General features: G+C 28.7%; 210 protein-coding genes, 11 tRNA genes, 6 rRNA genes and 1 pseudogene (1 of these 228 cut by a window edge). 172 read left to right on the top strand and 56 right to left on the bottom strand.

Annotation, left to right across the window (positions count from 1 at the left end; genetic code table 11):
* The 10 genes from dnaA (at position 1) to AVBRAN_RS00050 (ending at position 14,784) form a co-directional block, all read left to right on the top strand.
* On the top strand, positions 1–1,317 hold the full coding sequence (gene dnaA / locus AVBRAN_RS00005; protein ID WP_214116173.1) for a chromosomal replication initiator protein DnaA: 1,317 nt from the start codon (positions 1–3) through the stop codon (positions 1,315–1,317).
* Between the two features lie 26 nt (positions 1,318–1,343).
* Positions 1,344–2,426 carry a DNA polymerase III subunit beta gene (gene dnaN, locus AVBRAN_RS00010; protein WP_214116171.1) on the top strand — a complete coding sequence of 361 codons (1,083 nt, stop codon included), beginning with the start codon at positions 1,344–1,346 and terminating at the stop codon, positions 2,424–2,426.
* A 9-nt stretch (positions 2,427–2,435) separates the two neighbouring features.
* Entirely contained in the window at positions 2,436–4,748 is a 2,313-nt protein-coding gene (gene gyrB / locus AVBRAN_RS00015; protein WP_239803230.1) for a DNA topoisomerase (ATP-hydrolyzing) subunit B, read from the top strand.
* On the top strand, positions 4,745–6,073 hold the full coding sequence (locus tag AVBRAN_RS00020; RefSeq protein WP_239803231.1) for an EAL domain-containing protein: 1,329 nt from the start codon (positions 4,745–4,747) through the stop codon (positions 6,071–6,073). The genes gyrB and AVBRAN_RS00020 overlap by 4 nt, the downstream gene beginning before the upstream one ends.
* On the top strand, positions 6,070–6,492 hold the full coding sequence (gene queF / locus AVBRAN_RS00025) for a preQ(1) synthase (RefSeq protein WP_214119961.1): 423 nt from the start codon (positions 6,070–6,072) through the stop codon (positions 6,490–6,492). The genes AVBRAN_RS00020 and queF overlap by 4 nt, the downstream gene beginning before the upstream one ends.
* Entirely contained in the window at positions 6,492–7,715 is a 1,224-nt protein-coding gene (locus AVBRAN_RS00030; RefSeq protein WP_214150396.1) for an HD domain-containing protein, read from the top strand. Before queF ends, AVBRAN_RS00030 begins: the two co-directional genes overlap by 1 nt.
* 108 nt (positions 7,716–7,823) lie before the next feature.
* Entirely contained in the window at positions 7,824–8,255 is a 432-nt protein-coding gene (locus AVBRAN_RS00035) for a hypothetical protein (RefSeq protein WP_214116160.1), read from the top strand.
* Between the two features lie 47 nt (positions 8,256–8,302).
* Positions 8,303–9,904 (top strand): CTP synthase, encoded by a 1,602-nt coding sequence (locus AVBRAN_RS00040; RefSeq protein WP_214116158.1) that lies wholly within the window; start codon positions 8,303–8,305, stop codon positions 9,902–9,904.
* Positions 9,892–11,469, top strand: coding sequence for a single-stranded-DNA-specific exonuclease RecJ (gene recJ / locus AVBRAN_RS00045; RefSeq protein WP_239803232.1), 1,578 nt, complete (start codon positions 9,892–9,894; stop codon positions 11,467–11,469). The genes AVBRAN_RS00040 and recJ overlap by 13 nt, the downstream gene beginning before the upstream one ends.
* 75 nt (positions 11,470–11,544) lie before the next feature.
* Complete coding sequence (locus AVBRAN_RS00050; RefSeq protein ID WP_239803233.1) at positions 11,545–14,784, top strand: autotransporter outer membrane beta-barrel domain-containing protein; 3,240 nt, start codon at positions 11,545–11,547, stop codon at positions 14,782–14,784.
* A gap of 151 nt (positions 14,785–14,935) precedes the next feature.
* Here the strand turns inward: AVBRAN_RS00050 and AVBRAN_RS00055 are convergent, their stop codons facing one another.
* The 3 genes from AVBRAN_RS00055 to AVBRAN_RS00065 form a co-directional block, all read right to left on the bottom strand.
* Positions 14,936–15,961, bottom strand: a complete 1,026-nt coding sequence (locus AVBRAN_RS00055) for a GGDEF domain-containing protein (RefSeq protein ID WP_239803234.1) — start codon at positions 15,959–15,961, stop codon at positions 14,936–14,938.
* 109 nt (positions 15,962–16,070) lie between these two features.
* On the bottom strand, positions 16,071–16,658 hold the full coding sequence (locus AVBRAN_RS00060; protein ID WP_214116145.1) for a hypothetical protein: 588 nt from the start codon (positions 16,656–16,658) through the stop codon (positions 16,071–16,073).
* 278 nt (positions 16,659–16,936) lie between these two features.
* The gene (locus AVBRAN_RS00065) at positions 16,937–17,818 is read right to left on the bottom strand and encodes an RNA pseudouridine synthase (protein WP_214150569.1); all 882 of its coding nucleotides are present in this window, start codon (positions 17,816–17,818) and stop codon (positions 16,937–16,939) included.
* Positions 17,819–17,955: 137 nt separating this feature from the next.
* Here AVBRAN_RS00065 and AVBRAN_RS00070 point away from each other — a divergent pair, with 137 nt between their 5' ends.
* From AVBRAN_RS00070 to AVBRAN_RS00215, 30 genes are all read left to right on the top strand, one after another.
* A complete protein-coding gene (locus tag AVBRAN_RS00070; protein ID WP_214120568.1) occupies positions 17,956–20,331 on the top strand; it encodes a ribonucleoside-diphosphate reductase subunit alpha in 2,376 nt (791 codons plus the stop codon).
* Complete coding sequence (locus AVBRAN_RS00075; RefSeq protein WP_345774108.1) at positions 20,328–21,881, top strand: glycosyltransferase; 1,554 nt, start codon at positions 20,328–20,330, stop codon at positions 21,879–21,881. The genes AVBRAN_RS00070 and AVBRAN_RS00075 overlap by 4 nt, the downstream gene beginning before the upstream one ends.
* Before the next feature lie 98 nt (positions 21,882–21,979).
* A complete protein-coding gene (locus tag AVBRAN_RS00080) occupies positions 21,980–22,756 on the top strand; it encodes an RsiV family protein (RefSeq protein ID WP_239803235.1) in 777 nt (258 codons plus the stop codon).
* Between the two features lie 502 nt (positions 22,757–23,258).
* Positions 23,259–23,570 carry a 30S ribosomal protein S10 gene (gene rpsJ / locus AVBRAN_RS00085; RefSeq protein ID WP_214116107.1) on the top strand — a complete coding sequence of 104 codons (312 nt, stop codon included), beginning with the start codon at positions 23,259–23,261 and terminating at the stop codon, positions 23,568–23,570.
* Positions 23,571–23,579: 9 nt separating this feature from the next.
* Complete coding sequence (gene rplC / locus AVBRAN_RS00090) at positions 23,580–24,155, top strand: 50S ribosomal protein L3 (protein ID WP_214116105.1); 576 nt, start codon at positions 23,580–23,582, stop codon at positions 24,153–24,155.
* Positions 24,152–24,763 (top strand): 50S ribosomal protein L4, encoded by a 612-nt coding sequence (rplD, locus tag AVBRAN_RS00095; RefSeq protein WP_214116103.1) that lies wholly within the window; start codon positions 24,152–24,154, stop codon positions 24,761–24,763. Before rplC ends, rplD begins: the two co-directional genes overlap by 4 nt.
* 1 nt (position 24,764) lies before the next feature.
* Entirely contained in the window at positions 24,765–25,046 is a 282-nt protein-coding gene (locus AVBRAN_RS00100; protein ID WP_214116101.1) for a 50S ribosomal protein L23, read from the top strand.
* A gap of 1 nt (position 25,047) precedes the next feature.
* Positions 25,048–25,878, top strand: coding sequence for a 50S ribosomal protein L2 (rplB, locus tag AVBRAN_RS00105; RefSeq protein ID WP_214116098.1), 831 nt, complete (start codon positions 25,048–25,050; stop codon positions 25,876–25,878).
* Position 25,879: 1 nt separating this feature from the next.
* Entirely contained in the window at positions 25,880–26,161 is a 282-nt protein-coding gene (rpsS, locus tag AVBRAN_RS00110) for a 30S ribosomal protein S19 (protein WP_214116097.1), read from the top strand.
* Positions 26,162–26,171: 10 nt separating this feature from the next.
* Positions 26,172–26,510: a 50S ribosomal protein L22 gene (gene rplV / locus AVBRAN_RS00115; RefSeq protein WP_214116095.1), complete on the top strand. Its 339-nt coding sequence runs from the start codon at positions 26,172–26,174 to the stop codon at positions 26,508–26,510.
* Between the two features lies 1 nt (position 26,511).
* Positions 26,512–27,210, top strand: a complete 699-nt coding sequence (gene rpsC, locus AVBRAN_RS00120) for a 30S ribosomal protein S3 (RefSeq protein WP_214116093.1) — start codon at positions 26,512–26,514, stop codon at positions 27,208–27,210.
* Positions 27,211–27,212: 2 nt separating this feature from the next.
* The gene (gene rplP, locus AVBRAN_RS00125; protein WP_214116091.1) at positions 27,213–27,638 is read left to right on the top strand and encodes a 50S ribosomal protein L16; all 426 of its coding nucleotides are present in this window, start codon (positions 27,213–27,215) and stop codon (positions 27,636–27,638) included.
* On the top strand, positions 27,625–27,810 hold the full coding sequence (gene rpmC, locus AVBRAN_RS00130; protein WP_214116089.1) for a 50S ribosomal protein L29: 186 nt from the start codon (positions 27,625–27,627) through the stop codon (positions 27,808–27,810). The genes rplP and rpmC overlap by 14 nt, the downstream gene beginning before the upstream one ends.
* Positions 27,811–27,820: 10 nt before the next feature.
* Positions 27,821–28,072: a 30S ribosomal protein S17 gene (rpsQ, locus tag AVBRAN_RS00135; protein WP_214116088.1), complete on the top strand. Its 252-nt coding sequence runs from the start codon at positions 27,821–27,823 to the stop codon at positions 28,070–28,072.
* A complete protein-coding gene (gene rplN, locus AVBRAN_RS00140) occupies positions 28,072–28,440 on the top strand; it encodes a 50S ribosomal protein L14 (protein ID WP_214116086.1) in 369 nt (122 codons plus the stop codon). The genes rpsQ and rplN overlap by 1 nt, the downstream gene beginning before the upstream one ends.
* Positions 28,440–28,673: a 50S ribosomal protein L24 gene (gene rplX, locus AVBRAN_RS00145; RefSeq protein WP_214116077.1), complete on the top strand. Its 234-nt coding sequence runs from the start codon at positions 28,440–28,442 to the stop codon at positions 28,671–28,673. The genes rplN and rplX overlap by 1 nt, the downstream gene beginning before the upstream one ends.
* A gap of 1 nt (position 28,674) precedes the next feature.
* Complete coding sequence (gene rplE / locus AVBRAN_RS00150; protein WP_214116075.1) at positions 28,675–29,220, top strand: 50S ribosomal protein L5; 546 nt, start codon at positions 28,675–28,677, stop codon at positions 29,218–29,220.
* 1 nt (position 29,221) lies between these two features.
* Positions 29,222–29,407, top strand: a complete 186-nt coding sequence (locus AVBRAN_RS00155; RefSeq protein ID WP_172234194.1) for a type Z 30S ribosomal protein S14 — start codon at positions 29,222–29,224, stop codon at positions 29,405–29,407.
* A 9-nt stretch (positions 29,408–29,416) separates the two neighbouring features.
* The gene (rpsH, locus tag AVBRAN_RS00160; RefSeq protein ID WP_214116073.1) at positions 29,417–29,812 is read left to right on the top strand and encodes a 30S ribosomal protein S8; all 396 of its coding nucleotides are present in this window, start codon (positions 29,417–29,419) and stop codon (positions 29,810–29,812) included.
* A gap of 62 nt (positions 29,813–29,874) precedes the next feature.
* Positions 29,875–30,411: a 50S ribosomal protein L6 gene (rplF, locus tag AVBRAN_RS00165; protein WP_239803236.1), complete on the top strand. Its 537-nt coding sequence runs from the start codon at positions 29,875–29,877 to the stop codon at positions 30,409–30,411.
* Positions 30,412–30,421: 10 nt separating this feature from the next.
* Positions 30,422–30,778: a 50S ribosomal protein L18 gene (gene rplR, locus AVBRAN_RS00170; RefSeq protein ID WP_214116069.1), complete on the top strand. Its 357-nt coding sequence runs from the start codon at positions 30,422–30,424 to the stop codon at positions 30,776–30,778.
* 9 nt (positions 30,779–30,787) lie between these two features.
* Positions 30,788–31,231, top strand: coding sequence for a 30S ribosomal protein S5 (rpsE, locus tag AVBRAN_RS00175; RefSeq protein WP_214116067.1), 444 nt, complete (start codon positions 30,788–30,790; stop codon positions 31,229–31,231).
* A gap of 3 nt (positions 31,232–31,234) precedes the next feature.
* Entirely contained in the window at positions 31,235–31,636 is a 402-nt protein-coding gene (gene rplO / locus AVBRAN_RS00180; RefSeq protein ID WP_214116065.1) for a 50S ribosomal protein L15, read from the top strand.
* Positions 31,636–32,898 carry a preprotein translocase subunit SecY gene (gene secY, locus AVBRAN_RS00185; protein ID WP_214116056.1) on the top strand — a complete coding sequence of 421 codons (1,263 nt, stop codon included), beginning with the start codon at positions 31,636–31,638 and terminating at the stop codon, positions 32,896–32,898. The genes rplO and secY overlap by 1 nt, the downstream gene beginning before the upstream one ends.
* Complete coding sequence (locus AVBRAN_RS00190) at positions 32,895–33,494, top strand: NlpC/P60 family protein (RefSeq protein WP_214150166.1); 600 nt, start codon at positions 32,895–32,897, stop codon at positions 33,492–33,494. Before secY ends, AVBRAN_RS00190 begins: the two co-directional genes overlap by 4 nt.
* Entirely contained in the window at positions 33,484–34,203 is a 720-nt protein-coding gene (locus AVBRAN_RS00195; protein ID WP_239803237.1) for an aspartate/glutamate racemase family protein, read from the top strand. Before AVBRAN_RS00190 ends, AVBRAN_RS00195 begins: the two co-directional genes overlap by 11 nt.
* The gene (locus AVBRAN_RS00200) at positions 34,196–34,798 is read left to right on the top strand and encodes an MBL fold metallo-hydrolase (RefSeq protein ID WP_214116043.1); all 603 of its coding nucleotides are present in this window, start codon (positions 34,196–34,198) and stop codon (positions 34,796–34,798) included. Before AVBRAN_RS00195 ends, AVBRAN_RS00200 begins: the two co-directional genes overlap by 8 nt.
* Positions 34,792–35,091, top strand: coding sequence for a hypothetical protein (locus tag AVBRAN_RS00205; RefSeq protein ID WP_214120231.1), 300 nt, complete (start codon positions 34,792–34,794; stop codon positions 35,089–35,091). The genes AVBRAN_RS00200 and AVBRAN_RS00205 overlap by 7 nt, the downstream gene beginning before the upstream one ends.
* The gene (map, locus tag AVBRAN_RS00210; RefSeq protein WP_214116039.1) at positions 35,078–35,839 is read left to right on the top strand and encodes a type I methionyl aminopeptidase; all 762 of its coding nucleotides are present in this window, start codon (positions 35,078–35,080) and stop codon (positions 35,837–35,839) included. Before AVBRAN_RS00205 ends, map begins: the two co-directional genes overlap by 14 nt.
* A 3-nt stretch (positions 35,840–35,842) precedes the next feature.
* Positions 35,843–36,223, top strand: a complete 381-nt coding sequence (locus AVBRAN_RS00215; protein ID WP_239803238.1) for a hypothetical protein — start codon at positions 35,843–35,845, stop codon at positions 36,221–36,223.
* Positions 36,224–36,267: 44 nt separating this feature from the next.
* Here AVBRAN_RS00215 and glmS read toward each other — a convergent pair whose 3' ends face one another.
* Positions 36,268–38,046 carry a glutamine--fructose-6-phosphate transaminase (isomerizing) gene (gene glmS / locus AVBRAN_RS00220; RefSeq protein ID WP_239803239.1) on the bottom strand — a complete coding sequence of 593 codons (1,779 nt, stop codon included), beginning with the start codon at positions 38,044–38,046 and terminating at the stop codon, positions 36,268–36,270.
* A 92-nt stretch (positions 38,047–38,138) separates the two neighbouring features.
* On the opposite strand from glmS, the gene mqnE reads away from it, so the two are divergent.
* The 4 genes from mqnE (at position 38,139) to AVBRAN_RS00240 (ending at position 41,581) form a co-directional block, all read left to right on the top strand.
* Positions 38,139–39,203: an aminofutalosine synthase MqnE gene (gene mqnE, locus AVBRAN_RS00225; protein WP_214116032.1), complete on the top strand. Its 1,065-nt coding sequence runs from the start codon at positions 38,139–38,141 to the stop codon at positions 39,201–39,203.
* 214 nt (positions 39,204–39,417) lie between these two features.
* Positions 39,418–40,767, top strand: coding sequence for an NCS2 family permease (locus AVBRAN_RS00230; RefSeq protein WP_214116030.1), 1,350 nt, complete (start codon positions 39,418–39,420; stop codon positions 40,765–40,767).
* An 11-nt stretch (positions 40,768–40,778) separates the two neighbouring features.
* Positions 40,779–41,219, top strand: coding sequence for a phosphoribosyltransferase family protein (locus tag AVBRAN_RS00235; protein WP_214116028.1), 441 nt, complete (start codon positions 40,779–40,781; stop codon positions 41,217–41,219).
* Positions 41,216–41,581, top strand: coding sequence for an HIT family protein (locus AVBRAN_RS00240; RefSeq protein ID WP_214120236.1), 366 nt, complete (start codon positions 41,216–41,218; stop codon positions 41,579–41,581). Before AVBRAN_RS00235 ends, AVBRAN_RS00240 begins: the two co-directional genes overlap by 4 nt.
* Positions 41,582–41,619: 38 nt before the next feature.
* On the opposite strand, the gene AVBRAN_RS00245 is transcribed toward AVBRAN_RS00240, so the two are convergent.
* Positions 41,620–42,279 (bottom strand): DNA alkylation repair protein, encoded by a 660-nt coding sequence (locus tag AVBRAN_RS00245; RefSeq protein ID WP_214120237.1) that lies wholly within the window; start codon positions 42,277–42,279, stop codon positions 41,620–41,622.
* A gap of 260 nt (positions 42,280–42,539) precedes the next feature.
* On the opposite strand from AVBRAN_RS00245, the gene AVBRAN_RS00250 reads away from it, so the two are divergent.
* The 6 genes from AVBRAN_RS00250 to rrf (AVBRAN_RS00275) all read left to right on the top strand — a co-directional run bounded on the left by AVBRAN_RS00250 (position 42,540) and on the right by rrf (AVBRAN_RS00275) (position 50,070).
* Entirely contained in the window at positions 42,540–43,775 is a 1,236-nt protein-coding gene (locus AVBRAN_RS00250; protein ID WP_239803240.1) for a major outer membrane protein, read from the top strand.
* 41 nt (positions 43,776–43,816) lie between these two features.
* Positions 43,817–44,236 (top strand): c-type cytochrome, encoded by a 420-nt coding sequence (locus AVBRAN_RS00255; protein ID WP_214116020.1) that lies wholly within the window; start codon positions 43,817–43,819, stop codon positions 44,234–44,236.
* A 609-nt stretch (positions 44,237–44,845) separates the two neighbouring features.
* A 16S ribosomal RNA gene (locus tag AVBRAN_RS00260) occupies positions 44,846–46,354 on the top strand.
* 103 nt (positions 46,355–46,457) lie between these two features.
* A tRNA-Ala gene (locus tag AVBRAN_RS00265) sits at positions 46,458–46,533 on the top strand.
* 391 nt (positions 46,534–46,924) lie between these two features.
* Positions 46,925–49,837 (top strand): 23S ribosomal RNA (locus AVBRAN_RS00270).
* A 116-nt stretch (positions 49,838–49,953) separates the two neighbouring features.
* Positions 49,954–50,070, top strand: a 5S ribosomal RNA gene (gene rrf, locus AVBRAN_RS00275).
* Together the 16S, 23S and 5S rRNA genes with 1 tRNA gene alongside form the textbook arrangement of a ribosomal RNA operon.
* Positions 50,071–51,907: 1,837 nt before the next feature.
* Here the strand turns inward: rrf (AVBRAN_RS00275) and AVBRAN_RS00280 are convergent.
* From AVBRAN_RS00280 to modA, 4 genes are all read right to left on the bottom strand, one after another.
* Positions 51,908–52,333, bottom strand: a complete 426-nt coding sequence (locus AVBRAN_RS00280) for a hypothetical protein (protein ID WP_239803241.1) — start codon at positions 52,331–52,333, stop codon at positions 51,908–51,910.
* Positions 52,334–52,501: 168 nt separating this feature from the next.
* Positions 52,502–53,164: a molybdate ABC transporter permease subunit gene (gene modB, locus AVBRAN_RS00285; protein ID WP_239803242.1), complete on the bottom strand. Its 663-nt coding sequence runs from the start codon at positions 53,162–53,164 to the stop codon at positions 52,502–52,504.
* Positions 53,152–53,856, bottom strand: coding sequence for an ATP-binding cassette domain-containing protein (locus tag AVBRAN_RS00290; RefSeq protein WP_239803243.1), 705 nt, complete (start codon positions 53,854–53,856; stop codon positions 53,152–53,154). The genes modB and AVBRAN_RS00290 overlap by 13 nt, the downstream gene beginning before the upstream one ends.
* Positions 53,819–54,511, bottom strand: a complete 693-nt coding sequence (modA, locus tag AVBRAN_RS00295) for a molybdate ABC transporter substrate-binding protein (protein ID WP_214118250.1) — start codon at positions 54,509–54,511, stop codon at positions 53,819–53,821. The genes AVBRAN_RS00290 and modA overlap by 38 nt, the downstream gene beginning before the upstream one ends.
* Before the next feature lie 168 nt (positions 54,512–54,679).
* On the opposite strand from modA, the gene AVBRAN_RS00300 reads away from it, so the two are divergent.
* Entirely contained in the window at positions 54,680–55,309 is a 630-nt protein-coding gene (locus AVBRAN_RS00300) for a c-type cytochrome (RefSeq protein ID WP_239803244.1), read from the top strand.
* 46 nt (positions 55,310–55,355) lie between these two features.
* Here the strand turns inward: AVBRAN_RS00300 and AVBRAN_RS00305 are convergent, their stop codons facing one another.
* From AVBRAN_RS00305 to AVBRAN_RS00315, 3 genes are read right to left on the bottom strand one after another with little or no spacing between them, the layout of a single operon-like run.
* Positions 55,356–56,561 (bottom strand): glucose-6-phosphate isomerase, encoded by a 1,206-nt coding sequence (locus tag AVBRAN_RS00305; RefSeq protein WP_239803245.1) that lies wholly within the window; start codon positions 56,559–56,561, stop codon positions 55,356–55,358.
* Positions 56,558–57,379: a UTP--glucose-1-phosphate uridylyltransferase GalU gene (galU, locus tag AVBRAN_RS00310; RefSeq protein WP_214118246.1), complete on the bottom strand. Its 822-nt coding sequence runs from the start codon at positions 57,377–57,379 to the stop codon at positions 56,558–56,560. Before galU ends, AVBRAN_RS00305 begins: the two co-directional genes overlap by 4 nt.
* 12 nt (positions 57,380–57,391) lie before the next feature.
* Complete coding sequence (locus AVBRAN_RS00315; protein ID WP_239803246.1) at positions 57,392–58,195, bottom strand: alpha-2,3-sialyltransferase; 804 nt, start codon at positions 58,193–58,195, stop codon at positions 57,392–57,394.
* Positions 58,196–58,259: 64 nt separating this feature from the next.
* Between AVBRAN_RS00315 and AVBRAN_RS00320 the strand changes: the two genes are divergently transcribed.
* Genes AVBRAN_RS00320 through AVBRAN_RS00330 form a run of 3 tightly spaced genes read left to right on the top strand, consistent with a single transcriptional unit; the run spans position 58,260 to position 61,067 of the window.
* Positions 58,260–59,291: an N-acetylneuraminate synthase family protein gene (locus tag AVBRAN_RS00320; protein ID WP_239803247.1), complete on the top strand. Its 1,032-nt coding sequence runs from the start codon at positions 58,260–58,262 to the stop codon at positions 59,289–59,291.
* Positions 59,284–60,408: a UDP-N-acetylglucosamine 2-epimerase gene (neuC, locus tag AVBRAN_RS00325; RefSeq protein WP_239803248.1), complete on the top strand. Its 1,125-nt coding sequence runs from the start codon at positions 59,284–59,286 to the stop codon at positions 60,406–60,408. Before AVBRAN_RS00320 ends, neuC begins: the two co-directional genes overlap by 8 nt.
* Complete coding sequence (locus AVBRAN_RS00330; RefSeq protein ID WP_239803249.1) at positions 60,405–61,067, top strand: acylneuraminate cytidylyltransferase family protein; 663 nt, start codon at positions 60,405–60,407, stop codon at positions 61,065–61,067. Before neuC ends, AVBRAN_RS00330 begins: the two co-directional genes overlap by 4 nt.
* On the opposite strand, the gene AVBRAN_RS00335 is transcribed toward AVBRAN_RS00330, so the two are convergent.
* From AVBRAN_RS00335 to AVBRAN_RS00345, 4 genes are all read right to left on the bottom strand, one after another.
* Positions 61,041–61,862 carry a glycosyltransferase gene (locus tag AVBRAN_RS00335; RefSeq protein ID WP_275591984.1) on the bottom strand — a complete coding sequence of 274 codons (822 nt, stop codon included), beginning with the start codon at positions 61,860–61,862 and terminating at the stop codon, positions 61,041–61,043. The two genes, AVBRAN_RS00330 and AVBRAN_RS00335, sit on opposite strands and share 27 nt — an antisense overlap.
* Entirely contained in the window at positions 61,849–61,974 is a 126-nt protein-coding gene (locus AVBRAN_RS10965) for a glycosyltransferase (RefSeq protein ID WP_275591985.1), read from the bottom strand. The genes AVBRAN_RS00335 and AVBRAN_RS10965 overlap by 14 nt, the downstream gene beginning before the upstream one ends.
* A gap of 7 nt (positions 61,975–61,981) precedes the next feature.
* Entirely contained in the window at positions 61,982–62,980 is a 999-nt protein-coding gene (locus AVBRAN_RS00340) for a glycosyltransferase family 8 protein (protein WP_239803250.1), read from the bottom strand.
* Positions 62,981–63,570: 590 nt separating this feature from the next.
* Complete coding sequence (locus tag AVBRAN_RS00345) at positions 63,571–63,840, bottom strand: hypothetical protein (RefSeq protein WP_275591997.1); 270 nt, start codon at positions 63,838–63,840, stop codon at positions 63,571–63,573.
* Between the two features lie 243 nt (positions 63,841–64,083).
* Here AVBRAN_RS00345 and AVBRAN_RS00350 point away from each other — a divergent pair, with 243 nt between their 5' ends.
* Entirely contained in the window at positions 64,084–65,604 is a 1,521-nt protein-coding gene (locus AVBRAN_RS00350; RefSeq protein ID WP_214149829.1) for a YifB family Mg chelatase-like AAA ATPase, read from the top strand.
* Positions 65,605–66,134: 530 nt separating this feature from the next.
* Positions 66,135–66,833 carry an autotransporter outer membrane beta-barrel domain-containing protein gene (locus AVBRAN_RS00355; protein ID WP_239803251.1) on the top strand — a complete coding sequence of 233 codons (699 nt, stop codon included), beginning with the start codon at positions 66,135–66,137 and terminating at the stop codon, positions 66,831–66,833.
* Between the two features lie 38 nt (positions 66,834–66,871).
* Here the strand turns inward: AVBRAN_RS00355 and AVBRAN_RS00360 are convergent, their stop codons facing one another.
* From AVBRAN_RS00360 to yaaA, 6 genes are all read right to left on the bottom strand, one after another.
* A complete protein-coding gene (locus AVBRAN_RS00360) occupies positions 66,872–67,438 on the bottom strand; it encodes a hypothetical protein (RefSeq protein ID WP_239803252.1) in 567 nt (188 codons plus the stop codon).
* Positions 67,419–67,730 (bottom strand): hypothetical protein, encoded by a 312-nt coding sequence (locus tag AVBRAN_RS00365; RefSeq protein ID WP_239803253.1) that lies wholly within the window; start codon positions 67,728–67,730, stop codon positions 67,419–67,421. Before AVBRAN_RS00365 ends, AVBRAN_RS00360 begins: the two co-directional genes overlap by 20 nt.
* On the bottom strand, positions 67,720–68,205 hold the full coding sequence (locus tag AVBRAN_RS00370) for a hypothetical protein (RefSeq protein WP_239803254.1): 486 nt from the start codon (positions 68,203–68,205) through the stop codon (positions 67,720–67,722). Before AVBRAN_RS00370 ends, AVBRAN_RS00365 begins: the two co-directional genes overlap by 11 nt.
* 137 nt (positions 68,206–68,342) lie before the next feature.
* Positions 68,343–68,939 carry an NAD(P)H-dependent oxidoreductase gene (locus AVBRAN_RS00375; RefSeq protein ID WP_239803255.1) on the bottom strand — a complete coding sequence of 199 codons (597 nt, stop codon included), beginning with the start codon at positions 68,937–68,939 and terminating at the stop codon, positions 68,343–68,345.
* On the bottom strand, positions 68,936–69,160 hold the full coding sequence (locus AVBRAN_RS00380) for a hypothetical protein (protein ID WP_214118209.1): 225 nt from the start codon (positions 69,158–69,160) through the stop codon (positions 68,936–68,938). The genes AVBRAN_RS00375 and AVBRAN_RS00380 overlap by 4 nt, the downstream gene beginning before the upstream one ends.
* Before the next feature lies 1 nt (position 69,161).
* Complete coding sequence (yaaA, locus tag AVBRAN_RS00385; protein WP_214118207.1) at positions 69,162–69,896, bottom strand: peroxide stress protein YaaA; 735 nt, start codon at positions 69,894–69,896, stop codon at positions 69,162–69,164.
* Between the two features lie 87 nt (positions 69,897–69,983).
* Between yaaA and AVBRAN_RS00390 the strand changes: the two genes are divergently transcribed.
* From AVBRAN_RS00390 to AVBRAN_RS00495, 22 genes are all read left to right on the top strand, one after another.
* A tRNA-Thr gene (locus AVBRAN_RS00390) sits at positions 69,984–70,059 on the top strand.
* A gap of 56 nt (positions 70,060–70,115) precedes the next feature.
* A tRNA-Tyr gene (locus AVBRAN_RS00395) sits at positions 70,116–70,200 on the top strand.
* A gap of 8 nt (positions 70,201–70,208) precedes the next feature.
* A tRNA-Gly gene (locus tag AVBRAN_RS00400) sits at positions 70,209–70,285 on the top strand.
* Positions 70,286–70,393: 108 nt separating this feature from the next.
* Positions 70,394–70,468: transfer RNA gene (locus tag AVBRAN_RS00405), tRNA-Thr, on the top strand.
* A 62-nt stretch (positions 70,469–70,530) separates the two neighbouring features.
* The gene (gene tuf, locus AVBRAN_RS00410; protein ID WP_214118205.1) at positions 70,531–71,730 is read left to right on the top strand and encodes an elongation factor Tu; all 1,200 of its coding nucleotides are present in this window, start codon (positions 70,531–70,533) and stop codon (positions 71,728–71,730) included.
* Positions 71,731–71,780: 50 nt separating this feature from the next.
* Entirely contained in the window at positions 71,781–71,939 is a 159-nt protein-coding gene (rpmG, locus tag AVBRAN_RS00415) for a 50S ribosomal protein L33 (RefSeq protein WP_214118203.1), read from the top strand.
* Positions 71,940–71,943: 4 nt separating this feature from the next.
* Positions 71,944–72,019 (top strand) — tRNA-Trp (locus AVBRAN_RS00420).
* A 15-nt stretch (positions 72,020–72,034) separates the two neighbouring features.
* Positions 72,035–72,214 (top strand): preprotein translocase subunit SecE, encoded by a 180-nt coding sequence (gene secE / locus AVBRAN_RS00425; RefSeq protein ID WP_214118201.1) that lies wholly within the window; start codon positions 72,035–72,037, stop codon positions 72,212–72,214.
* Between the two features lie 9 nt (positions 72,215–72,223).
* Positions 72,224–72,757, top strand: a complete 534-nt coding sequence (nusG, locus tag AVBRAN_RS00430) for a transcription termination/antitermination protein NusG (RefSeq protein WP_214118200.1) — start codon at positions 72,224–72,226, stop codon at positions 72,755–72,757.
* 17 nt (positions 72,758–72,774) lie between these two features.
* Entirely contained in the window at positions 72,775–73,200 is a 426-nt protein-coding gene (rplK, locus tag AVBRAN_RS00435; RefSeq protein ID WP_214118198.1) for a 50S ribosomal protein L11, read from the top strand.
* Positions 73,201–73,256: 56 nt separating this feature from the next.
* Positions 73,257–73,958, top strand: a complete 702-nt coding sequence (rplA, locus tag AVBRAN_RS00440) for a 50S ribosomal protein L1 (protein ID WP_214118196.1) — start codon at positions 73,257–73,259, stop codon at positions 73,956–73,958.
* A 185-nt stretch (positions 73,959–74,143) separates the two neighbouring features.
* Positions 74,144–74,623 (top strand): 50S ribosomal protein L10, encoded by a 480-nt coding sequence (gene rplJ, locus AVBRAN_RS00445; protein ID WP_214118194.1) that lies wholly within the window; start codon positions 74,144–74,146, stop codon positions 74,621–74,623.
* Between the two features lie 18 nt (positions 74,624–74,641).
* Positions 74,642–75,016, top strand: coding sequence for a 50S ribosomal protein L7/L12 (rplL, locus tag AVBRAN_RS00450; protein ID WP_214118192.1), 375 nt, complete (start codon positions 74,642–74,644; stop codon positions 75,014–75,016).
* Positions 75,017–75,105: 89 nt separating this feature from the next.
* Positions 75,106–79,236: a DNA-directed RNA polymerase subunit beta gene (gene rpoB / locus AVBRAN_RS00455; RefSeq protein ID WP_214119982.1), complete on the top strand. Its 4,131-nt coding sequence runs from the start codon at positions 75,106–75,108 to the stop codon at positions 79,234–79,236.
* Positions 79,223–83,764, top strand: coding sequence for a DNA-directed RNA polymerase subunit beta' (rpoC, locus tag AVBRAN_RS00460; protein ID WP_214118188.1), 4,542 nt, complete (start codon positions 79,223–79,225; stop codon positions 83,762–83,764). Before rpoB ends, rpoC begins: the two co-directional genes overlap by 14 nt.
* A 250-nt stretch (positions 83,765–84,014) precedes the next feature.
* Complete coding sequence (locus AVBRAN_RS00465) at positions 84,015–85,382, top strand: hypothetical protein (RefSeq protein WP_239803256.1); 1,368 nt, start codon at positions 84,015–84,017, stop codon at positions 85,380–85,382.
* 51 nt (positions 85,383–85,433) lie between these two features.
* The gene (locus tag AVBRAN_RS00470) at positions 85,434–86,291 is read left to right on the top strand and encodes a hypothetical protein (RefSeq protein ID WP_239803257.1); all 858 of its coding nucleotides are present in this window, start codon (positions 85,434–85,436) and stop codon (positions 86,289–86,291) included.
* A 251-nt stretch (positions 86,292–86,542) separates the two neighbouring features.
* Complete coding sequence (locus AVBRAN_RS00475; RefSeq protein ID WP_239803258.1) at positions 86,543–88,069, top strand: hypothetical protein; 1,527 nt, start codon at positions 86,543–86,545, stop codon at positions 88,067–88,069.
* Positions 88,070–88,071: 2 nt separating this feature from the next.
* Positions 88,072–88,995, top strand: a complete 924-nt coding sequence (locus tag AVBRAN_RS00480; protein ID WP_239803259.1) for a penicillin-binding protein activator LpoB — start codon at positions 88,072–88,074, stop codon at positions 88,993–88,995.
* A gap of 9 nt (positions 88,996–89,004) precedes the next feature.
* Positions 89,005–90,363 carry a hypothetical protein gene (locus AVBRAN_RS00485; RefSeq protein ID WP_239803260.1) on the top strand — a complete coding sequence of 453 codons (1,359 nt, stop codon included), beginning with the start codon at positions 89,005–89,007 and terminating at the stop codon, positions 90,361–90,363.
* Between the two features lie 8 nt (positions 90,364–90,371).
* Positions 90,372–91,541 carry a hypothetical protein gene (locus tag AVBRAN_RS00490; protein WP_239803261.1) on the top strand — a complete coding sequence of 390 codons (1,170 nt, stop codon included), beginning with the start codon at positions 90,372–90,374 and terminating at the stop codon, positions 91,539–91,541.
* Positions 91,542–91,703: 162 nt separating this feature from the next.
* The gene (locus tag AVBRAN_RS00495; RefSeq protein ID WP_239803262.1) at positions 91,704–92,126 is read left to right on the top strand and encodes a hypothetical protein; all 423 of its coding nucleotides are present in this window, start codon (positions 91,704–91,706) and stop codon (positions 92,124–92,126) included.
* A gap of 406 nt (positions 92,127–92,532) precedes the next feature.
* On the opposite strand, the gene AVBRAN_RS00500 is transcribed toward AVBRAN_RS00495, so the two are convergent.
* Positions 92,533–94,131 (bottom strand): cytochrome b/b6 domain-containing protein, encoded by a 1,599-nt coding sequence (locus AVBRAN_RS00500; protein WP_239803263.1) that lies wholly within the window; start codon positions 94,129–94,131, stop codon positions 92,533–92,535.
* A gap of 62 nt (positions 94,132–94,193) precedes the next feature.
* Here AVBRAN_RS00500 and AVBRAN_RS00505 point away from each other — a divergent pair, with 62 nt between their 5' ends.
* The 5 genes from AVBRAN_RS00505 to rrf (AVBRAN_RS00525) all read left to right on the top strand — a co-directional run bounded on the left by AVBRAN_RS00505 (position 94,194) and on the right by rrf (AVBRAN_RS00525) (position 100,602).
* A complete protein-coding gene (locus AVBRAN_RS00505) occupies positions 94,194–94,799 on the top strand; it encodes a Crp/Fnr family transcriptional regulator (RefSeq protein ID WP_239803264.1) in 606 nt (201 codons plus the stop codon).
* A 579-nt stretch (positions 94,800–95,378) separates the two neighbouring features.
* A 16S ribosomal RNA gene (locus AVBRAN_RS00510) occupies positions 95,379–96,887 on the top strand.
* A gap of 103 nt (positions 96,888–96,990) precedes the next feature.
* Positions 96,991–97,066, top strand: a tRNA-Ala gene (locus AVBRAN_RS00515).
* Between the two features lie 391 nt (positions 97,067–97,457).
* Positions 97,458–100,369 (top strand): 23S ribosomal RNA (locus AVBRAN_RS00520).
* A gap of 116 nt (positions 100,370–100,485) precedes the next feature.
* Positions 100,486–100,602 (top strand): 5S ribosomal RNA (gene rrf, locus AVBRAN_RS00525).
* Positions 100,603–101,925: 1,323 nt separating this feature from the next.
* Here rrf (AVBRAN_RS00525) and AVBRAN_RS00530 read toward each other — a convergent pair.
* Entirely contained in the window at positions 101,926–102,675 is a 750-nt protein-coding gene (locus AVBRAN_RS00530; protein ID WP_239803265.1) for a Fic family protein, read from the bottom strand.
* Between the two features lie 394 nt (positions 102,676–103,069).
* Between AVBRAN_RS00530 and AVBRAN_RS00535 the strand changes: the two genes are divergently transcribed.
* From AVBRAN_RS00535 to AVBRAN_RS00565, 7 genes are all read left to right on the top strand, one after another.
* Positions 103,070–103,369: a YkgJ family cysteine cluster protein gene (locus tag AVBRAN_RS00535; protein WP_239803266.1), complete on the top strand. Its 300-nt coding sequence runs from the start codon at positions 103,070–103,072 to the stop codon at positions 103,367–103,369.
* Between the two features lies 1 nt (position 103,370).
* A complete protein-coding gene (locus AVBRAN_RS00540; protein ID WP_239803267.1) occupies positions 103,371–104,369 on the top strand; it encodes a hypothetical protein in 999 nt (332 codons plus the stop codon).
* Between the two features lie 41 nt (positions 104,370–104,410).
* Positions 104,411–106,063 carry a hypothetical protein gene (locus AVBRAN_RS00545; RefSeq protein ID WP_239803268.1) on the top strand — a complete coding sequence of 551 codons (1,653 nt, stop codon included), beginning with the start codon at positions 104,411–104,413 and terminating at the stop codon, positions 106,061–106,063.
* A 15-nt stretch (positions 106,064–106,078) separates the two neighbouring features.
* A complete protein-coding gene (locus AVBRAN_RS00550; protein WP_239803269.1) occupies positions 106,079–107,284 on the top strand; it encodes a BspA family leucine-rich repeat surface protein in 1,206 nt (401 codons plus the stop codon).
* Positions 107,285–107,426: 142 nt separating this feature from the next.
* The gene (locus AVBRAN_RS00555) at positions 107,427–107,570 is read left to right on the top strand and encodes a hypothetical protein (protein ID WP_239803270.1); all 144 of its coding nucleotides are present in this window, start codon (positions 107,427–107,429) and stop codon (positions 107,568–107,570) included.
* 2 nt (positions 107,571–107,572) lie between these two features.
* Positions 107,573–108,997 carry a BspA family leucine-rich repeat surface protein gene (locus AVBRAN_RS00560; RefSeq protein ID WP_239803271.1) on the top strand — a complete coding sequence of 475 codons (1,425 nt, stop codon included), beginning with the start codon at positions 107,573–107,575 and terminating at the stop codon, positions 108,995–108,997.
* A gap of 190 nt (positions 108,998–109,187) precedes the next feature.
* Positions 109,188–109,331 carry a hypothetical protein gene (locus tag AVBRAN_RS00565; protein WP_214117680.1) on the top strand — a complete coding sequence of 48 codons (144 nt, stop codon included), beginning with the start codon at positions 109,188–109,190 and terminating at the stop codon, positions 109,329–109,331.
* A gap of 76 nt (positions 109,332–109,407) precedes the next feature.
* On the opposite strand, the gene AVBRAN_RS00570 is transcribed toward AVBRAN_RS00565, so the two are convergent.
* Positions 109,408–111,264 carry a DUF1561 family protein gene (locus AVBRAN_RS00570; RefSeq protein ID WP_239803272.1) on the bottom strand — a complete coding sequence of 619 codons (1,857 nt, stop codon included), beginning with the start codon at positions 111,262–111,264 and terminating at the stop codon, positions 109,408–109,410.
* Between the two features lie 97 nt (positions 111,265–111,361).
* Here AVBRAN_RS00570 and AVBRAN_RS00575 point away from each other — a divergent pair, with 97 nt between their 5' ends.
* On the top strand, positions 111,362–111,955 hold the full coding sequence (locus tag AVBRAN_RS00575; protein WP_239803273.1) for a restriction endonuclease: 594 nt from the start codon (positions 111,362–111,364) through the stop codon (positions 111,953–111,955).
* Positions 111,956–112,385: 430 nt separating this feature from the next.
* Positions 112,386–114,251, top strand: a complete 1,866-nt coding sequence (locus AVBRAN_RS00580; RefSeq protein ID WP_239803274.1) for a hypothetical protein — start codon at positions 112,386–112,388, stop codon at positions 114,249–114,251.
* 300 nt (positions 114,252–114,551) lie between these two features.
* Here AVBRAN_RS00580 and AVBRAN_RS00585 read toward each other — a convergent pair whose 3' ends face one another.
* Both AVBRAN_RS00585 and AVBRAN_RS00590 read right to left on the bottom strand, forming a co-directional pair.
* Entirely contained in the window at positions 114,552–114,761 is a 210-nt protein-coding gene (locus AVBRAN_RS00585; RefSeq protein ID WP_214117673.1) for a hypothetical protein, read from the bottom strand.
* Position 114,762: 1 nt separating this feature from the next.
* Positions 114,763–115,578, bottom strand: coding sequence for a hypothetical protein (locus tag AVBRAN_RS00590; RefSeq protein WP_239803275.1), 816 nt, complete (start codon positions 115,576–115,578; stop codon positions 114,763–114,765).
* 434 nt (positions 115,579–116,012) lie between these two features.
* On the opposite strand from AVBRAN_RS00590, the gene AVBRAN_RS00595 reads away from it, so the two are divergent.
* The 17 genes from AVBRAN_RS00595 to AVBRAN_RS00670 all read left to right on the top strand — a co-directional run bounded on the left by AVBRAN_RS00595 (position 116,013) and on the right by AVBRAN_RS00670 (position 139,003).
* Positions 116,013–116,573, top strand: coding sequence for a restriction endonuclease subunit S (locus tag AVBRAN_RS00595; protein WP_239803276.1), 561 nt, complete (start codon positions 116,013–116,015; stop codon positions 116,571–116,573).
* Complete coding sequence (locus tag AVBRAN_RS00600; RefSeq protein ID WP_239803277.1) at positions 116,566–118,440, top strand: hypothetical protein; 1,875 nt, start codon at positions 116,566–116,568, stop codon at positions 118,438–118,440. Before AVBRAN_RS00595 ends, AVBRAN_RS00600 begins: the two co-directional genes overlap by 8 nt.
* A 235-nt stretch (positions 118,441–118,675) precedes the next feature.
* The gene (locus AVBRAN_RS00605) at positions 118,676–120,121 is read left to right on the top strand and encodes a type I restriction-modification system subunit M (protein ID WP_275591998.1); all 1,446 of its coding nucleotides are present in this window, start codon (positions 118,676–118,678) and stop codon (positions 120,119–120,121) included.
* Positions 120,118–121,401 carry a hypothetical protein gene (locus AVBRAN_RS00610; protein WP_239803279.1) on the top strand — a complete coding sequence of 428 codons (1,284 nt, stop codon included), beginning with the start codon at positions 120,118–120,120 and terminating at the stop codon, positions 121,399–121,401. The genes AVBRAN_RS00605 and AVBRAN_RS00610 overlap by 4 nt, the downstream gene beginning before the upstream one ends.
* Position 121,402: 1 nt before the next feature.
* Entirely contained in the window at positions 121,403–122,413 is a 1,011-nt protein-coding gene (locus AVBRAN_RS00615; RefSeq protein WP_239803280.1) for a virulence RhuM family protein, read from the top strand.
* Complete coding sequence (locus tag AVBRAN_RS00620) at positions 122,410–123,612, top strand: restriction endonuclease subunit S (RefSeq protein WP_239803281.1); 1,203 nt, start codon at positions 122,410–122,412, stop codon at positions 123,610–123,612. Before AVBRAN_RS00615 ends, AVBRAN_RS00620 begins: the two co-directional genes overlap by 4 nt.
* Before the next feature lies 1 nt (position 123,613).
* Entirely contained in the window at positions 123,614–125,977 is a 2,364-nt protein-coding gene (locus AVBRAN_RS00625) for a hypothetical protein (RefSeq protein WP_239803282.1), read from the top strand.
* Positions 125,978–126,239: 262 nt separating this feature from the next.
* A complete protein-coding gene (locus AVBRAN_RS10970; RefSeq protein ID WP_275591986.1) occupies positions 126,240–127,079 on the top strand; it encodes a transglycosylase domain-containing protein in 840 nt (279 codons plus the stop codon).
* On the top strand, positions 127,076–127,591 hold the full coding sequence (locus tag AVBRAN_RS10975; protein ID WP_275591987.1) for a transglycosylase domain-containing protein: 516 nt from the start codon (positions 127,076–127,078) through the stop codon (positions 127,589–127,591). Before AVBRAN_RS10970 ends, AVBRAN_RS10975 begins: the two co-directional genes overlap by 4 nt.
* Before the next feature lie 170 nt (positions 127,592–127,761).
* Positions 127,762–130,635, top strand: coding sequence for an HsdR family type I site-specific deoxyribonuclease (locus AVBRAN_RS00635; protein WP_239803283.1), 2,874 nt, complete (start codon positions 127,762–127,764; stop codon positions 130,633–130,635).
* Between the two features lie 529 nt (positions 130,636–131,164).
* Positions 131,165–131,803, top strand: coding sequence for a hypothetical protein (locus AVBRAN_RS00640; RefSeq protein WP_239803284.1), 639 nt, complete (start codon positions 131,165–131,167; stop codon positions 131,801–131,803).
* Between the two features lie 37 nt (positions 131,804–131,840).
* A complete protein-coding gene (locus AVBRAN_RS00645; RefSeq protein WP_239803285.1) occupies positions 131,841–135,182 on the top strand; it encodes a DEAD/DEAH box helicase family protein in 3,342 nt (1,113 codons plus the stop codon).
* Positions 135,175–136,995: a hypothetical protein gene (locus AVBRAN_RS00650; RefSeq protein WP_239803286.1), complete on the top strand. Its 1,821-nt coding sequence runs from the start codon at positions 135,175–135,177 to the stop codon at positions 136,993–136,995. The genes AVBRAN_RS00645 and AVBRAN_RS00650 overlap by 8 nt, the downstream gene beginning before the upstream one ends.
* A 96-nt stretch (positions 136,996–137,091) precedes the next feature.
* Positions 137,092–137,331 carry a hypothetical protein gene (locus tag AVBRAN_RS00655; RefSeq protein ID WP_239803287.1) on the top strand — a complete coding sequence of 80 codons (240 nt, stop codon included), beginning with the start codon at positions 137,092–137,094 and terminating at the stop codon, positions 137,329–137,331.
* Positions 137,332–137,550: 219 nt separating this feature from the next.
* Complete coding sequence (locus tag AVBRAN_RS00660) at positions 137,551–137,889, top strand: DUF4357 domain-containing protein (protein WP_239803288.1); 339 nt, start codon at positions 137,551–137,553, stop codon at positions 137,887–137,889.
* Positions 137,890–137,966: 77 nt separating this feature from the next.
* Positions 137,967–138,629, top strand: a complete 663-nt coding sequence (locus AVBRAN_RS00665) for a SprT family zinc-dependent metalloprotease (protein ID WP_239803289.1) — start codon at positions 137,967–137,969, stop codon at positions 138,627–138,629.
* Between the two features lie 122 nt (positions 138,630–138,751).
* Positions 138,752–139,003, top strand: coding sequence for a hypothetical protein (locus tag AVBRAN_RS00670; protein WP_239803290.1), 252 nt, complete (start codon positions 138,752–138,754; stop codon positions 139,001–139,003).
* On the opposite strand, the gene AVBRAN_RS00675 is transcribed toward AVBRAN_RS00670, so the two are convergent.
* Positions 138,988–139,323 carry a hypothetical protein gene (locus tag AVBRAN_RS00675; RefSeq protein ID WP_239803291.1) on the bottom strand — a complete coding sequence of 112 codons (336 nt, stop codon included), beginning with the start codon at positions 139,321–139,323 and terminating at the stop codon, positions 138,988–138,990. The two genes, AVBRAN_RS00670 and AVBRAN_RS00675, sit on opposite strands and share 16 nt — an antisense overlap.
* Before the next feature lie 83 nt (positions 139,324–139,406).
* Here AVBRAN_RS00675 and AVBRAN_RS00680 point away from each other — a divergent pair, with 83 nt between their 5' ends.
* Positions 139,407–139,553 carry a hypothetical protein gene (locus AVBRAN_RS00680; protein ID WP_239803292.1) on the top strand — a complete coding sequence of 49 codons (147 nt, stop codon included), beginning with the start codon at positions 139,407–139,409 and terminating at the stop codon, positions 139,551–139,553.
* Position 139,554: 1 nt separating this feature from the next.
* Positions 139,555–139,680 carry a hypothetical protein gene (locus tag AVBRAN_RS10980; protein WP_275591988.1) on the top strand — a complete coding sequence of 42 codons (126 nt, stop codon included), beginning with the start codon at positions 139,555–139,557 and terminating at the stop codon, positions 139,678–139,680.
* A gap of 71 nt (positions 139,681–139,751) precedes the next feature.
* Here the strand turns inward: AVBRAN_RS10980 and AVBRAN_RS00685 are convergent, their stop codons facing one another.
* The 3 genes from AVBRAN_RS00685 to AVBRAN_RS00695 all read right to left on the bottom strand — a co-directional run bounded on the left by AVBRAN_RS00685 (position 139,752) and on the right by AVBRAN_RS00695 (position 142,291).
* Positions 139,752–140,834, bottom strand: a complete 1,083-nt coding sequence (locus AVBRAN_RS00685; RefSeq protein ID WP_239803293.1) for a hypothetical protein — start codon at positions 140,832–140,834, stop codon at positions 139,752–139,754.
* 743 nt (positions 140,835–141,577) lie between these two features.
* Entirely contained in the window at positions 141,578–141,943 is a 366-nt protein-coding gene (locus AVBRAN_RS00690; protein ID WP_214117652.1) for a hypothetical protein, read from the bottom strand.
* A gap of 6 nt (positions 141,944–141,949) precedes the next feature.
* On the bottom strand, positions 141,950–142,291 hold the full coding sequence (locus tag AVBRAN_RS00695; protein WP_239803294.1) for a hypothetical protein: 342 nt from the start codon (positions 142,289–142,291) through the stop codon (positions 141,950–141,952).
* 121 nt (positions 142,292–142,412) lie between these two features.
* On the opposite strand from AVBRAN_RS00695, the pseudogene AVBRAN_RS00700 reads away from it, so the two are divergent.
* Positions 142,413–142,640, top strand: a pseudogene (locus tag AVBRAN_RS00700) (helix-turn-helix transcriptional regulator); the annotation flags it as partial.
* A 934-nt stretch (positions 142,641–143,574) separates the two neighbouring features.
* Here the strand turns inward: AVBRAN_RS00700 and AVBRAN_RS00705 are convergent.
* The 3 genes from AVBRAN_RS00705 to hemB are packed head-to-tail and all read right to left on the bottom strand — an operon-like array spanning position 143,575 to position 146,946.
* Positions 143,575–144,615: a quinone-dependent dihydroorotate dehydrogenase gene (locus AVBRAN_RS00705; protein ID WP_239803295.1), complete on the bottom strand. Its 1,041-nt coding sequence runs from the start codon at positions 144,613–144,615 to the stop codon at positions 143,575–143,577.
* Between the two features lie 10 nt (positions 144,616–144,625).
* A complete protein-coding gene (gene hemN, locus AVBRAN_RS00710; RefSeq protein WP_214120077.1) occupies positions 144,626–145,969 on the bottom strand; it encodes an oxygen-independent coproporphyrinogen III oxidase in 1,344 nt (447 codons plus the stop codon).
* Positions 145,970–145,971: 2 nt separating this feature from the next.
* A complete protein-coding gene (hemB, locus tag AVBRAN_RS00715; protein ID WP_239803296.1) occupies positions 145,972–146,946 on the bottom strand; it encodes a porphobilinogen synthase in 975 nt (324 codons plus the stop codon).
* Between the two features lie 56 nt (positions 146,947–147,002).
* On the opposite strand from hemB, the gene ribA reads away from it, so the two are divergent.
* The 14 genes from ribA (at position 147,003) to AVBRAN_RS00785 (ending at position 160,032) form a co-directional block, all read left to right on the top strand.
* Positions 147,003–147,566 (top strand): GTP cyclohydrolase II, encoded by a 564-nt coding sequence (gene ribA, locus AVBRAN_RS00720; protein WP_239803297.1) that lies wholly within the window; start codon positions 147,003–147,005, stop codon positions 147,564–147,566.
* Positions 147,559–148,116, top strand: a complete 558-nt coding sequence (rsmG, locus tag AVBRAN_RS00725; RefSeq protein ID WP_239803298.1) for a 16S rRNA (guanine(527)-N(7))-methyltransferase RsmG — start codon at positions 147,559–147,561, stop codon at positions 148,114–148,116. The genes ribA and rsmG overlap by 8 nt, the downstream gene beginning before the upstream one ends.
* Before the next feature lie 65 nt (positions 148,117–148,181).
* Positions 148,182–149,651, top strand: coding sequence for a cytochrome-c oxidase, cbb3-type subunit I (gene ccoN / locus AVBRAN_RS00730; RefSeq protein ID WP_214150150.1), 1,470 nt, complete (start codon positions 148,182–148,184; stop codon positions 149,649–149,651).
* Positions 149,652–149,662: 11 nt separating this feature from the next.
* Positions 149,663–150,355 carry a cytochrome-c oxidase, cbb3-type subunit II gene (ccoO, locus tag AVBRAN_RS00735; RefSeq protein WP_214117642.1) on the top strand — a complete coding sequence of 231 codons (693 nt, stop codon included), beginning with the start codon at positions 149,663–149,665 and terminating at the stop codon, positions 150,353–150,355.
* 9 nt (positions 150,356–150,364) lie between these two features.
* Positions 150,365–150,562: a cytochrome c oxidase, cbb3-type, CcoQ subunit gene (locus AVBRAN_RS00740; RefSeq protein WP_214117641.1), complete on the top strand. Its 198-nt coding sequence runs from the start codon at positions 150,365–150,367 to the stop codon at positions 150,560–150,562.
* The gene (locus tag AVBRAN_RS00745) at positions 150,562–151,404 is read left to right on the top strand and encodes a c-type cytochrome (protein ID WP_214117640.1); all 843 of its coding nucleotides are present in this window, start codon (positions 150,562–150,564) and stop codon (positions 151,402–151,404) included. Before AVBRAN_RS00740 ends, AVBRAN_RS00745 begins: the two co-directional genes overlap by 1 nt.
* Before the next feature lie 3 nt (positions 151,405–151,407).
* A complete protein-coding gene (locus AVBRAN_RS00750) occupies positions 151,408–151,623 on the top strand; it encodes a DUF4006 family protein (protein WP_214117639.1) in 216 nt (71 codons plus the stop codon).
* The gene (locus tag AVBRAN_RS00755; RefSeq protein WP_239803299.1) at positions 151,620–151,721 is read left to right on the top strand and encodes a hypothetical protein; all 102 of its coding nucleotides are present in this window, start codon (positions 151,620–151,622) and stop codon (positions 151,719–151,721) included. The genes AVBRAN_RS00750 and AVBRAN_RS00755 overlap by 4 nt, the downstream gene beginning before the upstream one ends.
* Positions 151,718–152,269, top strand: a complete 552-nt coding sequence (locus tag AVBRAN_RS00760) for a hypothetical protein (RefSeq protein WP_214117638.1) — start codon at positions 151,718–151,720, stop codon at positions 152,267–152,269. The genes AVBRAN_RS00755 and AVBRAN_RS00760 overlap by 4 nt, the downstream gene beginning before the upstream one ends.
* On the top strand, positions 152,266–152,790 hold the full coding sequence (locus AVBRAN_RS00765) for a FixH family protein (protein ID WP_214117637.1): 525 nt from the start codon (positions 152,266–152,268) through the stop codon (positions 152,788–152,790). Before AVBRAN_RS00760 ends, AVBRAN_RS00765 begins: the two co-directional genes overlap by 4 nt.
* A 56-nt stretch (positions 152,791–152,846) precedes the next feature.
* Positions 152,847–155,036 (top strand): PD-(D/E)XK nuclease family protein, encoded by a 2,190-nt coding sequence (locus AVBRAN_RS00770; RefSeq protein ID WP_239803300.1) that lies wholly within the window; start codon positions 152,847–152,849, stop codon positions 155,034–155,036.
* Complete coding sequence (locus AVBRAN_RS00775; protein WP_239803301.1) at positions 155,033–157,681, top strand: UvrD-helicase domain-containing protein; 2,649 nt, start codon at positions 155,033–155,035, stop codon at positions 157,679–157,681. The genes AVBRAN_RS00770 and AVBRAN_RS00775 overlap by 4 nt, the downstream gene beginning before the upstream one ends.
* Positions 157,682–157,801: 120 nt before the next feature.
* Positions 157,802–158,689, top strand: a complete 888-nt coding sequence (locus AVBRAN_RS00780) for a YeeE/YedE family protein (protein ID WP_239803302.1) — start codon at positions 157,802–157,804, stop codon at positions 158,687–158,689.
* Positions 158,686–160,032, top strand: coding sequence for a rhodanese-like domain-containing protein (locus AVBRAN_RS00785; protein WP_214120084.1), 1,347 nt, complete (start codon positions 158,686–158,688; stop codon positions 160,030–160,032). Before AVBRAN_RS00780 ends, AVBRAN_RS00785 begins: the two co-directional genes overlap by 4 nt.
* 192 nt (positions 160,033–160,224) lie before the next feature.
* Here AVBRAN_RS00785 and AVBRAN_RS00790 read toward each other — a convergent pair whose 3' ends face one another.
* Both AVBRAN_RS00790 and AVBRAN_RS00795 read right to left on the bottom strand, forming a co-directional pair.
* Positions 160,225–160,524: a hypothetical protein gene (locus AVBRAN_RS00790; RefSeq protein WP_239803303.1), complete on the bottom strand. Its 300-nt coding sequence runs from the start codon at positions 160,522–160,524 to the stop codon at positions 160,225–160,227.
* 340 nt (positions 160,525–160,864) lie between these two features.
* The gene (locus AVBRAN_RS00795) at positions 160,865–162,142 is read right to left on the bottom strand and encodes a major outer membrane protein (RefSeq protein ID WP_239803304.1); all 1,278 of its coding nucleotides are present in this window, start codon (positions 162,140–162,142) and stop codon (positions 160,865–160,867) included.
* Between the two features lie 200 nt (positions 162,143–162,342).
* On the opposite strand from AVBRAN_RS00795, the gene rplM reads away from it, so the two are divergent.
* From rplM to AVBRAN_RS00815, 4 genes are all read left to right on the top strand, one after another.
* Complete coding sequence (gene rplM, locus AVBRAN_RS00800) at positions 162,343–162,762, top strand: 50S ribosomal protein L13 (RefSeq protein ID WP_214117630.1); 420 nt, start codon at positions 162,343–162,345, stop codon at positions 162,760–162,762.
* 1 nt (position 162,763) lies between these two features.
* Entirely contained in the window at positions 162,764–163,153 is a 390-nt protein-coding gene (rpsI, locus tag AVBRAN_RS00805; protein WP_214117629.1) for a 30S ribosomal protein S9, read from the top strand.
* Positions 163,154–163,178: 25 nt separating this feature from the next.
* On the top strand, positions 163,179–164,156 hold the full coding sequence (locus tag AVBRAN_RS00810) for an OmpA family protein (RefSeq protein ID WP_239803305.1): 978 nt from the start codon (positions 163,179–163,181) through the stop codon (positions 164,154–164,156).
* Positions 164,157–164,269: 113 nt separating this feature from the next.
* A complete protein-coding gene (locus tag AVBRAN_RS00815) occupies positions 164,270–165,619 on the top strand; it encodes an APC family permease (protein ID WP_214142755.1) in 1,350 nt (449 codons plus the stop codon).
* 3 nt (positions 165,620–165,622) lie between these two features.
* Here AVBRAN_RS00815 and AVBRAN_RS00820 read toward each other — a convergent pair whose 3' ends face one another.
* Positions 165,623–166,012, bottom strand: coding sequence for a hypothetical protein (locus tag AVBRAN_RS00820; RefSeq protein WP_214117626.1), 390 nt, complete (start codon positions 166,010–166,012; stop codon positions 165,623–165,625).
* 196 nt (positions 166,013–166,208) lie between these two features.
* Between AVBRAN_RS00820 and AVBRAN_RS00825 the strand changes: the two genes are divergently transcribed.
* The 6 genes from AVBRAN_RS00825 (at position 166,209) to AVBRAN_RS00850 (ending at position 174,022) form a co-directional block, all read left to right on the top strand.
* Positions 166,209–167,657, top strand: coding sequence for a DASS family sodium-coupled anion symporter (locus tag AVBRAN_RS00825; RefSeq protein ID WP_239803306.1), 1,449 nt, complete (start codon positions 166,209–166,211; stop codon positions 167,655–167,657).
* A 127-nt stretch (positions 167,658–167,784) separates the two neighbouring features.
* A tRNA-Leu gene (locus AVBRAN_RS00830) sits at positions 167,785–167,871 on the top strand.
* 22 nt (positions 167,872–167,893) lie between these two features.
* Positions 167,894–168,103, top strand: coding sequence for an alkylphosphonate utilization protein (locus AVBRAN_RS00835; RefSeq protein WP_214117624.1), 210 nt, complete (start codon positions 167,894–167,896; stop codon positions 168,101–168,103).
* Between the two features lie 5 nt (positions 168,104–168,108).
* Positions 168,109–169,410 carry an outer membrane beta-barrel protein gene (locus AVBRAN_RS00840; RefSeq protein WP_214117623.1) on the top strand — a complete coding sequence of 434 codons (1,302 nt, stop codon included), beginning with the start codon at positions 168,109–168,111 and terminating at the stop codon, positions 169,408–169,410.
* A 55-nt stretch (positions 169,411–169,465) separates the two neighbouring features.
* Entirely contained in the window at positions 169,466–171,766 is a 2,301-nt protein-coding gene (locus AVBRAN_RS00845) for a FecR family protein (RefSeq protein WP_239803307.1), read from the top strand.
* A 9-nt stretch (positions 171,767–171,775) separates the two neighbouring features.
* On the top strand, positions 171,776–174,022 hold the full coding sequence (locus tag AVBRAN_RS00850; RefSeq protein WP_214150196.1) for a FecR family protein: 2,247 nt from the start codon (positions 171,776–171,778) through the stop codon (positions 174,020–174,022).
* Between the two features lie 15 nt (positions 174,023–174,037).
* On the opposite strand, the gene AVBRAN_RS00855 is transcribed toward AVBRAN_RS00850, so the two are convergent.
* From AVBRAN_RS00855 to AVBRAN_RS00865, 3 genes are all read right to left on the bottom strand, one after another.
* A complete protein-coding gene (locus AVBRAN_RS00855; RefSeq protein WP_239803308.1) occupies positions 174,038–174,481 on the bottom strand; it encodes a hypothetical protein in 444 nt (147 codons plus the stop codon).
* A gap of 220 nt (positions 174,482–174,701) precedes the next feature.
* On the bottom strand, positions 174,702–176,477 hold the full coding sequence (locus tag AVBRAN_RS00860; RefSeq protein ID WP_214119731.1) for a dynamin family protein: 1,776 nt from the start codon (positions 176,475–176,477) through the stop codon (positions 174,702–174,704).
* On the bottom strand, positions 176,474–178,450 hold the full coding sequence (locus AVBRAN_RS00865; protein ID WP_214150250.1) for a dynamin family protein: 1,977 nt from the start codon (positions 178,448–178,450) through the stop codon (positions 176,474–176,476). The genes AVBRAN_RS00860 and AVBRAN_RS00865 overlap by 4 nt, the downstream gene beginning before the upstream one ends.
* A gap of 211 nt (positions 178,451–178,661) precedes the next feature.
* Here AVBRAN_RS00865 and AVBRAN_RS00870 point away from each other — a divergent pair, with 211 nt between their 5' ends.
* Positions 178,662–180,548: a methyl-accepting chemotaxis protein gene (locus AVBRAN_RS00870; protein ID WP_214150249.1), complete on the top strand. Its 1,887-nt coding sequence runs from the start codon at positions 178,662–178,664 to the stop codon at positions 180,546–180,548.
* A 78-nt stretch (positions 180,549–180,626) separates the two neighbouring features.
* On the opposite strand, the gene AVBRAN_RS00875 is transcribed toward AVBRAN_RS00870, so the two are convergent.
* The 3 genes from AVBRAN_RS00875 to AVBRAN_RS00885 all read right to left on the bottom strand — a co-directional run bounded on the left by AVBRAN_RS00875 (position 180,627) and on the right by AVBRAN_RS00885 (position 184,625).
* Complete coding sequence (locus AVBRAN_RS00875) at positions 180,627–180,848, bottom strand: helix-turn-helix transcriptional regulator (RefSeq protein ID WP_214117503.1); 222 nt, start codon at positions 180,846–180,848, stop codon at positions 180,627–180,629.
* A gap of 307 nt (positions 180,849–181,155) precedes the next feature.
* Positions 181,156–182,448: an adenylosuccinate lyase gene (purB, locus tag AVBRAN_RS00880; RefSeq protein WP_214117502.1), complete on the bottom strand. Its 1,293-nt coding sequence runs from the start codon at positions 182,446–182,448 to the stop codon at positions 181,156–181,158.
* Entirely contained in the window at positions 182,445–184,625 is a 2,181-nt protein-coding gene (locus AVBRAN_RS00885; protein WP_239803309.1) for a hypothetical protein, read from the bottom strand. The genes purB and AVBRAN_RS00885 overlap by 4 nt, the downstream gene beginning before the upstream one ends.
* A 156-nt stretch (positions 184,626–184,781) precedes the next feature.
* Between AVBRAN_RS00885 and groES the strand changes: the two genes are divergently transcribed.
* The 3 genes from groES to AVBRAN_RS00900 all read left to right on the top strand — a co-directional run bounded on the left by groES (position 184,782) and on the right by AVBRAN_RS00900 (position 187,051).
* Positions 184,782–185,039 carry a co-chaperone GroES gene (gene groES / locus AVBRAN_RS00890; protein WP_214117500.1) on the top strand — a complete coding sequence of 86 codons (258 nt, stop codon included), beginning with the start codon at positions 184,782–184,784 and terminating at the stop codon, positions 185,037–185,039.
* 10 nt (positions 185,040–185,049) lie between these two features.
* Positions 185,050–186,690, top strand: a complete 1,641-nt coding sequence (gene groL, locus AVBRAN_RS00895) for a chaperonin GroEL (protein WP_239803310.1) — start codon at positions 185,050–185,052, stop codon at positions 186,688–186,690.
* A gap of 187 nt (positions 186,691–186,877) precedes the next feature.
* Positions 186,878–187,051, top strand: coding sequence for a complement resistance protein TraT (locus tag AVBRAN_RS00900; protein ID WP_239803311.1), 174 nt, complete (start codon positions 186,878–186,880; stop codon positions 187,049–187,051).
* Between the two features lie 40 nt (positions 187,052–187,091).
* On the opposite strand, the gene AVBRAN_RS00905 is transcribed toward AVBRAN_RS00900, so the two are convergent.
* Entirely contained in the window at positions 187,092–187,337 is a 246-nt protein-coding gene (locus AVBRAN_RS00905) for a hypothetical protein (protein WP_239803312.1), read from the bottom strand.
* 637 nt (positions 187,338–187,974) lie between these two features.
* Positions 187,975–189,288 (bottom strand): cation:dicarboxylase symporter family transporter, encoded by a 1,314-nt coding sequence (locus AVBRAN_RS00910; RefSeq protein ID WP_239803313.1) that lies wholly within the window; start codon positions 189,286–189,288, stop codon positions 187,975–187,977.
* 114 nt (positions 189,289–189,402) lie between these two features.
* Between AVBRAN_RS00910 and AVBRAN_RS00915 the strand changes: the two genes are divergently transcribed.
* The 4 genes from AVBRAN_RS00915 (at position 189,403) to AVBRAN_RS00925 (ending at position 192,853) form a co-directional block, all read left to right on the top strand.
* The gene (locus AVBRAN_RS00915) at positions 189,403–189,729 is read left to right on the top strand and encodes a rhodanese-like domain-containing protein (protein ID WP_214117496.1); all 327 of its coding nucleotides are present in this window, start codon (positions 189,403–189,405) and stop codon (positions 189,727–189,729) included.
* Positions 189,730–189,990: 261 nt separating this feature from the next.
* A complete protein-coding gene (locus AVBRAN_RS00920; RefSeq protein WP_275591999.1) occupies positions 189,991–192,066 on the top strand; it encodes a ribonucleoside triphosphate reductase in 2,076 nt (691 codons plus the stop codon).
* Positions 192,063–192,194 carry an anaerobic ribonucleoside-triphosphate reductase gene (gene nrdD, locus AVBRAN_RS10985; RefSeq protein WP_214117495.1) on the top strand — a complete coding sequence of 44 codons (132 nt, stop codon included), beginning with the start codon at positions 192,063–192,065 and terminating at the stop codon, positions 192,192–192,194. The genes AVBRAN_RS00920 and nrdD overlap by 4 nt, the downstream gene beginning before the upstream one ends.
* Entirely contained in the window at positions 192,191–192,853 is a 663-nt protein-coding gene (locus AVBRAN_RS00925) for an anaerobic ribonucleoside-triphosphate reductase activating protein (RefSeq protein ID WP_239803314.1), read from the top strand. Before nrdD ends, AVBRAN_RS00925 begins: the two co-directional genes overlap by 4 nt.
* Positions 192,854–192,880: 27 nt before the next feature.
* Here the strand turns inward: AVBRAN_RS00925 and bamD are convergent, their stop codons facing one another.
* Positions 192,881–193,543, bottom strand: coding sequence for an outer membrane protein assembly factor BamD (gene bamD / locus AVBRAN_RS00930; RefSeq protein ID WP_214117493.1), 663 nt, complete (start codon positions 193,541–193,543; stop codon positions 192,881–192,883).
* Positions 193,544–193,627: 84 nt separating this feature from the next.
* On the opposite strand from bamD, the gene fliW reads away from it, so the two are divergent.
* The gene (gene fliW, locus AVBRAN_RS00935) at positions 193,628–194,038 is read left to right on the top strand and encodes a flagellar assembly protein FliW (RefSeq protein WP_214117492.1); all 411 of its coding nucleotides are present in this window, start codon (positions 193,628–193,630) and stop codon (positions 194,036–194,038) included.
* Positions 194,035–194,772, top strand: a complete 738-nt coding sequence (locus tag AVBRAN_RS00940) for a pyrroline-5-carboxylate reductase (protein ID WP_239803315.1) — start codon at positions 194,035–194,037, stop codon at positions 194,770–194,772. Before fliW ends, AVBRAN_RS00940 begins: the two co-directional genes overlap by 4 nt.
* Before the next feature lie 29 nt (positions 194,773–194,801).
* Here the strand turns inward: AVBRAN_RS00940 and AVBRAN_RS00945 are convergent, their stop codons facing one another.
* The 5 genes from AVBRAN_RS00945 to rpsL form a co-directional block, all read right to left on the bottom strand.
* Entirely contained in the window at positions 194,802–195,335 is a 534-nt protein-coding gene (locus AVBRAN_RS00945) for a YagU family protein (RefSeq protein WP_214117490.1), read from the bottom strand.
* A gap of 961 nt (positions 195,336–196,296) precedes the next feature.
* A tRNA-Arg gene (locus AVBRAN_RS00950) sits at positions 196,297–196,373 on the bottom strand.
* Between the two features lie 58 nt (positions 196,374–196,431).
* A complete protein-coding gene (gene fusA / locus AVBRAN_RS00955; protein WP_214117489.1) occupies positions 196,432–198,507 on the bottom strand; it encodes an elongation factor G in 2,076 nt (691 codons plus the stop codon).
* A 12-nt stretch (positions 198,508–198,519) separates the two neighbouring features.
* Positions 198,520–198,990, bottom strand: coding sequence for a 30S ribosomal protein S7 (gene rpsG, locus AVBRAN_RS00960; protein ID WP_214117488.1), 471 nt, complete (start codon positions 198,988–198,990; stop codon positions 198,520–198,522).
* 78 nt (positions 198,991–199,068) lie between these two features.
* Positions 199,069–199,476, bottom strand: coding sequence for a 30S ribosomal protein S12 (gene rpsL / locus AVBRAN_RS00965; RefSeq protein ID WP_214117487.1), 408 nt, complete (start codon positions 199,474–199,476; stop codon positions 199,069–199,071).
* A 170-nt stretch (positions 199,477–199,646) separates the two neighbouring features.
* Here rpsL and AVBRAN_RS00970 point away from each other — a divergent pair, with 170 nt between their 5' ends.
* The 22 genes from AVBRAN_RS00970 (at position 199,647) to AVBRAN_RS01075 (ending at position 220,101) form a co-directional block, all read left to right on the top strand.
* Entirely contained in the window at positions 199,647–200,036 is a 390-nt protein-coding gene (locus AVBRAN_RS00970) for an NAD(P)H-quinone oxidoreductase subunit 3 (RefSeq protein WP_214117486.1), read from the top strand.
* The gene (locus AVBRAN_RS00975) at positions 200,018–200,518 is read left to right on the top strand and encodes an NADH-quinone oxidoreductase subunit B (RefSeq protein ID WP_214117485.1); all 501 of its coding nucleotides are present in this window, start codon (positions 200,018–200,020) and stop codon (positions 200,516–200,518) included. Before AVBRAN_RS00970 ends, AVBRAN_RS00975 begins: the two co-directional genes overlap by 19 nt.
* The gene (locus AVBRAN_RS00980; protein WP_239803316.1) at positions 200,518–201,309 is read left to right on the top strand and encodes an NADH-quinone oxidoreductase subunit C; all 792 of its coding nucleotides are present in this window, start codon (positions 200,518–200,520) and stop codon (positions 201,307–201,309) included. The genes AVBRAN_RS00975 and AVBRAN_RS00980 overlap by 1 nt, the downstream gene beginning before the upstream one ends.
* Positions 201,309–202,535, top strand: a complete 1,227-nt coding sequence (gene nuoD, locus AVBRAN_RS00985; protein WP_214117483.1) for an NADH dehydrogenase (quinone) subunit D — start codon at positions 201,309–201,311, stop codon at positions 202,533–202,535. The genes AVBRAN_RS00980 and nuoD overlap by 1 nt, the downstream gene beginning before the upstream one ends.
* Positions 202,532–202,759 carry an NADH-ubiquinone oxidoreductase subunit E family protein gene (locus tag AVBRAN_RS00990; protein ID WP_214117482.1) on the top strand — a complete coding sequence of 76 codons (228 nt, stop codon included), beginning with the start codon at positions 202,532–202,534 and terminating at the stop codon, positions 202,757–202,759. The genes nuoD and AVBRAN_RS00990 overlap by 4 nt, the downstream gene beginning before the upstream one ends.
* A complete protein-coding gene (locus AVBRAN_RS00995; protein ID WP_239803317.1) occupies positions 202,756–203,403 on the top strand; it encodes a hypothetical protein in 648 nt (215 codons plus the stop codon). Before AVBRAN_RS00990 ends, AVBRAN_RS00995 begins: the two co-directional genes overlap by 4 nt.
* Positions 203,393–205,798, top strand: a complete 2,406-nt coding sequence (locus AVBRAN_RS01000; protein ID WP_239803318.1) for an NADH-quinone oxidoreductase subunit G — start codon at positions 203,393–203,395, stop codon at positions 205,796–205,798. Before AVBRAN_RS00995 ends, AVBRAN_RS01000 begins: the two co-directional genes overlap by 11 nt.
* Entirely contained in the window at positions 205,791–206,786 is a 996-nt protein-coding gene (gene nuoH / locus AVBRAN_RS01005) for an NADH-quinone oxidoreductase subunit NuoH (protein WP_214117479.1), read from the top strand. Before AVBRAN_RS01000 ends, nuoH begins: the two co-directional genes overlap by 8 nt.
* 9 nt (positions 206,787–206,795) lie before the next feature.
* Positions 206,796–207,467 (top strand): NADH-quinone oxidoreductase subunit NuoI, encoded by a 672-nt coding sequence (gene nuoI, locus AVBRAN_RS01010; protein ID WP_214117478.1) that lies wholly within the window; start codon positions 206,796–206,798, stop codon positions 207,465–207,467.
* The gene (locus AVBRAN_RS01015; RefSeq protein WP_214117477.1) at positions 207,460–207,969 is read left to right on the top strand and encodes an NADH-quinone oxidoreductase subunit J; all 510 of its coding nucleotides are present in this window, start codon (positions 207,460–207,462) and stop codon (positions 207,967–207,969) included. The genes nuoI and AVBRAN_RS01015 overlap by 8 nt, the downstream gene beginning before the upstream one ends.
* A complete protein-coding gene (gene nuoK / locus AVBRAN_RS01020) occupies positions 207,966–208,244 on the top strand; it encodes an NADH-quinone oxidoreductase subunit NuoK (RefSeq protein WP_214117476.1) in 279 nt (92 codons plus the stop codon). Before AVBRAN_RS01015 ends, nuoK begins: the two co-directional genes overlap by 4 nt.
* On the top strand, positions 208,241–210,040 hold the full coding sequence (gene nuoL, locus AVBRAN_RS01025; RefSeq protein WP_239803319.1) for an NADH-quinone oxidoreductase subunit L: 1,800 nt from the start codon (positions 208,241–208,243) through the stop codon (positions 210,038–210,040). The genes nuoK and nuoL overlap by 4 nt, the downstream gene beginning before the upstream one ends.
* Positions 210,033–211,409, top strand: coding sequence for an NADH-quinone oxidoreductase subunit M (locus AVBRAN_RS01030; RefSeq protein WP_214117474.1), 1,377 nt, complete (start codon positions 210,033–210,035; stop codon positions 211,407–211,409). The genes nuoL and AVBRAN_RS01030 overlap by 8 nt, the downstream gene beginning before the upstream one ends.
* A 9-nt stretch (positions 211,410–211,418) precedes the next feature.
* Positions 211,419–212,735, top strand: a complete 1,317-nt coding sequence (locus tag AVBRAN_RS01035; RefSeq protein WP_214117473.1) for a proton-conducting transporter membrane subunit — start codon at positions 211,419–211,421, stop codon at positions 212,733–212,735.
* A complete protein-coding gene (locus AVBRAN_RS01040; RefSeq protein ID WP_239803320.1) occupies positions 212,735–215,056 on the top strand; it encodes a tetratricopeptide repeat protein in 2,322 nt (773 codons plus the stop codon). Before AVBRAN_RS01035 ends, AVBRAN_RS01040 begins: the two co-directional genes overlap by 1 nt.
* Positions 215,057–215,105: 49 nt before the next feature.
* Positions 215,106–215,196: transfer RNA gene (locus tag AVBRAN_RS01045), tRNA-Ser, on the top strand.
* Between the two features lie 24 nt (positions 215,197–215,220).
* Positions 215,221–215,297 (top strand) — tRNA-Arg (locus tag AVBRAN_RS01050).
* A 64-nt stretch (positions 215,298–215,361) separates the two neighbouring features.
* Positions 215,362–215,802 (top strand): DUF3015 family protein, encoded by a 441-nt coding sequence (locus tag AVBRAN_RS01055; protein ID WP_214117471.1) that lies wholly within the window; start codon positions 215,362–215,364, stop codon positions 215,800–215,802.
* On the top strand, positions 215,803–217,650 hold the full coding sequence (locus AVBRAN_RS01060) for a DUF4105 domain-containing protein (RefSeq protein WP_239803321.1): 1,848 nt from the start codon (positions 215,803–215,805) through the stop codon (positions 217,648–217,650).
* A 181-nt stretch (positions 217,651–217,831) separates the two neighbouring features.
* The gene (locus AVBRAN_RS01065; protein ID WP_239803322.1) at positions 217,832–218,422 is read left to right on the top strand and encodes a zeta toxin family protein; all 591 of its coding nucleotides are present in this window, start codon (positions 217,832–217,834) and stop codon (positions 218,420–218,422) included.
* A 192-nt stretch (positions 218,423–218,614) separates the two neighbouring features.
* A complete protein-coding gene (locus AVBRAN_RS01070) occupies positions 218,615–219,562 on the top strand; it encodes a sialidase family protein (protein WP_239803323.1) in 948 nt (315 codons plus the stop codon).
* Between the two features lie 2 nt (positions 219,563–219,564).
* On the top strand, positions 219,565–220,101 hold the full coding sequence (locus AVBRAN_RS01075) for a hypothetical protein (RefSeq protein WP_239803324.1): 537 nt from the start codon (positions 219,565–219,567) through the stop codon (positions 220,099–220,101).
* A gap of 6 nt (positions 220,102–220,107) precedes the next feature.
* Here the strand turns inward: AVBRAN_RS01075 and AVBRAN_RS01080 are convergent, their stop codons facing one another.
* Genes AVBRAN_RS01080 through AVBRAN_RS01090 form a run of 3 tightly spaced genes read right to left on the bottom strand, consistent with a single transcriptional unit; the run spans position 220,108 to position 224,525 of the window.
* Positions 220,108–220,548: a DUF4878 domain-containing protein gene (locus AVBRAN_RS01080; RefSeq protein WP_214117466.1), complete on the bottom strand. Its 441-nt coding sequence runs from the start codon at positions 220,546–220,548 to the stop codon at positions 220,108–220,110.
* Positions 220,549–220,552: 4 nt separating this feature from the next.
* Positions 220,553–222,589: a rhodanese-like domain-containing protein gene (locus AVBRAN_RS01085; RefSeq protein WP_214119755.1), complete on the bottom strand. Its 2,037-nt coding sequence runs from the start codon at positions 222,587–222,589 to the stop codon at positions 220,553–220,555.
* 43 nt (positions 222,590–222,632) lie between these two features.
* Positions 222,633–224,525 (bottom strand): cytochrome c3 family protein, encoded by a 1,893-nt coding sequence (locus AVBRAN_RS01090; RefSeq protein WP_239803714.1) that lies wholly within the window; start codon positions 224,523–224,525, stop codon positions 222,633–222,635.
* Between the two features lie 279 nt (positions 224,526–224,804).
* On the opposite strand from AVBRAN_RS01090, the gene ccsA reads away from it, so the two are divergent.
* Genes ccsA through AVBRAN_RS01110 form a run of 4 tightly spaced genes read left to right on the top strand, consistent with a single transcriptional unit; the run spans position 224,805 to position 229,375 of the window.
* Positions 224,805–227,558: a cytochrome c biogenesis protein CcsA gene (ccsA, locus tag AVBRAN_RS01095; protein WP_239803325.1), complete on the top strand. Its 2,754-nt coding sequence runs from the start codon at positions 224,805–224,807 to the stop codon at positions 227,556–227,558.
* Entirely contained in the window at positions 227,555–227,971 is a 417-nt protein-coding gene (locus AVBRAN_RS01100) for a hypothetical protein (RefSeq protein WP_239803326.1), read from the top strand. Before ccsA ends, AVBRAN_RS01100 begins: the two co-directional genes overlap by 4 nt.
* Positions 227,972–227,973: 2 nt before the next feature.
* The gene (gene surE, locus AVBRAN_RS01105) at positions 227,974–228,735 is read left to right on the top strand and encodes a 5'/3'-nucleotidase SurE (RefSeq protein WP_214117461.1); all 762 of its coding nucleotides are present in this window, start codon (positions 227,974–227,976) and stop codon (positions 228,733–228,735) included.
* Entirely contained in the window at positions 228,728–229,375 is a 648-nt protein-coding gene (locus AVBRAN_RS01110) for a ThiF family adenylyltransferase (RefSeq protein ID WP_214149666.1), read from the top strand. The genes surE and AVBRAN_RS01110 overlap by 8 nt, the downstream gene beginning before the upstream one ends.
* A gap of 21 nt (positions 229,376–229,396) precedes the next feature.
* Here AVBRAN_RS01110 and AVBRAN_RS01115 read toward each other — a convergent pair whose 3' ends face one another.
* Positions 229,397–229,819, bottom strand: a complete 423-nt coding sequence (locus AVBRAN_RS01115; RefSeq protein WP_214117459.1) for a DUF1090 family protein — start codon at positions 229,817–229,819, stop codon at positions 229,397–229,399.
* Between the two features lie 9 nt (positions 229,820–229,828).
* Positions 229,829–230,686 carry the 3' portion of a cysteine synthase family protein gene (locus AVBRAN_RS01120; RefSeq protein WP_214119760.1) on the bottom strand. Its footprint extends 123 nt past the window's final position, so the window shows 858 of its 981 coding nt (coding positions 124–981); the start codon falls outside the window, past its right edge — the gene reads right to left on this strand; its stop codon occupies positions 229,829–229,831.

The following is a 230,686-nucleotide window of genomic DNA, read 5'->3' on the forward strand; positions in this document are numbered from 1 at the left end:
ATGTTAAATAAAATTCTAGAAGAATTAAAAGTATTAATTGGAGAAAATCAATATAAAAATTATTTTGAAATTTTACAAATTAATGAAAGCAAAAATAATGAAATAATTCTAAATGCACCTAATCAATTCATAGCTAAACATATTCAAACAAAATACCAAAGCATATTAGAAAAAATAGCAGAAAAAACAAATAGTAAAAAATATAAAATTACAATTCAAGTAAATAATGAAAAAATAAACAAACCACAAGAAACTCAACCAATAGTAGCTAAAAAACAAATTTCAATATTAAATCAAAGCCTTACTTTTGATAATTTCATAGTAGGACAAAGTAATGAGTTTGCTTATAGAATTTGTAAAGCAATAACAGATGAAAATAAATTTGGAAAAGACTTTAATCCAATTTTTATATATTCAAATACAGGTTTAGGAAAAACTCACTTATTACAAGCTAGTGGACATGAATGTTTAGAACTTGGAAAAAAAGTAATATATAAAACTTCAAAAGGTTTTATGAAAGACTATCAAAATGCAATATTAGCAAATAAATTTGATAGTTTTAATAGTGAATATAAAGATTGTGATTTATTATTAATTGATGATATTCAGTTCTTAGGAACTACTGATAAAATACAAGAAGAATTCTTTCATATCTTTAATGATATAGTAGAAAGAAATGGTCAAATAATAATGACTTCAGATGTAGCTCCTATAAATTTAAATGGAATTGAAGATAGATTAAAATCAAGATTTAATAAAGGAGTTCTTGCAAATATTAGTGTCCCTGATATAGAAACCAAAAAAGCAATTATTAAGAAAAAAAGCCTTGTATATGATATAGAATTAAATGATGAAATGATTAATACTATTGCTAATTATATAGGTGAAAATGTAAGGGATTTAGAAGGAATTATAAATTATATTTACGCTTTTCAAAGTATAAGAAAACAAAAAATAACCTTAGATGATTTAAAAAATCAAATAAAAGAATACATTAAAGAAAATCAATCAAATATTGAAATTGAAGATATTTTTGATATAGTAAGTTCAGAATTAAATGTAAAAATAAGCGAAATAAAATCAAGTTCCAAAAAACAAGAAATAGTAAAAGCTAAAAGAATAGTTATATTTTTAACTAAAGAATTAATTTCAAATTCAGTAAGTCAAATAGCAACTCATTTTCAAATGAAAGACCATAGTGCTATTTCAAAACATATTAAAAAAATAAATGAAATGATATGTCTTGATGATGATTTTAGAAGCCTAGTAGAACATTTAAAAAATAAAATAATAAACTCAAAAAATAAAGATTATTAAATATAATAAAGCGAAAAAGGAAGAATATGGAAATACAAATAGACAAAAAGAGATTAGAAAATATAGCTTTAATAGTTAGCAATTATGTTGAGAAAAAAGATAATACAAGTTTAAATTCTAATATTTTATTATTAGCTTATAACAATGAATTAATTTTAAGAGCAAGTGATAGTGAAATAGGAATTGAATATAAAATCCAAGAATGTAATATCATAAATGAAGGGCAAATTTTTATCAATGCTAAAAAATTAATTGATATTTTAAAAAGCCTTGATAATAGCGATATTAAAATCAAAAAATTAGAAAAATCTATCAAAATTACTCAAAATAAAACTAATTTTTCATTGCCAATAAATAGTGAAAATAATTTTTCTTTCTTAGAAGATGAAAATAGTAAAACACCTATTTTAATAAGTGCAAAAGAACTAAATATCGGCTTTAAAATGATTTTACCTGCTGTTGATAATAATGGTATTTCTTTTCAATTTAATTGCTGTTATATAGATATTTTAAAAGATAGCATTGTTTTTGTAGGAAGCGATTCTAAAAGAATTCATAAATATTCATTCATAGCTCAAAATGAATACGAACAAAGATTAATAATTACAAAAAAATCAGCTCAAGAACTACAAAAATTATTAAATGAAGAAGTAAGGGTTTATAAAACAAATAATTATTTAATCATTGAAAATGATAATTTTAAATTCTTTACAAAATTAGCAACTATTGATTTTTTAAGATATGTTGAAGTAATGCCACATAAATTACCTACAAATGAAATTATCATTAAAAACGAAGACTTTTTAAATGAAATAAAAAAACTAAGTGCAGTTTGCACAAAATGTCAAATAGAATTTGAAACCGGTAAAATCACATTTAAAAATAATGCTTTAAGTGATGATTTTAACGAAACAAATGCTACAAGTGAGCTAGAAACAAATATTACTATAGAAGATAAATTTGAAATAAATCTTACAAACAAACATATGATGGATTTTTTACATTTAAATGAAAATGAATATTTCACATTTAAATTCTATTCATCAGCAGCTCCTGTTGTGTTAGAAAGTAAAAATTTCTTATCACTAATATCAGCAAATAAAAACTAAGGATAAATAATGCAAGAAAATTATGCAGAAAGTAAAATTAAAGTATTAAAAGGACTAGAAGCAGTTAGAAAACGCCCTGGAATGTATATTGGCGATACTAACTTTAATGGTCTTCATCATATGGTTTATGAAGTAGTTGATAACTCTATTGATGAAGCTATGGCTGGCTTTTGTAATACTATTGATATTGAAATTACCAAAGAAGGTTCTTGTATAGTTACTGATAATGGTCGTGGAATTCCTGTTGGAATTCACCCAACTGAAAATATCTCAACTCTAACCGTTGTTTTAACCGTTCTTCACGCTGGTGGAAAATTTGATAAAGATACTTATAAGGTTAGTGGTGGTTTACACGGCGTTGGTGTATCGGTTGTAAATGCACTTTCATCTAAATTAATTGCAACCGTTAAAAGAGATGGAAATACTCATAGACAAGAATTTTCTAAAGGTATTCCAACAAGTGAGCTAGAAATAATCAAAACAACCAATCGCACAGGAACTAGCATAGAGTTTTTCCCTGACCCTGAGATATTTGAAGTAGTTGAATTTGATTATGATACTTTAGCTAAGAGATTTCGTGAATTAGCATATCTAAATCCACAAATTACTATTAATTTTAAAGACCAAAGAAATGGTAAAAGCGAAACTTATCATTATGATGGTGGTATTTCTCAATTTGTAACTGATTTAAATAAAAAAGAAGCTGTTACAAATGTAATTGCATTTAATGATGAAGCAGAAGATGTAGTTGTAGATATTGCATTAATGTATAATGATACTTATAGTGAGACTTTATTTTCATTCGTAAATAACATTAAAACCGCAGATGGTGGAACTCACGAAGCAGGCTTTAGAATGGGGCTTACAAAAGTAATTACAAGTTATATTGAAGCAAATGCAGCTGCTAGAGAAAAAGATATAAAAATAACAGGCGAAGATACTAAAGAAGGACTTATTGCAATAGTTAGTGTAAAAGTTCCTGAACCACAATTTGAAGGACAAACTAAAGGTAAATTAGGTAGTTCTTATGTTCGTGGTATAGTAAATAAAATTACAAACGATGCTTTAACTAAATTCTTTGAAGAAAATCCAAACGATGCTCGTGCTATTATGAATAAAGCTTTAATGGCTGCAAGAGGTCGTGAAGCAGCAAAAAAAGCAAGAGAATTAACTCGTAAAAAAGAAAGCATAAGTGTAGGGACTTTACCTGGAAAATTAGCTGATTGTTCTTCAAAAGACCCTGAAATTAGAGAAATATATTTAGTAGAGGGCGATAGTGCGGGTGGTTCTGCTAAACAAGGAAGAAATAGGGAATTTCAAGCGATTTTACCTTTAAAAGGAAAAATCTTAAATGTTGAAAAATCACACCTTGATAAAATCTTAAAATCTGATGAAATTAAAAATATGATTACGGCATTTGGTTGTGGAATAGGCGATGATTTTGATATAGAAAAATTAAGATACCATAAAATTATCATTATGACAGATGCTGATGTTGATGGTTCTCATATTCAAACTCTAATTCTTACATTTTTCTTTAGATTTATGCAAAAATTAATTAGAAATGGACATGTATATTTAGCTCAACCACCATTATATCGCTATAAAAAAGGTCAAAGAAAAGAAATATATTTAAAAGATGAAAAAGCTTTAAATGATTATTTGATTGAAACTGGAGTTGAGAATTTAGAATTTAGTGGAATTGGGACAAATGATTTAAAAGATTTCTTAAAAGTTGTAGCAGCTTATAGAAGTATTTTAAATGAGCTTAAAAAACGCTTTAATGTGATTGAATTAATTAGACATTATGTTGAAAATCCTGATATTTTAGCTCTTAATATGCAAGAGATTTTTAAAGTATCAAAAGAATTTTTAGAAGCAAAAGGATTTAATATATTAAATCATTATCTTAGTGAAGATGAGATTAAAATCTATGTTCAAACTCAAAATGGTTTAGAAGAAATAGTTGTAAATAATGATTTATTTTATAGTCCATATTTTGAAGAAGCTTCTTATATTTATAAAAAAATTGAAGAAAGAAATATTTTTAATGATAAAGATTTCTTAGAAGTTCTTGATGAAGTTGAAAAAAATGCTAAAAAAGGAACTTATATTCAGCGTTATAAAGGTCTTGGTGAGATGAACCCAGAACAATTATGGGAAACTACAATGGACCCTGAAAATCGCCGTTTAATTCAAATTAGTGTTGATGATTTTGATAGGGCTAGTGGAGTGTTTAATTTATTTATGGGAGATGAAGTTGAACCTCGCCGTGAATATATTCAAGCACACGCTAAAGATGTAAAACACTTAGATATATGACAATTAGTAAAAAAATTGAAAGAAAAAATAGGCAAGATGCAGCTATTAAGCTCATTATGCCTTTATTGTTATTAGTTTTTGCTTTTGTATATTTGCAAGAATTTAACGAAATAGTTTTTAAACCATTAGATATATTAGTAATTTTATGTTTTATATTTTTGTATTTTTATTATTTTGTTTTTGTAATTTATAAATCAGTAAAGCATAATGTAATTGATGAAAAAACTGGGACTTTATTACAAAGTGAATTTACAAAATATCTAAATAATGATGATTTTATAGTGTTTTTTACAATTTCTAATATAAACGAAATTAAATTAATGCTAGGGTTTAATAAAAGTGATAGATTATTAAAAAAATTAATTGATAAATTCTATGCGTGGGATGAAAATTTAATAATAGGTAGGATTACTACTGCTGATTTTATGATTTTAAGTAGTTCAAAGCATAAAACCTTGCAACACGAAATTAAAAAAATATTTTTAGAAATTAAAAGAGAAAGAATAGATGGAGTTGATTTTAAGTGTTATTATTCTATTATAAAATCAAGTATTAATTTTAATAAACTTTATTTAGAAGCACAAAATAGATTAAAAGATGATGTAGATGTAGCTACTGAAAATATCATTACTAATAGTGTTGTAAGCTCTATAAATAAGAGTGATTTTTTCTTAAAAATCCAAAGGCTAGAAGGCGAAGAAGAAATATATTATTTAAATTATAGGATTAATTCAGATTATCCAGAGAAAATATCTCAAGCAAAATTAGAAGAAATAATTATTAAAAATAATTTAGAATTTAATTATTATAAAAATCTTTTAGAACTTTTAGCGAAAGAATATCATTTTGATAATAGGATTATTATTAAAATATCTCCTGATTTTTTAAGGAATTTAAATTTCTTATTTTATTTAGGAGAATATTTTATTAAGCACCCTAATACAAATGGGAAAATTATTTTTGAATTTTTTGAAAATGATGTTTATTATGATATGCCAAGATTTGAAGAAATAATAAAAGAATATAGAGAAATTAATATCAATTTTGCCCTAAATCGTATAGGTTCGCCTAGTTCTTTAGAATATTTAAAACGATTAGAATTTGAATTTGGTATTTTTGATATTGAGTTTAATAAAAATGTAAAAAATGAAAAATATTTTATAATTTATGAAAATTTATTTAATTTATGTAAAAGCCTAAATATCAAAACTATTATGAGATTTATTGATAATAAAAATCTACTTGATTTAACAAAAGATATTAAATTTGATTATTATCAAGGCTTTTTATTTTATAAGGACAAAAATCTTAAGGAGATGAAATGAAAGAAAAATTAAAATACGGACAAAAAGAAATAAAAAAAATTAAAGGTAAAAAATTAGAGCGTTGGGAAAATAAGCAAAAAAATGATTATGTTATTAAAATAACTCTACCTGAATTTGCTTGTCTTTGCCCAAGAAGTGGTTATCCTGATTTTGCAACATTATATTTAGAATATATACCTAATAAATGGGTAGTTGAACTTAAAGCAATTAAACTTTATGTTAATTCATTTTATAACAAAAACATAAGCCACGAAGATAGTATAAATAAGATTTATAATACTCTTAAAAAGCGTTTAAAACCAAAATATATTAAATTAGTTGGAGATTTTAATCCTCGTGGTAATGTTCATACGGTGATTGAGTGCTGCTCTGATACGGAAATTAAAAAAGAAAAGAAAAAAGATAAAAAGGATAAATAATGATTAGTCCAGAGCTTGTTTTACATATTTTTAAGGCTGCTTCAATTTCAAGATGGAATGATTTTCCTAGAATTTGTAATTTAGTTGAACTTGATAAACAAGCTCATAAGGCTATTATTGCTTATTTTTTAGCAAAAAGTGAAAAAGACATTGATATGAGATTTTTACTTGATGCTATTGTTGTTGAGTTTATTTCTCGTGTAATAGTTACTGATATTCGCCCTGATGTATTAAATGAAATCAAAAAAACAAAACAAAAAGAATTAGATGAATGGATACAAAAACAATTTAGTTTAATCAATAAAAACGATGATTTTTTAAAAATTTTTAATGATTATTATAATGATAAAACTCACGAAAAAGAAAAATTTATTTTAAAAGCAGCAGGGTATTTATCAACTAGATATGAGTTTTCATTCATATATCCAAATGTTAGTAATTATGAAGAAATTAAAGCTAAGTTAGATGAAGAATTAGAAGATTATTTAGAAATTTTAGCAGTTCAAAAAATATCATTAAATCAAAAATTAGCTAAGGTAATTGATTTAAGTGGTCGTTTAAGATTTCAAAAGCGTTGGGCTCAAACTCCTAGAATTCCTGAAACAAGTGTTTTAGGACATATGTTAGTAGTAGCTGTTTTAAGCTATTTTTATTGTCTTAAAATAAAAGCTTGTGATACTAGATTTATTAGCAACTTCTTTTGTGCGATTTTTCACGATTTACCAGAAAGTCTTACAAGAGATATTATTACACCTGTTAAATACGGAATTGATGGGCTTAGTGAGATAATAAGTGATTATGAGCTTAAATTAATTGATGAAAAGATTTTACCTTTTGTGCCTAATAATATAAGAGCTGAATTTGCTTATCTTTTAGGAATTTATAATGAAGATGGTAAGATTAAAAAAGATGAATTTAAAAATAGAATAAATAAAGAAAATGTAAAAATTATTCAAAATCCTAACGATTATAATGAAGATTGTTTTAATACAATTGATGGAAAAATGCTTAAAGCTTGTGATAAAACTGGAGCTTTTTTAGAAGCAATCATTTCTAATTATTACGGCGTTAAATCTAAGGATTTAAAAAATGGTTATTCAAAGATTTTAAATGATTTTAAAGAAAATCCTAAAATTGGTGAAGTAAATTTTTATGAAATGTTAAAAGAATTTGAAGAGTTTTTTACAAACCCAAGCCAAGAGACTTGCGGCACACACTCATAAAAAGTGCTCTGCTATGTTCCCATCCTGAAGCTCTGCTTTTTACAAACATTGCACAAGGCTTGACTTGAGAAAACGCATTTTAAGATAAAATGACTTAATAGAGGGTAAATGAAATTAGATTTAATTTATATTTTTTTAGCGAATTTAAGAATTACTTTTATAGGAGTTAATAATTCTTTTGATTTAAGAGCTAAATTAATTTCTTGTATTGCAGGAGTTGTTAAAGATGAAAGACAAGATTTAAAGCGAAAAATAGAACAACTCTCAAAAGAAATCTATAAAAAAGAAATTAAAAGAAGAATATTTTTAGCGACCATTTATCAATATATAAAATATATTAAACAAGATACAATGGGAGTTGATAATATACTTAAAGGAATTAAAAAATTAACTAAACAAAATCCAAAACTAAAGCGAAAAATTAATTTCGTTCAACTTGATAGATTAGTATTGAAAAAATCAATTAAAGAAGGCGAAGAAGAAATTGAAGATTTCGCACAAATTAGGGTTTTAGAATTTTTAAAAAACGAAGTTATTTGATTGGTTATTAAAATTATATACAATAAAAAAAACTGATAGGAAAAAGTATGGCTAAATTTATATTTGTAACAGGTGGAGTTTTAAGCTCACTTGGTAAAGGAATTGCAGCAGCTAGCATTGCAAGTTTATTAAAACAAAGTGGATTAAAGGTAAGTATTTTAAAGGCTGACCCTTATATAAATATTGACCCAGGAACTATGAGCCCACTTGAACACGGAGAAGTTTTTGTTACAAAAGATGGTGCAGAAACTGACCTTGATTTAGGACATTATGAAAGATTTTTAGATGAAGATTTAACTCATCTTAATAACTTTACTACAGGAAAAGTATATCAAAGCGTAATTGAAAAAGAACGCCGTGGAGAATATCTAGGTAAAACTATTCAAGTAATCCCACACATTGTAGGCGAAATTGCTAGTAGAATGGAAGCAGCGGCTTTAAATCAAGATGTTTTAGTAGTAGAAATCGGTGGAACGGTTGGAGATATTGAAGGCTTACCATTTCTTGAAGCAATTCGTTCTTTAGGACTTAAATACGGAAAAAATAATGTATTTTACGCACATTTAACTCTTGTTCCTTTTATAAAAGTAGCAGGAGAATTAAAAACTAAACCAACTCAACATTCAGTTGGAGAATTAAGAAGAATAGGTATTAGTCCTGATATGATAATAGCTCGTAGTGAAATCCCACTAGGCGATGAAATAAAAGAAAAAATTGCAAAGAGTTGTGGTGTAGAAATTGATTGTGTAATAGAAAGTATTGATGCAAAAAGCATATATCAAATTCCACTTAAATTTTTAGAGCAAAATATACTTTTACCTATTGCAAAACATTTAAATCTAAAGCTAAAAACTCCTAATTTAAAAGAGTATGAAGCATTAACAGAAAAAATAATTAATCCAAGCAAAAAAGTTAAAATTGCTTTCGTAGGAAAATATATAGATTTAAAAGAAAGTTATAAATCTTTAACAGAAGCACTAATTCACGCAGGTGCAAATCTTGATACAAAAGTAGAGATTAATTGGATAGATAGCGAAGAATTAAAAGATGAAAATGATTTAGCTGGAAATGATGGAATACTTGTAGCTGGTGGATTTGGACAGCGTGGTGTTGAAGGTAAAATAAAGGCTATTAAATACGCTCGTGAAAATAATATTCCATTTTTAGGAATTTGTCTTGGAATGCAGCTTAGTTTGATTGAATTTGCTAGAAATGTTATAAAACTTGATGATGCTAATTCAACTGAATTTGATGAGAATACTAAAAATCCTATTGTTTATTTAATTGATGAATTTATTAATCAATCAGGTTCAAAAGAAATCAGAACAATAAAAACTCCATTAGGTGGGACTTTAAGACTTGGTGAATATGTTTGTAATATAAAAGAAGGCACACTTTTAAGTAAGTTATATAATTCTAAAGTAGCTTATGAAAGACATCGCCATCGCTATGAAGCTAACTCAAAATATCGTGATTTATACGAGCAAAATGGACTTATTATTAGTGGAGAATCAAATGGACTTATTGAAGCTATTGAAAATACAAATAATGATTTCTTCGTAGCCGTTCAATATCATCCTGAATTTACTTCAAGGCTAACTAAAGCAAATCCTGTCATCTTAGGCTTTATTAGACAATGCTTACACTAAATAAAACTAAAATTAAGCAGGTTTTAGAAGATAGATTTAAAAACGATTTTCATAAAAGCCTTAGCACTATTCCAAAACCTCATACCTTTAAGGATATGAATAAAGCAGCAATTAGAATAGCTAAGGCAATAAAAAATAAAGAAAAAATAGCAGTAGTAGGAGATTATGATGTAGATGGCATAGTATCTTCTACTATTATGAGTGAATTTTTTGCTAATTTAGGTGTAGAAATAATTGTTAAAATTCCAAATCGTTTTAGCGATGGATACGGAATTAGCGAAGATATAGTGAGTAATTTAGACGCTAGTTTAATAATCACGGTTGATAATGGAATAGTAGCGTATGAAGCTGCAAATAAATGTAAAGAATTAGGTATAGATTTAATAATAAGCGATCATCACACCCCAGGAGATACTTTACCAAATGCTTATGCTGTAATTAATCCAAAAAGAGATGATTGTGAGTTTTCTAAGCATATTAATTGTGAGATTTGCGGGGCGCAAGTAGCTTGGTGGCTATGTGGGGCTATTAAAAAAGAATTAGATATAGAATACAATATGGCTAGTTTTTTAGATTTATTGTGTATTGCAATTGTTGCTGATATGATGAATTTAAATGATTTAAATCATATATTAGTTCGCTATGGCTTAAAAGAGTTAAATAAATTAAATCGTCCTGCTTTTGTAGTTTTAAAAGAAAAATATAAAAAGAAATTCTTTGATTATGAGAGTATTCCATTTTTAATAGCACCATTATTAAATGCTAGTGGAAGAATGGATGATGCTAGTATTTCTTATAAATTTTTAAGAGCAAAAAGCCTTAATGAAGCTAAGAATTTATTAGAAATAATAGAAAAATTAAACCAAGATAGAAAAGAACAAGAAAAGCAAAGTTTTTTAGAAAGCATAGAATTTGCAAACGAAAATGATAAAGTAATCATAGCTTATTCTAAGAATTGGCATAAGGGTATTTTAGGCATAGTTGCAGGTCGTTTAGCTAAACAATTTAATAAACCTAGTTTTGTTTTTAATATTGAAGATGACTTAGCAAAAGGAAGTGCTAGAAGCGTAGCAGAGCTTGATATTTTAGAGCTTTTATCAAATGTTAGCGATATTTTGACTAATTACGGCGGACATAAAGGAGCTGCTGGACTTGCTTTAAAGGTTGAACATTTAAAAGAATTTAAAACAAGGCTAAATAATTTAGAACTTAATTATAATGATATTGATTTTTGTGATACTACTAATACTTTAGGCGAGTTAGAATTTAGCGAAATTGATATGGAATTATTAGATATTTTAAGTGATTTTGAGCCTTTTGGGCAAGGTAATGAAAAGCCATTTTTTATAAGTAAAGGCGTAATTATTAAAAATCTAGTTTTATTAAACGAAAAGCACTTAAAATGCACTTTTACTCAAAATAATTTAACTTTTGAAGCGATTTGTTTTAATTGTGATTTTATCCCATTTGAAAATGAATGTGTCAATATTCATTATAGTTTGCAAAAAAATTATTTCAAACCTAGCCCTACAATTCAGCTAAATATTTCTAATATTTATATTTAATATTTTAAAATAACTAAATTTTATTTAATATTAATTCATGTAATACAAATTTATGTAAAAAATAAAGGTTTTTTAATGAAAAATATTTTTAAATTAAGTATAGTTCTTACAACTATTTTATATTCATATGATGCTACAAATATTGTTGGTGACTTAACAAAAAATATAGACATAAAACAAACAGGAATATCTAGTATTAAAGCCAATAAAATAGATGATAGTATTTATTCAACTTTTGTAATTAATGGCACATTAACTACAAATAGTATAGAAAATAAAAATCTAATATTTGATTATAAAAATACACAAATTGATAATAAAGATTATTTAATATTAGTATCTGGCGGTAATTTTACAGATAATGGTTCTATTTTTATTTCTCAAGGCAATAGTGTATTTAGTAATAATATAGAAGCTATTAAAATAAAAAATAATGGAATAGTTACTCTAATTAATTCTAGTGTTTATGCTGGTAATGCTGATAGAACAGATTTTCAATTTGCTTCTGCTATTTTAATAGATAAGGGGACATTAAATTTAAATAATTCTTTAGTAGAAGGAGGTTATCAGCGTGGTAGAAGTTATCAAGCTATTAATGCTCGTAGTTTTGGAACTGATAAAACCTATTTAAATATAAGTGGTTCAATCATAAAAGCAGGAGATAATGATATAAAATCAACAGCTATTATGGCTAATCAATCAAGCACTATTATAATAGATGATACTAAAAATAATAAAGGCTCTAGTATAACAGGGTATATAAATACTGATGGGGATTTTACTATTAAGGGTATTTATAAAAATAATTCAAATTTCATTGCAAAATCAAGCAATACTATGAATGCTACAAATAATACTTTTGATACTATTATCAATTCAAGCACTAAAACAAATCTCGGAAAAAATGCAAATATTGACAAAGCTTATATTGGTGGTGGTCTTGATTTAAATAAAAGTTCAACTTCTACTGGAACATTTATAATTACAAATAGTTATATTAAAGGCGATATTGTAAATTCTGATGATATTAGACTTATAAAAACTCTAAAACCTACTATCAATTCTAAAATAAGCTTAGATAATGTTTATTTAGATGGGGCTTTAAATAATTATTCAGGAGAAATAAAAAGCTCTAATTCAGTATTTAATAAAATTGTAAAAAGTGAATATGTAAGCAAAATTGATGATACTAATTCAATTTTTAAAGGTGGTTTTAGTGCTGATGAAATAATTTTAAATAAAAGCACTTTAGAAGGATTTAAATTACCATCTATAAGTGATGCTAAATATAGTGCTAAAAATTTTAATTTAACCAATACAAAAGTAGGTAAAGATATAAATACTAAAGGATATTTAGAATTAATGGGGGGGGGTGTTTTAAAGGCTACAAATTCAGCTCTTAATTTTGATATTAAAAGTAATAATTCTATTAATATTGATTTAACTAGGAGTTCTTTAGTAGGTAGTTTTAAAGATTTAGCAGGAAATAAAATATCAGCAAATAAAATAAGCTTAAATAATTCTACAAGTTTAGGAGCATTTAGCACAAATGAACTAATTGCAAATAATTCTACATTCTTCTTAGGTGGCACAAATACTACTTATAATGGAGCAATAATTTCTAAAATTAGCACAAGTGGGGCTAATAATAATTTTGGAATTATTGGAGTAGTTAGCAAAGATACTAAAGGGAATTTAATAGCAAATAATTTAAGTGTTAATTTACCTTTAGCTATTTTAAAGGGTGCTAATAATGATTTTGCTACAAATCTTAAATTCTATTCAGGAATTAGTGAATATGCTTTAGCGAATTCTTATTTAAAGAGTGAAAAGGTAGGAGATTATCAAGTATATGTTTTAGCTAAGGATAATAAGCAAAGTTTTAATGATTTAACTTATAAAAATAATTCTAAATTAGATATAAATAAAATAAATGAAATAGTGGCTAATAGTGATAAAATAAAAGATTTAGTAGATTTTAATGATAATTTATTAGCAAGTAACGAAGCAAAAGAGTTAATTAATCAAAATACAGATAAAAGTCTAGAAAATAAAGGCACAATGATAAAAGATTTTGATAATAAAAGCATTCCTTGGATAGATTTAAAACCTGCAAATCCTATTAAGCCAACAACCCCACCAAATATTGAAGATACTAAACCAAGTGAGCCAGAAATAAAACCTGATATTAAGCCAGAAGTTACACCAGAAACTCCTATAAATCCTAATGAAAATATTAAACCTAATCCTAACGAAGAAGCAAAACCTGAAATCAAACCAAGCATTCCTTGGATAGATTTAAAACCTGCAAATCCTATTAAACCAAGTGAGCCTAAGACTGATGAAGAAAAATTTGAAATAGCATTAGAAGAACAAAAAGAAGCTATAAAATTAATGGTAACAGGTAAAAATGAAAAAGCTTTAGAATCAGCTAAATTAATGACTTCGCAATTTTATTTTTCTCAAGTGTTTGAATATAATAATCTTAATAAGCGTTTAGGAGAATTAAGAAGTTTTACTAATAATGCAGGAATTTGGATTCGTGGATATATAAATAAAGGTAGTATCAAAAATACTTCTATAAAAGCCAATGAAATACAATTAGGTGCTGACAAAATTATAAATAATAATGATTTTGATACTTATGCAGGAATTATGCTAAATATCGGTAAAACAACTACTGATAATACTACTAATTCAAAAATTAATAATTATGGTTTTGGAGTGTATTTTAGTAATGTTTATAATAATGGATTTTTCTTAGATGCTACTCTTAAAACAAATCATTATAAAAGCGAGTTTAGAAACGATACATTTTTAGGAAATTCTACTAGTAAAGGAACAGGTATAATAGCAAGTGCTGAATTAGGTTATAGATTTGGTGATGAATTTTATTTAGAGCCTAGTTTAGAATTGATTGCAAATTATATCCCAAAGACTGATATTAAAGGTGAAAAAGTAATTCAATTTGGCAATTTATCTCAAGTATCAAATGTCAATATTACATCTTCTTCAAAAGTTTTAATGGTATCAAAAGCAGCAGTTTATACTGGAGTAGATATTAATAATACAACATTAAGAGCTGGAATTGGTGGAATATTTGATTTAACTAATAATCCTGATTTTTTAGTTAGTGATGGGATTAGTTCTTTTGCTTTTAGTGGAGCGAAGAAAGATAAAAGAGGTTTTGCAAGTATAGGACTTAATAAAAATATTAGTAAAAAATTAGGATTAAATATAGAAGCTGAAAAGACTTTTAGTGGGAATTTAAATATTGATTATAATATTAATGCAAGTATTAGATTTGAGTTTTAAGTATTGAATTTTCTTATTTTAAATTCTAATTTATAGGATTTAAAATAAGGTTTTCAAATATTATTATCTTTTAAGTAATTTTATAAAAATAAATATACTCACAAACTTAGTATAAATAATAAATTTATTAAAGAATTTAATATGACTTTGGTTATTCAAATATAGTTTTATTTCTTCCTGTTTGTTTAGCTTTATAAAGTCTATTATCAGCAGTTTCAAACGCTCCAAATTTAGAGTTTGTAACCAAACTAACACCTATACTAATAGTTAGTTTTATTTCGTGATTTTTAGCCTTAAAAGTATGATTTTGTACTTCGTTTCTAAGGTTTTCAAGTAAGCTAACACACTTATAAAAATCATATTCTTTAAAAATTAAAACAAATTCTTCTCCACCATAACGATAAGTTTTTGAATATTGTTTTAAAATACTTGCAAGACTTCTTAAAATAATATCTCCTACATCATGCCCGTAAGTATCATTAATCTTTTTAAAAAAATCTATATCAACTACAGCAATTACATCTTTATTTTTTACTTCAGTAGTATCATAAGCTCTTCTGTTATAAACATTAGTTAGTGAATCATAAAACGCTAGTTTATATCCTTGATAACCAATAGCAGCTAAGAATATAAATGAGCCTAATTCAAAATAACTTAAATTATAAAATTGAAGGCTATTGTAGAATATAAATTGAAAATAGGCTGCAATATATGCACCTTGCAAGAAACATTCAAAATTTTTAATTTTTCTAAGAATTACAACATAAATCATTAAAACTAAAAATAAGCAAAAAGAAAAATCTGAATAAACATAAGTAAGATTTATAAAGTTTAAATTATGCAAATACGATATGAATTGGTAATCTTTAATAAATATACCAATTAAGATATAAAATAATACTACTAAATAAGCAGGAATTAATCTTTTTGTAGAAAGATAATCTTTTTTAAGCGTTAATAATATTGCGAATACAATCGGTGAAAATAGTGAAATATATGCGTGGGCTTGTTGAAAATCCATAAAAATAAATAATATCCTACTAGCTAAAAATAACAATGTTATAAAAGTGATATTTAGTTTTTTAAAATATATTGAACCTAAAAATACTAAAAGTTCAAAACCAAGTGTTGCCGCAGGAAGTGGATGGATTAATTCTAATAGAAGTGATTGCTTCATAATTTACCTTTATATTTAGTTACTGATTATACTAATATATCGGTAATTAAATTTATATTTTAATATGTTTTTAAAGTTTAACCCTATTTATAAAATAGGGTTTGTGAATTTATAAAGAAAGTTCTTTTAAAAATTCATCTTTTAAATAAATTTTCATATCTTCAAAATTAATAATAATTTGATTTTTAAAATCCTTTGATAAGAATACAAAGCCATTACTACTAATATAGAATTTATCTAATTCTATATTTTTATCAAGATTTTTTGAATTAAAATACACCTTAAAAGTATCAAAATCTTTTATAATATCTTTTAATAAATATTCCTTTTTTGTGTTTTCGTTATATGTTTTTATTTCTATTTTTGAATTGGTTTTATTATCTATATTTTGTGAAGTTTGTTTCATATAAGATATGATATTGTTGATTTGAAAATAACTTGAGTAATTAGAATTTGATTTGTAGTTTTTAAAATCATCTTCCATTGATTTTTTGATTTCATTTAAAGCTTTTATATGTTGTTTATTGATTGCATCAAAACTTTTAAAAAAATCATCAAACGGGTCATAGAATTTATTTTCTAAAGCATCAATTCTTTGTTTTAGAATTTCATTTTCTTGTTTTAATTTTTCAATTTCACTGATTGAACTAGCATTTAATGCACCTATACAAAATAAAGAAATTAATATCTTTTTCATATTTTCTCCTTCAATAAAATTTATAAAATATTTTATATTTATATTTATAACAAAGTTTTAGAATAAAATTTTTGTTTAATGAATTTATTTTGTATGTAAATAATTTTAATTTTATTATAAGTTTAATGTTCCACGTGAAACATTAAAATAATCTAATGATAAAAAGTTTCACGTGAAACATTATTTTTTCTTTTCATTGATTATGATAAAAATCATTCCAATAATTCCACCAATACAAACAACACCCATAAATAAATATTGAAATATATCTAATCCATTCATTTAATTGCTCCTAAAAATTCATTTTCTATATCATCATTAAAAAAATCATAATCTTGATTTTTATAAGTAAATTTTAATCTTGCAGAATGAAGACAAAGCCTACTTGCACCACAAAGTTCTTTTATATTTGATATTTTCTTATCTAAAATATCTCTTGCTTGTTTGTTAGTAAGTCCATACAAATTATCCCCTGCGATTTTATTTCCTACATAATGCAAATGCACTCTTAATTGATGTTGTCTTCCTGTTAGTGGAATTGCTTTTAAAAGTGTATATTTAGGATAATTTTTGATAACTATAAATTCAGATTGTGAAATCTTGCCATCTACACAAACTTGCATTTTATTTTTTAAATCATCATCATTTTTAAGTCTTGCACTAACACAAAAATCATTTTTAATATTACCACATACTAATGCTAAATATTCTTTGTGTATTTTTTGTTTTGCAAAAAGTTCTTTTAATTCTTTATTGGCAGTTTTTGTTTTAGCTACCATTATAAGACCACTTGTAGCAGCGTCAAGTCTATGAGCTACACTTGCATTTTCTCCATATTTTTGCCAAATTTCATCATTTAAAGAATACTCACAATTTCTTCCATTAGGATGTGATAAAACTCCGCTTGGTTTATTAAAAATTGCAAAATATTCATTTTCAAAAATTGGTTTTAAATTATTACTAACGCATTCATAAATTAGTAAATAATATTCTCCACAAATAATAGAATTCTTTTTACATATTTCAATATCAGTTAAATTTATTTCTTCTATATTTAAAGTATTTTCTAGCTTTTTACTAACATTATTTTTAAAAATAATAACACGATTTTTATCACAAAATCTTTGTGCTTTTTTTAAATCGTAGTTTAAATTTTGCATAACTAATTGATAAGCTTTTTTATTTTCTGTAGTAAAAAATTTTTTATATAAATATCCCACTCTTTTTAACCTTTATTATATATCTACTTATTATAATACATTCTTTTTTAAAATTCACAAAGGAAAAATAATCAATCATGAAGGTAGTAAAAAGAACAGGTAGAGTAGAAGAATTAGACATATCTAAGATTAAAAAATATACAACTTTAGCAACTGAAGGGCTTGATAATGTAAGCCAAAGTGAGCTAGAAGTTGATGCTAAAATACAATTTAGAGATATGATAACTTCTGAAGAAATACAAAATACTTTAATAAAAACAGCAGTTGATAAAATAGATATAGATAGACCTAATTGGACTTTTGTAGCTGCGAGATTATTTTTATATGATTTATATCACAAAGTTAATCCACAAAAAGAATATGTGCATTTAAGAGAATATTTTGAGCGTGGAGAAAAAGCAGGAAGATTATTTTTAGGTCTTAAAGAAAAATATGACTTAGATGATTTAAATTCTTATATCAAACCTGAAAGAGATTTACAATTTACTTACTTAGGTATTAAAACCCTTTATGATAGATATTTAATTAAAGATAGCAAAGGTAATCCTATTGAATTACCACAACATATGTTTATGGCAATAGCTATGTTTTTAGCTCAAAACGAATTAAATAGGCAAGAATGGGCTAAGAAATTCTATGATTTAATAAGCAAGTTTGAAGTTATGTGTGCAACTCCAACTCTAAGCAACGCAAGAACAACAAGACACCAATTAAGCTCGTGTTATATCGGCTCAACCCCTGATAATATAGAAGGTATTTTTGATTCTTATAAAGAAATGGCTTTATTATCTAAATTTGGCGGTGGAATAGGCTGGGATTGGAGTAAGGTTCGTGCTATGGGTGGTAGTATAGACGGACATAAAAATGCAGCTGGTGGAATTATTCCATTTTTAAAAATCACAAATGACATTGCCGTAGCGGTTGATCAATTAGGCACAAGAAAAGGTGCAATATCTGTTTATATTGAGCCTTGGCATATGGATGTTTGCGATTTTATTGACCTTAGAAAAAATAGCGGAGAAGAAAGAAGAAGAGCTCACGAATTATTTCCTGCTTTATGGATAAATGATTTATTTATGAAAAGAATTGCTGAAAATGGAAAATGGACTTTATTTGACCCATTTGATACTCCACAACTTTGTGATTTATACGGAAAAGAATTTGAATTAGAGTATGAAAGACTTGAAAAAGATGAAAATATAGTAAAAGAAGTAATGGATGCAAAAGAGCTTTGGAAAAAGATTTTAACAAATTATTTTGAAAGTGGAATGCCGTTTTTATGCTTTAAAGATAATGCTAATAAAGCTAATCCAAATTCTCATTCAGGTCTTATTAGAAGTTCTAATTTATGCACAGAAATTTTTCAAAATACTGACCCAAATCATTATAAAATAAAAGCTACTTTTGAAGATGGTAGTATAAAGATTTATGAAGAAAATGATATTTTAACTCTTGATAATTCACAAGTAAAAACTGCAAAAAAATTAAGTAGCCTTGATACTTTAAATGGTAAAAAAGTTTATATAGTAGAAAAAGAATATGATGAAGGAAGAACCGCAGTTTGTAATCTAGCTAGTATAAATTTAAGTAAAATTAATAGTATAGAAGATATTAAAAGAGTAGTTCCAATAGCAATTAGAATGCTTGATAATGTAATTGAACTTAATTTTTATCCACACGCAAAAGTAAAAAACACTAACCTTAAATCTCGTGCAATAGGTTTAGGTGTTATGGGTGAAGCACAAATGTTAGCAGAAAAGGGAATAATGTTTGGAACTAACGACCACTTTGAATTAATTGATAAAATTATGGAAAATATATCTTATGAAGCTATAAGTGCAAGTAGTGATTTAGCAGTTGAAAAAGGTGTATATCCTGAATATGAAGGAAGTAATTGGAGTAAGGGAATTTTCCCTATTGATGTCGCTAACGATAATGCAAAAATGCTAACACTAGGAGATAATTTATTTAATCAATCAAATTGTGATTGGAATAATTTAAGAAAGAAAGTTAGCAAACAAGGTATGAGAAATGGCTATTTAATGGCAATAGCTCCAACTTCTAGTATATCAATTCTAGTTGGAACTACTCAAACAATTGAACCTGTGTATAAAAGAAAATGGTTTGAACAAAACTTAAGTGGAATGATACCTAATGTCGTACCAAATCTAAGTCTTGATACATGGCAATATTATGTTACAGCTTATGAGCTTGACCAAAGAGATTTAGTTCGTGCTGCTGCAATTCGCCAAAAATGGATAGACCAAGGACAAAGCTTAAATATATTTGTTAGTCTTGACAAAGCAAGTGGTGGGTATTTAAATAGTATTTATACATTAGCTCACTCACTAGGACTTAAATCTTGTTATTATTTAAGAAGTGAAAGTCCAGCAAGCGAACATCTAGATAATAAACCTGTCGATAGAAGCATTGAATGCGAAGGTTGTCAATGAAAATAAGTGTTTGCATTATCGCTAAAAATGAAGAAAAAAATTTAAAGCGTTGTTTAAATGCTTTAGCAGAATTTGATGAAATTGTGTTAGTAGATAATGAAAGCACTGATAACAGCGTTAGTATTGCAAAAGAATTTAAAAATGTAAAAGTTTTTAGCTCACCTTTTATAGGATTTGGCAAATTAAAACAATTTGCTGTAAATTTAGCTAGTAATGACTGGGTCTTTTGTGTTGATGCTGATGAAGTAATAGATTTTATTAGTTTAGAGATTTTAAAAAATCTTGATTTTAGCGATATTACAAAAATCTATGCAATAAATAGAAAAAATTATTATAAAAACGAATGGATAAAAACTTGTGGGTTTTATCCTGATTATATAGTTAGGATTTTTAATAAAACTCATACTAATTATGATGATGCTAATGTTCATGAAAATATTATCATTAAAAATAATTCACAATTAATAAAAACCAATATCCATCTTCACCATTTTGCTTTCAATTCAATTTATGATTTAATAACAAAATTACAAAGATATACAGAAATTTATGCACAAAATAATAAAAATAAAAAAACTAGTACTTTTAAAGCTATAAGCCACGGATTTTTTACATTTTTTAAATTCTATTTTTTAAAATTAGGAATAAAAGATGGTTTTAATGGATTTATAATAAGTTTATGCAATGCTTTAGGTTCTTTTTTTAAATATGCAAAATTAAAAGATGCAAAAATTCCAACTTGTTCTTTAATAATCACAACTTACAACGATAAAGTGGCACTAACAAGATGCCTTGAATATGTCTTTAAAATGACTACATTACCAGATGAAATAATTATAGCCGATGATGGTGGAGATAACTGGGATATAATTGAAAATTTTAGTAAATATCCTGTTATATTAAAACATGCGTATCAAGAAGATTTAGGATTTAGATTAGCAAGATCTCGTAATAATGCTATAAAAATAGCAAGTGGAGATTTTTTGGTTATTATTGATTCAGATATGCTTGTAGATAATGATTTTATAAAAAATTATAAAAATAATGCTGAAAAAGGGGTATTTTTACAAGGTGGTAGAATTTGTTTAAAGGAAAATATTTCAAAAGATATTAGAGAAGATAATATGGAATTAAATATAAGAACATTTAAAGCAAACAAAATTAATGTTCTATCAAAAATAATTAAGTACTTCTCAAAAATTGATAAAAGTATTTGTAAAAAATTAAAATCAATAGCACAAAAAACACCGAATGATAAAAAAATATACATAAAAGGTATTCGTGGTTGCAATATGGGTTTTTACAAAGAAGATGCTATTTCAATTAATGGATTTAATAATGATTTTGAAGGTTGGGGAAGAGAAGATAGTGAATTTGTAATAAGGTTCTTAAATAAGGGCTATAAATTAAAAAGACTAAAACATCAAGCAATAGCATATCATATATATCATAAAGAAAATGAAAGAAATTTAGAACAGAACCATAAAATTTATTTAAATACTTTATTAAATGATAAAAGTTATTGTGAAAACGGGTTAGAACAAATTTAGATTATTATAAAATATGTTCCACGTGAAACAAAATTAATTAAAATTTTTAAGTGTTATTAACTTAGGATAAAATACTATTTTTATTTAAGGAGTATAAAATGAAAAAAGTATTAATTTCAAGTATTTTGGCACTTAGTTTAAATTCTGCTGGGTTTTTAATGATAGATAAAGATAAAACTGCATATTTTACAATTAACGACCATAAAGATAAAGTTGAGTTTGTTAGCGGTATGAATATAATGCAAGATAATGTATGTTTTGCATGTAATGATACGATAACAAATAATATAGATTATGAGGCTTCAAAATCAATTGGGGTTAAATATGATAGTATTAGTATCGGCACAAGTGATGGTAATTTTAAGATTAGATATTTATCTGGAAACAATAAAGAAGAACTTAATTTAAATGAATTTTTTGCTCAAAGCTTAACTCATTTTGGAACTTTAGAAATATTAGAAGATGTAATATTTGCTAAGAATGATTTAACGAGTATAAGTTTTAGTTTAGTAGAAGACAATAAAGGTGCCCATCCTTTACATTTTAAAAAATATGCAATTTTAGATAAAGCAGGTAAAATTATTTCATCAAACGAAGCTTTTAAAGATACAGATAAGTTAAAAGAAAAAATATCTAAAAAAATAAGAGATTTTCAAAATACAACTAAACATCCAGAAAAAGATAATAAATTTTTTAGTCCTTTAGAATTAAATAATTTTTATTTTGATAATTTAGGAATAGTATTTTCATATAGTCCTTATGAATTATTTTCATACGCTAGTGGATATATAAAAGTTCGTTTAACATATAAAGAAATAGAACCATTTTTAAAAGAAGAATTTAAAAAACTATTACAAGATAATAAAGTATTGTAAAAATTTATGATTTAATTTTTTCCGAATTTAAAATAAAATTCGGAAAAAATTATTATTCAATAAATTATATATAGTTTTAACAAGTATTAAAATTTTTATTAATTTTTTGAGATTTAATACTTTTTGCTTATATCAGCAAATAGGTTTTATACAAAATACTATTTTATTGATTATTAATTTTATTAGTGATTTTGTTTCATACTGAGTATTATTAATAATTTTCTAATTTTTGCTTTTTTACATATATTTTTCTATATATCTTATCAGAATGAGTAAAAATTTATAATTAGTATATTTTAAAATAAATTTAGTATTTTATAGTTTATAATCTTTATTTTTATCTTTTTAAAAAAGACAAAAAATATGAAAAAATTTATTTTTTCTTGACAAATAAACTTATATTAAATACACTTGCGAACCTATTTTAGTTTTTGTGATACTTATCACATGTTCTTTAATGGGTTGGCTTAAATGCCAACGAGTTCTTTTAAAAGGAAAAATTATGGAAAGAATTAGGTTAAAGTTAAAAGCTTATGACCATAGGGTTCTAGATCGTACAGTTGCGGCAATTGTTGAAGCCGTTAAGAGAACTGGTGCTGAAATTAGAGGTCCAGTGCCAATGCCTACAAAAATAAAGCGTTATACCGTTTTAAGATCTCCGCACATCAATAAAGATTCAAGAGAACAATTTGAAATGAGAATTCACGCTCGTATGATTGATATTTTGGCTGCTACTACTGACACCGTTGATAGCTTAACAAAGCTTGATTTGGCACCAGAAGTTAATGTTGAAGTTCGTGCAATGGGCAAGTAAGGATAGAGTATGGAATATATTGTTGAAAAAATCGGAATGAGTAGAACAATTAACACATCTAGCACTCCTGTAACATTACTTAAGTTAGTAAAAACAAAAGTTTGCGAACTTAAAGATGGTAAAGCTATCGTTGCTTACGCACAAGGTAAACATCAAAACAAGTGCATAGCAGGTCAGCAAAAAAAATACAGCCTAAGTGCAGAGTTTAACAAATTTGCTAGTTTAGAAGTAGCAAATAAAGAAGCAGGTGACATTGACACTACACCTTTAGCTGAAGCAAAAGTTTTAAAAGTAAGCTTTAATTCAAAAGGTAGAGGTTTTGCAGGTGTTATTAAAAGACACGGATTTGCAGGTGGTCCAGCAAGTCATGGTAGCCGTTTTCACAGACGCTCAGGTTCTATAGGTAACCGCGAGTGGCCAGGTCGTGTTCAAAAAGGACGCAAAATGGCGGGTCATTTTGGTAATGAATTAGTTACTGTTAAAAATGAAGTTGTTTCATTTGACGCTGAAAATGGCGTTTTAGTATTAAAAGGTAGCGTTGCAGGTTATAATGGTGCAATGGGTAAAGTAAGGATTGTAAAATGAAAGTATGCGTATTAAACGATAAATTTGAAAAAGCTAGCGAGCTTGATTTACCAGCAAGATACGCTGAAGTAAATCCTCATAACCTTTATTTATATGTAAAATCATATCAAGCTAGCATGAGAGCAAATACAGCTCATACTAAAGGTAGAAGTGATGTTAGCGGTGGTGGTAAAAAACCATGGAGACAAAAAGGTCGTGGCGGTGCTCGTGCAGGTTCAACTAGAACTAACGTATGGGTAGGTGGTGCAGTTGCATTTGGTCCAACAAATAATAGAAACTATTTTCAAAAAGTAAATAAAAAGCAAAAGAGATTAGCATTTGAAAGAGCTTTAGCTGATAAAGCAAATGCAAACGCAATATTTGCAGTAGATAATATAGTTATTGAAAGTGGTAAAACAAAAGATGCAAGAGCTATGATTAATAAAATAGGTGTTAAAGATGCTTTAATAGTTAAATCATTATTAGATGAAAAAACATTATTAGCATTTAGAAATCTTGCAAATTGTTATGTTGTTGATATTACTGAAGTAAATGCTTATTTATTAAGTATATTTAACTCAGTTATTATTGAAAAAGATGCTTTAGCATCAATTACGAAAGAGGGCTAAGATGGCTGATATCACAGATATAAAAAATATAGTTTATACAGAAAAAACTTTAGGCCTTCAAGAAAGTGGCGTAGTAGTTATTCAAGCTAGCCCTAAAATGACAAAAAATGGTCTAAAGCAAGTGTTAAGAGAATATTTTGGTATCGTTCCTTTAAAAATAAATTCATTAAGAATGGATGGAAAAGTTAAAAGATTTAGAGGAATTGAAGGCCAAAGAAGTGACTTTAAAAAGTTTTATGTAAAGCTACCTGAGGGTGCTAGTTTAGAGAATAAGGAAGGCTAAGATGGCTATTAAAACTTATAAACCATATACCCCAAGCAGAAGATATATTACAGGTGTAAGTAGCGATGATATTACAGCAAAAGCTAGTGTTCGCTCATTACTTGTAAAACTTCCAGCTGCAGCAGGTAGAAATAACAACGGAAGAATAACAAGTCGCCATAAAGAAGCAGGTGCTAAAAAACTATATCGTATCATTGATTTCAAAAGAAATAAATTTGGAATTGAAGGTCGTGTAGAAGCTATTGAGTATGATCCATACAGAAATTGCCGTATTGCATTAATCGCTTATAAAGATGGTGAAAAAAGATATATTATCCAACCTCGTGGTTTAGCAGTAAATGACATTGTTTGTTCAGCTGCTGAAGGTTTAGATATTAAACCAGGAAATGCTATGAAATTAAAATCAATTCCTGTAGGTACAATTATCCATAACCTTGAGTTAAAACCAGGTAAAGGTGGACAAATGATTCGTTCAGCAGGTTCTTTTGCTCAATTAATGGGTAAAGAAGAAAAATATGTAATCGTTCGCTTACAATCAGGTGAAATGAGAAGAGTATTAGCTGAATGTATGGCTAGTATTGGTGAAGTTGGTAATGAAGATTGGGCTAACGTTACAATCGGTAAAGCAGGACGCAATAGACATAGAGGTATTCGCCCACAAACTCGTGGTAGTGCAATGAACCCAGTAGATCACCCACATGGTGGTGGTGAGGGTAAAAAGAACTCAGGTCGTCACCCAGTTACACCTTGGGGTAAACCAACTAAAGGTGCTAAGACTCGCCGTAAAAAGGCTAGCGATAAGCTAATAATATCAAGAAGAAAAGGAAAATAAGATGGCTAGATCATTAAAAAAAGGTCCTTTTGTTGATTCTCATGTTATGAAAAAAGTTATCGCAGCAAAAAAAGCTAACGATAATAAACCAATTAAAACTTGGTCAAGAAGAAGCACTATAACTCCTGATATGATCGGTCTTACTTTTAACGTTCATAATGGTAAAAGCTTTATTCCAGTATATGTAACTGAAAATCACATAGGTTATAAATTAGGTGAATTTGCACCAACTCGCACATTTAAAGGCCACAAAGGTTCTGTGCAGAAGAAAATTGGAAAATAAGGGGTAGTAGATGAGTAAAGCATTAATTAAATTCATAAGACTATCACCAACTAAGGCAAGATTGTTAGCAAGAGAAGTTCAAGGAATGAATGCTGAATTAGCAATGGCTAGTTTAAAATTTATGCCAAATAAAGCAGCAAAATACATTTCTAATGCAATTTCAAGTGCTGTTGCAAATGGTGGATATGAGCCAAGCGAAGTTGTAGTAAGTTCATGCCGTGTTGATGCAGGTGCAGTTCTAAAAAGAATTAGACCAAGAGCAAGAGGTAGTGCAAGTCGCATTAGAAAACCAACTGCTCATATTATGGTTGAAGTAAGTAGAGCAAAAACTGAAAGTAAGGAAAGCTAAAATGGGACAAAAAGTAAATCCGATAGGTCTTAGACTAGGAATAAATAGAAATTGGGAATCAAGATGGTTTCCAGCTAAAGCTAGTTTAGCACAAAGCATAGGCGAAGATTATAAAATCCGTGCTTTTCTTAAAAAAGAGCTATACTATGCAGGCGTTAGTCAAATAATAATAGAAAGAACTGCTAAGAAATTAAGAGTTACTGTAGTTGCAGCTCGTCCTGGAATTATCATTGGTAAAAAAGGTAGTGATGTTGAAGTAATTAAAACAAAACTACAAAAAATTATCAATAAAGAAGTAAATCTTAATATTAAAGAAGAGCGTCGTGCTAATGCATCAGCTCAATTAGCAGCAGAAAGTGTTGCAACTCAACTTGAAAAGCGTGTTGCTTTCCGCCGTGCTATGAAAAAAGTTATTCAAAATGCACAAAAAGCAGGAGCAAAAGGTATTAAAGTTAGCGTTGCAGGTCGTTTAGGTGGTGCTGAAATGGCTAGAACAGAGTGGTATCTTGAAGGTCGTGTGCCTTTACATACTTTAAGAGCAAAAATTGATTATGGTTTTGCTGAAGCTCATACAACTTATGGAAACATAGGTATTAAAGTATGGATATTCAAAGGTGAGGTATTACATAAAGGTGTTCAAGCTGATAAAACTGAAGAGCCAGCAGCAAAGAAGACAAGAAGAACCAGAAGAGGTAAATAATTATGTTGATGCCAAAAAGAACAAAATTTAGAAAAATGATGAAAGGCCGCAATCGTGGCTATGCTTGCCGTGGCACAAAACTTGCTCTAGGTGATTATGCTTTAAAAGCTACTGAGGGTGGTAGAGTTAATTCACGCCAAATTGAAGCAGCTCGTATTGCTCTAACTCGTCATGTTAAAAGACAAGGTAAATCATGGATAAGAGTATTCCCAGATAAACCTTTAACTAAAAAACCACTTGAAACAAGGATGGGTAAAGGTAAAGGTAGTGTTGAAGAATGGGTAATGAATATTCAACCAGGCAGAATTCTTTTTGAAATGACAGGCGTTAGTGAAGATATGGCTAGAGAAGCTCTTGCACTTGCTATGAGTAAATTACCATTTAAAACTAAGTTCGTTACAAGAGAGAGTGAAAATGAAATATACTGAGCTAAAAGATAAAACAGCAGAAGAATTAAATGCTATGTTAAAAGAGAAAAAGGTGCTTTTATTTACACTAAAACAAAAGCTTAAAACGATGCAGCTTACAAATACAAATGAGCTTCGCGTAGTAAGAAAAGATATTGCTAAAATCAATACTGCAATATCAGCTATGAAATAAGGGGCTAATTATGAGTTTTAAAAGAGAAATACAAGGCGTAATCGTTGCAAAATCAGGTGATAAAACAGTTAGCGTTCTAGTTGAGCGTAAAGTTGTTCACCCAAGATATAGAAAGATTGTAAAACGCTTTAAAAAATATTTAGTTCATGATGAAAAAAATACTGCTAATGTTGGCGATACAGTTGTGGCAATTGAATGCAGACCATTGTCAAAACGCAAATCTTTTCGTCTTAAAACAATCTTAGCAGCAGGAGTTGAGTAATGATTCAAAGTTTTACAAGGCTTGTAGTTGCTGATAATAGCGGCGCAAAAGAAATTATGTGTATAAAAGTATTAGGTGGTAGCAAGAGAAGATATGCTACTGTAGGTGATGTTATAGTTGCATCTGTTAAAAAAGCTTTACCAAATGGTAAAATTAAAAAAGGTCAAGTAGTTAAAGCTGTAATCGTAAGAACTAAAAAAGAAGTTCAAAGAGAAAATGGCTCATTAATTCGTTTTGACGAAAATGCAGCAGTTATTTTAGATGCTAAAAGAGAGCCAGTTGGAACTCGTATTTTCGGGCCAGTTGGTAGAGAAGTAAGATATGGTGGCTTTATGAAAATTGTTTCACTAGCTCCGGAGGTTTTATAATGGCTGTTAAATTTAAAATTAAAAAAGGTGATAATGTAAAAATTATCGCAGGTGATGATAAAGGTAAAACAGGTGTTGTAAAGGCAGTTTTTCCTAAGAAAAATCAAGTAATCGTTGAAGGTTGCAAAATTGCTAAGAAAGCAGTTAAACCAAGCGAGCAAAATCCACAAGGTGGTTTTGTAAATAAGGAAATGCCTATGGATATTTCAAATGTAGCAAAGGTGGAGGCATAATATGAGATTAAAAGAAAAATATGTTAATAGCATTAAGCCTGCTATTGCTAAAGAATTTGATATTAAAAATCCTATGTTAATTCCTGCTATTGAAAAAATTGTAATTAGCGTTGGTTTAGGTGCTGAATTTACTAAAGATCAAAAAGTATTACAAAGCATTGTTGATACAATTAGTTTAATTTCAGGACAAAAAGCAGTTGTAACTAAAGCTAAAAAATCAGTTGCTGGTTTTAAAGTAAGAGATGGTTTCCCTGTTGGTGTAATGGTAACTTTAAGAAAAGACAATATGTATGCGTTTTTAGATAAGTTAATTTCTATTGCATTACCAAGAGTTAAAGACTTTAGAGGCCTAAGTAGAGATGGTTTTGATGGTCGTGGAAATTATAGCTTCGGTTTAAATGAACAATTAATGTTCCCTGAAGTTGTATATGACCAAATTTTAAGAACCCATGGTATGAATATAAATGTTGTAACAACAGCAAATAGCGATAAAGAGGCATTAAGATTATTAGAATTATTCGGTGTGCCTTTCACAAAAGGAAAGTAATATGGCAAAAAAATCAATGATAGCAAAAGCTGCTCGTCCAGCTAAGTTTAAAGTTAGAGCTTATACAAGATGCCAAATTTGTGGTCGTCCACACTCAGTATATAGAGATTTTGGAATTTGCCGTGTGTGCCTAAGAAAAATGGCTAATGAAGGATTAATTCCTGGTCTTAAGAAAGCTAGCTGGTAAGGAGAAGTTATGATTAACGATTTAATTTCAGATTCACTAACTCGTATTAGAAATGCAGCACTTCGTAAATTAGATACAACAAAATTACTACATTCAAAAGTTGTAGAATCTATTGTTGATATTTTTAAAGCGAAAGGTTATATTGAAGATTATAGCGTTGTTGAAGAAGATAAAAAGAAATTCATCAATGTAGTTTTAAAATATGATGAAAAAGGCAAAAGCGTTATTAATGAAATAAAGCGTGTTAGCAAACCTGGTCGTAGAGTTTACCGTGGTAAAGATGAAATCAAAAGATTTAAAAACGGTTATGGAACAATAGTTGTAAGTACAAGCAAAGGTGTTATTAGCAATGAAGTTGCTTATAAAGAAGGCATCGGTGGCGAAGTACTTTGCACTATTTGGTAATTAATGCTTTTTATGGCATTCGGAAAGCTTAAGCTTTCCCTAGACAAATAAAAAGGAAAAATATGTCAAGAATAGGAAAACAACCAATTGAAATTCCAGCTGGAATTTCAGCTAAAGTAGATGGTAATGTTCTTAGTTTTACTAAAGGAAATGTAAAAAAAGAACTTGATTTTAAAGGCCATGTAAATGTAGAAGTTAAAGACAATCAAGTAGTATTCACTCCAACAAGTGATGATAGAAGTTCAAGAGCTTATTGGGGAACTTACAGAGCTTTAGCTAATAACATAGTAATAGGTCTTACTCAAGGATTTAAAAAAGTATTAGAAATAAATGGTGTTGGATATAAAGCTGCAATGAAAGGTAAAACTTTAGAAATGGCTTTAGGTTACTCACATCCAGTAATTTTTGATGCTCCAGAAGGCATTGAAATAGCAGTTGAGAAAAATACTATCGTAATTACAGGTGCTGATAAGCAAGTAGTAGGTCAAGTTGCAGCTAAAATTCGTGAATTTAGACCACCTGAGCCATATAAAGGTAAAGGTATTAAGTATTCAGATGAGCGTATTATTCGCAAAGCTGGTAAAACATCTAAGAAGTAAGGGATAAATAATGAGAGCAAATATCTTAAAAAGAAAATTATCTCTTAGAATTAAGAGAAAAAAGAGAATTCGTGCAAAAATTAGCGGTTGTGCAACTTTACCAAGAGTATCTATTTTTAAATCAAATAGAACGCTTTATGTTCAAGCAATTGATGATGTAAAAGCTCACACAATAGCTAGCGTAAATGGTAAAAAATTAGGCATTAAAGCAAATATTGAAGGTGCTAAGAAATTAGCAGCTGAATTTGCAAAAAGCTTAAAAGCAGCAAAAATTGAAGAAGCAGTTTTTGATAGAAATGGTTATTTATACCATGGTGTTGTAGCAGCTTTTGCTGATGCTTTAAGAGAAAACGGTATCAAACTATAAGGATAAATTATGGAAAAATATAATAGAGAAGAATTTGAAGAAGTAATTGTTGATATCGGTAGAGTTACAAAGGTTGTTAAAGGTGGTCGCCGCTTTAGATTTACAGCACTTGTAATTGTAGGTAATAAAAATGGCCTTGTAGGTGTTGGTTATGGTAAAGCTAAAGAAGTTCCTGATGCTATTAAAAAAGCAGTAGATGATGCGTTCAAAAATATCATTTCAGTTAAACTTCGTGGTCAAACAATCCCACACGATATTGAAGTAAAATACAATGCAAGCCGTATTTTATTAAAACCTGCTAGCGAAGGTACTGGAGTTATCGCAGGTGGTTCAAGCCGTCCAATTATTGAACTTGCAGGTATTAAAGATATTCTTACAAAATCACTTGGTTCATCAAATCCAGGCAACGTTGTAAGAGCTACAATCAAAGCTTTAAGTATGTTGAAAGGATAAAAAATGGGACTTGAAAATTTACAAAAAGCAGCAGGCTCTACTCATAAAACAAAAAGAATAGGCCGTGGTCAAGGTTCTGGCTGGGGAAAAACTGCTACAAAAGGTGGTAAAGGTCAAACAGCTAGAAAAGGTTATAATGAAAAAAGAGGTTTTGAAGGTGGTCAGCAACCACTTCAAAGAAGATTACCTAAAGTTGGTTTTACTTCTAAGTTTGAAAAACCTTATGTAATTAATGTTGAAAAAGTTACAGCTATTAAAGAATTAAAAGAAATTACTTTTGAAAGCTTAAAAAGTGTTCATAAATTTTCTTCAAGCGTTAAGAAAATAAAATTAATTGGCGCAAGTGCTAGTTCATTAGTAGCAAAAATCAAAGACGAAAACATTAAAACTAGCGGAAGTAAATAATGAATAAAAATCTTGCCAATAAAATTTTTATAACATTGGCGCTTTTATTTGCTTACAGGATACTGGCTTACGTGCCAGTTCCTGGCGTAAATGTAGATGTAATTAAAGAATTTTTTGAATCAAACACAAATAATGCTTTAGGTATGTTTAATATGTTTAGTGGAAAAGCTGCTGAGCGTTTATCAATCATATCTTTAGGTATAATGCCTTATATTACTTCATCAATTATTATGGAATTACTTGCAGCAACATTTCCAAATATCGGTCGTATGAAAAAAGAACGCGATGGAATGGTTAAATATATGCAAATTATTCGTGTAGCAACTATTGTAATTACTTTAATTCAAAGTGTTGGAGTTTCAGTAGGGCTTCAAAGCTTACACTCAAGAACAGGTGAAGCTGCTATTATGATTGATTTTAATACATTTATAGCTTTAAGCGCTGCTAGTATGTTAGCTGGAACTATGTTGCTTATGTGGTTAGGCGAGCAAATTACTCAAAGAGGTATTGGCAATGGTATTTCATTAATTATTTTTGCTGGTATCGTTTCGGGAATTCCTAGTGCGATTTCTAGCACAATTAACCTTGTAAATACTGGTGAATTAAATTTCTTAGTAGTAATTGGTATTGCCTTAGTTATTATTGCAGCTATTGGTGCTATTATTTATGTAGAATTGGGAGAAAGAAGAATTCCAATTTCTTATAGTAGAAAAGTTTTAATGCAAAATCAAAATAAAAGAATTATGAATTATATTCCTATTAAATTAAATTTAAGTGGTGTAATTCCTCCAATTTTTGCTAGTGCAATTTTGACATTTCCTGCTACTGTTTTACAATCAAGTACAAATGAATACATTATGAAAATTAATGATATTTTCAATCCAAATGGTTATGTATTTCATATTTTTACATTCTTTTTTGTAATCTTTTTTGCATATTTTTACGCATCAATTGCATTTAATGCAAAAGATATTTCAGAAAACCTAAAAAAACAAGGTGGTTTTATTCCAGGTATTCGTCCAGGAGAAGGAACAGCTTTATATTTAAATGAAATTGCAAGTCGCTTGACATTAAGTGGCTCAATATATTTAGCAATTATCGCTACGCTTCCTTGGCTTTTAGCTAAATTTATGGGAGTTCCATTTTATTTTGGTGGAACATCAGTTTTAATTGTTGTTCAGGTAGCACTTGATACAATGAGAAAAATTGAAGCTCAAATGTATGTGAATAAATATCAAACCTTAAGTGCAGTAGGCTTATGATTATAAATAGGCAAATATTTTTGCCGATTATTTTGGCTATATTTTTTGTGGCTTGTTCGCAAAATATAGCCAACAATAACTATGAAAACTATCAAAATAAAATCAATGGTGTAGTGTTAATTGATGATGTTTATTCTAATTATCCAGCACAAATGTTTACTCCTAATGCTATTTTTGATACTAAATTGGATATAGAAAAAGTACAACAAACAAATAAAATTGTAGAGCGTATTTTAAATTCTTCAAGTGAGTGGAGATATACTCCTTATAGACTTGGCGGCACTAATAAAAACAAAGGTGCGGATTGTTCTTTTTTTACTCAAGAGATTTATAAACAAGTATATGGATTTAATCTAAGTAGAAGCACAAAAGAACAAAGATTAGGTGGTAAAAAAGTTTCAAAATCTAAGCTTAAAGCAGGAGACTTAGTGTTCTTTAGAACAGATGGACCTTTTGGCTTACATGTTGGAATTTATCTTGAAAATAACAATTTTATACATTTATCTTCAAAAGGTGGAACAAGAATTCAAAGCCTTAATGTAAGATATTGGAATACAAGATATTTAGATGCAAGAAGGTATATAAATGCTAAATAAAATAGCAATTTTTGATAGTGGTGTAGGTGGGCTTGGAACTTTAAAATTATTAGTAAAAAGCCGTGTAGCAAAAGAAATAATTTATTATGCTGATAATAAAAATGTCCCATTTGGAACTAAAAGCAAAGAAGAAATTTTAAAAATCGGTCAAAATGCAATTGATTATTTAACAAGTTTAAATGTAGATTTGATTATTTTAGCCTGTAACACAGTTAGCTCAATTTTAAGCGAGCTGAATGTAGCTATTAAAGTTCTTCCTATAAGTGATTATGGTATTTTAGGGCTTAGTCAAATTGCTAATAATCAAAATTCTTTAGTAGTAGCTACAAAAGCAACTCTTAGCTCAGGGCTTTATCAAAACGCTTGTAAAAAATATAATATAAAAGCTGACTTTATAAGTCCTATTTCTTTTGTTCCTATTGTTGAGAGTATGGATTATTCTAAAGCGAGTGAAGATTTTGCAAATTATTTTAATAAAAATAATTATGATTATATTCTTTATGCTTGTACTCATTATCCATTTTTAGAGCAAGAATTTAAAACTTATTTTCCTAAAGCCACATTGATTGACCCAGCAAAAATTTTAGCACAAACTATGCAAGATGAATTTTTTAATAAAGATTTTAAATCAGAAATTATAATTGATTTTAGAGCTAGTAAAGATACTAAGATATTAAAAGATTTTTATGAAAGGATTAAAAATGTATGAGATTTTAGTAAGACCTTGTGGAGATTACGCTACAAATTGTTATATTGTAAAGCACGAATTAGGAGATATTGTAATAGACCCAGGCAAAGGTGCTTTAAGTTTTATTAAAGAAAACTCAAGCAAAGTTCTAGCAATTTTAAACACTCACGGACACCACGACCACATATGGGACAATAAATTAGTAGCACAAGAATTTAACGCTCCTTTATACACCCCAAAAGATGATATATTTATGTTAAAAAATCCTTTTTATGGTTTTTTGCCAAGCGATGATATAGCAATAGCTGTTGAAGACAAAGAAGAATTAGTGTTTAATGGTTTAAAATTTACTTTTCATCATTTTGCAGGTCATACTCCAGGTTGTTCTATGATTGAATTTGATGATGTTTATTTTAGTGGGGATTTTTTATTTGAAAGAAGTATAGGCAGATGGGATTTTGAGTTCTCAAATGCTGATGATATGGTAAATAGTCTTGAAAAAGCAAAGAATTTAAAAGATGATTTTTATTTACTACCAGGTCATGGAAATCAAACAAAAGTTAGTTTAGAAAAACCACATTTTGATTCTTGGATAAGATACATTAAGCAATGTTAATAATAGAATTAATTTTAGTATTTTTTGGTTTGATGGCTTGGTTTTTTCAAAAAGCATCACCAAAAAATGAAAAAATAGAAAGACTTAGTAGGAAATGTCCTTGCACGAGGATGGCTAATACTGGGCTTTTAACTAAAATATTTCTTTATTCAGCCATTGGTATAATTATAATTAATGCTTCAATGTTAGACTATGTGGGTTTTAATAAAGATAATATCTCTCAATTTATAATAGCCTTAGTGCTTGTATTTTTGGGGTATAAAGTAAGAAAGGATGAATATGATAGAAATTAAAAAACCAGCAGAAATAGAAAAATTAAGAGTAGCTAATAAAATGGTTGCAAAAACGCTAGATTATCTTGAAACTTTAATAAAACCAGGAATTTCTTTAAAAGAATTAGATAAAGCTGCAGAAGATTATATTTTAAGTCTTGGTGCAAAACCAGCTTTTAAAGGGCTTTATGGTTTTCCAGGTGCAATTTGTGTTAGTCTTAATGAAACTTGCATTCATGGAATTCCTGATGATAGAGTTTTAAAAGAAGGCGATATTGTGAGTTGCGATGTTGGAACTTTCATAGATGGATATTATGGAGACGCTGCTAGGACTTATGGTGTTGGCAAAATCTCTAAAAAAGATGAAGAATTAATTGCTTGTAGCAAGGATTGTTTGCTAAATGCAATAAGTAATATTAAAGATGGTATGAGATTTAAAGAGCTTAGCAAGATTTTAGAAGACTTTATTCGCTCTCGTGGTTTTGTTCCACTAGAAGGATTTTGCGGACACGGCATTGGTAGAAAACCACACGCAGAGCCTGAAATACCAAACTATCTACACCCAAATGATAGTATTAAAAATGGTCCAAAGATTAAAAATGGAATGGTATTTTGTATAGAGCCTATGATTTGTCAAAAAGATGGAAGACCTAAAAATCTAAAAGGTATGTGGGAAACTGCTTCAGCAGATGGATTAAACACTGCTCATTATGAACACTGCGTAGCTATTGTAAATGGAAGAGCCGAGATTTTATCAATTAATGAGTAATTTATGGATGCGAAAATAATTAAATCTAAATTAGATTTTAGCAGTGTTTTGTATTTTGTATTTATTTATTTGATTATTGCAATAACACAAGGAGCTTTTAAAGCAGGCTTTGTTTATTTAGGCATATTTTTCTCAATTTTGCTTGTGATTTATATTTATGATATGCCTATAATTAAAGTGATTTTGTATAAAGATAGAATTGGAGTTAGATTTATATTTTTTACAAAATACATAAAACTAAGCGATATTAAAAGCTATAAAAGAAAAAAGAGATTTTTAAAAATCAAAACCAATGGCTTATTTTATTCAAATATAAAATTAAGAAATTTTCATACAAATAGCCTTGATGAAATAGAGCAACACTTAAATGCTATAAATGAATAAAAATTATGGAATTTAAATTAGGAAATTATCCTAATTTAAATTCTTTATTCAACCGTTACGCTTTTTGCTAGATTTCTTGGCATATCTACATTTGCACCAACACGATTTGTGATTTCTAGTGCAAATAATTGCATAATTACCATCATTTCAAAAAATTCGCTTAGATAATGTTCTTGTTCGCTTGTTTTTATAAAATCATCAGCTTCGCTAAACTCAATAGGAGAAATTGCTAAAATATTTGCATCTCTTGCGCTTAATTCTAATACATTTGAGCGAGTTTTATCATATAAAATATTTTTCGGCATAAATGCAATTGTAAATAATTCGCTATCAGCAAGTGCGATAGGACCATGTTTCATCTCTCCTGCTGCATAGCCTTCTGCGTGCATATAGCTTATTTCTTTTAATTTTAATGCTGCTTCAAGTGCAAGTGGATAAAATAAATCTCTACCTATAAAGAAAAATCCGTGTCCGTGTAAGTATCGCTTGCTTAAGCGTTTTAGTTTATCGTGAGTATTTTTATTTACTTTTAATACATTAGATAAATCCTTAATAGCAAGTAATTCTTTTTTAATATCTAAATTAGGATTTTTATTTAAATACAATGCTAGTAGCCATAGATTTAGCATTTGAGCGCAAAATGCTTTAGTGCTTGCTACACTTTTTTCAATCCCTGCACGAATTAAAATACAATAATCAGCTTCTCTTGCTATGCTTGAATTATCAACATTGCATAATGCTAAAGTTTTAAGCCCAGCATTTTTTGCTATTTTTAAAGCTTCAAGAGTATCAGCTGTCTCGCCGCTTTGAGATATACAAACGAATAAAGCATTTTTATCTAAAAAGCCATTTTTATATCTAAACTCACTTGCTATTTCTACACGGCATTCAATATTAGCACTTCTTTCAAAAATATAGCTAGCTGCCAATGCTGCATGATAGCTAGTGCCACAAGCACAAATTATGATTTTACTAAAGTCTTGATTTAAATTCTTTAATTCATCAAAACATACTTTATCATTAATAATTCTTCCTATTAATATATTTTGAACGATTTGGCTTTGCTCGTAGATTTCTTTTTCCATAAAAGTATCAAATCCATCTTTTAAAGCACTTTCTTTATCGCAATTTAATTCTTTAAACTCAACAACGCCATTTAATAAATGAATTCCATTTTTATCTAAAAAGCCAAAATCTCCATCGTTTAAATAAGCAACTTGTTTGCAAATTCCAACCAACGGAGCATCACAAGATGCCATATAAAACTCACTATTATTTGAGCCTTTTCCTATTATTAGTGGTGCGTTTTTCTTAGCAAAAAATATAGTATTCGGAGCTTTTTTTGTGATTAATAATATTGCATAAGCTCCATCAATTTTTTTAATAACTTCACTAAAAGCTTTTTCAGGGCTTAAAGTATTTGCATATTTTTCAAACAAATGAACAACAACTTCTGTATCTGTTTGCGAATTAAAATGTGTGGTTTTTAGTTCTTCTTTTATTTCTTTATAATTTTCTATAATTCCATTGTGTATTATGCAAGAATATTCGCCGTAATGTGGATGAGAATTTGTATCATCAGGTTTTCCGTGTGTTGCCCAACGAGTATGACCTATAGCTACACCTTCATCATTAAAGTTTAAATTTTTCATAAAATTAACAAGATTTTCTAATTTTCCTGCCTTTTTAAAAAAGCTTAATTCATTATTTTCTAACACAGCCATACCTGCACTATCATATCCACGATATTCAAGCTCTTTTAATCCTTTTAATATAATTTCTTTTTTTTCTAATTGTCCTAAATATCCAATAATTCCGCACATTTTTAATCCTTTAATAATAAAAATTACGCTAATTTATAGTAAGTTGTTAAACAAAGATAAATATAATCACTTTTCTTTTTTAAGGATGGTAAATGGATATTTTAGAAGCGTTAGACGAAGGTAAAAGATTAAGCGAAGAAGATTGTTATAAGTTATACGATTTAGATTTGCAAGTCTTAGGATTTTACGCTAATAAAAAGAGATTAAAACTTCACGGAAAAAAAGTTTATTTTAATTGTAATCGTCACATAAATCCTACAAATATGTGCGTTGATACTTGTGCTTTTTGTGCATTTTCAGCTCATAGGCACAATCCAAATCCATATCATCTAACACACGAAGAAATCTTAAAAATAGTTGATGATACCGTTACTCGTGGGACAAAAGAAATACACATTGTTTCAGCTCACAATAAAAAAGGTGGTTGGGAATGGTATTTTGAGATTTTTAGAAAAATTAAAGATAAATACCCACATTTACATATTAAAGCAATGACAGCTGCTGAAATTAATTTTATTGCAAAGAGTTTTTTTGATGGAGATTATTCTGCAGTAATTGACAAAATGCTTGAATATGGAGTTGATTCTATGCCGGGTGGCGGTGCTGAAATTTTTGATGAAAAAGTTAGAAATGAGCTTTGTGCTAGCAAAGTTAGTTCTGATAATTGGCTTAAGATTCATGGGCTATGGCATCAAAAAGGAAAACAAAGTAATGCAACTATGCTTTTTGGACACATTGAAAGTCGTGAGAACAGAATTGACCATATGCTAAGACTAAGAAAACAACAAGATATTAGCAAAGGTTTTAATGCTTTTATTCCGTTAGTATGGCAAAAAGACAATTCGTTTTTAAAGGATTTAAAACCGCTTGGAAGTATAGAAATTCTAAAAACTATTGCAATAGCAAGGCTTGTTTTAGACAATATTTCTCATATTAAAGCTTATTGGGCGACTTTAGGATTAAACCTTGCAATGGTGGCTCAAGAATACGGAGCAAATGACCTTGATGGAACAATAGAAAAAGAAAATATCCAAAGTGCAGGTGGTGCAAAAAGTGCGAATGGCATTACGCTACAAGACTTCATAGACAATATCAAAACATCAAATTTAATTCCAATAGAAAGAGATAGTTTATATAATGAGATTAAGGAATATTGATTGAATTCTTTATATGTTTTTAGCTCCATTTTAAAAACATCATTCAAACTCATTATGCAATTAATATATGATTGCAAAAAATATACTTTCAAACAATTTAATCTAATAATTTCTTACTACAAACAAAAGGATACTGCTATGAGCTAGAATTTTTAATCTTATTGTGTTTAATCTTAGGTGCTTTACGCTAAATATTTTTTTATAAGGGAAAAAAATGGACTTTTTTAAGTTAAAAGAAAACAATACAAGTGTTAAAAATGAGTTTAATGGTGCTTTAGCAACATTTTTATCAATGCTTTATATTATTCCAACTAATGCTTTTATAGTAAGCAATACAGGGCTTAGTGTAGAAGCTTTAATGCTAGCAACTGCTTTAGTAACTATAATAGCAACTGCATTTACAGGACTTTTTGCAAATTCTCCAATAGCAATGAGTACAGGTATGGGGCTTAATGTATTTTTTACATTTTCAATGTGCAAAGGTCAAGGAATTCCTGTTGAAACTGCTTTAGGTGCTGTTTTTATAAGTGGTTTTATATTTTTAGTTCTTTCTTTTACAAATTTTCGTATTTTTATTTTAAAAAGCATTCCTGAAGATTTTCGCCGTGCTATAAGTGCTGGTATTGGGTGCTTTCTAGCATTTATGGGGATGAATCAGGCTCATATTGTTACGGCTGATCCTGTAACTCTTTTAAAAATAGGTAATTTTGCAGACCCGAATGTGTTATTTTGTTTATTTGTATTATTTTTAATTGTTTGCTTTTGGGCTTGGAAGATTAAAGCAGGCTTTATTTTAGCGGTTTTAATAGGTAGTATTATCGCTTGGACTTTTGGAATAGGTGGAGCAAAATTACCAAGTGAATTTGTGGCAATTCCAAATTTTAGTGAAAAAGATGGGCTTATGAGTATTTTTGCAAAACTTGATATTATGAGTGCTTTAAGTTTATCGGTATTACCTGCAGTAATGACACTTTTTGTAACTCAATTATTTGATAGTATAGGCACGATTACTGGTGCTGGAATTAGGGGCGGAATATTTAAAAATAAAACAAAATCAGACGGAACTCTTGATGATAGTGGAGATAAAAAATTAGGTAAAACTATGATAGCAGACGCAGCAGGAACTTGTATCGGAGCAGTTATTGGCACATCAACTGCAACTGCATTTGTAGAAAGTAGTGCTGGTATAGAAAGTGGTGCTAGAACAGGACTTAGCAATATATTTTTAGCGGGAATGTTTTGTCTTTGCATATTCTTTTTACCATTTTTCCAAGCAATTCCTGTTAATGCTATTTATCCTATCTTGATAATGGTTGGAATTTTAATGTTTATGGAAGTTAGCAATATTGATTTTAAAGACCCTGCAAATAGTGTTGCTACATTTTTTACGGTAATTATGATGCCATTTACTTACTCAATTACTACAGGTATTGCTTTTGGATTTATTTCTTATGTATTAGTTAGATTATTAAGAAAAGAATTTAATAAGCTAAGTAGTGGTATAATCGTTATCTCTATTATTTGTATGGCAGTGTTCTTGCTACAATTTATGAAATTTAATTAAAAGGTAAAACTATGTATAAATATACTTACGATGAATTTAAAAATGACTTTGAGCCGTTTGCAAAACGCATTCAAGATGAGTTCAACCCAGACGCTTTTGTAGGTGTTGCTCGTGGTGGTCTTACACTTACTCACGCATTATCAACTGCGCTTAAAAGCAGAAATGCTTTTGTATTAAATAGTATTCATTATGACGGGCAAAAAAAATTAGATACTATTGAAATTACTAATATTCCTGATTTAAGTAAAGCTAAAAAAGTTTTAATCATTGATGATATCGTAGATAGTGGTGAAAGTCTTGATGCAATTCGTAAAAAAATCTTAGAAATTTACCCACATTTAGAAGTTAAACTTGCTGTTATTTTTTATAAGCCAAGTGCTATTATAAAACCTGAATTTTGTGTAAAAGAAGCTAAAGAATGGATTAGTTTCTTTTGGGATTTTGAAGTATGATTTATGAAAATAGTTTTTGCTATATTAAACGCCACGAGAGTTCTATCCCGTGGCTAGAAATCCATGCAAAAGACGAATACAAAGAACTTAGTAATGATGAAGAAACAAGCCTAAAAATTTTTAAAATTGCTATGCTTATAGAAAAAGAAATGATTAATTTTTATAAGCCAACTAAGATTAATCACGCTTCATTTGCTAACTACTTGCCTAAAGCCCATTGGCATATAATGGCTAGATTTAGTGATGATGGATTTTATCCTGAATGTATGTGGGGTAAGCAATTAGGGGATTTAAAAGATTATAGAGCTAGTTTTGATGAATTTTGTGATATTTTAGTAGCTAAGTTAAAGAATTTTAAATAAGTAGAAATCATATTTAATTTTTACTTATTTAAAACATATTACTTTCTTAAATCTTTTAATAAAATCTTATTCTCTGCTGATATTTTTGCACTATAACTTATCTTTTGAAACATCATTGATAAAGTTTCATTATCTAATTTTTTAATTTTTAAAAAATTAAAAGTTTCATCAAAATTATTACTTAAAAGTTCGGTAAAATACCAAGCTCTTGCCATATTTACATAATATTCTTGACTTTTTATACTAAATATTTTTTCTAATTTTGTGGTATCACTGCTAAAATATCTTATAAAACATAAAATTCCAAATCTTTTTTCATATATTGCGCTAGATTCAATCCATTCGCATATGATTTGTTCTACCTTATCAAGATTATTATCAAAACACTTAGGTCTTATAGTATCGCAACTACACCAATTATCTATGATTTTTAATATTATTTTTAAATTCTTAACCACTAAATCATAATCATCTAACTCATTTAATACGTGTATGTAAAGTTGCATTTCATCAAAACTTTTAAAATTAGTATTTAATAAATAATCATTTAAATCATACTTTTTAATTATAGTTTTTGCATACCTTTTAAGTTTATTGTTTCTAACTCCTATTATTTTATAGTTAGTAAATACTGATTTTTTGCAATAACTTTTATATATTTTATCTATATGTTTTTGTAAATATTCTTTAATTTTCATTATAGCTCTTTCGTTTTGTTTAAAAAAATAATCTTACTATAAATACTTTTACTAAGTATTAACCTAGCTTCTTTAAAATCATCGCAACTTAGACTAGTTTTTTACTCCTTGAGAGACTTAAACCCCTTGAGAAATCAAGGGGTTTTCCTTTTTTAAGAATAATTCAAATTACATTTTTTTAAAAATTTATATAACTTTAAGCTTAATTTTCAAAATTTATGCTACTATTCCCTTACATTTTTACAAAAAAAGGAGAAAAAATGAAATTAGTTAAATTAAGTTTAGCAGCAGTTGTTGCTGCAGGTTCGTTCTCATTCGCGAACGCAGTTGCTTTAGATGAAGCTATTCAAAATGTAGACCTATCAGGAATGTTAAGATATAGATACGATACAAATTCTGAAAAAATAAAAAACAATTCAGTTACTACAAAAATAGATAGATCTAAAGATAATGGTCACAACTATAAAGCTCAATTAAAATTTGGTGCTGATATAGCTGATAATTTTAAAGCTACAGCATTATTCCAATATTCAAACACTGATGGTTCTTTTGGTAATTCAGCATATTTAAATGATAAAAAAACTTTTAATGTAAGAGATGCTTATTTAACTTATACAAATTACGATACTTCATTCATATTCGGTAGAATGGAAATCGGTTCAATTTGGACTGATGATTTACTAGGAACAGGATTAAAAATAGTAAATAACAGCATTGAAAATGTAACTTTAGCAGCTTATGCATTTGATAACTATAACAATGATGGAGATTTAAGTAGTGTTTTATTTGTTAAAGATGAAGAAGGTAATAAATACGCTACAAGTAAGAACCTTTATGGTATAGCAGCAATTGCTAATTTTGACCCAGTAGCAGCTCAATTATGGGTTTCAAATATGGCTAGCTGGGGCACATTCTATGCAGTAGATTTCAATGTTGCTCTAGGCGATAAAGATGATTTCGCATACAATATTCACGCTCAATACGCAGGCAATAGCCTTAAAAAAGATAGAAAAGGTGAAGTAGCAGCTAATGGTAACTTCTATGCAGCAGAAGCTGGCTTTGATGCATTCGGCTTAGACTTCAATGTAGGTTATGCTGGTTATGGTAAAAAAGATAAATTAACTCTTAATACTGTAGAAGATGAAGGTCAATTAATCAACTACGGCGAAATCGTAATGAAAGACTACCAAGGTGGTTTTGGTAAAAAAGATTTCGTATTCGGAACAATTGGCTATACATTTGAAGATGTAAGATTTGGTGTTGATATTATTAGCGGAACAAATAAAATTGTTAACAATAAAGAAAAATTATTTGAAGTTAAGCCACAACTATCTTACAAATACAGCGACAAACTAAACTTCTCAGCATTCTATGCTTACGCAGAAACTAAAGATGCTACTGAAGTAAGTATTACTAAAGATAACAAATTAAGTCTTGATAAGTCTGATAAGAAAAAAGAAAGTTTAATCAGATTCCAAGCTAAATATACATTTTAATTAATTGCTAGGCTTTAAGCCTAGCTTTTTAAAGACTTAGAATGAAAAAAATTTTATTATTTTTATGTATTATAAATTCTATAAATGCAGTGACTACAGATGATTTATTAAATTATACTTTTAGTGATAATTTAGATATTAATTTAGGTAAAGAACTTTTTATAAATATTCATAAATGCAATTCTTGTCATGGAGATTTAGGAGATAAATCAAGCACTACATTTAAATCCTTAAACACTCATTCAGCATCTACTTTAAAATCAATGTTAAAATCTTACAAAAACGATAAAGATTTTGGAGGCAAAACAAGATTTGTTATGCAAAGATATGCAAATAAATTGTCAAATAAGGATATTGATAATATTATAGCTTATATAAAAGGTAAAGATAATTTAGAATTACCTAATTCAAAAAATATTGAACCTGCTAAAAAAACTAAAGATAATTTATATTTGGAATAAAATCTAAATATAAATTCCTATTTTAAAACTTAGATATTTTATTATAATTTAGCTATATAACTTAATAATCTTAATAAAATATATAATGCCATTAAGTTATGTAAAATTAACTTATCTAAAATATTTTATACAAATAATTCAAGTAATGTTTTTTATATTATTCAAAATTATTATTTATTTTCTTACTAAATTTCAAATTTCTCAAACCTAACTCTCACCACATAACCACCACAACTACAAACTATCTTCACTAATTTTAGTTTTTAATGTTTTTAAATTGTATTTTTAAATTCTCCCAACTTTCCATACTTTCGCCACAAATTTTCAATTTTTTCAATTTTTTTAAAAAATATTTTCATATTTAAGAATACTTTAAGTTTTGCTGTATATAATTCAGGCTTTCGTTTGCATAACTTCAGTTATCAAACTTGTTATTTTAAATAGTTTTATTGTTAATTTTAAATATATCAATTATTTCAACGTCAATCTTTGATATCTAAACAAGTGATCAAGAGCCATTTAAAACTTTCTTATATATAAGTTTTAAATCATTCACTTCATTATTTTATTTATTTTTTAATTTTTCATAATTAAAAAATAATCATTTAAATTATGGAGAGTTTGATCCTGGCTCAGAGTGAACGCTGGCGGCGTGCCTAACACATGCAAGTCGAACGATGAAGTCTAGCTTGCTAGACGGATTAGTGGCGCACGGGTGAGTAATGTATAGCTAACTTGCCCCTTACAAGAGGACAACACTTAGAAATGAGTGCTAATACTCTATACTCCGCTCTAACATAAGTTAGGGTGGGAAAGTTTTTCGGTAAGGGATAGGGCTATATTGTATCAGCTAGTTGGTAAGGTAATGGCTTACCAAGGCTATGACGCATATCTGGTCTTAGAGGATGATCAGACACACTGGAACTGAGACACGGTCCAGACTCCTACGGGAGGCAGCAGTGGGGAATATTGCTCAATGGGGGAAACCCTGAAGCAGCAACGCCGCGTGGAGGATGACACTTTTCGGAGCGTAAACTCCTTTTTTACAAGAAGAATACTGACTGTATTGTAAGAATAAGCACCGGCTAACTCCGTGCCAGCAGCCGCGGTAATACGGAGGGTGCAAGCGTTACTCGGAATCACTGGGCGTAAAGGGCGCGTAGGCGGAGTAGTAAGTTGGATGTGAAATCTAATGGCTTAACCATTAAACTGCATTCAAAACTGCTATTCTAGAGTAAGGGAGAGGCAGATGGAATTAGTAGTGTAGGGGTAAAATCCGTAGATATTACTAAGAATGCCAATTGCGAAAGCGATCTGCTAGAACTTAACTGACGCTAAGGCGCGAAAGCGTGGGGAGCAAACAGGATTAGATACCCTGGTAGTCCACGCCCTAAACGATGTATGCTAGTTGTTGGAATGCTAGTCATTTCAGTAATGCACCTAACGGATTAAGCATACCGCCTGGGGAGTACGGTCGCAAGATTAAAACTCAAAGGAATAGACGGGGACCCGCACAAGCGGTGGAGCATGTGGTTTAATTCGAAGATACGCGAAGAACCTTACCTGGGCTTGATATCCTAAGAACCTTGTAGAGATACGAGGGTGCTAGCTTGCTAGAACTTAGAGACAGGTGCTGCACGGCTGTCGTCAGCTCGTGTCGTGAGATGTTGGGTTAAGTCCCGCAACGAGCGCAACCCACGTATTTAGTTGCTAACAGTTCGGCTGAGCACTCTAAATAGACTGCCTTCGCAAGGAGGAGGAAGGTGTGGACGACGTCAAGTCATCATGGCCCTTATGCCCAGGGCTACACACGTGCTACAATGGCATATACAATGAGAAGCAATACCGCGAGGTGGAGCAAATCTATAAAATATGTCTTAGTTCGGATTGTTCTCTGCAACTCGAGAGCATGAAGCCGGAATCGCTAGTAATCGTAAATCAGCTATGTTACGGTGAATACGTTCCCGGGTCTTGTACTCACCGCCCGTCACACCATGGGAGTTGATTGTGCTTTAAGTCGGAATACTAAACTAGTTACCGCCCACAGCAAAATCAGCGACTGGGGTGAAGTCGTAACAAGGTAACCGTAGGAGAACCTGCGGTTGGATCACCTCCTTTCTAGAGTACATACTCTTTAACTCACACTAAAGAGTAATAATAAATATTTCAAGAGCTCTTGAGAGCTTGTTTGGATATCAAAGGTTGAAATGAGTATTGATATGGGGAATTAGCTCAGCTGGGAGAGCGCCTGCCTTGCACGCAGGAGGTCAGCGGTTCGATCCCGCTATTCTCCACCATATAAAACTTAAACAGAGCATTTAAGCTAAATGTTCTTTCTAGGTTTTATTTAATTTAATTCTATGTTATATATAGTTTCTAACCTAGTGTTATTTTATTTATCAATGTTAAGAGTCACAAGCAAGTAATATAAAACAATTTCATAAGCTTGTTAAAGGTAGTTATACTTAATCTCTTTCTTATTACATATATTAAGTATATATAAGAAAAAGTTTTTAAGCATCACAGCTTAGACGCTTTCCGTCTTGAAGATTAAGATTAATAATTACATAAAAACTTTAGCAAGGAAGTAATGCGTTTTAGTAATACTAAAAACAATAACAATAATGCATGCAAATATATTTCAATTAATACTATTAATTGTAAAAATATTAATAACATTATTAACAAAGGTAAGCTAATAAGAGCAAATGGTGGATGCCTTGGCAGACAAAGGCGATGAAGGACGTACTAGACTGCGATAAGCTACGAGGAGCCGTCAAGGGGCATTAATTCGTAGATTTCCGAATGGGGCAACCCAATACATAGAGATATGTATTACCATATATGGAGCGAACGTTGGGAATTGAAACATCTTAGTACCAACAGGAAAAGAAATCAATAGAGATTACGCTAGTAGCGGCGAGCGAAAGCGTAAGAGGGCAAACCACTAGTTTACTAGTGGGGTTGTAGGACTGCAACAAAGACTAAGCAAAGATAGTAGAACAAGTTGGAAAGCTTGAGCGTAGAGGGTGATACTCCCGTACATAAAATCTTTACTTTACTTAGCAGTATCCTGAGTAGGGCGAGACACGTGAAATCTTGTCTGAAGCTGGGTCGACCACGATCCAACCCTAAATACTAATGTCTGACCGATAGTGTACAAGTACCGTGAGGGAAAGGTGAAAAGAACTGAGGTGATCAGAGTGAAATAGAACCTGAAACCATTTGCTTACAATCATTCAGAGCCCTATGTAGCAATACAGGGTGATGGACTGCCTTTTGCATAATGAGCCTGCGAGTTGTGGTGTCTGGCAAGGTTAAGCTAACGTGAAGCCGTAGCGAAAGCGAGTCTTAATAGGGCGATAAGTCAGATGCTGCAGACCCGAAACGAAGTGATCTATCCATGAGCAGGTTGAAGCTAGTGTAAGAACTAGTGGAGGACCCAACCGACGGCCATTGAAACGGCTCCGGATGACTTGTGGATAGGGGTGAAAGGCCAATCAAACTTCGTGATAGCTGGTTCTCTCCGAAATATATTTAGGTATAGCGTTGTGTAGTAGCTATAAGGGGTAGAGCACTGAATGGGCTAGGGCATACACCAATGTACCAAACCCTATCAAACTCCGAATACTTATAGTGTAATCACAGCAGTCAGGCGGCGAGTGATAAAATCCGTCGTCGAGAGGGGAACAACCCAGACTACCAGCTAAGGTCCCTAAATCTTATTTGAGTGGAAAACGATGTGAAGTTACTTTAACAACCAGGAGGTTGGCTTAGAAGCAGCCATCCTTTAAAGAAAGCGTAATAGCTCACTGGTCTAGTGATTTTGCGCGGAAAATATAACGGGGCTAAAATAAGTACCGAAGCTGTAGACCCAAGCCTAGCTTGGGTGGTAGGAGAGCGTTCTATAGGCGTTGAAGATGTACCGGTAAGGAGCGTTGGAGCGTATAGAAGTGAGCATGCAGGCATGAGTAGCGATAATTAATGTGAGAATCATTAACGCCGTAAACCCAAGGTTTCCTACGCGATGCTCGTCATCGTAGGGTTAGTCGGGTCCTAAGCAAAGTCCGAAAGGGGTATGCGATGGAAAATTGGTTAATATTCCAATACCAACATTATTGTGCGATGGAAGGACGCTTAGGGCTAAGCAAGCTAGCGGATGGAAGTGCTAGTCTAAGGTAGTAGGTTGTTATACAGGCAAATCCGTATAACATTAGACCGAGAACTGAAAGGCTTTCTGAAGTCTTCGGATGGAAGGAAGAATTGCTGATGCCGTCGAGCCAAGAAAAGTTTCTAAGTTTAGATAATGTTGCCCGTACCGTAAACCGACACAGGTGGGTGGGATGAGTATTCTAAGGCGCGTGGAAGAACTCTCTTTAAGGAACTCTGCAAAATAGCACCGTATCTTCGGTATAAGGTGTGGTTAGCCTTGTATTAGAATTTGACTTCGAAAGCAAGGAAACTTACAACAAAGAGTCCCTCCCGACTGTTTACCAAAAACACAGCACTCTGCTAACACGTAAGTGGATGTATAGGGTGTGACGCCTGCCCGGTGCTCGAAGGTTAATTGATGGGGTCAGCAGCAATGCGAAGCTCTTGATCGAAGCCCGAGTAAACGGCGGCCGTAACTATAACGGTCCTAAGGTAGCGAAATTCCTTGTCGGTTAAATACCGACCTGCATGAATGGCGTAACGAGATGGGAGCTGTCTCAAAGAGGGATCCAGTGAAATTGTAGTGGAGGTGAAAATTCCTCCTACCCGCGGCAAGACGGAAAGACCCCGTGGACCTTTACTACAGCTTGACACTGCTACTTGGATAAGAATGTGCAGGATAGGTGGGAGGCTTTGAGTTATAGACGCCAGTTTATAATGAGCCATCGTTGAGATACCACTCTTTCTTATTCGGGTAGCTAACTAGCGTGAGTTATCCTCACGTAGGACAATGTCTGGTGGGTAGTTTGACTGGGGCGGTCGCCTCCCAAAAAATAACGGAGGCTTACAAAGGTTGGTTCAAAACGGTTGGAAATCGTTTGTAGAGTATAAAGGCATAAACCAGCTTAACTGCAAGACAAACACGTCAAGCAGAGACGAAAGTCGGTCTTAGTGATCCGGTGGTTCTGTGTGGAAGGGCCATCGCTCAAAGGATAAAAGGTACCCCGGGGATAACAGGCTGATCTCCCCCAAGAGCTCACATCGACGGGGAGGTTTGGCACCTCGATGTCGGCTCATCGCATCCTGGGGCTGGAGCAGGTCCCAAGGGTATGGCTGTTCGCCATTTAAAGCGGTACGCGAGCTGGGTTCAGAACGTCGTGAGACAGTTCGGTCCCTATCTGCCGTGGGCGTAAGAAGATTGAAGAGATTTGACCCTAGTACGAGAGGACCGGGTTGAACGAACCACTGGTGTAGCTGTTGTTCTGCCAAGAGCATCGCAGCGTAGCTAAGTTCGGATGTGATAAGAGCTGAAAGCATCTAAGCTCGAAGCCAACTCTAAGATGAATCTTCTCTTAAGGTCGCAGCAAGACTAGCTGCTTGATAGGTTGGGTGTGTAAGTGGTGAAAGCCATTTAGCTGACCAATACTAATAGACCGTCCGCTTACTTTAAATAAGCATTACTTCCTTGCTAAGGTTTATTACTTTAGTAAGTTTAAGAGTTTAAATTACTTGCTTTTAACATTGTTATTTAAGTTTATTAAATACTAATAGATTTAAATAACAATGTCCGTGATTATACAAATGTGGTAACGCCTTGTCCCATCCCGAACCAAGAAGCTAAGCACATTGTGGGTGATGATACTACGCCTTACTGGCATGGGGAAAGTAGCTCGTTGCGGACTTGTTAAAATCTTTTTTAACTCCTTTCTTTTTAATAATAATTGATTTTTATATACATATTTTTAGATTTAATTTTTTTATTATATTTTTTTAATTGTAGAAACGGGATAGGGCTAAAAGGTAAGTTTTTATTGTTGCTTTCTTTTTTAGCTTTGTTTGGGTTTTTAAAACCTTTACTTTAAATAATTTGCTTAATTATATTTTTTAGTATGAGATTATAAAAATAGATATTTTAAATGATACTTATACAATATAGCTCTTACTTTTTATATAGGTTTTTTTTATTTGCTTTAAGTAGTTTTAGTATATGCTAGAAGTATTTATAAGTTATATGTTTAAAGTATTTATATGAGTATGCTTATTTAATTTAAGTAGCTTTATATGTTTAAAGAATTATGTATTTAATAAGCTTAGGTGATTAATTGTTTTTTTAGGTAGTTAAAGTTAAATCAATATTAGAATAATATTTAGACGTAAGCCATAATCTCATATGAAAACATTATTAAAGTAATATGAGTGGTTGAAAAATAATATTGGTAGTGAAGGATTGTAATTAAATATTATTTTTTCTAATTTTAATTAAGTAATGTTATTGGTAGCAAATTTCTTATTTATGCTATCAAATCTTTATCTTTAATAAGCAATATTAGTAGTAAATGAGGTGTTTATAAAATTAGGTTTATTTAAAACGAAGTTTATTTAAAACGAAGTTTCTGTAAAACGAAGTTTCTGTAAAAGAAGTTTTTAAAACTAGGTTTATGTATAGAAAAGTTTATATTAAATAAAATTTCTGTAAAACAAAGCTATTAAAAAACGAAGTTTTTAAAAAACTAAGTATTTAAAAATTAAGCTTATATAAAATTTGGATTTAAATTCTTTTGCAGTAATTAGGGCTTAGATTGTTTTTAGAAGATAAGTAATTAATACTAAAGTATTTTTATGCTAAGCTTATTAAGTAATTAAATTAATTAGATTTATTGATTATATAAAAGTATTTATTACGCATATAAAACATAATTAGGATATGAGTTTTTAGTGTTGGGGGGGGGTAGATTAAGTTTTATATAGGTTTAAAGTATTTAAATAATAAAACTATATAAACTAATTTTATACCTTTACAGGATAAACAATGTTTTTAAAAGCTTTTTTAATGAAATAAATAAGCTGTGGATAATATAGATAAATGATGTTGGGTAGTGGGTTTAATACAAATTGATAGATAAATTTTTTATTTTATTTAATATAGGAATTTATCTTAAATATTTTTAATGTAGTTTGATAAGAGTTATTTCTAAAATGCTTTATAAGATGATTTAGGAAATGATTGCGGTAGTATTTTTTAGTGTAATAAAAAATAGCTTATAAATTAGTGGATTTAGTGACTGATTGAATTGTAGGTATAGTGTTAATATAATTAGTGATGATTAAATAAGATTTATAATAGTGGCTTAGCCTTGCTTATTAGATTTAAATGAGCTATTAGTAAATTAATTTTTTAGATTAATAACATAGCTTATAAATTTTTAATCTAAAGGGTTAGAGTAAGGCATAACAATAGTATTCCAGAATAAAAAAGCGCATATGAAAGAACTAATATTACAAATTTAAAATAATAAAGAAAATTTTCTATAAAATTATAATATATGTGGTTTTTATCTTTTGGTTTATATTCTTTTGAAATTACTTTAAAATAACGAAAGCAAAATACACATTTAAAGAAAAGTTTAGCCTTAAATTTTTTATACGGGTAAGCTTCACATAAGAATGCAAATCCTACAACTATCATAGCAAGAAATACTAGTTTCATAAAATCCTTTCAGTAGTATTTATAATACTTAATTAATCAAACCAACTATAACGCTTTATATTATTTTTTTCTAAAATTTCAATAAAATTTTTAATTTCATCTTGTGTAAACATATTTTGATTTATATGTATCGGAAATTGAAATTTCTTAAACCTAACTACTATATTATTATTAGTAATAGAAGCAAAAAACCAATAATCTTTAAATTTTCTATAGCAAACCTTTTGAGTGCAAAACTTTCTCTTAATTATGAAAAAATCTTCATAACAAATAACCGTTTTAATATCAATTGCACAAAAAAAATGATAAGGTATAATAGCAACTATAATAAAACCAATAATATTTGCTAAAAAATTATCTAAATCTATAAAACATATTCCAATCAGTAAAGTTGCTAAATCCCATATGAAAACAAATATATAATAAAGAGATACGAAAAAAGATTTTTTTCTATTCATCACAAAAATAGGCTCATTGTTGTTTTGTATAATATTTTCCTATATTATTTATTTTATTTTGAAAATAGGCTCTTCTTTAAGTTTTACCCTACAGCTTTTAATCTATTATTATATTCTCTATACTCTCAATTTTTATCATTATTTATTCTTTAGTTTAAAGAATTTGAATTAGGATTTATATTTATTTTGTTTTATAAATTGTAAGGCAAATAAAATAATAAAAGAAATGGCTAATAATATTATACTAAGCTCATTTGCTTTATTTAAATCTAGTGTTTCTAATGCTTCAAATACGGCAATAGAAGCGACTTTTGTCTCTCCTGCTACGCTACCGCCTACCATCATTACTACACCAAATTCTCCCATAGTATGAGCAAAACTCATAACACTAGCACTTATTATACTAGGGATTATTAGCGGCAAACAAAGGCGAAATATTATGTTAGCTTGAGATTTTTCAAGTAATTTAGCTCTATCAAAAAGATTTTTAGGCAAAGCATTAAACGCACTATAAATAGGATTAAACATAAAAGGCATAGAATAAATTATTGAAGCAATCAATAAAGCCTTAAAATTAAAAACAAGTTTAATATCAAAATTAGCCAAAAATTGCCCTAAATAATTATTAGGACTTAATAGCACCAATAAATAAAAGCCTAAAACGGTAGGGGGTAGCACAAGTGGCAATGAAATTATGCTTAATAGTATTTTTTTACCAAAAAACTCTTTTTGGCTTAGATAAAATGTAGGATATAAGCAAATAAAAAATAATATTATAGTAGTTACGAAAGATAACTTAAGTGATAAGAAAATTGGTGTTAATTCTTGCATAAAAACTCATTATTTTGGATTTTTTCTATAAAAAATTCTTCTTTATTAAGACATTTTTCAAAACTACCATTTTTTACAAAATATATTTTATCAGCAAGGGCATTTATTTCAAAACACGAATGAGATACAAAAATAATTGTTCTTTTGTAGTCTTGATTTATTTTTTTGATTAGTTTTATAAGTGCTATTTTGTTACTATCATCAAGTGCACTTAAAGGCTCGTCTAATAATATATATTTTGCATTTTTGCTTAAGGCACAAATTAATGCTAGTCTTTGTTTTTGTCCTCCGCTTAGAGTGCTGATTTTTTTAGTTTTGTGCTCTTCTAAATTAGCTAGTTTTAATAATTCATCGTAAAAATTACTTGTATTTTTATCTAATTTTTTACCAAAAATATATTTTAAATCATCTAAAAGAGTTTTAGTATTTGTAAAAACTAGATTTTCATATACATTAAAATTATCAAATAATGTGCAATCTTGAAATAAAAAAGCAATATCTTTTAGCAAGGGCTTATTAATAAGCCCAGCTATTAATTTTAAAATAGTGCTTTTACCACTTCCGCTATCACCAAACAACGCGATAATTTCTCCATCATCAAAGCTTAATCTAGCATTTATTTTAAAGTCTTTAAAATCGTGTTTTAAATCCAGCTCATTCATAGCCATATTTATTAAAAATTTCCTTTGCATCAGGGCTTAATATAAAATCATAAAACACTTTAGCATTTTTTTCTTTACTTGTAATTATCATACCTTGTAAAATTGGTTCGTATAATTTATCATCAATTTTTAATATGTTTTCATCACTAAAACCTAATTCTTTAATTTGCTCTACGCTAGACGCTGCTACAAAGGCATAATCACAAGCTTTTGTAGCTTGTAGTAGTGTTGCTGAAATATTTGTAGCCGTTATTATGTTTGAACTATTTGGAATTTGATTTAATACTTCTTTAGCTGCTTTTCCATAAGGAGCTGTGTTTGGGTTTGCTATAGCTATACAAGATGCGGTTTTTAAATCATCTAAATTAGGCTTTTTTTTAGCTGAAAATAATATTAGCTTTCCTTTTGCATAAGTGATTGCTTGATTTTTAGTTAATTCTTCTAAATCTTTAGCAAATTCCATATTTGCAGATAAGAATACATCATAATTTGCTCCATTTTTAATTTGTGCGTTAAAGCTACCACTAGCACCTGTATTGACATTAAGTTTTATATCTGGGTGTAGTTTTTCAAATTTTTGCTTTAATTCGTTTAGTGGATAGCTTATATTTGCAGCTGCTGCGATATTTAAAGTATTTGCTAATGCAAAAGAACTTAAACTTAAAAATAATAATGCTTTTTTCATACTTACTCCTTTAAAATATAAAAAATTATATATTAAAAAATCTTTAATAAGACTGAATTTAAAAGCTTATTATATAAAATAATATATAATAAATTAATTTTTTATTTTAATATTACAATTATTAAAAAATGCTAGTATTTTGCCTTTTAATTTATTTAAGGAGAAAATATGAAAAAAATATTTTTAAGTTTAGCAGCAATTAGTGCTTTAATAATCCAAACAGGTTGTAATGATAAAAAAGAAGAGCAAAAACCAGCTCAAGAGCTTAGTCAAAATGTAAAATCAAGCACTGAAGAAGTGGCTAAGAAAATAAATACAATTGTAGATAATGTAGCAACAAAGGTTGATGAACATATAAATACTGCTGCAAATCAAGTTGAACCTATGATAAATTCTGCAGTAGATAGCATTAGTGATACTACAAAAAGCGTTGCTAATAATTTAAAAGAAAGCACTAATGAAGTTGCAAATACGATAAAAGAAAGCACAGATAGTGCAGCTAAAGCAATTACTGATGGCATTGATAAGGTTAGTAGTAGTGTTGAAAATGTTTTAAAAACTGATGCGGCGACTTTATTTAAAAAATGTATTGCCTGTCATGGAAAAAATGCAGAAAAATTAGCTCCTGGGGCTGAAGTTGTAATAAATACTTTAAGTGAGAGCGAAATTTATGAAGCTTTAAGTGGATATAAGGCGGGAACTTTTGGTGGTAAATCTCAAAAAACTATGCAATTACAAGTAAAAAATCTAAATGATGAAGATTTTAAAGCTTTAGCTAAATACATTAAGACTTTATAAGATAATTAAAAATTAGGAATTTGAAATTCCTAATTTTATTTTATGATTATTTTGTAGTTAATAATATTTTTAGAAGTTTTTTTGCACTTTCAACACCAGGTTGATCGTAAGTGCTAATGCCTATCATAAGCCCACAAGCACCAACTAATAACTCATAATAGTATATTAAATATCCGATATTATAAGCACTTTTGCTATCAAGCTCAATTAGACTTGTTTCTATTCCTTCAGCTTTTATCGCATCAAGACACGATTTGCTTTGAGCGTAAAGTAGCTCATCTAAACTATGTCCTACGCTTTGATTTTCAAGATTTTCAAGTCCTTTTATGTGCTTTATTTTGGGGCTATTTGGATTTGGTTTTATACGGATAAATTCTACGAATTTATCTTTTGGCCCTTCAATTATGAGTTGTAAAAACGAATGCTGGTCTTTTGGTCCTATCAGACTAATTGGTGTAAGTCCTACGCGTTTATATTCTTTAAATTTCCCAAGACTTTCGGCTACAAGTTGAACGAACCATTCGTTAAAATGGCGTAATTCTTCACAATAAGTGAATAAAACATAATTTTTATTTATCATTTTTGTGCTTAGCGTGTAGGCTAGATTAAGTATATGTTCTTTTGTTTTTTGCTCGTTCATACAATCTTTAGCACCTTTGATAAGTTCATCAACATTAGCCCCTGCTAAAAATAACGGCACAAGTCCAACATTACTAAGCACTGAAAATCTACCGCTAACATTTTCTTCTATATCAAAATGCGTTATTTCATTTGTCTTTAAAAACTCATAAAATTTGGTATTTTGCATACAAATTCCTATTAAGTGATGCTTTAAATCATCTACATTTAAACCTAAAACATCAAGCAAAATCCTAAAATAACTTATACATTCAATTGTATTTCCAGATTTTGATACTAATATGAAAAGCGTTTTTTCAAGGTCAATTTTTTCTAATATTTCATTAAAAAGAGTACTTGAAATATTGTCTAAATAATCAATATTTTTTATCCCCAAAAAACTCGTAATCGCCCTAGTGCCAACACTACTTCCACCCATTCCAATAACTATAAAATGACTTTTGTTAGTAAATTTTTCTTTTACTTTTTGAAGTTTTGAAATTCCTAAATCAAATTCTAAAGGCAAATCATAAAACCCAACTTCGCCACTTTGCCTTTCTTCATTCATTCTTTTTAGATAAAGGCTTATGTTTTCTTGCGAAGTTTTTTCAAAATACTCTTGATAGGTAATCATTTGTAATCTCTTTCATAAAAGTATTTAGTCGCCTCAAAAAAACCTTCTACACTACCACAATCAAATCTAAGACCACTAAATACTAATCCTATACATCTACCTTCTTTTGCTTGAGTATTAAGAGCATCAGTAATTTGAATTTCTCCACCACGACCAGGTTTGGTATTATCTAAAATATCAAAAATATCAGGGGTTAGAATATATCTTCCAATAATTGCTAGATTTGTTTTTGCGTCTTTTGGGTCTGGTTTTTCAACCATATCTGTGATTTTGTAAATATTATCTTCTAATTTTACGCCTTCAATAATCCCATATTTTTTAGTATCTTTATTTGGAACCTCCATAAGTGCAACAATACTGCAACGATATTTTTCATATGCTTTTACCATTTGGCTCATTACACCACAAGCATCATTTACACACAAGTCATCTGCTAAAATTACCCCAAAAGGTTCATTACTAACCATATTTTTAGCACAATTTATAGCATCGCCTAATCCATTCATTTTTCTTTGTCTAGTAAATGTGAAGTTACATACTTCCATTTGCCTACGAACATCATCAAGTAATTTTTCTTTTTCACTGCCTTTTATTGCGTCTTCAATCTCATAAGATATATCAAAATAATCTTCTAAAGCTCTTTTTGTTCTGCCTGTAATAATACCTATATTTGTAAGTCCTGCTTCAATAGCTTCTTCCATAGCATAGTGGATTAATGGCTTATCTAAAATAGGTAGCATTTCTTTAGGTAAAGTTTTTGTTGCAGGTAAAAATCTAGTTCCATAACCTGCTGCTGGAAATATGCAAGTTTTTATCATCTTTCTTCCTTTTTAAAATTGTTGATATTTTTTAAAACCTAGTTTTTTCTTTATTTTACGTCTTAAATATTTTTCTATTGTTTTTAAATAATTTGCTTTTTTATCAAATGATAGATTACGTTCTAATATAAAATCATTTATATAATCTATTTTTTTTTCAGCTAATAACTCATTGGTTGTTCTTAGTGGTATAAAGTTAAATTTATTAATTAAGGATAAATCATATTTAGAATTATGCAATTCATCCATAAAGTTTGTTATATTATTATTTTTATAAACTGTATTGCATATATTGCTATTTTCAATATAAATCATTTGTTCTTGATTGTTGTTTAATGCAAAATCCATACCAATAAAATATATATTTTTGTACCCTAGCGATTTTCCAAGCAACATTAATAAAACTCCAGAAGTTGGTCTTAAGTTATCAAATTCGTCAAATAAGCATACATCTTTTAGAATTTGCTTATCTAAAATATCTTTTAATATATATACAAAAGGCATTTTGCTTTTAAACTTGTTTAAACAAAAATTGGTATCCCAATTATTATTTATATAGTTTAAACATATGTTTTCGATTTTGTATTCATTTCTTTTAATAATTTCATGAATTGTTCTTATTTGGTGATGAATAACTATTGGATTAAACATTACTAATTTTATATTTTTTCCAATATAATATCTATCTTCGCAATAGAATTGATTACATCTAAAAACATCAAAATCATTGGGTAATGAATTTAAGTCTATGTTTTTGAGGCTAGGTCCATTTCCCGCTACAATTAAATTATCGCTGTCTCTTTTAAAATCAATCATAAATTAAATCCTTTTATAATCTATGATATATTATAATATCTAAAATAAAAATAAAAGGTTTAAAATGCAAATTTTAAATAGAATTATAGATACAAATCATCCAGCTCTAATTATTGCGGAAATTGGTATTAATCATGGTGGTAGTTTAGAAGTAGCTAAACAAATGGTAGATGCGGCTCATCGTGCAGGAATTGAAGTTGTAAAACATCAAACCCATATAGTAGAAGATGAGATGAGTAAAGAAGCTAAGAAGGTAATTCCAGGAAACTCAAACGATAGCATATATGATATTATGGCTAGATGTGCCTTAAATGAAGTTGATGAACTAGAGCTTAAAAAATATGTAGAAAGTAAAGGTATGATTTTTATATCAACCCCATTTAGCCGTGCAGCAGCTCTTAGATTAGAGAGTTTTGGAGTAAGTGCATATAAAATAGGTTCTGGCGAGATGAATAATTACCCACTTTTAAAATTAATTGCTAGCTTTCATAAACCGACAATTATATCAACAGGCATGAATGATATAGCTTCTATTAAAAAAGCTGTGAAGATTTTTAAAGATGAGAATACCCCTATTGCATTACTTCATACTACAAATCTTTATCCAACACCACCACAGTTAGTAAGGCTTGGGGCTATGCAAGAGATGATGAGAGAATTCCCTGATTTAGAAATTGGACTTAGCGATCATACTTTAAACAATAACTCATCAATTGCAGCTATTGCTTTAGGGGCAACAATAATTGAAAGACATTTTACCGATCATAAAAATAGAGTTGGAGAAGATATAGTTTGTTCTATGGATGAAAATGAAGCAAGAGAGCTTGTAAATGCTGCAAAAGAACTTCATCAAATGAAAGGTGGCAAAAAAGAAGCAGCTAAAGAAGAAAAAGTTACCATTGATTTTGCGTTTGCAACTTGCGTAAGTATAAAGCCTATTAAAAAAGGAGAAGTGTTTAGCGTAGATAATCTTTGGGTAAAACGCCCTGGAACAGGTGAGATACTAGCTGAGTATTATGAGAGTTTATTGGGTAAAAAAGCAAAATGTGATATAGAAAACGACACTCATATAACTTGGGATATGATAAATGAGTAAAAAAATACTTTTTGTAAGTGGAACTAGAGCTGATTGGGGAAAGATTAAACCACTTATAAAAGAGATTGATAAGTGCTATGACTTTTCTTATATGATTTATGCTTGCGGTATGCATTTACTAGAGCAATTTGGAAGCACTTATAAAGAGATTATTAAAGACGGATTTTCAAATTTATATTTAGCAAAAAAATATGAAACAAATAAAACTGATATTAATTTATCCCATTTTATAAGTGATTTTAGCGAGTTTGTAAGTTCGTATAAACCTGACATGATAGTAATTCACGGGGATAGACCAGAGGCGTTAGGTGGAGCTATTGTTGGGGCATTTAATAATATTTTAGTAGCACATATTGAAGGTGGAGAAAAAAGTGGCACTATAGATGATAGTATAAGACACTCAGTTACTAAACTATCTCATATACATTTTGTCGCAAATGATGAGGCTAAAGCTAGGCTCATTCAATTAGGAGAAGATGAAAATGCTATTTTTATAATAGGTTCGGCTGATATTGATGTAATGCTAAGCGATGATTTACCAACTTTAGAAGATGTTAAAAAATATTATGGTATAGATTTTAAAGATTATGCAATATTTTCATTTCATCCTGTTACAACTGAAGTTAATTCTATGCAATATCAAGTTGAGAATTTAATTCAACTATTAATTAATAGTAATAAAAACTATATTTGTATATATCCGAATAATGATTTGGGTAGTGATATTATTTTAAATGAATTAAAGAAGTTAAAAACTAATTCAAAATTTAAATTATTTCCATCAATTAAATTTGAAAAATTTTTAACACTTTTAAAATATGCTGAATTTATTATAGGAAATAGTTCAGCTGGTATTAGAGAAGCTAGAGTATATGGGACTTATTGTATAAATATAGGTTCAAGGCAAAATTCAAGAGTAAAAGAAAATATAAAATATATAAAAACATTTAAATCAGATGATATGCAATTACTTGATTTTATTAAAACACATAATTTTAATATAAAAAATAAAGATAATTCTTTTAGTAGTGGAAATTGTGCAGGTGAATTTCTTAAAATTTTAAATAATAAAAAGACTTGGAAAATTAATTTGCAAAAAAGGTTCAATGATTTATGAAGGTTTTAGCAATTATTCCGGCAAGAAGTGGTAGTAAAGGTGTAAAAGACAAAAACATTAGATTAGTAAATAAAATTCCTTTAATGGCATATACGATCAGTGCAGCTATTAAATCTGAAATTTTTGATGAAATAATGGTGTCTACTGATAGTATAGAATATGCGAGTATTGCTAAAAAATATGGTGCAAGTGTGCCGTTTTTGCGTAATGAGAAGACAAGTAGCGATACAGCTAAAACTTTAGATTGTGTTTTAGAGGTTTTAGATGAATATAGAAAAATAGGTAAAATATTTAATGTTTTAATAATTTTACAACCAACTTCACCGCTTAGAGATGCCGAAGATATCAGAGGTGCATATGAGACTTTTTTAAAACATAAAAAAAGTGTAGCTAGTGTATGTGAAGGTGATAATGTTGTTTTATTAAGAACTATTAGTGAAGGTATATTGGAAAAAATAGTAGAGCAAAATAGCACAATAAGACGTCAAGATTTTAAGAAAAACTATAAAATTAATGGAGCTATTTATATAAATTATATTAAAGACTTAGATGAGAATACAAGTTTTAATGATAACGAAATAGCTTTTATTATGGAAAAATCTCATTCACTTGATATAGATACTGAGTGGGATTTAAAAATTTTTGAGCATTTGTTGTAAAATATGTTTTGAGCAAATTTTTAGGTATATTCTAAAAGTATTTATATTTTTTAGTTTGTGTGTATTGTAAAACCGAAATAAATATAAGAAATGTAGTTTTTTCATTTTATTTTTATTATATTTTTTTGTGTTGCGTAGTATGTCTGTATATATTTTTACAAATGTTCTATAAAGTCTATAATCAATAAATTGATTATAATTATTTTTTATAAATTTTAAAAGAATTTTAATATCTTTTAGATTCTCATTCATTCTATAGTTTGAATTATCAATTGTTATGCTTGTTTCGTTTTTGTAGTATTTATAAAATGTCGCATTTGTAAAACTAATATATCTTAAATCACTTAATATTATCGCAACTGATAGTATTCCATCATCTAACATACATACTGATTTTATTTGTTGATTTAAAAGCATTGCCCTAGCTTGGAATAAAACGTTTTTTCTAAAAAATTTTGCACAAAGTTGCCAGCTATCTAAATTTGATTTATATGTTTTTGGTTTTAGGATTTGGTTTTTTATAATTTTAAACTTTTTATGATTGTTATATATTGTGCATAGACCACCTATAGCAATATCTATATTTTGAGACATAAGTTTAACCACTTCTTCGCAAGCATTTAATTCTAATTCATCATCAGGATCCAAGAATGTTACAATATCACCAGTAGAATATTTTATTCCCTCTAGTTTTGCGTAGAGTGTTTTTAAATTTGAATGATTTTGTATAATTTTTATTCTATTATCTTTTTTCTGTATGTTTTTTGCGATTTTAATGCTGTTATCCCCCCCCATCATCAATTACCAAAATTTCAATATTTTTATATGTTTGATTTAGGCAACTATTTAGTGCACGAAGTATATATTTTTCTTTATTGTATGTTGCCATAATTATTGATATTTTCATTTTTTCCTTACATTAACGTATATTTGCTACGAAAAGCTTTTCTATTTTGTTTTGAGTAAATAAACAACGTGATAAACCTAACAAAAATTTTAGGCAATTTAATGCTTGTCTTATATTCTATAAAGGTATCTAAAAACTCTTCATATGCAAGCGATCTTCTTGCATAAGTCCACCAAATTTGCCCCCCCCCATAAATTTGAGAGTGGTTTTGTATAAGACCACCTGTTTTTACATTTTGAAAAGGTTTTGTGCCTACATAATGTATTAAGCTTGGTTTGTCACCTATTTTTGATATATAATCCTTGTCAGGGTTTTGAAAGTAATCTATATTTAGACAATTCCATTTTAGGTCAAGTTGTTTTATAAGTGTTTTATTTTCTAGAGCTATTAGGTTAAGCATTATTTCATCGTTTATTGTTTTACATTCTTTGTATTTTTCATTTACATCTAACGCTAGTTTTGACAGGTTCATATTTCTACATTTATCTATATTAAAAATCATTACTCCAGCATTAAACCATGAATTTATTTGAAATGGTGTGATTTTTGATACTCTTTTCATATAACATGAATATTTGTTATCTACGCAAGCAGCAAATAAATAATTATCATCGCATTTTTTATATAACTTGCTTATATCATCTAGCACTACTGTATCAGCATCTAAATATATAATATGTTGAAAATTAGTAAATATATCACTTATAAATAATCTATAATAAGTGCTTAAACTAGAATCGCCACAGTACTCATTACAATCTTTAAGTTTTTCTTTTAAATTATTATCTAATGAAATAAATCTTATTGAAATATTTTCTTTCTCATAAAAAGCTTTTATAGTTCTTTTTTTGATTTCATTTCTACTATCATTTAAAATTAATATGTCGTATTGATTATCGTGATTTAGGTTATCTATAATGCTTTGTAATGATACAATCATTTGATTTAAAAATGTTTCGTTTATTGCAAAACAGATTCCTATTTTATGCTGAAATAAAGGTTTCATTAACAATCCTTTTAAATTGATATTAAAATTTTAAATTATAAATATTATTTATGTGTTATTCAAAAAGCAACAGTTGTTACTTACTAGCAATAATAACACGATTTGATTAAATAAAAGAAGCTTTAAAATTAGATATAAAAGAATAGTTTTTAAGAATTTGAAATATGCTTTCCAATTCTTTTTATATTATTTTAATGTTTTTAGATACTCAATTACAAATTCTTGGCATTTTGTAACTGTTTTTTCATCAAAACTTTATTTTCTAGGTTCCACATTTGATATTATTCTAATCCCTATAAAATGTATATCAAAAGCCTTTGTTACCTGAGCGACTGTTACACTTTTCATTTATTCAGTACTTGAGCCATAAGTTTATATAACCCATTCAATCATTTTTTGTTTCTTTTTATATGCATCCGCTGTTGCAATCACACTTTTAATTGTCTTATAATTAGTAGTTTTTGCAAATTCATAAGCTTGTTCTAACAAATTTTCATCACTTGTAAAATAACTTGCTTCTACTTACTTTGCTGTATTGTCTTGTCAAGGCTCTTTATCATAAGTAATAGATTTTTGTGTTGTTGCTGGAACTAATAGGGTAATAGAGATTTCATAGGGATTTTTCCACAAGGATTATAGTATGAACCAACTTTATATATTTTACTAGCTAATACAATATCTCCTACTTTTAAACCTAAATCATGAGCTCCTGCTGTTCCTTGATTTATTATGATAGTAGGTTTATATTTTAATATTCCTATACTAGTTGTAGCTGCAGCATTAGTCATACCAACTAATGTTCTTGATATAACAACATCTTTTCCGTTGATTGTTCCTGAGTAGAATAGATAAGAACCAATTCTTTCTTCTTACTTATTTTCTAAAACATTGATTAAAACATCAGTCTCTTCTGGAAGAGCACCTTGAATAAGAACTTTCGCAAATATAATTTGCGTTAAACAAATTATGAAAAATAATTTTTCATAGCTTCTCCTTGTGTGAAATTTTAAACTTAAGCTCTTAGGCTTAAAAAATCACACAAAGAAAACGAATTGCGAGTATATATTAATAAACTTAAAGTATTCTAAAGAAAAGGTAAAAATATGAAAAATATAAAATCAGCAATTTACACAAATGAATTAAATATAATAAATATTGAAGCAATGATGTCAAAGGGCTTACCTGCCTTTAATATCGTAGGATTAGCAAGCACTAGTATCAAAGAAAGTGTAGATAGGATAAAATCAGCTTTTGCTAATCTTGATGATTTTACAATGCCTTGTAAAAAAATCGTAATAAATTTAAGCCCATCAGATATTCCTAAAAATGGTAGTTATTTTGATTTAGCAATTGCGCTTTTAGTATATTTTTATGAAAAAGATTTAGATAATGATTATTATGTATTCGGAGAGCTTGGGTTAAATGGGGATATTAAAAGCACTTCGGGGCTTTTTTCTATTTTATTATTTTTAGCTAGATTTAAGCCAAATTCTAAGGTTTTAGTGCCTAAAGACTTAGCAAATGAAGTTAGTTTGATTTATAATTTGCAGTGTTATGCTGTCGGGAATTTACTTGAAGCTTTTGAGTTTTTTACTAGCGAAGATAAGGAAAAATTCAGAATAAACTATAATGAAAATATTTTTAATTCTTTAATCAAAATCAATAATAAAAGTTATATAAAAAATACAAATTACCCACTAGATTTTATAGACATTAGGGGTCAAGAACAAGCAAAATTAGCTTGTAAAATAGCAGCTTTAGGAATGCACAATATTATGCTAGAAGGCTCACCTGGAAGTGGTAAAAGTATGTGCGCTAAAAGGCTAGTTTATATAATGCCACCACTTAGCGTTGATGAGATTTTAGAAAATAATGCTTATAGGAGCTTAAATGGTGAGAAGCTTGATTTTTCGTCTATTAGAAGCTTTAGAAGTCCGCATAGAAGCTCAACTATTAGCTCAATTTTAGGTGGTGGGACTAAAAATGCTAGGATAGGCGAAATTGCTTTGGCAAATAATGGGGTTTTGTTTTTTGATGAATTTACTTATTTTAATAAGCAAATTATAGAAAGCCTAAGAGAGCCTTTAGAAGATAATCTAATCAATATTTCAAGGGTTAATTCAAAAATATCTTATAAAACTAAATTCTTATTCATATCAGCCTTAAATCCTTGCCCTTGCGGAAATCTCTTTAAAAAAGAGCAAAATTGCAAATGCCTTGAGCGTGATATTATAAGGTATAAAAGCAAGATTTCAGAGCCGATTTATGATAGAATTGATTTATATGTGGCGGTTGATGAGGTTGATATGAACGCAAAAGCAAGTGTTAGTAGCAAGGATTTAGCTGATGAGATTTTAAAGGCTTTTATCTTTCAAAAAGAGATAAGAAAGCAAGATGAATTTAATGGTAAATTAAGCGATGAAGATATTAAAAAATACTGCATTTTAGAAGATAGTGCAAGAGATATTTTTAACAAAGCTATTAATAATTATCATTTAAGTGCTAGGGCTGCTAATAAGGTTTTAAAGGTTGCTAGGTCTTTGGCTGATTTTGAAGAGAGATTAAAAATAAACGAAAAAGATATAAAAATAGCTTTATCTTTTAGATATAGAGCAAAACATTAGATTTTGATTTTAAATTCTTTAGTTTTAAAGAATTTAAAATTAGTAGTTAAAGTTAAATCAATAATCTAACAATTGATTATCACATACAATACTTTTCATACCTTTTAAAGCAGAGAATAAATTAATTTTTCTTTTTGTTATATAAATTATATTTTTCTAAATCAAGATTTTCTTTAGATATAACTTCGTTAAAATCTCTTTCAAGTTCTTGAATTAATTTTTAGCTTTTTGTATTGCTGATACTAAGTTTTGATAAGAGTAATTTGTTTCATCTTTTTTTATTAATTCACAATAATCGTCCAAAAGATATAACAAGCTTTGAAATTATTTATGATTTCGTGCTTTTTGGCAAATTTTTGTCCCATATTTTTAGTATTTTTAGCTCATTATTTTGCTTAAAAATTTTTGTGATTCTAAAATAATAAATAATTAAATTCCTTAAAAATTGGTTTTAATAATTTTATTTTTAAGCTTTTATTAAGAGTGGGGGGGGGTATTATTATATTTTTAAAATTATTTTAGGAGATATTATGAAAAAATTAGTTTTTTCGTTAATTTGTGTAAATGCTTTTGCAAGCAATTTTGTTGGTTTTGGTTTTTATGGTTCGAATGCTGATACTAAAAATGCTGAAGGTTTTGATATAGAAGATAAAGGAATTTATCACTATGAAATATATGCAAATAAATTTTATAGTGAAGGTGAAAATAATTTCGTTTATGATGCAAAATTAGGATATTCACATTACAAAAGCAATATTAAAGCTATTGAAGAAAATGTAGAAGTTAAGGCTAGTGTAAAGGTAAAAGCATTTAGTTTACAAGCTTTAGCTGGATACGGAATCTTGGTTGGCAATGATGTATCTTTGTCATTTTTAGGTGGTCTAGGTTATGAAAACGCAAAATATACTGCTAGTAACTTTAGTGCAACACTTGGTAATGCTACTACAATAGTAGATTTAAGCTCTAGTGAAAAAGATAATTCAATGTTTTTAAAGGCTGGTGTTGCAGCTAGAAAACAATTTGAGAATAATTTTACAATGAGCAGTGGTGTATATCTTAAATATTTTGCAAAAAAAGTAGATTTTACAAAACGCTTTTCGCCTGAAGTTGATTTAAGACTTGGTTATACTTTTGCAAATAATACTTATGCAGGAGTAAAATTTGGCTATGAAAATACTTTATTCGGTCATGGTGGTAAAGCTGGTTTTGAACTAAGCTATAAATTTTAAAATTTACTCAAGCCTTTAAAGGTTTGAGTAAAAATATTTTAATAATCAATTAGCTCTACATAAACTTGCTCTTTATCATCTGTGTAATAAGTTTTATATTTTATTGTAGTTTCGTTTTCTCCACCATTCACAACTATGCCTTTTATCTTGCCATCTGTTATTTTACTGCTTAATTCATTTGGCATAGTTGGATAAACAAATTTCAAATTAGCATTACAATATCTTACTCTATCATCTTCGTTTTTTAGTGTTACAAAGCTAGAAAAATCCATCTTAACATTAGTGCTTACATATTTTATTATTTGATTCAATAAATCAATTACGGGTTTATAAGCATTTGCTGCGTAGCTTTCAGCAAAATTACCATTATATGAATAATCATAATCTTTAAACTCTCGCACTTTAATTATCGTATTTTCTACTTCATCTTGAAATGCTTTAATAACGCCATATTTAAATATTACTTCAGGAGCATTTTCTCTTATAAGCTCTTCTAGGGCTTCAAGTGCTACTTCATCATTGCATTTTGGTGTATTATCAAAAAAAGAAAAATTAAAAGCACTTAAATATGTGTTTAAAAATAAACTAATTATTATTTTTTTCATTGTTACTCCTATTATCTTCAAATATTTTTGCAATAGCTTGAGAGATATTTTCATTATTTGGGTTATTGTCTAATATAAATAATTTTAAAAACTCAACGCCAAAATGCGATGGGAAAATAAAATAACAATCATTGTGAAAATTATTCTTAGGAAAATAATTTGTCCTTATCCCTATTGATAATTCACCCTTATTTGTCTGTGCTTCACCGACTACTACTTCAAAATATTTATCTTTATAAATTAGTTTGAAAGGATAGTTTTTACTATCAATAAAAGGCTTTTTAATTTGCATTTCTTGCCCTTACTAAGTCTATGATATTATTAACCTTTTCTAAGTTTTTATTTCTTAAAATTGCACCTATTATAAATAAATCAAATAGGCACCAAAAAGCAATGAATTTGTCTAAATCTAAAATACCCGATATCTCTGGATTTATTTCCTTGAGATTAGATGCTATTATTAATAAAATTAATTTCATACAACCTACCGAAAACATATTAATTCTAAACCAAGCTACACCATAACAACCTAATAATAGATTATAAAGCCAAAAGCAAGTAACAGGACTATCAAGCTTGTCTTTTTTTAGTATTTTAGCAACTTCGTTAAGCTCTGTCTCGCTTAAACTTTCTAGTTTTTTTAATAATTCTTCATTACTCATAATAGGTTCTGATGACTTTATATTTTTTATGAGAAATTTTCTAAATCTACCTATTTTTTTAGGCAACTTGTCTTGAATTGAAGAGAATAAAATCGTCGCATTCATTTTTAATCCTTTTAAAATAAAATAAAAACGAGATAATACCCCCCCCCATTCTTAATTTATGCTTAAAACTATTTAAAATGCTTAAAAAAAATTGTAGAATTTGAAATAGGAATTTGAATTTTCCTATTTCGTAAGATTTATATAAATTTTACTTTTTCGTTAAATGAAAATCTCATTTTTTTATGTTTTGGTTGTCCGTTTGCTCTATAGCCAAAAGTTAAAACTAAAGCACAAAACTCATCTTTTGGTAAAAATTCTTCATTAATCGGTGCTTCATCGTATCCTCCGATAATGCAAGAATCAACGCCTAAAGTATGAGCACAATTTACCATATTTGTAGCTGCTATATAACATTGTAAAGCTCCATATTCGTGAGCGTTTCTAGTTTCTAAACGCTTTAGATAAGGCGAATATAATTCATAAACTTTATCAAAATCTTCTCTTCTTTTAAGCGCATTTTGAACTACGCCACCCTTTGGGTCAAAATTATTTTTTGCAGCTACAATTACAGCAAAAGCACAAGTTTCAAATTGTCTTTTAGAATTACAAAATTGTTTTAATTTTTCAATGTTTTCAGGATTTTGTAAAACATAAAAAGTCCAAGGCTCAAGCCCTAATGAGCTAGGGCTTAAAACTCCAGCTTCTAAAATAACATTGATTTTTGCTTGAGAAACTTTTTCGTTATTAAATTCTTTACAAGCAAAACGAGTTTTTAATAAGTGCAAATAATTCATTCTTCGTCCTTTCTAGCTTTTTTTTGAGCTAATATATTTTCTTTATTATCTTCTATTAATAATCTATTTCTTTCTATTAGCTTCATTGCTTCGTTTAATTTATCATCAATTACTGATATTTTTTGTTTTAATAGATTTATTCTTGCGTTGAAATATTGCGTAATTAAAAATGCTATCAGTAAAAATACGATTAGTATAACTAGTAAATACAAGCTTCCCATTTTAATCCTTTATATCAATATAAAATATTGTTTTATTTTCTATATTTTCTATATTTATTACAGAAAAATTAGTATAAATCATATTAGATAATTCTTTAATATTAGTAATATTATTTTGTGCTAATAGCCTTAAAACCCTGCCACGATAGACTTTTGAACTATGAGATAATTGCTTATTATTTTTCATAAAAATAAAAGTTGCGTGTGGAATTTGAATTTGATAATAGTCTTTATAAATATCAGCTCTAAGGTCAATTGCAAATTCTTTTATTATTTCATTTAGATTATTTGTTGTATCTTTTAAATATTCTTTAGCTTGGTTGATTTTGTTTAATTTCACCCCTTGTTTGAGTTTATAAAATGGTATCTCATCATTTGCAAGAATAGGTCCAAAAAGGTTGGAAAATATAATTACATTATCATCAATATATGTTTTTTCTTCATTACTTAAACTATTGTAATCTAATTCTTTATAGCTAACTCCTTGGTATAAAATTATTGCTTTATATAATTTATTAGAGAAATTATTTAATATATTTTGGGTATTTTTAACACCAAAAATTAATTCTAAATTATCAAAATGATTTATATATTCCTTTATATATGATTTTCTAAATTGAGATTTTATTGAGAGATTGTCTAAATTTAAATTAGTAAAAAATATCTTTAATTCATCTATATTACAAGCATTTAAGCTATTTATTTTTTCTTCACTTGGTGAAAACAAAATTTTCATATTGCTCCTTTTTTTAAAAAAATTATAACTTACTCTTGACAAATGAAAAATTTTTACATATAATGCCGTCTTTCATTTTTGATTTATGCTGGTTTAGCTCAGTTGGTAGAGCAGCTGCCTTGTAAGCAGCAGGTCGGGGGTTCAAGTCCCTTAACCAGCTCCATTTTATTTTTAGCAGTGTTTGACCAGAACAAAAAAGGCTTTATTTTTATAAATAAAGGTGAGTTACTCAAGTGGCCAACGAGGGCAGACTGTAAATCTGCTGGCTTTGCCTTCCGTGGTTCGAATCCACGACTCACCACCATTATAGATGCGGGAATAGCTCAGTTGGCTAGAGCATCAGCCTTCCAAGCTGAGGGTCGCGAGTTCGAGTCTCGTTTCCCGCTCCAACTTTTTTGCAAGAACTGGGAGCTGTAATTTTTATCGCTTCACAAGTTTTTCCAAAAATAGTTTAAGTTTTAGTGTATTTGTTGTCTAAAGTTATAATTTTTCTGAGCGCTCGTATGGCTCAGAGGTAGAGCACTCCCTTGGTAAGGGAGAGGTCGTGGGTTCAAGTCCCACTATGAGCTCCATTTATTCAAAAAGGTAATAATTTTAGACTAGTAATTAATTTTATTAATACGGAGGAAGTATTATGGCAAAGGAAAAATTCTCACGTAATAAACCACACGTGAATATCGGAACAATTGGTCACGTTGACCACGGTAAAACTACTTTAACTGCTGCTATTTCAGCTGTTTTATCAAGAAAAGGTCTTGCAGAGCTTAAAGATTATGATAATATTGATAATGCTCCAGAAGAAAAAGAAAGAGGTATTACAATTGCTACTTCTCATATTGAGTATGAGACTGAAAATCGTCACTACGCTCACGTAGACTGCCCAGGCCACGCAGACTATGTTAAAAACATGATTACAGGTGCTGCACAAATGGATGGCGCTATTCTTGTTGTTTCAGCAGCAGACGGCCCAATGCCACAAACTAGAGAGCACATTCTATTATCACGCCAAGTTGGTGTTCCATATATCGTAGTATTTATGAACAAAGCTGATATGGTTGATGATGCTGAATTATTAGAGCTAGTTGAAATGGAAATTAGAGAATTATTAAGTTCATATGATTTCCCAGGCGATGACACTCCAATCGTATCTGGTTCAGCTTTACAGGCTTTAGAAGAAGCAAAAGCTGGTAAAGATGGCGAATGGTCAGCTAAAATTTTAGAGTTAATGGCTCAAGTAGATAGCTATATCCCAACTCCAGTTCGTGATACTGACAAAGATTTCTTAATGCCAATTGAAGACGTATTCTCAATTTCAGGTCGTGGTACAGTTGTAACAGGACGTATTGAAAAAGGTATCGTTAAAGTTGGAGATACTATTGAAATCGTTGGTATTAGAGATACTCAAACAACAACAGTTACTGGTGTTGAAATGTTTAGAAAAGAAATGGAGCAAGGTGAAGCTGGTGATAACGTAGGTGTATTACTACGCGGAACAAAAAAAGAAGATGTTATTCGTGGTATGGTTCTTGCTAAACCAAAAACTATTACTCCACATACAGACTTTGAAGCTGAAGTTTATATCTTAACTAAAGAAGAAGGTGGTAGACATACTCCATTCTTTAATAACTATAGACCACAGTTCTATGTAAGAACAACTGACGTTACAGGTTCTATTCAGTTAGCAGAAGGCACAGAAATGGTTATGCCTGGTGATAACGTAAGAATTACTGTATCATTAATTCAACCAGTTGCACTTGAAGAAGGTACTCGTTTTGCTATCCGTGAAGGTGGTAGAACAGTTGGTTCAGGTGTTGTATCAAAAATTATTAAGTAATTTAAATGAGTAGGTTTTTATACCTACTCTAAAAACTAAAAGGAAATGTTATGAGAATTAAAATTGGTTTAAAATGCGAAGAAACAGGCGATATTAATTATAGTACGTTTAAAAATTCAAAGAATACTACTGAAAAGTTAGAACTTAAAAAGTATTGCCCAAGATTAAGAAAACATACAGTTCATAAAGAAGTTAAGTTAAAAAGCTAATTTTAGGGCAATAGCTCCAACGGTAGAGCGCCGGATTCCAAATCCGATGGTTGGGGGTTCGAATCCCTCTTGCCCTGCCAATTAAAGGTTTTAAAATGGAAAAATTAATAAATTATTTTAAGTTATCAAAAGCTGAGTTAGCAAAAGTATTTTTTCCAACTAAAGGACAAGTAAAAAATGCTTTTATTACGGTAGTTGTTGTAGTTACCGTTATTTCTTTATTTTTAGCTTTTGTTGATTTTATTATGTCTTTTTCATTAAAGAGTATTTTATAAGGGCGCGAGATGAATTTTAAATGGTATGCAATTCAGACTTACGCAGGTAGCGAAATGGCTGTAAAAAGAGCTATTGAGAAATTATGTTATGAAAATGGAATTTCTGATAGATTAAAAGAAGTTTTAGTTCCTACAGAAGATGTTATTGAAACAGGTAAGAATGGAAAACAGAAAATTACAGCAAAATGTTTATATTCTAGCTATGTTTTTGCAAACATTGATTTAGATATAGAGTTATGGCATAAAATTCAAAAATTGCCTAAAGTTGGAAGATTTATTGGAGAATCTAAAAAACCTACTCCTTTAAGTGAGAAGGATGTTAATTTGATTTTAGAAAAAGCTAATAATAAAAAAGCTCCAAGACCTAAAATTTTCTTTGAAAATGGAGAAAGCGTTAGGATTACTGAAGGCTCATTTGCGAATTTTACAGGTATTGTAGAAGAATACGATATGGTTAGGGGTACTTTAAAACTTAATGTTTCAATTTTTGGAAGAAGTACGCCAGTTGAAATACTATATTCACAAGTAGAAAAAATTATTTAATAAATTAAGGAGTCATTATGGCTAAAAAAGTTGTTGGGGAAATTAAATTACAAATAGCTGCAACAAAGGCAAATCCATCACCACCAGTAGGACCTGCTTTAGGACAACAAGGTGTTAATATTATGGAATTTTGTAAGGCTTTCAATGAGCGTACAAAAGATATGGCGGGATATAATATTCCAGTAGTTATAACAGTATATGCTGATAAAAGTTTTACATTTATAACAAAACAACCACCTGCTACAGATTTAATTAAAAAAGCTGCAGGTATTTCAAAAGGAACTGATAATCCTTTAAAAAATAAAGTAGGTAAGCTAACAAAAGCTCAAATACTTGAAATTGTTGATAGAAAAATTGCTGACTTAAATACAAAAGATCGTGAGCAAGCTGCTAAGATTATTGCAGGTTCTGCTAGATCAATGGGTGTTGAAGTAGTAGATTAATAAGAACCTAACCGCCGGGTTAAGGCGGAAGCACTTTAAAAAATGCGGAGAAAAATATGGCAAAAAAAGCAAAAAGAATTCAAGAATTATTAAAAAAAGTTGATTTAACAAAAGAATATTCACTAAATGATGGTATTAAAGTTATTAAAACTTTATCATCAGCTAAATTTGATGAAACCGTTGAAATAGCAATGAAATTAAATGTTGATCCAAGACATGCTGATCAAATGGTAAGAGGTTCAGTAGTATTACCAGAAGGAACTGGCAAAAAGGTTCGTGTAGCTGTAATTGCAAAAGATATTAAAGCTGATGAAGCAAAAGCAGCAGGAGCTGATATTGTTGGTGATGATGATTTAGTAGAAGAAATTCAAAAAGGTAATATTAATTTTGATGTATTAATAGCAACTCCAAATTTAATGGGGCTAGTTGGTAAAGTTGGCCGTATTTTAGGACCTAAGGGTTTAATGCCAAATCCTAAAACAGGAACAGTTACTATGGATGTAGCTCAAGCTGTTAAAAATGCTAAATCAGGACAAGTTAATTTTCGTGTAGATAAACAAGGAAATATTCATGCTGGTTTAGGTAAAGTTAGTTTTTCTGAAGAAAAATTATTAAATAACGTTAGTGCTTTTGTAAAAGCAATTAATAAACACAAACCTGCAACTGCAAAAGGTAGATATATTAAGAGTGCAACTCTATCTTTAACAATGAGTCCAGGTTTAAAACTTGAAACTCAAGAATTATTAGATTTAAAATAATTTTTTCTATGAATAGCTATTTTTTAAACTTTTTATGTTAAAAATATAGCTATTCTTTTTCAAATTTTTATTTTAGTTTTTTTGCGTAAAGAATTTAAATAAAAATTTGATTTGTGACAGCCGAGGTTTATTACTTAATTGACTTTTGTCTCTCTGCTTAAATCATAAATCGGAAAGGAGAAACGATGACAAGAAACCAAAAAGAAGAACTAATAGCTAGACTTTCTGATGAATTTACAACAAACAATGCTGTTGTTGTTTGTAATTATAAAGGTATTATTACTAAGCAATTAGAAGTATTACGTGATTCTGCAAGAGTTGCTAATGTTAAAGTAGAAGTTATTAAAAATACTTTAGCTAGTATTGCTTTAGAAAAATCAGGCAAAAATGGTTTAACACTTAAAGATACAAATATTTATCTTTGGGGAGAAGACGCGTTAGCAGTTACAAAAGTAGCAGCTAAATTTGCTGAAAAAAATAATGCGTTTGAAGTTAAGTTTGGTCACATAGATGGTGAAGTTGCAGATGCTAATAAAATTACTGCATTATCTAAAATGCCATCTCGTGAAGAGTTACTTGCTATGTTATTGCAAGTTTGGAATGCGCCGATTCAAAATTTCACAATCGGTTTAAATGCACTTAAAGAAAAAAAAGAACAAGAATAATTTTATAAAGGATAAAAAATGGCAATTACAAAACAAGATGTATTAGAATATATCTCAAATCTAAGTGTTTTAGAACTATCTGAATTAGTTAAAGAATTTGAAGAAAAATTTGGTGTTAGTGCAGCTCCTGTAATGGTTGCTGGTGCTGTAGGTGGTGCTGCAGCTGCTGCTGAAGAAGAAAAAACAGAATTTAACGTTGTGTTAGTAGATTCAGGTGCTAACAAAATTAATGTTATTAAAGTAGTACGTGCATTAACAGGATTAGGCTTAAAAGAAGCTAAAGATGCTGTTGAAGGTACTCCATCAACATTAAAAGAAGGTGTTAGCAAAGCAGATGCTGAAGAAGCTAAAAAACAACTTGAAGAAGCTGGCGCTAAGGTTGAACTTAAATAATTTATTTAGCCCTATTTTTAGGGCTATTTTTGTATTGTGTTGTTTTTACAACAAAACTATTCTTTCAAAACTTACCAAGAGGTACATATATGTTAAATAGCTTACATTCAGGAAACAGATTAAGGGTGGATTTTTCAAACGTTCCACAGCAAATTGAGATTCCAAATCTATTACAATTACAGCAAAAAAGCTTTGATTATTTTTTAAATATTGGTAATGAAGACAGGGAAAGTGGTATAGAAAAAGTTTTTAAATCTTTTTTTCCTGTTAGTGATTCTCAAAATAGATTAAGTTTAGATTACGTATCTTGTGAATTTGTAAAGCCTAAATACACAGTAAGAGAGTGTATGGAAAGAGGTCTTACGTATGCAGCTAACTTGCGTGCAAAAATTCGCTTGACGTTATATGATAGAGATGAAAAAACTGGTGAAAAAATTGGAATTAAAGATATAAAAGAACAAGATATTACTATTCGTGATATACCTTTAATGACAGATAGAGTTTCTTTCGTTATCAATGGGGTTGAAAGAGTAGTTGTAAATCAGCTTCATAGAAGTCCAGGTGTTATTTTTAAAGAAAGCGAAGAAGGTAATAAATTACTTTATTCTAGCCAAATTATACCTGATAGAGGAGCTTGGATTTATTTTGAATTTGATTCAAAAAATATTTTATATGCAAGAATTAATAAAAGAAGAAAATTCCAAGCAACACTTTTATTAAGAGTATTAGGATATAGCAAAGAAGATATTATTCAATTATTTTATCCAATTCAAACAATAACACTAAAAAAACATAAATTCTATACAAAATTTGATATTAATGCTATAGGCGATAGAGTTGAATTTGATTTAATTAATGAAAAAGGTGAAGTTGTTCACGAAGCAGGTAAGAAATTAACTAAAAGAAAAATTAAAGAACTTGAAGAATCAGGTTTAAAATTAATAGAATATCCTGTTGATATTTTAGCTAATCGTCAATTAGCAGAGCCTGTATATGATAAAAATACTGGGGAATTATTATTTGATACTCTTACAATGCTTGATGAAGATAAGCTAATTGCTTTAGTTCATAATGGTAGTGATTTTAAAATAGCTAATGATGTTGGTTCAGGAATTGATGATTCAATGTTAAAAACTCTTCAAAATGATTTAGATATGTTTAAATCATTTAAGCGTTCAGAAAATTATGAAAATGAAGAAGAATTTGCAATAGCTAAAATATTTAGAGTATTAAGACCAGGTGATCCTGTTGTTTTAGAAGCAGCAAAAACTTATATTTTAGATATGTTATTTAACCCTGAAAGATACGATATAACAAGAGTTGGTCGTATGAAAATGAACCATAAATTAGGACTTGATGTTCCTGAATATGTAACCGTTTTAACTAGAGAAGATATAGTAAAAACTATTCAATATCTTTACAGAATTAAATCAGGTCGTGGATATTTAGATGATAGAGACCATTTAGGAAATAGAAGAATTAGAGCTATTGGTGAGTTATTAACTAATGAATTACACATAGGTTTTGCGAAAATTCAAAAAGGCATTAAAGATAAATTAAGCTCAATTACTACTCCTATTGAAGAATTAATGCCAAGTGATTTAGTGAATTCAAAAATGATTACTTCTACACTACTTGATTTCTTTACGGGTGGTCAATTATCACAATTTATGGATCAAACAAATCCACTTAGTGAAGTTACACATAAAAGAAGATTATCGGCTTTAGGTGAGGGTGGTTTAGTAAAAGAAAGAGCAAGTTTTGAAGCTCGTGATGTTCACACAACTCATTATGGAAGAATTTGTCCTGTTGAAACTCCAGAAGGCCAAAATATCGGTCTTATTAACTCGCTTTCAACTTATGCAAAAGTTAATGATTTAGGTTTTGTTGAAGCTCCTTATAGAAAAGTTGTAGATGGTAAAATAAGCGATGAAATCGTGTATTTAACAGCTACTCAAGAAGAAGGAATTTGTATTGCACCAGCTTCTACTAAAGTAGATGAAAATGGAAATATTGTTGATGATTTAATTGAAGCTAGAATAGATGGAGAAACGATACTAGCAAAACGCGAAGATGTAGGACTTATTGACCTTACTTCAGGGGCTATCGTTGGGCTTGCAGCTTCGTTAATTCCTTTCCTAGAACACAATGACGCAAACCGTGCACTAATGGGTTCAAACATGCAACGTCAAGCAGTTCCATTGCTTACTGCTACTGCTCCAATAGTTGGAACAGGTATGGAAAGAGTAGTAGCAAGAGATGCGTGGGAAGCAATCAAAGCTAAGCGTTCAGGTAAAGTAGAAAAAGTTGATAGCAATAATATATTTATATTAGGCGAAGATGATAATGGTTTATATATAGACCATTACAAACTAGAAAAAAACTTAAGAACAAACCAAAATACAACATTTTCTCAAAAACCAATTGTAAGAAAAGGCGATATAGTAAAAGTAGGACAAGTAATTGCAGATGGCCCTTCTATGGATCAAGGAGAGCTTGCTATTGGTAAAAATGCTTTAATTGCATTTATGCCTTGGAATGGTTACAACTACGAAGATGCTATTGTAATGAGCGAAAAAATGATTCGTGAAGACGCATTTACTAGTGTTCATGTTTATGAAAAAGAAATAGAAGCTCGTGAATTAAAAGATGGCGTTGAAGAAATTACTCGTGATATTCCGAATGTAAAAGATGAAGATATAGCACATTTAGATGAAAGCGGTATTGTAAGAATCGGAACGCATGTAAAACCTGGTATGATTTTAGTAGGTAAAGTTTCTCCTAAAGGTGAAGTAAAACCAACTCCTGAAGAGAGATTATTAAGAGCGATTTTCGGAGAAAAAGCAGGTCATGTAGTTAATAAATCTTTATACGCAGGTGCTAGTGTTGAAGGCGTTGTAATTGATGTAAAAGTATTTACAAAAAAAGGTCATGAAAAAGATGCTCGTGCAAAAGCAGCTCAAGACGCTGAACGCTTAGTTTTAGAAAAAGACTATCATGATAGATTATTAATGATGGATAGAGAAGAAAATCTAAAGATTGCTAAATTATTAAAAGAAACTCCTTTAGAAAAAGCTGAAACTATAGGCGGAACATCTTATAAAAAAGGTGAAATCGTAAAAGAAGATGATTTATCTAATTTAAATCGTTTTGCTATTGGAAGTATTATTAAAGCTTATCCTAAAGATGTGCAAGCTTATTATGAGAATTTAAAAAATCATTTCCAAAATGAGAAAAAAGCTTTAAAACAAGAGCATGATGAAAAATTAGAAATATTAGAAAAAGATGATATTTTACAAAATGGTATAGTAAAACTTGTAAAAGTTTATATAGCAACTAAGCGTAAGTTAAAAGTTGGGGATAAAATGGCAGGTCGTCACGGAAATAAAGGTATAGTTTCTTGCATAGTTCCTGAAGTTGATATGCCTTATTTACCTGATGGAAGACCTGTTGATATTGTTTTAAATCCACTAGGTGTTCCAAGCCGTATGAATATAGGTCAAATTCTAGAAAGCCATTTAGGTTTAGTAGGACTTAGACTAGGAGAACAAATTCAAGAAATATTTGATGCAAAAAGAGCTGATTTTATTAAAGAATTACGCCAAAAAATGATTGATATTTGCGATATTTCAAGATTAATGGACGCTAAAGTTTATCTTAAAGATATGAGTGATGATGAGTTTATTCGCCACGCAAGAGATTGGAGTAAGGGCGTTAAATTTGGAGCTCCTGTATTTGAAGGTGTAACTGCAGAAGAATTTAAAAAGCTATTTGAAATGGCTAGAATAGATATGGATGGCAAAAGTGAGCTATACGATGGTCGCACAGGCGAAAAGATGAAAGAGCGTGTAAATGTGGGCGTTATGTATATGCTTAAACTTCACCACTTAGTAGATGAGAAAGTTCACGCAAGAAGTACAGGTCCATATAGCCTTGTTACACAACAACCTGTTGGTGGTAAAGCATTATTCGGAGGTCAAAGATTTGGAGAGATGGAAGTTTGGGCATTAGAAGCTTATGGTGCAGCACATACCTTAAGAGAAATGCTAACTATTAAATCTGATGATATTGATGGAAGATTTGCAGCGTATAAAGCACTTGCAAAAGGAGAAAATGTAACTTCAGCAGGAATTCCTGAGACATTTTTTGTTCTTACAAACGAGCTAAAATCTTTAGCTTTAGATGTTGAGATTTATAAAGAGGATAATGATGATGAATAAGAAATATAAAAAAATCCAACTTAACGAAGAAGAAAAACCAAGTCAATTTGATGCCATAGGGTTTAAAATAGCTAGCCCTGAGGCTATTCGTTCATGGTCATTTGGTGAAGTAAAAAAACCAGAAACTATAAACTATCGCACACTTAAGCCTGAAAGAGACGGCTTATTTTGTGCTAAGATTTTTGGGCCAATTAGAGATTATGAGTGCCTTTGCGGAAAATATAAAAAAATGCGTTTTAAAGGCGTTAAATGTGAAAAATGTGGAGTTGAAGTAACTACAAGTAAAGTTCGCCGCACTAGAATGGGTCATATTGAATTAGTTACTCCAGTGGCTCATACTTGGTATTCAAATGCAATACCTGCAAGAATTTCAACACTTTTAGATATTTCTACAAAAGATTTAAGCCGTGTTTTATACTATGAAGCATATATTGTAGAAGCTGTTGGAGATGCGCATACTGCAACTTATGATGATAATAAAAAAGTTACAAAATATAGCGTAATCAGCGAAGAACAATTCCAAGCTTTAAATGAAAGATATGAAGATACTGGCTTTAAAGCTAGAATGGGTGGAGAAGTAATTCATGATTTATTAGCTGAACTTGATTTAGTAGATATGGTAAGAGAATTAAAAGAAGCTTGCGAGCTAGCTCCAAAATCAAAAAAACCTGCAATTATTAAAAAATTAAAAATTGTAGAAAGCTTTTTAGCAAGTTCTCAAAGTGGAGAAGGAAATCGCCCTGAATGGATGATGATTACATGCTTACCTGTTTTACCACCTGATTTACGCCCATTAGTGTCTTTAGATGGTGGAAAATTTGCTGTTTCTGATGTGAATGATTTATATCGTCGTGTAATTAACAGAAACTCTCGTTTAAAAAGATTAATTGAACTTGATGCGCCTGAAATTATTATTAGAAACGAAAAAAGAATGCTTCAAGAAGCTGTTGATTCATTGTTTGATAACGCTAGAAAACAAACAGGAGCAGCTAAAGGTGCAAACAAAAGAACTCTAAAATCACTTACTGAAATCATCAAGGGTAAGCAAGGACGCTTTAGACAAAACCTACTTGGAAAGCGTGTTGACTTTTCAGGTCGTAGCGTAATTGTTGTTGGTCCAAAACTTAGAATGGATCAATGTGGCTTACCTAAACAAATGGCTTTAGAATTATTTAAACCACATTTATTAGCTAAACTTGAAGAAAAAGGTTATGCAACTACGGTTAAACAAGCTCATAAAATGATAGGCGAAAAGACTAACGAAGTATGGGAATGTTTAGAAGAAGTAGTAAAAGATCATCCTGTAATGCTAAACCGTGCACCAACTCTACACAAGCTTTCAATTCAAGCTTTCCATCCAGTGCTAGTTGAAGGTAAAGCTATTCAGTTACACCCTTTAGTTTGTGCTGCATTTAACGCTGACTTTGACGGCGACCAAATGGCTGTGCATGTTCCACTTAGCCAAGAAGCAATAGCAGAATGTAAGATATTAATGCTAAGCTCAATGAATATTTTATTACCTGCAAGTGGTAAGGCTATAACAGTTCCATCACAAGATATGGTTTTAGGTATTTATTATCTATCGCTTGAAAAAACAGATGCAAAAGGTGCTAATAAGATTTGCACTGGTGTTGATGAAGTATTAATGGCTATGCAAACAGGCTCACTTGATATTCATGCTACAATCAAATCAGTTGTAAATGGTAAGAGTATTAAAACTACTGCGGGTCGTTTAATTATCAAATCAATTTTACCTGATTTTGTTCCTGAAGAATTATGGAATAAGGTTTTAAAGAAAAAGGATATCGGAGCATTAGTTGATTATGTTTATAAAAATGGTGGCTTAGAAATTAGTGCAAGTTTCCTTGATAATCTTAAGAATTTAGGTTTTGAATACGCTACAAAAGCTGGTATTTCAATTTCTATTGCTGATATTATTGTTCCTGATGAAAAGAGTGATAATATAGAAAATGCAAAAGCAAAAGTAAGAGAAATCCAAAACTCATTTAACCAAGGTCTAATCACTGCTAGTGAGCGTTACAATAAAATTATTGATATTTGGAAAAATACTAATAATGAATTATCAAAAAATATGATTAATCTAATGAAAAACGATAAAGCAGGATTTAACTCAATTTATATGATGGCTGATTCAGGTGCTAGGGGTTCAACGGCTCAAATTTCACAGCTAGCAGCTATGCGTGGTCTTATGGCTAAACCTGATGGTTCTATTATTGAAACACCAATTACTTCAAACTTTAGAGAAGGGCTAAATGTTCTTGAATACTTTATCTCAACTCACGGAGCTAGAAAAGGTCTTGCCGATACAGCGCTTAAGACCGCAAGTGCAGGACACTTAACAAGAAAGCTAATTGATGTTGCTCAAAATGTGAAAATTACTATGAATGATTGTGGAACTCACGAAGGTATAGAAGTTAGTGAAATTACTGCTGATGGTGTTGTAGTTGAAAACTTACACGATAGAATTATAGGTAGGGTTTTAGCTGATGATGTTATTGATCCAATTAGCAATGAAGTATTATTTAATGAAGGCACATTAATTGATGAAGTAAAAGCAAAAAGTATTGTTCAAAGCAATATCAAATCAGTTACAATTAGAACTCCAATTACTTGTAAAGCTAAAAAAGGAATTTGTGCTAAGTGCTACGGAATTAGCCTTGCTGAAAGTAAGTTAGTTAAAACTGGTGAAGCTGTTGGTATTATTTCAGCTCAATCAATCGGTGAGCCAGGAACTCAGCTAACACTTAGAACTTTCCACAGCGGGGGAACTGCTACAACTGATATGCAAGATAGACAAGTAGAAGTTAAAAAAGAAGGTTTCATAAGATTTTATAATGTTCAAACTTATAAAAATAATGAAGGCAAACAAATTATCGCAAATCGTAGAAATGCAAATATCCTTTTAGTTGAGCCTAAGATTAAAGCTCCATTTGATGGAAGTATTTCATATATTAATGCGCACGATGATATAACTATAGTTGTAAAATCAGGTAAAAAAGAGCAAAAATATATTTTAAGAAAACACGATGTTGCAAAAATCAACGAATTAGCTGGTGTTAGCGGGAACTTATTAGGAAAGCTTTATTTACCTTATAAAGAAGGTGATAAAGTTGTTGAAAATGAAAGTATAGTTGAAGTTATTAAAGAAGACTATAACATTCCAAGACGTATTCCTTACGCATCAGAATTATTAATAGAAGATGGAGCACCAGTAGCTCAAGATATTAGAGCAAATGCGGTTGGTAAATTAAACTATTATATTCAAAAAAGTGATGGTTTAGAAAAAATTGAGCTTAAAAAAGGTCATATAGTTAATGAAAAAGGTTTATTTGTAATTATTTCAGATGGAAATGATAGAGAAGCTATTCGCCATTATGTTCCAAGAAAATCTAAAATAGAATTTGGAAGTAATGAAATAATTAAAAACGCTAATGATTTAATAGTTACAGATGCAAGTAATGAAAGCCATATAATAGCTCAATGGGACCCATATAATAACCCTATAATAGCTGAGAGTGATGGTGTTGTAAGCTTTGTAGATATTGAACCAGGCTTTAGTGTTGAAGAGCAAACTGATGAATTAACAGGAAATAGTTCTTTAGTAGTTAATGAATATTTACCTGCTAGTATGAAACCTGCTATTGTGATTACAAAAGATGATGGAAGCACAATCAGATATCAACTAGAATCAAAAACCGTTATTTATGTAAATAATAATGAAAAGGTAAAAGTAGCTCAAATTCTAGCTAAAACTCCAAAGGCGGCAACTAAGTCTAAGGATATTACGGGTGGTCTTCCAAGAGTTACTGAATTATTTGAAGTAAGAAAGGTTAAAAACCCTGCTACATTAGCTGAGATTGATGGAATTGTAAGACTAGGTCAAGCTAGCCGTATGCGTCAAGTTATTACTATAGAAGGTGCTGATGGCAATTTAGTTGAGCATACAATTGACCGCCATAGCCAAATCCAAGTAAGAGATGGTGAGATGGTTCATGCAGGTGAGCGTTTAACTGATGGAACAATTACAAGTAATGATATTTTAAGAATATTAGGCGAGAAAGCATTGCACCATTATTTAATTAGCGAAATTCAGCAAGTTTATAGCGGACAAGGCGTTGCAATTAGTGATAAACATATAGAAATTATTATTTCACAAATGTTAAGACAAGTAACCATTATAGATAGTGGAGATACTAAGTTTATAGTAGGCGATGTAGTAAGTAAGCGTAGATTTGCTGAAGAAAACGAAGCTGTTATGAAATTTGGTGGAAGTCCAGCTATTGCAGAACCACGCTTAACGGGTGTTACTCGTGCGTCAGTTAGCAGTGATAGTATTATCTCGGCTGCTTCGTTCCAAGAAACTACTAAGGTATTAACTGAAGCTAGTGTAACTGGTAAAGTAGATTATTTAGAAGACTTAAAAGAAAACGTTGTTTTAGGTAGAATGATACCTGTTGGAACGGGACTTTATTCAAGAGCAAAATTACAAATTCATAAAAACGACTAATTATAAGGGGATATAATCCCCTTATTTATTATTAATATCACAATACATTTATAATTTTTAACTACATTTTTTAGCTTTCAAATCTTGTTTTAAATTCTTTAAAATTAGTAGAATTTAAATAAATGCTTTAGATATTTTTTATTGATATTTTTCATATTATATATTTTAATTTAAAGGTATTTAAAAAATACAATGATTTTAAAATATAAAAATAGTATTATTTTAAAATATTATAAAAAGTGGGGTAAAAATGGCTTTTGAAAATGTAGTAATCACAAAAGAACTTGATGAAAAATATAAATTATCTAAAATCTTTAACATTTACAATAGAAGGTATAAAACTATTCCAGAAAGAAAAAAGTTTTTATTTGATAGTGATAAAGAGTGTTTTTTGCTTGAATGCTATCATTATGAAGACCCAGAGTTTGATCATGCTTATCTTAGCAAGGCTGTGTATATTATGTGGTATCAAAATACCTTTATAGAGCTTGTGATAGATTATAATTTGCACGAGATGATTGGAAACGAGATGTATGATTATATCTATGAGATTTTAGACATAAAAGTGCTTGATTCTACTATTAAAGATAACAAAGAAGGCTTTAATGTAATAGGGTATGATTATATATGTAGAGTTTTAGACATTAAAGATAAATCACCACTTAGCAAAGATGAAATCTTTAGCGTAGTAAAAGATGCTTTGTTAGCTTGTAAAGGCTACGGAGGAAAAGTATATATTTTAGATGAGATAACTAAACAAAAGTTAGAACAAACAAAACTATCATTAGATGAGGCAAACGAGATTTTGGATATTGCTGATGATACAGGATATTTTGATTATATAGCAAAGCATTTAGATTTAAGATATCTTGGAATTTTTAATAAATACACCGTTTTTTGCGAAGGGGTAAATGATATAAAAGATACAAGAAGTATTGATAAAACTATTGCTTTAAAGTTTTTGGATATTGATACAAATACAAGCTTGAAAAACGCTTTTATAAGGGTTTTTGATATAGACGAGCAAAGCTTATTAAAAACCTTAAAAAGCGATATGTTTAAGTGTGTTGATATTTATAATATATTTAGCTCTCGCTTAAACAAAGAATTACATGATACAAAAGAATATAAAGCTTATGTGGAATTTGAAATTATGTATAAGACTCTTTTAAAGCGTTTTGCACGAGAGACATCAGGTGCGGTGCGTGTGATAGTAAGCGATAATCCTAGTCATAGTTTTGTTCATGCTACTTGTAAAGAGATTATGAAAAATGAAAATATAACTATGATAAATGATATACCAAAGAAGTTTTATCATGATTGTGCATGGTATTATGAGGATTTGCTTGATGCTTTTAGACGCGAGAAGGAATTTTTCAAAGAACATGTAAAAGAAACAGAACTACTTCTAAAACAATTGTCAATATATAAAAAATACGGCGTGCGCGATTTTAATATTTTTAGATTTTTTTATAAATACTATGATAAAGCTTTTAGATTTTTTAACAAATACTACAATCCTTTTATGAAAGTTGTTATATTTGGTTTGCAGTTAGCTTGTGTTTATTTTGTTATTAGATTAGTTATTGTTTTGCTTAAGATTTTTGGTTTGATTTAGTGTAATAAAGAATGTATTATTACTAAATTAACTTTATTTTAAAGGTAAGATATGAATGAGTTTTTAATATATCTAACATATTTTTTAGATAATTTACATGATTTAGCTAGTGGAATTATTAGTATTTTAATTCCTATACCATATGCAAGTTTTATTACTTACCCTATTGTTTTTACTCTTACTTTATTTATAGGTTTAAAGCTCTATCCTAGATTTATAATAGCTTTATATATTTTATTTTTATATTTGGTTATAAGAATTGGGCTTATTGATAGAGATGCCGGTGGGTGGTTTGTAGTTTTACAACTATTGCTACCAATTATATTTTCACTATTAATTTGGTGGTTTTATAAGTTAATAATGAAACAAAATCAAAAATTTATTAAAGTTATCTTTTATTTTTTCTCATTTTTAATGATTGCTTTTCACGGAATATTATTCATAAGTCATTTTAATTTACAGCAAAGTCCAAAGCACGAAGTAACAGAACTTAAAAAACCAAATACCTTATTATTAAGCACAATTAAAAAGCAAAACTATACGATAGATGGTAAGTTTTTTAAAAGTGTAAATTTAATAGTTGATAAAGAAGTGCAATTATATGAAAATTATAAAAAATATGAAAAAATTTTTGAAGAAGAAGCTTCAGAATTACCAACTAGACTTAGCAAAGATAAACTAATAAATTATGATATTTATGGTTATTATAAACCTTGTAGTTATGCAATAACAAATTTAAATAATTTGAGTTTAGAACTTAGCCCTAATCTTAATAGAATTTATGATTCTTTTACTAGGTTATTTATTGATAACTATTATCTTAGTTTAGGTAATTATTATAGAAGAGGTAGTTGCTCTAATGATGTTTATACAAATTATTTAAATAAATTAAAAGAAGAATTAAAATGAGTTGTAGTTTAGAATACTCATTTTTATTTTTAATATAATTATTTGAATTAATTTTTCATAATTAAATATATTAAATAAAATATTTTGATATTAATTATAAGTTAAAAATAAAATTAATAAAGTTTTATAAATATTAGTTTGATAATATTTTTTACTATTTTTAACCAATAACTACAAAATATTATTTTTCATATTGATATTTTTTTTATTTTTTATATAATAATAATCTAATTTTAACTCAAGGAGAAACAATGAAAATTAAAATTTCACTACTTACATCGGTGTTGTTGGGGGGGGTATTAACATTTAGTGCTTGCTCTTTTTCTACAGGAGGACAAGGCGATTTAGATTCAAAACTTAGCAATCTATACAATATTCAAGCAAACAAAGATAGCGTTTGCAAATACAACGAAGTTACAAAAGACCCTATATATAACGGAAGTGCAGAAGGTATTAAATTATTATATTGTGGTGATTATACAAATTCTTATACATCTTTTAATGCAGCTGTAAATGGCTTTAATGATTCTGGTATACTTGATTACAAAGGTTTATTTTATGAATTACCGATTTTAAGAACTTATCAAGGAATAGACCAATTATTATCAACAAGTGTTTTATTTGATAAAGAAGCAGTAGAAGGTAGTAATAATTCTATTTTTGAATCAGCTAATAGATTGTTTAGATTAGCTGGTGATGAACAAGAAAAAATTGAAGAAAAATATAAAAAAGAAATCGTAAAAGCAGCAAAAGATATGGGCGGCGAAGATGGTTTTTTATTTAAAATTATTCAAAATTTAGCAAATAGTGCTATTAAGGACAATACAAGTGAATTAATGGGTATGAATTGCAAAAACGATAAAAAATCAGAAGATATTTTTATAGATGATGATTGCAAAATTCTTCAAGCAGAGCAAGGATTTATTAATACTTATGTTGAATTTATGGAATTTGTAGGTGGAATTTTAGAAGGTGGCGAAGAAGTTGATGAAGTTAGAAATAAATTATTAAAAATCAAAGAGAAAAATGTTGATAATAAAGTATTAGCAAGTGTTTTTGATAAAATTTATGGTGATAACAAATCTGATACAAATAATGTATTTGTAGTATATGAAAACGGGGAATCAAAAGGTTTAGAAGATTATGAAATCAGTTTTCCTATTCCAGCTGACTTAAACCATTTAAAAGATAATGCTGTTAAATTAGCAGTTACTTATGCAGCTTTAAATATTAATACAAAATTAGATGATGATATTATCAAAGCTATTGGTGGGCTTACCGATGCTCGTGGGGTATTTCCAAAATTAACTGATAGCAAATCATCTTATGAGTATTTAGAAGTAAGCAACAATAAAAATAAAGAAAATACAAAACAATTAGCCGATATGGATAAAATAATTACTAAAGATTACAATAGTAATTTAACTGTTACAATGATAAAAGCTATTTTTGATGCAGCTGTTAAAACTTCTTTAAATGCTAGTGCAGCTAATAAAAGTCCATTATTAGGATTTGCAGCAAATAAAGCCACTGAAGCTGTTAATCATAGTGATTTAAGACGCGTTGTGGGACTTCCAAAAGATTATCAATTAACAATACTTGATAATACAGGAGATATTAAAATCACAGATAATAAAGGAAATGAAATATTTTCAAAATCTAATTTAGATAAAGATAAAAACTACTTAATTTATGTTAAATCTCCAAAAATAGGCACAAATTATATAAAAGTAATTGAAGGTAAAAAAGTAACACAAGTAAATGTAGGGGAGAATTAATAATGAAAAAATATTCAATTTTATTAGCTGGATTATTATTTAGTGCTTGTGTAAGTAATCAAAATTCTCCTGCAAATACAAATAATACTATAGGAGCATTAGATAAATGCCCTAATGTAACTTATGCAAATGCTAAAGACTTAAAATATTTAGGTTGTGAGTTAGTAAAGAGTAAAAAAGGTAATCGTGAAGTTGTGAATTTAAAACTAACAAGTCAAACTAAAAGCCAAAAGGCTTATAAGGTAAAAATTACTTGGGAAGATACAAATGGTATGACAACAGATGCGTTTAGCGAAAGATTAACTACTGATTATTTAGAAGTATCAAATCATGATACAAAAAATTTATTATATTTAGCTCCAACCGATGATTCTGTAAATTATAAAGTATTGATTACCGGAATTAGTGAAATACCTAAAGGTGCTTTATATGATAGTAAGCATTCAAAAATTGGCTCAAATGATTTTTCTTTAACAACCGATAAACTTGTAAAACAAATGTATTACGCAAAAGTTAGAAGTGATAAGTTTTTAAATTGCGGAGATTACCCGTGCAATTTAATGGTAGAAAGAATTAAAAACAATACAAGACAAAACTTTAGCCCTAAAATTATAAAAGAAGAATTAGTAAATGCTATCAATGATTATCAATTAGCAAATTATATTGATAGTGTATCGGGTGATGGTAGCACGAGTAATTCTTATGCGATAGCTAAATCTCTTGAAGGAAATGAAGATTTTGACCAAGATAAAATTGTTCAATCAGGACATTTAGTAGGTCCTACTCATTCTTTAAGGGGTGTTATCACTCAACAAACTAATTTAGAAACAGGTGAAGTTGCGTATTATCTAGATGTATCTATTAATAGATTAGCAACAGGCGTGGTAGAGTGGAAAGGCAGAGAAATCATTAATAAGAAATTTTAAGGGGTAAAAATGTTAAAGAAAACACTTTTGAGTTTTATAGCTACATTATTAATGAGTCAAATAACATTTGCAAGTGAAAGTCCAATAAAAGTTTGTGAAGGTGAAAAAGGTAAGTTTGATAAATATATAGCTTGTATAAAAAATGAATTACAAAACAAAGATGAGATTTTATTTGTAGGGGCAAAAATTGTCTCTTTAGCACAAAATAAGAGTGGGGCAAATTTTTATAGTTATGTAGATACAGCTTTTCAAAAGGCTATGCTAGAAATTAAAAGCAAAGCAATAGCTGAGAATGGTTTAAGGCATATAAGTAGCGCTATTTTGGCTATAACTGATAAAACAGAAGATGCACAAAAGCTAAAAAGTGAGCTTGAAAATGAAGCGAAAGCTGAATTAAAAGCTATGAAAAGAGAACAAAGCTATGAAGAAATTGTGGATGGTGTTTTAAATAGAATAAAAACTATAATAGACCCCAATTTAGATATACAAGATTACTCACAAGCTCAAAAAGAACAAGCAAAAGCAATAGCAAAAAGTGCAATATTTTCAGATACATTTGCTTCTAATATAAGTCAAAGTGGTTCGGGTATAGCACAAGGTTTGGTAACTTATATGAGCGTAATTGATACAGATAAAGATGGTAATTCAAGACTTGGGGTGATTGCTTATGTATCTGATAGGTCAATTCAGCTTTATAATAGTCTTACTAAGGGTATTGAAATTCCAGAACCAGAAAATAAAGCAATTTGCAAAAAAGTAACAGATATTATAAAAGCTATGAGCGATGAAGAAAGATTAGGCAGGGTAGGAACAATGTTTTATTGGGATGAGAATTGTAGACCCGCATTATTATCATTTTCTTTAAAATCATACAAGCAAAAACCTGCTTTAAAATATCAATTACAAGAAACAAATACAGAAAAATCAGAAATGGTAGCTCAAGATAATTTAGCACAATTTTTAGGTTCTTATGTAGATTTACAAAAAAATTACACTGCCGAAATGAAAACTATTCAAAATGCTATGTTTACCGTAATTGAAGGCGCTATTAATGATGGAGTATATGAAGAAGGTAGTGTTGAAAATACTATATCAAGTTCTTTTTCTAAAATAGTAAAAACTCATAGTAAAGTAAATACTAAAGGAATGAAGACAATAGAACAATGGTATCAAGATTTAGGCGATGTTGGAGTTGTTGGTTCTATGGTTTCTTATTCTTTAAGTAATATTAAACAAATTGATAAAAAGAATGAACAAATTAGTGCAGTAAAAACTGGTCAAAAAACTGCAACAAGCAAAGATGTAAAACCTGTTAAAGTGCAAAAATCAATGCTAATTTATAGCAATCAAGTAACAGATGATTTTTAGGGGCTTGTATGAAAAAGTTATTAATTATGATCTTAGGCTTAGTAATAAGCCTAAATGCTGCTATTGTTACTAAAACTAGCGTAAAAACTGCTACTGGTGAAGGATATGGTCTAACGTATGAACAAGCAGTTGATAATGCTCTTGCAGAAGCCATTGGGAAATTAAATGGTGCTTATATAAAAAGCACTCATCAAAATAAAGTTCAAGCAAGTAATAATAACGGCGATATAAATTATCAAGAAACTTATAATAAAAAGATATCTCGTGCAACACAAGGTAGATTTAATTCATTTGATGTAATTAGCAAAATGCAGACTGCTGATGGTTATAAGGTAGTAGTTCAGATTAAAAAAATTAGCTCTAGCAAATACTATAAAATCCCAGGTCAAAATACAAATAAGCATAATTTGATTGTAGTTCCTAGAATTAGTGAATTAAATATGATGAATATTGGTTATGAAGAGTTGGTGTTTTTAAATATATTAAAAACAGCCATACAAAATGAGATTTATAAGGCTAGAAAATTTAATTTATTAGATAGAGATAATCAAAACATAACCGAAAATGAAGCAAGATTTATTAAAAATAATGCTAGTAAAGATGAAGCATTAAGATTAGGCCATACTTTAGGGGCTGATTATGTATTTTTGTTTGATGTAGCATCATTTAAATATATTCCTGGTAAGCATTCAAGCTATACAAATAGCATAGGCAAATCAAACCTTAGTGCAACTATAAATTATCAAGTTATTTTAATGGCTACTCAAGAGATAAAATATTCAAATACAAGCACAATACAATATGAATTTAAAGAGTTAAATAATGTAGAAATTGATAATTTTATAAATAAAATTGCAAAAGAGTTGGTTGAGAATTTTCATTCAGGTATTTATCCGCCAGTGGTAGAAAATATTAGCAATAATCTTGCTATTTTTACTCAAAAAATACCCATTGGAACTACCTTAGATTGTTTTGCAAAAGGCAAGGTAATTATTGATAGCAGAACAAAGGAGAAGAGTTATACAGAAGATTTTTCAGGAGTTGTAGAGATTATTAGAAACAACGAAAAACAAAGTTATGCAAATATATCAAGCGGTAATATAAAAAAAGGAGATATTTGTAGAATTAAAAAAGAAGAGAAAATTAAGAAAAAAGTCTCAAACGGATATGGTTTGTAGCAAGAAATGGCGCTTTGCCATTTCTTAAAATATTTATAAATTTTTATGTAAAATAATAGAACATAGCTTTAAAAGTTGAATTGCTAAAAGAATTTAAATTAGTGATAAAATCACAAGTATTATCTGATATAAAATAAAACATTTTGTTACAAGGAAATTAAAGTGGAAATTATCAATAAAAAGTGTGATATTTGTTCTTGTAAAATCTCAAAATTAACTTATAAAAAAGATTTAGGATTTATTAGTCTAAAATGTCCTAATTGCAATGCTTTTTATATTTTAAAAAGCAAGATTAATGGCTTTTCTTTTAGCAATGCTTTGAGTGTTATTTTTGGTTTTATTAGCGCTATTATTACAATAATTTTTGCCACTTCAAATAAGAATTTAGCTAATGAAAATTTTGTATTTTTTATCTTTATATTATTTGCGATTTTTTTAATATCTATTGCTATTTTTTCTATTATTGAGCGTTATTTGAATATATTTATATTTTCTAAGTTTTTCTTGGTTGAAGATTTGAGTAAAATCAAAGCTAAAAGTAAAACAATAATAGACTATATTTTAAGCAAATTTAAATTCTTATAAATCATCACAAGCTTTAATTTATCAATGTTTGTTTAAAGTTTTCTTTTAAAGATTTAATAATAGTAATAACTACGAAATAATACAATAGACAAACTTTTTTATACCTGTCATCTAACTGAAAATATTTAATTTAATTTTAAAATATTAGTAGTTCTTAAAACTATATTTTGATATTACAAAATAAATATAATATTTTTATTTGATTGTATGATTTATGCCTTTTTTTAGTAAAGTTAGTAATAATTTTTGGCTTTGTTTAATACTTGCAAAGTTGCTTAAATTTGTCCTTTGTTTTTACTAATTTTTCTTATTTTTATATTATGAAAATTTATTTTCTTAAGTATATTTCATCGGTATCAATTTCAACTAAATAAATCATCAAATTTATAATTTAGTTCTAGTAATCTCATAACATATTTAAAACCTTTTTAGCGGCTTTTACACCTTCATGCCATAATTTATGTCTTTTTAATACATATTTAGCATCAATTTTTCCACCAAACATAGCACCTAAAAGTGCTCTATTAGTCTTAAAAACAAAAGCAAATAAATGTATAAATATCCAAAAAATCATTAAAAACATTCCAATATTATGTAGTAATGCTACTAAAAATATAGAGTTTTCACTAATTGAAATTTCTGCTAAATTTTTATAAGTTTTAATAAGCCCTGTAATAATTAAAACAGCCATAATAATTACAAGTCCTAAATACGCAAGGCGTTGTTCTGGTAGGTATTTTTCGCAAGGTTCTTCTTCTTTGTTAAAAATTATTGCATAGATTAATTTTATGCTTTTTTTAATATCACCTTTTTTTGGAAGCATTGAAAAATCTTTGCGTAAAATATAATATGTAATATGCAAAAATACAAAAAATATCAAGCTAATACTAAAAATATAATGAATCATCAAACTAATATAATAATCCACACTCCAAGACATTAAAGGTAATTTATAAATCATATATCTTTTTGCGACAGGCATTTGTAAAATACCACTAAAAATCAACGCAAAAACACTAATCATTATTCCTAAATGAGTTATTTGATTAAATATACTTTGTCTTTTAATTTTCATTTTTTTCCTTAGTAAAACACCTGCTAAAACACCTGCAATCGGGCTTAATAAAACACTTTTAATAATTTTGTCATTACTGGTTATTTTGTTATTTATATCTACTTTCATATGTGCTATTCCTTGAGTGTTGTTTGCGTGTTTTGTGCTTATTGCTTCTTGAATTTTTTCAAATGAAATCGGCGATACATAAAAAGTTGCAGTTCCGCCGTTTTGTTTATCTCCGTAAATATATGTGCCATCATCTTTGGCTAAATCTTTATATTCTTGTGCCTTTTTTAGGGCTAGTAATTTTATTTTTTCCTTATTTGCATATATCATTGCGTTTTTAGGACAAGCACTCACACAAGCAGGAATACTAATATCAGCACATAAATCGCATTTATACATAACTCCACCACCTGCTAATTTAGGTGCTATTTTAAGATAAACTCCAACCCCTGCTTGTCGTTGTGGTATGTGCCAAGGGCAAACATCTTTACATTTTGCTCCACCAAAACAAACATTAGGGTTAATCTTAACTGCTGAATTATCTTTGCTAATTGCTCCAAAAGGACATATTTTAAGACAAGTTGGGTCATCACAATGCATACAATGTCTTGGGATATTTATGTTTTTATTATCTATGTTTAATTTTTCAACATAGATGAAATTATAAGGATTTAGCCTATTAATCTCATCTTTTTTGTCTTGATAATCTTCATAAAATTTTTGTGGATAATAATTTGGTATTTTGCTAATTGGTTTAGGAAAAACATCTTTATTTTTTAATTTACAAGCACTTACGCATAAAGGTGTTGCTAAATTAGCACAGCCATCGCAAAGGCTTAAATCAATTAGTTTTGCCATTTTTTCTTGATTGGTATTTGCAAAAACCTTGCTTACACTAGCAATTCCTGCGATTTTTAAAAAATTTCTTCTATCTAAACTCATAATATTCCTTTTTTTGATAAAGTATAAGAGTTTTTAAAAATTATGTATGTGATAAAGTTACAATGAAAAAGATTGAAGATTTTTTAAATTCTATATTTACAAATAATGAGCTAATTAAAAAATGTTTAGAAAAAGGTCTTTTTAAGACTTATAAAAAAGGTGATGATTTATGGGATTGTCAAGGGCTTATATTTATAATTGATGGAAGTATTAAGATATTTATTGATAATGGCATTAGAAAGATTGATATTTTTAATTTATCAAATGATGAATATTGCTTATTATCAGCTTCTTGCGTGCTAAATAATATTAGTTTTGATGTTAATATTGAGTTTGTAAAAAACACTAATGTTTGGGTAATTCCTAGCAAAGATTTAGAAGAATTAAGCGAAAAATATTTAGAATTTAAACAGCTAAAATTAGACATTATTTCTAAAAGACTTAGCGAAATTATGCAATTTTTAGAAGATTTTGCTTTTATGCCGCTTTCAAATCGTGTTTTAAAATATATAAAAGATAATGCAAGCAATAATGAATTAAAAATCACTCACGAAGAATTAGCAAGAGTAGTAGGTAGCTCAAGAGAAAGTATTTCAAGGGTTTTAAAAGAGTTGAAAAATGATAATAAAATCGTGTTAAAACGAGGTGCTATTATTGTTTGTACTTAAAGAATTTAAAACAGGAGTTTAAAATAAATCTTAGATATTGCTAGATTTAAAATCTAAATTTCAAATTTAAATTCTTTAAAATTAAATGATTTTTCTAATTGCAATACTAAAAATAAAGCTATTTAAAATAATTTGAAATAGGATTTTGGTTTTTTTATAATTATTTATATTATAAACTTTACCTATAAATCCTAATAACCATAAACTCCACTAAACCCTTATTTCCCAAGTATTTTAAACAATCTATTACCACTAGTCCATTTCAAATAACTCAAAAACTTTTTCATATTTTTTCATTTTTTTCAATTTTTTTAAAAAATATTTTCATATTTAAGAATACTTTAAGTTTTGCTGTATATAATTCAGGCTTTCGTTTGCATAACTTCAGTTATCAAACTTGTTATTTTAAATAGTTTTATTGTTAATTTTAAATATATCAATTATTTCAACGTCAATCTTTGATATCTAAACAAGTGATCAAGAGCCATTTAAAACTTTCTTATATATAAGTTTTAAATCATTCACTTCATTATTTTATTTATTTTTTAATTTTTCATAGATTAAAAAATAATCATTTAAATTATGGAGAGTTTGATCCTGGCTCAGAGTGAACGCTGGCGGCGTGCCTAACACATGCAAGTCGAACGATGAAGTCTAGCTTGCTAGACGGATTAGTGGCGCACGGGTGAGTAATGTATAGCTAACTTGCCCCTTACAAGAGGACAACACTTAGAAATGAGTGCTAATACTCTATACTCCGCTCTAACATAAGTTAGGGTGGGAAAGTTTTTCGGTAAGGGATAGGGCTATATTGTATCAGCTAGTTGGTAAGGTAATGGCTTACCAAGGCTATGACGCATATCTGGTCTTAGAGGATGATCAGACACACTGGAACTGAGACACGGTCCAGACTCCTACGGGAGGCAGCAGTGGGGAATATTGCTCAATGGGGGAAACCCTGAAGCAGCAACGCCGCGTGGAGGATGACACTTTTCGGAGCGTAAACTCCTTTTTTACAAGAAGAATACTGACTGTATTGTAAGAATAAGCACCGGCTAACTCCGTGCCAGCAGCCGCGGTAATACGGAGGGTGCAAGCGTTACTCGGAATCACTGGGCGTAAAGGGCGCGTAGGCGGAGTAGTAAGTTGGATGTGAAATCTAATGGCTTAACCATTAAACTGCATTCAAAACTGCTATTCTAGAGTAAGGGAGAGGCAGATGGAATTAGTAGTGTAGGGGTAAAATCCGTAGATATTACTAAGAATGCCAATTGCGAAAGCGATCTGCTAGAACTTAACTGACGCTAAGGCGCGAAAGCGTGGGGAGCAAACAGGATTAGATACCCTGGTAGTCCACGCCCTAAACGATGTATGCTAGTTGTTGGAATGCTAGTCATTTCAGTAATGCACCTAACGGATTAAGCATACCGCCTGGGGAGTACGGTCGCAAGATTAAAACTCAAAGGAATAGACGGGGACCCGCACAAGCGGTGGAGCATGTGGTTTAATTCGAAGATACGCGAAGAACCTTACCTGGGCTTGATATCCTAAGAACCTTGTAGAGATACGAGGGTGCTAGCTTGCTAGAACTTAGAGACAGGTGCTGCACGGCTGTCGTCAGCTCGTGTCGTGAGATGTTGGGTTAAGTCCCGCAACGAGCGCAACCCACGTATTTAGTTGCTAACAGTTCGGCTGAGCACTCTAAATAGACTGCCTTCGCAAGGAGGAGGAAGGTGTGGACGACGTCAAGTCATCATGGCCCTTATGCCCAGGGCTACACACGTGCTACAATGGCATATACAATGAGAAGCAATACCGCGAGGTGGAGCAAATCTATAAAATATGTCTTAGTTCGGATTGTTCTCTGCAACTCGAGAGCATGAAGCCGGAATCGCTAGTAATCGTAAATCAGCTATGTTACGGTGAATACGTTCCCGGGTCTTGTACTCACCGCCCGTCACACCATGGGAGTTGATTGTGCTTTAAGTCGGAATACTAAACTAGTTACCGCCCACAGCAAAATCAGCGACTGGGGTGAAGTCGTAACAAGGTAACCGTAGGAGAACCTGCGGTTGGATCACCTCCTTTCTAGAGTACATACTCTTTAACTCACACTAAAGAGTAATAATAAATATTTCAAGAGCTCTTGAGAGCTTGTTTGGATATCAAAGGTTGAAATGAGTATTGATATGGGGAATTAGCTCAGCTGGGAGAGCGCCTGCCTTGCACGCAGGAGGTCAGCGGTTCGATCCCGCTATTCTCCACCATATAAAACTTAAACAGAGCATTTAAGCTAAATGTTCTTTCTAGGTTTTATTTAATTTAATTCTATGTTATATATAGTTTCTAACCTAGTGTTATTTTATTTATCAATGTTAAGAGTCACAAGCAAGTAATATAAAACAATTTCATAAGCTTGTTAAAGGTAGTTATACTTAATCTCTTTCTTATTACATATATTAAGTATATATAAGAAAAAGTTTTTAAGCATCACAGCTTAGACGCTTTCCGTCTTGAAGATTAAGATTAATAATTACATAAAAACTTTAGCAAGGAAGTAATGCGTTTTAGTAATACTAAAAACAATAACAATAATGCATGCAAATATATTTCAATTAATACTATTAATTGTAAAAATATTAATAACATTATTAACAAAGGTAAGCTAATAAGAGCAAATGGTGGATGCCTTGGCAGACAAAGGCGATGAAGGACGTACTAGACTGCGATAAGCTACGAGGAGCCGTCAAGGGGCATTAATTCGTAGATTTCCGAATGGGGCAACCCAATACATAGAGATATGTATTACCATATATGGAGCGAACGTTGGGAATTGAAACATCTTAGTACCAACAGGAAAAGAAATCAATAGAGATTACGCTAGTAGCGGCGAGCGAAAGCGTAAGAGGGCAAACCACTAGTTTACTAGTGGGGTTGTAGGACTGCAACAAAGACTAAGCAAAGATAGTAGAACAAGTTGGAAAGCTTGAGCGTAGAGGGTGATACTCCCGTACATAAAATCTTTACTTTACTTAGCAGTATCCTGAGTAGGGCGAGACACGTGAAATCTTGTCTGAAGCTGGGTCGACCACGATCCAACCCTAAATACTAATGTCTGACCGATAGTGTACAAGTACCGTGAGGGAAAGGTGAAAAGAACTGAGGTGATCAGAGTGAAATAGAACCTGAAACCATTTGCTTACAATCATTCAGAGCCCTATGTAGCAATACAGGGTGATGGACTGCCTTTTGCATAATGAGCCTGCGAGTTGTGGTGTCTGGCAAGGTTAAGCTAACGTGAAGCCGTAGCGAAAGCGAGTCTTAATAGGGCGATAAGTCAGATGCTGCAGACCCGAAACGAAGTGATCTATCCATGAGCAGGTTGAAGCTAGTGTAAGAACTAGTGGAGGACCCAACCGACGGCCATTGAAACGGCTCCGGATGACTTGTGGATAGGGGTGAAAGGCCAATCAAACTTCGTGATAGCTGGTTCTCTCCGAAATATATTTAGGTATAGCGTTGTGTAGTAGCTATAAGGGGTAGAGCACTGAATGGGCTAGGGCATACACCAATGTACCAAACCCTATCAAACTCCGAATACTTATAGTGTAATCACAGCAGTCAGGCGGCGAGTGATAAAATCCGTCGTCGAGAGGGGAACAACCCAGACTACCAGCTAAGGTCCCTAAATCTTATTTGAGTGGAAAACGATGTGAAGTTACTTTAACAACCAGGAGGTTGGCTTAGAAGCAGCCATCCTTTAAAGAAAGCGTAATAGCTCACTGGTCTAGTGATTTTGCGCGGAAAATATAACGGGGCTAAAATAAGTACCGAAGCTGTAGACCCAAGCCTAGCTTGGGTGGTAGGAGAGCGTTCTATAGGCGTTGAAGATGTACCGGTAAGGAGCGTTGGAGCGTATAGAAGTGAGCATGCAGGCATGAGTAGCGATAATTAATGTGAGAATCATTAACGCCGTAAACCCAAGGTTTCCTACGCGATGCTCGTCATCGTAGGGTTAGTCGGGTCCTAAGCAAAGTCCGAAAGGGGTATGCGATGGAAAATTGGTTAATATTCCAATACCAACATTATTGTGCGATGGAAGGACGCTTAGGGCTAAGCAAGCTAGCGGATGGAAGTGCTAGTCTAAGGTAGTAGGTTGTTATACAGGCAAATCCGTATAACATTAGACCGAGAACTGAAAGGCTTTCTGAAGTCTTCGGATGGAAGGAAGAATTGCTGATGCCGTCGAGCCAAGAAAAGTTTCTAAGTTTAGATAATGTTGCCCGTACCGTAAACCGACACAGGTGGGTGGGATGAGTATTCTAAGGCGCGTGGAAGAACTCTCTTTAAGGAACTCTGCAAAATAGCACCGTATCTTCGGTATAAGGTGTGGTTAGCCTTGTATTAGGATTTACTCCGAAGGCAAGGAAACTTACAACAAAGAGTCCCTCCCGACTGTTTACCAAAAACACAGCACTCTGCTAACACGTAAGTGGATGTATAGGGTGTGACGCCTGCCCGGTGCTCGAAGGTTAATTGATGGGGTCAGCAGCAATGCGAAGCTCTTGATCGAAGCCCGAGTAAACGGCGGCCGTAACTATAACGGTCCTAAGGTAGCGAAATTCCTTGTCGGTTAAATACCGACCTGCATGAATGGCGTAACGAGATGGGAGCTGTCTCAAAGAGGGATCCAGTGAAATTGTAGTGGAGGTGAAAATTCCTCCTACCCGCGGCAAGACGGAAAGACCCCGTGGACCTTTACTACAGCTTGACACTGCTACTTGGATAAGAATGTGCAGGATAGGTGGGAGGCTTTGAGTTATAGACGCCAGTTTATAATGAGCCATCGTTGAGATACCACTCTTTCTTATTCGGGTAGCTAACTAGCGTGAGTTATCCTCACGTAGGACAATGTCTGGTGGGTAGTTTGACTGGGGCGGTCGCCTCCCAAAAAATAACGGAGGCTTACAAAGGTTGGTTCAAAACGGTTGGAAATCGTTTGTAGAGTATAAAGGCATAAACCAGCTTAACTGCAAGACAAACACGTCAAGCAGAGACGAAAGTCGGTCTTAGTGATCCGGTGGTTCTGTGTGGAAGGGCCATCGCTCAAAGGATAAAAGGTACCCCGGGGATAACAGGCTGATCTCCCCCAAGAGCTCACATCGACGGGGAGGTTTGGCACCTCGATGTCGGCTCATCGCATCCTGGGGCTGGAGCAGGTCCCAAGGGTATGGCTGTTCGCCATTTAAAGCGGTACGCGAGCTGGGTTCAGAACGTCGTGAGACAGTTCGGTCCCTATCTGCCGTGGGCGTAAGAAGATTGAAGAGATTTGACCCTAGTACGAGAGGACCGGGTTGAACGAACCACTGGTGTAGCTGTTGTTCTGCCAAGAGCATCGCAGCGTAGCTAAGTTCGGATGTGATAAGAGCTGAAAGCATCTAAGCTCGAAGCCAACTCTAAGATGAATCTTCTCTTAAGGTCGCAGCAAGACTAGCTGCTTGATAGGTTGGGTGTGTAAGTGGTGAAAGCCATTTAGCTGACCAATACTAATAGACCGTCCGCTTACTTTAAATAAGCATTACTTCCTTGCTAAGGTTTATTACTTTAGTAAGTTTAAGAGTTTAAATTACTTGCTTTTAACATTGTTATTTAAGTTTATTAAATACTAATAGATTTAAATAACAATGTCCGTGATTATACAAATGTGGTAACGCCTTGTCCCATCCCGAACCAAGAAGCTAAGCACATTGTGGGTGATGATACTACGCCTTACTGGCATGGGGAAAGTAGCTCGTTGCGGACTTGTTAAAATCTTTTTTAACTCCTTTCTTTTTAATAATAATTGATTTTTATATACATATTTTTAGATTTAATTTTTTTATTATATTTTTTTAATTGTAGAAACGGGATAGGGCTAAAAGGTAAGTTTTTATTGTTGCTTTCTTTTTTAGCTTTGTTTGGGTTTTTAAAACCTTTACTTTAAATAATTTGCTTAATTATATTTTTTAGTATGAGATTATAAAAATAGATATTTTAAATGATACTTATACAATATAGCTCTTACTTTTTATATAGGTTTTTTTTATTTGCTTTAAGTAGTTTTAGTATATGCTAGAAGTATTTATAAGTTATATGTTTAAAGTATTTATATGAGTATGCTTATTTAATTTAAGTAGCTTTATATGTTTAAAGAATTATGTATTTAATAAGCTTAGGTGATTAATTGTTTTTTTAGGTAGTTAAAGTTAAATCAATATTAGAATAATATTTAGACGTAAGCCATAATCTCATATGAAAACATCATTAAGGTAATATGAGTGGTTGAAAAATAATATTGGTAGTGAAGGATTGTAATTAAATATTATTTTTTCTAATTTTAATTAAGTAATGTTATTGGTAGCAAATTTCTTATTTATGCTATCAAATCTTTATCTTTAATAAGCAATATTAGTAGTGAATGGGGTGTTTATAAAATTAGGTTTATTTAAATAGAGTTTATGTAAAACAAAGTTTTTAAAAAACGAAATGTCTGTAAAACGAAGTTTCTGTAAAAGAAGTTTTTAAAACTAGGTTTATGTATAGCAAGGTTTATATCAAATAAAATTTCTGTAAAACGAAGTATTTAAAAATTAAGCTTATATAAAATTTGGATTTAAATTCTGTTGCAGTAATTAGGGCTTAGATTGTTTTTAGAAGATAAGTAATTAATGCTAAAGTATTTTTATGCTAAGTTTAATTAGTGATTTAAAGTAATAAAAATTAAACTTAATTAAATACTTTAGAGTAAGTTAATACTAAGCTTATTAAGTAATTAAATTAATTAGATTGATTATATAAAAGTATTTATTACGCATATAAAACATAATTAGGATATGAGTTTTTAGTGTTGGGGGGGGGGTAGTGTTTTTGCAAGTGTTTTTTACTCTGCTAAATCAAGTATTTGTTTTATAGCTCACTTGATTAAGAATTTTAAATTATTTAGCTAAATTTAAAGAAAACAATAAAAACATAAAGCTATTAATTACTCCTATCGTAATAGCAATATATTTAATTATTAGGTAATTTTGTTTTTAATCAAATAGATTAAAAGTATAAATATTAGCTTTTAAAATAAAGCTTATATTCTTTAAAACAATTTATTTTTATAAGATTTTGCTATGTATTGATTAAACATTTCATCATTTTTTTCACTCTCAAGCTTTTCTTCAATACTAGGCTCTATGCTATTAAATCCATCAATACAATTTTTATAAGTAAAATCCATAATATCTTTCATTTCATTTGTTTCATAATATTTAATTAATTTTTCTTTAAACTCGTTAATTAATCCGACTGGAATATTTACCAAACCAGCTCCATTGCTAATCAAGACCTTGTTAGCACATAGAATTGCCGTTCGTTTGTTGCCATCGCTAAATATTTGTTTTCTCATTAGATATAACATTAATGTTATTGCTCTTTGTGTAGTGTTTGTGATTTTTTGTATTTCGTTTAATTCTTCTATAATTTCTTCTTTATATGGCATTTTAGGTTTGTAAGTTGTTCCACCAATAGCTACATCAAATTGCCTTATGTAGCCTGATTGATAGATTAAATTTGCACCTATAGTCTTGTTCATTTTACAAATATAAGCAAAATCAACTTCAGGATAACTTATAGTATCAAAAAGAACATACCAAGCATATTTAAGGTTGTTAATAGCTACAATATCATCTACCTTTAGATTGCCCACGCTTGCACCGTTATAAATGGCTTCTACTTGTGGAAAAGTTACATTAATTCCCTCAAGTCTCGCACTTTTATAGATATTATCTACGATATTTCTTTTTGCTAAACATATGTTGTATTCTAAACTCATATGAAATTTATTTTTCATATTTATTAATCCCTTTTTTAATTTATATAATTTTATTTTAATACATTCATCTTTTTATTTTTATAACCTAGAAATTTATTATAGTCAATACAATAATATGTAATACAAATAGTTAAAGTAAGATAAAATATTTTTTTATTTGCAGTAATTAGTATTATATTTTGTTTTTAGTTTAAGCTTTTAAAATCAATATTTTTATTAATAATATTTTAAATATTTTTTATATGGACAGAATTTTGACAACTCATATGCTATAATGCGAAAAATTACAAGAAAGGAGAATAAATGAAAGCTATATTTTCTCTTATGGGGGGGGGATTTTACAAAAACTAAAATCACTTAACTTCATTAATTTTATTCAAAACTTCTCATTTACATTCAAAGGAACTTAGCAATGTTAGATAATTTTCCATGCACTGCATGTGGCTTATGCTGCAAAAGTATTAACGGAGTAAAAGAACTAGAAGAATTTAATTTAAATGGTGTTTGTATGCACCTAGCAGATGATAATACATGCAGGATTTATGAAAATCGTCCTATGGTTTGTAGGGTTGATGAATATTACGAAAGGTTTCTTAAAAAGTATATGAGTAAGGCTAAATATTACAACGAGAATATAAAAGTCTGCAATGCTTTACAAGATAAATTTAAAGTAGATAAAAAATATAAAATTAATTTAATTAAGGAGATTTAAAATGCCAATTCCTTTTATTTTAGGTGGTATAGCAGTAGCAGCAGGTGCTTTTGGAGCAAAAAAAGCTTATGATGGACATTGCGATAAAAAAGAAGCTGAGAATATAAATTCTAAAGCGCAAGGTATTTTTGATGATGCTAAAAGTAAATTAGAAAAATCAAGAGACCAAGCAAATAAAGCTTTAGAAAATTTAGGTTTAGCAAAAATACATATTCACGAGCATTCTTTTAGTGAATTTATTGATATATATTCACAGATTAAAAACATTGAAGAGAGTGATTTCTCACAAGATGATTTGAGTTTTGACATTAAAGAATTTATTGCATTTACTAAAGAAAGTGTTATTAGTTTTGCAGAGCTTGCAGGTGGTGGTATAGCATCACTTGGAGCTGGTGCATTAGCTGGTATCGGAGCTTATGGAAGTGTTGGACTTCTTGCAAGTGCATCAACTGGAACAGCAATTTCAACCCTAGGTGGTGCAGCAGCAACTAATGCAACTCTAGCTTGGCTTGGTGGTGGAAGTTTAGCTGCAGGTGGATTTGGTATGGCAGGTGGAATGGCTGTGCTTGGCGGCATCGTTGCAGCTCCTGTTTTAGCACTAGGTGGATTTTTATACTCAAAAGCAGGTGAAAAAGCACTAGATGATGCTAGAAGCAATCTTACAAAAGCAAATGTAGCAAAAGAAGAAATGGATACAGCAAGAATAGCAACTAATTCAATATCAACTATCGTTAATGAAGCTATTAGAGAAATAGAAAAACTTGATGTTTTACTTGTAAAAGACTTAGCTAAGTTTAGAGCAATGGTTGAAGGCAATCATGATTATTCTACATATTCAAATGGCGAAAAATCGTTTATGAAATACATTGTAAATATTGTAAAAGTAATGAGTGGAATTTGTAAAGTGAATGTGTTGAGTAAAGATGGCAAGATTGCAAGTGAGTTTAAAGCTGCTATTTTAAGTTCTCAAGAGTTCGCAGCAAGCATTATGAATAAATAAATTTTTAGGTGGCTTTTGCCACCTTTTTTAAAGGAGTTAAAATGACGCAAAATTTATTTTTTGATGAGCTAATAGAAGAGTTAGGCACTCAAAGTCTTGCTAGATTTGGACTAAATATTTTTAATGTTGATTCTTATGGTGCTTATATGGAAAGTTCAAAGCTTACTACAAGTATGCAAAAAGCAGTAAAACAACATGGAAGCAATCCAAATGGTTTTGGACAGATGTTTGAAGCTTATGAAGTAGGTAAGCAAAATATTAAAAATGCTTATAATAAAAATGATACTAGAGCTTATACAACAGATGAGCTTAAAGAGATAAAACAAGTATATGAAAATAAAGATTTTAATACAAATAATGATTTAAAAAAATCAATGGTTACTTCTAATTTTAGCGATGAAGAAATCAAAAGAATAGCAACTAATCCAAAACTTGATGAATACGCTAAGACAAATCATACTTTAGTAGATGTAGTAGGGGTTGATAAAAATGGCAATGTAGTTAAAGAAGAGCAATTAAAGGCTGTTAGTGATAGTATTTTTTCTAAAACTTATGATAAGTATTTTGAAGCTGGAGTTAAAGTTAGGGTAGATAGCGATACTTATGAAAGAGCAGAGAATGAAATTAAGCAAATAAGACAAAATCTAGATAATGCACCAGAAGATAAAAAAGCAATAATTCAAAAGCAATTAGATGAAAAAGAAACGAAATTTAAACAACTTGAAAAGGGTAGTGATAGAGCTAAATCAGGCTACATAAAAGGCGAAATTCAAGAAAACGGACAAAAAATCAACACTGATGGAAAAATCGCTTTAAAAAATGTATATATAGAACAAGCAAAACAAGCAGGTATAAATATAGCTCAAACAGGTTTAAGCGATGCAGGGACAGTTGTTTTAAGCACTTTTGCAAGTGGAGTTGTATGGGAATTAAGAGATGAGTATTTGCACAATAACCACGAAGATTTTTTAATAAGACTACAAAGGCTTTTAAAACAAGTTTTTGTAAAAGGAAGTGAGAGTTTTGGTAGGGGTGCTAGTTTTGGATTAATTGATACTATTGTAGGACTTGCTGCTCAGTGTTTAAAAAATATTGGTGGTAATCTAAGGGCTATGTGGACAAGCCTTAGAAATAGTGCCAAATCAATATTTAATGCTATTTGGCAATTTATAAAAGGTGAGATTAAAAGCTTCTCACAACTTATTAGAACAATTTTAAAGAGCTTGTTTTCGGCTATCATGGTTGCATTTGGTTTTGCACTTGAAAGGGAACTTAGCGTTTATGTAGGTAATGTTTTAGCTACTGGGATTTCTATTTTGGTTTGTTCGGTTGGAGTTGTCGTATTTTCTCAAAGTTTGGATTTAGCTATTAATGGCTTTTTAGCAATTTGCGCAAGTGCAAAAATGGCTAAAGCAAGAAGAGAAGAAATAGAAGCTTTATATCAAGAAATAATGCCAAAAATGATAGAAAATAGACTTCATTTAGAAAGCTTTACAAATGAATACATAAGCAATCTAAAAGATATTAGTGAGCTAAGTTTTGCTGAGATTAGCAGTGCTATGGCTAATAATGATTACGCAAAAGCTGATGAAGCTTTGATAAAACTTGCAGATGCTTATGGAGTGAATGATTTGTTTAAAACTCAGAAAGAATTTGATGATTTTATGTTAAGCGATGAGCCGCTTAGGCTTTAATTTAAAGGAGATTTTATGAAAAAATACAAACCAACTACAAAAGAAGAATTACTTGAGCTAGTAAGAGATGAGAGTATTTATCTAGGCGATATTGATACGAGCCTTATAACCGATATGAGTGAGCTTTTTTATAATAGTTTAAGAGCTGATTTTAGTGGTATAAATGAGTGGGATACTAGCAATGTAGATGATATGTGCTTTATGTTTTATTATTGTAAGAATTTCAATCAACCTTTAAATTTTAATACTAGAAATGTTAAGAGTATGAGTTGTATGTTTTGTGGTTGTGAAAACTTTAACCAACCTTTAAATTTTAATACTAGAAATGTTGAGGGTATGAACTCTATGTTTGAGGGTTGCGAAAAATTAAATCAAGTTTTTGATTTTGATATAAGTAATGTTGATGCTTTAGAAAGCATATTTAAAGGTTGTTATGAAATGAATTCAAGCTTTTTTGAAAAGTTTGAGATAAATGAGTTATTTGAATATTTTTATGATTGTGAACCTGCTATGAAGCTTGTTATACAATATTTTAAAAACAATATAGTAATAAATCATAAATTGAAGCCTACAAGTAAAGAAAAACTAAAAAGATTTGTTTATTCTAATGTTTTAGATTTGAGTGAAGTTGATACGAGTTTGATTACTGATATGAGTGGGCTTTTTGAAGATAGCTTTAGAAAGGATTTTTCTGGGATAAATACTTGGGATACCAGCAATGTAACTGATATGAGCTCAATGTTTAGCGGTTGTGATAATTTCAACTCTCCTTTATGGTTTGATACTAAAAATGTAACAAATATGAGTGATATGTTTAATGGATGTGAGAATTTCAATCAATACCTTAGCTTTAATACTAGTAATGTAACAAATATGAATAGTATGTTTCTTCATTGTAGTAGTTTTGATAAAACACTTAAATTTGATACCAAAAATGTAACTGATATGAGCTCAATGTTTGGCTGTTGTGATAATTTTAACGCTCCTTTATGGTTTGATACTAAAAATGTAAAAAAAATGAGCTGTATGTTTTATGATTGTAGCAATTTTAATCAACCCTTGAGTTTTGATACAAGAAATGTGATTAATATGAGCAGTATGTTTAAAGATTGTAAAAACTTTAATCAAAAACTTGATTTTGATACTAGTAAAGTATTAAGTATGAAAAATATGTTTGAAGGTTGCGAGAGTTTGGAGCAATTACCTGAGTTTTACAAGTAATTTTATAAATAAAACTAAGAATAAGCCTAAGAATTTGAAAATAGGAATTTCATTTGAAATTCCTATTTTAAATTCTTTTTTTATATGGACACAATCACGACTTTGCTTTTGCTAAGATAAGTAAAATTTAAAAGGAGTTTAGATGTGGCTTTTAGGACTTTTGTTTATCTTAGCTTTACTTTTATTTTTTGGCTTAGGTGTTTTTAGGCTTTTGCTTTTGATTTTTATAGGGCTTATTATACTTGCAATTATTGGCAAGATTATTGAATTAATATTTAAGGATTAGAGATGAAAAAATACAAACCAACTACAAAAGAAGAATTACTTGAGCTAGTAAGAGATGAGAGTATTTATTTAGGCGATATTGATACGAGCTTGATTACTGATATGAGTGAACTTTTTGCTTGGAGTAATAGAAAAGACTTCAGTGGTATAAATGAGTGGGATACCAGCAATGTAACTGATATGAGAGGTATGTTTAATGATTGCAGGAACTTCAATCAAGCTTTAACATTTGATACTTCTAATGTAACTAATATGAATAATATGTTTAGTGGTTGCGAAAATTTTAATCAAAGCTTAGATTTTAATACCTTAAAAGTAAAAGATATGAGCTCTATGTTTTTTAAGTGCGAAAGCTTTAATCAATCTGTAAGCTTTAACACTAAAAAAGTAATCAATTTTGAGCAAATGTTTTATGGTTGTAAAAACTTCAAACAAAAAGTAAATTTTGATATGAGTAGTGCTATTTATACTGAGTGTATGTTTGATGATGAGTATATACACGAGCTACCTTGCGTAAATCACTCATCATTTAGAAAGCTTATCCTAGCTATAAAAAGGCTTTGTGTAGGTGATTTAGAATGTATTGCAGTTTTGTACCCAAAACAAGCTTTAGGATTTTTTAAGATAGTAATGGGAATTTATAATCGCTTTAACTCTACACGCTTATTTTTCAAAAATATAAAAAGAAAAAACTCAAATAATCAAAAGCAATACAAGCCAAAAAACAAAAAACAACTAGAAAAGATATTATATGATGATAGTGTTTATTTAGGAGACATTAATACAAGTCTTATTACAGATATGAGCTATCTTTTTCTAGGTATTTTTAGGGATGATTTTAGTGGTATAGAAAAGTGGGATACAAGCAATGTAGTTAATATGGATAGTGTGTTTTATAATTGTATGTTTTTTAACAAAAAGTTAGAGTGGAATACAAGTAAAGTAACTAATATGAATAATATGTTTGAAGGTTGCATAAACTTTAATCAAGCAATTGAGTTTGATATGACAAATGTAAAGCATATGAATAATATGTTTAAAGATTGTATCAATTTGCATCCTAAAAATCTAAAAAGTTTCAGTAAAGATGAGATTATTGAAAACTTTTATTATTTAGCAAAACTTCCAAAGTTTATTGCTAAAAATAAGTGGGTAGATATGAAAAATGGCAAATTTAAACCAAAAAACAAAGCTGAGTTAAGGGCATTAGTTTATACTGATGATATTAAACTAGATAAGATTGATACAAGTTTAATCACAGATATGAGTTATTTATTTACTATATTTGATAGTAAAAGGACAAATTTTAGCGGAATAAATACTTGGGATACAAGTAAGGTAACTAATATGAACAATATGTTTGCAGGTTGTAAGAGTTTGGAGCAATTACCTGAGTTTTATAAGAAATTTTGCGAAGAAAACGAATAAGTCTAAGAATTTCAAATGGGAGTTTCAAATGAAATTCCTTTTTTAAATTCCAAAAATTTCGCTGCATTTTAAAGAATAATTATAAAGTTATAAATCAAAATTTATATTTTAAATTTATTAAAATCTTTTTATATAGACATAATCAGGACTTTACTTTTGCTAAGATATACGAAATTAAAAAGGAGTTTATATGTGGATTTTAGGACTTTTATTTATCTTGGCTTTACTTTTATTTTTTGGCTTAGGTGTTTTTAGACTTTTACTTGTAGTTTTTATATTCTTAATTTTTTTAGCAATTATTGCAAAGGTTGTAGAGTTATTATTTAAGGATTAAATTTTTAGCAATTAATTTATAATAAAAGAGCTAAAATATTTTGATTTAAATCGCCAAAAATTAGCGATTTAAATTCTTAAAAATTATGCTCAATCTCCATCAAATCACATCTATCATTATCACAAGTATCAGCGTGATTAGGATTTAGTATATGTCCATTTCCTCGTCTAAAATCACCACCACCAGTGCAATCAAATTGATTTAAATATTCTTCAAATATATTATCCCTATTACCAGCTAAACCAATTAAGCTAATGGCTTGTATGTTGTATCTATTATTAGCAGATAGGTTTCTTAACAAAGTATGCTCATCTTGTGTAGGCGCTATAAAGCTTGTAAAATCTTCTTCGCTTATGTTTTGAGCATTTGTTGGGATTACTACTGCTCCGTTGTTTGTAATGATGATAGGAACTGCGTGTGCTATGCCGTTATCTAAACTCATTAATGCAATATATAAAGAACCAGCAGGAGAATTTAAAATACCCCTTAATTGAGCTCTTAAATTATCTTGAGTTGTGATAGTGCTAAGGCTCCATTCTTGTCTTGGCAAAATACTGCTAGTTAAAGCCCAAATCGCCCTAATACCCCTTGAATACAGTCCTTCACCTAAAGCCAATTGTTGTCCCCATAACTCAAGTGCTTCACCCATTAAATTATACATCGCAGGGTTTCTTCTAGCAAATGTAGTAAATGGAGATACATTGTCCATATAATCAAATAAATATCCAGTAGAACTATAATTTAATATAGGACTATGTGGATATACTTGAGTTAGTAAAGAAACTATTTCATAAGTATGTAGCATACAAATTCCGCAAATCCCACTAGCATCAGTGCTGCTATCAGTAGTCCTTGCAATGCTTAATAATCGTGCTTTCCAATTTGCTTGTAAAGGGTCAAAATTAGCTAAGCTATTTGATATAACTTCTCGTTTTGTTCTTCTTTCTGCACCACAATGGCTAGAGAAAAGCCCTAAATTTCTTGCGTTAAAATTCCGTAATTCATAGACGCTAAAGTCAAATGATAATTTACCATCTAATAAAACGCTAGGAGATAAATGGGTTTTATAATAATTTATATCACTTATAAATAATTTTCCTAATTCACTGCCCCTTGAAACATCTAAAATATTTTTATTAATATCTAATATATAAGAATTTTCAAATAAATTTAAATTCCAATAAAATCTATTTTCAAATCCGTAAAAATTACATTTAGAAAACTTTAAAAAACTAGCGTCTTGATTGCTAAGATTAGTTTCAAGGCACTCAAAAGTCCCACTGCTAGGGTTAAAAAGAGCTATTTTACCGCTTGTAATATCGTAATAAAAATTAAATGGTGTTTTTGAAGCTCCATTTTTTGTAATATAAAATAGTTCTAATTTATTATTTGATTTTGAACGAAAATATATAGAAGTTTTAAGAGCGTAATTAATAGGCGGTGGAACTGCTTGTAGCCACTGCTTCATTTCGCTATTATCTATGGTTATCTTATTGGCGTTTTTGTTTTTTGTAGCTAGTAAATTATATTCGCTTTCTTTTACTTCTACATCAATGTAAGCTGGTAAGCTAAAGGTATCTGTTATGTTAAACCATTGAGATTTATCGTTTAAAACACAAGGCTTTAATTCAAAGAAATCTTGTTTAGTTTGTCCGCTTTTAAACCTATCGCTAAGACTTGCACATAGCCAATTGTCTTTATATTTAAAAGCAAGTCTTTTGTATAAATCATATCTCGTATCTACTGCTTGTTTGCAATCTAGCATACCGATTATAACCCTATCATGCACTTGTCTTGGAGCTAGACAAAAAGTTTTATTATCGTGAGCTTTTATGATTAAATGCTTATCTTGTATTGTGTTGGCTGGAGTTTGCGGGACGCTATTTGCAAATATTGTAGAAAGGTAAAATAATATTAATATAAGTTTTTTCATAATTTCCCCCTTAAGATTTGTGATTATATTAATTTATAATAATATTTATTCTAAATTTCAAATATTTTTTAATAGTTGTGAAAATTAAGGAGCAAAAATGAGTGATAATAATGCTAAAAAAAGATATTTTGCTATCAAAAATAGCATAGAATTTAAAAAACAAGAAGAATTAAATTCTAACTATGAAGATATCTTAAAATCTTATGAAAAAGAGCTTGACGAAGCGATTTTGAAAGTTGTTAATAAGTATAAATTTAGTGAAATTTTAAGCAGTAAAATGCCAAATTATCACAAAATAACAAAATCTATAATCTACAAAGCAGAAAGCGAAAATGAAAAAAAGGGCAGATTATATGAATTAAAAATTAAAAAGTATTACGAAGAGCAAGGCTACAAGGTCTTTCCACACGGCTTTATAAATGGTAAAAACGATGGCGGGATAGATTTGGTTTGTTATAAAGAAAATGAGTGTGTATTAATTCAGTGCAAAAATCACAAAAGCCAAATAGGTCAAGATTTGTTAAGGAAATTTTTAGGTGATTGTGCTGTTTTTGTTAATGAGAATGAAAAAATGCTTAAAAATAAAACTATTAAAAAAGTTTTTATAAGTTCAAGTGAGCCAAGAGCAAGTGCTGAATATTATTTAAATAATTATAAGGATTTAATAGAGTATTTAAATATTGAAGAATAGTATGAAAATTACAAAATAGTTTTATTTGTTATTTTGTGAATTGTAATTTTAGTAAAATCAATAAAAGTAGCTATTTTATATATGGTTGTTTTGGTATTTATCAAGGAAATTTATACACTACTAATAAAAATCGGCGAATATATAAATTAAAAAAATTGTGCTTAGCAATAAATAATGTAAATATATTGTTTGATACGAATAATATGTTTTAGAGTATAAATAAAATCCAAGTAAGCTAAATTTACTAGATTATAAATATTTATTTTCAAATGAAATTCTTATAAAATACACGAAATATTTTTTTGTATTTTAGTGTTTTAAATTGGCTAAGTTTAATAAAAATTATATTCTAACTATAATATTATTTACATTAGGTTTTATCAAATAAAAGATAGGATAATATGTAAAATATTTCAAAATAAGGATAAGAATGAGAAGATTTATAACGGATATTATTTTTATAATCTTATCAATTACTTTTATGATTTATTTGTTTATGGTGTATTTTGCCGATTTTGATAGTTTAAGTTATGGGCTTTTATATATTTTTATTATAAGTTTGCATATTACATTTATTATTCTTTATTTATGTTTTATATTATCAGAAGAGAATTTAAAAGTTTATGATAATTTTATATCAGAAGATAATCAAGCAAATATAGAAACCATTGTAAATCATTTTAATCAAAACAAAACTAACTACTCTATAGCATTGCTAGGTAAGTGGGGATGTGGCAAGACATATTTATGGGAGCATTTTATAAGACCAAAAATTGCCATAAAATACGAACTAATCACAGCCAATCTAGCAAAATCAATAGCTATTGTTTGTGGTTTGTTTTTACTTGCGTGTTTAAATGATGATTTGATAAAGTTAATTAGAACTTATTTTTGCGTTAGTTATTTTGACTTTTTTAAGCCTATATTTTTATTTCCGATACTTTTAGGGCTTTTTATTTATATTAGGATTTTTAGTAGTTATAAAAACTCTATTATTTACATAAGTTTATACGGCAAGAATGATTTCAAATCAGCCATAGATGAGATTTATCAAAAATCACAAGATAGCAAAGACTATCTAATAAGGCTTTTAAATGGATTAAGTTCCAAAATCACAGGAATTGAAAATCTATTTTACAAGCTTGATGAAGATGGTTTTGAAGATAAAATCATCTGTATTGATGACATAGAAAGACGCCCAAAAAGTATGGGGTTAGAAGATGTCTTTGGCTTGGTATCTCATTTAAAAGAGATTAAAAAATGCCATGTTTTAGCGATTTTTGGTGTGGGAGTTGATAAAAATTTTGAAAATAATATTAATAATTTTATAAATCATAATTGTTTTGAAAAAACTTTCAATTTAAAACTTAATATGAATAGCAATTACTATTTAATTGTTAAATTAATAAATAAAAGTAGTATTAAATTAAGCCATAAAGGCATTGAAGAGCTTATAAAATTTATATGTAGTTTGGAAGAATACATAAAATGCGGAGAAATTCATCAAATAAATATTAGGTGCTTTATGAAAATATTTTGCAATATTGAAGCAAAATTGAGAAAATTAAATTTATTAGAATTAGATAAAGATTTTTTAGAATTTTACTATGCTGATATTTTTGAACGCATTTATAATCTTGCTGATTTAAATCTCAATACTGGATATTTTGGACATGTTTTTTGGCATAGGTGCAGGCAAATTATTGTAAATAGCCGTTATTCAAATTTAGATTATTCATACAATGACCTTATAAATTGCTATAAAACATATAAACATTTAAATATTATGGATGAATTTTATGCTGCATTTATTGGAGATAGTCTTACTGATTTTTTAGGGAAAGAAATTTCTGGGCTTCAAGTATTATTTTTACTAAGATTAGCCTATAAAAATAAATGTAATAATAAAAAAGAATTCGAAGAACTATATGAAGATATATTTAATTATATTATCTTAAAAAAATCAGAAACGCCGGAATTAATAAACGTAATTAGATTATTGGAAAAATATGATTTTGCTAATGATATAGATTGTAATGAAGAAATAAAATTAAGAATGAAAAGTTTTGCTGCTATTTACGATAGAAATTATTTTAACAATATAGGGCTTAGAATTTTATATGATTTTATATTAAGTAATCAAACGCAAGGCTTTGAAACCATAAATAACTCTTATTTTAAAGTCTCGTTAGAATTGCTTTTGGCTTTATTATTAGACCTTGATACGCAAAATGATGAAGATAATAAAGTTATAAATAAGCTTAAAGAGATTTTAGGGATAAGTAGTATTGAATAATTTGATAGATTTACAGCTTGATACGATATACTTTATCTTTTTTATAATTATGATTTTGTGTATTTATTCAATGCAAAAGACATTTAGAAAAAATACGATTTAAAGGGCATAAGATGAAACAAATAAATGAAAATCCTATTTCAAATTCTATAAAAATACACGAAACAAATTCCTAGTAAAAAATCAAGCTAATAATAATACAAATTAATAAAATAAAATTAAAAATATGTAAAGCTTCAAAAATATTAAAGAAATGATTGTAAAAACTTTAAGTAAAGCCCTAATTTTAGGGCTTTAGACTTAATTAAATATTTTAAATAGTATAAATATAAAAAATGCAGCAGGGGTTGCTTTAAATAGTATAAATGCCATGTTTTTGCTGATATTATTTTTTAACTCATTTTCTGATACATTTTTTCTTGTATTAGCCATCAAATCAAAAGCTACACAATATTTTCCAGCTTTATTTAAATTCTTTTCTGTATTTTCTAGTGATGTTATTAAATCCATTTTATTCTCCTACATGTTTTAAGGTAATATATGGTGATAATTGATAAATATCAAAAATAACTTCGCCGTATTTATTCACCAAAGTTTTTAGATTATGTTCCATTGATGCTAAATCTTTATATGTATTATTTTCTTTAGTAATCGTGCTTTCATAATAACGCCATGATATTATGAAATATACGACGAAAATTATAGTTCCTGTAATTAGACTTGAATTACACGCAAATATCAATGAGATAATAAGAATAATTGTTAAATTGATTGGATAATTTTTACTTTCTTGGTGTATTGTTTTTAGCTCTTGATTAGATTTGTAAACATATCTTAAAAATTCTATACATTCGTAGAAATTTATACAATTTTGCTTTAATCTTTCATAATCAATTTCTACTCCGTTTGCGTGATTTTCTCTACCTATTAATGCCACAGTACCTTTTAGTTTAAATACATTATTGACCGTAATTGTTGAACTTGTATTTGTTGTAGATATTGATGAAGATAAATTATTAGTTATTATGTTGCGATTATAACTTGTATGAGTTTGTGCTGTCTCACTAGCATTCATACTCTTAGTATGTTGAGATCTTACTATATTGATGATAGCATTAAAACCCATAAGACTAACCATTTTCTTAAGGGATTGTTCGGCATCTTCATAGCTAATGTTTGAACTCGTTGATATTTCTAGTTCACTTGCGAATATTACTTGATATCCCCCACCTATAATATCTCCACTATTTATGAGTCTTACGCCTAGCGCCAAATCAAATTTTGGATTTTGTGCTTTTAGCTCTTCAATAGTGCTAACACTATTCATTTGTGACTCCTTTGCTTTGGAATGTTTAAATGAGTATATTAATATTTTTAAATTAAATATGTTTTAATTTAGCTTATTTAAGTTAAAAACATATTTAATAATTTAACTTACCTAAGAACAAGACATTAAAACATTAAAAAGAACCAAATAAATATTTAAAATTAACTTTTAGTTTATAATTTCACTAACTTATCCTAGACAAAAGTTGCAAAAAGTAAAATTTAACCTTAAATTTTTAAGGATATTTACAAAGCTATAATTTTAATAAATCTATAACATGCAAATTAAAAATAAGCTGAATTAACTTCAAAAAATAATCCTATTTGTTTATTAATAATTTTGTCCCTTAGTTAAGTAAATTTGACATAAGCTAAAAAATTTGCTATTTTTCTTTTAAATTTATTTTCCTTAGCTAAGGGACGAAAGGAGATTTATTGAAACAAGTTTTACTAGAAGACATTGCAGATTTAAACATGGGTTTAGTTCTAGCAAGAAGAAAGTCCCAAGAAAAAACACCGTTTTCATATAGATTATTAAGCCTAAAAGCATTTGATGAAGATTATATAAAAGATGAATTTATAGATGAATTTTACGCTACACAAAGTCTAGAAAATCATTATTTGGTAAGAGAAAATGATATTGTTATAAGATTAAGGCTCCCGCTAACAGCACATGTAATAAACCAAAATGAATTTTTGATTTCATCACACATGTTAAAAATCACTTTAAAGGATACAAAAGCCTTCAACCCATATTTTGTAGCTGAAATAATCAACCACTCAAGACTAGAAAACCTAGCAGAAGGTCAAGCATTAAGGCTCTTAAATGTAAAAGATATAAAAAGCATAACAATTCCATATATTGAGATAGATAGGCAAAATAAATTTGCCAATATTTTTAAAACTATCAACGAACGCAAACAAACTCTAAACGAGCTAATTACAAAAGAAGAAACCCTAAAAACAATAATTTTAAAGGAGATTTTAAATGGTTAAAGAGATTATGGATAAAGTTGATTATGTATTTAATCAAAACAAACACAATATGAAAAAAGAAAATTCTATTGAATATATTTGTAGTGATGCAATACTAATTTTACATGGTATAAAAGAAGAGAAAGTACCTTTTGAAGATATTAAAAATGTGATTTCAAACAATCTTATATCCTTTTCTACATTAGCTTTATATGATATTAGGCTTGACAAGGATGTGGATTTGGTTTCACTTATGGATATAAAAAATATATATTACAATGGTTGTAGTTTTACAAAAACTACAGACATAACAATTTCTAGTCAATTAGAAAGAATTATTATTCAAAATTCAAATTTTCAAAAACTAAAAATCAAAGATGATAAAGAAAATAAAAAATCAATAAATTTATATATATACAATACAACTTGTTATGATTTTTATCTAAATAAATGCCTTGTAAATGAGTTTAGTTTAAGTGAATTTGAAGTGGCGAATAAGGCTAAGATTTCATCACATTTTAGTGGCAAAATCAGTCTAAATGATACAACATTTAATAAATACATTTCTTTTGAAGGTTCTAGTTTTGATGAAGTTTTTGAAACTACTGATTTATATTTTGATGATTATAAAAAAGTGGTTTTTGAATTTGAAAAAATCACAAGCTTTAGTAAAGAGGACATCAGCAATTATATAAATAATTATGGAAAAACAGATGAAGAAAAGCTAAATCTAGCTAGTAAATTACAAAATACATTTAGAAAATTTAAAGATATTGCATTAGCACATAATAACAAAATCTACGCTAAAGAATGTGAAAAGTTAGAGCTTTTTGTTTATGAAATATATTTAAGAGCAGAACGGGATATGAAAAGCAAAGAGTTGAGAAAAATTGTAGATGATAAAAAACAATCCAAGCAAAAAACTACAAATAAATCAATTTCTATGTGGAAAGCAACTTTAGAGCATTTAATGCTTAAATTTTATGAAATTACAAGCGAACATCATACAAATTTTGCAATGATTATATATTTTACCCTAGCCATTATTTTTTCACTATATCTTGAATTGTTTATTATTAAAATATTCATCTTTTTTAATATAGACTATTTTAATCATGTTTTAGATGATTATTTTACTGGTTACAGGCTAGGAATATTCTATATTGTATTGATAATATTTGCTTTGATTACAAGCAATTCTAGAAAACCTATGTTTAGATTGATATGTATTTTTGCTATGATTTTAAGTATTGCCTACTTGTTTTTTAACAATTATTTTATATTTATATATTTTATAATTTTGATTATAGTTTTAAGTGTATTTTATGTTAGAAGTAGAACTATTTATCATTGGGTTAGTATATTCACAGCTATTTGTTTTATATGTTTTCCGATTTTTTCAAAAAATATCACAACTCCACCAAGTATTTATTATCTAGACAATACCTTAAGCAAATACGCCCAAGAAGATATTAGAGAGGCTTTAAAAATAGCAAGTGTAGAAAATCAAGAAAAACTTCAAAAAACTAAAAAAGATTCAGAGTCAAAACAAGAGCCAAAAGAAGAATCAAAACCAAGCCAAAACGAAGTTAGCTCAAACATCAGCATAAACCAAGCGCAAGAGCTTTACGATTTGTATTTTGGCACAAATATAGTCAATCTATCAGCCAAAAACGCACAAAATATCCAAGACATAAAGCAATTCATAAAAGACAACAAGCTTTTAATGTATTACACAAGCGTAAAATCAAGTAATGAAACTTACAACGATATAATCAAAGCTATTTGGATAGATTTACAGCTTGATACGATATACTTTATCTTTTTTATAATTATGATTTTGTGTATTTATTCAATGCAAAAGACATTTAGAAAAAATACGATTTAAAGGACATAAGATGAAACAAACAAACGAAATTACGGATTTAAATTCTACAAAAATACACGAAATAAATTCCGAGCAAAAAGCCGAGCAAGCAAGCATAAATCAAGTAGTCGAGCAGACCACAAACAACATAGCGACCAAGCAACAAAAAGCCGAAAAAGAGCCAACCACCGAGCAAAACCCAAGCACCGACACCACCCAAAAAGACCCACAAGAGCCCAAAACCACCACCGCCCAGATAAACGCCAAACTCTGGGACGCGTGCAACACCTTCCGTGGGCTAATGGACGGCAGTGATTACAAAGACTACATTCTCACCATGCTATTTATCAAATACCTAAGCGACACCTACACCGAAAAGACTACCTTGCTAAAAGCCAAAAGCTGTGGCATCGACTCAGTCTACAAAGCCCTACTAAATCAACTAGATTTTAAACTTGAAGAGCATTCAACATTTGCCTACCTACAAGAGCACAAAAACGCCACCAACCTAGGCGAGCTAATCAACACCGCCCTAAGCAGCCTAGAAACGCTAAACAAAGAAAAGCTAGAAGGCATATTCACCCACATAGATTTCAACAACCCTTCCAAGCTAGGCGACACTCAGCAAAGAAACACCACCCTAAAACAGCTCATAAACGACTTTTCAAGCCTTGATTTACGCCCAAGCTGCCTAGAAAACAAAGACATCATAGGCGACGCATACGAGTATCTAATCGCAAAATTCGCAAGCGATTCAGGCAAAAAGGGCGGCGAGTTTTACACCCCTAGCATGGTGAGCGTCCTACTTGTCGAGCTAGTCGGCATCAAAGACGGCGAAGAGATATACGACCCTACTTGTGGCTCAGGCTCACTTTTGCTAAAAGCAAGCCAAAAAGGCACAAACAACTTCATCTACGGACAAGAAAAAAACGCCCAAACCTACGCCCTATGCGTTATGAATATGTTCTTACACAATATCCCAAATCCCAAGATAAAGTGGGGCGACACACTCACAAACCCACTTCACCTAGATGCTAATGGCGATTTAAGACGCTTTAGCAAAATAGTCGCAAACCCACCTTTTAGCCTTGATAAATGGGGCTACGATGAGCTAAAGGAAGATAGATTTTCAAGGTTTAACTACGGTATGCCACCTAAAAGCAAGGGCGATTATGCCTTTTTACTCCACATGATAAAGTCTTTAAAAAACGGCGGAACCTTAGGCGTAGTAATGCCTCACGGAGTGCTATTTCGTGGCTCAAGCGAGGGCAAAATAAGGGCAAGTCTTATAAAACAAGGCTACCTAAAAGCCATCATCGGACTTCCAAGCAACCTTTTTTATGGCACGAGCATACCGGCTTGTATAATGATTTTTAGCAAGGAGCAAAACGAAAAAATGATTTTCATAGACGCAAGTTCTTGCTATGAAAAAGGCAAAAACCAAAACACACTTAAAGACATTGACAAAATCCTAAAAGCCTATCACGGAAATACCGATATAAACGGCTTTTGCAAGGTTGTAAGCCTTGATGAGATAGAGCAAAACGACTTTAACCTAAACATACCAAGATATGTAAGCGAGACACAGGAGCTTGAGAGTATAGACTACGCCAAGCTAAAGCAAAGCATAGACAATCTAAACGCCAAACTAAAAGAGCAAAGCACAAAGCTAGATGAGTATCTAAAGGAGTTAGGACTATGATTACACAAGCATATTTAGAATTTGTAGAAAAATTACAAAAAGTAAACAGCAATTATGAGCTTTTAGAGTTATATAAATATTATCTAAATAAATACGATGATTTTAAAAGATATTCATTTATAGTTGGCACAAACGATAAAACAGGTGCCGTAGATAATCCATTAATAAGAAAGTATAGGCACGAGCCAAACCAAGATACGCTTTATTCTATAAAAAATAGTTCAGGTAATGAACCTTTATACACTGTTGATATGTTAAATTCGTATAAATATTTTATAGTTTTAAGAAGTGATTTTAAGGAGCAGTTTAGGGTATCTATAAATATGACATTAGATGTTAATATAGTTTCTTTTATTGCAAAATTTATTGAAAATAATGAAATTGGTGAAAATGTTTTTAGAAATAAAGATGATTTATTGTTTTTTGAGCCTTTTATTCAAGATATTTTGCAAAATAGGGTAGCTGATATTGATATTTTTCATTATATCACGGAGACATTATCAAAACAATATGATAATACTAATTTTAAAATGGATAAATTATATTCAAATATAGAAAGCATATGTAAGTTTAAAAGTTTAGATTTAGAGCATTTTAACCAAACAAGTATTTTAAAATATGATGTAAAGCATTTCAAAGATATGTGTGGATTTTTTAGAAACAACCTAAATAATTTTGAGATAAATACTGAATTTAATTACATATATTTTTATTTCATTTTGGCGATAATTTCTAAAAACAGTAAAGATTTTGATATAAAAAAATCAATTAAACATATATTTGATTATATGCAAGAAAATGGAACCAATTTTTCTGAATTATTAGAATTTATTTTAGATTATTTTGAACATCAAACAAGTAGGTTTGTTAATATTGATTTAAAATCAAATAATTTAGATTGTAAAAAAATTATTCATAAGGTTAAAAATATGTGTTGGGATATAGCTTATTATTATTCTATGAGAAAAATTTTTGGGCTGACTTCATACATTATGGAAGATTTTATCTTTCCAACATACGCAACAAAAGATAAAAGATTTGCACAAAATTATATTACTTTATTTAACAATAGAGCCATTGTGTATAAAGATAATAAATTTATAGGTATTGTAAGACAAGAGAGTGAACTTACAAAAAGGCTTAAAGATTATATAGGTAATCCTACTAAAGACTTTCAAAGAGAAAAGATTTCAGATTCGCAAGAATATAAGGATAAATCTGAAAAATTAGCACAGCAAGCAGATAATTGGCTTATAAATTTTTTACAAAATAGGAATTAAAATGAATGATTTGCAAACAATTTTATACCATATAAAAGATAGTGATTTTCAAATCAGCGTAGTGATAAAAGATGAAACAATATGGGCTACTCAAAAAGCCATAGCAGAGTTGTTTGGAGTAAATCCACCTGCTATTAGTAAGCATTTTAAAAACATCTTTGAAAGCAATGAGCTAGATGAAAAAGTGGTTATTTCCAAAATGGAAACAACCACAAAACACGGAGCCATAAGCGACAAAACCCAAACAAAGCTAACCAACTTTTACAATCTCGATGCGATTATTAGCGTTGGTTATAGAATAAATTCTATAAAAGCCACTCAATTTAGGATTTGGACTAACAATGTTTTAAAATCATACATCATAAAAGGCTTTGCGATAAACGAAGAGCAATTAAAACAATCAAACCAAATATTTGGCAAAGATTATTTCAAAGAACTATTAGACACCATACGCTCAATTAGAGCTAGTGAGCGTCGTATTTGGCAGCAGATTACTGATATTTTTGCAGAATGTAGTATTGATTATGATAAAAACGCAGAAATCACAAAATACTTTTACGCCTTAGTGCAAAACAAATTCCACTATGCTATCACAGGACAAACAGCAGCAGAGATTATCTATAACAAAGCAGATAGTACCAAAGAGTATATGGGACTAAGCACTTGGAAAAACGCTCCAAATGGTAGAATTTTAAAGCTAGATACCAAAGTAGCCAAAAACTACCTAAGCGAAAAAGAGATAAAACAATTAGAAAGAGCAGTTAGTGGGTATTTTGACTATATTGAAGATTTAGTAGAAAGGGAAAATACTTTTACTATGGAAGATTTTGTAGCTAGTATAGATGAGTTTTTAAACTTTAGAAAATACAAGATTTTAAAAGACAATGGCAAAATCTCTCATCAAACAGCCATACAAAAAGCACAAACCGAATACGATATATTTAACAAAACTCAAAAAATCCAATCAGATTTTGACAAAAGCATAGCAAAACTTACAAGGAAAAAATCATGAGTATGCCAAAGGGCTGGGAAGAAGTAAGGCTGGGGGATATAGCTACTTTTTCAAAAGGTAAAGGTATATCTAAAAAAGATATAAGTGAAAATGGTATTCCTTGCATAAGATACGGCGAGTTATATACAACTTACAATGAGATTATTGATAATGTTTATTCAAAGACAAACCTTGATGAAAAAGATTTAGTTTTGAGCGAGAAAAACGACATTATAATTCCTGCATCAGGTGAGACTGCCATAGATATTTCAAAGGCTTCTTGCGTAATGCTTGATGGAATTGCGTTAGGTGGGGATTTAAATATTATTAAGACAAAACAAAATGGAGCTTTTTTATCATATTATTTAAATTCGGTGGCAAAGTTGGATATTGCAAGATTAGCTCAAGGTATTTCGGTGATGCATTTGTATGGTAGTCAATTAGCAACTTTAACAATAAAACTCCCACCACTAAAAGAACAAGTTAAAATCGCTGAGATTTTAAGTAGTTGTGATGAGCATATAAAAAATCTAAAGAATTTGAAATCGGAATTAGAAAAAGAAAAACTCCACCTAATGAACGAGCTACTAAGTGGCAAAACCCGTTTTGCCAACTTCACCACCCCTTGGCAAGAAGTAACTCTTAATGATTTAGGTGCAACCTACAATGGGCTTTCAGGTAAAAAAGCAAAAGATTTTGAAGATGGTAATTCAAACTATATTACATATAAAAATATTTTTGATAATAGGGTTGTAAAAACAAGCATTTTTGAAAAAGTCAAAATCAATGATGATGAAAAACAAAATTTAGTAAAAAAGGGAGATATATTCTTTACCACTTCATCGGAAACTCCACATGAAGTAGGAACTTCATCTGTTATTTTAGAAGAATGTGAAAATTTATATTTAAATAGTTTTTGCTTTGGTTTTAGACCTAACGAAAGTATAAATTCTGAATACGCTAGTTTTTATTTTAGGAGTTCTATTTTTAGGGAAAAATTAACGAAATTAGCACAAGGTAGCACGAGATACAACCTATCTAAAACTGAATTTTTAAAAATAAAAATACAACTCCCAAGCCTAGAAGAGCAGAAGAAGATAGGGGAAGTCTTAAGTGCGTGTGATGAGCGTTTGGAGTGTCTAAATGAGCTAATAACAACCCAAACCACCCTCAAATCCCACCTCCTCACCGAACTCCTAACTGGAAACATTAGGGTGTAAAATGACTGAAATTTTAGAAATAAAAAAAGATATATTAGAATTATTAAAAACAGATAATTCTAATTTAAATGTGGTGGTTAATTTTATCGAACAAGGTTTCTACTCTGTTAATATTTTTTCAAAGAAAGAAAATCGTTTTAAGATTCAAAGTATTAATATGGCTAAAAGGATTAATGGTATTGAAAAAATAAAGCGGATACATTTTAACAATATAGTATTTGACAAATCATTTGAAAATTTATTCAGTATGATTAATATATTTTCTTGCAATAATTATATTTCCACCCAAGAATCAAATACAATGATAAAAAATAATAATATGAGCTTTTATTTTAATCGATGTAAATTTGAAATGAAAGAAATATTTTTAAGTTACATAGCTTCTAGCGGTTTATGTTTTTATGAATGTATTTTTGATGAAGATGTTGTGTTGAGTTATTGTGTCTTAGCTTCACTTTATTTTGAGTCTTGTAATATCAAAAAAAATATATCAATAATTGATACAAAATTGTCAACATTACCCCTTTTTAAGGATTTAATAAATAAAGATATTTCTATATTTTTTATAAATGTAGAATTTCAAAATGGATTTGAAATGTTTTCAAGTCACATAAAAGATGTAAAAGAATTGTGTTTTAAATCAATTGTGTTTAAAAAAAGTGTATTGCTTCATGATGCTTCTAACCCTTTAAATAGTTCGGTTTACGAAAGCAAGCTATATATGAGTGATATTGTCTTTGAAGAACCCATGTGGTTCATGAAAACACAATTTAAAAATGGCTTTGAATTCAGCAATGTTACATTTAAAAAAGAAGTTATTTTTACCGAAGATTTTATAAACGCAAATTACAATAAAAATGCGATTTTTAATAATTTAACTTTTTATAAAAAAATCAATTTTAAAAACTTTTTAAACTCTGATATTCAAGAAATAGAAATAAATAATTGTAATTTTAAAGATAAATTTGAATTCCCAAAGCAAAAAGAATACAAACAAAAAATAAAGATTATTGATACAACTTTTGATGATAGGGTGGATTTTGTAGAAAATGCTTTTTGTAATAATTTGGTGATTAAAAATTGTGTTTTTAGTAAAGATTTATCTTTTAAACAAACGAAATTTATTAAAAGTTTTGATTTTATAGAAAATAAGGTTAAAGATAATATTGATTTTAGTGATGTTATCTTTGAAATTTCGCCAAATTTTCAATCAAGCGTATTTGAAAAACTAGTGATTTTATACAAAACCAAGTTTAAAGAAATACCGAATTTTTATTCAGCTAGTTTTAGTTCTAGTGCTGTTTTAGATATGCCTTTGGTTGATATAAAGGATTATTCATTTAACCATTTAAAAAATGAAAGAAAAAATAAAAATGATTTGATAGATATAAAAGGTGTTAGAGAATGCCTAAATATCTTTAAAAACGCTCTTTTAAAGACAAATAATATCCTAGAAGCTAGTAAATATAAAGTTTTAGAGCTTTACGCAAAAGAACTTGAACTTGATTATAAACTAGAGCATAAAAAAGAGTTAGAAGAAAAAATCACTATCAAAGAAAGATTTGACAGATGGTTTTTGAAATTAAACAGAACCACAAGCGACCATCACACTGATTTTTTAAAGATATTTTTATTTACCCTAAGTGTCATCGGCGGGTATTTTATGATAAATTTTGGCTTGTCTTTTGATGAAAAAATCATAAGTAGTATTTGTAACCTTGTAGATTTGGGTTTAGCTATGTATGGCATTAGCGTTGTGATTTTCTTGCTTTGTTTGGGTTATGAGTTTTTATTTGTTTTAAAAGGTTTTAGCAAGGATAAAGGTTGGCTAATTTTTATATTTTTAGCCATTTGCGTGGCTTGGTTTTGTTTGGCTTATAGCTTTAATGTTTCAGAATTTAGTGTGTTTTTACCGATGATTTTTATAGGGATTTTGGCAATGATTTTTATATTATTAGCCAACAATATCAAATATACCTTTATAAGCTTTGCAACGGCAGGGTTCATCGGCATTTTATGTAACCCTAGCATAATAACCCCATTTTTAGGGGCGTTTTCAGAAGATGCGAGAAATCATTATCTATATAAAGCCATAGATGAGTTAGACAGCCAAAAGGCACTAGATTTATCAAAGCAGATTTTAGCCAAAGAGCCAACAAGTAAGTTAAACGCCAAAAAGACATTAAAAGACTATAAAGACGAGCTAAAATCATCAGATTTACTAGACAAAGCCCCCGAGCTAAAACGAGCCATAGCGATAGATTGCGGGGTCTCAAGGCTTAATATAGCTTATTATTTAGTTTTCGCGTTTTGTATATTTGCCTTGCAAAAAACAATGCGTAAAAACTCCATAATCCCAAGCTAAAACCAAATTTCGTTTGTTTGCTTAAACTTGCCAAACAAACGAAATTCCGAATTTAAATTCCAAATACGAAAATAAATTCCAAAACCAAACAAGTGACATTTGGGGCTTTGTGGAATTTGTTTGGTGTATTTTTGGAAATTTATAAGCCCTAAACATACGAAATTTATTTCAATAAAAAGGAATTTAAAATAGGAATTTCGTTTGTTTTGGATTAGATTGATACAATATGGTTATTTTATAAATACATAATAAAGGTTATTGTATGGATTGGCAGCAGTATTTTCCAACTTATAAATTTAATAATAAAGAAAATAGAGATATCGCATTAGAAGAATATAAATTTTGTTGTAAAACATTAGAAAGTGAAGAAAAATTATTTGATAGTTTTCTTAGGTATATTACTTTAGTTTGTAGCGGGATTGTTTCTTTGTTAGCTTTTTTAAAATTAGATTTTATAAAGTTTAATATAGAAAAAGATTTGGTTTTTATAGTTGGTTTTATTTTCTTTTTAAGTAGTATTTTTTTTATTATTACTACTTTAAATTTTGCTACTAAACAAAAAAATATTGTATTTGCTAAAAGAAAAATTATAATCTTAAGAAGAATGCTTGGAATGAATTATGGTTCTCAGGAGTTTTTGTTTAAAAAGGGCATGTTAGAAGGTGCTAATATGCCTTTTAGTATTAAGTTAAGATATAGTTACTTGTATTTTATAATACCGTGTTTGTATGCTAGTATGTCGTTTTTTATGTTGCATTGGATAGGGGTTAATTTATGCTATTCTGTTTTAGTATTTTTGACTTTATATACAATATTAAATGTTATATATATTTTTTCAATTCTTGATATTAATGAAACTAAAAAGTTTGTTGTTTTGAAAGCTATTGCATTTATTTTAGATATTAAATTGGTTGATAATTTTGAACATGTTTTATATCGTGCAAAATTAGCTCAGTTTGAGTTTCATAGGCTAAAGATTGATTTAAAATATATAAAAGATATATTAATAGCTATTGAAGATAAAAATTTTAGGTCTCACAAGGGTATAGATATTAAGGCTATATCAAGAGCTATGCTAAGTCAATTAAAAAAATACCTTTGATAAAGCATATTAAATATATAAATAAATTCCCATATTCAGGTGGTTCTACGATTACACAGCAATTATTTAGAACTCTTTTTATAGAAAATATTGCAGATAAAAAAATTAGAAGAAAAATTGTAGAAATTTTATTTAGTAGGTTTTGGTTGAATGAAATTTTAAAAAAAGACGAACAGCTTGAAATATATTTAGCAGCAGTAAGATTTGATAAAAATATTTTTGGGGCTATTAAGGCATATAATTATTTTTTTGATAATAATAAAATTAATTTTAATAAAGCAAAGAGTTTTATTTTAATTGAAAGAGTTTCGGTAACAAGTGGGTGTTTATTGCCAAAAGTAATAGATTTGATAGATAATTTGCTAAAGAATAATATTTTAACAAAAGAAGATTGTGAGCAAATATTGTGTTTATATAAACAAAATGTTGAGAAAGGTAAGATACAAAAATGCTATAAAAATATAGATAATATGGAAAGATTAAATGTATGGTTTGATAGCTTAAATGATTGAAATTTTAAATTTGTTAGTATTTTTTTATTTAAAAAAACAAACAAACGAAATTCCTATTTTAAATTCCACAAAAATACACGAAATAAATTCCCACCATGCAAGGGCTTTTGCATTTAGCCTAAATTAATGCAAGTTGTTTAAAATGTATTTAAAATTTCAAAGGCGTGGCGATGGATTTTAGTATAGAAAGCAATGTAAAAGCGTATTTTATAGAGACTTTAAAGGATTTAGGCTGGCAGTATCTAAGCGAAAAAGAATGCAACGAGCTTAGGCAAAACGACTTTAACGAGCCTTTGCTTTTAGCTAAGCTTAAGGAGTTTTTAAGGACAAATTATCAGCTAAATGATGATGAACTCATCATAATGATAAACAAGCTAAAAGCCCCAATTACCAGCCTAATTACAGCCAACGAAATCATCACAAAGCTTATTTTACTTGGCGAAGGCTTAGAGCAAAAAGGCAAACCTTCAAGGCATATAAACTACATAGATTATGAAAATCCGTCTAAAAACTCATTCATAATCACAGAAGAATTTAGCCTTGCAAACGCCAAAAGCGAGCAAAAGAAAAGCACTAGGATTGATTTGGTGCTGTTTGTAAATGGTATCCCGCTTGTTAGCATTGAGCTTAAAAACTCGTGCGTTGGAGCAAACGAAGCGATAAACCAACTCCTAAACCACCAGCACCCAGATAGGATTGAGAACTTTTATAAGTTCATTCAGCTTTGCGTTGCAAGTTGTGGCACTATCACTAAATACGGAACAACGCTAACGCCTAGCAAATTTTACAATGTCTTTAAGGATAAAAGCAGCGATGATAGCGTAAAAGTGCTGTGTAACAATATCTTAAAGCCTAGAAATTTACTTGAGTTTATAAGTGATTTTATATTTTTTAGCAAGTCTAAAGACAAAACAAGCAAAATCGCAAGCCGTTATCAACAATACTTTGGCATAAAAGAAGTGATAAAAGCTATCAAAGATAAGCACGGCGGTCTAGTATGGCACACTCAAGGCAGTGGCAAAAGCTACACAATGCTAATGCTAGTAAATATCTTAGCTAGGCTAAATAGCACCGCCCAAAAAATCATCATCACAGACAGAATAGAACTAGATGAGCAAATCTCAGCGACCATAAACGGCACGGCAAATCTTGACACCTTGCACCACGCCAAAAACACAAGCCATTTAAACGAGCTTTTAAACGATGATGGAGTGGGGCTTATCACGACTACGATTTTTAAATTTAGCGATTTAAAAGACATAAAAAACAGAACAAGATTTATCCTAATAGATGAAGCCCATAGAAGCCAAAACGGCGAACTTCATATGCAAATGCTTGATAACTTAGGCGAAAATGCCTACATCATAGCATTTACAGGAACACCGCTTTTATCTAAAGAAAAATCAAGCATAGCAAAATACGGCGGACTTTTGCATACTTATAATATCGGCGAAGCAGTAGAAGATGGAGCTACCTTGCCACTTTTGTATGAAAACAAAATGATAGAGCTTGGTCTTAGCGATAAAGATGAGCTAGAAAAAAGATTTGATGAGCTAACACTTGGGCTTGGTAACGAGCAAAAAGAGCAAATCAAGCAAAAATGCTCAAAGATTAAAAAGCTTCACACATCAATTTCAAGGCTTGAATACATCGCACTTGATATAAACGAAGACTTCAAACAAAGCCTTAAAAATACGCCATTTAACGCAATGCTTGCAACTAATTCTAAGTTTGAGGCGATGAAATATTATAAAGTTTTTAAAGAGCTTGGGGATTTGGAAGTTAGGGTCGTGATATCAGTAAATGCAGGAGAAGAAAACGAAGGCGAGCAAGAAAAATGGGTAAGCGATGAGTATGCAAAGCTAAATCACGCAGAGTATGAAGAGCAGTGCAAGAGTGATTTTAAGGATAGGAAAGTGGATTTGCTAATCGTGGTAGATAAGCTACTTACGGGCTTTGACGCTCCTTGTGCTAAAAAACTTTATATAGATAAAAACCTAAAAGAACACAACCTACTTCAAGCCATAGCAAGGGTAAATAGGCTAAAAGAGGGCAAAGATGAGGGGATAATTGTAGACTATCGAGGGCTTCTTAGTGAGCTTGATACCACGCTTAGTAGATACGACGCGCTTAGCGGGTATGATGAGAGTGATTTGGTGGGGGCAGTTTTTAAAATAGATGGCTCTTTGAATGATATGTGGGAGAGCTTAGCTGTGCTTGATGAGATGTTTGCAGGGCTTGATGATGAAGTAGAAAAGCTAAAGATTTTAAAGGATTTATCATTTAGGGATAGGTTTTGCAAGGTTTTAGCAAGGTTTAGCAACCTTGTGGGGGTGGTGCTAAATACTCGTAAGCTAAGGGCAAGTGTAAGCGAAGATAAAAGGGAGAAAATCAAGGAAAGCCTTAAAAAATACTTAAGCTTAAGAAGCTCGGCACAGGTCTTTTATGCTGAGGATTTTAGCCTAAAAGAATACGAGCAAAGTATGCAAAAGCTACTAGATGAGCATTTAAAAGTAGGGCAAATTTATACGCTAAATGAACCGCTTGATATATTAAGCGATGATTTTTCAAGGGTGGCTAGTGATTTTAGCGATGAGGTGAAGGCTCATGGAAAGTTAAATGCACTAGAAAAAGAAGTGAAAAAATACGAAGTGATAAATCCTGAAATTTTTGTAAGATTTAGTGCGAGAATAGAAGAGATTTTGGAAGATTATAGGGCAAAAAGGCTTAGCGAGAGTGAGTTTTACAAGCTTAGCTGTGATTTGGCTAAGGATTTTAAAAAGGATTTGGCTGATGACCCACTTGAGCGTAATCTTGCTAGGGATTTTGATAAGGATGATGTGGGGCAAATCATTGCCTTGTTTGATAGTGAGTTTGGCAAGTTTTCTAATGTGCCCGAATTTGATGAAAGTATCAAAAACAAAATTGCAACCGAACTCATAGTAAAAATGCTGCCATTTTTAACAAAAATCAACAAATTAAACGACATAGAAAACTACATAAACTCCCTAATCAAAATCTACCTAGGCAAACGCGGTGGGTAGCTAGTGGATTTAGGCTATGGTTTTTGAGATATAAATTTCGCTTGTTTGAATGGGTATTAATTGGTGCTGTATTTATGCTAAAAAACTCCAAATAAACGAAATTTATAAATTCCAAATAAACGAAATTCCTATTTTAAATTCTTGATTTTTTGAGTTATTTTTATAGGTAAATCTATAAAGATATAAAATATAAAACCTAAATATTTTTATACAAACATTCAAAATCAAAATATTAATTAGAATCTATTTTATTATCTGCTTTGAAAATATATTTTTTTTATTCAAATAATATACAACTGTTAAAATAACACAAAAAAAAGAAAAATAGCATAGGAATTATGGAATTACAAAAATAACTGATTAAATAATATTATTAAAGTGAAAAAAAGATAAGTTTAAAAAATAATTTTTAATGTAAAAATAAATTAGTAAATACTATAATATAATAATAAAACAAATTTATAATTTGAATTATTTATTTTATGTTATAATTTGTTAAAATGTTTATTTTAATAATTAAGGATAAAAAATGAAAGAGTTATTTATAAAGTATTTTGATGAAAATTTGACAGAAGAAGGGACAAAAAAGACTTATAATAATAGAGTTAATTATATTTTATCAAAAAGCAATTTAGATTTTAATTATAGTCAATTTTGTGATAAATATAGCATTATATTAGAACAATATATACAATGTTACAATAATAAGAAATTAGATTTGAAAGGAAATACAAAATCTGTATTAAATTATCTTGTAGCAATAGTTGATATTTCTTGTATGTATTTAAATGACAATAAAAAATATATTTTAGATGCTTTTTTAAACAACTCTATTAGTTCTAATGAAAAGAAAATATTTTTTAATTACATAGAAGAAAAAAGAGAATATTATAGTAGCGAATATAGAACAGTTGCAAATAAAAATTTAATTAAACCAAGAAAAGAAAGAACAGACAGTATGAGTAATGTTAATAAGACAAAAACATCATCTTTAGAGCTTGTTGAAATCTTTAAAGATTTAAATACAAAAATGGCAGTTATGAAAGAAATAAAGTTAAGCGACTCTTTTGGGGATAGGTTGATGGAAAGTAAGTATATTGAAGCGATTATTGAAATGTGTAATGAGATTAAAAAGATAGCCGATAATAAATTAAAAAATATAAAGTAACTTTTATTTTTTAGTAGATAATAAAAAGGATAATTATATGCAATATTCGGCGATTTATGATTATTTAAATAAGATAAAGGATGAAAAAAATGGCTTATGCACCATAGATTTGCCGACTGGATATGGCAAGACTTATCAGAGTTTAAAATTTATCGCTGATTATGTAGGAAGTGGTGGAAAAAGAAAGATATTTTTTTTAACTTCAAATAAAAATAATGTAAATGAATCATACAAGGATTACACAGAAAAGCTAAAAGGTAAAAATGCTATAAAATTAGAAACAAATTTAGAATATTTTAAATCGTATATTTTGCAAAATGGTATAAAGAAAAAAGACTTTAATACCAAAGATAAAAATCAAGAAAAAAATATAGATGCTATAAATAAAACAATCAAAGATATAAGCGTAATAAAAGATAAAAACGCTTATGATGGTCCTTTAAGTGAGCTAGAAAGCAACTTTAGATATAACATTTCTAATTATTGTGAAAAAGAAAAAATTAATTCCATAGATAAGCTAAAAAAACGCTTTCCGCTCATTGGGCAGATGTATAAAGGTTTAGATATTACCACATATCAAGTTTGTTTTTGCACTATTTCTAAATTTGTTTCAAAATTTAATTTTTTTTATGAGCCTAGCTGTGAGCTTATATTTCACAAGTTTAGTAAAGATGCTATTATAATCATAGATGAGTTTGACGCTACAAAAGATAGCATTGAAAACATTATTATCTCGCATTCTTTACAGACAAAATTTGATTATAAAGAATTCATTAAAAATCTTCACAATGGCTTACTAAACAAAGAGCAATATCCAGCAAGTATAAAATATGCTTTAAGTGAGCATGATAAATCAAATCCCGCATTTACATTTGATAAATTTACAAAATGGGTGGATAAAAACACTGAAAAATTTAAAGTAAAATCATGTTTTGATTATAAAGACGATATAAAAAACGACTATCTTTTTAGAGATTATTCTCGCTTTCATTCTATGATAAACTCGGACAAAAATTACACAATCAAATATGACGAACAGCAAAATAAATACATCATAAATCTAACCAACGATAAAGATGAAAAAAGTGAAATATTCATCCCGTCAATGCTAAAAAATATCCATAAAATAATCACAAGTTTAACGCAACTTGTTTTAGAAATGAGTGGTCATTATGCTAAATATTTAAAAGATAATCATACAGAAGAAATCCCAAAAAATAACATATATTCAAGCATCTTAAAAAGATTTGAGTTGGGGGATAGTAAAAGCTTTTTATCATATATCATACAGGGGACGCATTTTTCTAAATTAAGTAAAGATGAGATTATAAGAATTCCTAGTTTTTATGAAGATGGATTTGAGTTTGTTAGCTTAAGAAAAACTGCAGCAGATAATGATAATTTGATTTTTGAGCTTACAGGGGTTAATTCTAGCCCCGAACAATATATCCAAACAATGGCAAAAAAATCTTTAGTAATAGGGCTTAGTGCCACAGCAAATATACCTAGTGTTTTATGTAATTATGATATGGATTATCTTAAAAATGAGCTAAAAGATAGGTTTTTAAATCTTTCTGATGAGTTTTTGGACAAAAAACAGCAAGAGCTAGATGAATTAAATAAAAGTTTTGATGGTAGTGAAATTAATGTTTTTTTACTTGACAATAACAATACAAATTCTTTAGAAAACAAATTAAACAATGATGAGCTTATGCAATTTATTAACAATAAGCTAAAATTTATTGATACACAGTTTGCTAGTGATAAAGAAAAAGCAGATAATAAAATTAAATATTATAAAAATATCTATAAAAACATTTTCGAATGCATGTATAGCTTTATTTCAAATGATAATATTCGTTCGTTTTTATACCTAGGAATGGCAGGCGTTGGGGATGATAAGATTTTAAAAGAAAGTCCTATAAGAGAAGTTTTTAAAACTTTGGTTAAATTTGTTAATAAAGATATTAATGATTATTATTTAATAGTGCTTGATGCAAGCAATTTTAAAGCGAAAAAAGATGAATATTTAGAGCTTTTAAAAGATAAGAAAAACAATGTTTTTATAATGTCAGCTTATGCTACAGCAGGGGTTGGGCATAATTTGCAGTTTAAAGAGTATAAAGAAGATGAAGACGATGAAGAAGTTTATAAAGATGATTTTAAAGATATAGAATCAGCATATTTTGGAGATATTACTCAGCTTTTTATTCACGATAATTCTGATGTAAATGATGAAGAATTGCTTAAAAATATTATAAAAATAAAAAGGCTTGAAAATACAGCTGAAATTAGCTCAAAGGAAGCATATAAACATATAAAATATAGTTTTGAAATGTTTTTAGGTTCAAAAAATTCTTCTAAAAAAGGTAGTCTTCAAGATACATTTAGTGCTAGACTTTTTAGGACTAGAGTTTTACTCCAAGCTATAGGTAGGCTAAATAGGACTGATAATAAAGCTAAGCAAATAGATATTTTTATAGATAAAAATTTAGCCAAAAAGTGTGATTGTAACTGGTATTTAAGCTCAAATAATCAAAATCCACTAGCTACTAAAATAATGCAAGAGTTAAAAAAATATGAAAAACCAACCAAGGATTTAAACTCTAATATAATCAACAAAAAGTTAAAAAATTCAGCTGTTCTTGTGGATAAATTTTTTAATACCTATAATGTTTGGACCAAAAGAAAACAAATGCAATATAAACATCTAAGACATTTACTTTTAAAATACCCAAGTCTTAGCAAAGATGATATAAAACATATTAATAGTAATTCAGAGTATTTAAAAGATATTATGAGTTTATATATACCAAATAATGAGAAAAATTCTTATGGAGTAGAAAAACACGAATATACAGATAAAAAAGACACAGTTGGTATAAACTCAACCATATTAAAAGAACTTTTTAAATATGATGGATTTAAGGAGTATTTTTTTAAAAAATACAGTGATGATTTTAGCAAGGAATTTATTTTACCTATTGGGTTTTTTGATACATATAAGGGTTTTTTAGGAGAAGTTTTTGCTGAGTTTGTGCTAAACAATGAGCTTGAGCAAAAATTACAAGAGATTGAAAAAATTGAAGATTTTGAAAAGTTTGATTTTATAATACAAGATGGAGTTTATCTAGATGTTAAAAGCTGGCAGGGGAATTTTATAGAAGCTGAGTATAACAAAATACGAAATAAAGTAAAAGATAAAAAAGATTTTATAAATGCTAAAAAAGTTGTGGTTTTAAATATTTTAGGTGATGAAATATGTAATTATTATGGAGATATTTTAGCTATATCACCACTTGTAAAAAAAGAAAACAATAAGCTAGTAACTAATAAAGAAACCATTAAAAAAATCATAAGCTGGATTAATAATGAATGAGATTTTTATAAATAAATTGGATATTAAATTAAACTTAGAAAATATTAAAAATGATTTTATAATCTTAAAAATAAACGCCGAAAAAAACCTAAAAAATAACATTAATAGCATAGATGAGTATTTGCAAAAATATAAAAATATAAGCTCATTTTATACTAAAGAATATGGCTATGTAATGTTTTTAAAAAATGAAAAAATCACCCTTAATGAATACTCATCAAAAGTTAGCGAGATTAATGAATATGTGCTTGTTAATTTGCTTTTTGCTAGTTTAAACAACTATGTAAGTGATTTTTTAAGGTTTAGCAATACTTCAGGTAGGATTTTTTTAAACCTTAAAAAAGTGGCTAACGAGCTAGTGGGTTTAGAGCTTAAAATCTCGCAAAATTATGATTTTTCTTTAAATGTTGTGAGTTTTTCAAAATATCAAGATTTGCAAAAATATTATCCAGAAAATAAACTTTTATTAAATGCTTATAATTTTAAAAATGATACTTTGGTTAGAGATTTTAAGAAAAATAAAAATTCATATATGCAAAAAAAGTTAAATCCAAATACTAAAAATACTATTAAATTTATGGCTTTTGATGGTTTGAGTAATTTTCAAAAATCAAAGGTTGGGGTTTTGTATGATGTTTTGGTTTTAGCAAAACAAAAGTTATCAAAATATTTAGATTTTGATATTATAAAAATAGAAAATATTAAAAGATTTGATATTAAAAACAATAATTTTTTAATTAATTTACATGAAAGTTTACAAGATGGTTGCGAGATTTTAAATTTTACAGATAATGATAAGCTAAAAATAAAGCTTGAAAGCTATCTAAATAACATACAAATAAATTCAAAAAGTAGCAAAAACGCAATAGCTATCATTAAAAGTAAAAGTGAGTATGAAGAAGGCGAAGATATTTACAATACAATCAAAACTCACCAAAATATTCAGCATGTTTGCAAAAGTGATATTGCTAAACCTGATAAATTACTTTATGAGCTAGTGATTAAGAAAAATATAGATAGTTTAAACCTTGATTTTAGGACAAATTTAAGGGCTAATTTTTATAAAAAATATGATGATTTGATAATAAAGCTTAGTTTAAATGATGATAAATTATCTTTTAGCGAAGAGTTCTTCCCTATAGATATGGCTTTATGTAATAGTGATTGCGAAGGCTTAATTGATATAAATGGCAAGATTTTTGGCATTTTTAAGACACCTTATTTTACACTGGGAGATTTTTATAAGATTTTCAATGCTTTAAATGGTGTTAAGAATGAGTTTGATACGCAAGAAATTTTTGCGAAATTACATAACATAAAAGATAGTAAAAATGCTAAAGATATAGATGAATTTATCACTATTCACACAGGTAGTAAAATCATAAAAAATAAAGATTTTGATATTAAAAAATCATTTGTAAAAAAACTTAATGAAATGCTTGATTTTACTATAAATCCAAGGCTTCAGCAGCTTCATCATCAAGATAGTATGTTTTTAGCTAATACAAATTTAAATTATTTTATATATGAAAATAATTTATATTATTTTGTGGGTAAGTTAACTGATGTGTTTGATAAAAACTCAAGGCAAGGATTAAAACCAAGTATAGTAAATGCAAGTCCTATAAGAGTGGTAAAATGCTTAAATGATGATGCTTTAATAGAACCTGAAATTTATTTAAAACTTTTATCGGTTAATTTTGTGAGATTAAACGAGCTTAGTGTGTTACCATTTTTATTTAAATATATAAATGAATATAGCTTAAGACTTAAATGCGAAGATAATGTAAAGCTAAAAGAACCTAATTTCTAGAATTTATTTTATGTACTTTTATGCTAAATAAACGAAATTCCTATTTTAAATTCTTTTGCTAAAATCACGCAAATAAAGATAAAGCAAAGGCAAGATATGGGGAAAACGATTACTTATTATTTGATAGATGATGCGGATGGTAGGATAAAGTGCACTTATTCAAACTGGACGGGAGTGGTTTTAAAACTTCCACGCCAACTCATAAAAGATAGCGACGATAGAGCAGAGCTAAATCATAGTGGCGTTTATATGCTAGTAGGCAAGGATAATCTCATCTATGTAGGTCAAGCAATTTATAAAAATGACGGAAGTAGAGTTTTAAAAAGACTCAAATAGCATTTAGACGATAGTAAAAAAGACTTTTTTAGTGTTGCATTAGTTATCACCACAACAGATAATTCACTAGGCGTTATTTAGATTAGCTATCTTGAAAACACTCTTTATAATACTTAAAAACAGCTGGTATTTGCACCATAACAAACAGCTTAGAGACACAACTATCAAAAACATAAGTTAAGAAAAACAAATGCAAAGTTTTTAAATATAGCCAAACTTATGTGTAAAACTTTTGGGTATTTTGTATTTTCTAAACCAAAGGATACAGTGATGATTTGTGATGATATGCTGTATTTTAAAAATATTATGTGTAAAAGGGTGGAAAATGGCTTTTTAGTTTTAAAAGGTAACGAAGTAGCTAGAAAATATTATGATTATGTTTCATCAAGTGTAAAAAAAGTCATAGAAAATGCCAAAGTAGATGATAATGGAATTTTGCTTGAAGATATGTTTTTTGCTAGTGCTTCATCGGCGGGGAGTTTTATTACAGGAAATAGCGTAAATGGACTTATCTCTTGGAAAAACAAAAGCGGAATAAACCTAAAAGAGCTTATTTGATAAAAGAATTTGAAATAAGAATTTCGTTTGTTTAAGTCCTGAAAGTTAGCCTAAATAAATGAAATTATGGTGTATTTTTGAAAAAATACTGGATAAAAATGGCTTATGAGTTAAAAATCACTAAAAAGCGGGTGAAAAATATTATTATAAAAGTTCGTGAGATTGGGCTTGTTGAAGTAGTATCGCCTTATTTTATAAGTAGAGCAAAAATTGATGAGATTTTAAGACTTAAAAAAGATTGGATAGAACAAAGATTAAACGAGCTTAAAACTACTAAAAAAGCAGAGCTTTTGAGTGGTAATTTTGTATTGTTTTTAGGACGAAAATATATTTTAGAATTTGATTTAGGAATTTCAAAAAATGTAGAAATTCACAATGATAAAATTATTTTAAAATGTCTTGAAAATGATGAAAATAAAGAAAAATTACTTAATGATTTTTATAAAATTCAATCAAAAGAAATCTTTAGCGAAATTTTAAAAAGATTTTGTGTGATTGTTGGTAAAGATATAAAAGCTTTGAAAGTGCGAAAAATGAAAACTCGTTGGGGTTCTTGCAATACGAAAAAATCTTATATAAATTTAAATACCGAATTAATTAAAAAAGATATATTAGCAATAGAAGCAGTGATTATGCACGAATTAACACACCTTTATCACGCTAATCACTCAAAGGCTTTTTATGCCACGCTTTTAGGATTTATGCCTGATTATTACGAGCGAATAAAATTACTAAAATAGAAAAAGAAATTTAAAAATATTTACATTAAGCTTTAATTTTATTTAACCCATTAAATATTTTAATATTTATTTTAGAGTTTTTTAATAAAATTAAAATTCTAATATCAATTCAAAGGAATAAAATGAAAAAACTTTCACTAGGTTTAATTTTAGTTAGTATTTTAAATAGTACTGTTTTAGCTTATGAAAATAGATATTCTATTGAACAAGAATATGCAATTATTAATTCTTGTATTGGAGTCTTACTTTTTACAGCTAATAAGCAAGAGTGTATATGTGCTTTGAAGTTGACACAAAAAAAATACCCTTATTATGAAAATAGTAAAGGTTTTAATAAAACATTTGATAAAAATTTAAATTATTGTGAGAAGTAATTTTGATTTCTATACTTTAGTCTAGAATTAACAAAATCATCTCCAAGAACTTGTCTTTCGAATTCAAATCTATCTTGGGGGCTTAAATAATTATAGTATTTTTGCAATTTTTCTATAGTATCACGTCTTGGATTGTTACTATCTCTGTCTAACAATTTTTTAAATGAGTCATAAAAATTTTTTATATCTTCATTAGATGTTAAATTTTCTACTTGCTCTGCTAATTCTTTAGCAACTTTAGCAAGAGTTGTATTGTTGATGATAATATAATTTTTTATTTTTTCCTTAAGTTCTTCTGCTATTTCTTTGTTTGTTTTCATTTTTTTGTCCCCAAATGTCCCTGGTTATTATTATATCATTTTGTAAGTTTTGCAAAACTAAAATAATTTTTAAGGAGAACGCGATGAATAAAAACGCGATGGATAAAGAAGCAGCAGCAAGAATTCAATCAAGCGAGGCTAAGAGAAATGGTGGTATTGTAAGCAAAGATAGTTTTGCGGCAAGAGCTCAAAGAGCAGCTAATAAAAATAGCAATAAAAAAAGAGAATAAAATGGCAATGTCTCAAGAAGAATTAGATTTATGGTCAGATATTAATAATCCAAATAACGATGCTTGTATGGATGATTGGGCTGATGCACATAATCCAAATAATGAAGATTATTTAGGTGATGATTAATATATTTAGCTAGCCTATAGGCTAGCTTTGTAATAATTGAATATAATTAGATTGTTATTTTCAAATTCTAGTTATTTTTTTGTAGTGCTTTCTTCTTTTTTATTCTCTTTAGATTTTTCTAAATCTTGTTCATTTTGTTCTTTGCTTTCGTTGTTTGTTTTATTGCTACTATTTTCTGTATTAGCAATATTTTGCTTTTTACCATTTCTTATTATGTGAATGTCTTTTTTGATAAGTTCAACCTTTATGGTTTTTTTACAATTTTTTTCTAATGTTTTACCCATTTCCATATTTTCACTACATAATTCCACATAAGCAATATCTCCTAAAGTTGATAATACTTTCACATCTTTTAGCTCAATATGTTCGCCTTTATAATGATATTTGTTATTTTTGTCATAAAAACCATCAAACATATCTTTTATAAAACTATTTTTATTAACCATTATTGTAGCGTTATAGTTTCCTATTCCAGAAAGAGATAAAGTATTTATTTCAGAAAAAGTAAAAATAGCTACTGATATAAACAATATGATTATTCTTATGCTATTTATATTTTTTTTATTTCCTTTCCATAATATTCCAAAATACGATAAAAGCATGGTTGTAGATAAAACAATTAATATAGGTATAAGTTGTTTTTTATAGAAAAAATAAAATATTAAAGAACTTAATAAACATACTAATAATATTTGAAATATCAAAGGCATACAAACAATCAATTTTATTGTTTTATTCTTTTCTTTTATATTTTTAATTTGCCATACTAATTCAGTTGAAATATATAAAATAAATATTAAAAATATAGACCAAACTAAGTTAGAAAAACCAAAAGTCAAAAATTGCTCAAATGTAAGTTCTAGTGGGTATTGTAATTTAAAAACATATACTATACCATAATTAAAAGCAGAACCGGCAATTATTAAAAATAATAAAATTTGCCCTAAAGCAATAGATATTTGTCCATATTTTTTAATATTTTTATATATCCATCTTGTTGTTATTCTGTTAGTTTGGAAAAAATCTTCATCATTTTGTTCTTTGTTTATAGGCGTTGCAAGTTTTTCTTGTATCCATTTGTAGATTTTTTTCAAAAATAGAAAAATACTTTTAAATATTTCTATAGTTTTGTTTTTGTATTTTTTTATACTCATTTTCAACCTTTAAATATTTTTTTATATTGTAGCAGATTAATATATTGTGAATTTTATTTGGTTATTGTTTGTGAAGTAAATGCAATAATACTTTTTACAAAAAAGTAAGAAAATGTATTTTGTAATTTTAGAATCGTTAGTCAAAAGTCAAATCTTATATAAATTTGTAGTTTTATATTTTGATAATTTTTATAAATCCTTGTGTTGTCTTTTTAATTTAAAATTATTAGATACAAATCTAGTTTTTGGGATTATTTAGTTTATAGTAAGAATTGATGAGGTTTTGAAGTTTAAAAGAATTTGTATAGAAGATTGGCTAAAATATAAAAGAGCTTTTAATGGTGATTTAGTGTAATTTATGAAAAGTATCTTAGAATTTGATTTAAATTCGTTAAAAAGCACAAATTGTAGTTAAAAAATAATCTTAAGTGTAGTCAATAAAATAAGGCTATTTGATAATTGTTATAAAAAAATATTTCTAATAAATTTAGCTAGATTTTTATAACAATGAAATGATTAAAACCTTTAATAATAAAAGATAAATATTCAATAGCTACAACACAACATAGATTTATTAATGCTTACTTATTAATTATGTTCTAAAAATGAAAATATATTTGTGGGCTAGTAGTAAGAAGTTATTTTTTAATAATTGTTTTAGTAAAAAATCTGTATTAAAATACTTGTATGGATACCATTTATCAATACTATAACATATAAAATTTGGCTTTAAAAGCCAAATTTTAGTTTTGATTTTTGCTGTGGTAATAATATAAATATATTAATCCAATAGGAGCAATAACAATAGACAATCCCCAACACAAAAGCATTATCCAAATTTTAATAAACCAATATATTAAAAATAATTTGCCTTGAAAGAAAAATACATTATTTCCCATAATAAAATTCACAATACTTTCATAAACAAACCTTGAATATGGATAAAGTAAAGCATTAATAATACCAACAAAAATAGGAGCAACTATATTACCGACTAAGTTAGCGAATAACATAAAAAATAAAACAGATATTACAATGCCAAAAAATAAATGTCTAAAATAATAACTAGGATTAAGTCCTTTAAATGCTTTATTAAAAAAATCTTTCATAATTTCTTACCTTAATAATGGATTATTGCTTTTTGTTTTAGCTTTTAGTTTTTTAATTACTATGCCTTTTTTGTTGATACAAAAAACATTAGAATCATTTATATTTGGGCTAAAAGAACTAATCTTAACGAAATCATAATGCCACATTTCACATTCATTAGAAGAACTAATTCTGCTAGGTGCTCCGAATTTCTCTTCCAAATCACTTTTGCTAGATTTATTAATCACAATGCTATCAAGCTCATCTTGGGTAATCTTAGTGCCTTCAGTATAGGTTGTGAAATTATCAATAGCCGCACAAGAGCTAAAAGCTAATGCAACTAAAGAAAATAAAAACAATTTTTTCATTTTTTCTCCTTAAATAAATTTAAAAGCAAATTTATCATAAATAAATTAATTTATCCTATAGGGTATAGATTTTAAATTTTTATATCGTTTAAATTATTAGATTTTACCTATAGGATAATGTATGAAAAACACTGAAGAAATAGAAGAATTTTATAAATTAGTATCAAGTAATGTTAAAAAATTTAGAACCGAAAAAAACATAAGCCAACTAGATTTAGCCCTAAGTATAGGCATAAAATCAATAGCCTTTTATTCAAATTGCGAAAACAACAAAAACGGCAAACATTTTAATCTAGAGCATATTTATAATATTAGCAAGGTTTTAGGCGTTGATATTTGCGAGTTATTAATGGGGGGGGTATACAAAATGAATTGCATAAAAGAAGCTTTGATTAATGTAGCTAATTTTGATTTAAGAGCTACTATGAGTAGGCGTTCGTATGCCTTTATGGTTTTTATTTTTCCGATTTTAGCTTTTGGCTTGTTTTATTGTTTGATAGAGTTTTCAAGATTTGTGCGTTTAGTTTTAGCTAATAATGTAGATTTTACTTTTATTAAAAATGATTTTATGAGTTATTCTCAAATTGTTTTTCAGGGTTTATATGCTAATTTTTATCTTGCTATTGATTTTATACTAATTCTTAGCACTTTACAAAGGCTTAATTCAATCACAAAAAATAAAATAATCAAAACTATGATTGTAATAATAGCGTTTTATCTTATTGATTATTATTTAGTATGCTTTCATTGGCTTAGGGTTTATTTAGAAGATAATTTTATGCTTTCATTTGGTTATAAAGCCATTGGTTTTATTATTTTTTTCATACTTGCACTGATTTTATCAATGATAAAAGAAAGGCATTTTAATGAGATTACTCCAAAACGCTCTTTAGCTTATTTTTTAACTTTAGATTTTAGCTCAATTGCTAGTAAGACTAATTTGATAATACCTTTTAGTTTTTATCTTGGTATTACTATTGTTTTAACTATTTTTATCGTTGGAATAGTGTTTATAATGGCATTAACTGAACTTAGCATAATAATAATGCCTATTATTTATATTGATATATTTTATTTATTAAATCACTATAAATCAAACATTAGAGCAATTACAAAAATAATCACTCTAATATCTTTTATAGCTTTTTATATTCAAATTATTTGCTTTGATAGAAGCGGTATTTTTTATGAATATATGAATAGATTATTTTTATTTTCATTTATTTTAGTCTATATTCTAGCAATGCGAAAAATCAAGAATTTGAAATAGGAATTTCAAATTCTTATAATTCTACGCCGATGGCTTGATTAATCGAGCTTAAGCCGTCGTTTTCTATTAATTTTGTAAGCTCATCATTTATATTTCTAGCAATTCTAGGTCCAACGAAAATCATAGATGAAAGCACTTGAACTAAACTAGCACCCCATTTTATACGCTCATAAGCTTGAGCTGCGTCAAATATCCCGCCACTACTAATAATTATGCCTTTTTTATGCACGCTTGGTGCGATTGCTTTTAGCATATTTAAAGACTTTTCGGCTAATACTTTACCACTTAGACCACCTGCCTTGGTTAAATCAGGCTTTTTGCTAAGCGAATAATCTTGCGTAGTATTGCTTAAAATCACTCCGCAAGCATTAGCATTTAAAGCTGTTAGACTTAATTCAGTAGCCAAGCCAAAGTCCATATCAGGAGCAAATTTTATAAATTTTGGCACATCATTAATAGCATTTAGTCTAGTAAAAATTTCTTCAATAAATTTAGCATTTTGTAAATCTCTTAGATTTGGAGTATTAGGCGAACTTATATTAATTACAAAAGCGTCTGCATAAGGCTTTAGCTCACGAACTAAAATCTCATAATCATTTATCGCTTCTTCATTAGGTGTAACCTTATTTTTACCTATATTTATAAAAATCGGAGGTAGTTTTGAGAAATTCTCACGCATTAAATTTGCTTTTGCAACTTCTACGCCGTCATTATTAAACCCCATTGCATTGCGAATGCTAAGCTCATCTACTAATCTTTCAATTCTTGGGCGAGGATTACCTGGCTGAGCCTTAGGAGTGATTGCTCCGACTTCAATGAAACCAAAGCCAAGATTTGCTAAAGGAGCTACTACTTCAGCATTTTTATCAAATCCTGCTGCAAGTCCAATAGGATTAGAAAATTTCATATTTATTAATTCATTTTCTAAATTCTTATAAGTTTTTTTATAATCAACTACTTTTAAAAATCTTTGAGTTTTAAGAGCTTTGATTACTAAATGGTGCATATCTTCAGGGTCAAACTTAAATATAACTTTTTTTGCTAATTCATACATTTACTTACCTTTATAATGTTTTTGAAAAGGTCTTTTCACCTTTATTTTTCATATAAGCATCAAATCCCATACAAATATTACGGATTAATAATGTGCCTGTTTCATTTACTTTTATTTCATCATCACTAATTTGTAAAAATTCAGCATAAGTTTTTAAATACTCTTTTGCATCGTTAAAATAATCCCAAAATACTATTTTAAATTCTTTTTCAATTTCTTTAATATTAAGACTAAAATTAGCCATTAAGCTCATTATTACAGCTTTTCTAATTAAATCATCATTATTAAGTTTAATTCCCCTATGAAATGGTAATTTGCCATTATCAATAGCTGCTTCATAAAGGTTTAAATCTTTATAATTTTGTGCGTAATAATTAAGTCCTTCTCCAATACTAGTAAGCCCAACGCCAACCAAAATAGCTCCACCTTTTGTAGTATATCCTTGAAAATTCCTATGAAGTGTGCCATTTTCTAAAGCCTTAAATAATTCATCATTTGGTTTAGCAAAATGATCCATTCCTATCATTTTATAGCCATTTTCGCCTAAAAATTTCGCAGTATGTTTTAGAATTTCTAACTTAGTTTTAGCTTCAGGAATAGTGCTTTCATCAAATTTTCTCATATTCTTTTTAATCCAAGGCACATGAGCGTAATTAAATACAGCAAGTCTATCAGGATTTATTTTTAAAATTGTCTCAAGCGTTTTGCTAAATGAGTTTAAATCCTGATAAGGAAGTCCGTAAATTAAATCAGTATTTATACTTTTTACCCCATTTGCTCTTGCTAGTTTTACTGCATTTTCTGTAATTTCGTAAGGTTGAATTCTATGAATTTCTTTTTGCACTTTAGGGTCAAAATCTTGCACACCAAAGCTAATTCTATTTATGCCGTATTTTGCAAATACGCTCATTTGTTCAACATTTAAAAATCTAGGGTCAATCTCACAAGAAAGCTCACTATCAGGTAAAAACTCAAATATTTCATTAATTTTTTTAAGCAAGATTTCAAGTTGAGCTGCACTAAAAAATGTAGGCGTTCCACCGCCAAAGTGCATTTGAATAGCTTTTTTTGTCTTAAGATGAGTTTTTAAAATATCAAGCTCTCTTAAAATATAATCTAAATACCTTTCTTTTTTATCTTCATTAGCTGTATAAATTACATTACAGCCACAAAAATAACAAGCCGAACGACAAAACGGCAAGTGAAAATAAAGCGATAAAGGCTTATTCTCGTTACTTTCTAAATCTTTTATAAAATCATCATATTTATAATCTTCGCCAAACTCAATAGCTGTTGGATATGAAGTATATCTTGGGCCACTTGTTTGATATTTTGCTAATACACTAAAATCCATTTTTATCCCCTTAACATTTCGGCTAATTCTTTAGCGTGATAAGTGATTATTAGTTTTGCACCCGCTCTTTTAAAACTAATCATAGTTTCCATTAAGATTTTTGGATAATCTACAAGCCCAGCTATTCCAGCGTTTTTAAGCATTGAATACTCCCCGCTTACATTATAAACGCATAGTGGAAGTAGTGAGTTTTGGCTAATTTCTTTAACTACATCTAAATATGCTAAAGCAGGTTTTACCATCAATATATCAGCACCTTGTTTTTCATCTTCTAAGCTTTCATTCAAAGCTTCTTTTCCGTTTGCATAATCCATTTGATAAGCTTTTCTATCGCCTTTTTTAGGAGCTGAATTAGCCACATCACGGAAAGGTCCATAGTATGCACTTGCGAATTTGGTTGAATAAGCCATAATTGGTAATGTATCAAAGCCATTTTCATCTAAAGTAGTTCTTAAAGTTTTTATTATTCCGTCCATCATTCCGCTAGGTGCAATCATATCAACTCCAGCTCTAGCCATTACTAAAGCTTGTTTGCTAGAATTTAAAAGCGTAATTTCATTATTTAAATACCCATCTTCATCTAATACTCCGCAATGTCCGTGGTCTGTGTATTCACAAAAGCATAAATCAGCAATTAAATATAAGCTATCACCAAAACGCTCTTTAATAGCTCTAATAGCACGAGCTATAAGCCCATTATCGCTCATTGCATCACTTCCGCAGCTATCTTTTGCACTTTCATCTAATACGCCAAATAATAAAATACTCTTAATTCCAAGCTTTAAACAATTTTCACATTCTGCTAGTAATTCATCAAATCCTAATTGATAAACTCCTGGCATTGATTTAATCTCAATTTTTGCATTTTTTTTATCTACTACAAATAAAGGGTAAATCAAATCGTTTAAGCTAAGTTGGTTTTCCTTTACTAAATCCCTAATTATAGGGCTTTTTCTAAGTCGTCTAAATTTACGCACACTAAACTCCTTTTTTTGTATAATTAAGGCTAATTAAATCAAAAAAGAGTTAAACAATGTTAGTTGAAATTTCAAAACAAGCAAATTTACCTACAAGATTTGGAAATTTTATTATCCAATCTTTTAAAGAAAACGAAAAAGAGCATTTAGTAATTATGAAAGGCGAAATTAGTGATGAGATTAATGTTCGCATACATTCTGAATGCCTTACAGGTGATGCTTTAGGTTCGCTTAAATGCGATTGTAGAGACCAATTAAAAGCATCTTTAAGATATATTGAAGCAAATGGCGGAATGGTTATTTATCTTCGTCAAGAAGGTCGTGGAATAGGTCTATTTAATAAAGTAAATGCTTATAATTTACAAGATAATGGATTTGATACACTTGAAGCGAATTTAAAACTAGGCTTTAAAGATGATGAAAGAGATTATAAAATAGTTGATTTTATACTTGAATATTACAAAATTAAAAGCGTAAGATTGCTTACAAATAATCCTTTAAAATTAAAAGCTATTAGTAAAGATGTAAAACGCATACCATTAATAATGCAAAGCAATGAATACAATAAACAATATCTAAAAGTTAAATCTTGCAAAATGGGGCATATGCTAAATGAATAATGAATTTTTAGCTTTTATAAATTCATATGAAGATGAATTAAAAAAATACAATAAAGTTCATAATATTACAAGATTAAAAGATATAAAAGCAGCAGCACTTGATAGTATTGAAATACTTAATTTCGTAGAATTTAAATCAGGAATTAATATAGCAGATATTGGCTCAGGTGCTGGTTTTCCTGCTATATTTTTAGCTTTTTTAAAAAGAGATTGTAATTTTTATTTGTATGAGCCAAGTTATAAAAAATCAGCATTTTTATCGCTAATTAAAGCTAAGTTTAATTTAGATAATGTGTTTATTAAACCTATAAAAGTTGAATGTGAAAAAGACTTAAAATGCGATTTGATAACTTCAAGAGCTTTTGCAAAAACAGAACTAATTGTTACTTTATGTAATGATATAACCAATAATAATACGAAATTTATTTTATACAAAGGCTCATTCGTAAAAGATGAGCTAGATTGCTTAAATGAATATAAATTACACGAGAGAAATAATAGAATTTTTTTAGAATTTTATAAAAAAGATTTCAAAATTATTACAAATTAAGCTTAGTTTATTTTTTTTAAGATTATAATTAGCAGATTATTTTAATTTCTATTTAAGGAGCAGTTATGGCAAATCCATCGCAAAATCTTGGCTATGATTATACCGTAGCTAAGTGGTTTATGTTCGCATGTATTTTGTTTGGCATAATCGGTATGGGAATTGGAACTTTAATCGCGTTTCAATTAGCATTTCCTGAGCTAAATAATATTGCAGGTGAATATTCTACATTTGGCCGCCTAAGACCACTTCATACAAACGGAGTTGTTTATGGCTTTATGCTTTCAGGTATTTGGGCTACTTGGTATTATGTAGGTCAAAGAGTTTTAAAAGTTTCATTAAGAGAATCAAAATTCTTAATGTTCATAGGTAAAGCTCATTTTATAATCTTTATGATTACTATATTATTAGCTGTTGTAAGTCTTTTTGCTGGTGTTACAACTTCAAAAGAATACGCAGAACTTGAATGGCCTTTTGATATAGCAGTTGTTGTTATTTGGGTTTTATGGGGTATGGGAATTTTTGGACTTATTGGAATTCGCCGTGAAAAAAGTCTTTATATTTCTATTTGGTATTACATTGCGACATTTTTAGGTGTAGCAATGCTTTATTTATTTAATAATATGGAAGTTCCTACAAAATTAGTTACAGGAATGGGTTCTTGGCTTCATTCAGTATCTATGTATGCAGGAAGTAATGATGCTTTAATTCAATGGTGGTGGGGACATAATGCGGTTGCTTTTGTTTTCACGGTTGCAATTATTGCTGAAATATATTATTTCTTACCAAAAGAAAGTGGTCAGCCAGTATTTTCTTATAAATTATCACTATTTTCATTCTGGTCTTTAATGTTTATATATTTATGGGCAGGCGGACACCATTTGATTTATTCAACCGTTCCTGATTGGATGCAAACAATGGGTTCAATTTTCTCTGTTGTATTAATATTACCAAGTTGGGGTAGTGCAATCAATATCTTACTTACAATGAAAGGTGAATGGCACCAAGTAAAAGAAAGCCCATTAATTAAGTTTATGATTTTTGCTTCAACATTTTATATGTTCAGCACACTTGAGGGCTCAATTCAATCAGTTAAATCAATCAATGCTCTAGCACACTTTACAGACTGGATTCCAGGACACGTGCATGATGGAACACTTGGTTGGGTAGGATTTATGACTATGGCTGCAATTTATCATATGACTCCAAGAGTATTTAAAAAAGAGATTTATAGTAAAAAAATTATGGAATACCAATTTACTATCCAAACTTTAGGAATTGTATTATTCTTTAGCTCAATGTGGATTGCTGGAATTACTCAAGGTATGATGTGGAGAGCTTATGATGATTATGGAACTCTAACTTATTCATTTATTGATACTGTTATAGCACTACATCCTTATTTTATAATAAGAGCTATTGGTGGTTTATTATATTTAATAGGATTTTTTATGTTTGCTTATAATATTTATAAGTCAGTTACTTCAAGCAGAAGCGTTGAAGTTGAACCAAAATCAGCAAGTCCAATGCAAGCGTAAGGAGGTAAAAAATGTTTAGTTGGTTAGAAAAAAATCCTTTCTTTTTTGCGGTATTTGTATTTGTTGTTATTGCTTATGCTGGTGTTGTAGAAATTCTACCTGCATTTAGTCCTAACGCTAGACCAATTGAGAGCAAAAAGCCTTATACAGCTTTAGAACTTGCAGGTCGTCATGTTTATATTAAAGAAAGTTGTAATGCTTGCCATTCGCAATTAATTCGTCCATTTAAAGCAGAAACAGATAGATATGGTGCTTATTCAAAAGCAGGTGAATATGCTTATGATAGACCATTTTTATGGGGTTCAAAAAGAACAGGTCCTGATTTAATGAGAGTTGGTAATTATAGAACTACTGATTGGCATGAAAATCATATGAAAAAACCTGTTTCTGTAGTGCCTAGTTCAATTATGCCTGAATATCCACATTTATTTAAAAAGAATTCAGATTTAGATACAGCTTATGCTGAAGCTTTAACTGTTAAAAAAGTTTTCAATGTTCCTTATGATGAAGAAGGTTATCCAAAATTAGGAACTTACGAAGACGCTCGTAAAATGATGGTAGAACAAGCTACACCTATTGTTGATGCAATGAGCGATGAAGAAGTAAAACAAGCGTTTGAACCTTGCCGTGCAAATGCACTTGATAGTAAATGCGAAATTAAAGAAATAGTTGCATTGATTGCGTATTTAAATAGCTTAAAGTAAGGAAGAATTATGAGTTTGGTTGAACTTGTGCAATATCAAGGACATGCTTATTTTTTCCTTGTGGCGTTTTTGACCTTTGTGCTTTATGCTTATATTATTCATTTATATAAAGCACAAAGAGAAGGTAAAAAAGATTATGAAAAATATGCAAATCTTGCATTAGATGATGATATTAATTCATCTTTATTAGAAAATAGGAGAAAGTGATGAAATGGTTAAATCTTTCTGATAATGTAAATTTACTTTCTATAATTGGTGCAGTTGTTATTGTTGCTACCGTGTTGATAGTAAGTTTAAATGTATTTAAACAGATGAGAATTAAAAGAAAAGATGCTGAAACAAGCGAGCACGAATGGGATGGAATAAGTGAATATAAAAACCCATTACCAGTAGGTTGGGCTGTTATGTTTATCGTTTTAATAGTGTTTGCTTTATGGTATTTTTTAATAGGTTTTCCACTAAACAAATATTCATCAATAGGTGAATATAATGAAGAAGTAGCAAGTCATAATGCAAAATATAAAGAAAAATATGTAGCATTTGATGATGAATCTAAATTAAATATGGGTAGAAATGTATTTTTATTACATTGTGCTCCTTGTCATGGTGCTGAAGCAACTGGAATTAATGGTAAGGCTCAAGACTTAACTAAATGGAGTAGCGTTGCTGGAATTTTAGATATTTTAGAAAACGGCTCAACAGGTTTAGGATACGGAGAAATGCCAGCTGGTTTAGTTGAAGGAGATGACGCAAAAGCAGTTGCAACTTATGTAGCAAATGGAATGCAAGGCGAAGTTGGTAAAGATGTATTTGAAACAACTTGTGCAGCTTGTCACGGAGAAAATGGAGAAGGCACTGAAGGTGTAGCACCTGCATTAAATATCTATACTAAACCTGATTTTATTAAAATGGTTTTAGCTAGCGGTAAGATAGCAAGTGCTGATGCAAGCGTAAAAGTAATAGGAGCAATGCCAAGCTTTAAATCAATGCTAAGCGATGAGCAAGTAGATGCAGTTGCTCGTTATGTAAGCACATTATCAAAGGAGTAAAAAATGGATAATCATAATAGAAATGTGTTTGGATTACACGGAATTACAGGTATGTTAATAGCTACCGTTTTATTATTATCAATCCTAGTTGGGCTTACTATTTGGGGAATAAATGTTCAACAAAAAGAAATCAGAAATCCTTATAAACTAGAAAAAATTGAAGATGCTAAAATGCACGAAAATAGAAGTTTAGAAGATTTTAGAAAGGACGCAAAATGAGCAAGTTATTAGAAACAATTATAGTTTTAGGAATGGTTGTGTTAGCAATAGTTACAGCTTGGTCAGTTTTAACTCCTAATCATTTAGGTATAGGATGAAAAAGCTAATAATTATAATGCTTTTAGCTCTTGTGAATTTATTTTCACAAGAGCCTTTAAGTAATGAAGTATTAAATGAAATAAATATTTTAAGTAATGATTTAGAGCAAAAAACAGGTATTAAAACAAGTGTTTTGATATCAAATGAAATTCCTTTTAAAGATTTAAAACAAAGTATTAAAACTGATAAAAATTATGCAATTATAGTAATTAGCCTTAAAGATAAAAAGTTAGATGTTATAAGTGATTTAGGATTAGATTTTAGAAGTGTTACCGAATATTATTATTTAAAATATGGATTTTTCCCAAAACAAGGTGCAATATTGCCAATACTTACTCAACCTAAAGGAAAAGATTTAGTAAATGCAGCGATTTTAAATGGGTTTGCTGAATTGTGTGATGTAATTGCAAGTAGTAAAGGTGTAGAACTTGAGTATTCTTACGGGGATTTAAATGATAATATTATAAATACAATTAGAACTATTTTTTATATTTTTACTATTGTTTTTATAGTAGTTTTAATTAGAAGAAAGGTAAAGAAAAAATGATAAAAGAAGGAAGACATTGGCCTTATTTGATTGTTGGTTCAATTATTTTTATGATGATTGCTTGTATTTACACCGTTTATTTATCTTTTGATTATCCAGTAGATGAAGATGAAAGTTATTTTTTAAAATACCAAGATGTTGAGAATAATTACGCAAAAATCAAAGAAAACGAAAAATTATTTTTAGATAATTTTGCTTTTAGGGTTTTAGGCGATAAAACAAGATTAGATGTTACTAAACGCCCAGCGGTATTTGTAGATAATGAAGTGATATTACAGGTTAAAGAAAAGTCTAATTTAAAAGCAAGCAATATAAGCGTAAAGGCAAAATTAACAAGACCACACACAAAATATGAAGATAAAGAAATCATAGTAAATTATGATGATAATTTAAAAGAATTTAAAGCTGATTTAGGAGATATTTCTAATGGACGCTGGACTTTATTGATTGATTTTAAAATCAACGAACTTTCAAAATTTTATAAACTTGAACTTTGCAAAAATCAATGTAAAAAAGCTTAATATTAAAGCTTTTTTACGCTATAACTACTCATAATAATCTTTTAAAAGGAAAATAAATGTATAAAAAGGATTTGATTGTATTTTCTAATTTAAGGCAAATTAAAAACTACTTAGCAAGTATTAAAAATGAAGGATTTTTTCCAACTACAATTAGTATTAATGAGTTTTTGCAAGATTTCGCAATAAATGATAAAAGAAGAGCGACTGAAGTAGAGCAAATCATTGCTATGAGTAGGGCTTGTAATAAAACTAAAGATTATAAAAAGCTTAATTTTTCAAATGATTTTTTAAGTTTTTTAAAAAATAAAGAATATTTATTCTCATTTTTTAGCGAATTAAATAGCCAAAAAGTAAGTATAGATGATTTAAGAAATAATGATTTATATAGTTTTTTTGATGAGTATTTAGATATTTTAGAAGAGTGTTTAAAGCATTATAAAAACGAATTAGATAATCAAAATTTATATGATGATATAACTATTAAAGATTTAAAAGCTAATTGGTTTTTGCTTAGTCAATATAAATCAATTAGCTTTTATCTAAACGGCTTTTTAAAGCAATACGAATTAGAATTCTTTGAGAGTATTTCGGATAAAATAGATGTAAAAATCATCACAAATGTAAGCGATTACAATATAAATCTTTTAAAAAAATCATTTAAAATAGATTTTGAGCCAAATCATACTTATACTCTAAGTTTTAATAATTCTTGGCAAATCCTAGAGCAAACTAAGCTAAATTATAACAATACCTTAAAAATTGCTTCGTTTAAAAGTTCAATTTATCAATACATTTACGCACTTAGTCTAATATCAAAATATTACGAAAATGATAAACAAATAGCTCTTATTATGCCTGATGAAAGCATTGCAACTAGTTTAAAAGCTCTTGATATTCATAATTATTTAAATATTGCAAGTGGGCTAAACTCAAACGAAATAGCACAAAAACTAAATGCGATTTTAGGTGATGATGAGTTGGCTTTAGTGCAAAAAAGATTATTAAATACAAGCGAACTTGATTTCAGTGATTTTAATAAATTAAAAGAGCAACTATTAAGCCTTAGCAAAAACGCTGAAATTAAAGAAATCCTAAAAAACCGCCTAAATGATATAAAGATTTTAAATAATGAGTTTAAACTAACAAACGAGCAAATCATAAAACTACTTGACGCTAGTAATATTAAAATCTCTCACACAAACGGCGGAAATGTTGATGCTTTAGGTATGCTTGAAAGTCGTGGAATGAAATATGATTTAGTAATTGTTCTTGATTTTAATGATGATTTAGTGCCAAAGCGAAGTGTTAGTGAAATGTTTTTAAATAATGCTGTTCGCACAAAGGCTGGGCTAATTAGCTATGCTGATAGAGAAAATTTACAAAGGCATTATTATAAAGAGCTTTTTAATGCCAAAGAAGTTTTTGTTTTATACCTTGAAAACGAAGAAAAATCACCTGCTAGAATGCTAAAAGATTTTAGTTGCCAAAGACAAATCGTAGATGAAAAAGGGCTTATGGAGTCGTTTTTAAATGCACTCAATGGCAAAATAAAAGCAAATGAAAATATATTTGAGCCTGATTTAGAACTTATAAAAAATCATAATTTTTTTGCAAAACCGCTTAGTTTTTCAAGATTATCGTGCTATTTAAACTCACCTTATGAGTATTATTTAAAATACATTTTAGAATTAAGTGAACCTAGCAATTCAAACGAAAAAGCAGCAGTTGGGACTATGGTTCATGAGTTTTTACAAAACGCTGATTTTAAGAATTTAAAACAAGAATTTGAAAAAGAGCTAAAAGACAAATTAAGCCCAATTGATTATGCTTTAATATACGATAATTTAGATGAAATCGCATATTATATTAACAACAATCAGCCAAGTGCAAATTGCGAAGAAAAGCTTTCGGGTAAAATTGCAAATATTGATGCTTACGGGATAGCTGATAGGATAAGTGATGAGCTAATAATTGATTATAAGACTACAAACAAGCCAAATTCTACTAAAAATCACGAAAAACAATTAGCCTTTTACGCAATGCTTTTAGATAAGCCTACGATACAAACAGCTTTAATTTATTTAAAAAGCACTCGTGGGGCGGTGTTTGAATGTAAAAATTTTAATAAATTATCTCAAGAGATTGAAAGCGACATTGCAACTCTTAAAGATGGTTTCGTCTTAGAAAAAAGTGAAAATGCTTATGGCTATTATCATTTAATAATCAATAAAAAGGATAGAGTATGAAACATATCGCATTAGCAGCAAGTGCTGGAAGTGGCAAGACTTTTACTCTAAGTGTTAGATATATTGCTTTAGTTTTAAGTGGGGCGAGTATTAATGATATAGTAGCTCTTACATTTACAAAAAAAGCCGTAAATGAGATGAAAGAGAGAATTACAAAGGTATTTTTAGAGCTTGAAAATAGAGCTGCCGAGCTTCAATTTTTGCAAGATTTATTAGGTTTAAGTGCCGAGCAAATAATAAATACAAGAAATAAATTCTTAAAAAACTTTAAAGAAGATGAGCTTAGGATTTATACTTTTGATAGCTTTTTTTCTAAGATTTTAAGGCTTTTTGCAACACACGAAGGCTTAAGCGTAGATGCGGAACTCATTGATTATTTAGATATTAAAGAAGAGTTTTTAAAGTCTTTAGATACAAATGAAGCCATAAAATTAGTAAGAGATTTAAAAGATTTTAATATGAGCTTAGGAGATTTTTTAAACTGGCTTGAGAGTTTGTATTTAAATTATACAGGCGAAAAAATCATAAATGATACGACTTTTATAAATCCTTTTGATGAGTTTTTAAGGCTTAAAGATAATTTTACTGGAGCAAATAAAAAAGTTGATGAATGGCTTGGCAAAATTACGGATTTAAATTCTTTACTTTCTAGCTCATTTTTAGACGCTAGCAAATCAAATATACAAAAAGCCCTAGATTTGCCAACTTTTGCAGCAGCTTATGAAGAATTACTCTCAATCGTTGCTAAATATTATGGTTTTTTAGAGAGCAATCAATTAAAATTATGCTTTAACTATTTAGATAAATTTAGCGAAGTTGCGAAAAATTATCATAAAGAGCAAAACATTTTAAGCTTTAGTGATGTGGCGATTTATGTTCATAAAATATTGCAAAATAAGGATTTAAAAGACCTTTTTTATTTTAGACTTAATTCAAATCTAAGCCATCTTTTAATAGATGAGTTTCAAGACACTTCAGTTATTCAATACGAAATCATTAAGCCAATAGTTGAAGAAATAGTGGCTGGAATTGGCATAGATGATAAGCAAAAAAGCTTTTTTTATGTAGGAGATAAAAAGCAATCAATTTATTCATTTAGGGGTGCTAAACAAGAAGTATTTGATTTATTTCACAAAAACAAAACCTATAATATAAGCTTGCAAAATCTTGATACTAATTATCGTAGTAAAAAAGCCATAGTAGAGTTTGTAAATAATAATTTTAAAAATCTTTATGATGATTATTACGAGCAATTAGTTGCAAGTAAAGAAAATGGAGTTGTAAGCAAAATAATCACCGAAGATTATTTAAACGATGTTTATAAAAAGATTGCAAGTTTGTTAAAAAACGGAGCAAAATTAGATGATATTTGCATACTTACAAGAGATAATGCAAATGCAAATGAAATAGCTAATTTTTTAAATGAATTTGGTTTGAAAACTAATGTAAATAATAACTCTTTATTAGTTTCAAAAATGAGCGTTAGGGTTTTAATAGAATTTGCAAAATACTCTATTTTAGGAGATGAGATTTATGGCTTTTTTGTAAAGTCTGTGCTAGGCAAGGATTATTCAAGGCTTAAAATTGATATTACAAAAAGTGCTTATGAGATTTATAATGAGATAATCACTCATCTTGATTTATGCAAAGATGAGTATGTTTTAGAGTTTTTAGATGATATTAGTTCTAAAGATTTTTTAGATACCATATATAATCTTAGCAATAAACTTGCATCAAACAATGAAGCAAAAGGCATAAATATCATGACAATTCATAAGAGCAAGGGCTTACAATTTGAGCATTTAATCTGCGTTCATTTAAGTAAAACCCCTCCACACGATACAGGGCTTAAAATTGAATATGATTTTTCTAGTCACAAATGGTATGGCTTTAAAAAAGATGCTAGTGCTATTAGAAATCTTAGATGTTTTTATGATAAAGATTATGCAAAAAAGCTTGAAATTTATGAGAATACGAAAAAAACTGATGAGATAAATACTTATTATGTAGCTTATACAAGAGCGATTAGCTCTCTTTGTATTATTTTAAATGATGGAGCTGGGCTTAGCGGGATTAATTATGCTGAAATTACAAATGAGAGTTTAGATGATGATTTGCTTAATTTTAGATATAAAGAAAATGAAGCAAGTGCTATAAGTATTAGCTATGAGTTTAATCCTTGCGTGCCACTTCAAAATGTCAAGGCTAAAGAGTTTAGCACTGATGCGATTATGCTTGGAAACGCATTTCACTATTTTTGTGAATTGAGTGATTTTAATGATGAGAGTTTAAATGAATGTTTAAGACTTGCATATAATAAGTTTAATCAAGTGGATTTTGATAAATTAAAAAAACTTTGCGAAGATTTGCTTAAATGTGTGGAGTTTAAAGAATTAATCAAAAATCATAATTTGATTAAAGAATATAACTTTTTATATGAAAATAAAGTAAATAGAATAGATTTATTAGCTATTAGCGATGATTGCGTTAAGATAATTGATTATAAAAGCTCGTTTTTTAATAAATCTTATGAAAAACAGCTAAAAACCTATGAAAACTTTATAAAAACTAGATTTTCTAATCACAAAATTAGCTCTTATGTAGTATTTTACGAAAACGAAGAATTTAAATTAAAAAGAATTTAAATTCTTTAAAACTAAATTGATTTTGTGGTGAAAATCTTAATTCATAATCTAAATACGAATTAAGATTTATTATTTTTCAAAACATATAATTTCTAAAATATTTTAGAAAGTCATTAGGTAATGAATACGCTTATATTTGGAATTGTTTTTGGATTTTTATTAGCAAGATATAGATTTTGCTTTTTTTCTGGTTTTAGAAATCTTTTTTATTTTAAAGATTTTTCATTTGTTAGTGCTTTAAGTTTTTGTATATTTTTACAATCTCTTGGCTTATTCACATTAGAATATTTTAAACTAATTACCATACCCGAGTTTAAATTCTCAATACTTGCTACTATTATAGGTAGCTTTGCATTTGGCGTTGGAATGGCGTTTAGCAAGGCTTGTGTTAGTGGTAGTTTTACTAGAGTTATTAATAATAGTTCTTATTTAATAACGGCTTTTTCTTTTGCTTTTAGTATGGCTTTATTTAATGGAATATTTAAAAAATATATAGATATTTTTACAAAAAATGAGCTTACTAATATTCATACTTTTTTAAATATTTCGCCTTTTATTTTAGTGATTTTACTTGGAATTTTAAGTATATATTTAATCTATAAAGCCAAAAAAATCAGCATTCTAGCAATAGTTTTAGCAATTTTAAGTCTTTTAATGTGGAAAATGATTGGTTTTAGTTTTACTTTATCAGTTCCTAGTAAAAATATGATTTTATATCTAGTAACCAATCAATATAGGTATTTAGATTCTGGAGTTTATTTTTTATTTGGTTGTATTTTAGGTGGGATTGTTGCTAATTTAAAATCATTTTCGCTTCAAGGTGTATCGCTAAAACAAGGATATTTTAGTGTAATTGGAGGCTTTTTGATGGCTTTTGGAGCTTCTCTTGCAAGTGGTTGCAATGTGGCAAATATTTTAATAGCTAGTGCTTATTTTAGCTTTCAAGCTTTTATATTTTTACCTTTTATGCTTTTTGGATTTTTGATTATTTTAAGGAGAGTATCGTGAAAAAATTAATTTTATTGTTTGCACTTATTTTTAGTGCTTGTTTTAATGCTGATAATGTTAAATTATTAAATACTGATGAGTTTAAAGCTAGATTAAATAGTGATTATTTGATAATTGATACAAGAATTGATAGTTATTATAATGGTTTTAGCGAAGATGGGGCAAAAAACGGCGGTCATATTAAAGGGGCTTTAAATATTAGTGCTTTATCAATGGATTTTGTTGAAAATAAAAAATTTGAAGAATATTTCAAAGGCAAAGGCATTACAAAGGATAAAAAGCTCGTATTTTATGGCTCTAATTTAGATGAGATAAAAAAAGTTAGCTCGGAGTTTTTAGCTCGTGGTTATAAAGGCGAGATTTATGCTGATTTTATAGATTATGCAAATAATAATGATTTAGTAAAACTTAAAAATTATCAACTAGCAGTCTATCCTAAATGGCTAAATGATTTAATGCAAGGTAAAAAAGTTGAGAGTTTTGATGGTAAAGACTTTATGGTTTTTGAGGTTAGTTGGGGAGAAAATAGTGATGAATACAGCGAGCATATAAAAGGTGCTTATCATTTTAATACTGATTTAATAGAGAATGCTCCTGTTTGGAATTTAAGTGATGCAAAAACTTTAGAAAATAATCTTTTAAACTTAGGAATAACAAGCGAAAAAACTATAATTTTATATTCTAAAAATCAAATGGCAGCTTTAAGAGTATTTTTTGCATTAAAATACGCTGGGGTTAAAGATGTTAGATTTTTAAATGGTGGGCTATATTCTTGGCAAGAAGCAGGATTTAGTATAGAAAAAACTCCAAATATACCTAATAAAGAAAGTGATTTTAAAGCGATAATTCCTGCAAATGCTAATATAAATATATCAATGCCAGATGATATTAAAAATTATAAAGGGGATTTAAAGCTAGTAAGTATTAGGGCTTGGGATGAGTTTATAGGCAAAATTAGTGGTTATGATTATATACCAAAAAGTGGTGAGCCAAAAGGAGCTATTTGGGGATTTGCAGGGACAAATTCATCTAATGTGGCTGATTATTACGACCCTGATGGAACGCTTAGAAATCCTTATGAAATATATGAATTATGGCAAAGTCAAGGCATTAATAAAAATGATAATTTAGCTTTTTATTGTGGCACAGGCTGGAGAGCTAGTGTTGCTTGGTTTATTGCTTTACTTGATGGTTGGGAAAATATTTATGTATATGATGGTGGCTGGAATGCTTGGCAAATGGATGAGAGCTTAGAAGTGCAAAAGAATTTAGATTTAGTTAAACCTGATTCAAAAAACGATTATGGAGCAGTGTTTAAAGAAGGTGCTAGTTGTAAAAGCTAATCAAAAGCTATTCTTAAAGAATAGCTTTAATCATCATAAAATGATTATAAAGAGTATATGCAACACTAAATAAAATTATTGTAATTGTTAAAATGAGAGTTTTGCTAAGTGTAGGCTCAAAAAAGCTCTCGCTTAAATTAATTTGTATTTTTTGATTAAGCGATGAGCTTTTAAAATTTTTATAGTTTTTAATTATCTAAATTGCCTTCTTTCAAATTTTGCTTTAGGTTCTGCTTTTGTATCTATAGGTAAAATATTAGCAAAGCATCCAATGTCAACAAAAACAAGTATCCCAAAAACCCAACCATTTATTGAATCATAAAATGTATATAATATATAAGTTAATACGCAAAAAGCAATAAACCAGCCAGGCGAAAATGTTCTCTCGTGCTCGTAAGTAATTTCAGCTTGACAGCCCCTACATACTTTTACACCAAATCTTAATTCCTCATCACAAAAAGGACATATCATCGTTTTTGTATCTTTTGACATAATTGTCTCCTATTTTGATTTATTTGTTAAATAAAAAAAAAAAAAACAACGCATTGTAAATATTTTCAGCCTTTCGTAATACCTTAAATTACTTAATCGTATTGCTATTAGTTTTAAAAAACTTGTTTGTTTAGATTGATTAGAGCTTAGAAGTGCAAAAGAATTTAGATTTAGTTAAACCTGATTCAAAAAACGATTATGGAGCAGTGTTTAAAGAAGGTGCTAGTTGTAAAAGCTAGACTAAGTAAGCCTAACACCAAGAGTTTGAAATTAGTTAAATTAAGTTTTTATAAGTGTTAGGCCAAATTAATCTAGTGCTAGGCTTAATGCCTAGCTATTTTTAGAATGTATATTTTGCTTCAAATCTGATTAGTTTTTCATCTTTTTTACAATCTTCTATACCTTCATAATTTTTTGTTTTACCATAAGCATAGAATGCTGAGAAGTTTAATTTGTCGCTGTATTTGTAAGATAGTTGTGGCTTAACTTCAAATAATTTTTCTTTATCAGTTTTATCGCCATTTTTGATTTTATTTGTTCCGTTAATAATATCAACACCAAATCTTACATCTTCAAATGTATAGCCAATTGTTCCGAATACGAAATCTTTCTTACCTACTGCTCCTGTTTGGTAATCTTTCATAGCGTATTCGCCATAATTAATCAATTTGCCACTATCTTCTATAGTATTAATTGTAGCTTTATCCTTTTTACCATAACCAGCATAACCTATATTAAAATCTAAGCCGAATGCTTCAAAACCAGCTTCAATAGCATAAAAATTACCATTAGCTACTTCGTCGCCTGTAGCTTGTTTTAATAAATCTTTTCTATCTTTTTTAAGATTATTACCTGCGTATTGAGCGTGAATATTGTATGCGAAATCATCTTTATCACCTAAATTAACATTGAAATCTACCGCATATAATGTGCCCCAACTAGCCATATTTGCTACCCATAACTCTGCTGCTACTGGGTCAAAATTAGCAATTGCTGCTATACCATATATATTTTTACCACTTACGCTTTTTATACTATCATCATCATTTTTTGTAGCAATAACGCCTAAATCACTATCTTTATTGTAATTATCAAAAGCATAAGCTGCTAAAGTTACATTCTCAATGCTATTATTTACGATTTTTAATCCTGTTCCTAATAAATCATCAGTCCAAATTGAGCCAATTTCCATTCTACCGAACATAAATGAGGTATCGTAATTCGTGTAAGTTAAATAAGCATCTCTTATATTAAAAGTTTTGCTTGTATTTATATTATTTTCAACTTTATCTCTTAAAGCTTCATTAGATGGTGTTAAACCTGGTTGGTTTAAAGCAAATGAAGCATCTTGGTTTGAATACTGAAATAATGCAGTAGCTTTAAAATTATCAGCTATATCTGAAGTGAATTTTAATTGAGCTTTATATCCGTGTAATTGGATTGTATCTTTTGTAGATTTGTCTTTTAATGAATTTTTTTCGCTAATTCCTTCATATCTATATCTTAACATACCTGATAAATCTACATTTTGAATAGCTTCATCTAAAGCAACAGCATTTGCAACTGACATTGAACCTGCAGTAATTACTGCAATTAAACTAAGTTTTACTAGTTTCATTTTTACATCCTTTTTTTAAAAATTGCAATGCTATTCTACCCCCCCCATCTTTAAAATAAACTTAAATGGAATAATTTTTTTAGAATTTAAAAAAGTCAAATTTTATTTTTAATTTATCTTAAAATTATCTTAATTTAAGATATTATTAAGATTAAAAACATATAATCAGCTTTTTAAAAAATTTTGGCAAAGGTAAAATCATGACAAAAATAACAAAGCCAAACGAAGTTAAAAGAGATTGGATAATTGTAGATGCTGAAGGTAAGCGTTTCGGTCGTCTTTTAACAGAAGTTGCGACAATATTAAAAGGCAAACATAAGCCTTGTTATACACCAAATGTTGATTGCGGAGATTATGTTGTAATTATCAACGCATCTAAAGCAGAATTTACTGGAACAAACAAAGCTGATGATAAATTATATCACAGACATTCAGGCTATTTTGGAAGCACTAAGAGTGAAAAATTCGGTGATTTATTAGCAAATAATCCAGCAAAATTATATAAATTAGCAGTTCGTGGAATGTTGCCTAAAACTACTTTAGGTCGTGCAATGCTTAAGAAATTAAAAGTTTATGCAGGTAGCGAACACCCACATACAGCTCAGGTAAAAGGAAAGTAAAATGGCAAAAGTTTATGCAACAGGTAAAAGAAAAACTGCAATAGCTAAAGTTTGGGCTAAGGCTGGAAGTGGTAAAATTATAGTGAATGGCGTTGATTTAAATACTTGGTTAGGCGGACACGAAGCTATTAAATTAAAGGTAGTTCAACCTTTATTAGTAACTAAGCAAGAAGGTTTAATGGACATTACAGCTAGCACATTAGGTGGTGGTTATAATGCTCAAGCTGAAGCTTTAAGACACGGAATTTCTCGTGCTTTAGCTGCTATGAGTGCTGATTTTAGAGCGCTACTTAAACCACAAGGTTTATTAACTCGTGATAGTCGTGTGGTTGAGCGTAAAAAATACGGCCGCAGAAAAGCAAGAAGAAAACCACAATTTAGTAAACGTTAATTCGATTTTGAAATTAGGAGTATTCATGAAAAAGATGAGTTTAGTTTTAAGTGCAGCTGCAATGATAGCTGTTAGTGTAAATGCAAGTGATATTAATTTTGAAGGCTTAGAAATAAGCCCAATCGCTACATACAATGTTCCAGAAGGAAATCTTGACCTTATGAATAAATTTGGTTATGGATTAAGAATTGGTTATATGTATGGTGCAGTAGGAACAGAAATTGGTTATGAGCACCAAAAAGGTGAATATAAAAGTATAGATAATGCAGGTCATACTCCAGTGGGTATTGATAGAGGTTATTTAAACTTAGTATTCCCAGTTAAAGTTGGTGATACTAACTTTGATTTCTATGGATTATTAGGTGTTGGTTATGAAAACTTCAGCGAAAATCTATATGACAATAAAAACGGAATGTTTGGTCATTATGGTATTGGTTTAAAATACAAAATTTACAAAAGCTTTGGTTTAAGAGCAGAAGTTCGTGACCAAATTAAATTCCGCCACGCTGATCACCATGTAATTAGCACTTTAGGTGTAATTTTTAACTTTGATGGTAAAAAAGAAGAAGTTGTTCCAGCTCCACAACCAGTTGTAGAAGTTAAACCTGAGCCAGTAGTTGTTAAACCTGAGCCAAAACCACAACCAAAACCAAAAGCATGTTATGATTTAGAATTAGTTAAAGTTAATTTTGGATTTGATAAGAGCAATGTAACTGCTAACTATATTCCTGAAATTGAGCGTTTAGCTAAATTAATTAAAGAAGAGCCTGCATATTTTGCAAATATCACAGGATATACAGATTCAATCGGTACATCTGCTTATAACAAAAAATTATCAGAAAAAAGAGCTAAAGCAGTAAAAGCTGAACTTGTAAAAGCTGGTGTTAGCGAAGACAGAATTAATCCAAGTTGGGCTGGCGACCAAAATGCAATCGGCGATAACAAAACAAAAGAAGGCCGTGCAGCAAACCGCAGAGTTGAATTAAAAATCATCTGCCAATAATTTTATAAATTATTTTTAGGTTTCACAGATTATGTGAAACCTTTTCTTTTTTTCTTCTAAATTATTACAATTTTAATAGTATTATTCGCTTCATTTTATTTTTTAGGTTTATTATGAAGTTGAGTATAAAAGATATTATTTTTATGAATTTGATTGGGATTTTTTCTTTAAGACAAATTCCTTATGTCGCACAATACGGAGCTAGTTCTATTATTTTATGGCTTTTTGTAGCATTTGGATTTTTTATTCCTTTAGCTTTGATATGTGGAGAACTTGGTTCTAGATTTTCTAAGGGTGGTGGTATATTTTTATGGATTAATAAAGCTTTTGGAGTAAAAGTAGCTTATTTTTGTTTGATTTGTTATCTTCTATCTTGTTTAGCTTTTTTCCCAATGATGTTGTATTTCGCAGCAAATTCTTTAGCTTATATATTTAATTTACAAGCAAAATCTTATTTTATCGCAATATTTTCTATATTGAGTTTTTTTATTTTGACATATATAAATTATAGGGGTTTTGAATATACCAAATTAATAAATAAAGTATTTGTTTATTTTGGAATTTTATTTCCTACATTGCTTTTAATAGTTGTAGCTTTAATGTTTTATTTGACTAATCACAAAATCACAACTCCTTATAATTCAGGGTATTTAATTACACTTGATTTAAATACTTTAGTGTTTTCAAGCACTATGATGTTTGCATTTGCAGGGCTTGAGCTTAGCACAATGATAGGTGCTAAAATTGATAACGCTCAAAAAAATTATCCAAAAGCTATATTTTTCAGTGCATTTATAATAGTAGGTATTTATATTTTAGGCACTTTTTGTGTTAATGTGATATATCCTGCAAAAGATACTGATATATTAGATGGTATTATGCAAGCAATTACTTATGCTGAAAATAATTTAGGTTTTAAAGGTCTTAGTCAATTAATGGCTTTTAGTTTATTTGTAGGCACTTTAGGGCAGATTAATTCTTGGTTGGTAGCGCCAATATATATGCTAGCTAATGCTTCAAAAGAAGGAATAATTAAATTTTATGAAGCAAAACCACATCCAAAATATAATACCCCTTATAAGGCTTTATTTTTTCAAGCATTTTTAGTTAGTATTATTTGTATATTTTGTGTATTTTTTAATAAATCTCAAGATATTTATTGGCTACTTAGTTCTCTTACTACGGTTAGTTATTTTTTACCTTATATTGCAATGTTTTTAGCGTATTTTAAATTAAAAAATTATTGTGAAAATGAATTAGAATTTAAAATACAAAATCAAATTCTTAGTTATTTTTTAGCAATATTAGGTCTTAGTAGCGTAGTATTTGCTTTAATATTAAGTTTTATTACTCCAAACGAAGAAGAGCAAAGTGAATTAATATATTTTTTACAAATTATGAGTTCTCCTATACTAGCATTAATAATTGCTATTTTTAGTTTTAATAAAACTCGTAATAAATAAAGCTTATTTAATATTTATCAAAATATTATTGTTTTGATAAGTATTTTTTTGTTTTTTTATAGGTTTTTCTCCGCTGATGCTAATTTGTATATATTCATCTGGAGTTGGCTCTTTTATTTTTATAGGTTCAGTTTGGGGAATTTCTTCTTGTAATTCTTCTTCATCCTCAAACAATATATCTAAAGCCTTTTTTAATTTTCTTAATTTTTTTTCATCTAATTCACTTAGTTTTTTTTGCAAATCATAATTTATATCATCGTTTTGATATAAATTTTTAGGTATAGTTGGGTCTTTCCAATCTGGATTTTCACTAAAAGGAATTTTATCTCCAGGAAAATCTAAAGTGTATGCAAATAAATTTAAACTTAAAATAAAAACAGCTAATTTTCTCATATTTTTTCCTAATTAAATTTTTCATATTATAAAAAGTTATGAAATATATTATATTTTTTTTCAAAAAAAGATAATAATTTATAATAAGTGTTACTTTTATACACATTTTTTAAAGTTTTAAATACAATTTAAATACATTTTATGAATTATTCTGCTAAAGTAATCTTAATTTTTTAATTTTTTTTAAGGAGAAATGATGAAAAGAGCAATTTCTATTATTATTTTGATTGCTATTCCATTTTTATTCGCTACTATTTTGCCCGTGCCAAGTGGCTTAAGCGAAGCTGCGTGGGTAATGTTTGGTATTTATCTTTCAGCAGTTTTAGGTCTTGTATTTAAGCCTATACCAAATTCTATGGTATTAATTACTGCAGTAGCAGGAACTGCACTATTTATGGGACCTTATTTAGGTGGTGCAAAAGAAGCTACAAAACAAGCTTTAAGCGGTTATGCAAGTTCAACTACTTGGATTATAGTTTCTGCATTTGCTTTAAGTATTGCATTTACAAAAACAGGTCTTGGTAAAAGATGGGCTTATTTTTTAATAGGTAAATTTGGTAAAACTACTTTAAGACTTAGCTATGTTACTGCATTTTTGGATTTAGTAGTATCACCTGCAACTCCATCAAATACTGCAAGAGCAGGTGGAATTGTCTTTCCAATTGTAAATTCAATCGCACAATCTTTATCAAAAGATAAAGTTGAAACAGAAAATAGAGTAGGTGCATTTTTAGCGTGTAATTCTTATATGAGTACAAAAATGACTTCATTTATTTTCGCAACCGCAATGGCTGGAAATATGCTAGTGATTGGTTATGCAAATGATATTTTAGGAACTCACTTAAATTGGGGAAATTGGGCTGTTGCTATGATAATTCCTGGTATTGTGTGTTTATGTATAATTCCACTAGTTGTTTATATTTTTGTTCGCCCTGATATAAAAAAGATTGATAATGTAGTAATTTCAAAACAAGGCTTAGAAGAATTAGGAGAGATGAAAAGAAGTGAGAAAATGCTTGTTTTAATCTTTGTTCTAGCATTGCTTGGTTGGTCTGTTCCGTCTTTAGCTAGTTCTTTATTTGGATTAAAGATTGATATAGATGCTACTGCAGTAGCTGTTGGTGCTATGAGTTTATCAGTATTACTTGGCGTTTTAAAATTTGAAGATATAGCAGGTTCTAAAGAGTGTATAGGGACATTATTTTGGTTTGGTGGTATTATGTCACTATCAGGTATGATGAATAAATTGGGCTTTTTTAAATGGCTTGGAACATTTATTCAAGGTAATATGAATTTAGATTTAGACCCATTGATAGTATTAATAATTATTGGTTTTATTAGTATTATCGTAAGATATTTATATGCTAGTGCAACCGTTTTCATTACAACTCTTTTACCGGTTTTATTTTTAATAGGCAAAAGTGCAGGAGTTGATCCATATTTATTAGCATTTTTATTAATTACTACAAATTCTTATGGCGGAGCATTAACTCATTTTGGTGGTCCTGCTGCTTCAGTTATTTTTGGAGCTGGATATAACACCGTAAAAGAATGGTGGATTACTGGATTTGTAGTGGCTATGGTATCTTTTATTTTATGCCTTGCAATAGGTCTTCCTTATTGGGAAATGTTAGGAATGAATTAATTTTTTTTTCTTGTTTTGATAGGAATATCAAAACAAGAATTTCATAATCAAATATTAAGTAAAATATATTTAAAATATCACACTTTTATTTTTTTATAAGCAAATTTTATTATTATATGCAATTTTAGCCCAAGTGGTGAAACTGGTAGACGCGCTAGACTCAAAATCTAGTAGGAGCAATCCTGTGTCGGTTCGAGTCCGACCTTGGGCACCATAAATAAAAAAGGAATATAAAAATGCCAAAAGACGCAAACGGAAACGAATTACAAGCAGGAGATAATGTTAGCGTTATTAAAGATTTGAAAGTAAAAGGCAGTTCTTTAACTATTAAAAGAGGAACTAATGTAAAAAACATAAAGCTTACTTCAAATGATGATGAAATAGAAGCAAAAGTTGATAAACACGGAGTTATAGTTTTAAAAACTTGTTTTTTAAAAAAGGCTTAACATTTATGAAAAAATTTTTAACATTTTTACCTATTGCTTTATTAGCAAATCCATTTGATGACTTAGTAAATGCGTATAATCAAGAAGATTATAAAACTTCTTATGATATAGCTAGTTCTATTTGTAAGCAAACTTGCTCTGATATTAATTTAAATCTAATTATGGGTAAAAGTGCTTTTAGATTAGGTTTATACGATGAAGCTTTAGCTGCTTATGATAGGGTTTTGGTATTAGATGATACTAATACAGAAGCGAGATTACAAAGTGCTATTATTTATCAAAAAAACGGGAATTTAGCTTTACTTAAATTAGAACTAGAGAATTTAAAAGATGATGAACGCTTAAATGATGATGAGAAAGCTTTAGTTGCTAGTATGTTAAAAAATGTTAAATATCAACAAAAAGCCAATAATGAAATAAATATACCTTATGCGAGTATTGGTTTTGGATATGGATATGATAGCAATCCAAAAAAGCAGAATTTAAAAGATAGTTATTTACCAGTGCCACAATTAGGCATTAATTTTCCAATACCAGGTGCTAAGCACCAACCAGCTAGTAGTATTTTAGCTAATCTTAATGCTGGCTATAAAAAACAAGTTAATAATGTATATGATTATGATATAAATATTAATTTTTATAATAAGTATTATATAAAACCAATTGAAGAAGATTTTCAGAATTTAAGTGTATTTACAGCTTCAATTAATAATGGTTTTGAGATATCAAGACAATTTAAATTAAATATTTTAATGTCTTATGATTATATTATTTTAAAACAAAAAAGATATTTAAACACCTTTACTGCAGATATTTCAGGTGATTATTATACTGAAAGTGGGCTAGCTTTTGGTCTAGGCTATACAATTAATCACAATAATTATTTGATAGAAGATAATAAAGAGAATGATTCAAATCATCATAGTATTTATGCTATGAGTAAGATTATTTCTCAAAGAAGTATGTCTTATCTAAAAATTGCTTATGATATAGAAAAAACTAGCAGAATTAAAGAAAGTTCAAATAATTATAAAGAATATTCAGCTACTGCCGGAATTATTTATATGTTAAATAAACAAGTAATATTAAAAGCAAGTTTAGGTTATGCTAAAAGTAAATATGATGAAAAAATCTTCTTAAATACGAGAAACGATATAACCTATAGGGTAAATTTTGGTGCTGAATACAATATGGATCATCATAATTTCTTCTCACTTGATTTAGGATATAATAGGGTAAAATCAAGTATTGAATACAATTCTTACGATAATCTTTACACTAATTTAATGTATAAATATAAATTTTAAGCTAACAACCTTTTAAAATATGCTATAATTTGGCATCATTTTGAAAGGATACGCTATGAAAAAAATATTATTGTTATTAAGTGTAATAACTCTAACCTATGCAAGCGTAGGTAAAATATCAGCCATTAGAGGTGATGCAGTAGTTATCTCAAAAGGTAATGAAATAAAAGCTTTATTAAATCAAGAACTTGATGAAAGCGATATTATAAAAACGGGAAACAATGCAAGATTACAAATAATCTTTAATGACAACACCGTTACTACTCTAGGTAAAAACACAAGCTTAGAAATAAAACAATTCTTATTAGATGGAAAAAACTCTAAAGTAAATCTTGAAGTAAGTGAAGGAAGCTTTAAGGTAATTACAGGAGAAATCTCAAAACTAGCAAGAAAGAATTTCTCTTTAAAAGCTCATACAGCAACAATTGGTATTAGAGGAACAGTGTTTGTAGGAGAAGTTGGACTTAATATAAATAAATTAGCTTGCTTACAAGGTGCAATAGATGTTAGATTAGGTAATAAAACTTCTTTAATTGATTCAGGAAAACAAATAAGCTTTTCAAATACTAAGGTAATTAAAGTTGAACCTTTAAAAGTAAATGATTTTTCTTTAACCAAAGCAAATATTAATGAAGATAATAAACCAGAAAAAATACAAGAAAAACAAGAAGATAAACAAAGCACTACAAATACTAATAAAGTAACAAGTATTACTTTAAGTAGTGATATTAAAGCTGAAAACACTAATTCAAATTCTAAAAATACTTTACAAACTAGTGAGCAAATGAATATTGCAAGCGATATTAAAGAAGAAGTAACTGAAATCATTGCAAAAAATGATAATTCTTTAAATACAGATAATGTGCCAGAAATTGCTCCAAATAAACCTAGTGATGATTTAGTTATTCCAAGTAATCCAAATACGACACCAGATACTCCAAGTAATCCTGATAATAATACAAGCACACCAGAAAATAAGCCAAATGATAATAATGTGGCAATACCTGATGTGCCAGTGATTAAAGATGAAAAAGAATGGACTAAATTAGAACCTTCTATACCTAATAAATACTTTGCTAATAACAATGTAAATAGTTATTATTACTATTCAGAAGATTTAAATTCTAAAAGTGCAGCAAGTCTTAATTTAGGAACTATGACACTTGATTTATATGGTAGAAAATTAGAAAACGATAAGAGTGTTAAATCTTTTGATTATTATACTTTAGATGGTAAAAAGAATACTCTTACTAGCAATAGCTACAATGTTTCTGATTTAGGAACTAAAGAAATCAAAACTCAAAATTATAACTTGCAAAATACTAGTCTTAATACGCCTAATGCTGAAAAGAATTTAGAATATTCATCAGATTATGCTAGTTTTAGTGCAAATAAAAATGAATTAAAAGCTCAATTAATTGGTATTAATTATGATTTAAGCAAATCAGATTTATCTCATTTTACAACTTTAAAAGATGATTGGAATAGTTTTAAAAGTGATATAGAAAAAAATAATCAAACAGCTATTAATTATTACTCAAATACAAATTCTGCCGCTGAACTTGATTTATCAAGAGGACTTTTAACTTATTATTCAAAAGAGCAAACTAAAAAAGATGGTAGGGATAGTGCTTATAATTTAAGATATTTTGTTATGAACCATAATTATTTGCAAATGCGTGAATATGATATAGAAGATTTAGAATACAACGGCTATACAATGAATTTTAAAGATTCTTCTGTTGTAGATTCAACTTCGGATCATTATAGAACTACTGCTTATGTCAATAAAGAACAAATTGAATACACTGCAAAAAATGGTAGTTTGGATTTAAATATTTTAAGTATTAAAGAAAATTTAAAAGGCACCAATTCTTCAAATTATAGAAAGCAATTAGCTGATTGGGATAATGAGAAAACTAAATTTTTTACAGAATTTTATACAAACCCAGCTCAAGAATTTTATTATGCTGATACGAAAAATAATTATGTTAAGTTAAAGCCAAGTGATTCGTATTTTGCTAGTTATAGTAAGATTAATGATACTTCTGATGTTTTATTTGAATTACAGAATAGTAAATTACTAGGAGTGTATAATAAAAACAATGTAATAACTAGAATAAATCCTCAAGTAAATTCAACTATGGATATTGATAATTCTCAATATAAATTAAAAATTGATAGCAATGAACTTGATAAGACTTCTATTAAATTAGAAACGGAAGCAAGTAAGGCTAAATTACAAATAGAAAGCAAAATAGCAAATGAGGATTTAAAGATAAAAACAGATGAATTAAAAAAATCTTTAAATATTTCAGATATAAATAAAAAGATTAATGAGATTAAAAATAAGTAAGGAATATATATGAGAAAACTTGTAATTTTATTAAGTGTAATAACTCTAACCTATGCAAGCGTAGGTAAAATATCAGCCATTAGAGGTGATGCAGTAGTTATCTCAAAAGGTAATGAAATAAAAGCTTTATTAAATCAAGAACTTGATGAAAGCGATATTATAAAAACGGGAAACAATGCAAGATTACAAATAATCTTTAATGACAACACCGTTACTACTCTAGGTAAAAACACAAGCTTAGAAATAAAACAATTCTTATTAGATGGAAAAAACTCTAAAGTAAATCTTGAAGTAAGTGAAGGAAGCTTTAAGGTAATTACAGGAGAAATCTCAAAACTAGCAAGAAAGAATTTCTCTTTAAAAGCTCATACAGCAACAATTGGTATTAGAGGAACAGTGTTTGTAGGAGAAGTTGGACTTAATATAAATAAATTAGCTTGCTTACAAGGTGCAATAGATGTTAGATTAGGTAATAAAACTTCTTTAATTGATTCAGGAAAACAAATAAGCTTTTCAAATACTAAGGTAATTAAAGTTGAACCTTTAAAAGTAAATGATTTTTCTTTAACCAAAGCAAATATTAACGAAGATAATAAACCAGAAAAAATACAAGAAAAACAAGAAGATAAACAAAGCACTACAAATAATAACAATAAAGTAACAAGTATTACTTTAAGTAGTGATATTAAAGCTGAAAACACTAATTCAAATTCTAAAAATACTTTACAAACTAGTGAGCAAATTGAAATTAAAGAAGAAATTAATAATAAAGTAGTGGCTTTATTAGAAAAAGAAGATGATGAAAATTCTGATAATAATAAAGAAGATGAAGAAAATAATGATAATGACACAAATAAACCAGATATGCCAATAGTTCCTAGTGAGCCTGTTTATAATAAATATTTTTCAAATGCAGACAATAAAAACTATTATTATTCATCAAATACTAGCCTAAGAAGTGGCGATGTTAGACAAGACGCTGCAGAGCTTAATGTAAAAAAAGGTAGTTTAAATATCCTTAGTAATACTAAAAGCGGTAATAATATTACAGATTTTAAAAAAATTAGCGTTACAAATAATCAGCTAAACATATTAAAAACTACAAATGATGCTAATAGTGTTGAAGATTTTTCATATAGTTTAACAGATACTACAATTAGTGGTTTAGATGGATATAGCGATTTAAAATTTAGTGCTAATGATGGAAAAGTAAGTTATACTGCTAATAAAGAAAAATTAGAAGCAAATATTTTAGATGATAGTTTTTCTATGTTAAAAGACACAAGCACAAATTCTAATTATAATGCTATAGATAAAGAGTGGGGTAATTTTACAAATACATTATTTGAAAAAAACAAGGATTATTTCAATGTATCAGATTTAAATAAGGTATTTTATTATGGTTCAAATAAAGCTGCAATGCAGTTAAATCTTAAAAATTCATCTATTGCTTATTATTATGCAGATGCAAAGGAAGCTAAAAAACTTTATGCTGATTTTAAATATGCAAATAAAATATATTACGAAAACGCAACGAGTTCAGGAAGTTCTTATGATAAGCAAACTTATGATGTATATAACAAAACCATATCACCTATTAACGGCTCATCTACTTATAATATACAAGCAAATGCTTCTAATGGCATTAAAAATCAAGATTTTGCTTTAAAAGCAGATAAAAATAAAGCAGAAATTAATTTTGGAAGTGTAATTTCTAGTTTGATGGATACTCAATTAGACCCGCAAAATAGATTTCAATACTTTTCTAATGAATTTGATAAATATAAAGATACTTATAAAAGTAAATATTTAGGTGCTGATGAAGATAAGGAATATTTTTATGCAGGTAGTGGAAGCTCAATTAAATTAAATCCCGCTAAGCAAGAAGTAGATAGTTATGTAGTATATGATGGTGGGTATGGAAATATTTATAGGATAACTTTTGATAAAAATATCGGAGATGCTACCTATGTTAAAAGAACTAATGGAGTGGTTCAAGATGTTAAACATTCTCAAAAATTTAATATAAATAGTATTAGAGATGTAAATTCAGGTTATACACTAACAGTAGGCGATAGCAATAATGATTATAATTTTGAAGTGAAGGCTGATAAAGTTGGAGCTATATTAAAAGGTAATGTTGTTATAAATGGAGCTAATCATAACGTAGATTCTGATATTTTACAATATGTAAATACTTCTGCAGCACATAAATTAGTTAAAGATACTTACGATAAAGCAGTTCAAGGAAAATAATAATTTTTAGGGGAGTTAGATTTGACCTAATTCTCCTAATAAACTTCTTAATTTATCATTTCTATATTTTATTTCTTCACTACATTTCCTAGCAATATCTATGCAGATATTTAAAAAATTAGTAGTTTCATCATTTTCAAAATCTATTTTTTTGACATTAGTTAGTTTGTCTTGATTAATACAACTAAAAATATATGTAATCACTTTTAGACTAGGTGTTAATAGCAAATATCTTTTATTGTGATATATAATATATTGTTCGTTACATTGTGTTGTTAATAGCGTGATTATTTCTTGTTTTATTTGCTCGTAAGGAGTATTTGGGAAATCTTTTGCTACCTTTTTGATAAATTTTTCATCATTAATTCTATCTTCTTCACTCTGCAAAAACACACTATCATTATCAAGTAATGTTTCAAGTTCTTTTAATATTTCAATAGCTCTAATGTAATTTTTCATTTTACCACCTACTTTATTTATTACATTTATATTACATTAAAAAGAAAAATAAAGGTAAATTTTTTAGGTTATTTAATTAGTTTTTTTAATTAAAATAATTTTAATAATTAAGCATTTAGCCTAAATATTAGTATTTTTTATCTTTTATAGTCATAAATATATAAAATAATATATTGAAAATTTAAGTATAAATATTAAATATTTATACTTAAAAGGTCTTTTATATGTCAAAAGTTAAAAAAGAATTTGAAATAATATCTTTAATATTATTTAATTTAATTTGCCTATTATCTAGGCTTTTTGTATGTTTTAGCAGTATTGTATTTAACTCGTTTAGATATTCATTTTTTAATTTTATGATTTCTTTTTTATTTATCAATAGTTCTTCAAATTCAAAAAAACTACAATCAGTAAGCAATCTTTGATAAATTTCATTTTCACTAGGCAAATAAAGCTTAAATTGTTTGCTATCTAGCTCATAAAATTCACGACTTGCATTAATTTTTTCATAAAAAAATGATAGGCTTAATTTAGCTGCGTTTTCGTAATTATTTAATGCTTTTATATTTATTTTTTCAAAAAGCTTATTTAATTTAAGCTCATAATTATTTAAAGCCTTTTCATAATCATTTATAATAAGCTCATCTAATGCTTTATAAAAATCATCTGCTATTGCGTAAAAATCAGCATTTACAAGGTCATTGTAGTTTTTATCTAATTCTTTTGTTTTAGCAATATTTAAAGCATTTTTAAATTCTTTTAAAGGCTTGTGAAAATTATCTAAAAGGTTTAAAAATTGCTCGTTTATTTCTTTTCTAATTTTTAAAAATTGCTTATTAATCGTATCTTTGTTGTAAAAAATACTTAAAAATGTATCATCAGGATTTAAAGTTTTGTATGAATATTCGTTTTTATTAAAGCAATTTTTATGAAATACCCCATCATTTTGGGTATAAAAATAAGCATTTTTTACCTTAAAATTAGTCATAAATTCATTAGCAATCGTCCTTGCTATACTCTTTAAAGCATTTAAAATCTCATCATTAAAGCCACTATAATCAAATTCATTTTTTGCAAGTATTTCTAAATAATTTTTAATTTTACACTCTAATTCTTCAAGGCTTAGTTTAATTTCACTAATAATTCCTAAAAGCTCATTATTTAATGTTTTTAAAGACGCTTTTATATTATCTTCTTTAATGCTTGTTTTATTTAGATTTTTTAAAAAATCATAAAAGGCCAAAATATTTGAATCAGGATTATTTTCACTTGCTTGTTTGCAAGAAATTAGCTCAATTTTTTCAAAATACTTAGCAAAAACTTCATTTAAATAATTCTTTAACCTTAATTGCTCGGCTTCGTTTAATTTATCTTTTTGATTAATTAGACAAATCTTTTTTATATTTGGTTTTAATTCTTTAATAGCCTTTTCTTCACTAGCTTTACCAGCACTTTCAGCTAAACTTAGCCAAATTAAAGCATCAAAAGAATTAAATAAATTTTTAGAAAATTCTTCATCGGTAGTATTTGCATTTAGTCCTGGAGTATCAATTAGTGTAATATCTTTTAAAAGCTCGTTATTTGTAAAAATATTAATACTTTTAAGCCCATTTAGTTCTTCGTTTTGGTCATTTACAATATTGTTTGTAAGTTCGCTTAAGCCGTTTTCAAATTCTGCTAAAACTAAATCATTTAAACCATAATTAATATAAGTAGCAACAACGCTAACAGGTCTTGCCCCTGTAGCTAAAATATCTTTTTTAAAAAGCAGATTTAAAAGTGAGCTTTTACCTGAACTAAATTGTCCTATCACACCAACTTGTAATGGTAGATTATAATGCTTACATAAATTATCAATATTATTAATTAGTTTATTGCTAAGCATTAAATTAGGATTTTTTAGAGTGTTTTTTAAGGTTTTTAAATCCCCTAAAAAGCCTTTTTCATAACTTATATTATATTTTTCATTATATTCTTTTAAGACACTTTTTATCATTTTAAATTCTCTTTTATTTCTAATAATTTTTCTATTTTTTGTGTATTTAAGCTCAATAGATTTTCATCGTTAAATTCATTTATATTGATTTTTTCAATATGATAAATACTAAAAAATTCATTTTTCAAAAACTCATTAGCTAATTGTTTTTGCTCGCTAAAATTAAAAAAATTAAGATTTATATTTAAATAAATCGCATTTAATTTATTATTGATTGCATTTTCACTTTTATCACTTAGCAAATCAAGTTTATTTATGATTTTTTCAAATTCTTCAAATATTTCTTGTAATTTATTTTTATCAAAAATAATTTCATAATCTTTAGTAATATTTAGCTTTGCTTTAATTTCATTAAAATCATTTAAGAATTTATTACTCATACTTGAGTTAAGCCCATTTAATAAATCTTTAAAACCTTGAAAAATTACATTTCTTACCTTTTCGTTTGAGTAATTTTTGTCATAATTTAATTCATCAAAAATCCTAGCAGCTTGATTTTTTGCTAAAAAGCTTAATTCGTGTGCTTGGATTTTGTAGTCTTTATTTAAGTATTCATTTAGCGATATTTCAAGTTCTTGTTTTAAGGCTAGTTTTTTGGCATTTTCGTTTTGTAGATTTTCTATATTTTTCATATATTCGTTTTTATCTAGCTTTAAAGAATTGTTTATATTAGTTAAAAGCGTAATTTCTAAATCAATTAGATTTTTAAATTTTTCGCTAATGCTATTTATAAATTCTTGTGAGCTAGTAGAATTAAAGCAAACATCGTTTAAATAGGCTTTTAAAGCATTTATTTCGCCTTTTGAATTGTCTTTTTTAAATTCACTAGCACTTACGCAAAATAGCTCATAATTAGGTGTAATATCTAGGTTTTTAAGCTCATTGTTAAAGCGATTTTTGACATATTCTTTTAATTTAATTTGCTCATCAATACTTATTAAATCACTTTTTGTAAGCACTAAAACTAGCTTTGAATTAGGATTATTTTTAGCAAAACTTGTTAAAAATTCTAAATCTTTAATGCTAAGTGCTTGAGTGCAAGTCATAAGGTATAAAACACAATTAGCAGTTTTTAAAAACTCTAAGCTTCTTTGTTCTCTACTAATTACTACATCATCAAGACCAGGAGTATCTATTATATTTATTTTGTTTTTTAAATACTCGTTGTTTAGATGGATTTCAATATCTTTTACAAAAATACTTATGCTAGAATTTGCACTTGTATAATCGTATAATTCGTTTATTTTTACTTCAACGCTTTTATGCTCAACAAAATCAATATTAAAGATTTTATTTAATTCTTCATTCAAACTAGCTTGAGTTTTTAAGGCATTAAATTCTGCTTCATTATAAAAATTTACTTTTATTTTTTCATTTTCATCATAGCTAATTACACTAAGATTTGCTGTTTCAGGTGCATTTGATACACCTAAAAAATCTTGATTTAATAAAGCATTTATTAGGCTACTTTTTCCTGCGTTAAATATCCCGCTAAAAGCTATTTTATAATCTTTGCTAATTAATTGAGTATAAAACTCATCAAGCTTATCTTTAAGCTCATTGCTTAGAATTTGTTGTAAATTTTTATAAATATTTTCAAGTTTATCTTGGCTTTTTTTAAAATTATTATTAAATTCTTTTGATGAATTTATTTTTGTATTTTGAAGATAAGTGAAGATATTTTCTTTTATTTTTAATAATTTTAATTTTTCAAGATAAAAGATTATTTCAAGTGGATTTAAAAGATTATTGTGAATAGAATTTAAAACAGCAATTTGCTTCATTTTAAGCTCAAAAAAACTATCAGTATTTAGGTATTGTTTGTATGTTTTTAGATTTAATAATTCTTTATAATTTAATTCATTAGCACATAAAATTAATGCGGCAAGTTCGGGATTAAAAATATTTTCTTCATAGTTAAAATCAAGATTTCCTAATTCATCATTCCATAAATTTTTTAATAATTCTTGCAATTTAATTCCTTTTTGAAAAGATTTAAAAATCTTAGCTATTAAGACTTAAAGAAGTGTTACAAATAGTAATTAGGAGAAAAATTATCTAGTTTTTGTGTAAAAACTACTCAAATACCTATAAATATTTTAATTATATTTATCAATTAATTATATTTTTATTATATTTTTTGTGTTAGTATCTCGCCGAATTTTTAATAAAAAAAGGAAAAAAATGAGTTTTAAAAATAAAATTTATTTAACATTAATTGTGTTATTAGTCGTTGGATACTCGGCTCTAACCTACATTAGTTATAGCACTAGTAGCAAAACTATATCTGCTAATATTGAACGCTATTTAGATGATATTGTAGATAAGAATTTAAATTACATTCAAAATTTCATTAGCATAACAGAGCAAAGCATTAAAGAGACTGCTAAAACTTTATCTAAGTTTGATTCAAATTCTAAAGAAGCTTTTGTGCCTTACTTAGAAAATGAAACTAGGGTTTTAAATTCTCCTATGGTATTTTTAGCATTTGAAGATGGCTCTATGTATGATGGCACAGGTTGGAAAGCACCTTTTGATGCAACTCAAAGAGGTTGGTATAAACAAGCAAAACAATTAAATAAAACTTTTGTAACTGATGTTTATGAAGACGCTCAAACTAAAAAATTAGTTATGTCAGTAGTTTCTCCAACATACGATAAAAACTCTAATTTTAAAGGTGCTTTAGGTGCTGATGTTACTTTAGATAAAGTTTCTGATTTTTCTAAAAATGCTGGAATTGAAGGTGGGGCTTTATATGTTTTAGATAATTATGGAATGATTATTGGTTATCCTGACCAACAATTAATAGGTAAAAAATTAGTAGAAGTATTTCCTAATTTAAAACCAATGCTTGATGAAATGTATTCAAAAAATAGTGGAAAATTAGAATTTGAATTAAATGGAGTAAAGCAAATTATGGATTTTAGCACTATTCCTGAAACTGGCTGGAAAGTTGCTGCTGCGATAAATAAAGAAATAGCATTTAAAGATGTTAGCAATCAGTTTAAAACGCTAATAATCGCAAGTGTTTTAGCTATTGTGGTTACTATTGGTATTGTTATATTGGTTTTAGTTTATTTGTTTAGACCATTTGATAGACTAGGCTTAATGATGAAAGATTTAGCAGTAGGGGAAGGTGATTTAACAAAAAGAGTTGCGATTAATGGTAATGATGAAATAGCTCAAATAGGAAAGCATGTAAATACTTTTATACAAAAAATCCAAACTTTAATAGCTAATTCAAAATCAACTTCAACAGAAAATGCAAGTGTAGCTCAAGAATTAAGCTCAACTTCACTAGCAGTAGGTAAGCAAGTAGAAGAAGAAACTACAATAATAGGTTGTGCTACTAAAGCAGGAGAAGCTATATTAAAAGATATAGATGTTACCGTTGAACACGCTGAAGAGAGTTCAAAACAACTTGAAACAGCTAGTGATAATTTAGATATTATTAAAAATCAAATATTAAAACTTGTTTCAGTGCTAGAAAATCAATCTTTACAAACTACTGAATTATCAAATAAATTAAATCAAACTAGCCAACACACAGAAGAAGTTAAAAATATCTTAAATGTTATAAACGATATAGCAGACCAAACTAATTTATTAGCATTAAATGCAGCTATTGAAGCAGCTCGTGCGGGTGAGCATGGTCGTGGATTTGCTGTGGTTGCTGATGAGGTTAGAAAATTAGCTGAAAGAACGCAAAAAAGCCTTGCAGAAATAAATACAACAATAGGTGTGGTAGTTCAATCAGTAAATGATGCGTGTGGAGAAATGGAAAAGAACGCTCAAGATATTTCAAATATTTCAAAATCTAGTGTTCAATTAGAAGAAGTGGTTAATGAAAACTCTTTAATCGTTCAAACAAGCATTAGTGCTAATAAAAATAGCGTAAATGAATATAAAGATATAGCTAAGACTATTCGTAGTGTTATAACTCAAATTGAGCAAATTAACAAAATCGCTAATTCAAATGCTAGAAGCGTAGAAGAAGTAGCAGGAGCAAGTGAGCATTTATCTAAGATGACTATTAAACTTGATGAAGAATTGGGTAAATTTAAAATCTAATTTAAACCAGCTAAATGCTGGTTTAATCTTTTAGTGGAATTTAAATCTAAGATTATTTGTAAAAGTTTTTTAATATTGTTAGTTTGATAGGATTTCTTTTAATTTTCTGAAGTCTTTTAATTCATTTTCTAGTTTATAAACTTTTTTTAGCAAATTCATAGCAGCTATGGTTCTTGTGCTTATTCTATTTGTAGCAATTGCAATTCTTAAACTCCCTTCACTCATTCCAATTTTTTCTGCTAATTCTTTGTAGGTTAGATTGTTTTCTTTACAAAATGTTTTTATTTCTTCTACTTTCATATCATATCCTTAATACAAATATATTTTTTATATAATATCATTTAAATGATTAAGCAAAATATATATTTTTTAAATTTTTGTATTTTTTATGATGATAAAAGTAATGAATATATTTTAAGTGTAAGCATAGTTAAGCTTTTTATTAAATGAAGCAAGTAAGAGATAGGAATGAAAAATAATAATTCACAAATTATATTTAGAAGAATAGATATAAAGAATTATCAAAAGCTATTAAAGAAACAAATAAAGCTAAAAAATTAGTTTTAAAATGAGATAAATAATAGGAATTTGAAATTCCTATTATTTTTTACAATCCCAAACGCTCATAAATCTTATCAATATTTTTAAGATGATAATCAACTAAAAAAGCATTTTCAATCTCTTCGGTGCTTAAGATTTCGCAAATTTCTTTGCTATTTTTTAATAATTCTTTAAACTGAAGCTTTTCGCTCCAAGCCTTTTTAGTTAGTCCTTGCACTAAATCATACGCCATTTCACGACTTAAACCCTTTTGAATAAGGGCTAAAAGCACTTGTTGAGAAAAGATTAATCCATAAGATTTATCTAAATTACTTTTCATATTTTCAGGATAAATCATAAGATTTTTTACAATAGAACTAAATCTTTTTAGCATATAATCAAGCAAAATCGTTACATCAGGAAGCATAATTCGCTCTGCACTTGAGTGGCTAATATCACGCTCGTGCCATAGATTTATGTTTTCGTAAGCAGTTATTAAATACCCCCTAATCACACGGCTAAGACCACAAATATTCTCACTTCCTATTGGATTTTTCTTATGTGGCATTGCAGAGCTACCTTTTTGATTTTCACTAAAATATTCAAGCATTTCTACGCATTCAGTTTTTGCAAGGTGCCTTATCTCTGTAGCAAATCGCTCAAGTGCACTTGCAATCAACGCACACACGCTTATATAATTTGCGTGCAAATCTCTAGGTAAAACTTGAGTGCTGATATTTGCTACATTTAATCCAAGCTCTTTACAAATATCAAGCTCTACTTCTAGTGGAACATTTGCATAAGTGCCTACTGCACCGCTAATTTTTCCTACTCTAATCTCTTCACTAGCGTTTATAAAACGCTCATAATTTCTTTTGATTTCTTCGTAAAAATAAGCAAACTTTAGCCCAGTAGTAGTAAGCTCTGCATGAACTCCGTGAGTTCTTCCTATTTGTGGAGTATATTTATAAAGATTTGCTTTTTCTTTTAAAATATCTAAAAGATTTTCTAAATTAGCTTTTATTATTTCATTTGCTTTTTTTAGTTGAATTGCTTGTGCAGTATCTACTACATCAGTGCTTGTTAGTCCATAATGAACCCATTTTCTCTCATCGCCTAAATTAAGTGATAATGCTCTTGTAAAGGCTATTACATCGTGTTTGGTTTGCTCTTCTATTTCTTTTATTTTTGCTATATCAAACTTAGCATTTTTATATAGTTTTTCTAAATCTTCATTAGGAATTACACCTATTTTATTAAACGCCTTGCAAGTTGCAAGTTCAACTTCTAGCCAAGCATTAAATTTAGCTTCTTCACTCCAAATACTTGACATTTCAGGGTTTGAATATCTTGCAATCATTTTTTACCTCCAAATAATCCTTTAATAAGATTTTCAGCAGGTTTTAATGTTTCATTTATTTTTTCACCATTATTTTTGCCTGTTATTTTATCTAATACTTTTACAGCATTTTCTATAGTGTTTTTTGCATCAGGAATGAATTTAACATCATCATTTACACCTGAAAATGTTCCTTTAATTTCATTATTATTAAATGCTACAAGAGCAGGTGCATTGATACTTTTTGTAAGAGTATTATATGTTCCATTATTTACTTCAATTTTTGCAATTGTTGCACTAATTTTTGCATTATAATCAATTAGATTTTTATTAATATTTACTAATACATCGCCTTTATCAAAAATAACTTGGGTAATATCAGTATTTAAAATCGTATTAATTAATTTTATAGTTTTGTGATATTTTAAATGTCCTTTTCCAAGATTTGCAACTAATTTTCCATTAGCATTTTTTAAATCATAATCTAAATTCCCATTGATATTTGCCTTATAAATATCAATTAAATCAAAAGATTTTGCAAGATTATCTAAAGCTACGCTAGTTAAATTAGCGTTAAATTTATCCCCATTTAGCTTAGCAGCTAATGAACCGCCAAAGAATTCTTTTGAGTTTAAAGTAAGATTTAATATCTTATCAAAAGTTAAATTCCCATCAACTTTTACATTTCCGCTCATATTTTTATTAAGTAAAGCGTTAAAATTAGCTAGATTTGCACTCGCATCATAATTTGCGTTTGCTACGCCTTTTTTGTAATTACCATTTGCGTTAAAACTATCTACTAAATCAGTATTTAATTTAGCGTCAAAACTGATATTATCAGCACCATTTAGCTTAACATCAGCGTTTGCTAATACTTTTGAATTAATCTCTAAATCATATTCTTTTTTGAAATAACTTGGGATTGTTTTTCCGTTTATATTAAGATTTGCCGAGCCTATTAGGTTTTTTAAATCGCTTAATTTTGCGTTTATATTAATATTTGCATCTAACATTTTATCTTGATTTAGCAAGCCTAATAAAGCTAGAGATTTTAGACCTTCAATATTAGCTACTAAATCATTTCTACCCATTTTTATATCTGATTTTGCACCTAATAATAAACCATTTACATTCGCATTTTCTAAACCATTTTTATCTAAATTAGCACTAGCTTTAAGATTTATTATCTCATCGCCACTAAGTTTTAAAAGTCCTGCGTTAGCTCTTAAATCAGTATTAATTGCAGTTTTGCTATTAGATAAATCGTGAGTGATTTTTAAATCTTTTGCATTTATATTTTTACCACTAACTATAGAATTTATATTTGCTAATTTATTTTTAAAATCAATTTGCGAAGTGATTTTTAAATCAGAATTTAAATTAGGATTTATGAAAGCTAATTCAGTAAGGCTTGTAACTAATTGCCCTTGAACTTCTAATTTATTAAGATTTATAGGTTTAAAATCACTTGTAATATTTAAAATATTTGATTTTACATTGATATTTGGAGTAATTTCATTAGCTTTATAAGTATTTTTAGAATCAATTATAACCTTACCAAATCTTGAAATGTCAATTCCAAATTCTTTTGTGATACTTGGTTTTAGCTTAAGTTCTGAATAAATATTAATTAAAGCTTTTGCATCAAGTTTGTCTTTATCAAATTCATCAACATTTGCATTTAGGTTGATAAATCCACTTGCATAATCAACATTTGCGATTTTGCTTAATTTTTCTATATCTAAATTATTAGCATTAAGATTTAGTTTAGTTGGAAAATAATCTTTTATATTTGCATCAAGTGTAAGTGGGCTAGTAAAAATAACACCTTTTCCATCTATGTTAAAATTATTAAAACTACCATTTATATTGCCTTTAATGTTTAAAGGGTCGGTGATTTTTAGGGTTTCTAGGTTTTTTCCATTTAATTCATAATTTATATTAAGATTGCGAGATAATAGTGAAAAATCCCCATTAACTGCTGCTTCAAGCATTCCATTAACTAAAACTTTTAAATTAATAGTTGAAAATCTCAATTCAAATTCTTCAATTTTAACTGCTATATTTGAATTTTCATTGATTTTTTTCTCTGCTATATTTTTTACGAAATTATTTCCAAAACTTGTAAATAACACACAATAAGCCCCTATAACAATTATTAAAATCAAAGCAAGGAGCGAATAAATAACTTTTTTCATAATACAACCTTTCGTTTTCTTCATAAATAAACTTGAGCTATTTTCACTAAAGTTTCTTTAGTTATTTTTTATCATTTAGTGATTTGATTAACTTATTTTAATTATAATTTAGCACTCAAAGAATTAGAGTGATAAACCACAAGAAAGGAAGAAAAAATGAATTTTACTCCACTAAATAAGCGTGTATTAATCAAATGCGCAAATGAAACAAAAACAACAGCTTCAGGAATTATTATACCTGACAATGCTAAAGAAAAACCACAACAAGGCGAAGTTGTAGCAGTTGCTAAAGAAATTAGCGATATTAAAATCGGCGATAAAGTAGTATTTGGTAAATACGCAGGTAGCGAATTAAAAATTGATAATGAAACATATTTAATTTTAAGTTTTGAAGATATTTTAGGAATTTTATAAGGAGATTTAGATGGCAAAAGAAATTTTTTATTCAGATGAAGCTAGAAATAAATTATATGAAGGCGTTAAAAAATTAAGTGACGCTGTAAAAGTTACTATGGGGCCTCGTGGCAGAAATGTATTAATTCAAAAAAGTTTTGGTGCTCCAACTATTACAAAAGATGGTGTTAGCGTTGCAAAAGAAGTTGAATTAAAAGACACTTTAGAAAATATGGGTGCTAGTTTAGTAAGAGAAGTTGCAAGTAAAACTGCTGATCAAGCAGGAGATGGAACTACAACTGCAACCGTTTTAGCTCACGCAATTTTTAAAGAAGGTTTAAGAAATATAACAGCTGGTGCAAATCCAATTGAAGTTAAGCGTGGTATGGATAAAGCTTGCGAAGCAATTATAGCTGAACTAAAAGCTTTAGCAAAACCAGTTGCAGGAAATAGAAAGCAAATCGCACAAGTTGCTACAATTTCAGCAAATAGCGATGAAAAAATCGGACAATTAATCGCAGATGCAATGGAAAAAGTAGGCAAAGATGGCGTTATCACAGTTGAAGAAGCAAAATCAATCAATGATGAATTAAGCGTTGTTGAAGGTATGCAATTTGATAGAGGCTATCTAAGCCCATATTTTATCACAAATGCTGATAAAATGAATTGTGAATTAAGCAATCCATTAATTTTACTTTATGATAAAAAAATCACAAATCTAAAAGATATTTTACCTGTGCTTGAAACTGCACAAAAAAATGGTCGCCCACTTTTAATCATTGCTGAAGATATTGAAGGCGAAGCATTAGCAACTTTAGTTGTAAATAAATTAAGAGGAATTTTAAATATAGCTGCAGTTAAAGCTCCTGGATTTGGTGATAGAAGAAAAGCAATGCTTGAAGATATTGCAATCTTAACAGGTGGAACGGTAATTTGCGAAGAAATGGGAAGAACACTTGAAAGTGCAAACGCAGCTGATTTAGGAAGTGCTAGTTCAATCGTAATTGATAAAGATAATACTACAATAGTAAATGGTGCAGGTAGCAAAGACGCAATTAATGCAAGAATTAATCAAATCAAAGCTCAAATTGCTGAAACTACAAGCGATTATGATAGAGAAAAATTACAAGAGCGTTTAGCAAAATTAAGTGGTGGTGTTGCTGTTATTAAAGTTGGTGCTGCAACTGAAACTGAAATGAAAGAGAAAAAAGACAGAGTTGATGACGCACTAAGTGCAACTAAAGCTGCTGTTGAAGAAGGTATAGTAATTGGTGGTGGTGCTGCACTAATTCACGCTACAAATAGAATTAATCTAAATCTTGAAGGCGATGAGTTAATCGGTGCAAATATCGTTCGCCGTGCAATCAAAGCTCCAATTCGCCAAATTGCAGAAAATGCAGGATTTGATGCAGGAGTTATCGTAAATACAATTGAAACTTGCAAAGATGAAAACAAAGGATTTGACGCTGCAAGTGGCGAATATGTAGATATGTATGAAGCAGGAATAATTGACCCTGTTAAAGTTGAGCGTGTAGCATTACAAAATGCCGTAAGCGTTGCTTCAATGCTACTTACAACAGAAGCTACAATAAGCGATATTAAAGAAGATAAACCTGAAATGCCAATGGGTGGCGGTATGGGTGGTATGGGCGGAATGCCTGGTATGATGTAATACCACTTTTAAAAGCTCCAATTTTGGAGCTTTTTATTATTTAAATTCCTAAATTATTTTATTAACTTCATTTTATAAATCTAATTTAATCATATCTTTAAAAAACTATTTATTAAAAGAAATTTTAAGCTTATATTAAGAACCCCCCCCATATAATAAAAGTTTAATTTATTTTAGAAGAACTTTTATGAAAAAGACAATTTTAAGTATTGTTGGTGTTGGTTTGATGTTTGGTGCTTGTGCTAGTAATTCTTTAGAGCTTGATACAAAATTAAATAATAGTATTTTTATTGAACCAGTTGCTAAAAGCAAAAAAAATATATTTGTATTTGCAAAAAAAACACTAGTGATTGTAATGTAAATATTGAATCAAAACTAATTGAAGGATTAAAAAATAAAGGCTATACAATATTAAATGAACCCACTAATGCTACTTTTATTGTAAGCACTAATATTGTTGAATGCTCTAAAAAAAGCGAAGAAGAATTAAAGCAAGATGCTTTAAAATCAATTAATCCAGCATTTGCTGCTTTTGCTAATAATAAAAGTTTTGCAAGTTCTATTATAAATAATATTACCGGCGAAGAATATACAATAGAATTAAAAGCTGATGTTAATATTAAGCAAAGAAGTGCAAATAAGGTCATCAATCAAAACAATAATTATGATATAAAAAATTCAAATTCATCTTTAAAATTACAAAACAATTCAAAATCTCAAAATTACGAAAGTGATTTCATTGAAAACTCAACAATAATTAATGCAAAAGCAAAACAAAGAAATATTAAGCTTGAAGAAGTATTACCTATACTTGAGAATGAAATGGCGAAGAAGATATATAATTTATTCTAATTTTTAAGGAATTTAAATCCTTTTTAAATTCCTTAATTAATCAAAACAATAATTATGATATAAAAAATTCAAATTCATCTTTAAAATTACAAAACAATTCAAAATCTCAAAATTACGAAAGTGATTTCATTGAAAACTCAACAATAATTAATGCAAAAGCAAAACAAAGAAATATTAAGCTTGAAGAAGTATTACCTATACTTGAGAATGAAATGGCGAAGAAGATATATAATTTATTCTAATTTTTAAGGAATTTAAATCCTTTTTAAATTCCTTAATTCAGGTAAAACCTTATTTTTCTTGGTTTTCATTATTTTTTTTAATAAAAATTGTTGCTATGCAAACTAGCACAGCAAATAAAGAAAAAGCTTGTTCTAACACTTGCATTTGATATCCTTTCATATTGCAGGATATCAAAAGCAAAAAGTATTCCTAATCTTGTATTTTAAAATCATTAGGGTGGTCTAGTGCGTAGCGGAATTTTTCCATATCTATTTGTTTATTCCATATAGCAACTATTAAGCAAGCAACAGAGTTACCGCATAAGTTTCCACACGCTCTCATCTCACTCATAAACTTATCAACTCCTAATAAAACGGTGATTGTTGCAACAGGGATTAAATTATCTCCTAATGAGCTAAGAGTTCCTGCTAAAACGATAAAGCCGCTTCCTGTTACTCCAACAGCACCTTTACTAGTAACCATTAATATAAGTAAAATTGTAATTTCTTGCCATAAGCTAATATCTATATTAAATGCTTGTGCTAAAAATATTACACTCATAGCTAGATAAATATTTGTGCAATCTAAGTTAAAGCTATATCCAGTAGGTAAAACTAAACCAACACAGCTTTTATCAATTCCTGCTTTTTCTAATTTTTTCATAAGTGGTAATAATGCACTTTCACTTGAGCTTGTTGTAAATACGATTAATAATTCTTTAGCTATAAATCTAATGAATTTAAATATATTTACTTTAGCTACATAACAAATTATTCCTAAAACTCCAAATATAAATACACAACAAGCAGCAAGCATAACGAATAATAAATATCCCATATTTACAAGTGAGCTTAAGCCAAATTTTGATATTAGATAAGCCATAGCACCAAATGTAGCAAGTGGGCTAAAATACATAATTAAAGTAAGAATTTTAAATACAAATGATTGGAACACTTCTAAAGCTTTTTTGATATATTCTCTATCTTGCTCTTTTAAAGTTATTACAATAAATGCTGTAAATAATGCTATAAATAAAACTTGCAATGTTTTTCCATCTGTAAATGGGCTTACTAAATCTTGTGGAATTGCTCCTTTTAAAACTCCCCAAAAACTACTTTCGCTACCTTGAGAAGCTTTTACATATTTATCAACACTTGACGCATCTAAAGCATTGATATCAAGATTCATACCAACTCCAGGTTGTAAAATTCTAGCCATAAATATACCTACGATTAGAGCAAGTGTGCTTACTACTTCAAAGTAAATTACAGCCTTAACACCAATTCCGCCGATTTTTTTAATATCTCCTAGTCCAACTATTCCTAGAATAATCATTACAAAAATGATAGGTCCAATTAAAAGCTTTAATGCTTTAATAAACATATCAATAAACACTTTAGACCAAATAGCTAGATTTTCTATTCCAAGTGCTTCTATTTTAATAGGAGGCATGGCTCCAACAACAATTCCTAGGATTAATCCTACAATAACCCAAAAAATAAGGCTTTTAAAATACCTGCTCATTTTTTTTCCTTTTTTAGATAATATTCACTCATAATAACCAAAAAAATATTTTTTTGATAATTTTTAATGATAAATTAGATAAAAAATGTTACGAATTTACACAAAGGATAAAATATGAATATAAATATCAATGCAAAAGATATAGATTTTGACAAACATTTAATAGTAGATATTAGAACTCAAGAAGAAATAGATGAATTTAGTTTAGAAGATACTTTACTTTATCCTATAGATTTTAATTCAGCTGATGAAGAAATTATCAAAAAAGACTTTGATGAGATTATTAAAAATAATTCTAAAACATTAGTAATTATGTGTAGAAGTGGAGCAAGAAGTGCGTTTTTATGTGAGTTTTTAAATCAAAAAGAAAAAATCGCTCTTAATTTATCAGGTGGTATTATTGCAATGTGTCAAAATTACCCAGATAAAGTAAAAAATTAATTAAAATCATTACAATATGTAACATATTTGACTATTTATAATAATTATTATTAAAATAGTCAAATAATTAAAATTTTTAAAAAATTCTTATTTTAAATTCTTTTTATCAAAATCAAACAAAGTCCGATACGATAAATGTTTTAAATATTTTAAAATTATTATTAATTACTTTAAAGTTTCAGTTTGATTTTGGCTTAACTTAGTAGCAACTTTTCTTTAACTTTTAAAAATAAAATGAAAATATTCATTATAAAAAGGACAATCAAAATGATACTTAAAAGAAATGGATTAAAAGAAGTTTTTAAACCTTATAAGATAGAAAATGCTATCAAAAAAGCTTATGCAAGTTGTAATAAAGAAGCTTCAAATTCTTTAATATCTTTAGTTATTAAAGAGTGTGAAAACAAAGACTTAGTAAGCGTTGAAGAAATACAAGATAAAATTGAAAAAACACTATTTAATGAAAAAGAATTTGAAGTATTGAAAAGCTTTATGCTTTATAGACACACTAGAAAACTTCGTCGTGAAAAAGACTTAGAATATGGCACTTATATTAACTGCTCAAATACAATAAGCGAATATATAAACAAAAGCGATTGGAGAATTAATGCTAATTCAAACACAGGCTATTCTCACGCAGGACTTATAAATAATACTGCAGGAAAAGTCATTGCAAATTATTGGCTAGATAATGTCTATAGTGATGAAATGGGCTTAGCACATAGGAATGCTGATTTTCATATACACGATTTAGATTGTCTTAGTGGATATTGTGCGGGTTGGAGTTTAAGAGTATTATTAAATGAAGGATTTAATGGGGTAAGAAGTAGGGTTGAAAGCAAAGCCCCTAGGCATTTTAAAGAAGCTTTAGGGCAAATGGCTAATTTTTTGGGTATTTTACAAAGCGAATGGGCTGGAGCTCAAGCGTTTTCAAGTTTTGATACTTATCTTGCTCCTTATGTTTTTAAAGATAAATTGAGTGATTTAGAGATTAAAAAGGCTTTAATAAGTTTTGTTTATAACCTAAATGTCCCTGCTCGTTGGGGACAAAGTCCATTTACTAATATTACTTTAGACATAGTTTGTCCTCAAGATTTAAAAAATCAATTTCCAACCACTAATGATATTCATTTTTTTAAGGGCATAAAAGATGATGAGTTAGAACAAAAGGCAAAAATGCGTGGCAAAAACTCACTAGAAGAGCTAACTTATGGTGATTTTGAAGAAGAAATGCAAAGAATTGTTAGGATATTTTATGAAGTTTTAAGCGAAGGCGATAAAAACCATCAGCCCTTTACCTTTCCAATACCTACTATAAATCTTACTGAAGAATTTGATTGGAATAGCGAAGTAGCCGATGCGATTTTTGAAAATACAGCAAAAATGGGCTCATCATATTTTCAAAATTTCTTAGGTTCACAATATAAATTAGATGAGTTTGGCAATAAAGTAGAAGATGAAAATGCTTATAAACCAAATGCGGTTCGCTCTATGTGTTGTAGGCTTCAGCTTGATTTAAGAGAATTGTTAAAGCGTGGCGGTGGGCTTTTTGGAAGTGCTGAAATGACAGGAAGTATTGGCGTAGTTACTATTAATCTAGCTCGTTTGGGGTATTTGTATAAAGCAGATGAAAAGGGTCTTTATAAACGCTTAGATGAGCTATTAATTTTAGCCCGTGATAGTCTTGAATTAAAAAGAGCTTTCATTCAAAAAATGTATGATAGGGGGCTTTATCCTTATACTAAAAGGTATTTGCCAAGTTTTAATAATCATTTTTCAACTATAGGGATAAATGGGGCTAATGAAATGCTTAGGAATTTTAGCAATGATGCTTATGATATAAGTTCAGAAATAGGAAAAGATTTTTGCATTAAATTAGTAAATTATATTAGAGAAAAAATTAAGCAATTTCAAGAAGAAACAGGTAATTTATATAATCTTGAAGCCACTCCAGCAGAAGGGACGACCTATCGTTTTGCTAAAGAAGATAAAAAAAGATTTAAAGATATTATCCAAGCAGGAAATGGCGATGAGATTTATTATACAAATAGCACACAACTACCTGTAAATTACACTGATGATCCATTTTTTGCACTCAATATGCAAGATGATTTGCAGTGTGCTTATACGGGTGGAACCGTTCTTCATCTTTATATGAAAGAAAGATTAGAAAACAAAGAAATTTGTAAAAGATTGGTTCAAAAAATAGCGAATAATTATCGTTTGCCATATTTTACGATAACGCCTGTTTTTAGCGTATGTCCAATACATGGATATATTGCAGGAGAGCATGAGTATTGCCCTAAATGTGATGAATTGTTAAAGGAGAAAGAATGAAAAATAACGAAAAAAGAACAAAATGTATGGTTTATACTAGAGTAATGGGTTATCACAGACCCGTAGAAAGCTTTAATCTAGGCAAAAAAGGCGAACATAAAGAAAGGAAAATGTTTGTTATCAAATGATTTATGATATTACCCCTTTTAGTGTGATTGATTATCCTAATTATATCTCTTGCATAGTGTGGATTGCAGGTTGTAATTTAAGGTGTAAATATTGCTATAACGAGCATATTATAAATGGTTTTTCTAATGTAAGTAAAAATCAATTAAAAAGCTTTTTAGAAAGTAGGGTATGTTTAGTTGATGGGGTTGTTTTTAGTGGTGGAGAATGTACTAATTCTGCTAATTTATTAGATTATATAAAATTAGCAAAAAGCTTAGGCTATTTAATCAAAATTGATAGTAATGGCTCAAATCCTAAGGTAATTAAAAATATTTTAGAAAATGATTTAGCAAATTATTTTGCTATTGATTTTAAAGCCCCTAAAGAGAAACTAAAAGCTCTTACGGGGCTTGATTATTTTGATGAGTTTGATAAGACTTTAGATATTTTGCTAGATTTTAAAGCAGAATTTGAAATAAGAACTACTTGGCATTTTGACTTACTTAGCGTTGATGAAGTGCTTAAGATGAATGAGTATTTAAGAAAAAAGGGTTATAAAAATAAATATTATTTACAAAAATTTTTAGAAGTGCCAAATATTGCTAATCTAAAGCAAAGCATTAAAACGATTGATTTTAATAGACTTAATGATGATTTTATGTTAAGGAATTTTAATTAAATAAAATTTAGGAATTAAATTCCTAAATCAAAGTGCGTAGCTGCTTTCAAATAATCTTCTATACCAAGGAAGTCTTGGTTTTATATATTTAATATCGTTTAAATCACTATCTTTAATCTTTTTATCATAGATTTCTTCGCTTATATCATGTCCCATTCTTCTATATAAATTCCTAATATCAGTATCTAGCATAATTTGAGTAAGATTTAATTTAGTCTTAATACTATTTACTAAAGGCGTATATTTTGAATTTTTATAAGTAGATAAGAAAATATCAGCATCTTTAATTGAGTCTAAAAGCAAATATTGATTTCTATTAGGCAATGAAAAAGCATAAAAATTATTTCTAATTTTAAGATAATTTAGCCATTCGTAATTTTGGCTATTACCATATAGCTTTATATATTCATCTATGTAATAATTTGCTAACAAATATTCGTGTTCATTTGCGTGTGCTTGTGATAGAATTAACATAGCACTTGCTAAAAGTGGGCTATTTATATGCTCGCTATACAAAGATATATAATCACTATCTGCCTTTTCTAAATCATTCTTTTTTACACTTTCAATGATTTTTTCTAACCAAGCACTATCGCTTAAATTATAATCATCAAACATATCTTTTTTATTGCTAGCACAAGCGCTAAAAAATATCGTTAAAATTAGTAAAAAAATATTAAGTTTTTTCATTTATTTTCCTTTAAAAAGGCGATTATAAGTTCTAATGTTAAATATTTATTATATACTTAGGATATTTTTTTTAAAGGAGAAATAATGATATTTGAAGTTAAGTTTCCTATATTAGGTTTTGAAGATACTACAAAAGTAGAGTTAGAAAAAATGTATGATTGTTTCGCGAGATTAAAGAGTGTTGATGGTAGAGGTTTTACATTTACTATGCTAAATCCTTATGCTATTTGTAAAGAATACGAATTTGATATGCCACTTTCTTACAAAGCTTTACTTGAAGTTACAGCTAGTTCAAATATTGAAATTTATAATATTTTGATTTTAAATAAAAGCGTTGAAGAATCTACTATAAATATGTTAGCTCCGGTGATTTTAAACCACGATAATAACACTATGGCACAAATTATTTTAGACCCAACTCAATATCCATTCTATCATCCAACAGAAAAGATTAAAAATTTCTTACAACAAAATATGAATGAACTAAAGCAATGAATGAAAATATTTATATCCTTGGCAATGGCAAAATGGCGAAAGCTATTGCTAAAGGATTAGAAAATTCAAATTTTAATGTGGTTTTTGTAGTAAGAAATAAATTAAATGTAGGTGTTAAAAATTGTATTTCTTATGAAGAATTTGATATTACTAATAAGATTTGTATTTTATGCTTTAAGCCATATAATTTAGATGAAGTTAGTAAAAAATTTTTAGGTAAAACTGCAAAAATTATCATTAGTCCTTTAGCAGGAATTAGTATTGATAGTTTAAAAGTAATTGCATCTGAATATTATTTAAAAATTATGCCAAATATTGCTGCTGAATACAATAAATCTTGCACTACTTATGTAGGAGATAAAACTCATAAATATTTTGATTTAGCTTTAAATATTATTAAAGGTTTTGGGGTAGCAATAGAATGTGAGAATGAAAATGAGCTTAATTTAGCTATGGCCATTAATGGTTGTGCCCCTGCGTTTTTAGCGTTAGTTGCTGAAGCTTTAGCTAATGGTGGAGTTAGTATAGGGCTTAAAAACGATAAATCTTATGAGTTGGTAAAATCATTATTTGCTAGTTTTGAGAGTTTAATTGCTAATAATCATCCAGCATTAATTAAAGAAGGTGTATGCTCTCCAGCTGGAGTTAGTATAAAAGGTGTTAATGTTTTAGAAGATGAAGCTGTTAGAAGTGCTTTTATAAAAGCTATAAAAGCTAGTGCAAATAAAAATTAATTTACACACCTAAAAAAGGTGTGTAAAGCTTATTCAATATCAGGTGATTTTGTAATTCTATTTCTTATATCTCTTCTTACTATTTCCATTCCCCATAGCCATACAATATGTCCAAATATTTCTGATAAATGTTCATCAAATGGAATTTGTGATAAAGGTGGAACTTGTGCTATTAAAGGCATTACAATTACATGCGCGAATAAATATACGAAGAATCCAAATACAGCACCTTGCCACATTTTAATACGAGGCCAAATTTCTGCAATCATACAATACATAACACCAAATACAATTGAAAATCCAACATGAACAATGAAAATTGATAAAGGCATATCCATACCTGAAAACATATAAGTAAAATCAGTAGGCATACCAATTTGTTCTAAAAATATTTTAGGTGGAGTTGTTCTTTCTAATGCATCAAGAGGCCAAACAAAATTAGGATTTCTTGGTGGAAATGGCACTTCCCAGCCCCATTTAACAATAGCACCGAATATTCCAGCTAGAATTCCAATCCAAAAAGATAAAGCCAAACGCCTATCGCTAGGTTTTGTAAAAGTCATAAAATCTCCTTAAAAATAAATTAAAACTGAATTATACTAACTAATATTAATAATTAAATAAAATATATTATCTTTTAATAATATTTATTAATTAATTACCTAAATTATTAATTTTATTTGAATAAATTAATATTGTTTTTCATACTATTAATTTAAACAAATATATATTTTTTATATATTATTTTATAAAATTTTAAAAGTATTATTTTAAATTATTTATAAATAATATATAGATAATTATTTTAAGTATATGTTATAAATTAGAAAAGTATAGTGATAGTATTTATAAAATAATGATAAGGTTTGTAGTATTAAATTTATAATATATGCTTTTTATTGGTAATAAAGGCTTTTTTATTTCAAGTGTTGCAATTACTCTTATATTTATTTAAACTTATGGTATAAAGCTTTAATTTATATGCTAATAATTACAATATTATTTTCTCTATCTTGGTTACATTTAATAATCATAGTCTTATCCGTGAATATTTAAGATTATTGATAATTGCAAGTTTAGTTAATTGGAAATGACATATTTAAACATTTTAGAATTAAAATACATAAATTATACTGCATTAGCATTTGCAATTTTAGTATACAAATCAATATATTAAGCTTAAAATTAGTGCTTAAAAATACGATTTAATATATAAGAATTAATATTTAAAATATTAAGAGAATTTTTTAATAGTAGTTAATAAAGAGAATGCAAAATCACTTATACATTTAGTTAAATTATTAGATTGGTTATAGTTTGTTCTCACATAAATATAGCAGAAACGCTTTCTTTGTGCCTTTTATATTTTATGCTTTATCACTCGCTATTTATTTATGATTATTTCTTAGTAATTTTTTAAATATTTTAAGTCTTATTATATGTTTTTATAAGTAAAGATAAAAATATATAATAATTATAAAAAATACTTTAGAAGCTTAAATATATTTTCAAATAAATATTAAGTGGTGTCCCCAACAGGATTTGAACCTGTGGCCTTAGAATTAGGAATTCTACGCTCTATCCAGCTGAGCTATGAGGACTAAAAGATTTGATTATTATTTTTTGAAGAACTAGGGATTAAAATCCCTAGTTTAGATATTACATATTTCTTTTTTTGATGATTTCTTCAGAAACATTTCTTGGAACTTCACTATAGTGGTCAAATTCCATTGAATATGTAGCACGACCTTGTGTTTGGCTTCTTAAGTCAGTTGAATATCCAAACATTTCAGCAAGTGGGCAGAATGCTGCGATGATTTTATTTCCACCACGCTCATCCATACTATTTACTTGACCACGGCGTTTATTTAAATCTCCAATTACATCACCCATATAATCTTCAGGTGTTTCAACTTCAACTTTCATAATAGGTTCAAGTATTACAGCACCAGCTTTTCTAGCACCTTCTTTAAAGCCCATTGAAGCAGCTAATTTAAATGCCATTTCGCTTGAATCAACTTCGTGATAACTTCCATCAAATAGTGTAACTTTTACGTCTTCTACAGGATATCCAGCTAAAACACCATTTTGTAATGCTTCTTGAATACCTTTATCAACTGCAGGAATATATTCTTTTGGAACAACCCCACCTTTAATATCATTAACGAATTCGTATCCTTTACCTGGCTCAAGTGGCTCAAGGCGTAAGAATACATGTCCATATTGACCACGACCACCAGATTGTTTTGCATATTTGTATTCTTGCTCAACGCTTTGGCGGATTGTTTCACGATAAGCAACTTGTGGCTTACCTACTTCAGCATCAACTTTAAATTCTCTAAGCATTCTATCTACGATAATTTCAAGGTGTAATTCACCCATACCTGAAATAATAGTTTGTCCGCTTTCTTCATCAGTTGAAACTCTAAAGCTTGGGTCTTCTTGTGCAAGTTTATTAAGTGCGATACCCATTTTTTCTTGGTCAGCTTTAGTTTTTGGTTCAACTGCAACACTAATAACAGGATCAGGGAAATCCATTTTTTCTAAAATTACTTTATCTTTTTCACTTGCTAAAGTATCACCTGTTAGTGTATCTTTTAGGCCTACGATAGCACCAATTTCTCCAGCATAAAGTTCTTTAATTTCCTCACGCTTGTTTGAGTGCATTTTTAATAAACGACCAATTCTTTCTTTTTTATCTTTTGTTGCATTGTAAGCATAACTACCACTTTCAAGTTTTCCACGATAAACACGAACGAAAGTAAGCTGTCCAACGAATGGGTCAGTCATAATTTTGAATGCTAATCCTGCAAATTCGCCATCATCAGTTGATTTAACACTTGTTTCTGTGCCGTCTTCATATTGACCACGAATATCTGCAACTTCATCAGGAGCTGGTAAGTATTTTACAACAGCATCTAGTAGTGGTTGAACACCTTTGTTTTTGAATGCAGTTCCGCAGCACATAGGAATAATTGATAAATCAAGGCAACCTTTTTTGATACCTTTGTAGATTTCATCGTTTGTTAATTCTTCTCCACCTAGGTATTTATCCATTAGTTCTTCACTAGTTTCAGCAACTGCTTCTACTAATTTTGTTCTATATTCTTCAGCTTTTTCTTTTAAGTCAGCTGGAATTTCAATTTCTGTATAATCTGTTGGTTTTTTATCATCATCCCAAACATAAGCAACCATTTTTACTAAATCAACTACACCACGGAATGTGTCTTCAGCACCAATTGGAATTTGAATTGGAACTGGATTAGCTTTTAAACGATTTTTAATTTGTGCTTCAACATTATAAAAATTTGCTCCAACTCTATCCATTTTATTTACGAATACTATTCTTGGAACATGATATTTATTTGCTTGTCTCCATACGGTTTCACTTTGTGGTTGAACTCCACCAACAGAGCAAAATACTGATACAGCACCATCTAAAACCCTCATTGAACGCTCAACTTCAATAGTAAAGTCAACGTGGCCTGGGGTGTCAATTAGGTTGATTTGGTGGTCTTTCCAAAAGCAAGTTGTAGCAGCTGAAGTAATTGTAATACCACGCTCTTTTTCTTGCTCCATCCAGTCCATTGTAGCTGTACCTTCGTGAGTTTCACCAATTTTATGACTCATACCAGTAAAGAATAAAATTCTTTCTGATGTTGTAGTTTTTCCTGCGTCAATGTGCGCAGCAATACCAATATTTCTAACACGAGATAAAGGAGTTTGTCTTGCCATTTTAACTCCTTTTTACCATCTATAATGTGCAAATGCTTTGTTCGCTTCTGCCATTTTGTAAGTATCTTCTTTTTTCTTGAATGCTGCACCTTTGCTATTTGCTGCATCCATTAACTCACCTGCTAATTTTTCAATCATTGTTCTTTCGCTTCTTTTTCTAGCGTTTAGAATAATCCAGCGAATTGCTAGCGCTTGTTGGCGAACAGGGCGAACTTCAACAGGAACTTGATAAGTTGCACCACCAACACGGCGTGCTTTAATTTCTAAAACAGGTTTTACATTTTCAATAGCATCATTAAATATATCTATACCTTTAACTTCGCTATTTTTAGACGATATTAAATCAATCGCACCATATAAAATTTCAGTAGCAACAGATTTTTTACCATCATACATTAATGAATTAATAAATTTTGTAATTACTTTACTACCATAAATAGGATCAGCTAGAACTTCTCTAACTTGTGCTCTTCTTCTTCTCATTTTTTCCTCTTCAACTTTAAATTATAATTTACTCAAATTATGCCGCATATCTAAGCTGCAAATCTGTGAAACTCGTTTTTATTTTTTGCCTTTTGTAGGAGCTGCTGCTTGACCTGGCTTTGGTCTTTTTGTTCCATATTTTGATCTTGAAACTGTTCTCTTTGCAACACCTGCAGTATCTAAAGCACCACGAACGATGTGATACTTAACACCTGGTAAGTCTTTAACCCTTCCGCCACGCACTAAAACGATGCTGTGTTCTTGTAGGTTGTGTCCTTCACCACCAATATAACTAATAACTTCAAATCCTGTTGTTAATCTAACTTTTGCAACTTTTCTTAACGCTGAGTTAGGTTTTTTAGGAGTTGTAGTATAAACTCTTGTACAAACGCCACGTCTTTGTGGGCAATCTTTTAACGCTGGTGATTTTGATTTAACAATCACTTTTTTGCGTTCTTTTCTAACCAATTGATTTATGGTAGGCACGTTTCATCCTTTCAAAAAATTTATTAAAAAGTCGTGATTATATAATATTTTTCTTAAAAAAGTTTTAATACTTTTAACCTTAATTGAGAACAAGAAATAATTAAGTTTTTTTCACTATCATTTACGAATTATTTTTTAGTAAATCCAAAAAAATTTTGAAAGGAATTAAAATGTCTAGTTCAGATGTGGATATTCAGTATTTCGGCATTTTAGCAATGTTAGTTATTGCTACAGGCTTATTTTTTGGACTAGTTTTTTTAGCAAAAACAATAGGAAATTCTTTAGCTAGAAAAAATAGAAAAAAATTAGGCTTAGGACCTTATGAGTGCGGACCTTTACCGCAAAAACAAGCAGTTAAAATAAATTCACAATTTTTTATTTTTGCTTTAATTTTTATCTTGTTTGATATAGAAGTTGTTTTTATGTATCCTTGGGCTTTAATGTATAAGCAATTAGGACTTTTTGCATTGATTGAAATGGTTTGTTTTTTTGTTTTACTTTTAGTTGGTTTTATCTATGCGTATAAAAAAGGAGCGTTACAATGGCAGAGCATCAATTAAACACAAATGGAATGCCAATAGCTTTAACTTCGGTAGATAAGTTAGTTGGTTGGGGTCAAAGTAACTCTTTATGGGCATTTTCTTATGGTCTTGCTTGTTGTGCTATTGAGATGATGGCTGGTGGTGGTTCAAGGTATGATTTTGATAGATTTGGAACTATTTTTAGAGCAAGTCCAAGACATAGCGATGTAATGCTTGTAGCTGGAACTCTTAGTAAAAAACATGCAGAATTTACAAGAAGATTATACGATATGATGCCTGATCCAAAGTGGGTTATATCTGTTGGTAGTTGTGCAAACACTGGTGGTATGTTTAATACTTATTCAACGGTTCAAGGTGTTGATAGGATAGTTCCTGTTGATATTTATGTTCCTGGTTGTGCTCCACGCCCTGAAAGTTTTCAATTTGCTTTAATGATACTTCAAAAGAAAATTAGAAAAGAAAAAATATCTAAAAAAATAGCAGCAAAAAGGTTGGTGTAATGAGAGAATATAAAGACAAGATTAATGCGCAAAAGCAAGACTACTACAAAGATAGATTTTATCACGCACCACAAACTACTAAAATTGATATAAAAGGTAGTGAATTTGAATATTTATTTGATGAGTTTAATAATAATTTTTCTGTTTTAAATTCTTTTATTGAGCTTGATATTGCAGTTTTTATAATCAATAAAGAAGATAATTTAAAGGCTTTAAGAAAGGCTAAAGATTTAGGTTTTACAACTTTTACTGAATTGATTTGTTCTGATTATTTGGCTAAAGATAATTCTTATGAAGTTCAATATCTTTTATTAAATATGAATAAAAAACAAAGGCTTAGAATAGTTACAACCTGTAAGGCAGATGAAGCTATCGAGAGTGGAGTTTGTGTATTTAAGGGTTTAAATTGGTCTGAAAGAGAAGCTTATGATATGTTGGGTGTAAATTTTATTAATCACCCTAACTTAAAAAGACTATTAATGCCTGATGATTGGTTTGATTATCCACTTAAAAAATCTTATCCTTTAGAAGGAGATGAATTTGCCAAATGGTATGAAATAGATAGAATTTTTGGTAAGGAATATCGTGAAGTTGTAGGGCCTGAAAATCGTGATTCAGGAAGAGTTGATTGTAATGATACAAATAATTTTTCTAGAATTTATCACGAAGTTCCAAAAGGAGCTGAGCCTATTAGTATTGCTTATAAACAAGAATATCAAGAAGATGAAGGCGTAATGTTTGTTAAGAAAGTTAAGCGTGCTGATTCAAAATTCATAGAAGGAAGAAGATAATGCAAATACCATCAAAGTTAAAACCTTATTATGAAAATGTAGCCTTTAGTAAAGAAGATGGCAGAATGATTATAAATCTTGGTCCTCAGCACCCAAGCTCACACGGAAACTTAAGATTAGTGTTAGAGCTTGATGGGGAAAAAGTAGTTAAATGCACTCCAATGATTGGTTATATGCATCGTGGTATGGAAAAAATGGCTGAAAATATGATTTATCAAGAATTTATTCCAACTACTGATAGAATGGATTATGTAGCAGCAAGTGCAAATAACTATGCTTATGTAGCAGCTGTTGAGAAGCTTTGTGGTTTAGAAATTCCTAGAAGAGCTCAAATCATTAGAATGATGTTATTAGAATTAAATAGACTTGCTAGTCATTTATTATGGCTTGCAACTCACGCACTTGATATTGGAGCAATGACTGTATTTTTATATTGCTTTAGAGAGCGTGAATATGTTATGGATTTAATAGAAAAATATTGTGGTGCAAGACTTACACATTCATCTATGAGAATAGGTGGTGCAATGCTTGATTTACCAGCTAATTTCACTCAAGAATTATTAGCATTTTGTGATAAATTCCTAAACGATGTAAAAGATTATGAAACATTACTTGATGATAATAGAATTTGGCGTCTTAGAACAGAAGGCGTTGGGGTTGTTACAAAAGAACAAGCATTAAGCTGGGGTTGTAGCGGCGTAATGCTTCGTGGAAGTGGAATTGAATGGGATATTAGAAAAGAAGAGCCATATTTACTTTATAATGAAGTTCAATTTGGTGTTCCTTTTGCAAACCAAGGAGATACTTACGCAAGATATAAATGCTATATGCAAGAGTTTCGTGAGAGTGTAAAAATACTTAGACAATTAGTGCCTATGTATAGAGAGAGTTCTCCTGAATTAATTTGCAACAATAAAGAATTTGTAAGTGCAAGTAAAGAACAAATTATGACTCAAAATTATTCTTTAATGCAGCATTTCGTATTAGTTACTCAAGGTCTTCGCCCACCTGTTGGAGATGTATATGTGCCAACAGAAAGTCCTAAAGGAGAGCTTGGATATTTTATTAAAAGTGATGGTTCAACTAGACCTTATCGTCTTAAAGCTAGAACTCCTAGTTTTTGGCATTGTTCGTTTTATGAAGAGCTTTTGGTTGGAACTTATGTGGCTGATGTTGTGGCTATTATGGGTTCAACAAATATTGTTTTAGGGGAGATTGATAGATGAGAAGAATTGACCTTAGAAAAAGTAAAGATTTATTTGCTGATTTAAAAACTCATATTGATAATGCTAAAGCTAATGAAGTTTTGGTTGTTTTATTTGAAATCGGAGATTTTTCTAATATTGATAAATCTTATGAATTTGTAGCTAATAATAATTGTAAGATGATGAACTCACTTAAATTTAATCAAAGTGATTGGACTATAGTTATTAAAAAGGAAGCAAAATGAAAATATTAAGCTTCTTAAATTATGCAAGTAAAGAAGTCTTAAGTCATTTTAGCCAAGATGAAATAGTAAATATCGGTAGTTTTTACGATGAGAGATTAAAACAAAAATTTTATAAATGCGAACTAGGAACCGAAAGCTATGTTTTAGCATTGTTTTGCACTATGCTTGATTTAAGCGAATTTGATATAGGCGAACTTAGTGCTGAGAGTTGTTTTGGAGAAGAAGAAGCTAGTGAGATTTTAGAATTTTTAAAGAGTGCTGATTTAATTTTATTAGATAGTAATTTGCTTTATCATAAAGACAAAAATATATATTATTTTGCAAGTAAATTGGCTAAACATTTTGATTTAAAACTTATGTTTGATTATGAATTAAAAGATGTTGAGTTGGTTGAATTAGATGATAATAATGGGCTTATTTTATATGAATGTTTAGATAATGATGATTTTATAGTAAGTCCAGCTTTTGCAAATCTTGCAAGAATTAAAGAATTTGATTTAGTAGAAATTAAAACAAAAACTAAAATATTAAAAAAGAAAGTAAAAATTGATAATAGTTTAAAAGGATTATTTGCATTAAGTAAAAAAGATAATGCTTATGCGTTTAGTCCTTGTGTGGTTAAAGGAGTAAGCAATGAAAATTAACATTAATGGTAAAGAATGCTTAGCTAATGATGGCGATTATGTTTTACAAGTTGCTCGTGCTAATGATATTTTCATACCTGCAATTTGCTATTTAAATGATTGCAGCCCAACTTTAGCTTGTAGAATGTGTATGGTTGAAATTGATGGCAAACGCTCATACGCTTGTAATACTAAAGTAAAAGATGGAATGCAGGTATTAAGCAATACTAAAGAATTATGGGACGAAAGAAATGCTATTATGCAAACTTATTGCATAAATCACCCATTACAATGTGGAGTTTGTGATAAAAGTGGAGAATGTGAATTACAGAATTTTACGCATAAAGCACAAGTAGATACTCAAAATCATTGGATAAAAGAAATAGATAGAAGACATCAAGATTGGGGTGCTTTACAATATGACCCAAGTCTTTGTATAGTTTGTGAAAGATGTATTACCGTATGTAAGGACAAAATCGGAGATAGTGAGTTAAAAACTATAGCTCGTGGTGGAGATGCGCCTGATAAAGATTTTAAAGATACTATGAGTAAAGATGCTTATGCAGTTTGGACAAAATTTCAAAAATCACTAATAGCTCCACAAAATGGAACAACTTTAGATTGTCAAGAATGTGCTGAGTGTGTTAGTGTTTGTCCGACTGGTGCAATTATTAATAAGAATTTTCAATATCGCTCAAATGCTTGGGAACTTACTCGCATACCTGCTAGTAATCCACATAGTAGTGATTGTGAGCTTATGTATTATGATGTTAAACAAAGAAGTATTAAAGATAATACTAAGATGGTTTATAGAGTTTCAAATGATTTTCATTTTACTACTTTAAATAAGGCTGCAAGATTTGCTTATGATATAGCAAGTGATTGTAAAGGTAAAGATGAAGTAGAGTTTAATCGCTTAGTATCGTTGTTTAAAGATAATAAAATTAAAAATGTGAAATTTAATAGCTATATAACAAATGAAGAAGCATATATTTTAGAATTACTTAGACAAAAATATGGCTTTAATTTAGTAAATAATGAAGCTTTATGTTTTCAAGATTTCTTAAAGACTTTTTGCGCTCATTCAGGTAGTTTTTATAATGCAAGTAGTGATGATGTTAAAAAATCTGATTTTATCGTAATTGCAGGAAGTTTTTTAAGACACGATAATCCTACTTTATCTTATAAAGTAAATAATGCAATTGTTATGAATAAGGGTGCTGGGCTTTATTTTCATCCTATTAAAGATACAAAATTTTCAAAAATTGCTAAGAATTTCGTAAGTGTAAATTGTGATTATGGTAAAGAAGCTCAAGTTTTAGAATTTATTTTACAATATTTTGCAAAAGACTTGCCGCAGAATTTAGCATATATCAAAGACGCTTTTTATGAAGAACAAATTGAAGTAGAAGTTAAAAGTAAAGATGCTGAAGGCAATGAGATTAAAGAGAAAAAGCAAGAAACAATCAAAAAATCAAGCCTAGCTAAAGAATTAGGATTTGATGAAGATAAATTAAAAGATTTATTACTTAAAAAAGCTAATTTTACTTTAATTATCGGAAATGATTATTTTTACCATGAAAATGCAAAATATTTAGCGTATTTACTTGCAAATATTCAAAAATTAACTGATTTTAAAGTTATGTTAATCCCACCACGCACTAATACTTTAGGTGTAAGTTTATTGTGTAAATTAAGTAAAGCTAGTGATGGTTTTACTCTAGGATATAATGAGCGTGGAGATTTCTCATTTTCAAATGATGAGCATAATAATCTTGCTAGTTCAAATCTACTTGAGCAAGAAGGAACATTTGTAAATTATGATAAAAGGCTTGTTCCTACGAATGCTGCACTTAAATTTAAAGGATATTATTTAAATGATTTAGCAAATGCTCTTGGATTAGATGCACTTTATACGATTGAATATACAGAGCAATTACCTAAAGATAAAGGCTTTTTAAATATTGCTTTTGATGATTTGACAAATCATTATGATAATGCAGGAAATAATCATCGTGGGTATTTAATTGATACTTGTGAGTTTGTAAAGAATTTAAAACAAGATAATCAAATTCCACAAAATATAAAATCAACTTGCGAATGTAAAAAAGATGATATTGTAATACTTGCAAACCCAATTGGAAATCTATCAAAATATACTAATAAATCAAGCTTTTTTAACGAATGTGCTTCACTTTACGCAAGTAAAGATTATCTAGCTAAACATAATTTAAAAGAAAATTCTATGGTTAAGATTTATGATGATAAAGATGAAATTATTATAAAAGTAGTTTTAGATAAGAATATTGAAAATGGTGCTTATTTACCTACTTTTGATGATAAGATTAATCCTTATAAATTCTTTAAAACAAGACGCTACTATGCGTTAAATATAAAGGAAATTAGCTATGAGTGAGACTATGTTTTTTATAATCGTTACGCTGATTAAATGTCTTTTAGTAATTGCAATTTTTGCTTCATTAGCTGGATTTGCAACTTATTTAGAAAGAAAGGTTTTAGGTTATGTTCATAGAAGACTTGGGCCTGATATGGTAGGACCTGCTGGTGTTTTACAAATTGTTCCTGATATGATTAAATTATTTACAAAAGAAGATTTAATCCCATATATGACAAATAGTAAAGTATTTAAAGTAGCTCCTTTAGTATCAGCAATTTGTGCTTTTATGGCTTTTGCTGCTGTGCCGATTTTTCCTGAATTTACATTATTTGGGCATACGATAAAACCAATTATTGCTGATGTAAATATAGCAGTTTTATACATTGCTGGATGCTCATCACTTTGTGCTTATGCTATATTTTTAGGTGGTATGTCAAGTTCTAGTAAATATCCTTTAATAGGTGGTGCTAGGGGGCTTGTTACTATCATATCTTATGAAGGCGTTAGTGGTCTTTGCTTATTAGCTGTTGTTTTATTAACTGGTTCTATGAGCTTAGTTGATATTAACGCTTATCAAGAAGGTGGAATTTTATCTTGGTTAGTATTTAAACAACCAATTGCATTTGTTTTATTTACAATAGCAATTTTTATTGAAACAAACAGAACTCCTTTATGTCTAGCAGAAAACGACCCTGAATTGGTTGCAGGTTATGGCACTGAATATAGTGGTCTTCGCTGGGGAATGTTTTTTATAGGTGAATACGCTAGTATGATTTTAGGCTCAATTTTGATTACTTTATTATTTTTAGGTGGATATAACGATTTTTATTTCATACCAGGCGCTATTGCTATGATTTTAAAAATATGCTTTGTATTTTCTTGGTATTTTTGGGCTAGGGGGACTTTCCCACATTTAAGGGCTGATCAAGTTATGAGAATGAGCTATTTGATATTATTACCTGTTGCGGGTGCGAATTTAATCATAACTGCGTTATTGGCTTTATAAGGAGAATATATGAAAAAATATTATGTAGTAGATGAAAAAAGAAAATTAATTCTTACTCCTTATGAAAAATTTATAAGAAGTGTTAAAAGATGTTTAAATACTGATTTAATCAGCGGTTTAGCATTTATAATTAATGAAACCTTAAAAAGGGGTAATTCAGCAACTATTAAATATCCAATGGAAAAAATCAAATTAGATAATCGTTATCGTGCTGTGCATAGATTGCAAAGATTTATTGAAAGCGAAAATGAACGCTGTATTGGTTGTGGGTTGTGTGAAAAAATTTGTATTTCAAATTGTATTAGAATGGAGACAAAATTAGGCGATGATGGTAGAAAATTAGTAAGTAATTATTCTATTAATCTTGGTCGTTGTATTTATTGTGGATTTTGTGCTGAAGTCTGTCCTGAACTTGCTATCGTGCATGGTGTTGAATATGAAAACGCAGCAGAGCAAAGGTCATATTTTGCACATAAAAAAGATATATTAACTCCAATTGATAATCTAATTAATCAAGTTGAATTTGAAGGTGCTGGAAGTTTAAGAGCTGATGCTGATGATTTTGTAAAGGTTACACCAAATTATTATGATGTAATGAAGGCAAGAGAAAGTGAAGCTTCAATTTCAAATTCTAGCGATACAAAAGAAGATAAAACAAATAAAGAGGCAAAAGATGTTTGAGTTAATTATATTTTATATTTTCGCTGCTTTAGTTGCGGGATTTTTTATAATTGCGGTAAGTTCTAAAAATATTTTATATTCTCTTAGCTCTCTTGCTTGCGGAATGGTATTTTTAAGCGCTCATTATTTTTTATTAGGAGCAGAGTTTTTGGGTGCTGCTCAAATTATAGTATATAGTGGTGCTGTTTTAGGGCTTTATAGTTTTGCTATGATGTTTTTTGATTTAAGCAAAGAATTAAAAGAAAAGCTAAAACATAAAAAAACTTTTTTTAGTTTAAGTATTTTAGCGAGTGTTCTTATGATAATTATGACTTTAGGATTTAAGTTAAATTTATCTCAATCAAGTTTATTGGTTAGTGAAGAGCTTGAAAATACTCGTAGTTTAGGGATTATTTTATTTACAAAATACCTTTTAGCTTTTGAGATAGTTGCAGTGGTTTTACTAATGGTAATAATAGCAGCTATCGTGCTAGTAGCAAAGAAGATAAAGGAAGAACAATGAATTATTTATTATTATCAATTGTATTGTTTTTGATTGGTTTAGTAGGAGTATTAAAAAGACAGAATTTAATAATGTTTTTTATATCTACTGAAATAATGTTAAATGCTGCAAATTTAGCTTTTGTAGCAATTTCAAAAATGCACAATGCTTTAGATGGGCAAGTTTTTGCTATTTTTATTATGGCAATAGCAGCTTGCGAAGTAGCTATTGGGCTTAGCTTTTGTGTGATTAAATATAGACGCGATAAAAGTCTAGATTTTGGAGAGTGCAAATGAGTTTATTATGTGTTTTATTTTTACCATTATTAAGTGCAATTTTTGCAGGAATTTATTCTTTTTCTCCAAAAAATAAAGTAATAGGTTATTTTTGTTCTTATTTAATGCTTTTAGCTTGTATTTTTGCTTTTATATCTTTATATTATTTAGCAGATAAGAATTTGTATATTAGTTTGGGTCATTGGATAGGAATTTTAAATGTTAATTTCGGCTTTTTAATAGATTCTGTTAGCCTTACTATGATGTGCGTTGTAACATTAGTTGCTACTTGTGTGCATTTTTATAGTATTTATTATATGGAACACGATGAAGGCTTTAATAAATTCTTTGCATTTTTAGGCTTGTTCGTATTTTGTATGTTAATTTTAGTAATGAGTGATAATTTTTTATTATTATTTGTTGGATGGGAAGGCGTTGGTCTATGCTCTTGGTTATTAATCGGCTTTTGGTATCAAAATGAAAAATTCTCATTAGCAGCAAATGAAGCTTTTATTATGAATAGAATAAGCGATTTTGCAATGCTTTTAGGAATATTTTTAATATATTTTAATTTCGGCACTTTAAGTTATAAAGAAGTATTTGCTATATTAAGCTTTCACGAAATGTTAAATCCTAATTTATTAACTTTAATTGCTGCTTTATTATTTGTTGGTGCTATGGGTAAATCAGCTCAATTTCCATTCCATACTTGGCTAGCAAATGCGATGGCAGGTCCAACACCAGTTTCAGCATTAATCCACGCTGCTACGATGGTAACTGCTGGTGTTTATTTGGTAATTCGCTCTCACGATTTATTTTCGCAAGTTCCAAATGTAAGTTATTTTATAGCTTGTTTAGGTGCTTTTGTAGCTTTATTTGCTGCTTCAATGGCAATTGCTGCAAAAGATTTAAAAAGAATTGTGGCATTTTCTACACTTTCTCAACTTGGATATATGTTCGTAGCTTGTGGTTTAGGAGCTTATAAAATAGCATTATTTCATTTAGTAACTCACGCATTTTTTAAAGCATTATTATTCTTAGGTGCTGGAAATATTATGCACGCAATGCACGATGAATTAAACATTTACAAAATGGGTAAATTGTATAAACCTATGAAAGTTACAGCAGTTTTAATGATAATTGCAAGTTTAGCTTTAAGTGGTATTTATCCATTCGCAGGATTTTTCTCAAAAGATAAGATTTTAGATTTTGCATTTGTAACAGAGCATTTTGGCTTATATTCTGTTTTATTATTTACAGCGTTTTTAACAGCGTTTTATAGTTTTAGACTATTAATGATGGTATTTTTTGCTCCAAAAAATCACACAATCCATCCACACGAAGCAAAACCTATAGCATTAATTGCAATGCTACCTTTAGCAATATTAGCAATTATTGCAGGTTTTTGGGATAGTAAATTCTTTGAATTTATTAGAATTCCTATGCAAGAATTACACCATAATTATGTATTAATTGCTATTTCTTTAGTGGTTGCTATAGTAGGAATTGTTTTAGCTATAGTAGTTTATAAAAATGGTGCAAAAGAAACTTGCAATTGTAAATATAAAAAGCTTTTAGAAAATGAATATTACATACCTAAATTATATGAGATTATTTTCATACAACCTTATAAATGTTTAGCTAAAGTATTAACAGGATTTGAAGAAGGTCTATATTCATTTATTTTTGAATGTCCTAAAAAGCTTTTAAGTCTTGTTTCTTGTGAGAACAAAAACAATAACTTAACTCTTCACATTGTGTTTATTTGTGCATTTTGTGTGTTTTTACTTTTAACAATGGTGGTGATATATGCTTAGTTTATTGATATTTTTACCTTTAATTTTTGGGGTTAGTGCATATTTTATAAATGATAAGGCTTCTAAAATTAGTGGAATTTTATTTTCTTTTATAATTTTATGCCTTAATTATTATGTGATAATTGATGAAATTCATACATTTAATTATACTTTAATAAAAGCTTTTAATTTTGGGATTAATTTAAAAGCTGATGAGATAGCATTTACTTTAGCTTTTGTGGCAAATCTTATGCTATTTTTGTCAATGTGCTTTTTTTCTAAACAAACAAAAGACTTTTTAATAAGTGCTATGATTTTAAGTGCTTGTATGAATGGTTTATTTTTAGCAAATGATGCTTTATTATTTTATATTTTTTGGGAAGTTTCATTATTTCCACTTTTATATTTAATGGTTAAAAACAATGAAGCAAAACTAGCTAGGTCATTTTTTGTATTTGCATTTTTAGGCTCAATTTTTATGCTACTTGCTATGATTTATCTAGCTTATAATGCAAGAGTTAATGATGCGATTTTAAATTTTGACATTAGTTATTTCTCAACTACAAATTTAAGTCCTATTGAAAATACTTTATTATTTATAGGATTTTTCCTAGCATTTGCTATAAAAGCTCCTATTTTTCCATTTCATAGTTGGGCTATTAAAACTTATTCAAAAGCACCTAATTTTGTTTCTGTAATGCTTGCAAGTTTTAAAATGGCGCCTTTTGGAATGATTAAGTTTTGCCTTCCTTTATTTGCTGTTAGTATTAATGAATTTAGTGGGATAATTTATACATTATGTATAATTTCAGCAATTTATGCAGCACTTCTAGCAAGCAATGCGAAAAATTATAAAGAATTAAGTGCAATGAGTTCAATATCACACTTAGGAATTATTTGTTTAGGTATTTTTTCTATGCATCCAATTGCTTTAAGTGGAGCTGTTGTTTATATGGTAGCTCATGCTATTGTAAGTGGGGCAATGTTTTTTTACGCTGAAATTTTAAAAGATAATTACAAAACTTATAATCTAAGTGAGTTAAAGGGCTTAGCTAAACATATGCCTTATTTGACATTTATTTTTGGAGTTTTATTATTTTCATCAATTTCTTTACCACTTACTATAAGCTTTGCAGGTGAGTTTTTGGTTCTTTATGGAGTATTTGCAGCTAGTAAGATGGCTGGAGTTTTTGCTACTTTAGTTGTGATACTTGGAGCTGTTTATATGCTCAATATGTTTAGAAATAGCTTTTTAAGTAAAGAAAATGAAGCTAAAGACATAAAGGTTAGTTTATCTAAGATAATAATTTTATCTTTCATAGCTTTGATTATAATTGTATTTGGAGTAAATCCTAATATAATTTTAGATTATATCAACTTTGCGGTATAAGGAGATAGAATGCAACTTGATTTAAATGTATTACTTATTTTACCTGAACTTGCTTTGATAGTTTTTGCTTGTTTTATATTGGTTGCTAATTTATTTTATAAATTTGATTTAAGAGCTTTAAAAGGGCTTAGTATTGTGGCTTTAATAATTGCTATTATTTGCCAATTTAATTGCCCTTATGATGAGAGTTTTTTTGATTTATTTATATTTGATAATTTAGCAAAATATTCAAGTATATTAATCAATCTATCAGCTATTTATTTTCTACTTGCTAATAAAAGAGCTGATGAAGGTGAGTTTTTTGCATTATTTTTAATGATGATAGCTTGTTTAAATTTTATGGTAAGCACTAATAATTTAATAGTAGCTTTTATAACTCTTGAAGGCTCTTCTTTAGCACTTTATAGCTTAATAGCGTTTAAGAAAAAAGCAATTGAAGGTGCTATTAAATACTTTAATTACGGAATGCTAGGCTCAGCATTTTTTGCTATGGGTTCTGCAATGTATTATTTTGATAGTGCAAGTTTAGAACTAAACTCATTAGCTACAATTAGCACGGCTAGTATTTTAGCCTTTGTTATGATAGGAATTACAATATTATTTAAATTATCAGTAGCACCGCTTCATATGTGGCTTAAAGATGTGTATTTAAAGGCTGATTCAAGTTTAGCTGGATTTATTTCAATAGTTCCAAAAATAGCTATGATGGTATTTGCATATAGATTTATGATTTCATTTGAAAATTTCTTCAATGTAAGTGAGATTATTTTAATTATTGCTTGTGCTTCTATGCTTTTTGCTAGTGTTATGTCATTAAAGCAAGATAATGCAAAATCAATGTTAGTATATAGCTCTGTTTCACATTCATCGTTTGCTTATTCAACCCTTGCATTTTTTCATTTATCAAGTCAAATGTTTTTATATTATTTTTTAACATTTGCATTTGTAAATATCGCATTATTTATGTTTTTAGGTGCGTTTAAAGACACAAATTATGAGAATTTAAAAGGGGTGTTTAAGAAATATCCTTTATTAGGAATTTGTATTGTTGTGTTATTGTTAAATCTTGCAGCATTGCCACCATTTGGCGTATTTTTTGCTAAGGTTGGTGTAATTAATATAGCTTTAAATGTTAATATTTATGCAGCAATTTGTATGGCACTTAGCTCAATTATTATGCTATTTGCTTATTTAAGATTTATAAAAGCAATTTTTGCAGATAAAGAAATAGGATTTTTATATTTTAATAACGCTCAAAAAATAGTTTTAATTTTAGCAGTTATTGCTTCTTTTGTTGCAAGCGTTGGATTAGATTATATTAAATAATGAAAAAAATATTATTTCTTTGCTTTTGCGTTTATTTATATTCTTTTGAACTATATATAAACTCTGGCAAGGAAATAAATAAAAATATATCAGTTTTACATATTAAAAACAATACTGATATAACTTGTGATAAATTACAAGATGAGAATTTAAAACTTTATTTTAAATGTAGTGTGAAGGGTAAATCAAGGTTATTATCAAATCAAGATTTAACTTTATTCAAATTAGAATTTAAAAATTCAAAAGATACTTTAGATATATATATTTACCCTAAAACAAATGTTAGTATTGTTGATAGCGAGCAAAAATTATATGATACTAATGTGGTTTTTGCATCTAGCAAAAAAGTTTCTAAAAATTTTACTTTTATATTTTTTCCATATACTCAAGGAGTGTTAAGTCCTAATGGACTTGATTTTGATGTGATTTTTCCTGATTTGCAAACTCCTTTTATAGAAGGGCTTGATTTAGACCAAAATCCTGTAAATATTAGCGATAATAGTGATATTAATTCTTATTTGAGTATTAAAAAATATTACGATAATAAGCAATATAAAGAGCTATTAGATTTATGCAATATGTCTTTAGAAAAATATAAAAATAGTATTTTTATAAGCGAGTTTTATTTGTATAGAATTAGAGCTATGTTTAATTTGCTAAATGAAAATACCACTTTAAGCGAAGAAATTATTTCAAGTGCAAAAGATTATGTAAGGGTTTTTCCAAGTGATGAGAATTACACTGAAATATTGCAAATGATGGTAAAAACTTATTTAAAATTAGAACAAAGAAGTGATGCTGAATATTTTATAGATATTTTAAATAACGAGCATCCAAATTCTTATTACACAAAATTGGCAAGTTTAAACTATGCTGATTTTTTACTATCTCACGGCAAAAGAGATGCTGCTACTATTATTTATAATAATATTTTATTTAGTTCAGATGATGCGATTTTGGCTAGTAAAGCTGCAATATCTTTAGCAAAAATCAATATTAGTCATAATAAAGCAAAGGAAGCTAAGGAATTTGTATTAAAAGTCTTTAATGCAAATGAGCAATATTTATTAGAAGATAAGGATAAAACCTTAGGTTTAGCTGATGATTTTTTCAAGGAAAAAATGTATGATATTAGTGCTCCTATTTATGAGTTTTTATTTAAAAATTCAAATAAATTAGACCCTTATTATGAAAGAGTGTTAAAAAATTTAGGTGTTTCTTTAGCTAAAAATAATGATTATAAAAAGGCTGATGAATATTTAAATGAATATAAAAAGCTATTTCCAAATGGCGAATATATGAATATCATTGATGAAACTATTGATAGTTTATATTTTGAAAAAGATGAACAAGATAGCTTTAAATTGCACGAATATTATAATTTTTTAATGGCTAAATATGATAATAATATATCAAAAAGAGCTCTTTATGAAGAAGTTAAATTATTGTATAAAGAAAAAGATTATGAAAAGATTTTAAAACTAGAAAAGAAAATAAAAGATAGTGAAAATGAAGAGCTAATTTCTTTATATGATAGTAGCTTGATTAATTTATTAAATATTGCATTAGATGATGATGATTGCGATGAAGTTTTAGGATACATAAAAAATAATAATTTTATAAGTGATGAAAAAGTCATTAATAAAATGAAATATTTAGAGTGCTTAGAGAGAAAAAAAGAAAATAAATTAGCTTTAGATTTTGCAATTAAGTTTGAAAATGAAGATTTGGTGTTTTATAAAATCAAACAAGCAAAACTTTTATATTTAAATAAGCAGTATAAAGATGTGGAAAATATAATCAAATCTATTTTAAATAAACGATTTAATATTAAAAAACCAGAATATTTTGAGATATATTATTATTTATCATTATCATTAATTAAGCAAAACAAATACAATGATGCTATTTTTTCATTAAAACAGCTTGAAAAATACGGTAATGGATTAAGATTAGTTGAGGTTTATGACGAATTTTTGAATTACTTTAAAAACAATAATCTTGATATTTCAGCTATTACTTATGGTAAAAAAGCAATTAATATACAAAATTATTTAGGTATTAATTTATATAGTCCTAAGATAGAGTTAATTACTTTAAATGCTTTAATTAATAAAAATAATATAAAAGAAGCTAAAGAAATATTTATAGATTTATATAAATTAAAATTAAGCGAAGAAGAATACAGCAATGCAAAATATTTAGAAGCTAGTATGCTAATTAAAAATAAAGAATTTGAAAAAGCAAAAGAAACTTTAAAAGAATGCAAAAGTGGTGATTGGAAAAATTTATGTGATGAAAAATTACAACTTTTGGAATAATTTAAGCTAAATCTAATTTTTAAAATATATAATATGCGTTTTACTTATTGGACAGATGGGTGAGTGGCTGAAACCACACCCCTGCTAAGGGTGCAGCTCTTAATCGGGGCTCGAGGGTTCAAATCCCTCTCTGTCCGCCACTTTATTTCAAAAACTTATTTTATGCGCTCGTAGCTCAGCTGGATAGAGCATTTGATTGCGGTTCAAAAGGTCAGGGATTCGAATTCCTTCGGGCGCACCATTCATACTCATTGTTAATATATAGTTTTATAATTTGTTTTTTTAATACTTTAAAAGGAGTTATAATGAGAAAATTACTTTCTTCATTGGTAGTTGTTGGTGCGATTAGCACTTCTTTATTTGCAGGTGCAAATACTCAAACAGGTTGCGGACTTGGAACTATAATTATTAAAAACCCTGATTCAGCAATTATGTATGCTTTACAAGCTACTACAAACGGAACTTCAGGTAATCAAACTTTTGGTATTACTACAGGAACACTAAATTGCCAAGAAACAAGATTAGTTCATAATGAAAAAGCAATTAATTTCGTAAATGCAAATCTTGACGCCTTATCAAATGAAGCTGCTTTAGGAATGGGCGAGCATTTAGATACTTTAGCTGAACTTTTAGAAGTAAAAGATGCTGATTTATTTAAAGCTAATTTAAGAGCAAATTACTTAGCTATTTATAATTCAAGCGATGTTGTAGGTGCTCAAGTTTTAGATAGAGCTTCTGCTTTATAATTGAAAAAGTTTTTATTTTTATTGTGCTTTTGTATTTTTGCAAAGGCACAAGATAATGAATTATTAAATCTTGATTTTTCTAAATTAAGTATTTCTAAAGATGAGTTTTTAGAAATTATTCAACAAGCTAATCAAAAACAAGTTTTTAACACAATAGAATGGAAAAATCTCCTTCACTTTACAAACAACAAAAGCGAGATAATTAATAAAGAATTTTTTTATTCAAATCAAAGGAATTTAAAATCAGAATTTGAGCTTAATTTATATATGTATTTTTTAAAAAAAGAAATATATTTAGGCAAAAAAGAAGAGTTAAATCAAAAAGATTCTGCTATAACTTTTAGCAACGATAATGATAATTTGCACTTTATTTGCAAGTTTCCTTTAAGGGCAAAATACATAGAAAAATCTCTAAAACTTACTAAAAATCAGGATTTAAATTGTTCTGATTTGAATAATTTCTTAGAATATATTAGCCCTAAATCAATTAGCATAGTTTTTCCAGCTGCTTATTTAAATTCCCCAGCTTCAATGTTTGGGCATACATTTTTGCTAATTAATTCTAATTACAATTCAAGGCTTTTATCTTACGCTATTAATTATGCTGCCGATGTTGATGAAAAAGATGAAAATGGCTTAAAGTTTGCCTTTAAAGGTTTGTTTGGCGGATACATTGGCAAGTATTCTTTAAAGCCTTATTATGATATGTTAAAAACATACAAAGATAGCGAAAATAGAGACCTTTACGAGTATGATTTAAAATTAAATGAAGAAGAAGTAAATAGACTGATTTTGCATTTATGGGAGATTAAGGATAGTAGTTCGGTTTATTTGTTTTTTGATAAAAATTGTTCTTATAATATTTTGTGGTTACTTGAGAATGCAAATCCTGATATTAAATTAAGAAATAAATTTATTTATAGCGTAATCCCAAGCAATACTATACAAAAAATCAACGACATTAATCTAATTAGTGATTATCACTATAGAGCATCAAAGTTAAATACCATTTTAAATCAAGCAAAAGATTTGAGTTTTGATGAGATAAATCTAGCAAAAAATATAGCTTTAGGTAAAATTGAGCCAAATTATGATTATTCTATTTTAGCCTTAGCGAACGAGCTTAGTCAGTATTATGCTAGTAAAAATGAGCTTAGTGTAGATGAATACAAAAAAATAACTCATAAAATATCTAGTAATTTATCTCAAAGCAAAATAGCAAAGCTTCCTTTAAAAACTCCAAAGGAAAGCATAATTAAGGCTAATTATCCTAGCAAAATATCATTTGCTTATGATACAAAAAAGAAAGCTTTATTATCAATTAGACCAGCCTTGCACGATATTTATGAAGATGATTTGGGTTTTGATAAAGGTATAGGGATAGAATTTTTAAGCACTACTATTAATTATGATAAAAAGCCTAAATTAGATGAGTTTGTCCTGCTAAGACTTGCAAGTTTAAGTGATTTTAACTATATAAATCATAAGCCAAGTTTTTTGTTTAAATTAGCTTATGATGATGTATTAGATGATAAATTAGCAAATATGGAGCTTTTAGGTGGGATTAGTTTTGTTAATGAGTATTTTTTATTATCATTTTTAAGTGGTTTTAGAGTTTATAAAGATGGTTTGAGCTTTAATAATCAAATAATTACAAGCCTATCTTATAAAGCAAATAAGCTTAGTTTAAGTTATCATAAGAATTTTTATAAGCACGGCTTATTAGAAGATATTTTAAGTATCAAAACTCATTTTAAGATTTATAAAAACACTGCGATTTTTGCTGAATTTCAAAAATATTTTCACAAAAACGAAACATTTAAAATAGGTATAAATTATTATTTTTGATATTTTTTTGGATTTGGAATTTAATTTGATTTTTTTTTAAATTCTAAGTATTCGGGTTAGCAATTGTTTTTAAAAATTTATAAAAAAGATATAAATAAATATAAAATATTTTTAGTTTTTTATATTAATAAAATTATTTAATTTTTATTATAATTACTTAAAATCTATATAAGGAAAATTTATGATAAATCAACCTATAGTTACTATTTTTGCTGGTGTAAATGGTGCAGGAAAAACCACTTTATATTTTTTAACACTAGAAAAAGGAATAAATTTAGGCTATCGTATAAATGTAGATGAAATAGCTCAAAGTATTGGAGACTATAGAGATAGACAAACTCAAGTTCGTGCCTCAAGAATAGCTATAAAAATGCGTAAGGTTTACATAGATGATAAACTTAATTTCAATCAAGAAACTACACTTTGTGGAAAATCTATATTAAATCTATTTGATGAATTAAAAGAGAATAATTACAAAATAAATTTACGCTTTGTAGGGCTTGATAGCCCACAAACAGCAAAAGAGCGTGTAAAAATACGAGTTAGTAAAGGTGGACATGATATAGAACCACATTTAATAGATAAAAGATATTACGAAAGTATGCAAAATCTTTTAAAAATTATGCCGTTGTGTGATGAGATTTTGGTTTATGATAACACTAAAAATTATGAATTAATTGCAAAAATAACAAATGGAAAAGTAGATATACAAAAAAATATTGAATGGTTCAATGATTTAATTTCAGAAAAAATAAAACTTCAAAATTATTAATTTATGAATATTAGTTATGATTTTAAAAACCACAAAGGACAAAGATGAAAAAACTCACATTATTTTTATTTAGTTTATTTTTATGGGGGGGGGTATTTATTAAATAACAAAGATATAAATTTTACTTATTTAACCAAACCAACCAACCACAAAACCCAAACAATCCAAGAATTAAAAAGCATTTCTATACCAATGAAACAAGGTGTATTATCAGCACATTCTTCAAGCACAATATCTCTTAATAATGATTATTTGCTTAGCGTATTTTTTGCAGGTTCTAAAGAAGGTGCAAAAGATGTAGCAATTTATGCGAGTATTTATCAAGGCACAAATTATTTAGAGCCTTTTGCATTAATTACTAGAGAAAAGCTTATGAAAGATAGCAAAGAATATATTAAAAAAATCGGAAATCCAACCTTAGTCAAAACAGATAATAAAATCCATTTATTTGTTGTAGGAGTTAGTTTTGGCGGCTGGGCAAATAGCAAAATATATCATTATATTAGCAGTATTGATACTATTGATTTTAAATTCCAAAAAGTCCTTCATTTAAGCCCTTTTGCAAATATTAGTAATCTTGTAAGAGCTAATGCTATTTATATTAATTTAGGTAAAGAATTTGGCTTTTTACTCCCAATTTATCACGAATTAGCCAATAAATATCCTTTAGCTTTAGTATTTAATAATTCAGGCGAACTTTTAAAAATCAAAAAACTCACTAATGCTAAAGATTTATTTCAGCCAAGTGTCGTTGCTATTAATGATAAACTAGCTTTATTTGCTTTTAGGTCTAGCAAAAGTGCTAATTATGATTTTTATACTATGACTTGTGATAATCTTTTAAACTGCAATGATTTAACAAAAACAAATCTAAAAAATTATGATAATTCTATTAATTTATTCAAAGTAAATAATGATATTTTCTTGCTTTTTAATAGCGATAAAGATGGTTCAAGAAATACTTTAAGCCTTGCTATTATGAAAGATTATAATGATTTTCATAGGATTTTAGATATTGATAAAGGTAAAGAAATGAGCTACGCAAGTGTATTTATTAGCGATAATAAAGCTCATATTACATACACACATAATCGTGATTTTATTCAATACAAACAATTTTTATTTAACAAAAAGGATTAAAAATGCACTTTATTTATACTTTACTTTATTTATCAATTTTTGCAAGTATTTTTCAAAAACTTACAATTAAGAAGAAAATTTTTATATATTTAGCGATAATTTTTTTGACAAATATATCTATATTTAATGGTTTGAGTTTGAATGATTATACTTATAGTATATTTTCTAATCTTAGTATTTTTAGTGTTTTAATTTTGCTATTAATAATTTTTAATCAAGGCAAATTGCTTGATTTTAGGGCTTATGTTTATATTTTTGTTATCAATCTTTTATTTTTTCTATCATTTTTAAATATTATTGCTTTTGATATTTATTATGAAAATGGTTTTTTAAATTATTTAATAATTTTTGTAATTTTTATAATTTCGTATTTGCTAAATCAAATTCTATCAATTTTATTTTTGCTATCTTTAGCAATATCTTTTATCTTAGGCATTGATAATATAAATGATTGTTTTTTTGATATTTTTATTTTGATATTTTCATTTTTTCAAGTAATTTTAAAAGCAATTAAAAAGAATTTAAATAAGTCTAGTTAACTAGACTTATTTGACCTTTACAGGATATAAGCTTGGGTATTCATAGATTTTCCACTCGCCATTTTCGTTGTGTAAAATCACATCTTTACTGAATTTATGTTGCTGGATTTTGTAGTTTGTATCTACTTGAACTATTGCTATTTCGCTACTTTTGTTCTTTTTAGTAAAGTTCATTTCTATAGTATCATCATTACCTTTATAATCATAATCTATAAAAATCATATCCTTACCTTTATCTTGAAACTTCTTAAAATAATCCACATTATTTTTACTAGCAAGTAATTTAGCAGCATCACTCATTTTCCCAGCTTCACATAAAAGCACAAAGTCTTTAACCACAGCTTCAGGCTCTTTAGCTTCATTGCCGCAAGCACTAAGAATTAGTGCTGCAGCAATTAAACTTGATGCCGTAAAACTTAAAATCATATTAGCATCTTTATTTTTCATACTCTTATCCTATCAACATATCAGCAAAGGCATAAATTATTAAGAACAGAAAAATTAGTCCAGTAAATAACATTAAAAATCCAACAACTCTTGCAAAATAAAAATACTTAGCAAAAGAATTGCTTTCGTTTTTAAGTTCGTCTAATTTTCCACTAGCTTTAAGCCTTGCATACCATTCAGGTCTATCGTGCTTTAACTCTTCTTCGGTTAGTTCTCCACTAAAGATAACCATATCCATAGGGAACCTATCAGCTCTAAAGTGAGTATTGAAAAAATGCACCGCAAAAATAAATCCTGTAGCTAAAAGTGCTTCATCAGAATGCACAAGCGTTGCAAGATTTAGCATAAAGCCAGGTAAAATCTTCGTAAATTCAACCGGAAACCATAATACTAAACCACTAAAGCCAATGATAAACATACCCCAAAATACTGCTATATAATCAAATTTTTCCCAGTAAGTAAATCTATCAAACTTAGGTCTTTCGCCTTTTCCAATAAACCATTTAAAATGAGCTACAACATCTCTTAAGTCTTGCATTCTAGGCATTAAACTATCAGGTCCAAATAATTTTGCTAAGAATAATTTAAAGCTTAGCTTTCCATTATTATCACGAATAGCATCACGCTTAGTCCAAGAATTATAAACTACTTCAGCAATGTGGCTTAAGAATACTGCAATCATAATAAACGCACTAAAATGGTGTATTTTAGTAGCCATTACAATTCCGCCCATTAAATCAATCATAGTTTGAGCCCAAGGAGCGGTATAGAATTTTTGCGGTAAGCCAGAAAAACTTAATCCTAAAAAGCTTGAAGCTACAAAGAAATGCTGAATTCTATGCAAGGTGCTAAAGCGTTTAATATTTACCTTGTCATTATGCATTTTTTCTTTTGCTGCACGCCACTCATCTTTATATTTAATACTCATATAAATTAGTTTCATACTCCACAAGAATGTGTGTAAGCCAAAGAATGCAAATACTGATATTACAAGCCCTGTCATAAACACATAAGCCCAATAAAGTAAAGGGAAATTCTCTTTATCAGTATGGTCAGCATGAGCTATAAAATCACTAAAGTTATCATTAGCTCCTTCGTGGCATTTTTCACAAGTTTTTATTCTAGTTTCACCATATAAAGTTGATTTCTCATCTTTTGGTTTATGAATGTTATGAGCCCCGTGACAATCAAAACAAGCAGCTATTTTTTTGCTTTCACCATCTTTTGCTAAAACCATAGCCTTTCCGTGGAAAGTTTCGTGATAGTGTTTTTGCTCTTTTTCATGGCAACTTCCACATTTTACATCGCTTAGTTTTTTAACAGCTAAAGAGGTTAATTGTTGTTTATCATGCACATTATGGCAATCCGAACATGATGGAGATTTTTCTCTTGGATTTGTGAATTTATCATGCACACTTCCGCTAAATTCAGCCTTAACTTCTTTATGACAACTAGTGCAGTTTGCATTTACATTGTCTTTATCGTTTGCTAAATCATTGATAATTCCACTAGCACCATGACAATCTCTACAAGCAGGAAGGTTACCAAATCTTAAATTCTTATGTAATTCATCTTTAAAACTACTTACTTCATTTCCTTCGTGCCAACTATTAATATCATGGCTTTTTACAAGTGGTTTTATGCCGCCTTTTTCAATAGGTCTTGCACTAAGAATCCAGCTTTCAATTCCATCTAGCATTACACGAACATTTGTATATCCTAGTTTTTGTGCTTTTAATGCAGCATCGCTACTTGCATAGCACATTCTATTTAAGCAATAAAAAATAATCTTAGCGTCTTTATTGCTAGGTAATAAACTTACCCATTCAGGTGTATTAATAAAAATAGAGCCTTTTAAATAGCCGTATTTTATTCTTTCTTCTTTTGTATTTGCGTCAAATATATATACATCTTTTTTACCTAATTCTTTTTCTACATCAGCCATAGATATAGGAATTACTCCTTCAACTACTGCAAAATCGCCTTCCGATGCAAAAAGGTTAAAGCTTAAAAAGATGGCAAAAATAAGTCTTAGCAACATATTTTATCCTTTCACTAAGGTTAGGATTTTTCCTAACCTTTTATTATTTCTTACCATCTAATAAATCTTGAGCTTGTGCTACATAAACTAATGCTTCATTTATTAGTTTTAGAGCATATTTTGGACCATGAACGCCCCAGCTTCCATCTTTTTCAATTTTTTCATAAATTGCTCTTGCTTCTTTTGTAAGTAGGATAATTTCTGATTTAGTTTTTGTGCTTAGATTATCCATTTTTGCTTGTTCTCTATCAATTTTGCGAATTGCAAGTTCTAGTTTTTTAAAGCCTTCTTTAACAGGTAATTGCCATTCCATAACTTTATCATAGATTTGCTCTTGGTCTGTGAAGTGTAATTCTTTTGGTAAAGTTGATTGCACAGCACTATGGCATCCACTTGCCCCAGGTCCTACTAGATTTACATCACTCCAGCTAGTTCTTCCGCAACTCCACATTAAATCCACAAAGAATTTGCCATCTTTTCTAGCAATTGTCCAACCTTTAGTTGTTTGTGGGTCTCTTGGTTTTCCTTCTGGTGGGTTTAGAGTTTTTGCGTCTTTATCTACATAGATTTTCCATATATGACTTGCACGAACATTGTCAAATCCACCTTTATCAGGGTTTTGAACACTTGCAAAGTTTTCACAACTCATCATATTTGGCATATGACAGCCTGTGCAATTATCTTTAGCGTGTGCTCCGCCGTATTTAAACATTTCAGCTTGAGTTTCGTGACAATCACTACAAGTTTTTTTAAGTCCTACTTTTGTATAAGGGTCTTTCCAATCATTTGCAGTAACTTCGTGTGGGTCGTGGCAAGTTGAACATCTCATACCTTTATCATAGTGCATAGTATTATACATTTGTGAGCCTTCAGTTCCACAAGATGGACACGCTGATTTAAAGTAACTATTAAATGGTTTTCTTGGGTCAATCTTCGCATCTTCGCTATCATAAGCAAATCTTTGATGGCATCTTTCACAATTACTTGGCATTCCAGCACCCCTTGCTCCATAAAGGTGAGCTCCAGCTCCGTGACATTCTTCACAGCTAATTCCTTTAGAAATTGCGTGTTTTCTAAGCTCGTCTTTATTTCCAATTGCTGCTAAGAATTCTTCTTTAGATTTAAAGTCAAATTTAAAGCTATGGCATACTTCACAATATGCAGATGCAGGTTGAAACATCATTTTTTCTTTATAAGTAGAACCATAAGAGTTTATTCCCCAAACGCTTGAAGTTTGTTTGCCAAAATCTTCTAATTTTGTAGGAAAGCCAGGTGAGAATTCAGCGATTTTTTTCGCAACTTCAGGTGTAAGTGATTCAACCCAAAGGCGTGAGAATTGATTACCTCCAGCAACCATTTTACCTGTTCCATCAGCTAATTTTCCATCTTCAATGTGATAAGTTCCACGAACTAACCATTTATCAATAAAACCATATTTTGTTCTAGGAGTTCCTACGATTACAAATACATCATCAGCTTCAACACCTTTTGGTAAAATTGTAGCTTCGCTGCTTCCATACATAGGCTTTTTAGGGTCTCCTCCAGCTTCTTCTAATTCATCAGGAAAACGAATAACTTTTGAGTGGCGTGAGCGATTCCAAGCTTCATATTGAGCAGGGTGACATTCACCACATTTTTTAGGTCCTACGAATTTATTTGGATAATCTAAAATACTTTCCATACCTAGACGATATGTAATTGATGCAGAACGACCTGTGTCTTTTTCATAATTTCCATGCCCACCGAATTCTACGAATTCTTCTTGGCGATTAGAAATAGAATATTTTCCAACTAAATTTCCTTCCTTTTCGTATTTAAACATAGGATGGCGGTCTTTTAAGAACTCTATAAAATCAGTTTCTTGATTTACATAATCGTGAAGAGTTCTAGGCTCGATACCATCAGCTTGAGGTGTTATATTATTAGCATATAACATAATACAGGCACTACCTAGTGCTAACAAGCGTTTCATAGCTTTCTCCTTAAAATTAAAATTACAACAATGAAGTTTAATCCAATTTCATTTAAAGCTTTCTTAAAAAAATATAAAAATTATAATATAATTTAAATAATTCAAAAAGGAGAAAAAATGTATTAAATAATTTTAATTAATTTTCTTATTTTTTAAGGCTTTTATTATAAAATATAGCTTTAAGTTTAGATAATAAATTTTATCAATTAAGAATGATTTTAAAAGAAAGTAGTTTTAATAATAATGTTTTTAAATAAATTTTTAAATTTAAAGATTTCTTTAGTTTATATGCTAATTTTTGCTATTTTTTGTGGGGTTGCTACATTTATTGAGAGTGCAAAAGGCACAAGTTATGCTATGAGTTTAGTTTATAATGCTTGGTATTTTCACTTGATTATGGTTTTATTGTTTTTAAGTGTGATTTATGCGATTTTTAAATACAAACTTTATAAAAATATTTCATTATTTTTAATTCACATTTCTTTTATTTTTATATTTATTGGTGCTGTTTTAACTCATTTTTTTGGTTTTGAAGGCATTATTCATTTAAGGGTTGATAATAAAGCAAATGAGATAAAAAGCACAAAAACTGAATTAGTCTTAAAACACAATGATAAAATCAGTAAAACTAGTAATTTAAATGAGATTATAAAACTTGATAATGCAAGTTTAAGGTTTGTTGATTTTAGCTATGAAGCAGGGATTACTAAGGTAAAAAGTGATGATTTAAACGACCCTAGTTATTTAAAATTAAGATTTAATTTTGATAGTGGATATAGTGATGTTGAGATTAATTATAATGAATGCGTTAGTGTTGCTAATATTGATTTTTGCTTTAACAAAACAAGCACTAATTATGTTAATTTTTATATAAAAGATAATGAGTTTTATATAAACACTAATCAAGAAATGAAATTCTTAAATCAAATTCTAAGCAGTGATTTTAAATTAAAAGATGGTATATATTTGCTAGATGAGTTTTCTTTTTCGGCTTTAAATTATTTAGTTCATTCAAAAGATGCACTTAGTATGAGTGGGGGTAATTTACAAGCGATTAGAGTAGAATTTAAATCAGGAATTTCAAAAGAAAAACTAATCCTTGCATTAAACGATAATATTAAGATAAATGATTATGATATTTCTTGGAAGCAAGAGAGCTTAAAGCTTGATTTTGATATTTATCTAAAACGATTTAATTTAATAACCCACGCAGGTAGCAAGAGTGCAAAAGATTATGAAAGTGAGTTATTAATCTTAGATAATAATCAAAAAATAGATGTAAAAATAGCTATGAATAAAGTGCTTGATTATAAAGGTATTAGGTATTTTCAGTATTCTTATGATGAAGATTTAAAAGGCACGATTTTAAGTGCTAATAAAGATTTAGGCAAAACTCCTACTTATATTGGCTATGCTTTATTGTTTATTGGGTGTTTTTTAAATTTATTTAGTCTAAAAACTAGAAAATATTTTAAGGCTTTAAGTGTTGTTTTTATAATAATTCTTAGTCCAAATTTAAAAGCAAATGATTTTAACTCTCATATAAATGAATTAAATTCTTTAATTATTCAAGATTTAAATGATAGATTTTTGCCATTTTATACTTTTTCACTAGAGCTATGCAATAAAATTGGTTGTCCTAATAAAAACGCTGCAAGTGAAGAGATATTTAGATTAATTACCGATGTTACTTATGTAAATGAAGCTAGATTAATTAGGGTCAAAAATCCTAAATTAAGAGAATTTTTAAATTGTGAAAAACAAGCAAAATTTAGTGATTTTTACGATGGTTCAAGTTATAAATTAAAAGATGAAATTAAAAAAACCTATGCTAAAGGAGAAGCGAATTTTAATGATTATGATAAGGATTTGATTAGAGTTGATGAGAGTGTGAATATTTTATATTTAATTTTTACAGCAGAATTATTTAAGATAATTCCTGATGAAAACCACTTGCAAAGCCCATTTGCAAATAATATAAGCTTGGATAATCAAAAGCTAATTAATGAATATTTAAGCTCTTTAGTAATTGCTAAAAAAACTAATGATTATAGCAAGGCTAATGAGATTTTATCTAAGATTAAAAACTTGCAAAATCAGTTTGATTTTTTACCTAGCCAAGCACAGATTAAAACTCAAATATTTTTAAGCAAATATGATGCTTTTTATAGTTTGTGTTTTGCTTATTTAGTGCTTTTTATACTTTCTTTATTTGTGATAAATAAAAATACTAAAATTATTTTTTATCTTGCTTTAATACTATTTTTAATCCATTTAATTCTCATTGGATTAAGGGGTTTTGTAGCAGGATTTACTCCGCTTACTAATACTTATGAGAGTTTAATTTATATTGCTTTAAGCTCCGTTTTTGCTGGACTTGTTTTTAGAAAAAATCTATTACTTAGCTTATGCTTATTATTTAGCGTTGCTACATTATTTACAGCACATCTTAATGATGTTAATCCACAAATTACAAATCTAATGCCTGTTTTAAATTCTCCTTATCTTAGTATTCATGTAAGCTTAATTGCTGCTTCTTATGGATTTTTTGGCTTAAGTGCTTTAATTAGCTTTTCTTATTTATTATGCGTAATATTTAAAAAACCTTACGATAAGGCAAATATTCAAATATATTTAGCAAATCATTTAGGCTTATTATTGTTAATTTGCGGGAATTTTTTGGGTGGAATTTGGGCTAATGAGTCTTGGGGAAGATACTGGGGCTGGGATAGCAAAGAGACTTGGTCTTTAATAAGTATATTAATATATGCAATTTTGGTGCATTTAAAATTAAAATCAAAACTATTATACGCACTGCTTAGTATGTGGGGATTTGGCGTTATTTTGATGACTTATTTTGGAGTGAATTATTATTTAGTAGGTAAGCATTCTTACGCAGGAGAAAAGAGCAATTTTGAAAGTCCATTATGGCTAATAATTAGCGTAATTATCCTAACAATCTTTAGTTTGGTTGCTATTAGAAGGAATTTAAAATGAGAGTTGTGTTAATATTTTTAGCTTTATTTTTCATAGCTTGTGATGATGAAAAAATTGATGAAAATTATTTAAACACTCCACTTAAATGCTCTATTAATAAAGATGTATGCGAAAAAGATTTCAAAGGTAGAAAAATTAGTTTTGAAATTATTAATCGTCCGATAAGATTTATGGAAGAAACTAAATTAATAATTAAAGGCTTACCTAAATACGATAATCTAAATCTTAAATTATATGGGCTTAATATGGATATGGGTGTTATAAATGCCGAGCTTATTAGACTTGATAACGGAGATTATGAAAGTGAGTTTGTGGTAAGCACTTGTTTATTAAGCACTATGAGATATAGATTAGAATTATTTAATAATGATAAAAAAATAAAATTATTTATAGATTTTGATATGAAAAGGTAAAAATGAGAATATTATTAACCAATGATGATGGATATGATGCACCAGGTCTTCTAGCACTTAGAAAAAGACTTAAAAAGATTAAAGATTTAGAGGTTTTTGTAGTTGCTCCTTGGAGCAATAAGAGTGCTTGTGCGCATTCGCTTACACTAAATCATCCACTAAGTTTTGTAAAAATTAAGAAAAATTATTATGCCTTAAAAGATGGCACACCAAGTGATTGTGTAAATCTTGCATTTTGCACTATTTTTAAGGATAAATTACCTGATTTGGTAGTAAGTGGGATTAATAATGGAGCAAACTTAGCTGAAGATATAACCTATTCAGGCACGGCGGCTGCTTGTATGGAGAGTGTGCTTTGTGGAGTGAATGCGATTGCTTTTTCTCAACTTTATGAAAAAGATATAGATTTTAAGCGTTCAAGTAAACTTGCTGTTAAACTAATCTTAAAATTACTTAAGCTTAATCCACTTAAAAAAAGAAGATTTTTAAATGTAAATTATCCAAGTTGTGAGAGTGATTATAAAGGTTATAAAGTTTGTAAAATGGGTAAAATGAGATATGAATTCTCAAGTAAAATATGTAAAAACCCTAGAGGATTAGAGTATTATTGGCTAGATAGCTTGTATGATTTAAGCAAGGTAAAAGCAAAAGATGATGATATTGATTATGTAAGACAAGGTTATGCAAGTATTACTCCAATTAAGCTAAATCTAACGGCTAAAAAAGAATTAAAAAAAGTAAAGAAATGGTTAGAAAATGAGTGAGAGATTTGCAAGAGCTAGATTATTATTTCAAGATAATTATGATAAATTGAGTTCAAAAAAAGTGCTAATTTGTGGGCTTGGTGGAGTTGGTGGTATGTGTTTTAGCTCACTTGCTAGAGTTGGTATTAATGTAAGTGGGATTGATAAGGATTATTTTGAAGCTAGTAATCAAAATAGACAATTACATTCTGAAAATATTGGACTTAGCAAGGCTAGCGTTTTTGCTGAATTTTATAAAGCAAATTGTTATGAGTTATTAATCACTAAAGAAAGCTTTTTAGAGTTTTTAAAAGATAAAGAATTTGATTTAGTGATTGATTGTATTGATGATGTTAAAGCCAAATGCGATATAGCTGAAATTGCTTATGAAAAAGGTATTAGTTTTATTAGCAGTGGTGGGGCTGCAAAAAGAATTGACCCTTTAAAATTAAAGGTTGCAAATTGGGATAAGACTAAAATGTGTGCTTTAGCAAAAGCCGTTAGACTTGAGCTTAAAAAACGCAGATTTAAAGGTAAATTTAAAATGGCTTATAGCGAAGAAGAGCCAATGTGTGTTGGGCTTGGGTCTTTTATGGGAATGACTGCTTCTATGGGACTTTTATTATCATCTTTAGCGATTAAGCAATTATTGAAGAATTAAAGCCTAAAAAATTAGGCTTTTTTAATATTTATAAGAGTTTTTTAAAGCTTGTTTTTGTCTTTTATATTCGTCTTTTATACGATTTTTTTCAGCTTTTAATTCTGCTTTTCTTCTTTTGTATTCGTCTTTACTCATACTATTTTTCATATCATTTAATTCATCAAGCTTGTCTTCAATCCTATCAATCTTACGCTCAGCTTCATCTTCTAATCTTTCAATAGTGTCTTTAATCTCATTTTTTCTAGTGTAATAATCATTATTATAAACACTACCGCCACCACAATGTGCTCTTACATTTGCTAAAGCGTTTTCTAAACCTCTAACTCTATTAAAATTGCCATATTGTTTTGCATAGCTTAATTCACGCTCTAATTTATTGATTTTATAAGAGCAATCTGCCATTGCAATACTTGAAATTATGCTTAGTAAAATTAATTTTTTCATATCTTCTCCTTATAATACTTTAAATCCGATTAATTCAATTTTATTGCTTAAAAATCTTTCTTCATCTTGCATATTTAGCATTAAATCAGTGCTTAGATATTTTTTATTATCATCAGCAAATACACTAACGCTTACGCAATCTCCAAAAAGCTCTTTAGCTTTAATACAACCTAAGAAATTAGCCCCACTAGAAATTCCAACTCCAAGTCCGATTTTAGCTAGTTTTTGTGCCATTATAACGCTATCTATATCATTTACTATGATGATATCATCTAATTCATTTAGCTTTACAATATCAGGCACAAAACCATCTCCTATGCCTTGAATTCTATGCTCTGAATTTTCTCCAGGATTACTCATACTAGCGCAACCTTCAGGCTCTAATGGGCATATTTTTACTCCAAGTGGTCTTAATACCTTGCCAATCCCCATTATAGTCCCACCTGTTCCAACTCCTGCTACAAAGCAATCTGGTTTTAGGTTGTGTTTTTTTAGAGTGTTTAGAATTTCATTTGCAGTTTTTTCATGGGCTTTTACATTGCTTTCGTTTTCAAATTGATGAGGTAAAAATACATTGCCATTTTTTGCACTCTCATCAGCAAGTCTTACACTACCACTAAATCCACCTTCGCAAGCACTAACTTCTCTTAATTTTGCTCCGTAACTTCTAATTATTTTCTTACGCTCTTCACTCATCCAGCAAGGCATAAAAATCTCAACACTAGCACCTATAAAAGCACCTAAAGCAGAAAAAGCTATACCTGTATTTCCACTAGTTGCTTCGGCTATACTCATACCAGCTTTAAATTCATTATTTTTAACAGCATTTTGCATAATTTCTAATGCCATTCTATCTTTAATAGAGCC

Source organism: Campylobacter sp. RM12651 (assembly GCF_022369475.1).
GTDB lineage: Bacteria > Campylobacterota > Campylobacteria > Campylobacterales > Campylobacteraceae > Campylobacter_E.

Coding starts and splice junctions, on each gene's coding strand:
- dnaA (WP_214116173.1), top strand. CDS start 1: ATGTTAAATAAAATTCTAGAAGAATTAAAAGTATTAATTGGAGAAAAT.
- dnaN (WP_214116171.1), top strand. CDS start 1,344: ATGGAAATACAAATAGACAAAAAGAGATTAGAAAATATAGCTTTAATA.
- gyrB (WP_239803230.1), top strand. CDS start 2,436: ATGCAAGAAAATTATGCAGAAAGTAAAATTAAAGTATTAAAAGGACTA.
- AVBRAN_RS00020 (WP_239803231.1), top strand. CDS start 4,745: ATGACAATTAGTAAAAAAATTGAAAGAAAAAATAGGCAAGATGCAGCT.
- queF (WP_214119961.1), top strand. CDS start 6,070: ATGAAAGAAAAATTAAAATACGGACAAAAAGAAATAAAAAAAATTAAA.
- AVBRAN_RS00030 (WP_214150396.1), top strand. CDS start 6,492: ATGATTAGTCCAGAGCTTGTTTTACATATTTTTAAGGCTGCTTCAATT.
- AVBRAN_RS00035 (WP_214116160.1), top strand. CDS start 7,824: ATGAAATTAGATTTAATTTATATTTTTTTAGCGAATTTAAGAATTACT.
- AVBRAN_RS00040 (WP_214116158.1), top strand. CDS start 8,303: ATGGCTAAATTTATATTTGTAACAGGTGGAGTTTTAAGCTCACTTGGT.
- recJ (WP_239803232.1), top strand. CDS start 9,892: ATGCTTACACTAAATAAAACTAAAATTAAGCAGGTTTTAGAAGATAGA.
- AVBRAN_RS00050 (WP_239803233.1), top strand. CDS start 11,545: ATGAAAAATATTTTTAAATTAAGTATAGTTCTTACAACTATTTTATAT.
- AVBRAN_RS00055 (WP_239803234.1), bottom strand. CDS start 15,961: ATGAAGCAATCACTTCTATTAGAATTAATCCATCCACTTCCTGCGGCA.
- AVBRAN_RS00060 (WP_214116145.1), bottom strand. CDS start 16,658: ATGAAAAAGATATTAATTTCTTTATTTTGTATAGGTGCATTAAATGCT.
- AVBRAN_RS00065 (WP_214150569.1), bottom strand. CDS start 17,818: ATGCAAAATTTAAACTACGATTTAAAAAAAGCACAAAGATTTTGTGAT.
- AVBRAN_RS00070 (WP_214120568.1), top strand. CDS start 17,956: ATGAAGGTAGTAAAAAGAACAGGTAGAGTAGAAGAATTAGACATATCT.
- AVBRAN_RS00075 (WP_345774108.1), top strand. CDS start 20,328: ATGAAAATAAGTGTTTGCATTATCGCTAAAAATGAAGAAAAAAATTTA.
- AVBRAN_RS00080 (WP_239803235.1), top strand. CDS start 21,980: ATGAAAAAAGTATTAATTTCAAGTATTTTGGCACTTAGTTTAAATTCT.
- rpsJ (WP_214116107.1), top strand. CDS start 23,259: ATGGAAAGAATTAGGTTAAAGTTAAAAGCTTATGACCATAGGGTTCTA.
- rplC (WP_214116105.1), top strand. CDS start 23,580: ATGGAATATATTGTTGAAAAAATCGGAATGAGTAGAACAATTAACACA.
- rplD (WP_214116103.1), top strand. CDS start 24,152: ATGAAAGTATGCGTATTAAACGATAAATTTGAAAAAGCTAGCGAGCTT.
- AVBRAN_RS00100 (WP_214116101.1), top strand. CDS start 24,765: ATGGCTGATATCACAGATATAAAAAATATAGTTTATACAGAAAAAACT.
- rplB (WP_214116098.1), top strand. CDS start 25,048: ATGGCTATTAAAACTTATAAACCATATACCCCAAGCAGAAGATATATT.
- rpsS (WP_214116097.1), top strand. CDS start 25,880: ATGGCTAGATCATTAAAAAAAGGTCCTTTTGTTGATTCTCATGTTATG.
- rplV (WP_214116095.1), top strand. CDS start 26,172: ATGAGTAAAGCATTAATTAAATTCATAAGACTATCACCAACTAAGGCA.
- rpsC (WP_214116093.1), top strand. CDS start 26,512: ATGGGACAAAAAGTAAATCCGATAGGTCTTAGACTAGGAATAAATAGA.
- rplP (WP_214116091.1), top strand. CDS start 27,213: ATGTTGATGCCAAAAAGAACAAAATTTAGAAAAATGATGAAAGGCCGC.
- rpmC (WP_214116089.1), top strand. CDS start 27,625: ATGAAATATACTGAGCTAAAAGATAAAACAGCAGAAGAATTAAATGCT.
- rpsQ (WP_214116088.1), top strand. CDS start 27,821: ATGAGTTTTAAAAGAGAAATACAAGGCGTAATCGTTGCAAAATCAGGT.
- rplN (WP_214116086.1), top strand. CDS start 28,072: ATGATTCAAAGTTTTACAAGGCTTGTAGTTGCTGATAATAGCGGCGCA.
- rplX (WP_214116077.1), top strand. CDS start 28,440: ATGGCTGTTAAATTTAAAATTAAAAAAGGTGATAATGTAAAAATTATC.
- rplE (WP_214116075.1), top strand. CDS start 28,675: ATGAGATTAAAAGAAAAATATGTTAATAGCATTAAGCCTGCTATTGCT.
- AVBRAN_RS00155 (WP_172234194.1), top strand. CDS start 29,222: ATGGCAAAAAAATCAATGATAGCAAAAGCTGCTCGTCCAGCTAAGTTT.
- rpsH (WP_214116073.1), top strand. CDS start 29,417: ATGATTAACGATTTAATTTCAGATTCACTAACTCGTATTAGAAATGCA.
- rplF (WP_239803236.1), top strand. CDS start 29,875: ATGTCAAGAATAGGAAAACAACCAATTGAAATTCCAGCTGGAATTTCA.
- rplR (WP_214116069.1), top strand. CDS start 30,422: ATGAGAGCAAATATCTTAAAAAGAAAATTATCTCTTAGAATTAAGAGA.
- rpsE (WP_214116067.1), top strand. CDS start 30,788: ATGGAAAAATATAATAGAGAAGAATTTGAAGAAGTAATTGTTGATATC.
- rplO (WP_214116065.1), top strand. CDS start 31,235: ATGGGACTTGAAAATTTACAAAAAGCAGCAGGCTCTACTCATAAAACA.
- secY (WP_214116056.1), top strand. CDS start 31,636: ATGAATAAAAATCTTGCCAATAAAATTTTTATAACATTGGCGCTTTTA.
- AVBRAN_RS00190 (WP_214150166.1), top strand. CDS start 32,895: ATGATTATAAATAGGCAAATATTTTTGCCGATTATTTTGGCTATATTT.
- AVBRAN_RS00195 (WP_239803237.1), top strand. CDS start 33,484: ATGCTAAATAAAATAGCAATTTTTGATAGTGGTGTAGGTGGGCTTGGA.
- AVBRAN_RS00200 (WP_214116043.1), top strand. CDS start 34,196: ATGTATGAGATTTTAGTAAGACCTTGTGGAGATTACGCTACAAATTGT.
- AVBRAN_RS00205 (WP_214120231.1), top strand. CDS start 34,792: ATGTTAATAATAGAATTAATTTTAGTATTTTTTGGTTTGATGGCTTGG.
- map (WP_214116039.1), top strand. CDS start 35,078: ATGATAGAAATTAAAAAACCAGCAGAAATAGAAAAATTAAGAGTAGCT.
- AVBRAN_RS00215 (WP_239803238.1), top strand. CDS start 35,843: ATGGATGCGAAAATAATTAAATCTAAATTAGATTTTAGCAGTGTTTTG.
- glmS (WP_239803239.1), bottom strand. CDS start 38,046: ATGTGCGGAATTATTGGATATTTAGGACAATTAGAAAAAAAAGAAATT.
- mqnE (WP_214116032.1), top strand. CDS start 38,139: ATGGATATTTTAGAAGCGTTAGACGAAGGTAAAAGATTAAGCGAAGAA.
- AVBRAN_RS00230 (WP_214116030.1), top strand. CDS start 39,418: ATGGACTTTTTTAAGTTAAAAGAAAACAATACAAGTGTTAAAAATGAG.
- AVBRAN_RS00235 (WP_214116028.1), top strand. CDS start 40,779: ATGTATAAATATACTTACGATGAATTTAAAAATGACTTTGAGCCGTTT.
- AVBRAN_RS00240 (WP_214120236.1), top strand. CDS start 41,216: ATGATTTATGAAAATAGTTTTTGCTATATTAAACGCCACGAGAGTTCT.
- AVBRAN_RS00245 (WP_214120237.1), bottom strand. CDS start 42,279: ATGAAAATTAAAGAATATTTACAAAAACATATAGATAAAATATATAAA.
- AVBRAN_RS00250 (WP_239803240.1), top strand. CDS start 42,540: ATGAAATTAGTTAAATTAAGTTTAGCAGCAGTTGTTGCTGCAGGTTCG.
- AVBRAN_RS00255 (WP_214116020.1), top strand. CDS start 43,817: ATGAAAAAAATTTTATTATTTTTATGTATTATAAATTCTATAAATGCA.
- AVBRAN_RS00280 (WP_239803241.1), bottom strand. CDS start 52,333: ATGAATAGAAAAAAATCTTTTTTCGTATCTCTTTATTATATATTTGTT.
- modB (WP_239803242.1), bottom strand. CDS start 53,164: ATGCAAGAATTAACACCAATTTTCTTATCACTTAAGTTATCTTTCGTA.
- AVBRAN_RS00290 (WP_239803243.1), bottom strand. CDS start 53,856: ATGCAAAGGAAATTTTTAATAAATATGGCTATGAATGAGCTGGATTTA.
- modA (WP_214118250.1), bottom strand. CDS start 54,511: ATGAAAAAAGCATTATTATTTTTAAGTTTAAGTTCTTTTGCATTAGCA.
- AVBRAN_RS00300 (WP_239803244.1), top strand. CDS start 54,680: ATGAAAAAAATATTTTTAAGTTTAGCAGCAATTAGTGCTTTAATAATC.
- AVBRAN_RS00305 (WP_239803245.1), bottom strand. CDS start 56,561: ATGATTACCTATCAAGAGTATTTTGAAAAAACTTCGCAAGAAAACATA.
- galU (WP_214118246.1), bottom strand. CDS start 57,379: ATGATAAAAACTTGCATATTTCCAGCAGCAGGTTATGGAACTAGATTT.
- AVBRAN_RS00315 (WP_239803246.1), bottom strand. CDS start 58,195: ATGATTGATTTTAAAAGAGACAGCGATAATTTAATTGTAGCGGGAAAT.
- AVBRAN_RS00320 (WP_239803247.1), top strand. CDS start 58,260: ATGCAAATTTTAAATAGAATTATAGATACAAATCATCCAGCTCTAATT.
- neuC (WP_239803248.1), top strand. CDS start 59,284: ATGAGTAAAAAAATACTTTTTGTAAGTGGAACTAGAGCTGATTGGGGA.
- AVBRAN_RS00330 (WP_239803249.1), top strand. CDS start 60,405: ATGAAGGTTTTAGCAATTATTCCGGCAAGAAGTGGTAGTAAAGGTGTA.
- AVBRAN_RS00335 (WP_275591984.1), bottom strand. CDS start 61,862: ATGGGGGGGGATAACAGCATTAAAATCGCAAAAAACATACAGAAAAAA.
- AVBRAN_RS10965 (WP_275591985.1), bottom strand. CDS start 61,974: ATGAAAATATCAATAATTATGGCAACATACAATAAAGAAAAATATATA.
- AVBRAN_RS00340 (WP_239803250.1), bottom strand. CDS start 62,980: ATGAAACCTTTATTTCAGCATAAAATAGGAATCTGTTTTGCAATAAAC.
- AVBRAN_RS00350 (WP_214149829.1), top strand. CDS start 64,084: ATGAAAAATATAAAATCAGCAATTTACACAAATGAATTAAATATAATA.
- AVBRAN_RS00355 (WP_239803251.1), top strand. CDS start 66,135: ATGAAAAAATTAGTTTTTTCGTTAATTTGTGTAAATGCTTTTGCAAGC.
- AVBRAN_RS00360 (WP_239803252.1), bottom strand. CDS start 67,438: ATGAAAAAAATAATAATTAGTTTATTTTTAAACACATATTTAAGTGCT.
- AVBRAN_RS00365 (WP_239803253.1), bottom strand. CDS start 67,730: ATGCAAATTAAAAAGCCTTTTATTGATAGTAAAAACTATCCTTTCAAA.
- AVBRAN_RS00370 (WP_239803254.1), bottom strand. CDS start 68,205: ATGAATGCGACGATTTTATTCTCTTCAATTCAAGACAAGTTGCCTAAA.
- AVBRAN_RS00375 (WP_239803255.1), bottom strand. CDS start 68,939: ATGAATTATTTGCACTTATTAAAAACTCGTTTTGCTTGTAAAGAATTT.
- AVBRAN_RS00380 (WP_214118209.1), bottom strand. CDS start 69,160: ATGGGAAGCTTGTATTTACTAGTTATACTAATCGTATTTTTACTGATA.
- yaaA (WP_214118207.1), bottom strand. CDS start 69,896: ATGAAAATTTTGTTTTCACCAAGTGAAGAAAAAATAAATAGCTTAAAT.
- tuf (WP_214118205.1), top strand. CDS start 70,531: ATGGCAAAGGAAAAATTCTCACGTAATAAACCACACGTGAATATCGGA.
- rpmG (WP_214118203.1), top strand. CDS start 71,781: ATGAGAATTAAAATTGGTTTAAAATGCGAAGAAACAGGCGATATTAAT.
- secE (WP_214118201.1), top strand. CDS start 72,035: ATGGAAAAATTAATAAATTATTTTAAGTTATCAAAAGCTGAGTTAGCA.
- nusG (WP_214118200.1), top strand. CDS start 72,224: ATGAATTTTAAATGGTATGCAATTCAGACTTACGCAGGTAGCGAAATG.
- rplK (WP_214118198.1), top strand. CDS start 72,775: ATGGCTAAAAAAGTTGTTGGGGAAATTAAATTACAAATAGCTGCAACA.
- rplA (WP_214118196.1), top strand. CDS start 73,257: ATGGCAAAAAAAGCAAAAAGAATTCAAGAATTATTAAAAAAAGTTGAT.
- rplJ (WP_214118194.1), top strand. CDS start 74,144: ATGACAAGAAACCAAAAAGAAGAACTAATAGCTAGACTTTCTGATGAA.
- rplL (WP_214118192.1), top strand. CDS start 74,642: ATGGCAATTACAAAACAAGATGTATTAGAATATATCTCAAATCTAAGT.
- rpoB (WP_214119982.1), top strand. CDS start 75,106: ATGTTAAATAGCTTACATTCAGGAAACAGATTAAGGGTGGATTTTTCA.
- rpoC (WP_214118188.1), top strand. CDS start 79,223: ATGATGATGAATAAGAAATATAAAAAAATCCAACTTAACGAAGAAGAA.
- AVBRAN_RS00465 (WP_239803256.1), top strand. CDS start 84,015: ATGGCTTTTGAAAATGTAGTAATCACAAAAGAACTTGATGAAAAATAT.
- AVBRAN_RS00470 (WP_239803257.1), top strand. CDS start 85,434: ATGAATGAGTTTTTAATATATCTAACATATTTTTTAGATAATTTACAT.
- AVBRAN_RS00475 (WP_239803258.1), top strand. CDS start 86,543: ATGAAAATTAAAATTTCACTACTTACATCGGTGTTGTTGGGGGGGGTA.
- AVBRAN_RS00480 (WP_239803259.1), top strand. CDS start 88,072: ATGAAAAAATATTCAATTTTATTAGCTGGATTATTATTTAGTGCTTGT.
- AVBRAN_RS00485 (WP_239803260.1), top strand. CDS start 89,005: ATGTTAAAGAAAACACTTTTGAGTTTTATAGCTACATTATTAATGAGT.
- AVBRAN_RS00490 (WP_239803261.1), top strand. CDS start 90,372: ATGAAAAAGTTATTAATTATGATCTTAGGCTTAGTAATAAGCCTAAAT.
- AVBRAN_RS00500 (WP_239803263.1), bottom strand. CDS start 94,131: ATGAGTTTAGATAGAAGAAATTTTTTAAAAATCGCAGGAATTGCTAGT.
- AVBRAN_RS00505 (WP_239803264.1), top strand. CDS start 94,194: ATGAAAAAGATTGAAGATTTTTTAAATTCTATATTTACAAATAATGAG.
- AVBRAN_RS00530 (WP_239803265.1), bottom strand. CDS start 102,675: ATGAAAAATAAATTTCATATGAGTTTAGAATACAACATATGTTTAGCA.
- AVBRAN_RS00535 (WP_239803266.1), top strand. CDS start 103,070: ATGTTAGATAATTTTCCATGCACTGCATGTGGCTTATGCTGCAAAAGT.
- AVBRAN_RS00540 (WP_239803267.1), top strand. CDS start 103,371: ATGCCAATTCCTTTTATTTTAGGTGGTATAGCAGTAGCAGCAGGTGCT.
- AVBRAN_RS00545 (WP_239803268.1), top strand. CDS start 104,411: ATGACGCAAAATTTATTTTTTGATGAGCTAATAGAAGAGTTAGGCACT.
- AVBRAN_RS00550 (WP_239803269.1), top strand. CDS start 106,079: ATGAAAAAATACAAACCAACTACAAAAGAAGAATTACTTGAGCTAGTA.
- AVBRAN_RS00555 (WP_239803270.1), top strand. CDS start 107,427: ATGTGGCTTTTAGGACTTTTGTTTATCTTAGCTTTACTTTTATTTTTT.
- AVBRAN_RS00560 (WP_239803271.1), top strand. CDS start 107,573: ATGAAAAAATACAAACCAACTACAAAAGAAGAATTACTTGAGCTAGTA.
- AVBRAN_RS00565 (WP_214117680.1), top strand. CDS start 109,188: ATGTGGATTTTAGGACTTTTATTTATCTTGGCTTTACTTTTATTTTTT.
- AVBRAN_RS00570 (WP_239803272.1), bottom strand. CDS start 111,264: ATGAAAAAACTTATATTAATATTATTTTACCTTTCTACAATATTTGCA.
- AVBRAN_RS00575 (WP_239803273.1), top strand. CDS start 111,362: ATGAGTGATAATAATGCTAAAAAAAGATATTTTGCTATCAAAAATAGC.
- AVBRAN_RS00580 (WP_239803274.1), top strand. CDS start 112,386: ATGAGAAGATTTATAACGGATATTATTTTTATAATCTTATCAATTACT.
- AVBRAN_RS00585 (WP_214117673.1), bottom strand. CDS start 114,761: ATGGATTTAATAACATCACTAGAAAATACAGAAAAGAATTTAAATAAA.
- AVBRAN_RS00590 (WP_239803275.1), bottom strand. CDS start 115,578: ATGAATAGTGTTAGCACTATTGAAGAGCTAAAAGCACAAAATCCAAAA.
- AVBRAN_RS00600 (WP_239803277.1), top strand. CDS start 116,566: ATGGTTAAAGAGATTATGGATAAAGTTGATTATGTATTTAATCAAAAC.
- AVBRAN_RS00610 (WP_239803279.1), top strand. CDS start 120,118: ATGATTACACAAGCATATTTAGAATTTGTAGAAAAATTACAAAAAGTA.
- AVBRAN_RS00615 (WP_239803280.1), top strand. CDS start 121,403: ATGAATGATTTGCAAACAATTTTATACCATATAAAAGATAGTGATTTT.
- AVBRAN_RS00620 (WP_239803281.1), top strand. CDS start 122,410: ATGAGTATGCCAAAGGGCTGGGAAGAAGTAAGGCTGGGGGATATAGCT.
- AVBRAN_RS00625 (WP_239803282.1), top strand. CDS start 123,614: ATGACTGAAATTTTAGAAATAAAAAAAGATATATTAGAATTATTAAAA.
- AVBRAN_RS10970 (WP_275591986.1), top strand. CDS start 126,240: ATGGATTGGCAGCAGTATTTTCCAACTTATAAATTTAATAATAAAGAA.
- AVBRAN_RS00635 (WP_239803283.1), top strand. CDS start 127,762: ATGGATTTTAGTATAGAAAGCAATGTAAAAGCGTATTTTATAGAGACT.
- AVBRAN_RS00640 (WP_239803284.1), top strand. CDS start 131,165: ATGAAAGAGTTATTTATAAAGTATTTTGATGAAAATTTGACAGAAGAA.
- AVBRAN_RS00645 (WP_239803285.1), top strand. CDS start 131,841: ATGCAATATTCGGCGATTTATGATTATTTAAATAAGATAAAGGATGAA.
- AVBRAN_RS00650 (WP_239803286.1), top strand. CDS start 135,175: ATGAATGAGATTTTTATAAATAAATTGGATATTAAATTAAACTTAGAA.
- AVBRAN_RS00655 (WP_239803287.1), top strand. CDS start 137,092: ATGGGGAAAACGATTACTTATTATTTGATAGATGATGCGGATGGTAGG.
- AVBRAN_RS00660 (WP_239803288.1), top strand. CDS start 137,551: ATGTGTAAAACTTTTGGGTATTTTGTATTTTCTAAACCAAAGGATACA.
- AVBRAN_RS00670 (WP_239803290.1), top strand. CDS start 138,752: ATGAAAAAACTTTCACTAGGTTTAATTTTAGTTAGTATTTTAAATAGT.
- AVBRAN_RS00675 (WP_239803291.1), bottom strand. CDS start 139,323: ATGAAAACAAACAAAGAAATAGCAGAAGAACTTAAGGAAAAAATAAAA.
- AVBRAN_RS00680 (WP_239803292.1), top strand. CDS start 139,407: ATGAATAAAAACGCGATGGATAAAGAAGCAGCAGCAAGAATTCAATCA.
- AVBRAN_RS10980 (WP_275591988.1), top strand. CDS start 139,555: ATGGCAATGTCTCAAGAAGAATTAGATTTATGGTCAGATATTAATAAT.
- AVBRAN_RS00685 (WP_239803293.1), bottom strand. CDS start 140,834: ATGAGTATAAAAAAATACAAAAACAAAACTATAGAAATATTTAAAAGT.
- AVBRAN_RS00690 (WP_214117652.1), bottom strand. CDS start 141,943: ATGAAAGATTTTTTTAATAAAGCATTTAAAGGACTTAATCCTAGTTAT.
- AVBRAN_RS00695 (WP_239803294.1), bottom strand. CDS start 142,291: ATGAAAAAATTGTTTTTATTTTCTTTAGTTGCATTAGCTTTTAGCTCT.
- AVBRAN_RS00705 (WP_239803295.1), bottom strand. CDS start 144,615: ATGTATGAATTAGCAAAAAAAGTTATATTTAAGTTTGACCCTGAAGAT.
- hemN (WP_214120077.1), bottom strand. CDS start 145,969: ATGGATTTTAGTGTATTAGCAAAATATCAAACAAGTGGCCCAAGATAT.
- ribA (WP_239803297.1), top strand. CDS start 147,003: ATGTTAGTTGAAATTTCAAAACAAGCAAATTTACCTACAAGATTTGGA.
- rsmG (WP_239803298.1), top strand. CDS start 147,559: ATGAATAATGAATTTTTAGCTTTTATAAATTCATATGAAGATGAATTA.
- ccoN (WP_214150150.1), top strand. CDS start 148,182: ATGGCAAATCCATCGCAAAATCTTGGCTATGATTATACCGTAGCTAAG.
- ccoO (WP_214117642.1), top strand. CDS start 149,663: ATGTTTAGTTGGTTAGAAAAAAATCCTTTCTTTTTTGCGGTATTTGTA.
- AVBRAN_RS00740 (WP_214117641.1), top strand. CDS start 150,365: ATGAGTTTGGTTGAACTTGTGCAATATCAAGGACATGCTTATTTTTTC.
- AVBRAN_RS00745 (WP_214117640.1), top strand. CDS start 150,562: ATGAAATGGTTAAATCTTTCTGATAATGTAAATTTACTTTCTATAATT.
- AVBRAN_RS00750 (WP_214117639.1), top strand. CDS start 151,408: ATGGATAATCATAATAGAAATGTGTTTGGATTACACGGAATTACAGGT.
- AVBRAN_RS00755 (WP_239803299.1), top strand. CDS start 151,620: ATGAGCAAGTTATTAGAAACAATTATAGTTTTAGGAATGGTTGTGTTA.
- AVBRAN_RS00760 (WP_214117638.1), top strand. CDS start 151,718: ATGAAAAAGCTAATAATTATAATGCTTTTAGCTCTTGTGAATTTATTT.
- AVBRAN_RS00765 (WP_214117637.1), top strand. CDS start 152,266: ATGATAAAAGAAGGAAGACATTGGCCTTATTTGATTGTTGGTTCAATT.
- AVBRAN_RS00770 (WP_239803300.1), top strand. CDS start 152,847: ATGTATAAAAAGGATTTGATTGTATTTTCTAATTTAAGGCAAATTAAA.
- AVBRAN_RS00775 (WP_239803301.1), top strand. CDS start 155,033: ATGAAACATATCGCATTAGCAGCAAGTGCTGGAAGTGGCAAGACTTTT.
- AVBRAN_RS00780 (WP_239803302.1), top strand. CDS start 157,802: ATGAATACGCTTATATTTGGAATTGTTTTTGGATTTTTATTAGCAAGA.
- AVBRAN_RS00790 (WP_239803303.1), bottom strand. CDS start 160,524: ATGTCAAAAGATACAAAAACGATGATATGTCCTTTTTGTGATGAGGAA.
- AVBRAN_RS00795 (WP_239803304.1), bottom strand. CDS start 162,142: ATGAAACTAGTAAAACTTAGTTTAATTGCAGTAATTACTGCAGGTTCA.
- rplM (WP_214117630.1), top strand. CDS start 162,343: ATGACAAAAATAACAAAGCCAAACGAAGTTAAAAGAGATTGGATAATT.
- rpsI (WP_214117629.1), top strand. CDS start 162,764: ATGGCAAAAGTTTATGCAACAGGTAAAAGAAAAACTGCAATAGCTAAA.
- AVBRAN_RS00810 (WP_239803305.1), top strand. CDS start 163,179: ATGAAAAAGATGAGTTTAGTTTTAAGTGCAGCTGCAATGATAGCTGTT.
- AVBRAN_RS00815 (WP_214142755.1), top strand. CDS start 164,270: ATGAAGTTGAGTATAAAAGATATTATTTTTATGAATTTGATTGGGATT.
- AVBRAN_RS00820 (WP_214117626.1), bottom strand. CDS start 166,012: ATGAGAAAATTAGCTGTTTTTATTTTAAGTTTAAATTTATTTGCATAC.
- AVBRAN_RS00825 (WP_239803306.1), top strand. CDS start 166,209: ATGAAAAGAGCAATTTCTATTATTATTTTGATTGCTATTCCATTTTTA.
- AVBRAN_RS00835 (WP_214117624.1), top strand. CDS start 167,894: ATGCCAAAAGACGCAAACGGAAACGAATTACAAGCAGGAGATAATGTT.
- AVBRAN_RS00840 (WP_214117623.1), top strand. CDS start 168,109: ATGAAAAAATTTTTAACATTTTTACCTATTGCTTTATTAGCAAATCCA.
- AVBRAN_RS00845 (WP_239803307.1), top strand. CDS start 169,466: ATGAAAAAAATATTATTGTTATTAAGTGTAATAACTCTAACCTATGCA.
- AVBRAN_RS00850 (WP_214150196.1), top strand. CDS start 171,776: ATGAGAAAACTTGTAATTTTATTAAGTGTAATAACTCTAACCTATGCA.
- AVBRAN_RS00855 (WP_239803308.1), bottom strand. CDS start 174,481: ATGAAAAATTACATTAGAGCTATTGAAATATTAAAAGAACTTGAAACA.
- AVBRAN_RS00860 (WP_214119731.1), bottom strand. CDS start 176,477: ATGATAAAAAGTGTCTTAAAAGAATATAATGAAAAATATAATATAAGT.
- AVBRAN_RS00870 (WP_214150249.1), top strand. CDS start 178,662: ATGAGTTTTAAAAATAAAATTTATTTAACATTAATTGTGTTATTAGTC.
- AVBRAN_RS00875 (WP_214117503.1), bottom strand. CDS start 180,848: ATGAAAGTAGAAGAAATAAAAACATTTTGTAAAGAAAACAATCTAACC.
- purB (WP_214117502.1), bottom strand. CDS start 182,448: ATGATTGCAAGATATTCAAACCCTGAAATGTCAAGTATTTGGAGTGAA.
- AVBRAN_RS00885 (WP_239803309.1), bottom strand. CDS start 184,625: ATGAAAAAAGTTATTTATTCGCTCCTTGCTTTGATTTTAATAATTGTT.
- groES (WP_214117500.1), top strand. CDS start 184,782: ATGAATTTTACTCCACTAAATAAGCGTGTATTAATCAAATGCGCAAAT.
- groL (WP_239803310.1), top strand. CDS start 185,050: ATGGCAAAAGAAATTTTTTATTCAGATGAAGCTAGAAATAAATTATAT.
- AVBRAN_RS00900 (WP_239803311.1), top strand. CDS start 186,878: ATGAAAAAGACAATTTTAAGTATTGTTGGTGTTGGTTTGATGTTTGGT.
- AVBRAN_RS00905 (WP_239803312.1), bottom strand. CDS start 187,337: ATGACCTTATTTGCACTTCTTTGCTTAATATTAACATCAGCTTTTAAT.
- AVBRAN_RS00910 (WP_239803313.1), bottom strand. CDS start 189,288: ATGAGCAGGTATTTTAAAAGCCTTATTTTTTGGGTTATTGTAGGATTA.
- AVBRAN_RS00915 (WP_214117496.1), top strand. CDS start 189,403: ATGAATATAAATATCAATGCAAAAGATATAGATTTTGACAAACATTTA.
- nrdD (WP_214117495.1), top strand. CDS start 192,063: ATGAAAAATAACGAAAAAAGAACAAAATGTATGGTTTATACTAGAGTA.
- AVBRAN_RS00925 (WP_239803314.1), top strand. CDS start 192,191: ATGATTTATGATATTACCCCTTTTAGTGTGATTGATTATCCTAATTAT.
- bamD (WP_214117493.1), bottom strand. CDS start 193,543: ATGAAAAAACTTAATATTTTTTTACTAATTTTAACGATATTTTTTAGC.
- fliW (WP_214117492.1), top strand. CDS start 193,628: ATGATATTTGAAGTTAAGTTTCCTATATTAGGTTTTGAAGATACTACA.
- AVBRAN_RS00940 (WP_239803315.1), top strand. CDS start 194,035: ATGAATGAAAATATTTATATCCTTGGCAATGGCAAAATGGCGAAAGCT.
- AVBRAN_RS00945 (WP_214117490.1), bottom strand. CDS start 195,335: ATGACTTTTACAAAACCTAGCGATAGGCGTTTGGCTTTATCTTTTTGG.
- fusA (WP_214117489.1), bottom strand. CDS start 198,507: ATGGCAAGACAAACTCCTTTATCTCGTGTTAGAAATATTGGTATTGCT.
- rpsG (WP_214117488.1), bottom strand. CDS start 198,990: ATGAGAAGAAGAAGAGCACAAGTTAGAGAAGTTCTAGCTGATCCTATT.
- AVBRAN_RS00970 (WP_214117486.1), top strand. CDS start 199,647: ATGTCTAGTTCAGATGTGGATATTCAGTATTTCGGCATTTTAGCAATG.
- AVBRAN_RS00975 (WP_214117485.1), top strand. CDS start 200,018: ATGGCAGAGCATCAATTAAACACAAATGGAATGCCAATAGCTTTAACT.
- AVBRAN_RS00980 (WP_239803316.1), top strand. CDS start 200,518: ATGAGAGAATATAAAGACAAGATTAATGCGCAAAAGCAAGACTACTAC.
- nuoD (WP_214117483.1), top strand. CDS start 201,309: ATGCAAATACCATCAAAGTTAAAACCTTATTATGAAAATGTAGCCTTT.
- AVBRAN_RS00990 (WP_214117482.1), top strand. CDS start 202,532: ATGAGAAGAATTGACCTTAGAAAAAGTAAAGATTTATTTGCTGATTTA.
- AVBRAN_RS00995 (WP_239803317.1), top strand. CDS start 202,756: ATGAAAATATTAAGCTTCTTAAATTATGCAAGTAAAGAAGTCTTAAGT.
- AVBRAN_RS01000 (WP_239803318.1), top strand. CDS start 203,393: ATGAAAATTAACATTAATGGTAAAGAATGCTTAGCTAATGATGGCGAT.
- nuoH (WP_214117479.1), top strand. CDS start 205,791: ATGAGTGAGACTATGTTTTTTATAATCGTTACGCTGATTAAATGTCTT.
- nuoI (WP_214117478.1), top strand. CDS start 206,796: ATGAAAAAATATTATGTAGTAGATGAAAAAAGAAAATTAATTCTTACT.
- AVBRAN_RS01015 (WP_214117477.1), top strand. CDS start 207,460: ATGTTTGAGTTAATTATATTTTATATTTTCGCTGCTTTAGTTGCGGGA.
- nuoK (WP_214117476.1), top strand. CDS start 207,966: ATGAATTATTTATTATTATCAATTGTATTGTTTTTGATTGGTTTAGTA.
- nuoL (WP_239803319.1), top strand. CDS start 208,241: ATGAGTTTATTATGTGTTTTATTTTTACCATTATTAAGTGCAATTTTT.
- AVBRAN_RS01030 (WP_214117474.1), top strand. CDS start 210,033: ATGCTTAGTTTATTGATATTTTTACCTTTAATTTTTGGGGTTAGTGCA.
- AVBRAN_RS01035 (WP_214117473.1), top strand. CDS start 211,419: ATGCAACTTGATTTAAATGTATTACTTATTTTACCTGAACTTGCTTTG.
- AVBRAN_RS01040 (WP_239803320.1), top strand. CDS start 212,735: ATGAAAAAAATATTATTTCTTTGCTTTTGCGTTTATTTATATTCTTTT.
- AVBRAN_RS01055 (WP_214117471.1), top strand. CDS start 215,362: ATGAGAAAATTACTTTCTTCATTGGTAGTTGTTGGTGCGATTAGCACT.
- AVBRAN_RS01065 (WP_239803322.1), top strand. CDS start 217,832: ATGATAAATCAACCTATAGTTACTATTTTTGCTGGTGTAAATGGTGCA.
- AVBRAN_RS01070 (WP_239803323.1), top strand. CDS start 218,615: ATGAAACAAGGTGTATTATCAGCACATTCTTCAAGCACAATATCTCTT.
- AVBRAN_RS01075 (WP_239803324.1), top strand. CDS start 219,565: ATGCACTTTATTTATACTTTACTTTATTTATCAATTTTTGCAAGTATT.
- AVBRAN_RS01080 (WP_214117466.1), bottom strand. CDS start 220,548: ATGAAAAATAAAGATGCTAATATGATTTTAAGTTTTACGGCATCAAGT.
- AVBRAN_RS01085 (WP_214119755.1), bottom strand. CDS start 222,589: ATGTTGCTAAGACTTATTTTTGCCATCTTTTTAAGCTTTAACCTTTTT.
- AVBRAN_RS01090 (WP_239803714.1), bottom strand. CDS start 224,525: ATGTTATATGCTAATAATATAACACCTCAAGCTGATGGTATCGAGCCT.
- ccsA (WP_239803325.1), top strand. CDS start 224,805: ATGTTTTTAAATAAATTTTTAAATTTAAAGATTTCTTTAGTTTATATG.
- AVBRAN_RS01100 (WP_239803326.1), top strand. CDS start 227,555: ATGAGAGTTGTGTTAATATTTTTAGCTTTATTTTTCATAGCTTGTGAT.
- surE (WP_214117461.1), top strand. CDS start 227,974: ATGAGAATATTATTAACCAATGATGATGGATATGATGCACCAGGTCTT.
- AVBRAN_RS01110 (WP_214149666.1), top strand. CDS start 228,728: ATGAGTGAGAGATTTGCAAGAGCTAGATTATTATTTCAAGATAATTAT.
- AVBRAN_RS01115 (WP_214117459.1), bottom strand. CDS start 229,819: ATGAAAAAATTAATTTTACTAAGCATAATTTCAAGTATTGCAATGGCA.